The sequence below is a fragment of the Curtobacterium sp. MCBA15_009 genome, assembly GCF_001864895.1.
Lineage (GTDB): Bacteria > Actinomycetota > Actinomycetes > Actinomycetales > Microbacteriaceae > Curtobacterium.
In genome coordinates this window covers 103651-334336 of record NZ_MJGO01000023.1, presented here as the reverse complement: position 1 = coordinate 334336, position 230686 = coordinate 103651, and the positions used below count along the sequence as shown (strand labels likewise).

Sequence of the window (230686 nt, the reverse complement as noted above, 5' to 3'; positions counted from 1 at the left end):
GTACACGCACATGACGATGTTCGCCGAGAACACGACGGGCATGCACAACCTGTTCCGGTTGTCGTCGAAGGCCTCGATCGAGGGCTACTACTTCAAGCCCCGCATGGACATCGAGCTGCTGCAGGAGTACCACGAGGGCATCATCGCGACGACGGGCTGCCCCTCGGGCGAGATCCAGACGCGCCTGCGCCTCGGGCAGTACGAGGAAGCGCGCCAGGCAGCTGCCGACTACCGCGACATCTTCGGCAAGGAGAACTACTTCGCCGAGATCATGGACCACGGGCTCGAGATCGAGCGCCGGGTCATGAGCGACGTCATCCGCCTGGCGAAGGACCTCGGCATCCCGCTCGTCGGCACGAACGACCTGCACTACACGCACTCGCACGACGCGAAGTCGCACGCGGCCCTGCTCTGCGTGCAGTCCGGTTCGACGCTGAACGACCCGAACCGCTTCAAGTTCGACGCCGACGAGTTCTACCTGAAGACCCCGCAGCAGATGCGGCACGTCTTCCGCGACAACCCCGACGCCTGCGACAACACGCTGCTCATCGCCGAGCGGTGCAACGTCGAGTTCGACACCGCGGCGAACTACATGCCGAAGTTCCCGGTCCCCGCGGGCGAGACGGAGCACACCTGGTTCGAGAAGGAGGTCGCGAAGGGCTTGCAGTACCGCTACCCCGGCGGCATCCCGACCGAGGTCCAGGAGCGCGCCGACTACGAGGTCGGCATCATCAACCAGATGAACTTCCCGGGGTACTTCCTCGTCGTCGCCGACTTCATCAACTGGTCGAAGGACAACGGCATCCGGGTCGGCCCCGGCCGTGGTTCCGGCGCCGGCTCGATGGTGGCGTACGCGATGCGCATCACCGACCTCGACCCGATCCGGCACGGCCTGATCTTCGAGCGGTTCCTCAACCCGGACCGCGTCTCGATGCCCGACTTCGACGTCGACTTCGACGACCGGCGCCGCGGTGAGGCGATCAAGTACGTCACCGAGAAGTACGGGTCGGAGCGCGTCGCGCAGATCGTCACGTACGGCACGATCAAGGCGAAGCAGGCGCTGAAGGACTCGTCCCGCGTGCTCGGCTTCCCGTTCGGCATGGGCGAGAAGCTCACGAAGGCGATGCCGCCGCCCGTGATGGGCAAGGACATCCCGCTCACCGGGATCTTCGACAAGGACCACCCGCGCTACAAGGAGGCCGTCGACGTCCGCACGGTCGTCGAGACCGACCCCGAGGCGAAGACCGTCTTCGACACGGCACTCGGGCTCGAGGGGCTGAAGCGCCAGTGGGGCGTGCACGCGGCCGGCGTCATCATGTCGAGCGACCCGCTCATCGACATCATCCCGATCATGAAGCGGGAGCAGGACGGCCAGATCGTCACGCAGTTCGACTACCCGGCAGCGGAGTCGCTCGGCCTGATCAAGATGGACTTCCTGGGGCTGCGGAACCTCACGATCATCAGTGACGCCCTCGACAACATCAAGTCGAACCGCGGCATCGACCTCGACCTCGAGACCATGGGGCTCGAGGACCCCGAGGCCTACGCCCTGCTGCAGCGCGGCGACACCCTCGGCGTCTTCCAGCTCGACGGCGGCCCGATGCGCGGTCTGCTGCGCCTCATGAAGCCCGACAACTTCGAGGACATCTCCGCGCTCATCGCCCTGTACCGTCCGGGGCCGATGGGTGCGAACTCGCACACGAACTACGCCCTGCGCAAGAACGGCGAGCAGCCGATCACCCCGATCCACCCGGAGCTCGAGGAGCCCCTGGCGGAGATCCTCGGCGGCACCTACGGCCTGATCATCTACCAGGAGCAGGTCATGGCCATCGCGCAGAAGGTGGCGGGCTTCTCCCTCGGCCAGGCGGACATCCTCCGCCGCGCGATGGGCAAGAAGAAGAAGTCCGAGCTCGACAAGCAGTACGCGGGCTTCGAGAAGGGCATGCTGGACAACGGCTACTCGGCGGCCGCGATCAAGACGCTGTGGGACATCCTGCTGCCGTTCTCCGACTACGCCTTCAACAAGGCGCACTCGGCGGCGTACGGCGTCGTCTCCTTCTGGACGGCGTACCTCAAGGCGCACTACCCGGCCGAGTACATGGCCGCGTTGCTGACGAGCGTCGGCGACGCCCGTGACAAGCTCGCGCTGTACCTGAACGAGTGCCGCCGGATGGGCATCAAGGTGATGCCGCCGGACGTCAACGAGTCCATCGGCTTCTTCGCCGCCGTCGGCGAGGACATCCGCTTCGGCATGGGCGCGATCCGCAACGTCGGGTTCAACGTCGTCGACGACATCGTGCAGGCGCGCACGGAGAAGGGCGCGTTCGAGTCCTTCCACGACTTCCTGCGCAAGATCCCGATCTCGTCGGCGAACAAGCGCACGGTCGAGTCGCTCATCAAGGCCGGTGCGTTCGACGAGTTCGGCGACTCCCGGCGCGCGCTCGTCGAGATCCACGAGGGCGCCGTCGAAGGTGCGGTCAAGGTCAAGCGCGACGAGGCCCACGGCAACGTCGGCTTCGACTTCGACTCGCTCTTCGCCGAGGTCGCCGAGGAACAGCCGTCCGCTGCCGCGGTGTCCCAGGTGCCGGACCGCCCCGAGTGGTCCAAGCGCGACAAGCTCGCGTTCGAGCGGGACATGCTCGGCCTGTACGTCTCCGACCACCCGCTCGCCGGGCTCGAGATCGAGCTCGCCAAGCACCAGTCGATCACCATCGCCGACCTCATCGGGGCCGACGACTCGATCGAGGGCGAGACGGTCACCGTCGCGGGGCTCCTGACGAGCGTGCAGCACCGGGTGGCGAAGTCGAGCGGCAACCCGTACGGCATCGTCGACATCGAGGACTTCGGGGGCCAGATCGGCGTGATGTTCCTGGGCAAGACGTACCAGGAGTTCGGGCCGTCCCTCGTCGCCGACTCGATCGTCGTGCTGCGTGGTCGCGTCAACGTGCGTGACGACGGCAAGGCGCTGCACGCGGTGAGCATGTTCCAGCCGGCGATCGGCGACGGGATGGGCTCCGGTCCGCTGACCCTGTCCCTGCCCGAGCGGCAGGCCACCACCACGACGGTGACCGAGCTCGCGGCCGTCCTCGGTCGGCACCAGGGCGAGACCGAGGTGCGGCTGAAGCTCCTGAAGGACGACGTCGCCCGGACCTTCGAGCTGCCGTTCCCGGTGAACCTGACACCGGACCTGTTCGGCGAGCTGAAGAGCTTGCTCGGCCCGCGCTGCCTGGTCTGATCGGTCGAGCGGTGGGGGAAGCGAGCACAGTGGAGTGAGCACAGTGGAGTGAGCACAGGAGAGTGAGCACAGTGGAGCGAGCGCGGGTGGGCCGTGGGACGGCCGTGCTCCTCGGTGCTGTCGTCGCGGTGGCGACGGTGCTCGCCACCGCGGGGTGCACGAACCACCTCAACGCGGGTTCCGGTGCCGGCGAGGACTTCGCGGACCACTTCCGCACGGTGGACGGCGTCGCAGCGGTGACGGGGAGCGGGACGAACAACCTGCCGTTCAGCGGCGAGGCGTCGGTCGCCGCGGTCCTCGACGACGACCTGTCGGACGCCCGGCTGACGGACCTCGTCGACGAGATGGGCCGGTACGCGGCCGACCACACGAACGGTTCACTGCGCTGGTCGGGCCGGATCGTGGTGGACGGCTACCAGATCCCGCTCGCGGCGAAGCGCACCCCGAACCACCGCACACTCGACCTGCTCGCCGAGGTGCGCCACGACGACCGCTTCGACGGCGGCGAGATCGACCCCGAGTGGCGGATCGCCCTGCGGGCCGCGGCGACGGACGACCTCGTCACGGCGTGGCACCGGGCCCGCGAGCTCTCGACCTCGGACGACGCGTCGGTGCTGGCCTACTCGGGTGTCCCCGACGACTCCGACCGGCCGGAACACGACGCCAGCTGGGTGCTGTCCTCGACGGACCAGGACGCCCGCGACCTGTACGACGACCTCAACTCCGGCGGGGCGCCGCGGAAGCGCTCCGTCCCCGAGGGGGACGGCGCCACCGCGCGGCTCGCCGCGCAGGTGATGGCCGTGCCCGACGTCGACGGCGCGGTGATCACCCCGTCGTCCGTCTCCGCACACGCCACGTCGTTCGCCCGCACCGACTCCGTCCGCCGGGCCGTCGAGGCGCGGGCACCCGACGGAACGCTCGTGCTCGTCTCCGGTGGTCCCGTGCACCGGACGGGGGCGGGGGACCACGCAGCGGCCGACCGGGTCGTGGACGCCGTCCTCGCGTCGCAGCCGGACCTCACGCGCGTCGAGGAGGCACCGGACCGCGTCGGCGTCGTCGTCCCCGACATCGACACGGCGACGACGCTGGCCGGCGTCGTCGGCGCAGTGCACCCGCCGGCGGCGGTGGACCGCGTCGACCTGGCCACTGACGAGTCCGCCCTGGGCGACGTCGTCGAGACGGACACCCAGCTGGTGATCAGTGCGCCCCCGGACGCCCTCGTCCGTGCCGCCCGGATCGCCGCGGCACTCGATGCGGACGGCCCGGTCGTGGTCCGTCTGCCCAGCAGCGCCGAGGGGCAGGCCGACGTGCGGGTCACCGTGCCGTCGTCCGCGTCGTTTCCCGGACTCGCGAAGACGCTCCGTGCGCTCGACCTGCAGGGTGCGTCGCTGCAGATCCGGTTGCCGTCCGGTGCCGACAACGGGTCCGGCACCGTGAACGCCGACCTCGACGACCCGACCGACGTCTCCGCCGGCAGCGACGCGGCGGACCAGCGCACCGCTCAGGCGTGGCGTGACGCCTGGGCAGCGAGCCGCTGACGACCGCAGGCGGTCACCACCCGTCGGCCGGGAGGCCCGGGGCGGCTCCCTGAGGAGCCTCCGGTCCGTCCGGTGGGTGCGTCAGGCGCCGCGGCCGGTGATCGCCCGGATGCGCGCGACCACGCGGGGGTTCCGGGCGCCGAAGCTCAGCGCCGTGAGTCGCCGCAGGGACACCGTGGCGCGGTGCACGAGCAGGCCGGTGGCCTCGGCGATGTCGGAGACGGCGAGCCAGCGCGCCCGGAGCGACTCCACGTCGATCTCGGTGGCCGCGGCGGTGCGCACGAGTGCCACCAGGTCCTCGCCGCTGCGCCAGGTGGTCGTCTGGTTCTCGAACCGCCGCTGGATGCGGTCGATCGCGGCGGCCCGGTGGTTCGCCACCGCGTGGGACCACCGGAGGTCATGTGCCACCGGGTCGACGAGGATCCACCGCGGAGCGTTCGCGTTGAGCGCCGTCAGCTGGCCGAACGTCGTCAGGGCGCCGAGCGCCACCGCCACGTCGAAGATCTGGCGCGGGCGTCCGTTCACCGCGATCGCAGCACCCGGGAACGCCTGGCGGGCGGCACGGATCTGCGACTTCGCCACGATGACGGTGACGACGACGTCCACCGGTGCCGCGGCCAGGGTGGCGCGCGCGGACGCCAGCACGGAGTCCGTCAGGTCCTCCGGCAGGTGCAGGGCGACCCGGACCACGTCGTCGTCCGGCATGAAGGCGTCGGCGAAGACGTCGACGGCGTCGCGGTGCCGGGCGAGGAAGAGGGCCACGGCGCCGGCGTAGAACGGGTAGCGCTCGAGCAGGATGCGCTCGTGCTCGAGCCGGAGGGCCGGCCCGCGGTCGCCGCTGAAGCTCGTCGAACCGGTGTGCAGCACGAGGGCCCGGTTGGCGAGCACCGAGGTGAACCCCTGCTCGTTGATCCGGAGGCAGAAGTCGTTCTCCTCGCCGTAGCCGGGGGAGAACCGCTCATCGAAGAGGCCGAAGCGATCGATCATCTCGCGGCGGATCAGGAAGCAGAAGCCCATCGCGACGGGCGACACCGTCGAACGCGGCAGCAGGTACTTCGTCCGCCCGTGCAGTTCGCGGGTGCGGCGCGGCGACAGGTTCGCCCGCGGGTTGCGCCGCGCGTACGGGAACGAGGCGATGGTCGCGTTGTCGCTCCGGGCGCACACGACGCCGATCGTGTCGTCCGAGGCCAGGACGGCGGTCATCTCGTCCAGGAATCCCGGCAGCGGCACCGTGTCGCTGTTGAGCAGCAGGACGTCGTTGCCGGTGCGGTCGAGCTCGAGGACGGCGCGGTTGCAGTTGCCGACGAAGCCCAGGTTGCGCGGGTTCCGGGTGTACTCGAAGCCGTCGTGGTCGCCGACCAGTTCGAGGACCCGTGCCTCGATCTCGTCGACGCGGGGCCCGACGTCGTTGGCGAGCAGCACCCGGTCGGTCGTGAAGTCGACCGAGTCGAGGAGCGCCTCGATGCAGCGCTCGAGTCCGGGCAGGTCGTCGTAGATCGGGACGACGATCGTCACCGGACGGCGCTCGTCGCGGGTCACCGGCGCACGAGCTTCCGGACAGCGGCACCCGGCCGCGCCAACACCCGGCCGACCAGGCCGGACCGCGTGCGCACCCGGTTCGCGAGCAGGCCGACAGCGGCACGGGCGCTCGTGGCGCCGAGGGCGGCGTAGGCGCCCGGCAGCTCGAACCAGTAGCGCGCGGCCTGGGGGAGTCGGTAGCCCTCGGTCCCGACCAGGGCGACGAGCCGCGCGATCGCGGCCGCGTTGTCGTGTCCTGCACCCATGACGGCGGCGAGACGGTCCGGGGCAGCCGCACCGTGCCTCCTGACCGATGCCGGGTCGGCCGCGTACGCGGCGATGGCGTCCGTCAGCGCAGTGGTGTCGTCGGCGTCGACGAGCGCACCGGTCACGCCGGGTTCGACCAGTTCGGCGCTGCCGCCCTGGCGGGTCGCGACGACCGCCTTGCCGAGCGTCATGTACTCGGCGGTGGTACGACCGAACGCCTCGATCGTCGAGGGGGTGATGCAGACGTCCGCGGCCTCGACGTAGGGAGCGGGTGTGCGCTGCTCGCCGGTGAACACCACGTGGTCGGCGACACCCAGGGCGCGGGCGCGGTCGGTGAGGCGCTGGTCCTCGCCGGGGTGCTTCCAGCTGCCGACGAAGCAGACGCTCGCCGTCACCCCACGAGCGCGCAGTGCGCCGAGCGCGTCGACGACGCGGTGCTGGCCCTTCGACTCCTCGACCCGTCCGACCACGGTGATGCGGAGTCCGGGGTCGGCCTGGGGGAACGGGGCGACCGCCGGAGCGTCGGTCCGCGTCGCGCGGAGCCGCTCGCTGTCCACGGTGGGGTACGCGACCGAGAGCTTGTCCGCCGGGATGTACCGGGCGAGGTGTTCGCGCATCGCCTCGGAGTTCGTCACGACCGCACCGGCCAGCAGCCCGATGTCGCTGAGCACGCCGGCACGTCCGGTCTGGAACTGCAGCCCGTGGTCGAGGTCGCCGTACTCGCGCACGAACCAGGCCTGCGGGATGCCGAGGACCGCGGCGGCGAACGACGCCCACGGCGCCACGAGCGTGTTGGTCACGACGAGGTCCGGCCGCTGACGCTCGTACAGGCGGATGAGCGCGTTCACCGCGGCGTAGTCGACGGTGGCGAACGCGGCCCGCTCGGCGGCGGGGGCGGGCTGCGGGCTCGGCAGTGCCCAACCGCGGAACCGGAGCGCGTCGTACGACCAGCCGCGCTCGTCGAGGGCCTCGATGAACTTGCCGCGAGGCGCCTTCGTGACGAAGGTCGGCGTCATCGTCGGGTCGGACGCCAGCCAGTCCTCGACGAACCGCAACAGCGAGCGCTCCGCACCACCGAGGTTGACGGGCGCCGTCGAGTGGTTGGCGAAGCTGACGAGCACTGTGCAACTCTACAAACGATTGGCCGAGTGTTCGTCATCTCGACATGTTTTGTTGGTTCCCCGCGGGACGCGGGGGATTCGTCCGGAGCCTGTGCGAGAATACCTCGTCCCCCATCCGATCAGGAGCGTCCCTGCGCTCCGGAGGAGCCAGCACCCGGAGCATGACGTACCTGAACCAGCTCATGTCGTCGCGCGAACTGCTGGCGAACCTCACCGCGCGCGAGGTCAAGGGCAAGTACCGTCGCACGGTCTTCGGCCAGCTGTGGTCGCTGATCAACCCCCTCGCGACGATGCTGATCTACACGATCGTGTACTCGTTCATCTTCCGCGCGCGGCTCGAGGTGGGCGATCCCAGCGGTCTGAACATCTACCCGCTCTGGCTCATGTGCGGGCTGCTGCCCTGGATCTTCGCGCGGAACGTCATCAACTCCGGCATGACCTCGATCGTGGCGAACGGCTCGCTCATCAAGAAGGTCTACTTCCCGCGCATGACCCTGCCGCTCGCGGCGGTCGGCTCCTTCGGCTTCACCTGGCTCGTCGAGATGGGCGTGCTGTTGATCGCACTCGCGATCGCCGGATCCAACTTCTGGCTGTTCCTGCCGCTCATCCTGCTCACGATGGTGTTCCTCGCGATGTTCGCGGCCGGGGTCGGGCTCATCCTGTCGATCGTCAACGTGCACTTCCGCGACATGCAGCACCTGGTCGGCATCGCGCTGCAGATGTGGATGTACCTGTCGCCGATCATCTACCCGCTGTCGCTCGTCGAGGACGCCGCGAACAAGGCCGGGCACCCGTGGATCATCCACGTCTACAAGCTCAACCCCATCGAGCGGTTCTCGACGGTGTTCCGCAACCTGATGTACGACAACCGCCTCCCGAACTGGACCGACCTGGTCGCGTGCGCCCTCGCAGGATGCGTGTCGCTCGCACTCGGCTACGTCGTGTTCTCCCGCAACGAGAAGAAGCTGGCCGAACTGCTGTGACCGATGCTGCCGTGACCGTCGAACACGTGTCCAAGCGCTTCCGCATGTACCACGAGCGGAACGACTCGCTGAAGAGCATGGTGATGCGGGGGAAGAAGTCCGTGCACGAGGACTTCTGGGCACTGAAGGACGTCTCCTTCGAGGTGCCGCAGGGAACGACGTTCGGGCTGATCGGCAAGAACGGCTCGGGCAAGTCGACCCTGCTGAAGTGCCTGGCGAAGATCCTGTGGCCGGAGGAGGGGGCGATCACCGCTCGTGGCAAGCAGGCTTCGTTGCTCGAGGTGGGCTCGGGCTTCCACCCGGAGCTCTCCGGGCGTGAGAACGTCTTCCTGAACGGCTCGATCCTCGGCATGAGCCGCAAGGAGGTCGCGCGGAAGTTCGACGAGATCGTGTCGTTCTCCGGCGTCGGCCACTTCATCGACCAGCCGGTCAAGAACTACTCGTCGGGCATGTACGTGCGACTCGGGTTCTCCGTCGCCGTGGCCGTCACCCCGGACATCCTCGTCGTGGACGAGGTGCTGGCCGTGGGTGACTCGACCTTCCAGAACCGCTGCCGAACGAAGTTCAAGGAGATGAAGGAAGAGGGCCGCACCGTCATCCTCGTCTCCCACTCGATGAGCACGGTGAAGTCGATGTGCGACGAGGTTGCATGGCTGGACAGCGGTGAGCTGAAGCAGATCGGTGATCCGGAATCGGTCATCAAGGCTTACGACGCAACCGTCTGATGACCAGCGCGCCCTCGTCCGACCCGACCCCTCAGAACGACATGTCGAGTGGACCCAGATTCCGTCTCGCCGCTGTGTTCGCGACGTTCAACGTGGCCCGGTTCCTCCCCGACCTGCTCCGGTCGCTGGAACAGCAGATCTACCCCATCGAGCAGGTCCAACTCGTGTTCGTCGATGACGGTTCGACCGACGACAGTTTCCTGATCCTCGACGAGTGGGCAGCCGAACGGGCTGGACACGTGACGGTCGTCCGTCAAGAGAACGCATGGGTTGCGGCAGCACGGAACACAGGTCTGCAGCTGGTCGACGCTGAGTGGGTGACGTTTGCCGACCCAGACGACGTCCTCGACCTCGGGTACTTCGCCGAGGTGGACAAGTTCGTCGAGCTGCACGGCCACGGCCCGGTCAACCTGCTCGCGACGCACCAGATGCGTCTGCTCGAGACCGGTGAGCTGCGGAACACGCATCCGCTCCGGAAGAAGTTCAGCAAGGGGTCTCGCGTCGTCGACCTCCGTCTCGAGCCGTTCATCCAGCTCGCCGTCAACTCCAGTTTCTTCCGCGTCGACGCTGTGCGACGCCATGCGCTCGAGTTCGATGGACGGGTGCGGCCGGTGTTCGAGGACGCGCACTTCATCGGCAAGTACCTCCTGTCGACCGACTCCCATCACCTGGGTGTCCTCGCGTCCGCCAAGTACCACTACCGCGTTCGGGGCGACGGGACGTCGCTGATGGAGTCCCACCACGACAAGGCCGGCAAGTACACCGATGTCGTCGAGTACGGTCTGCTCGACCTGGCTGAGCGGGCTGCGGCAACCGGGCCGCTTCCGCGATGGCTCGAGAACACGCTCCTCTACGACCTCTTCTGGTACTTCAAGAACGAGCGCGCCATCGAGTCACGGACCGCCCTCGCCCCACCGGCGGTGTTCGAGCGGTTCCACGAACTCGTCGGCCGGGTGCGAGCATTCATCTCGGACGAAGCTGTCCGCGTCTTCGACATCATGGGCGTCGAAGCTGCAGTCCGACGTGCCGTCCTCATGGGGTACACGGGTCGTCCTGAGCACGCCGACCTGGTCCGGTTGACCCGGGTCGACGAGACCTCGCAGCAGGTCCGGATCTCGTACTGGTTCACCGGGGACCAGCCTGAGGAGCAGTGGGTGGTCGACGGTCGTGACGTCGCGCCGCTCCACGAAACGGTCCAGGACTACGTGTTCTACGGGCATGCCGTCCTCCGACAGCGACACGTGTGGCTGGACCGAGGCCTGCGGACGCACGTGTTGCTCGGCGGTTCGCCAGTACCCTTCGGCACGGATGCGGTCGTCGAGCCCGAGTTCGAACTGACCTCTCGCCAGTTGCACCCGGTGATCATGCAGCAGCGGGCACGTTTCCCGCAGGCTTGGGACGGCCTGGATCGGCCCGCGGTGCGATGGGCGGTGTCGGCTGTGCGTCGGTCGGTGGCGAGTGCTCTCGGCAAGCAACAGCGGACCGACCTCGCGCTTGCCCTGCGCGCTCGTTCGCGTTCGATCCGGTCGCGGTTCACCGATGCGTGGGTCTTCATGGACCGGGACAACCAGGCGAACGACAACGCCGAGCACCTGTACCGCTGGGTCCGCCGGCACCGCCCAGAGATCAACGCGTGGTTCGTGCTCACCGAGTCGTCACCGGACTGGGCGCGGCTCGAAGCGGAGGGGTTCCGTCTCGTGCCCTACGGGACGCCGACGTGGCGCGCGCTGCTGTTGCATGCGGCCCATCTCGCCTCCTCCCACATCGACGCCTACGTCGTACAGCCGCTCGACGCTGCACGCTTCGGGCCTCCGCGGTACCGCTTCACCTGGCTGCAGCACGGCGTGACGAACTACGACATCTCGCGGTGGATCAATCCGAAGCCGATCGAGGCGCTGGTCGTGGTCACCCCGCAAGAGCAGGCAGCCATCGCCGGCCCCGGTCCGTACTCCTTCTCGGACCGCGAGGTGGTGCTCACCGGGTTCCCGCGTCACGACGAACTCCTCCGCAAGCGGCGTGCGGTGGTCGAGGCCGACCGGGATGCGATCCTCATCATGCCCACGTGGCGCAAGAAGTTGTCCGGGCGGCAGCTCCGGGGAACGAACACCCGCGAGAAGAACCCCCAGTTCCTCGAGAGTGAGTACGCGCGGAGCTGGATCGAACTCCTCGCGTCCGCGGAGCTTCGAGCACTCGCCGAGCGTGAAGGCAAGCGCATCGTCTTCATGCCGCACCCGAACCTCGAGCCCTACCTCCCGGACTTCGACCTACCGAGCGCGATCGAGGTGGTCGGGTACGCGGAGACGAACGTCCAGGAGGTTCTCGCTCAGGGTGCCGTGATGGTGACCGACTACTCGTCCATCGCGTTCGAGGCTGCGTTCCTGGACATGCCGCTCGTCTACTTCCAGTTCGACGACGCGACCTTCTTCGACGGCACCCACGTCGGACGACGGGGCTACTTCGACTACCAGCGTGACGGGTACGGGCCCGTGGCCCGACGTGCGGTGGACGTCACGGACGCTCTCGAGGAGATCGCTGAGGACGGCTTCCGTTCAGCAGAATCCTTCGTGCAGCGAGCAGCCGAGTCGTTCGTCACACGAGACGAGCTGAACTGCCAGCGGGTGTTCGAAGCGATGCTCGCGCTCGACTCCGGCCGGAGGGTCGCCGAACCGGTCCAGAACGAATTGGGGTTGTCAGATGCATGAGTCCTCGCTGGTGAACGGTCCGGGGGAACCGCCCGAGTTCCTCTTCACGGCAGTCATAGCTGCTTACAACGTCGGTCGTTACCTCGACGATCTCTTCGCTTCGTTCGAGGCGCAGACGTTCGACATGGAGCGCGTGCAACTCGTGTTCGTGGACGACGGCTCGACGGACGACACGTTGCTCCGACTGCGGTCGTGGGCATCCGGCCGCGGCGAAGAGGTCGTCGTCGTGACGCAGCCCAACGCATGGGTGGCCGCCGCTCGGAACACCGGGCTGCAGCTGGCGCGCGGCGAGTGGGTGACCTTCATCGATCCTGACGATGCGCTCGACCGCGGCTACTTCGCTGAAGTGGCGAAGTACATCGACATCCACGGCGGACACGAAGGTCTCGCTCTGCTGGCTGCGCACCAGGTGCGGCTCCTCCCTGACGGGTCGCTGGTCGACAACCATCCGCACCGCGCCAAGTTCGGATCGGGGTCGCGCATCGTCGACCTCGCCGTCGAGCCGATCTTCCAGCTGAGCGTCAACTCGGCCTTCTTCCGGAGGAGCGTCCTGGAGGACCGAGATCTCACCTTCGACGGTCGAGTGCGACCGCATTTCGAAGACGGTCACCTGGTCGCCAGGTACCTGCTCGCGTCGGACACTCACCTGCTGGGACTCATGGCCTCCGCGAAGTACCACTACCGGACACGAGAAGACGACTCGTCACTGCTCGGATCGAGTTTCACCGAAGAGGGCAAGTACACGAGCATCCTCCGGTACGGCTACCTCGACCTCCTCCGACGAGCAGAAGCGCTCGGACCCGTCCCTCGGTGGCTCGAGAACACTGTGCTGTACGAGCTGTTCTGGATGTTCAAAGCGCAGTTGGCCATCCACTCGCTGAGCGCTTCTGCGCCAGCACACGTCTTCCCGGAGTTCCACGAACTGGTGGGCGAGATCCTGCGGCTCGTCGCTCCGGACGCCATCCGGAGCTTCGACTTCATCGGCGTGCAGTACGCGATCCGGATGGCGTTGCTCCACGGGTACAACACCAAGCAGCCCTTCAGGTCGTGGTACATCCGATTCACCGAGGTCGACGAAGTCCACCAGCTGGTGAAACTCGAGTACTGGTTCTCCGGCGAGCTCCCTGACGAGCAGATCGTGGTCGATGGTCGGGAGCAGGAGCCAGAGCACGCGACGATCCAGGACTTCGAGTTCTACGGCCGCGTCGTGATGCGCAAGCGGTTCCTCTGGGTTCAGCGAGGTCGTCAGGTGCAGGTCCGGCTCGACGGCGCCCTGCGGTCCATCGGCCGCTGGGAACAGCAGCCCACGAGCGAAGGTCTCACCCCCGGGGTGGTGAACCAGGTGGTGAACGACCAACGCAAGCGTGTCCGTCCTCGGTTCTCCGCTGCGGGAATCCCCTACCGGCGCTACCTCCGGCAGAGTCTCGGGGCGTGGTGGCGGAGCCACCGGTGGTCGTTGTGGAAGGTCGACAACTGGCTGATGGCCTGCTCCTTGCGGCTGCCCTCGGTCCGCCGTCGTTTCGCGCACGCGTGGGCTCTGATGGACAAGAACGACCATGCGAACGACAACGCCGAGCACCTGTACCGGTTCCTCGCTCGCGAGCGGCCTCAGGTCAACGCGTGGTTCATCCTCGAGCGGGACAGCCCATCGTGGTCACGTCTGCGGGCAGAAGGATTTCGGCTGGTCGCGCACGGGTCCCGTCAGTGGAAACAGCTCTTGTTGAGCGCAGACCACTTCGCCTCGTCGCATGCTGACTACTACGTGACGCATCCGATCAACCGCCGCCGCTACGGTCAGCCTCGGTACTTCTTCACGTTCCTGCAGCACGGCGTCATCCAGGACGACCTGTCTCGTTGGCTCAACGGGAAGGATCCGCACCTGTTCGTCACGACGACCGTTCCCGAGTACGAGTCGATCGCCGGTCCTGGGCCCTACAAGTTCTCCAGCAAGGAGACGAAACTCACCGGGTTGCCGCGGCACGACGAACTGCTGCTGAAGCGAGCGGCCGCGTCCGAGCGCGACCGGATCGTCGTCATCCCGACGTGGCGGCAGTACCTGGTCGGAGATCGAGTCGGTGGTGCGAACGAGCGAGCGCGTATCGATCGCTTCGGCGACTCGGAGTACGCTCGTCGCTACTCATCACTGCTCAACTCCGAACGCCTCGCCCAGATCGCTGCTGCGACCGGTAAGCGGATTGCACTGATGCCGCATCCGCACATGCGCCCGTACCTTACGGAATTCGCACTTCCCGACGGCGTCGAAGTGCTGGACTTCGGTGTCGACGACATCCAGGAGGTCTTGGCGAGCGCGGCGTTCGTCATCACGGATTACTCGTCGATCGCTTTCGACGCGGCCTTCGTGGAGATTCCACTGGCGTACTACCAGTTCGACAAGGCCGAGTTCTGGGGCGGTAAGAACCCTCGCCGTCAAGGGTACTTCGACTACGAGCGCGATGGTTTCGGACCGGTGGTGGCTGAGGAAGCGGCACTCGTCGACATGGTGGCGGAGACCGCACAGCGGGCCTTCGTCGTCTCGGAGCCCTTCGTCAGCCGCGCCGCCGCAGCCTTCGAAGCGACCCGTGACGGCGGATCGAGTCGCCGAGTCTACAAAGCGATGCGAGCCCTCGAAGGATCCGGAGAAGATCAGGAGCGCTGACGGTCAGCGAGTTCGTGCATGCGGTCGATGCTGCGGTCGAGGTCGGCTCCGTGCGCCGCGAAGTCGAAGGCCCACGGCGAATGGAACGCTTCCGTCGAGAAGTCAGAACCGTGCTGGATCTCTGATCGAGACCAGGAGTAGTGGAGTTCGTCCGCGAGTGCGGTCGCGTAGAGGAACTCGTTCCGAGCGGTGTACGAATCGTGGGACAGCACCAGTACGCCGTCGAGCCTCTGCGCGAACATCATCGAGAACATTCCGGAGCCGGCGAAGCCCGCGACGATCCGGGCACTCCCGAACGTGGACGCCTGTTCGGCGAAGGGAAGGGTCTCCGGGTACACGATCTCGAAGCCTCGAGCAGAGAAGTGGGCCTCGACCTCGTCGAGGTTCAGGCAGGCTCGGTTCGCCTCGGTGCTCTTGCGGGACACGAAGATTCGCCGGTCCACCGGTCGGGGCTCCACCAGGCCTTCTCGCAGCCGAGACCAGGTGTCCTTCACCAGTGGATGGAAGTGGTACCTCGTGAGGTTCTGCCAGAGGTAGGAACTCCAGACGTAGCTCTCCACCTGGACATCGTCGTGCACCCATTCGATGTCGGCGTCGTCGATACCGAACGCATTGAAGAGAGCCCTCTCGACGGTCGGTGAGAACTCAGCGTGGGGTACCCGGTAGATGGCTCGCAGCGACGGGTCTGCCTCCTTCGCGCGGTCCCAGCCCCAGAGCTTGCTGACCGTCTCGGTCATCGTGTGACCGAAGTGTCCGCTCATGGTCGAACTCAGATCGTAGAACGAGCCCTCGAGGCGTCGCGTCGGTCCGTGCTCTCGAGCACGACCGAACTCTTGGTTGAAGCTCACGAGCTGTGGGTTCGACACACTCCGCGCACGCGCGTGCCGGAACGATGAGGGCAGGACAGTGTCACCGATCAGGGTGAGTCCGTCCCGCCGGATCGTCACGCCACCCGAGACCTTCCGGACGTGCGAGTGGTGGTAGTTCCACTTCTGCGAGGGCAGCCGGGGTTCACTACCGTGTTCGACGATGGTGGTCGAACCGTTGAACGTGCCGCCCGGCTCGGTCCCGAGCACGGCGAGACGAGCGAGCGGGAGTCGCGCAGGCACGACGCGGTTCGCGTTCTCGTCCTTCACCTTGAAGACGTGTTGGCGACCCTTCCGCATGCGGACGACGCCGACGCTCTCGTCGACGGACTCGACGGATCGAGCGGACTCCGTGAAGTCACGTGGGGACCGGTTCGCCTCACCCAGGAGGCCCTCGTCGGTCCACCACGCCGCCGCCCCATCGGTGTGCTCGGTCACGTACTGGCCGCCCTGCTGCACATGGTAGAAGAGCCATTGCCAGCGGAGGGAACGCTCCTGGTCCGTCGAAGATCGCGCATCGACCACGGCACTCAAGCCCCCGAGGTCGACGAGCGCGGCAGTCTCGTCCTGCAGCGTGGCGGCGGACACGGTCCGGAGCCCCGGCCGTCGAGTGGACTCGGGGCCGACGAGGACCACCGTCGGGAACTCGTGGACCAGCCACGCAACGGCCGGGTGGTCCTCGTCGTCGGTCACGAAGGCGACGCGGCCGTGCACCCCTTCGAGTGATCTCGACAACGACCGGGCGGCCTTGCGCCAGTCAGTCCTGGTGTTCACCGATCGCCGGAAGATGCTCATGGAGAAACCCTAGAGCGCCGCAGGGAGGACATCGTCAGCGAACCAGGGGGACGTGCACCTTCGCTTCGATCATGTTGTGGTCGGACGGGATGACCGACGTGCCCGGGTTCCAGTTGTTGACGAACTCGTCGCTGCCCTGGAACCCCTGCGTCAGGATGTAGTCGATGCGTTGTCCGTCCTTGTTCGGGTCGTCGGCCTGCTGGGAAGCGGGCTTGTAGTCGTTGTAGGTCGTCTTCGCCGTCCCGTAGCGGTGCTGGGACGCCGAGGAGTCGTAGAACCCGCCCCGGATGAGCGTCGGCTGCGCGCCGTCGATCGCTTCCTCGGGGTACCGGCTGTCGTTCAGATCGCCTCCGAGCACGACGGGCAGGCGCTTCCCGTCCGCGTTCGCCGGGTTGATCCGGTTCAGCGCGGTCAAGAGCTGCGTCGAGTTCTGACCGAGGAGGGTCTTGCGCGGCTGGCCGTAGGAACTCGACGGGATCCCGTAGTGGGCAGCGACTACGATGAACGTGGTGCCGCTGCCGTCCTTTGCGCGCAACTTCGCCCACGGGGTGTTCGTGTCCGGGGCGGACGAGGCCGGGTAGACCTCGTAGTCCTTGATCCCGGCGAGGACACCGTGGTCGAGGACGTCGTACTTCGTCGGGTCGTAGAGGATCCGGTTGCCCTGATGGGAGGCGCTCACCGTCATGGGCGTGGAGTCGACGAGCCGCAGGTTCGCCAGGCGTCGGTCGAGGTCGAGGTACGCCTGTTCCGAGCCGCTCCCAGCAGACGGGCCGCTCGCCTCCAGGACCGTGAGCACGTCCGGAGCCTTGTCGTTGATGACCTTCGCGATCGCGGGGGCTCGTTTGCTCCAGCCCGGCGAGCCGCTCGTCTCGCAACCCGAGCACTGGACGTTGAAGCTGGCGACGTGGACGGCGGTGTCAGCGGCGACCGGTTTCGTCGGAGTCGGCCACGCACTGACCTGTGCCGACTTCCGCACGAACGTCGAGTTGTAGTAGGTGTTCCGAGCCATCGCACGGACGTAGATCGGGTTGCCGTAGGCGACCGAGGTCAGGTCGCTGTCCGAGCCGGCAAGCGTCCAGGTGCGCTTCGCAGGGTCGAACGCCGACGACCACGGGGTGAAGTGCGGTGTCCACCGATCGGGGGTGCGGTTCTCGTTCGGTCCGGCTGACCAACGGACCTGGTAGTCACTGGCGTTCGCGACCTCCGGTATCGAGACCGTCACGCCGTTCGTGGCGGGCTTCGCCGTGATCGTGCCGAAGGTCGACACCGCGTTCGGCTGGAGCGTGACGGTGACCTTCTTCGCCCAGGCGCCAGCAGTGGTGCCGCTCTTGGCTGCGACCGTGACGTAGTAGGTGGTGGCGGGCTTCAGCGACGTCATCCATGCGCCCACGACCGAGGAGTCCTTGTAGACCGGGCTGCCGAGGTCCGAGCGGGTCGACCACTTGACGACGTAGCTCGTGGCCTTCGCGACACTGGTCCACTTGACCTTGACGCTCTTGCCGGCCCAGTCCTGCGTCGCCTTCGCCACCCCGGTCACCTGAGCGGGTTTGGTTGCGGCCTGAGCGGGCGCGACGACGGCGACTGACGACATCACCATGACCGCGCCGACGGCGACACGTGTGAACCAACGTCGAGACATCTCGACCCCCTGATCTGATCGTCCTCCGACGGTAGACTCGTTCGCCTCCCGACGGTATCCACTGAATGGGGGACCAGGAACGAGGAGTGAGCACGTGCCAGCCCCCCTGCTCTCGGTGGTCATCCCAGCGCACGACGCAGCCGAGTGGATCGAAGAACTCCTCGACAGTGTGCTCGCACAGGACATCGCCGCGATGGAGGTCCTCGTCGTCGACGACCGCTCAACGGACGCGACGGCCGAGCTGATCCGGGCCTCGGCCGCCGAGGACAACCGGGTGGTCCTCCTGCCGTCGTCGGCTCCCGGTGGAGCGGGCGCGCGGAACACGGGCGCCGTCGCAGCGCGTGGCGAGTACCTCGTCTTCGCCGATGCGGACGACATCGTGCCGACGGGCTCGTACCGCGCGATGGTCGACTCGCTCGAACGGTCCGGCGCCGACCTCGCCGTCGGTGACCACCTCAAGTTCTCACCGAACCGAACATGGAGCCCGACCGAACGGTGGCACCTGTTCGACCACGCGGCGCAGCGCACGACGCTCGCCGAGACGCCTGCGCTCCTCACCGGTCGAGCGTGCTGGAACCGTGTCTTCCGGAAGTCCTTCTGGGAAGGTGCCGGTCTGGCGTTCCCCGGCGTCGGCCATGCCGACGACATCGTTCCGATGACGCGCTCCGTCCTGCTGGCCGAGGCGATCGACGTCGTCCCGGTCTGCGTCTACCTCTACCGCGAGCGCGCCGGCGGGGTGGACGGGTCCATGTCGAACCGCACGGACGAGCGTTCGTTCATCGACTACCTGGTCGAGGAGACCACTTGTGCGTCGCTCGTCGCCACGGCGAGTCCCGCGATCATCCGCCAGCAGTCCCTGCTCGTCCTCGACGCCGACGGGTGGGTGCACCTCGACCGCTACCTCGCGCAGCTCCCCGAAGGTGCGGTCGTGCCGGATCACGTGCGGCATGCGTTGTCCGGGTTGCTGGACGAGCTGGACGCTTCCGTCCTCGACGAAGCCGCGCCGCACCGACGCTGCCTGTTCGCCCTGGTCTGGTCGGGACGCTTCGACGTCGCCGCGGAGTTCGCTGCGGCGTTCCGTGCCGATCCGATGGACCCTCGCCACCTGCTGGACGGGTGGGTGGCCGCTCTCGGAGCACTGCTCGACGCCCCGGCGCTCGTGCCACTCGACCGTGGCGCCCTCGCCACTGACGGCATGCTCACTGCGTTCCTGCACAGTGCCGAAGCGGTCCTCGACGACGACCTCCGCCCCCTGGTCGAGGCTGCCGGTGACGTGCTCCGCCGGACTCCGTCGGGCGGAGACCGGTCCGAACTCCTCGCAGCGATGCGCCGCGCGGTCCTGACCGGCGACCTCCGCGCAGCGCGGCGGGTCTCCGCGCTCCGGCACCACGCGCCGGTCGTGGTCGACCGCGTGACGCCGACCCGCGACTCGCTGCTCCTCGAGGGCCCGGCGCCGTCCGACCGTCTCGGCGACTCGATGCGCTTCACGGCGCGCTCGGCGGACGAGGTCGTGGCATTCGACCTCCAGACCGGGGACGGGCGGTGGTCCGGACGGATCACGGCGGACCGTCTCCCGCCGACGCGGTGGACCACGTCGGTCACCTTCGCGATCTCGACCATCGAGGTCGAGGTCCCGCTCGTGACCGCACGGATGCCCCTACCGCCGCTCGACGACGAGCACCTCCTGCAACCACTGAGCGACCGCCGCGACGGCTGGCGGTTCCTGGTCGACCGTCGGTCAGCCCGCACCCTGCTCAGCCGTGCGAGATCGTTCGTGCGTCGTCAACGGACGTCCCGCGATTCCCCGCCGCTCCGGTAGCATCGGCGGGTGCGTCGAGCGGATGACGGGCCCGCTGTGCCCCAGCGAGGGTTCCGGGCCGACATCCAGGGGCTGCGGGCCGTCGCCATCGCGCTCGTCATCCTGTACCACCTCTGGCCGAATCGTCTCCCCGGCGGGTACGTGGGCGTCGACGTCTTCTTTGTCATCTCCGGCTTCCTCATCACCGGCCACATCATCAAGGCGGCCGAGCGCGAGCGCCCGGTGCCGATGCTCGTCGGCTTCTACGCGCGGCGCATCCGCCGACTTGCACCAGCAGCCGTCGTCGTGCTCGTCGCGGTCCTCGCCGGCACGCTGCTGCTGCTGCCGCCGTCGACCTGGGGAGCCACGGGTTCGAACGTCCTGGCGGCTGCGCTGTTCTCCGAGAACTGGTTCCTCGCCGCCCAGTCGGTGAGCTACCTCGACGCGGATGCGGTGCCGTCGGCCGTGCAGCACTTCTGGTCGTTGTCCGTCGAGGAGCAGTTCTACATCGTCTGGCCGCTCGTCCTGCTCGCGGCGATCACGTTCATCGCTCGACGACGAGCGGCGTGGCTCGTGGTCGTGATCGGTGCCGTCGGCGTCGCGAGCTTCGCCTGGGGACTGCTGCACACCGCGAGCGACTCCGACGTCGCCTTCTTCGACACGTCCGCCAGGGTGTGGCAGTTTGCAGTCGGGGCGCTGGTGGCCTTCCTCCCCACGCCCAGGGCCCGCGTCGGTCTCTGGGCGCCCTGGGCCGGGTTGGCCGCGATCGCGGTCGCGGCGGTGTCCTTCTCGGAGTCGACGCCGTTCCCCGGCACCGCGGCACTCGTGCCGACGCTCGGTGCTGCCGTCGTGATCGCGAGTCGGGCACCCTCGGACGCATCGTGGTCGTTCGGGTTCCTCGCATCGTTCGGCCCGATCCGCTGGCTCGGCGACGTCTCCTACTCGGCGTACCTCTGGCACTGGCCGCTCATCATCCTGGCACCGCAGGTACTCGGTGTGGACCTCGGCACCCGGCTGAAGATCGGGATCCTCGCGGCCACCGCAGTGCTGGCCTGGGCCTCCTACCGGTTCGTCGAGACGCCGGTCCGGCGGAGTTCGCTCCTCACCAGGACTCGACGGCGCAGCTTCGTCGCGGGCGGCGTCACGCTCGCCGTGCTCGTGGCGGGCTGCTTCGGGACGGTCAGCGTGGCGACCGCGCAGATGCGGGCGTCGGACGACCGCCTTCTGGCGCAGGTGACGGGAGGGCAGGAGTGCTTCGGCGCGGGCGCGATCGGTTCGGCGTCCTGTCCGAGTCCCTGGGGGGAGATCGACACCGCTGACGTCCCGGCGCCGTTGTCGGACAAGCCCTTGGTGTGGAAGGACGACTGCATCGACGACGTGACCGAGAACACCGAGAAGTTCTGCACCTACGGTGATCCGGAGGCGTCGGAGACCGTCCTGCTCTGGGGAGACTCGCACGCCGGCGCGTGGTCGAGCGCCTTCGACGTCGCCGGCAAGCTCGACCACTTCAGGGTGATCGTCGCGGCGCGCAACCGTTGTCCGTCGAGCTCGAGCGCCCCCACCGGAACGACCTACGGTGACGTCATCCCGCCCGAGCAGCGCCGTTGGTGTGACGCCCGCAACGACTGGGTGCTGAGGACCCTCGTCCCCAAGGCCGACCGCGTCGTCCTCGCGGACCTCTGGGCGAACTACCGCTTCGCCGGGGGAGAACAGTCGCAGGCCGACGGGTACGCGGCGCTCATCGACCGCGTCCGTGCCGGCGACCGACCGGTCACCCTGATGCAGCACGTGCCGCTGACCGGGAAGACCCTCGAGAACAAGGTCATCGGGCCCTCGTGCCTGGCATCCGGACGAGAGTGCTCGAACGCACTCGAACACGCGATGCCACCGTCGACGTCGTTGCCGTTGCGGCTCCTCGCCGACGCTGGGTACGGGGACAGCGTGCGGTGGGTCCCGGTCGAGTCCCGGTTCTGCCACGATGGTCGCTGTTGGTCGGCGATCGGCGGAGTGTCGGTGTACTTCGACGGATCGCACCTGTCGAACACCTACAGCGCATCGCTCGGTCCGTGGCTCGCGAAGGCGCTCGATCGTTCGGAACCACTGCGGACCGTCGAACGTTCTCCCACCGGAGGATGACGATCCCACCCGCAGCCGTGCGGGAGGATGGACGACGTGCCTCGTTCTCGCTTCATGGTGACCCTCTTCGCCGCGCTGGTCGTCGCCCTGGCCGCCCCGCTCGTCACCGTCCAGCCCACCACGCTCCAAGCAGCCGAGGTCGCACCGAGCAGAGACCTGCGCGTCGCGGTCGTCGGTGACTCCCTGAGCGCTGGCCGTTCGGGTTTCCTCGGGAACGGGCTCGATGACGAGAGCTGGATGTCGTACGCGCAGGGCGACGGGATCGTCTTCGCTGGCGGTTGGGCGCGAGCGGGTGCGACGCCGGACGAGATGGCCGCGGCTGTCCGACCCGTCGGGCACGTCGACGTCCTCGTGATCCTGGCAGGGACGAACGCGGTCCGGCTCGGGCGGTCACTGCACGACGAACGGCAGGCCTACGAGCGCATCGTCGAGACGATCGGCGCGAGCGAGGTCGTCGTCGCCGACATCCCGCCGTACCGGTGGAAGCCCGAGGAGGCACGCACCTACAGTCGCGAACTCCGTATGTTCGTCGCATCGCGTGGTTGGCGCTGGGTCGACCCGTGGGGCTGGGCGCGCTCGGGATCGGGGTGGGCCGACGGCGTGTCCAGCGACGGGACACACCCGGCGGATGCCGACGAGTACGAACGGCTGGGCGCGGCGTTCCGCGCGATCATCTTGGGCAACACCTCGTCCTCCGCGTGACCAGCGCGGACGAGGGTGCCGCTCCGACGGATCGATAGCATGAGGCATGCTCTTGACGCCCGAGACTCCGGATCACCTCGCCCCCCGGGCTCGAGGAGCTGAGCGCTCGGTCGCTGTCGACTTGGTCCGGGTGATCGGTGTCGTGGCGATCGTCGCGGGGCACACCTGGGACCAGCGCCACTTCGCCCAGGCGGGTCTGTACACGTGGCACGTGCCGGTCTTCTTCGTCCTGACGGGCTACTTGTGGAAGCCCGGGAGGTCCGCGGGGGACGAACTGCGGCGACGTGCTCGGACACTGCTGGTGCCGTACGTCGGCTGGCTCCTCCTGGTCGCGGTCACCTGGACCGCGTTCCGCGCGGCCGTCGGGGATCCACTGGACACGAAGACCCTCTCCCTGCTCCCGCTCGGTGGCGACTGGATCTCCCGGCCCTACACGGCGTTCTGGTTCGTGACCTGCCTCTTCGCGGCTGCTGTGCTGATGCGCTGGTCGGAACGCGTGCATCCGTTCCTGCCGTGGTTCCTCGCCGGGCTCGGCATCGCGTGGTGCATCGGGGACCGGTACCCGCTCGCGCACATCCCGGAGTCGGTGGGCACGGCACTTCCAGCACTGGCCTTCCTGCTCGTCGGCAAGCTGCTGCGCCACTTCCGGCACACGATCGATCAACCGCTGCTTACCGGACTCGTCCTGCTGATCCCCTCTTGGTGGCTCGGGTGGTCCGGTGCGCTCGACACGTTGAACATGAAGTCCGGGAACCTCGGTACCCCGGTGCTCAGCGTGCTCATGGCGGCGGCGATCTCGTGCGGCCTCCTGCTCGTGGCGGAGTCCCTCGAACGGTTCATCCCGGCCTTCGGGCGGAAGGTCGTGTTCACGATCGCAGCGTGCGCCATCCCGGTCATCCTCACGCACACCCTGTCACTCGCGATCACGGAACGGCTCGGGTTCCCGTCGTCGAAGTGGACGTTCCTGATCGCCCTCCTCGCGCCGCTCCTCGTCGCGCTCGTGCTGCGTCTGACCCCGGCCAAGCGCGTCCTGTTCTAGCGGCGGAGAGTGTCGAGCAACTCGGCGTACCGCTCCGATCGCACGAACGGAGCCAGCCGTCGGCTGAACCGCTCCGCGCCCCCGGGGCTGGGCGCCGACGCGCCCAGCACCGCAGCGAGCGACGACGCCGGTTCGGCGGTGTCGAACCACCGCACCCACTCTTCGTCGCCGAACTCCACGCGCAGGTGCGGCTCGTCGGGCAGCACCGAGGGGAGCCCGAACGACGCTGCGAGGTGCAGGGCGCCGGAGTTGAGCACCCGGCGGTAGGGGAACACGGCGACGTCGGCGGCTCGGAACCACCGTTGGACGTCGACGTCCGCGACGTGGTCGTGCTCGCGCACGGCGCGGACGTCGTCGCCGAGCATGAAGTCGATCGCTTCGCGGTCCCGGGCGGAGGTCCGACCGGCGAGCAGGAGCACCGGCCGCTCCGTCGGAGCGATCCGCCGGACGGCGTCCACCAGCACGTCGAGGCCCTTGTACGGGCGCATCTGCCCGAACGCCAGCACGGCTCGGTCGCCCTCGTCGATACCGAGTGACGCGCGCGCGTCGGCGCGGGTCATCGTCGACGGGTAGACGCCCTGGTAGCTCGGGTGGGGGATGTGGACGACCTTCGCCGGGTCGAGCCTGTAGAAGTCGCCTACTGCGTCGGGAGTCGCCCGGTTCATGACGTGCACGACGTCGGCGATGTCGGCCAGCCAGCCGGCCAGTTCGACCTCGAGGTCCAGGTGTCGGGCGTCGTGGGGGAGCACGTTGTGGACGGTCCAGACGAGGCCCGCGCCCCGCCCGCGTGCCCCGTCCACGGCAGCGCGGAAGCGATCGAGCCGCGCCCGTGCCTGAACCATGTCGTCGTTCTCGCGTTGCACGATCGGGGACGTCCAGTGCACGTGGACGACGTCACCGGTGCCGAGCCGGCCGAGGTGCTGCTCCAGCTGCTCCAGGCGCAGGCTCTCGAGGACGTTCCAGCCGCGAGCCCGCGGGGCCAGCAGCATCAGGTTCAGGTAGGGGTTGTCCCGATAGGCCGGGAACACCGCGAGGGAGCGATCGGGCACCGCCCGATCCTACGGGGAGTGGTCAGTCCAGCGTGGCGACCACGTACTCGGCCTCGTGCAGGACGGAGCAGAACGCCCGCCCGGCGTGGTCGAGCGCGTCGCGCCGACTGATGACCGCGTCGCACACCGCGCACCTGGTCGTGAAGGTCGACCGCACCGCATCGGAGAGAAGGGACATGCGGACATCCTGCGCGCCGGAGGTGAACGGCAGGCTTCGCCCACCTCCGAGCCTGGTGAACGATCCCGAAGAACCCGCCTCGGAGGCGAGCGAGACTCGCGTCAGGACCCTCCGAGCGCCTCGATGACCCGGTCCGCGGAGCCGGACACCACGGCGGCGAAGTCCTGCTCGGTGGCGATCTGCCCCGCAGCGAGCCACACGACGTTGCGGGCGCCGGGTTGCGGCACCCACACCGGTCCGTCGCCGGGGCCGCCTACCAGGACCGTGACATCGTCGAGCGACGCCGATCCCCGGTACCAGGACGTCGGCACGTCCACCTGCACGTCGTGCCCGGCTGCTGCGAGCCGGCCGAAGAGCGCGGTCACGTCGTCGCTGCGGGAGCCGTCGTGCTTCACCGCGATCCGCAGCGCCGCGCCGGCCGCTTCCCGGTGGTCGCGGACGACGAGGGGCCGCGAGGACCGCACCATGACGGCGTGCCCCTTCGGCAGCCCCGGCTCGACGCCGAGCCAGCGCAGGCCTGCCGCCTCGTACCGCGGGGCGGCGTCGGCGTCGGGGTAGCGTCCGCGCCAGCGTTCGTCGAAGACGCGCCGGTTGTCGATCCGTGCGTCGTCGCGTCCGGGGGAGCGGCTCTCGTGGTGGACGACCACGGAGGACGGCACGACGGCGAACGACGAGCCGGTCGGGGACGACGCCAGGGCGCGGAGGCAGAGGTCGACGTCCTCGAGCCCGTTGGCGTACACCGGGTCGAACCCGTGCCAGCGGATCAGGTCGGCGGCGCGGAAGGCGGCTGCAGCTGCGGTGATCGCCGAGAAGCGGCGGGCCGACGGGTCGGCGAACGCCCGCGATGCGTCGTACCGGGGGTGGTCGCCGAGGAAGTGCCACGGCAGCACCTTGTCGCCGCCGAAGACGGTGCCGGCGGCCTGCACGACGCCGTCCGGGTAGACGAGCAGCGGCTGCGTGCCGAGGACGGTCGGGTCGGCGAGCGCGGCGACGAGCGGGCGGAGCCAGCCGGTGGTCACCTCGGTGTCGTTGTTGAGCATGACGACGGTCGCGCCGGTCGAGCGTGCCAGTCCGAGGTCGCTGCCGAGCCCGAAGTTCCGGTTCCGGTCCTCGCGCTGCAGGACCACCCGCGGCTCGTCGCCGAACCACGTGCCGAGCACGGCGCTGACGGAGCGCGGCGATCCGTTGTCGACGACGACGACCTCGACGTGGTCGCCGTCGTGGTCGGCCGCGCTCAGCACGGCGTCGACGGCACGGCGGGTCATTGTCCAGTCGCGGAACACGGGCATGACGACCGACACGAGGTCGGCGTCGCGGTCCGGTGCCGCCCCGGCGAGTGCGTCCCAGTCGATGCGGTGGCGCGCGAGTGCGACCTCCTGCCACGACGCGGGCTGCGCGGACGACACCCGTCGCGGATCGCGGACGTTGTCGTAGTCGACACCGATCACCGGCACGTACGCGGGCACACCGAAGCGGGCACCGATGCGGAGCAGCCACTCCCAGTCGATCCAGCGCCGGAGGGTCTCGTCGAAGGGACCGACCGCCGCGGCGACGTCCCGGCGCACGACCAGGGCGTTGAGGTCGATGAAGTTGCCGGCGAGCAGGTCCGCGAACGTGCCGTCCTCGCCGCGGTACGTCTCGACCGGCGCGGTGGAGTCGTCGGCGTTGTTCGCGCCGATCATGCGCACGCCGGTGTGCACGCCGGGGCCGCCGGTCTCGAGCAGGACGGCGAGGGCGGCGGACAGGTGCGCGGGGCGCCAGGTGTTGTCGGCGTCGAGGAACGCGACGAAGTCGCCGCGGACGGCGGCGAGCCCGGTGTTCCGGGCAGCGCCGGCGCCGCCGTTCTCGCGCTCGAGCAGCCGGATCCGGGGGTCGCCCTCGGCTCGGCGCCGGACGACGTCGACGGTGTCGTCCCCGGACCCGTCGTCGACGACGAGCAGCTCCCAGGTGGTGTGCTCCTGCGCGCGGACGGAGTCGATGGCCGCGCCGACGACGTCGGCTCGACGGTGCACCGTAATCACGACCGACACGAGGGGCTGCTCGGCGGCACGTCGCGCCGCGCCGCGCGGCGTGCGGGCGAGGACCTCGGTGGCGTCGGGGCCGTCCCAGGTCGTCCGGTAGCGGCGCCGGGTGCGGTGCTGCGCCTCGGCGAACGCGCGGGCCGCCGAGACGGCTGAGTCGCGCGCGGCGCCCCAGGTGGGTGCCGGGCCGCGTCGGCCGGGAGGCGCGGGGAGCGTGGTCGTGTCCGTCACGTTCCGCAGGAAGTGGCGGAGCGCGTCAAGGGTGGACGACGGGCGGTCAGCCTCCGGCAACGAGGCGGCGTACACACCGGCGTCGAACAGGGGGCCGGTCTGGAAGAGCTCGGGGCCCTCCTGGTGCAGGGCGTCGTACCAGGACATCGTCGGCACGGGCTGGTGCTCGCGCATCCACTCGTGCTCGACCAGCGGGCTCAGGGAGAGCCCGCGCCGGCCGTCGTTGTGCACGTAGAAGGCGATCGCCTCGTCGTCGCTCGCGAACGTGCGGCCGGTCTGCGCCTCGAGGTACGCGCGGTCGGTGATCCCGAACTCGGCGATGCGGCGCGCCCAGCGGTCCAGCCGATCGGTGACGGTCAGGGGCTTCTCGGGGCCGCGGAGTCCGCGGGCGAGTCGCCGTGCGACCCGGCCGAGCCCCCCGTTCTCGGCCATCAGCGACGCCCCGGCAGCCGCGCGGCGACCTTGGCGATCGCGTTGCCGGTGCGGAACGAGCGGCTGGCCCGCAGGTCGTCGAGCTCCCTCCGCAGCCGGGCGACCTCGTCGGCGGTGCCGGCGGCGGCGCTGTCGGCGGCGACCAGGTCGAAGGGCAGCATCGCCGCCCGACGCGCTTCGAGTGCGGCCGCGATGCCGTCGACGGGGGCCATCAGGCTGTTCTCGACGCCTTCGCGCGCCGACTCGAGCTCGTCGATCCCGGTGACCTCGGCGAAGCGGTCGACGAGCGCCGCCAAGACGTCGCCGCCGGTGCGGTGCACGCGGGACGACCACGGAGCACTCGGGGTGTCCGTGCGCACGATCACCCAGTGCAGGGCGCGGCGGTTCGCCAGGACGAGCGCCGCCGGCGACGGGTCCACCATGATCGTCAGCGTCACGAGGTCGTCCGGGTCCGGGTCGTCGGCCGTGACCGTCCACGTGGCAGGGGCCGACGTACCGGCGGGGAGCCGGGCCTCCACCGCGAAGCCGTCACCGAACGCGAGGTCGACCTGCCGAACCCACGCCGCGGCGTCGTCGACGTACCGCAGGTCGACCGCCAGCCGCGCTGCCGGACCGGCCGGCACGAGCACGTCGGCGAACCGCTCCGTGGCCGTCGTGCCGTGCCGCTGGTAAGCGGCGACGGCGTCGGGCAGGAACGGGTACCGACGCTCGAGCTCCCGCTGGTGCGCCGCTCGGAGCGCGTTCCGGTTGCCCGAGAAGCTCTTGCCGCCGGCGTGCAGGACGAGCGCGCGGTTCGCGATCTTCGCCAGCCAGCCGTGCGCGGCGATGCGCAGGCAGTAGTCGTTCTCCTCGCCGTAGCCGGGCGCGAAGGCCTCGTCGAACAGGCCGTGCTCGGTGACGAGCGACCGGCGGGTGAGGAAGCAGAAGCCCATCGCGACGGGCATCACCTGCGAACGGGGCAGCAGTGGCGCGATCTCGGCCCAGACCTCGCGGGTACGGGCCTCGGTGCGAGCGGCCCCGCGGTTCGTCAGCCGGTAGGGGATGCTCGCGATCGTCGCGTTGTCGCTCCGTGCGGTGACGACGCCGGTGCGGTCCTCGTCGAGCACCTCGAGCATCGCGTCGAGGAAGCCCGCAGTCGGCACCGCGTCGCTGTTCAGCAGGAGCACCGCCTCGTCCTCGGCGCCGGTGTCGAGCTCGAGCACGGCGCGGTTGCAGGTGCCGACGAAGCCGAGGTTGCGCTCGTTGCGCTCGTACCGGAAGCCGGCGTGTCCGGCGACGCGCTCGAGCACGGCACGCTCGATGGTGTCCGCGTCCGGCCCGCAGTCGTTGAGCAGCAGCACCCGGTGCACACCGGTGTCGAGGTGCTCGAGGAGGCCGTCGACGCACCGCAGCAGCGACTCGAGGTCGCCGTAGATCGGCACGACGACGAGGGTGGGACGGGTCATCGGGCGGTCTCCTCGTGGGTGAGGGCTGCGGCGAGGGCGGCGACGGCCGCGTCGAGCGGTCCGCCGAGCCGGTCCCCGGCGAGCGGGGTCCAGCCGGTGGGGCCGTCGGCCGCGGCGCGTCGGACGGCGTCCGCGACGGCGAGGCCGAGGGACCGGGCGTCCGCGGGGACCGCAGCGAGGTTCGGGTGCAGGTCGCCGCGCGTACCGCGGAACTCGTTCGTCACGACCCGGGCACCCGAGACCGCGCCGTCGAACGGCGGGTGGCTCGGGTGCGGGCTGTGCTGCAGCGAGAGGACGACGTTCGTCGACGTGATGAAGCGGAAGTAGTCGTCCCACGGCATGGTGCCGTGCGACACGAGCTTCACGTCGCCGCGTCCGCCGTCGAGTTCGACGTCGCCGTGCTGCTCGCCCGCCGAGTGGAACTCGACCCGGATGCCGTCGGACGCGAGCTCCTGCACGGCCACGCGCAGGGCGGCGACCCCGAGACGGAACAGGTTGCGGTGCTTGCTCGGGCGGCCGTAGAACAGGACCCGGACGACGTCCTCGTGCTGCCGCGCTGCTGCCACGCGCTCGAGCAGGTCGAGGTCCAGGTGCGGCGCGAAGGTCTGGTCGCTCCCGACGTCGAGCCCCTCCACGTCGGCGAGGTACCGGCGCAGGGGCTCCGAGTTGACGAGCATGCGGAACCCGGCGCGGTAGGTCGAGGCGGCGACGGCGTACTCCGTCGACCACGGACTGAACCCGGGCTCGTAGTCCTGCACCAGGTAGACGACGTGCTCGCGGGGGACCACCCCGGCGGTGACGGCGACGTCGAGCGGGTGCGCGGTCTTCCAGTGCGTCGCGATCCAGACGTCGTCGCGGCCGAACGTGGTGTCGAGGACGTCCTCGCGGCGGACGACCCGGACGCCGGGACGGCCCTCGACGCGGGACTCGGGGAACCGGTCGGCGATGAGCGCCTCGGCCGCGGCGGCGCTGTTGCCCGGCGTCGTCCACCGCACCATCACGACGCGCACCGGCCGGTCCAGCTGCCCGCCGAGGGCGAGCGCCACCGCGATGGCGGTCTGCACACCGGCGAACGCGGCGCCCTCGCGCAGCTCGTCGACGACGAGCACCACCTCGGGGGCGCGGTCGACGGTGGTGATGCCGGCGATCGCCAGGCTCGTCTCGACCAGTCCCTCGAACGGTCGTGCGGTCAGCGGTGCCCGGTCGCGCTCACGGCGGGCGACGCGGACGTCCACCCGGGACACCGTGCGGCCCAGTCGTTCCCGGACGTCGTTGCGGTAGTGGCCGTCCCGGGCGTAGCGCTCGTTCACCCGGACGAGGTCGCTCACGAGGCGCCGTGCCTTCTCGAAGTTCATCGGCGCTCACGTTACCGGGGGACGCCGGGCGCCCTCGGTAGGCTTGCCCCCTGATGATGCAGCGAATCGACCTCCGCGGTGGCCTCCCCGCCCGCGCCGACCTCCTCCGCCTCATGCCCCGCGCCGTCGGGGACGTCTCGCACGCGGTGGACGCCGCGCGTGAGCTCGTGGACGCCGTGCGCGAGCGCGGCGCCGATGCGCTGCGCGAGCAGGCCGAGCGCTTCGACGGGGGAGCCCCCGAGCACGTCCGGGTCCCCGCCGCCGACATCGCCGCTGCTGTCGCCGGCCTGACCCCCGCCCTGCGGGGAGCCCTCGACGAGGCGATCCGCAGGGTCCGGGCCGCGAGCGCCGCGCAGGTGCCCGCAGCCGCGGTCACGACGCTCGCCGACGGCGCCGAGGTGCACCAGCGCTGGCAGCCGATGCGCCGCGTCGGGCTGTACGTGCCCGGCGGCAAGGCCGTGTACCCGTCGAGCGTCGTCATGAACGTCGTGCCGGCGCAGGTGGCCGGTGTCCGGTCGATCGCCCTCGTGTCGCCGCCGCAGCGCGAGCACGGCGGCGCGGTGCACCCGACGATCCTCGCGGCCGCCGGGCTGCTCGGCATCGACGAGGTCTACGCCATGGGCGGCGCCGGCGCGATCGGCGCGCTGGCGTACGGCGTGGCCGAGCTCGGCCTCGACCCGGTCGACCTCGTCACCGGTCCCGGCAACAACTACGTCGCCGCTGCCAAGCGCATCGTGCGCGGCACCGTCGGCATCGACTCGGAGGCCGGCGCCACCGAGATCCTCGTCATCGCCGACGAGACCGCCGACCCCGGGTTCGTCGCGGCGGACCTCGTCAGCCAGGCCGAGCACGACGAGCAGGCCGGCAGTGTGCTGGTGACGACGTCGGCGACGTTCGCCGACGCGGTGGAAGCAGCCATCCCGGAACGCACGGCGGTGCTCGGGACGGCCGCGCGCCTCCAGACCGCGCTCGACGGCCCGCAGTCCGCGATCGTCCTCGTGGACTCGCTCGCCGACGCGGCGACCGTCAGCAACGCGTACGGCCCGGAGCACCTCGAGATCCAGACCGCGGACGACGACGCCGTGCTGGCCGACATCGACGCGGCCGGCGCGGTCTTCGTCGGACCGAGCACGCCCGTCAGCCTCGGCGACTACCTCGCCGGGTCGAACCACGTCCTGCCGACGGGCGGGCAGGCGCGCTTCGGGTCGGGGCTCTCGGCGTCCACGTTCCTGCGTCCGCAGCAGGTCGTGCGGTACACACCGGCCGCACTGCGCGAGGTCGCCGACCACATCGTGGCGCTCTCGACCGAGGAGCAGCTCCCCGCGCACGGCGCCGCCGTGACGGAACGCACGAACCGATAGCCTGGGACCGACATGTTCTGCCCCTTCTGCCGCCACCCGGACTCCCGCGTCGTCGACTCGCGAACGAGCGACGACGGTACGTCGATCCGTCGACGCCGCCAGTGCCCGAACTGCGGGCGTCGCTTCTCGACCACCGAGACCGCGTCGCTCAACGTGGTGAAGCGCAACGGCGTCACCGAGCCCTTCAGCCGCGACAAGATCGTCTCCGGTGTGCGCAAGGCCTGCCAGGGGCGCCCCGTCACCGACGGCGACCTGGCGGTCCTCGCCCAGCGCGTCGAGGAGACCGTGCGGTCGTCGGGGTCGAGCCAGATCGACGCGAACGACATCGGGCTCGCGATCCTCGCGCCGCTGCGGGAGCTCGACGAGGTCGCCTACCTGCGTTTCGCGAGCGTCTACCAGGCGTTCGAGTCCCTCGAGGACTTCGAGGACGCCATCGGTCAGCTCCGCCGCGACCACCACGCGGCCGGCGCGGCCGCCGTCGCTCCCGCCGCAGGCGCTGACGCGTGAACGGCGTCGTGGAGCGCCTGGTCCGGAACGGGTACGCCGCCGTCTTCCGGTCCGTCTTCGCGAACATGGACCCAGAGCGGGCCCACCACATCGCGTTCGCCGTGATCAAGACGGTGCCGCACGTGCCGTTCGTCGGCGGCCTCGTGGAGCGGTACTGCCGCCCGTCCGCCGCCGACGGCATCACGACGATGGGGATCCACTTCCCGTCGCGCTTCGGCCTCGCCGCCGGCTTCGACAAGGACGCCAAGGGCATCGGCGGCCTCGGCGTGCTCGGGTTCGGCCACGTCGAGGTGGGCACCATCACCGCGAAGCCGCAGCCCGGCAACGAGCGACCGCGCCTGTTCCGGCTCATCGCCGACCGCGCCCTCGTCAACCGGATGGGCTTCAACAACCACGGCGCCGCCGCCGCGGCACGCCACCTCGAACGGGCCCGGCGCAACCCCGGCCGCCCGGTCATCGGGGTCAACATCGGCAAGAGCCGGGTCGTCGCCGTCGAGGACGCGATCGACGACTACCTCGAGTCCGCCCGCCGCCTCGCGCCCTTCGCTGACTACCTGGCGGTCAACGTCAGCTCGCCGAACACACCCGGCCTGCGAGGCCTGCAGGAACTCGACCAGCTCCGCCCGCTGCTCACCGCCGTGCGCGACGCCGCGGGCACGGTGCCGGTGCTCGTGAAGATCGCGCCCGACCTGACCGACGAGCAGATCGACGCCATCGCCGGCCTCGCGGTCGAGCTCGGCCTCGCCGGGGTGATCGCGAACAACACCACCATCGCGCGCACCGGCCTGACGACCCCGACGGAGCAGGTCGAGGCCATGGGCGCCGGCGGCCTGTCGGGTGCGCCGATCGCCGCCCGCTCGCTCGAGGTCCTGCGCCGCGTCCGTGCTGCCGTCCCCGCCGACTTCTGCGTCGTCGCGGTCGGAGGCGTCACCACCGAGCAGGACGTGCAGGACCGCATCGACGCCGGCGCGACGCTCGTGCAGGGCTACACGGCGTTCCTCTACGAGGGGCCGACCTGGGCGGCCCGGATCAACCACCTGCGCCGTCGTCGGCTGCGCCGCGCCGCGCGCTGAGGATCGCGTCCGGCGCCTTCGCGCGGCCCGGCGCGTTCGCCGAGTGAGCAGAAGACGTCGGGTCGGGGTAGCTCATCCGACGTCTTCTGCTCACTCGGTGCAGCAGGTAGGGCGCGACGCCCGTTGCGGTGGTCGACCCGTCCGCCCACCGGACGGGAGGCCCGTGGCGGCGCCGCGCCGTGCCTCCCGTCCGTCACGGCGCGCGCTGGGCGCCCCGCGCGTCCGCGCTCTTGCCCGCGCTGAGGGCCGTGTCGCGCGGCCAGCGCGCTTCGTGAGCAGAAGATGTCGAGTGGGGGCCGTCGACCCGACATCTTCTGCTCACCAGATGCCGCACGCGGCCCGCGACGCCCCCACCGGCTCCCGCACACGCCACGCGACGCCCACCCGCACCGCATGCCAAACACTCCACGCGACGCCCCCCCCCGGAACAACGAAGCGCCCCCCGGACCGGCCGGGAGGCGCTTCGCGACGTCGTCAGAGCGTGGGGTAGTCGCCCCGCTTGACCTGCGGCTTCGGCAGGCGCAGGAAGCGCAGCTGCCACGTGCGGGTCAGGATGTAGAGGAACGTGCCGCGCTGCACCTCGCCGAACTTCGACGCGAGCTTGCGGCGCATCGAGAGCCAGAGCACCACGCAGTCGAGCACGAACAGCGCGACGAACGCCCAGACGAGCAGCAGCGAGTAGGACGCCAGGGGCGTCTGCGCGGCGGCGAACCCGACGATCAGGAAGAGCACGAGCACCGGCATCATGATCTCGCCGAGGTTCCAGCGCGCGTCGATCCAGTTGCGCAGGAAGCGACGCTGGTCACCGCGGTCCTTCGCGGGCAGGTAGCGCTCCTCGCCGTTGGCCATGCCGACCCGGGCGCGCTCGCGCTCCGAGTTGAGGCGCGCGCGGGCGGCCTTCTTGTCGACCGGCGTGTTGCCGACCAGGGGGCGGCGGTTCGCGGCCTCACGCTCGCGGCGGGACGGCGTCGGCCGACCCTTGCCCTGCTCGAGGAGTTCGCCCTCGGACGGGTTCACGGTCGTGTTGGTCTTGGGGGCTGCCTTCGCCACGGTGCGTTCCTAACGGCGGTGTGCGTGCTGGATCGTCCTCTAGATTACCGGGCATGACCGACACCCAACAGCACAGCTCCGCGACCGACCCCGCGCTCCTCGACGCCCTGCGCGAACAGGTGCACGGCGCACTGCCCGTGACGATCGCCGACCTGTCCGCGCTGGTGCGGCTGCCGTCGGTCTCGTGGTCGGCGTTCGACCCGGCGAACGTGCAGGCGAGCGCCGAGGCCGTCGCGGACCTCGCGCGGTCGACGGGCGTCTTCGCGGACGACGCGGTGCGCATCGTCCGCTCGGCCGTCGACGGCTCGACGGCGGACGCCGAGGCGTCCGGTGCGGAGCTCGGCCAGCCCGCGGTCCTCGCGGTGCGGCCGGCACGGAACGGCAAGCCCACGGTGATGCTCTACGCGCACCACGACGTGCAGCCCCAGGGCGACGACGCGCTGTGGGAGACCCCGCCGTTCGAGCCGACCCTGCGCGGCGACCGCCTGTACGGGCGCGGCGCATCGGACGACAAGGCGGGCGTGATGACGCACGTCGCCGCCCTCCGGGCCCTGCACGCGCAGTTCGGCGACGACCTCGACCTCGGCGTCGTGCTCTTCGTCGAGGGCGAGGAGGAGTTCGGCTCCCGGTCGTTCCGCACGTTCCTGCGCGAGCAGAAGGAGCACCTCGCCGCCGACGTCATCGTCGTGGCGGACAGCGACAACTGGTCGGTCGACGTCCCGTCGATCACGGTCTCGCTCCGCGGCAACGTGACCTTCAAGCTGACCCTCACCACCCTCGAGCACGCGAGCCACAGCGGCATGTTCGGGGGAGCGGCTCCGGACGCCATGATCCCGATGGTCCGCCTGCTCGCCTCGCTGCACGACGACGACGGCTCGGTGGCGGTCGAGGGGCTCACATCGTACGAGGCCGACGTCCCCTCGCGCACCGACGACCAGCTCGCCGTCGACGCCGCCCTGGTGGCGGGCGTCCGGCCGATCGGCACCGGCGAGGTCCTGTCCCGCATGTGGTTCCAGCCGTCGATCACGGTGACGGGCATGGACGTGCCGAGCGTCGCGAACGCCTCGAACACCCTCCTGCCGACGGTGTCGGCCCGCGTCTCCGTGCGCGTGGCGCCCGGTCAGGCTGCCACCGACGCCCACGCCGCCGTCGAGCGGCACCTGCGCGAGCACGTCCCGTTCGGTGCGCGGCTCGAGATCAGCGAGCCGGACGCCGGTGACGGCTTCCTCGTCGACACGGCCGGGTGGGCCGTCCAGGAGGCCCGGGTCGCCATGCAGGAGGGCTGGGGTGCCGAGGCGGTCGAGCAGGGCATCGGCGGGTCGATCCCGTTCGTCTCGGACCTCGCGGCGGAGTTCCCGGAGGCGCAGATCCTGGTCACCGGTGTCGAGGACCCGGACACCCGTGCGCACAGCCCGAACGAGTCCCAGCACCTCGGCGTGCTGCACCGCGCGATCGCGTCCGAGGCGATCCTGCTCGCCAGGCTCGCGACGCGCAGCTGACGGTGCTTACAATCGACGCCAGGCGCGGTGAACCGCACCGCCCGGAGGGAGACGCGCGATGAGCGACACCATCACCCCTGACGCACCGGCGACCGAGGCTCCGTCGCACGGCGTGCTCCTGAGCGACGCCGCGGCCGGCAAGGTGGCGAGCCTCCTCGAGCAGGAGGGCCGCGACGACCTGCGCCTGCGTCTCGCCGTGCAGCCCGGTGGCTGCTCGGGCCTGATCTACCAGCTCTACTTCGACGAGCGCCTGCTCGACGGGGACACCACCGCCGAGTTCGACGGGGTCGAGGTCGTCGTCGACAAGATGAGCGTCCCGTACCTCGACGGCGCGACGATCGACTTCGAGGACACGATCCAGAAGCAGGGCTTCACGATCGACAACCCCAACGCGCAGGGCAGCTGCGCGTGCGGTGACAGCTTCCACTGATCACCCGTCGAACCGACACGCGAGCGGGGAACGGCCGTCACGGTCGTTCCCTGCTCGCGTTTCGTCGTCCGGAGGACGCTCCGGGCGCGCCCGGGAACGGGGGAGTGACGGGTCGCGGGAGTGCGGATCGCGGCGAGGAGCGTGTCGGGTGTGCGCGAGCGGTGGCGAGCTGCGAGTAAGCTAGGAGTGTTCCAATCAGGCTGGGAGCCCCGCTGTCGCACCGTCGACCGGCTCGCTCCCGGGCTCACGTTCTTCCGAGAGGTAACAGTGCGTTCGAATCGCCGTATACGTTGGGCGGCCGTCCCGGTGGCCGTCGGTCTGGTCATCGCACTGGCTGGCTGCTCGCAGCAGCAGCTGAACGGATGGCTCCCCGGCACCGAGGGCAAGACGGACGTCACGAACCACACGAGCCGCATCGTCGGCCTGTGGACCACGAGCTGGGTCGTCCTGCTCGCCGTGGGTCTCATCGTCTGGGGGCTCATCATCTGGGCCGCCATCGTGTACCGCCGCCGGAAGGGCCAGACCGGCCTGCCCGTGCAGATGCGCTACAACATGCCGCTCGAGATCTTCTACACGATCGTGCCGCTCATCCTGGTGCTCGGCTTCTTCGCCTTCACCGCGAAGGACCAGGCCGCCATCGAGAAGCCGTTCGAGAACCCCGACGCCACCGTCCACGTGTACGGCAAGCGCTGGGCGTGGGACTTCAACTACATCGACAAGCAGAACCCCGAAGAGAGCGTCTACTACCAGGGCATCCAGGCCCAGGAAGAAGAAGACGGAAAGGGCGCGATCGACGAGTCGCAGCTGCCGACCCTCTACCTGCCGAAGGGCAAGAAGGTCGCGATCGAGCTGTCCTCGCGCGACGTCGACCACTCCTTCTGGATCATCGACTTCCTCTACAAGAAGGACATGCTCCCCGGCAAGACGAACTGGGAGTACTTCATCCCGACCAAGGAAGGCACCTACCAGGGCAAGTGCGCCGAGCTCTGCGGCGAGTACCACTCCCTGATGCTCTTCCAGGTCAAGGTCGTGTCGCCGACCGAGTACAACGCCTACCTCCAGACCCTCCGTGACCAGGGCAAGGTCGGGCTGCTCGGCGACGAGTACAACACCAACACGAACGAACCGAACAACAAGGCGCCGGTCGAGGCGTCCGCCGAGAACAAGTAGGGGCCCGTCAGATGACAACGTCACTCGTCGGCCGACCGACCCAGACCTCGACGCCGGACTTCCAGGCGTCGAAGGTCGGGCGGAAGGGCAACATCATCGTCCGGTGGATCACCTCCACCGACCACAAGACCATCGGGTACATGTACCTGATCGCCTCGTTCGTCTTCTTCCTGCTCGCCGGCATCATGGCGCTGGTCATCCGTGCCCAGCTCTTCGAACCCGGCCTGCACGTCGTCGCGACGAAGGAGCAGTACAACCAGCTCTTCACAATGCACGGCACGATCATGCTGCTGATGTTCGCGACGCCGCTGTTCTCGGGCTTCGCGAACGCGATCATGCCGCTGCAGATCGGTGCCCCCGACGTCGCCTTCCCGCGACTCAACGGCTTCGCCTTCTGGCTCTACCTCTTCGGCTCGCTCATCGCCGTCGGCGGCTTCCTCACCCCGCAGGGCGCCGCGTCCTTCGGTTGGTTCGCGTACGCGCCACTGAGTGACACGACGTTCACGCCAGGGCTCGGCGGCACCCTCTGGGTCTTCGGCCTCGGCATGACCGGCTTCTCGACGATCCTCGGCGCGGTGAACTTCATCACCACGATCATCACGATGCGTGCCCCGGGTCTGACCATGTTCCGCATGTCGATCTTCACCTGGAACACCCTCGTGACGGCGCTCCTCGTCCTGATGGCCTTCCCGGTCCTCGCGACCGCGCTGTTCGGCCTCGGCCTCGACCGTGTGTTCAACGCGCAGATCTTCAACCCGGCCAACGGCGGCGCCCTGCTCTGGCAGCACCTCTTCTGGTTCTTCGGGCACCCCGAGGTCTACATCATCGCGCTGCCGTTCTTCGGCATCGTCTCCGAGGTCTTCCCGGTCTTCAGCCGCAAGCCGATCTTCGGGTACAAGACCCTCGTCTACGCGACCATCTCCATCGCGGCGCTGTCCGTCACGGTGTGGGCGCACCACATGTACGTCACCGGTGGCGTGCTCCTCCCGTGGTTCTCGCTCATGACGATGCTCATCGCGGTCCCGACCGGCGTGAAGATCTTCAACTGGGTCGGCACCATGTGGCGCGGTTCGGTCACCTTCGAGACGCCGCTGCTCTGGGCCCTCGGCTTCCTGATCACCTTCACCTTCGGTGGTCTGACCGGCGTCATCCTGGCGTCGCCGCCGCTGGACTTCCACGTGTCCGACTCGTACTTCGTCGTCGCGCACTTCCACTACGTGGTCTTCGGCACCGTCGTGTTCGCGATGTTCTCCGGCTTCTACTTCTGGTGGCCGAAGTGGACCGGCAAGATGCTCAACGAGCGCCTCGGCAAGATCCACTTCTGGCTGCTGTTCATCGGCTTCCACACCACGTTCCTCATCCAGCACTGGCTGGGCGTCATCGGCATGCCGCGTCGCTACGCGACGTACCTGCCGAACGACGGCTTCACCTGGATGAACCAGCTGTCGACGATCGGCTCGATGATCCTCGCGGTCTCGTTCCTGCCGTTCATCTTCAACGTCTACGTGACCGCTCGGAACGCTCCGAAGGTGGCCGTGAACGACCCGTGGGGCTACGGCCGCTCGCTCGAGTGGGCGACCTCCTGCCCGCCGCCCCGCCACAACTTCACGTCGATCCCGCGCATCCGTTCGGAGTCCCCGGCGTTCGACCTGAACCACCCGGAGGCAGGTGTGCCGATCGGTGTCGGTCCCGCCAAGGACGCCCCGGATGCCCCGACCTACGACGCCGCGAAGGGCGAGGTGAAGTAAGGCGATGCGCGCCAACACCAACCTGTTCTGGATCCTCTTCGGGTTCTTCATCCTGGCGGACGCCGCCTACACGATTTGGGCGATGCTCTACTACGGTCACCCGGAGTGGGTCGGCACCGTCGCGATCGGCCTCACCGGCATCATGTCGGCGTTCATCGCCTTCTACCTCGGCAGGGTCATGTCGTCGCAGGGCGGCGTCCTGCCGGAGGACCGCCCCGACGCGAACATCGAGGACGGCGACGCCGAGCTCGGGCACTTCAGCCCCTGGTCGTGGTGGCCCATCCTGCTGGCTGCCGCTGTCGCGGTCTGCTTCCTCGGTGTCGCAGCCGGCCTCTGGATCGTGCCGATCGGTCTCGCCCTCGTGGCGGTCACGCTCGTCGGCTGGGTCTACGAGTACTACCGCGGCAACTTCGGGCACTGACCCCGCGCTGCAGCGCACCTGACACCCTCGGGCGGCACCTTCCGGTGCCGCCCGAGTCGTGTCCGGGGCGCGTCGCGGCGACGACCTCCGGTCCGATCCGGAACAAAGCGGCCCGCCCGGGGCTTGACTGGAACGGACCTCCAACCACAGCGAAAGGAGTCACCTCAGGTGACTGACAAGCGCACCCTCATCATCTTCGGCGCGACGGGCGACCTCGCCTCCCGCCTGCTGCTGCCGGGCCTCGGCACGTTCCTGCAGAGCGGTCGAGCGGTTCCCGTCCAGCTCATCGGCACGGGCCGCAGCGCCCGCAGCGAGGAGCAGTGGAAGGACGTCGTCACGAAGTCCTTCGCGTCGCAGGACGTCAAGGGCCCGGAGGTCGACGCGACCCTCGAGTCGACGAGCTTCATCCAGGGCGACCCCACCGACCCGGAGCACCTCAAGGCACTGCTCGACGCCGCCGACGCCGAGCCCATCCTCTACTTCGCGCTCCCGCCGCAGATCGCCTCCGACATCTGCGAGGCGCTGCAGCAGGTCGAGCTCCCCGAGGGCACGACCCTGGCGTTCGAGAAGCCCTTCGGCACCGACGTCGACAGCGCCCGCGCCCTCAACGAGACGGTGCTCAAGCTCGTCCCCGAGGAGCGCGTGCACCGCACCGACCACTTCCTCGGCCGCACCACGGTCCTCAACATCATCGGTCTGCGCTTCGCGAACCGCCTGCTCGAGCCGATCTGGAACGCCGAGAACATCGAGAAGGTCGACGTCTTCTACGACGAGACCCTCGGCCTCGAGAACCGCGCCCAGTACTACGACGAAGCCGGCGCGATGGTCGACATGATCCAGTCGCACCTGCTGCAGATCCTCGGCCTCGTCACGATGGACGCCCCGGCCGCGATCGACGCCGTCGAGTTCCGCTCGTCGCTCGCACGCGCCCTCCGCTCCACCCGCCTGAAGGGCGATGACGCGAAGGTCGCCTCCCGCCGTGCGGTGTACACCGCCGGCACGATCGACGGCAAGGACCTGCCCTCGTACCAGCAGGAGGACGGCGTCGACCCGTCGCGCCAGACCGAGACCCTCGCCGAGATCTCCGTCGAGGTGGACACCGCCCGCTGGAAGGGCGTCCCCTTCACCCTCCGCTCCGGCAAGGCGCTCGGCGCCAGCCGCAAGGAGGTCCTCATCACCTTCAAGCCGGTCACCCGCCTGCCCTCCGGCCTGTCCGGCCGGCCGAAGAGCGACACGCTCCGCATCGTCCTCAACCCGGACGAGATCGAGCTCACCGTCTCGGCGAACGGCGGCGGCAACCCGTTCGAGATGGGCCAGGTCACCCTGTCGTCGTCCTTCGCGGACGGCGAGCTCACCCCCTACGGCGAGGTCCTCAACGGGATCTTCCACGACGACCCGCTGCTCTCGATCCGCGGCGACGTGGCCGAGCGCTGCTGGGAGATCGTCGAGCCCGTGGTGAAGGCCTGGAAGGCCGACGAGGTCCCGCTCGAGGAGTACCGCGCCGGCTCCCGCGGCCCCGCGGACTGGGAGTCGTCGTCCTGACGGACGCGCCCGTCGCGCCCTGAACGGGCGCACCTGACGGACGGGAGGCACGGTGCCGGTCGGCACCGTGCCTCCCGTCCGTCTGTCGGTGCGTGGCGTCCAGTCAGCGCGGGCGTGCGTGCCGCCCCGTCGCGCGGGGCCCGGGACACACTCCCGCGCGTGGCTGGCCGGAAGAATCTGCTGGCGAGGCGTCTTCCTTCGCGTGGGACGACTGCCCCCACGAAGCACTCGCCGCCGATGTCCCTCGCGCGTTCCGTCCCATGGCATGTGGTGTGGGAAGCGCTTTCGCGCGTAGGCGGCAGGAAGAACGTGCTGCTCATGCGCGGAATGTCCTCCTCAGCGCAGATCAGCTGCCAACGCGAAGCACTCGCGCCGATGCTCCTCGCGCGTTCCGTCCCATCGCACGTGGTGTGGGAAGCACTTTCGCGCGTGGGTGGCAGGAAGAACATGCTGCCTATGCGCGGAACGGCCTTCTCCGCGCGGAACGGCCGCCCTCGCGAGGCACCCGCCGCCGATGTCCCCTGCGCGTTCTGTCCCATCGCACGTGACGTAGGAAGCACTTCCGCGCGTAGGCAGCAGGAAGAACATGCTGCCTACGCGCGGAACGACCTCCTACGCGCGGAACGACCTCCTACGCGCGGAACAGCCCCCGGCGCCCGCAAAGCGCCCGCACCGCGCACCTCACCCGGGGGAGCCGGCGCGGTTGCCCAGGCCCGTCCAGGAGCGGGTGCCCCCGCTGCGCGAGGCCGTGCGGGTCCGGTGCCCGGTCGTGCCGCCCCTGGCGCGTGAGATCGCGTCGGCCGCCGACACCAGGGTCAGGTGGGACAGCACCTGCGGGGTGTTGCCGATGTGGTGGCCGGTGGCGACGTCGATCTCCTCGGAGAGCATGCCGACGTCGTTCGCGTAGCCGACGAGCACGTCCATCAGGCGTTCGGCGTCGTCGAGGCGTCCGGAGCCGGCGTACTGCTCGACGAGCCAGAACGAGCACGCCAGGAACGGGTGCTCGGTGCCCGTGAGGCCGTCGAAGCCGGCGGTGGTCCGGTAGCGCAGGACGAGTCCGTCGTCGCCGACGCGCAGGTCCTCCTCGATCGCCCGGACGGTGCCGGTCATGCGGGGGTCGTCCGCGGCGCAGAAGCCGATCTGGGGCAGGACGAGCAGGCTGGCGTCGACCTCGTCGGTGTCGTAGTGCTGTCGGTAGGACCCCCGCGCGGCGTTCCAGCCGTGCTCCTCGATCTCGGCGCGGACGGTCTCGCGCAGGGTGCGCCAGCGCTCGACGGGGCCGTCGAGGCCGAACTCCTCGACGGCGGCCACCCCGCGGTCGAACGCGGCCCAGATCATCGCCCGGGAGTGCGTGAAGTGTCGGCGGGGCCCCCGCATCTCCCAGATGCCGTTGTCGGGCTCCTGCCAGTGCTCCTCGACGTAGCCGAGCAGGGCGCGCTGCAGTGCCCAGGAGTCCGCGCTCTCCTCGACGCCGAGTTCGCGGGCGTCGTGCAGCGCGGCGAGCACCTCGCCGAAGACGTCGCCCTGGTACTGCGTCGAGGCGCCGTTGCCGACGCGGACCGGCTTCGAGTCGGCGTAACCGGGCAGGTGCGCGAGCTCGCGTTCGGGCAGTTCCCGCTCGCCGGCGATGCCGTACATGATCTGCACGTCGGCGGGGTCGCCGGCGACGGCGCGGAGGAGCCAGCCGCGCCAGTGCTCGGCCTCGTCGCGGTAGCCGTGCGCGATGAGCGAGGCGAGGGCGAGCGAGGCGTCGCGGAGCCAGACGTAGCGGTAGTCCCAGTTCCGTTCGCCGCCCGGGTCCTCGGGCAGGCTGGTGGTCGCCGCGGCGACGACGCCGCCGGTGTCGCCGTGGGTCATCGCGCGCAGGAAGAGCAGCGACCGTCGCGTCGCGGCCGCGTGGCGCCCCTCGGTGTGCGCGGTCGCCATCCAGTCCGTCCACCAGTCGACCGTGTGCGCGAGCGCCGCGTCCACGTTGACGGGTTCCGGGGCGTCGCGGTACGACGGGTACCAGGTGAGGACGGTGTCGAGCACCTCGCCGTCGTGCACGGTCGTCGTGGCGGTGTGCCGGTGGTCGGACGCGCGGAAGCGGACGCCGCGGACGACGACGGACCCGGGGCCGGCGGTCGCGAGCAGGGCCGGGTCGTCGTCGCCGCCGACCTGGCGCACCCACGGCAGCGCCAGGGCGTAGTCGAAGCGGATGCGCAGCACCTGCTCGACCTCGACGCTGCCGCGCAGCCCACGCACCCGGCGGACGAGCGAGGGCCGGTGGGCACCGACCGGCATGAAGTCGGTGACCTCGACCACGCCGTCCGCCGTCGTCCAGACCGTCGAGAGCACGAGCGTCTCGCCGTGGTACCGGCGCTTGGCCGTCGCAGCGGGGTCGGTGGGGCGCAGGCTCCACTGTCCGTGGTCGGCGTCGCCGAGCAGCGCGGCGAAGGTCGCGGTGCTGTCGAAGCGGGGCAGGCAGAGCCAGTCGACCGTGCCGTCCCGGGTGACGAGCGCTGCGGTCGAGGTGTCCCCGATGACCGCGTGGTCCTCGATGCGGGCTGCCGGTGCGCCGTTGCTCATGCCCTGATCGAACCACACCCGGGCCGGAGCGCCGCCGGTCTCGCTGAGGGGTCGTTCAGACGTGGTCGGCGGCGTCCGGCTCGGCCAGACCGACCCGGGTCAGCTCGCGCCAGAGGCCGGAGCCGTCCGGTGCGTAGACCCACGGCGCCGACGAGTCGCGGGAGCGTTCCTGCGCCCGGGAGCGACCGCCGGCGAGCACCGCCTCGCTCGTGGACAGCTGGCGGATGGCGACCCCGGCGACGTTGTCCGGGTGCTCGCGGGCGAAGTCGCCGTACAGCGACTCGTCGTGCTGGCCGTCGTCGCCGACGAGCAGCCACCGCACGTCCGGGAAGTCCTGGGCGAGCCGCCGCAGGTTCTCCTGCTTGTGCAGCTGCCCGCTGCGGAAGAACCGGTCGTGGGTGGGGCCCCAGTCGGTGAGCAGCAGCGTGCCCGACGGGTACATGTTCCGCGTCAGGAAGCGCTTCAGGGTCGGCGCGACGTTCCAGGCGCCGGTGGACAGGTAGACGGTCGGCGACCCCGGGTGCTGCGCGAGCACGCGTTCGTAGAGCACCGACATGCCCGGCACCGGGCGGCGGGCGTGCTCGGTGAGCACGAAGGAGTTCCACGCCGCGAGCATCGGCCGGGGGAGCGAGGTCACCATGACCGTGTCGTCGATGTCCGAGAGCAGGCCGAACCGGGTGTCCGGGTGCACGACGAAGACGTCCGCCTCGACGCTCCGCCCGCCGCCGGCCGACAGCCGGACGGTGCGCCACCCCGGCTCGAGGTCGAGCGGCACGATCGTGTCGACGACGCCGCCGCGGTCGGTCTCGACGGTGTGCGACACCCCGCCGGCACTGACGGTCACCTCGGTGTGGTCGACGGCGACGCTCGTGAAGCTGCGCCACCCGCGCACCCCGGAGTAGGACACGTCGGACGCCAGGCCGCGTCGCGTCAGCAGCACGCGGCAGAGGATCCGAACCCACCCGGGGGCGCCGTACCCGGTGTACGGGACGACCGTCGGCACGAGGCCGCGGCGCCGCGCGCGTTGCTCGCGGAACTCCTGGACGGCGTCCTCGATGCGGGCGGCTCGGTGCAGGAGGGGCTCGGCCAGCGACGGCTCGTGGTGCGTCGGGTCGGGCATGGCCCCATCAAACCATGTGGGCAGTCGAAGTCCACGAAGACGCTCATCGCGATCTGGTGAGTCGCAGCCACGTTCCAGCCGGTCTCTGCGAAGGTTGTCACCGTCAGACCAAACCGACCGCGCTGGAGCGCAAGAGGAGAACACGTGCTCGTCACCGAGGTAACGAACGCTCTGCCGGGGGGATCATCACTGCTCAGGAACGAGCCGGTCCAAGCCCGCAGTTCGGCGCGCCTCGCGGGTCTCCTCGACGCCGCCGCCGCGGTGATCGACGAGATCGGGTTCGAGCGGCTCACGACCGCGATGGTGGCCGAACGGGCGGGGGCGTCCATCGGTACCGTCTACCGGTACTTCCCGGACCGCATCGCCGTCGTCGAGGCGCTCGCGATCCGCTGCACGCAGCGCCTGGCGTCGCGCTTCGTCGAGGCGCTCGACGCCAGCGGCGCGGAGACCTGGCAGCAGGGCTGCGACGCGCTCATCCGCGCCACCGACGAGATGTACCGCACCGAGCCGGGCTTCCGGGCGATCCGCTTCGGTGACGCCGCGGACACCGGCACCGGCGACGCCGAGGACCGCATGGGGGCGCTCGGCGGGGCCGTCGGGCAGATCATGCACGACCGTTTCGGGCTGCCGCTCGACGAGCGGATCGCCCGCACCTGGGTGGTCCTCGCCGAGTCGTCGCACGCCGTGTTCGCCCGGGCGCACCGCGACCCGGCGAACCCCGACACCGGGATCATCGAGGAGTACCGCACGATGAGCCGGGCCCACCTGGAGTCGGTGCTCGCCGCCTCCTGACCGACCGTCACCGACGCCCGCGTCCGCTCGCCGAGCGACGCGGGCGTCGTCGTGTCCGGGGCGTCGGCCGGGAGGCCCGGTGCCGGTCGGTCGTTCGGCTCGCGTCCGGCAGCGGTCACCACCACCACCGCCGTGGCCGGCTGTCCGGGACACGACACGCATCGTCACGGGGTGCACCGTTGTCGCAGCCGACGGGTACTGTCGTCCGGAGTCGGGCTACCTCCGAACAGAAGGGCACCCATGATCGAGTTCCGCTCGGTGCGCAAGACCTACCCGGACGGCACCACCGCCGTCGACGGATTCGACCTGGTCATCCCCTCGCGGACCACCACCGTCTTCGTGGGTTCCAGCGGCTGTGGCAAGACCACGCTGCTCCGCATGATCAACCGGATGGTCGACCCCAGTTCGGGGTCCGTCTCCATCGACGGGTCGGACGTGTCCGGTGTCGACCCCGTCAAGCTCCGTCGGAGCATCGGGTACGTCATGCAGAACTCCGGACTCCTGCCGCACCGCAAGGTGATCGACAACATCGCGACGGTCCCGCTCCTGACGGGCGTGTCGAAGGCCGACGCCCGTGCGCGCGCGCTCGAGCTGATGGACACGGTCGGCCTCGACCGCGCCTTCGCCGACCGGTACCCGTCGCAGCTGTCCGGCGGGCAGCAGCAGCGCGTCGGCGTCGCCCGCGGGCTGGCCGTCGACCCGAACATCCTGCTCATGGACGAGCCGTTCGGCGCCGTCGACCCCCTGGTCCGCAACGACCTGCAGGACGAGCTCATCCGGCTGCAGCGCGAGCTCGGCAAGACCGTGGTGTTCGTGACCCACGACATCGACGAGGCCTTCAAGCTCGGCGACCAGGTCGTCATCCTCAAGAAGGGCGGCGAGATCGCCCAGCAGGGCACCCCGTCCGAGATCCTCGCCGAGCCGGCCGACGACTTCGTCGCGAACTTCATCGGCGTCGGTCGTGGTCGCCGTGCGCTCCGCGTGGAGCAGACGCCGACTGGACCCATCGTGGTCGACGGTGACGGTCGCGCCGCAGGTGTGCTCACCGGTCCGGTGAACGTCGTCGACGCCGCGTCCGCGGTGCCGCAGGGAACAGAGGCCGGGGCGCGCGCAACCGCTCCGGGTGCTCCGGCGCAGGGTGGGGGCACCCGGTGAAGTGGGTGCTGTCGAACCTCGACACCATCGGTGAGGACACGCTCTCGCACCTCGCGATCGCCCTCCCGCCGATCATCATCGCCTTCCTGCTCTCCATCCCCATCGGGTGGCTGGTGGTCCGGCTGCAGCGACCGGGCGGCTCCCGCTTCGCGGCGGGCGTCGGCAGCGGCATCGTCACGGTGGCCGGGCTCCTGTACGCGATCCCGTCGCTCGCGCTCTTCGTGGCGCTGCCGAGCATCATCGGCACCGACCTGCTCGACCCGCTCAACGTCGTGATCAGCCTGACCCTCTACGGCCTCGCGCTCATGGTCCGGTCCACGGTCGACGGACTCACCTCGGTCGACGCGGGCACGAAGGCCGCCTCGACGGCGATGGGCTACTCGTCGGCGCAGCGCTTCTTCCGTGTCGAGCTGCCGCTCGCCGGGCCGGTCCTGCTCGCCGGGCTCCGGGTGGTCTCGGTGTCGACGATCTCGCTGACCACGGTCGGCGCGGTGCTCGGCATCCAGAGCCTCGGGTCGCTCTTCACCGACGGGCTCGCCCGCGGCATCTACGAGGAGATCATCTCCGGCATCGTCATGGTGCTCGTGCTGGCCTTCGCGCTGGACGGCCTGCTCGTCCTGCTCGGCCGCGTCGCGATGCCGTGGAACCGCCGCACGACCCGGACGCAGCGTGCGTCCCGGCGCGTGCTCCAGCAGGCAGAGGTGACCTCGTGATCATCGGACAGGCATTCGGCTGGGTGTTCGACCCGGCGAACTACGCCGGCTACAACGCGATCCCGGCGCGGCTGTGGGAGCACGTCTGGATCACCCTGCTCGCGGTGCTCATCGCCGCGGTGATCGCCGTGCCGATCGGGTACGCCATCGGTCACACCCGGCGCGCCCGCGGCTTCTCGATCGCCGTCTCGGGCGGGGTCCGCGCGCTGCCGACGCTCGGCGTGCTGTCGCTGTTCGGGCTGCTGCTCGGCATCGGCCTGCAGGCCCCGCTGCTCGCACTCGTCGTCCTCGCCATCCCGTCGGTGCTCGCCGGCGCGTACTCGGGCATCGAGTCCGTCGAACCGGTGACGGTCGACGCCGCGAAGGCGCAGGGCATGACCGGCTGGCAGATCCTGTGGAAGGTCGAGGTCCCGCTCGGCCTGCCGCTGCTCATCGGCGGACTCCGCGCCGCGGTGCTCCAGGTCGTCGCGACCGCGACGCTCGCCGCCTACGTCGGCGCCGGGGGCCTCGGCGGGTACTTCTTCCTCGGTCTGAAGACCCAGGACTACGCGCAGATGCTCGGCGCCTCCATCCTCGTGATCGCGCTCGCGATCGCGTTCGAGATCGTGTTCGCCGTGCTGCAGCGGGCGGCGGTGCCGAAGGGCACCCTCGACCCCGCGGCCCGGCAGCGCCAGGGATCGCGCGAGCGAGCCCGCAATCCCATCCCGGAAGGAAATCCATCGTGATCACAGCAAAGATCCGTGTCGGCGTCGCAGCGACGCTGGCGCTGGGCGTCGCCGCCGCCCTGACCGGCTGCGCGTCGAGCGACCCGCTCGACAGCGGCTCGAGCACGTCGAGCGACTCCAAGACGATCGTCATCGGCTCGCAGCAGTACTACTCGAACGAGATCATCGCCGAGCTGTACGCCCAGGTCCTCGAGAAGGACGGCTTCACGGTCAAGCGCAGCTTCAACATCGGGCAGCGCGAGATCTACATCCCGCAGCTCGAGAAGGGCGCGATCGACGTCATGCCCGAGTACAGCGGCAACCTGCTGCAGTACTTCGACAAGGACTCGGACGCCAAGACCGCCGACGAGATCGACGCGGCCCTGCCCGACGCGCTCCCGTCCGGGCTGCGCGTCCTCGACGAGGCCGAGGCGACCGACCAGGACAGCTACACCGTCACGAAGAAGTTCTCCGAGGACAACGACGTCACGAGCCTGGCCGACCTGAAGAACGTCTCCGACAAGCTCACCGTCGGCGCGAACTCCGAGTTCCAGACCCGCCCGTACGGCCCGAAGGGCCTCAAGTCGGTCTACGGCGTCGACGTCGACTTCAAGGTCGTCGAGGACTCCGGCGGAGCGCTCACGGTGAAGGCGCTCAAGGACGACACCGTCCAGCTCGCCGACATCTACAGCGCCGACCCGAGCATCAAGGCGAACGACTTCGTCTCGCTGAAGGACCCGGAGAACCTGATCCTGCCGCAGAACGTCATCCCCGTGGTGTCGAAGAAGGTCAACGACAAGGCCGCGGCCGACATCGACAAGGTGAGCAAGGTCCTGTCGACCGACGCCCTCATCGAGCTCAACTCGAAGAGCACCGTCGACAAGGAGAAGGCGTCCGAGATCGCGAAGGACTTCCTGACCGAGAAGGGCCTGCTCTAGGCACGCTCCGCAAGAAGAACGACAGGCGTCGGGCATCTGCCCGGCGCCTGTCGTCGTTCCCGGGGGTGCTCCCGATGAACATGTTTTCCGCACGGTTGTGCCGTGCACTTCCCCTGCACGTTTGTGCACGCAGGCCTTCTACAACTTGTCGAGTCGCTTCGTCCGGCGCTACCGTTGCAGTGTCCCAACGGCTGTGACACCTGATGGAACCGATCAACAGGAAGCAACTGACGTGTACGAACTGCGCGCGGCGACCCGGCGGGGGAACGCCGCATGAACGACCTCCTCGACCCCCTGCTGCTCTCGCGGTGGCAGTTCGGTCTGACGACCATCTACCACTTCCTGTTCGTGCCGCTGACGATCGGTATGGCCGCCGTGGTGGCGGTGTTCCAGACCGCCTGGTACCGCACCGGTCGTGCGCACTACCTGCAGCTGACGCGGTTCTTCGGTCGCATCTTCCTCATCAACTTCGCGATGGGCGTCGTGACCGGCATCGTGCAGGAGTTCCAGTTCGGCATGAACTGGTCGAACTACTCGCGCTTCGTCGGTGACGTCTTCGGGGCGCCGCTCGCGCTCGAGGGCATCCTCGCCTTCTTCTTCGAGGCGGCGTTCATCGGGATCTGGATCTTCGGCTGGGACCGCTTGCCCAAGGGCCTGCACCTCGCCAGCATCTGGTGCGTCAGCGCCGGCACGATCATGTCTGCCTACTTCATCATCGCCGCGAACGCCTTCATGCAGCACCCGGTCGGGTTCGCCATGAACGAGGCGAAGGGGCGCGCGGAGCTCACCGACATCTGGGCGGTGCTCGGCAACAAGGTCGCCCTCGCGGCCTTCCCGCACACCCTGTTCGCCTGCTTCATGGTGGCTGCTGCGGTCATCATCTCCGTCGCCGCGTTCCACCTGGCGCGCAACCAGCACCTCGAGACGATGATGCCGGCGCTCAAGTTCGGCATGTGGACGATGGTCGCGGCCGGAGCGCTCACGGTCCTGACCGGCGACCAGCTCGGCCTCACCATGGTCGACACGCAGCCGATGAAGATGGCGGCGGCCGAGGCGCTCTACAACACCTCGACCGGCAAGGACGCCTCGTTCTCGATCCTGACGCTCGGCACCCCCGACGGCGTGCACGAGCTGTTCTCGATCCGCGTGCCCTACCTGCTGTCGTTCCTGTCGACGCACACCTTCAACGGCACCGTCGAGGGCATCAACGACCTGCAGGCGCAGTACAGCCAGGTGTACGGCCCCGGCGACTACAAGCCGATCATCTGGGTCACCTACTGGTCGTTCCGCTGGATGATCGCGCTCGGCATCGGTGCGGTGCTCGTGTCGCTGGCCGGGCTCTGGCTGACCCGCAAGGGCCGGTTCCCGACGCAGCGCTGGGTGTGGCGGGTGGCCACCTGGACGGTCCCGCTGCCGATGGCCGCGATGATCGTCGGCTGGGTCTTCACCGAGATGGGCCGGCAGCCGTGGCTCGTGTTCGGCCTGCTCCGGACGAAGGACGGCGTCTCGCCGAACGTGACGGGCATCGAGGTCCTCATCTCGCTCCTCGTCTTCACCCTGATCTACGGCTCGCTCGCCGTGGTCGAGTTCAAGCTGATCAAGAAGGTCGCACAGGAGGGCCCGGCCGACCCGGCCGAGGTCGACGAGACGACCGGCGAGGTCAAGCACGAAGTGACGGTCTACTAGGAATGGACGCTGTCTGATGGATCTCCCTGTCCTCTGGTTCGCGATCGTCGGCGTCTTCTTCGTCGGCTACTTCGTCCTCGACGGGTTCGACTTCGGTGTCGGCATGTCCCTGCCGTTCCTCGGCAAGGACGACACCGACCGTCGGGTCCTCATCAACACCATCGGCCCGGTCTGGGACCTCAACGAGACGTGGGTCATCGTCGCCGGTGCCTGCCTGTTCGCCGCGTTCCCGGAGTGGTACGCCACGATGTTCTCCGGGTTCTACCTGGCGCTGTTGCTCATCCTCGCCGCGCTCATCGCCCGCGGGGTGTCGTTCGAGTACCGGCACCAGGAGAAGCACCTCGAGTGGAAGCGCCGCTTCGACCTCATGATCATCGTCGGCAGCGCCGTGCCGTCGTTCCTGTGGGGCGTCGCGTTCGGCAACGTCGTCCGGGGCATCCCGATGGACGCCGGGCACAACTACACCGGCACCCTGTTCGACCTGCTCAACCCGTTCGCGCTGCTGACCGGCGCCGCGACGCTCCTCGTCTTCTTCACCCACGGCGTCGTGTTCGTCGCGCTGAAGACCGAGGGCGAGATCCGGGAGCGTGCGAAGCGCCTGGCCACCCGGGCCGGCGCCGTGACGATCGTCGTCGCCGCCGCGTTCCTGGTGTCGATGGCCTTCGTCCGTGCCACCCCGGCCTCGCTCGTGCTCTCCGTCGTCGCGGCCCTCGCGCTCGTGCTCGCGGTGCTCTGCAACGCCTGGGGCAAGGAGGGCCGCGCGTTCACGCTCATGGCCGTCACGATCGCCGCCGTCGTGCTCGCGATGTTCACGGCGATCTTCCCGGACGTCATGCCCGCCTCGAACGACCCGGCGAACAGCCTGGACGTGTACAACGCGTCGTCCGGCTCGTACACGCTCACCGTGATGAGCTGGGTCGCGCTGATCTTCGTGCCGCTCGTCTTCGCGTACCAGGCGTGGACCTACTGGGTGTTCCGCAAGCGCGTCTCCCGCGCCCAGATCACCGCGGCCGCGCACTAGGCGGACGACGGTGAAGCCCCTCGACCCCCGACTCCTGCGGCTGTCCCGGACGGCGCGCGGCTTCATCGTCGCCGCCGCCGGGACGGGCGTCCTGCGCACGGTCGCGACCATCGCGATCGCGTGGGGGATCGCCGCGGCGGTGACCCTCGGGGTCGACGCGGTCGGGGGCGGGGGCGTCCCGGCGGCGTTCGGGCAGGCGCTCGCGCTGCTCGGCGGGGCGTTCGTGCTCCGGGCGGTCGCAGCCTGGGCCACCGACGACCTGGCGGCACGGGCCGCGGCACGGGTGAAGAGCGAGATGCGCACCACCGTGCTCGCCCGGGCGGCCGAGCGCGGGCCGGCGTGGCTGTCCGGCCGGTCGAGCGCCGGCTTCGCCACGACGCTCGGACCGGGGCTCGACGCCCTCGACGCCTACTTCGGCCGGTACCTGCCACAGCTCGCCCTCACCGCGATCGCGACCCCGGTGCTCCTCGTCGCGATCGGGATCGGCGACCTGACGAGCGGGCTGGTCATCCTGTTCGCCCTGCCGGTCATCCCCGTGTTCATGATCCTGATCGGCCTGGCGACGCAGGCGCTGCAGCGACGGCAGTCCGACGCCCTGGCGACGCTCGGCGGCGCCTTCACCGAAGCCGTCGAGGGGCTCGCGACACTCAAGGTCTTCGGCCGCGCGCGGCGCCAGGTCGGTCGGATCGGCGCGGTCACCGACGAGTACCGGCGGGGGACCCTCGGGGTGCTCCGACTGTCGTTCGTGAGCGGGTTCGCCCTCGAGCTCGCCGCGAGCCTGTCAGTGGCCCTGGTCGCAGTGTCGATCGGCATCCGCCTGGTCGACGGGTCGCTCGGCCTCGGTGCCGCGATGTTCGTGCTCGTCCTCGCACCGGAGGCCTTCGCCCCGATCCGGCAGGTCGGCGCCGACTTCCACGCCGCCCAGGACGGCGTCGAGGCCTCGGCCGCGGTCCTCGACGTGCTCGACGACGGCCGCGACGCCCCGGCCGCGACGGCACCGACCCCCGCACCCGCTGCGGCGACCGCGCTGACGGTGCGCGGGCTGACGGTCCGCCGCGCCGACGTCGTGATCGGCCCCGTCGACCTGCACGCCGAGGCCGGCACGGTCGTCGTGCTCGCCGGTCCGAGCGGCTCCGGCAAGTCGAGCATCATCGCCGCCCTGCGCGGGGCGCTGCCCCACGACGGCACGGTGACGGTGCCCGGAGCGGCCGGTGCCCCGGTGGCCGACCGCACCACCTGGGCCGACCAGCGCCCGCGTCTCGTGCGGGGGACGGTCGCCGAGAACGTCGCGCTCAGCGCGACCCCCGACGCCGACGACGTGCGGACCGCGCTCGGTGACGCGGGGCTGGGAGTCGACCCGGGCCTCCCGGTCGGCGCCGGCGGCAGCGGCCTGTCCGGCGGCCAGGCGCAACGCGTCGCGGTCGCCCGCGCGTTCTACCGGGCGCACCGCGAGCGGACCCCGCTCGTCCTGCTCGACGAGCCCACCTCGGCACTCGACGCCGACGCCGAGGCGCACGTCGTCGCGTCCGTCCGTCGCCTGGCGGCCGACGGTGCGGTCGTCGTGGTCGCCAGCCACCGCCCGGCCGTGATCGCCGCGGCCGACCTCCGACTGGACGTCGCGTCCGACGGGTCCGTGACGGTCCGACCGGGGGTGCGCGCATGAGCCGGGAGGCCCGTGGCACGTCGGTCCTGCGGCTCGCCATGCCGCACGGGTCGGGTTGGGCGAAGGCGGTCGCCGCCGGCGCGCTCAGCGCGGTCTGCGCCGTCGCGCTCCTCGCCGCGAGCGGCTACCTCATCACGCGGGCCGCGGAGCACCCGCCGATCCTGTACCTGACGCTCGTCATGGTCGGGGTCCGGGCCTTCGCGCTCGGTCGTGCCGCCCTGCGCTACGTCGACCGGCTCGCCGGGCACGACGCCTCCTTCCGGCAGCTGGCCGTGGTGCGCACCGAGATGTACCGACGCCTGGCCTCGGTCGCGCCGGTCGGGCTCGGCAGCACCGGTCGTGGTGACCTGTTGACGCGGCTCGTCACCGACACCGACCGCCTGCAGGACCTGCCCATCCGGGTGGTCGGCCCGCTCGTGTCCGCGGCGGTCGTCGCGGTGCTGTCCGTCGTCGCGGTGGCGCTCGTGTCCGTGCCCGCCGCGCTCGTGCTCGTCGTCGCGCTCGCGATCGCCGCCCTCGTCGGGTCGGTGGTCACCCGGGCGATCGCCGAACGGTCCGACCGTGAGACCGCCGCCGACCGCGGCCGCGTCGCCGACCTCGTGCTCGACACCGTCCGCACGCTCGACGTCTTCACGGCGTACGGCACGCTCGACGACCGGCTCGCCCACATCGCCCGCCTCGACGCCCGCGTCACCCGGGCCGTCCGGCGGCGCGGCACCGTCGAGTCCCTCGTCGGCGCCCTCGTCGGCCTGCTCGGCGGCGGCGCGGTGATCGGGATCCTCGCGGCCGGCGCCCCCGCGGTCGTGTCCGGCGCACTCGACGGTCCGCTCTGGGCCCTCGCGGTCTTCGTGCCGCTCGCGCTCTTCGAGGTCGTCGGCACCGTCCCGCTCGCCGTCCTCACGCTCCGCAGGGTGCGCGCCGCCGCCGACCGCGTCGAGCGGACCGTGCCCGCCGACCTGCCGGCCGGCATCGTGCCGGAGCCCGACGCCGACGCCGACCCCGCCGACCTGGTCGTCGACGGGCCGGTCGCCGTGGCCCTGCGCGACCTCACCGTGCGGTGGCCCGGAGCGGACCGGCCCGCGGTCGACGGTGTGTCGCTCGACCTGCACCCCGGCGAGGTCGTCGTGCTCGAGGGGCCGAGCGGCGCCGGCAAGTCCACGCTCGTCGACGCGCTCGTCCGGTTCGTCGAGCACGAGGGGTCGTACACGCTCGACGGGATCGAAGCACGCGGCATGCACCCCGATGCCGTCCGCGCCCGGGTCGGCCTCATCGAGCAGGACCCGTTCGTGTTCGACCAGTCGGTGCGGCAGAACCTGCTCTTCGCCCGCGACACCGCCACCGACGACGAGCTCCTCGCCGTGCTCGACCGGGTCGGCCTCGGCGCGTGGGTCACCCGGCGCGGCGGTCTCGACGCGTCGGTCGGGGAGCGCGGCGGTCTCGTCTCCGGCGGGCAGGCGCACCGCTTGGCCCTGGCACGGGCGCTGCTGCACGCGTTCCCGGTCCTCGTGCTCGACGAACCCACCGCCGACGTCGACCCGGACCTCGGCGACGCCGTGCTCCGCGACCTCGTCACCACCGCCCGCGCAGCGGGGCGGACGGTCCTCATCGTGTCGCACGTCCCGGTGGCGCCGGACCTGGTCGACCGGACCCTGCGGATGCGGGACGGACGCCTGCTCGCCGGGTGAGCCGACAGGCGGACGCGGGACGGGCCTCCCGGCTTGTATCGTTGAGGACCGTGACCACCGAGCAGCAGGCCGAGGACCCGAACGCCTACGACTTCCGTCGTATCCAGGACAAGTGGCAGCCCCGCTGGGAAGAGCTCGGGCTCTTCACCACGGACCTCGACGACACCCGTCCGCGCAAGTACATCCTCGAGATGTTCCCGTACCCGTCCGGCGACCTGCACATGGGGCACGCCGAGAACTGGGCGCTCGGGGACTTCGTCGCGCGGTACTGGCGGCAGCAGGGCTTCAACGTGCTGCACCCGATCGGCTGGGACTCGTTCGGCCTGCCCGCCGAGAACGCCGCGATCAAGCGCGGGGTGGACCCGAAGGACTGGACCTACGCGAACATCGCGCAGCAGAAGGCGTCCTTCAAGCGCTACGCGCCGTCGTTCGACTGGACCACCGAGATCCACACCTCGGACCCCGAGTACTACAAGTGGAACCAGTGGCTGTTCCTGCAGATGTACGAGAAGGGCCTGGCCTACCGGAAGGACAGCTGGGTCAACTGGGACCCGGTGGACCAGACCGTGCTCGCGAACGAGCAGGTCCTGCCCGACGGCACCTCGGACCGCTCCGGTGCCGTCGTCGTGAAGAAGAAGCTCACGCAGTGGTACTTCAAGATCACCGACTACGCCGACCGCCTGCTCGACGACCTCAACCAGCTCGAGGGCCGCTGGCCGGCGAAGGTCATCGCGCAGCAGCGCAACTGGATCGGCCGCTCGGTCGGCGCGGACGTCGACTTCGTCATCGAGGGCCGCGACGAGCCGGTCACGGTGTTCACCACGCGTCCGGACACGATCCACGGGGTGACGTTCCTGGTCGTGGCGCCGGACTCGGACCTGGCGGCATCGCTGGTCTCCGTCGCCCCTGACGAGGTGCGGGCTGACTTCGACGCGTACCTGACCGCGACGCAGAAGACCTCGGAGATCGACCGGCAGAACGCCGACCGCCCGAAGACCGGCGTGCCGCTCGGCCGCTTCGCGATCCACCCGCTGACGGGGGAGCGCCTGCCGATCTGGGCCGCCGACTACGTGCTGGCCGACTACGGCCACGGCGCGGTCATGGCCGTGCCGGCCCACGACCAGCGCGACCTCGACTTCGCACGGGCGTTCGACCTGCCCGTGCGCGTCGTGGTCGACACGAACGCGGCGGTGACCGGGGCGATCCCGGTCGTGTCCCCCGACACGGAACTCCCCGCCCTCGACCCGGTGTCGACGGGTGAGGCGCTGACCGGCACCGGTCGGATGATCAACTCCGGTCCGCTCGACGGCATGTCGAAGCAGCACGCCATCACCGCCGCCATCGCGCTGCTCGAGGAGCGCGGCACCGGCCGTGCCGCCAAGACCTACCGCCTGCGCGACTGGCTCATCTCGCGCCAGCGGTTCTGGGGCACGCCGATCCCGATCATCCACGGCGCCGACGGCACCGAGCACCCCGTGCCGGTGGACCAGCTGCCGGTGCGACTGCCGGACACCGAGGGGCTCGACCTCAAGCCGAAGGGCACGTCGCCGCTCGGCGGCGCGACCGACTGGGTGAACGTGCCGAACCCCGTCGACGGCACCCCGGCGCTGCGCGACACCGACACGATGGACACCTTCGTCGACTCGTCGTGGTACTTCCTGCGCTTCCTGGCGGCGAACGACGACACCCAGGCGTTCGACCCGGCGATCGCCCGCAAGTGGGCGCCCGTCGACCAGTACATCGGGGGCATCGAGCACGCGATCCTGCACCTGCTGTACGCGCGCTTCGTGACGAAGGTGCTGTTCGACCTCGGCTACCTCGACTTCACCGAGCCGTTCTCGGCACTGCTCAACCAGGGCATGGTGCTGTCCGGCGGCTCGAAGATGTCGAAGTCGAAGGGCGGCGTCTCGCTCGGCGACGAACTCGACGCGAACGGCGTCGACGCCATCCGCCTCGTCATGGGCTTCGCCGGCCCGCCGGAGGACGACATCAACTGGGAGGACGTCTCCCCGTCGGCGTCCGCGCGCTTCCTGGCCCGGGCCTACCGCCTGGCGACCGACGTCACCTCGACGCCCGACGCCGTGTGGGCCGAGGGCGACCGGGCACTCCGTCAGGTCACCCACCGGTTCCTGGCCGACGCCCCCGGCATGATGGAGTCGTTCAAGTTCAACGTCGTCATCGCGCGGCTCATGGACCTGGTCAACGTCACCCGCAAGGCGATCGACGGCGGCCCCGGCGCCGGTGACCCCGCCGTGCGCGAGGCCGTCGAGACCGTCGCCCTCGCCCTCAGCGTCTTCGCGCCGTACACCGGCGAGGAGATGTGGGAGCAGCTCGGCTACGAGGCCACCGTCGCCACGTACGGCTGGCGGAAGGCCGACCCGACGCTGCTCGTGCAGGAGACCCTGACCGCCGTCGTGCAGGTCAACGGCAAGGTGCGCGACTCGTTCGAGGTCTCGAAGTCCATCGAGGCGGACGAGCTCGAGCAGCTCGCGCGGTCGTCCGCGAACGTGCAGCGCTACATCGGTGACCGCGAGATCGTGAAGGTCATCGTGCGGGCGCCGAAGCTCGTCAACATCGCGATCAAGGGGTAGCGCGCGGCCGTCCCTGCACAGCGGGGGCGCCTGCGACGCCCGTCCACAGACGTGCCCGACGGAGCCCGGCCGATCGGCCGGGCTCCGTAGCGTTCGGGCATGTCCTCGCCGTCGTCACCCGGGCCCTGGTGGTCCCGCCTCACGCTGTCCCCGCGGGCGGCCGTGGTGCTCGCCGGGGTCGTGGTCGCCGTCGCGCTCGTCGTGGTGCTGGTCGGGGTCCTCGGTGCTGGTGGGGGTGACGGTGGTGGTGCCGACGGGGTGGTCGTGCGGGGTGCGCCGTCCGCCGGTGGCGGGTCGAGTGCCGACTCGTCGGCGGTGGCGTCCCCGTCCCCGTCCGATGGTGTCGGTGCTGGTGCTGGTGCTGGTTCCGGGCGGGTGGTCGTGCACGTGCTCGGGGCCGTGCGTCGGGCCGGCGTCGTCGACCTGCCCGCGGCGAGCCGGGTCACCGACGCGCTCGAGCGTGCCGGCGGTGCGACGGAGGACGCCGACCTCGACCGGTTGAACCTGGCGCGGCCGCTGACGGACGGGGAACGCCTGTACGTGCCGCGGCAGGGGCAGCAGGACGTGCCCGAGGCGCTCGACCCGGTGGCCGGTGGCGGGGGCGGCGCTGGGTCTGCGGCGGGTGGCGGTGGCGCTGCGGACGGTGCGCCGGACGGGGCGTCGGGCGCCGGCGTCGTGGACCTGAACCGTGCCGACCAGGCGGCGCTCGAGACCCTGCCCGGCATCGGGCCGGGGCTCGCCGGCCGCATCATCGCGTGGCGCGACGAACACGGCGGGTTCACCGCGGTCGAGGACCTGCTCGACGTCAGTGGCATCGGCGACGTCCGCTTCGCCGAGCTGCGCGATCGCGTGCGGGTCTGAGGAGGGACGCGTGCACCTCGCCCCGAGTGCGGCCGACCTGCGCGTGGCGGGACCCGTCGGTGTCGCCTGGGTCGTCGTCGCCCTGCTCGTCGGTGCGCCGGACGCCGCACCGGTCGTCGGGACGGTCGCGGTCGTGCTCGCCGTCGTGAGCGGCGTCCTGCTCGGCCGACGGCCGAGCGGCGGACCCGCGGTCGTCGCCGCGCTGGTCCTCGTGGCCGCCGCGCTCACCACGCTGCTCGCCGTGTCGGTCGCGGTGGCGGAGCCCCGCCGGTCCCCGCAGTCGCTGCACGCCGTCGTCGGGGCGGACGGCGCCGCACGCGTCGAGGTCGAGGCGGTCCTGTCCCGCGACCTCGTCCCCGGTGACCGGTCGGTCGTCGGCACGCTCGAGCGGGCGGACGCCGTCGCCGGTCTCCGCGTCCCCGTCCGACTCGTACCCGCGCGCGACGACCCGCCCGGCGCCGTGCTGCCGGCCGGTTCCCACGTCACCGGCACCGCTGCGCTGCAGTTCGACCGCGCGGGCTCGGCGACCGCCATCGTGGCGTTCCTGCGCGGCGCGCCGTCGTCCGTGCCGCCCGGGGGAGCGCTCGGTGCGACCCACACCGCCCGGCAGGCCTTCGTGCGCGCCACGGCCGGTCTGCCCCAGCCCGGAGCAGCACTGCTCCGCGGCATGGCGATCGGGGACCGGTCCGGGCTCGACCCCGACACCGAGGCCGCGATGGAGACCGTCGCCCTGACGCACCTGACCGCCGTCTCCGGAGCCAACTGCGCGGTCGTGGTCGGACTCGTCGTGGTGCTCGGGCGGGCCTGCGGCCTGCCGCGGGTGGTGCGGGCCGCCGTGGCCGTCGGCGTGCTCCTGGCGTTCGTGGTGCTCGTCCGCCCCGATCCGTCGATCGTGCGCGCGACGGTGATGGCCGTCGTGGTGCTCGTGGTGCACCTGGCGGGCCGCCCGGTGCGGGGCGTGCCGCTCATCGCCCTCGCCGCCACCGGGATGCTCGTCGCCGACCCGTGGGTCGCACGGTCCTTCGCGTTCGCGCTGTCCGTGCTCGCCACGAGCGGGATCGTCGTGCTCGGGCCGCCCCTGACCGACCTGTTCGCCCGTCGAGTCTGGGCACCGGTGGCCGCCGCCCTCGCGGTCCCCGTCGCCGCCCAGGTCGCCTGCTGGCCGGTGACGATCCCGCTGTCGCCGGCGCTGCCCACCTACGCCGTGCCGGCGAACCTGCTCGCGGAACCCTTCGCCCCCGTCGTCACGGTCGTCGGGCTCGCGGCCTGCGTCCTCGCGCCGGTGTCCCCGGTCGGCGCGCAGGTGCTCGCTGCCGTCGCCTGGGTCCCCGCCGCAGCCGTCGGCGGGATCGCCCGCGGGGCGGCGTCGCTGCCGCACGCCGCGACGCCCTGGCCGGGCGGACCGGTCGGGGTCGCCGCGGCCGTCCTCGCGTGTGCGGGCATCGCCACGGCGGTCCTGGTCCGGGGACGGACCGCGCGGTGGCTCCTGCTCGCGTCGGCGCTGGTCGTCGTGGTCGGGGTCGCCGCCGTGACGGTCCCGGTGCTCGTCGTCCGCGGCTCGGTGCCGCGGGACTGGTCGGTCGCGGCGTGCGACGTCGGGCAGGGCGACGCGGTGCTGCTCCGGGGCGGCGACGCCGTGGCGCTCGTGGACACCGGCGACGACCCGGAACGGCTCCGTTCGTGCCTCGACCTGCTCGGCACCACGCGGATCGACCTGCTCGTCCTCACGCACTTCGACCGCGACCACGTCGGCGCGGTCGACACGGTCGCCGGATCGGTCGACACCGCCCTGGTGGGGCCGACCGGCCGCTCGTCGGACGACCGGGTCGTCGAGGACCTCCGGCGCGCCGGGGTCGACGTCCGCCGGGCGGACGACCGGGTGTCGGGTGTCCTCGGGCCGATCGCGTGGCGGGTGGTGTGGCCACGCGCCGGTGACCGCACCTCCGGCAACGACGCGAGCATCGTGCTCACGATCGGTCCGGCGGACCCGGGGTCCTGTGCGGCGTGCCTCACCGGGGTCCTGCTCGGCGACCTGGGGGAGTCGTCGCAACGACGGCTGCGCACCTCCGGCGTGCTGCCGACCGGGCCCGTCGACGTCCTCAAGGTGTCGCACCACGGCTCGGCCGACCAGGACCCGCAGCTGACCCGGCAGCTCGCCGCCAGCGTCGGGCTCATCGGCGTCGGCGCGGACAACACCTACGGGCACCCGACGCGCTCCGCCCTCGACGCCCTCCGGGCAGCGGGCACCGTGCCGCTCCGCACCGACGAGCTCGGCACGATCGTGCTCGCCCGTGCCGGCACCGACGGGGTGTGGGTGTGGAGCGAGCGCTCGTCGTCGGCCGCCGCCCGTAGGATCGGAGGTGCACCACCCGCCCCGGTACCGACCGGACCGGCGACCCCGGAAGGACCGCATGCCCGCCAAGAAGCCCGCGCGCGCCGCAGCGAAGATCGACCAGGTCCCCTGGTCCGGGATCCGGCCGGCCCCCGTCGTGCTCATCACCGGTCCCGAGGCGTTCCTCGCCGACCGTGCCCGCGGCGTGCTCAAGGACCTGCTCGTCGGCGAGGACCCCGCGCTCGAGGTCCACGACCTCGAAGCCGACCAGTACGCGCCCGGGATCCTCGCGACCCTGGCGAGCCCCTCGCTCTTCGGCGAGCCCCGACTCGTCCGGGTCACGAACGTCGAGAAGTGCACCGACGCCTTCATCACCGAGACGATCGCGTACCTGCAGGCCCCCGCCGACGACGTCACCCTGGTGCTCCGGCACGGCGGTGGCGTACGCGGCAAGAAGCTGCTCGACACGATCCGCAGCGGGATCGGCGGGGGCATCGAGGTCCTCTGCGACGAGCTGAAGCGCGAGACCGACCGGATCGACTTCGTGAACGCCGAGTTCCGCGCCGCCCGGCGGAAGATCGCGCCCTCGGCCGTGCGCACCCTGGTGACGGCCTTCGCGGACGACCTCGCCGAGCTCGCCGCGGCGTGCCGGCAGCTCCTCGCCGACGAGGCGCAGGAGATCACCGACAAGGTCGTCGACAAGTACTACGGCGGCCGGGTGGAGACGAACGCGTTCAAGGTCGCCGACATCGCCCTGGCCGGCCGATCGGCCCCGGCCATCGTCGAGCTGCGGCACGCCCTCGCCACGGGTGAGGCCCCGGTGCCGATCGTCGCCGCCTTCGCGAGCAAGATCCGCACGATGGCGAAGGTCAGCGCGTTCCGCGGTCCGAGCGGGCAGGCGGCCTCCGCGCTCGGCATGGCGCCGTGGCAGGTGCAACGGGCGCAGCGCGACGTCGCCTCCTGGACCGAGTCCGGGCTGGCGAACGCGATCACGAGCATCGCCGAGGCGGACACCGCGGTGAAGGGCGGCTCCCGCGACGCGCACTACGCCCTCGAGGTCATGGTGCGCACGATCGCCCGGCGCGGCGAGGCCCGCTGACGCGAGGCGAGCCCGTCCGCGGTCCCGGCCCGGCGGCGTCGTGGTCCCGCGCTGCTCGGCGTGCACTTCGTGAGCAGCAGTGGTCGGGTGCGCCGACGCGACCCGACCGTTCCTGCTCACCATCGGCGTTGCCCGGGCGTCCTGGCGGTCCTGCACCAGTCGGCGTGCACTTCGTGAGCAGGAATGGTCGGGTGCGCCCGCCAGACCCGACCGTTCCTGCTCATGATCGCCCGGCGAGGCATCCCGGCGGTCCCGCGGTCGAGCCGTTGCGGCGGCGCCTGTGCCCGTGCTGCCGTGCCCGTGCCCGCGTCGTGCATCGAGTGAGCAGAAGACGTCGGGTGCGGCCTCGCGACCCGACGACTTCTGCTCCCTGAGCGAGCGCAGCGCCTCGCACGCCCGCCCGACCGCCGCTTCCGTGCGGTGCAGCGCGACGATCCCGTGCTGGGCAGCGCGCACCGAGAGAGCAGAAGACGTCGGGTGCGCCCGCACGACCCGACGCCTTCTGCTCACTGGACGAGCGCAGCGCTCGGCGTGCCCCGGCGCTCGTGCCCGCTGCGGGTCCCCACCCGCGTTGCTGCAGCCTGCCCGTGCCCGTTCGGTGGGCTCGCGCCCGTCGGCGTGCACTTCGTGAGCAGGAATGGGCGGGTGCGCCCTCGCGACCCGACCATTCCTGCTCACGAGGCGCCACACCCCGCCCGCGCCCACCCCCACGCACGACGAAGGCCCCGCACCTTCCGGTACGGGGCCCTCGTGCGACGCTCAGGAGATCAGAGCGAGGCAACCTTCTTCGCGATGGCCGACTTGCGGTTCGCGGCCTGGTTCTTGTGGATGACACCCTTGCTCACGGCCTTGTCGAGCTTCTTCGACGCGAGGGCCAGGGCCGCGACGGCCTTGTCCTTGTCGCCCGCGGCGACGGCGTCGTTGGTGTGACGGATGTACGTCTTCAGCTCCGACTTGTACGCCTTGTTGCGCTCGGTGGCCTTGAGGTTGGTCTTGATGCGCTTGATCTGCGACTTGATGTTCGCCATGTGTTGCTCCTGCTTCGTCTCGTACGGGTGGGCGCGACCGCAGGGTAGAGGGGCCCTTGGTCGCATCGCGTTCCACCCGTGGGCGGGGAACGCGGAAGCCAGCCACCAACACTACCAGGCGGACGGCCTGCCGCCAAAGCACGAAACACCGCCGGATCGGCGAAACGCCGCGGCAACAACGACCGGATACGGTGACGGACATGCCATCCCTCGCACCTCGGATCGACACCGTGCCCGCCTCCGGCATCCGGAGGGTCTTCGAGCAGGCCGCCCTGCTGCAGTCCGACGGTACCGACGTGACGATGCTCGTCATCGGCGAGCCCGACGTGCCGGTCGCACCGCACATCGGGGAAGCGGCCCGGCGCGCCTGGACCGAGGACCGCACGGACTACACGCCGAACGGGGGCATCGCCCCGCTCCGGTCGGCCCTCCGCGACAAGCTCCGGCGGGAGAACCGGATCGAGGTCGACCTCGAGCAGATCTGGATGACGATCGGTGCGACGCAGGCGCTGTTCCAGGCGATGACGCTGACGCTCAGCCCGGGCGACGAGGTCCTGGTGCCCGACCCCGGCTACACGACCTTCACGATGAACGCGCACATCCTCGGCGCGACCCCGGTGCCGTACCGGCTCGAGCCGCAGCACGGCTTCGAGCCCGACCTCGAGGCCCTCGAGGCGAGCGTCACCGAGCGCACCCGGGTCCTCGTCGTGAACTCGCCGTCGAACCCGCTCGGCTCGGTGTTCGGCGAGGACACCCTGCGTGCGCTGCTCGCCTTCGCGAAGCGGCACGACCTCTGGGTGATCAGCGACGAGGTCTACGAGTACTTCACCTACGGCACCCGGCACGTCAGCCTGGCCGCCCTCGACGAGGACGACCGGGTCTTCTCCGCCTTCTCGCTCAGCAAGACGTACGCGATGACCGGCGTGCGCGTCGGCTACCTCGTCACGCCGAAGGGCCTCGGTCCGACGATGCGCACCACGCAGGAGGCGATGATCAGCTGCGTCGCCGAGCCCGACCAGTACGCGGCCCTCGCGGCGATCGTGGGGGACCACTCCGCGGTGCGCGACGCCCGCGAGCACTACCGCGCGAACCTCGAGGTCGCGAAGCAGACGCTCGACGCCGCCGGCATCCGCTACCTCGACCCGCGCGGCGCCTTCTACCTGTGGGTGGACGTGTCGCACGCCTCCGCCGGCGACGTCGCCGAGTGGGCGCTCGGCTTCCTGCAGCGGGAACGGGTCGCGGTCGCTCCAGGCAGCGCCTTCGGGCGGACCGGCGAGGGCTGGATCCGCGTCTGCCTGGCGGCCACCCCCGACGACCTGCGGCGCGGCCTGGGCGCACTGCCCGCGCCCGTCGGCGTGACCGTCTGACGGACGGGAGGCACGGTGCGGGCCCGCCCCGGGCCTCCCGTCCGCCCCGCACGGCGTCCAGGGCGGTGACCGGTCTCCACAGGTCGGCCGCGGGTGCGCGCGTCGGCGCGCAACCGTGGGACAATCGTTCGACCGTCCGACCCACCTGAGGAACCGTGAGCCCACAAGCATCCGCTCCGCTCGAGCCCGCCGCGACCCCGGCCGGTGCGATCCGCAACTTCTGCATCATCGCGCACATCGACCACGGCAAGTCCACGCTGGCCGACCGCATGCTCTCGATCACGGGCATCGTCGAGGACCGCGCGATGCGCGCGCAGTACCTCGACCGCATGGACATCGAGCGCGAGCGCGGCATCACGATCAAGTCGCAGGCCGTGCGCATGCCGTGGGAGCTCGACGGTGAGACCTTCGCGCTGAACATGATCGACACGCCGGGTCACGTCGACTTCTCGTACGAGGTCTCGCGCTCCCTGGCGGCGTGCGAGGGTGCGATCCTGCTCGTCGACGCCGCCCAGGGGATCGAGGCGCAGACGCTCGCGAACCTGTACCTGGCGCTCGAGAACGACCTCGAGATCATCCCGGTCCTCAACAAGATCGACCTGCCGGCGGCCGACCCGGACAAGTACGCCGCCGAGCTCGCGCAGCTCATCGGCGGCAAGCCGGAGGACGTCCTCCGCGTGTCCGGCAAGACCGGCGTCGGCGTGCCCGAGCTCCTCGACCGGGTGGTGCAGCGTGTGCCCGCTCCGGTCGGCGACGTCGCGGCGGCCCCGCGCGCGATGATCTTCGACTCGGTCTACGACAGCTACCGCGGCGTGGTGACCTACGTGCGCATGATCGACGGGTCGATCAAGCCGCGCGAGAAGGTCCAGATGATGTCGACGAAGTCGACGCACGAGATCCTCGAGATCGGCGTCTCCTCGCCCGAGCCGAAGCCGACCGAGGGCCTCAGCGTCGGTGAGGTCGGGTACCTGATCACCGGCGTGAAGGACGTCCGCCAGTCGAAGGTCGGCGACACCGTCACGACGGCGCAGAAGCCCGCGACCGAGGCACTGCCGGGCTACACGGACCCGAAGCCGATGGTGTTCTCGGGCCTGTACCCGATCGACGGTTCGGACTACCCGGACCTCCGCGAAGCGCTCGACAAGCTGAAGCTGTCCGACGCCGCCCTGGTCTACGAGCCGGAGACGTCGGTGGCGCTCGGGTTCGGGTTCCGCTGCGGGTTCCTCGGGCTGCTCCACCTCGAGATCATCACCGAGCGGCTCTCGCGCGAGTTCGGTCTCGACCTCATCACGACCGCGCCGAGCGTGGTGTACGAGGTCACCAACGAGGACAACACCGTCACCGAGGTCACGAACCCCTCCGAGTTCCCGGGCGGCCGCATCGTCGAGGTGCGCGAGCCGATGGTCCGCGCCGCGATCCTCGCGCCGAAGGACTACGTCGGCGCGATCATGGAGCTGTGCCAGTCGCGCCGCGGCAGCATGCTCGGCATGGAGTACCTCGGCGAGGACCGCGTCGAGATCCGCTACGAGATGCCCCTCGGCGAGATCGTCTTCGACTTCTTCGACCAGTTGAAGAGCAAGACGCAGGGCTACGCCTCCCTCGACTACGAGCCGACCGGCGACCAGGCGGCCGACCTCGTCAAGGTCGACATCCTGCTGCAGGGCGACCAGGTCGACGCGTTCAGCGCGATCGTGCACCGCGACAAGGCGTACGCCTACGGCACGCTCATGACCGAGCGGCTCCGCAAGCTCATCCCGCGCCAGCAGTTCGAGGTGCCGATCCAGGCGGCCATCGGCGCCCGGATCATCGCCCGCGAGAGCATCCGCGCCATGCGCAAGGACGTCCTGGCGAAGTGCTACGGCGGTGACATCACCCGCAAGCGCAAGCTCCTCGAGAAGCAGAAGGAGGGCAAGAAGCGCATGAAGATGGTCGGCCGGGTCGAGGTCCCGCAAGAGGCCTTCATCGCCGCCCTCTCGGGTGACGTCGAGGAGAAGAAGAAGTAGCGGGGCACGTCGTGTCGGTCCGCGCCGCGCGGGCCGGTGCACCGGCCGCTCCCGGTAGCATGGCGGCATGAGTACCCGCGGGAGCTACCGGACCGCCCTGACGTACGGCGCGGTGGGGGCGACCCAGGCGTCGGACCTCATGACGTACCCGCCGGAGGGCTTCACGCCGTCCGAGTCCCGGGCTCGGATCGGCCACGGCGACCAGCGTTTCGAGACCGCTGTGGTGCAGGCGCTGACGTGGCAGATCCAGGAGCGCAGCGGCATCCGCGTCCAGGTGGACGACCAGCCCGACGACGACGAGGTCCGGTACAACCCGGTGACCTTCGACGACGACGGCGTCCCGATCGCGCCGGCGTCGATCGGCACCCCGCGGGTCGAGAAGTTCGCGCCGGACGGCACCCCGCTCCTGACCGCGGGCACGAGCGCCACCCTGACCATGCACGCCTTCGGGCAGACGGTGCTGGCCCCGGTGCGCGTCGTCGCGATCATCGACGAGCGTGACCGCAAGGGCTTCGCCTACGGCACGCTCGAGGGGCACCCGCTGTCCGGCGAGGAGTCGTTCGTCGTCGAACGGACCCCGGACGGCTCGGTGTGGTTGCAGATCCGGCAGTTCTCGCAGCCGTCGAGCGCGAAGTGGCGGTTCGTCGCCCCGTTCGTGCGGCGGCAGCAGAAGGTCATGGCGGAGCAGTACCTGGCGGCCCTGCGCGGGGACTGACCCCGCCGGGCACGGTGCCCCGCGTCAGCGCAGCGGCGGCAGCGCTGCGATCGCGTCCTCGATGAGGGACGCGTCCGACCGGCAGTCCCGCGCGACGGTGACGGCGTTCGTCGCCCGGAGTGCGTCCACGTCGTAGACCCCGGTGGCGACCGCCAGGAACGGGATGCCTGCGGCGTCGGCGGCCTCGCCGTCGCGCGGGGTGTCCCCGACGATGACGGCACGGGTGCCGGCGAGTTCCGCGGCGGCCCGCAGGGTGACGTCCGAGCGCTCCACCTCGGTGTCGCCGAAGTAGGAGTGGTCCCAGTCGAAGACGGCGGGGTCGAACCCGGCACCGGTGAGCTTGACCCGCGCGCGGTACTCGGAGTTGCCCGTGAGCAGCCCGTTCCGCCAACCGAGTGCGGCGAACCGGTCGAGCAGCGCCTTCGCGCCGGGGACGGGGTCGCGGTGGTCTCCGGACGCGTGCCGTTCGGCGGTGAGGTCGTGCAGGTGCCGTCCGACGGCGGGGATGAGCGAGTCCTCGAGGTCGTGGGCGCGGACGTGCTCGGCGATCAGCCCGGCGTCGGTGCGCCCGTGCTGGTGGCCGACCCGCAGCGTGAGGTCGCGGCCGACCGCACGCTCGAGCGCCAGGTGGTACAGGTTGCCCGGCGACGAGGCGTTCATCACGAGGGTGCCGTCGATGTCCCACAGCACCGTGGTGGGGACGGGGTGGTGCTCCATCCCTCCATCATGGCGGAGAATGGACGGCATGCCGAGTGCTCTGCCGATCGCCGATCCTGCGCCGTCGGACGGCCTGATCACACCCGGTGCCGACGCCGGGGACGTGCCCTTCGGCGTCTACGTGCACGTGCCGTTCTGCCGGGTCCGCTGCGGGTACTGCGACTTCAACACGTACACGGCGTCGGAGCTGCGCGGCGTGCGTCGTGACGACTACGCCGGGCACGCGGTGCGCGAGATCGAGTGGGCCGCGACCGTGCTCGACCGCTCCGGTGTGCCGCGTCGCCCGGTGTCGACCGTGTTCTTCGGTGGCGGTACCCCGACGATGCTGCCGGCGTCCGACCTGGCGATGATCCTCCGTGCGATCGACGACACCTGGGGCATCGTGCCCGGGGCCGAGGTCACCACCGAGGCGAACCCCGACTCCGTCGACGCCGCGTCGCTCGAGACGCTGCGGGCCGGCGGGTTCAACCGGATCAGCTACGGCATGCAGTCCGCCGTGCCGCACGTGCTCGCGACCCTCGACCGCACGCACGACCCGCTCCGGGTCCCCGTCGTCGTCGACCTCGCGAAGCAGCAGGGCCTCGACGTCTCACTGGACCTCATCTACTCGACCCCGGGGGAGTCGCTGCAGGACTGGCGCACGTCGCTCGACGCCGCGATCGCCTGCGAGCCGGACCACGTGTCGGCGTACTCGCTCATCGTCGAGGACGGCACCGCGATGGGCCGGATGGTGGCCCGTGGCGACCTGCCCGCGCCCGACGACGACCTCGCCGCCGACATGTACGAACTGGCCGACCAGGTGCTCGGCGACGCCGGCTACTCCTGGTACGAGGTCTCGAACTGGTCCCGCGGCGACGCGCACGCCAGTCGGCACAACCTGTCGTACTGGAAGGGCCACGACTGGTGGGGCGTCGGACCCGGCGCGCACTCGGCCGTCGCCGGCACGCGCTGGTGGAACGTCAAGCACCCGGCCGCGTACGCGAACCGGGTGCTGTCGGGGGAGTCGCCGGCCGCCGGCCGCGAGACCATCGACGACGAGACGCGGTACGTCGAGCGCCTGCTGCTCGCGGCGCGGGTCCGCGGGGAGCTCGCCACGAGCGAGATCCGCCAGGAGGCCCGTGGCCGGGTCGCCGGCCTCATCGCACGTGGTCTGGTGGACGGGTCGGCCGCGGTGCGGGGACGCATCGACCTGACCCTGCAGGGTCGCCTGCTCGCCGACGCCGTGGTGCGCGAGCTGCTCGACTGAGCCGCTACTCCTTGATGAACTCGATCGCGAGTGGGTAGCGGTAGAGCTGCCCCTGGTTCGCGGCGATCGCGGCGATGATGCTGAACACGATCGTCACGACGGCGACGATCGGCAGCAGCACCAGGCCGATGAGCACGAAGATCAGGATGGACGACACCAGGTACGCGATGCCCATCGTGATGTGGAAGTTCAGGGCGTTCCGGGTGTGCTCCCGGACGAACTGGCCGCGGTCGCGCAGCACCAGGTAGGCCACCAGCGGGACGATGAAGTTCGAGAAGATCGCACCGACGTGCGTCAACGTGGCCCAGAGGCGCTGGTCCTCGGGGCGCATCGGTTCCGGGAGCCGGTAGCCGGGAGGGAACTCGGGGCCGCCGGGCTGCTGTCCGTAGGTCATGCCCGCAGCGTACCGGCCGTCGCGGGGTCCCGGCCGGACGGTGGTCGGGCGTAGGATCAGCAGTCGACACGTCCGAGTGCCAGATCAGTCCGGAAGGAGCGCGCGCGTGGTCAGTGAACGCAGCCTCGAGGTCCTGAAGGCGATCGTGCGCGACTACGTGGCATCGCGCGAGCCCGTCGGCTCGAAGACGATCGTCGAGCGGCACGCCTTCGGCGTCAGCGCCGCCACGATCCGGAACGACATGGCCCTGCTCGAGGACGAACAGCTCATCGTCGCGCCGCACACCTCGTCGGGTCGCGTGCCGACCGACAAGGGGTACCGGGTGTTCGTCGACCACCTGGCGGCAGCGCGCCCGTTGACCAGCGCGCAGCGGCACGCGATCGAGACGTTCCTCGGGGCCCCGAACGACCTCGACGAGGTCCTCGGCCGCACGGTCCGGCTGCTCAGCCAGCTCACGAACCAGGTCGCGCTCGTGCAGTACCCGTCGATGGTGCGGGCGCGGGTGCAGCACATCGAGCTCGTGCGCCTCGGCGACGCCCGTCTGATGGTGGTGCTCATCACCGACACCGCACGGGTCGAGCAGCGCGTCGTCGAGACCGACGTCGCCCTCGACGAATCGGCACTCACCGAACTCCGCACGGTGCTCAACGGCGCGACCGTGGGCCTGCTGCTGCAGGACGTCGCGACGGCGCTCCGCGCGGTGCCGCAGCAGATCCGCCCGGACGTCCAGACCCTCGCCGGGGTGGTCGTCGCGACCCTCATCGAGCAGGTGGCGGCCAACCGGCAGGACCGCCTGGTGATGGCCGGCGCGGCGAACCTGGCGAAGAGCGAGCAGGACTTCTCCGGCGGGCTCTTCCCCGTGCTCGAGGCGATCGAGGAACAGGTGACCCTGCTTCGACTCTTCGGCGAGATGCAGATCGACGACGGCGTGGCCGCGCGCATCGGCGTCGAGAACGCCGAGTACGGGCTCGACGCGACGAGCATCGTCGCCGGGGGCTACCTGGCCGGCGGGGAGCTCGCGCGACTCGGCGTGCTCGGCCCGACCCGGATGGACTACGGCACGAACATGGCCGCCGTGCGCGCCGTCGCTCGGTACCTGTCCAAGCTCCTGGGCGAACATTGACGGACCGCCCCACCCGCCGGGGCGGGCCGACCCACGCGGGTCGACCCGGGCCTCCCGGCCGACCGACGACCACCCGGACCGCGGCGACCGCCGCACCGGACCGACCGAACGAAACCGACTGAGGGATACGTGGCAGACCACTACGACGTCCTCGGCGTCCAGCAGGACGCCTCCGATGCCGACATCAAGAAGGCCTACCGCCGCCTGGCGCGTGAGCTGCACCCGGACGTGAACCCGTCACCCGACGCCGCCGAGCGCTTCAAGGACGTGACGCACGCGTACGACGTGCTGAGCGACCCGGAGCAGCGGCGCCGGTACGACGCGGGCCCGCAGGCCGACAGCCCCTTCGGCGGCGGCGCCGGCGGGTTCAGCGACATCTTCGACGCCTTCTTCGGCGGCGGCGGTGGCGGCGGTGGCCGCGGCGGCGGACCCCGCAGCCGGGCCGAGCGCGGGCAGGACGCCCTGCTCCGCCTCGACGTCGACCTCGACGAGGTCGTCTTCGGCACCCACAAGGACGTCGAGGTCGACACGGCCGTGCTGTGCGAGACCTGCCACGGGTCGTGCTGCGCGCCGGGCACCAGCCCCCGCACGTGCGACATCTGCGGCGGCTCCGGGCACATCCAGCGCCAGGTCCGCTCGCTCCTCGGCAACGTCGTCACGAGCGCGCCCTGCGGCACCTGCCGCGGCTACGGCACGGTCATCCCGAGCCCCTGCCCGACGTGCCAAGGACAGGGTCGCGTCCGCGCCCGCCGCACGGTCCCGGTGGACATCCCCGCCGGCGTCGACTCCGGTCTGCGCCTGCAGATGCCGGGCCAGGGCGAGGTCGGCCCGGCCGGCGGTCCCGCCGGTGACCTCTACCTCGAGGTCCGCGTCCGGCACGACGACGTCTTCAGCCGCGACGGCGATGACCTGCTCGCCACGCTCGAGGTCGCGATGACGGACGCCGTGCTCGGCACGACGACGACCATCGACGGGCTGGACGGTCCGGTCGAGCTCGAGATCCGCCCGGGCGTGCAGAGCGCCGACGTCCTGGTCATCAAGGACCGCGGCATCACGAAGCTCCGGGGCAGCGGCCGCGGCGACCTCCGGGTCGGCGTGCAGGTCGTGACCCCGACCAAGCTGTCGCACAAGGAACGGCAGCTCGTCGAGCAGCTCGCGAAGTCGCACAAGGCGTCGGCGCCGCAGCTCGCCCGGTTCCAGCAGGGCATGTTCGGCAAGCTCCGCGACCGGTTCTTCAACCACTGATGGCGTCGCTCTACCTCGTCGAGACGCTCGACGGTGTCACCGCCGGGGACCAGGTGTCCCTCGACGGGGCCGAGGGCCGGCACGCCGTGTCGGTGGCCCGCGTCCGCGTCGGTGAGACCCTGCGCCTCGGCGACGGCCGGGGCACGGTGGTGACGGGCGCGGTCGAGTCGGTAGGGCGCGACGCGCTGGTGCTGTCCGTGGCGACGGTCGCCGTCGAGCCGGCACCGCGCCCGTCCCTGACGCTCGTGCAGGCACTGGCGAAGGGCGGTCGCGACGAGATGGCGGTGCAGGCCGCGACGGAGATCGGCGTCGACCGGGTCGTGCCGTGGTCGGCGGCCCGCAGCGTCTCCCGCTGGGAGGGCGCGAAGGTCGAGAAGGGCCGGGCACGTTGGGCCGCGATCGCGCAGGAGGCCTCGAAGCAGGCCATCCGGTCGCGGGTCCCAGTCGTCGAGGACCCGGTGACGACCGCGCAGCTGGCGGGCGCGACCGGCGCCGGCCGCACGGTGCTCGTGCTCGACCCGGTCGGCGACGTCCGTCTCGCCGCGTGGGAACTGCCGGACGACGTCGAGGACATCGTGCTCGTCGTCGGCCCCGAAGGGGGCATCGACGGCGCCGAGTTCGACCGGCTCGAGGCCGCCGGTGCGGTGCGGGTACGGCTCGGCGACACCGTGCTCCGGACGTCGACCGCGGGTCCCGCGGCCCTCGCCGTCCTGCAGGCGCGGCTCAGCCGCTGGTGAGGGAAGGCCCGAGGTCAGCCGTGCGTTCTACGATGGAGTCATGAGCACCAGCACGCCCAGCGTCTTCTCGAAGATCATCGCGCGCGAGATCCCGGCGACCGTCGTCGCCGAGGACGACCGCGTGATCGCCATCGAGGACATCGCGCCGAAGGCCCCCGTCCACGTGCTCGTCGTGCCCAAGACCGAGCAGTACGCGAACGTCGCCGAACTCGCCGCCGGTGACCCCGACCTCCTCGCCCACGTGGTCGCCACCGCGCAGCGCATCGCCGACGAGCGCGCCGACGGCCAGTTCCGACTCGTCTTCAACACCGGCGAAGCCGCCGGTCAGACCGTGTTCCACGTGCACGCGCACGTACTCGCAGGTGAACTGCAGGAAGGCACCCTTGCCAGCTGACGAAGCCGCACAGCCCACCCCCGCCGTCGAAGCGGACGTCTCCGACGCCCTGCAGGTCGACGGCATCGCCATGGTCCAGCTGCTCGGCCCGCAGGACCGGCTCCTGAAGACCGTCGAACGCCAGTACCCGGACGTCCGGGTGGTGGTGCGTGGCAACGAGGTCACGCTCACCGGTCCCGAGCGCGCGGTCGCCCGCGCCCGTGCCCTCGTCGACGAGCTCGTCGGCATGGTCCGCCGCGGGCAGGACATCGGTCCGGCCGACATCCCGACCTCCGCGCGCATCCTCGACGCCGACCGCAAGCCGTCCGACACCTTCGGCACGCCGATCGTGTCGAGCCGCGGCAAGTCCGTCCGCCCGAAGACGGACGGGCAGCGCGCCTACGTCGACGCGATCGACGAGCACACCATCACCTTCGGCATCGGGCCGGCCGGTACCGGCAAGACCTACCTGGCGATGGCGAAGGCCGTGCAGGCGCTCCAGCGGCGCGAGGTCACCCGGATCATCCTCACGCGTCCCGCGGTCGAGGCCGGTGAGCGGCTCGGCTTCCTGCCCGGCACGCTCACCGACAAGATCGACCCGTACCTCCGGCCGCTCTACGACGCCCTCAACGAGATGATGGACCCGGAGCTCGTGCCGAAGCTGCTCGCGGCGGGCACGGTCGAGGTCGCCCCGCTCGCGTACATGCGCGGGCGCACGCTGAACGACTCGTTCGTCGTCCTCGACGAGGCGCAGAACACCACGCCCGAGCAGATGAAGATGTTCCTGACGCGGCTCGGGTTCGGCTCGAAGATGGTCGTCACGGGCGACATCACCCAGGTCGACCTGCCCGGCAACGTCTCCGGCCTGCGGCTCGTCACCCGGATCCTCGAGTCGGTGGAGGACATCCACTTCGCCCGCCTCGGCAGCGAGGACGTCGTCCGCCACACGCTGGTCGGCCGGATCGTCGACGCCTACACCGTCTACGACGAGGAACGCCTCGCCGAGCAGGCCGGGCACCGTCCCGGCGGCCGCGGCACCGCCCCCACGGGCAATCCCGACGGGGCGAACCGTGCCGAACGCCGCGGCCGGCCCCCGCAGGACCGCCAGCGGTCCCCGTACCCCCAGAACGACGCCAGAGGAGACAATCGGTGAGCATCGAGCTCAACAACGAGTCCGGGGTCCAGGTGGACGAGGCCGCGATCCAGCGCCTCGCCGCCTTCGCCCTGGACGCGCTGCACGTCCACGCCGACGCGGAACTCGCCGTCGTGCTGGTCGACGAGGGCGCGATGGAGCAGCTCCACGTGCGGTGGATGGACGAGCCCGGCCCGACCGACGTCCTGAGCTTCCCGATGGACGAGCTCCGACCGGGCACCGAGGACGACCCGACGCCGGCCGGGCTGCTCGGCGACATCGTGCTCTGCCCGCAGGTCGCCGAGGAGCAGGCGAAGACCGCCGGCCACTCGACGACCGACGAGATGCTGCTGCTCACCTGCCACGGGATCCTGCACCTGCTCGGCTTCGACCACGCCGAGCCGGACGAGAAGGCCGAGATGTTCGGCCTGCAGGGCGAGATCCTCACCGCGTACGCCGCACAGCACCGGGGGCGGTGACCGGTGCTCGTCGTCGCCGGTCTCCTCGCGGTGGCCCTGGTGCTCGTCGTCCTCGGCGGGCTGCTGGCCGCGAGCGACGCCGCCCTGTCGGTGGTGTCCCGTGCCGACCTCGACGAGATCGCCCGGGGCAACAAGCGCCGTCGGGCGATCGAGGCGATCGCCGACGACGTCGGCGCGCACGTCAACGCGCTGAACTTCTTCCGGGTCCTGGCGGAGACCGCGGCGGCGGTCCTCGTCACGATCGCGCTCGTCCGGGCCTTCGACAGCTGGTGGGTGGCCCTCGTGCTCTCCGCCGTCGTGATGACCGCGGTGTCCTTCGTGCTCGTCGGGTCGAGCCCGCGCAGCGTCGGCCGCGCGCACGCCGAGGCCCTGCTCGGCACGACCGGCGGCCTCGTCCGGGCCGTCCGCATCGTGCTCGGTCCCCTCGCGGGGCTGCTCGTCCGCATCGGTGACCGCGTGACGCCCGGCCGCGGCCGCAGCGCCTCGACGGTCTCGAGCGAGGAACAGCTGCTCTCCCTGGTCGACGAGGCCACCGAGAGCAACGTGCTCGAGGACGAGGACCGCGAACTCATCCACTCGGTCTTCGAGTTCAGCGACACCCTGGTGCGCGAGGTCATGGTGCCCCGCACCGACATGACCACCGTCGACGGCGCCGACACCCTCGCCGCGGGCATGGAGCAGTTCCTGGCCGCCGGGGTGTCCCGGATGCCGGTGACGGGCAAGGACAGCGACGACGTGCTCGGCGTGCTGTACCTGCGCGACGTCTCCCGGGCGCTGTACGAGCGCCCCGGTTCCGGCGCCGAGCCGGTGACGGCCCTGCTGCGCCCCGCCGAGTTCGTGCCGGAGTCCAAGCCGGCCGACGACACCCTGCGGCACATGCAGGTCGCGAAGAACCACCTGGTGCTGGTGGTCGACGAGTACGGCGGGGTCGCCGGCCTGGTCACCATGGAGGACCTCATCGAGGAACTCGTCGGCGACATCTCGGACGAGTACGACCGCACCGTGGTCGACCGCACCGAGGTCGAGCCCGGCGTCTGGCGCATCGCCGCCCGGCTGCCGATCGACGACCTCGGCGACCTGTTCGGCATCGAGCTCGACGACGACGACGTCGACACCGCGGGCGGTCTGCTCACGAAGGAGCTCGGGCACCTGCCGTCGTCCGGTGACACCGTGACCGTCTCCGGCGTGGTCCTGACAGCCGACCGCGTCGAGGGCAAGCGCCGACACCTGATCACCGTGCTCGCCGAGCGGACCGACGCCCTGGCCGGCGCCGAGGACGCCTTCGAGGACGCCGCACACTCCACGACGGGAACCACCCACGCATGAGCGACACCGAGTCCACCACCGACGACAGCCCGGCCCGTCCGTACCGCGCCGGCTTCGTCTCCTTCGTCGGCCGCCCGAACGTCGGCAAGTCCACGCTGACCAACGCCCTGGTGGGCGAGAAGGTCGCGATCACCTCGTCGAAGCCGCAGACCACCCGGCGTGCGATCCGGGGCATCGTGCACCGGCCCGACGGGCAGGTCATCATCGTCGACACCCCCGGTGTGCACCGCCCGCGCACGCTGCTCGGCGAGCGGCTCAACGACCTCGTGCAGTCCACGCTCGGCGACGTCGACGTGATCGGCTTCTGCGTCCCCGCGAACGAGCCCATCGGCCCGGGCGACCGGTTCATCAACGACACGCTCGACCAGTACCCGCGCGCGAAGAAGATCGCGATCGTGACGAAGATCGACCGCACCGCGAAGGACCGCGTCGGCGAGCAGCTGCTCGCTGTCTCGAAGCTGCGCGACTGGGACGCGATCATCCCGACGTCGGGCACGAAGGGCCTGCAGCTCGAGGACCTCCTCGGCGAGATCACCTCGCTGCTGCCCGAGTCGCCGCAGCTGTACGACTCGTCGGCCGTGACCGAGGAGACCGACGAGGAGCGCATCGGCGAACTCATCCGCGAGGCGGCGCTCGAGGGTGTCCGCGACGAACTCCCGCACTCGCTCGCCGTCGTCATCGAGGACGTCGTCGAACCCGACGACGAGGACGACCCGGACGGCCCGCTGCGCATCTTCGCGAACCTGTTCGTCGAGCGGGACAGCCAGAAGGCCATCGTCATCGGTCGGAAGGGCGAACGCCTGAAGGACGTCGGCACGCGTGCGCGGGTCGAGATCGAGTCGCTGCTCGGCGGCCGGCACGTGTTCCTCAACATCCGGGTGAAGGTGGCCAAGGAGTGGCAGCGTGACCCGAAGCAGCTCGGACGCCTCGGCTTCTGACGGCCCCGAGCGGGTCATCCCCGCGACGGACGCCGCGGCGGAGCGGGCACCGTACCGTGGACGGGTGTTCCGCCCGATGCTCCGTACGCAGGTCCTGACCGACGCGGTGGTGGCCGTCGTCCTCGGCGGGCTCGTGCTGCTGCTGTCCGGGCAGGTCGCCGACCGTCCGCTCACCCTCGTCACGGTGGTCGGCATGACCGCGGCGCTCGCCCTGCGCCGACTCGCGCCGGGGCTGGCGCTCACGGTCGCGTGGGTGGTCGCGGTGTTCGAGATGGTCACGCGGCAGAACCCTGACCTGTCGAACGTCTTCATCGCCGGGGTGATGTACGCGACGAGCGCGTACGGCAGCGCGCGCGTGCGGATCGCCGGGCTCGTGTCGGCGATCGGCGGATCGGTGACCGCCGCGCTGTACATCGGGATCGGCGACTACCAGCAGCGGCTCGGCATGGAGACGGCGACGACGCCGCTCGAGGAGTCGCTCCGTGTGACCGGCTCGTACTTCGCCGTCGTCCTGCTCCTGCTGCTGCTGCCGTGGCTCGCCGGTCTGGTCGTGCGGTCCCGCCGGGTGGAGAGCCTGAGCCGCGAGGCGCAACTGCTCGCGGAGCGCGACGCCGCCCGTGCCGACCGTGCCGTCGCCGTCGAGCAGGAGCGCGTCCGCATCGCCCGCGACATGCACGACATCGTGGCGCACTCGCTGGCGGTCGTGATCGCCCAGGCCGACGGTGCCCGGTACGCGCTGAAGGCCGACCCGGCGGTCGCCGACACCGCCCTCGGCACGATCTCGACGACGGCACGGCGGGCGCTCGGCGACGTCCGCGAGCTGCTCGGCGCCCTGCGGCACGAGCAGGGCACGGCGCCGACGCCGGAGGTCGACGACATCGACCGGCTCGTCGGCGAGATGCGCGAGCTCGGGCTGGACGTGCAGGTCGACCGCGACGGCGACCCGTCCGGGCTGCCGACCACGACGCAGCTGGCGGTGTACCGGATCGTCCAGGAGAGCCTGACGAACGCCTACAAGCACGGCGAGCCCGGCAGCCCCGTCCACGCGTCGCTGACCTGCCGCCCGGACACCGTCGAGATCGCCGTCGTGAACCGCCGCGCCGACGACGGCACCCGCGGTCCCGGCACCGGTCACGGGCTCGTCGGCATGCGCGAACGTGCCACGATGACCGGCGGCACGATGACCGCCGGGGTCCGCGGCGACGACTTCGAGGTCGCCGTGCGCATGCCCGCCGTCCCCGCCAGCGGGCAGATGCCCCGCGGCCGCACCACCCCGACCGAGCAGGAGCGCTCCGCACGATGACCACCACCCCGACGTCCGAGCAGCGGATCCGTGTCGCCCTCGTCGACGACCAGTCGCTCTTCCGCACCGGCATCCGGATGCTCATCGACTCGCAGCCGGACCTGCTGTTCGTCGGCGAGGCCGGCGACGGTGCCGAGGGCGTCGAACTCGTCCGTCGCACCCGGCCCGACGTCGTGCTCATGGACGTCCGCATGCCCGTCATGGACGGCATCACCGCGACCGGACGGATCGTGGAGCAGTCCGGCACCGACGGGGCGAAGGTCCTCGTGCTCACGACGTTCGACTTCGACGAGGCCGCCGCCAAGGCCATCCGCGCCGGGGCGAGCGGCTTCGTGCTCAAGGACGCCGACCCGGAGTTCCTGCTCGCCGCCGTCCGCACCGTGCACGCCGGCACCGCGGTGTTCGCGGCCTCGGCGACGCGTGAGCTGCTGCGGCGGTACGACGACTCGGTCGAGCGGGCCGCCGCCGTGCCGCCCGCCTTCGCGGAGCTCACCCCGCGCGAGCGCGAGATCTTCGACCTGGCCGCGCGCGGCTTCAGCAACAGCGAGATCGCCCAGCACGAGTACGTCAGCGAGGCCACCGTGAAGACCCACATCTCGCGGGTCCTCACGAAGCTCGGGCTGCGCGACCGGGTTCGGCTCGTCGTGTTCGCACACGAGCACGGGCTGGTCGCGAAGAACGACTGACGGGTCATCCGCTCGGATGACCCCTGCACAGGCAGGGGAGCCGAGCGGACGATCCACAGGAGCCGCCCGACGGACGCGGGGCGGGCCTCCCGACCGTCATCGTTGATGCATGACCAGCCACGAACCGATCATCCGACTCGACCACGTTTCCAAGCACTACGGCGACGCCTCGCGTCGCGTGACGGCGCTCGACGACGTCAGCGTCGACATCGGCGCGGGGGAGTTCACCGCGGTGATGGGGCCGTCCGGTTCCGGCAAGTCGACGCTCATGCACGTCGCGGCCGGGCTCGACGCCGTCTCGTCCGGCCGCATCCGGATCGACGGGGTCGACATCACCGGTCTCGGCGACAAGGACCTCACCGAGCTCCGTCGGCGCCGACTCGGCTTCGTGTTCCAGTCGTTCAACCTCGTGCCGACGCTCGACGTCAGTGAGAACATCCGGCTGCCGTTCCTGCTCGGCGGTCACAAGCCCTCGGCGGACGAGACCGCGTGGATCGACCGCCTGGTCGACATGCTCGGCCTCGGCAACCGCCTGTCGCACCGACCGCACCAGCTGTCGGGCGGTCAGCAGCAGCGCGTCGCCATCGCGCGGGCCCTCGCGTCGCGGCCCGCGGTCGTCGTCGCGGACGAACCGACGGGCGCCCTCGACTCCCGCACCGGGCGGGACGTGCTCGCGATCCTGCGCGGTGCCGTGCAGGAGTGGGGCCAGAGCGTCGTCATGGTGACCCACGACCCGGTCGCCGCGGCCAACGCCGACCGCATCCTGTTCCTGGCGGACGGCCGCATCGTCGCGGACCGCTCCGCGATGGACGCCGCCGCGATCTCCACCACGATGCTCGGGATGGAGGCCGCAGCGTGAACGGCGTCCGCTCCTTCGCCCCGACGATCCTGGTGGCAGCCCTCGGCACCACCTTCGGCTCCGCCCTGGTCATCGCCCCGGGGATCGTCGTGCAGGCCCTCGGCGCGGCCGGGCTCGCCGACCTCGGCCCCGTCAAGGCGATCCTGTCGGTGGTCGGCTGGCTGTTCCTCGGCATCGCGCTCTACGTCGGTGCGATCGTCACGGCGAACACCTGTGCGACGCTGATCGCCGGGCAGACCCGCATCATCGCCCTGCAGCGCCTCGTCGGTGCGACGGGGGCGACCCTGCGGGCGCGGATCACCCGGACCGGGCTGGTCGTCGGCATCATCGGCGGCCTCGCCGGAGCCGTCGTCGGCACCGCGCTGTCCGCGGTCTTCGTCCTGGTGCTGCGCGGCAACGGCTTCCTGCCGGACACCGAGTACACGCTCGTGCCGTGGGAGCTCGTGCTGCCGATCGTGGCCGTCGTCCTCGCCACGTGGGGTGCCTTCGCCGCGGGATCGCGCCGCGTGCTCACGGTCACCCCGCTCGAGGCCCTGTCGTCGAGCGTCGAACCGAGCCACGACGACGTCCGGTCGGGAACCGCCCGCAAGATCTGGGCGATCGTGCTCATGGCCGGGGGAGCCGGACTCATGCTCCTCGGCCTGGCGCTCAGCGCCGGTTCGCCCGTGGCGGTGCTGCCGGCCGCGCTCGGCGGGTTCGTCTCGTTCGCCGGTGTGGCCGTCGGTGCGACCATCGTGATGCCCCCGGTGCTGCAGCTCATCGGCCGGATCGGCTCGCACGACCCGGTGGTCCTGCTCGCCGGGCGGAACGCGATGCGGGCGCCGGCGCGGTCCTCGCGGGCGACCATCGGACTCGTCATCGGTGTCACCCTGCTCGTGACCTTCGCCGTGGCGCTCGGCATCATGCAGCACGTGCTCGAGGCTCAGCTCGAGGACATGAACGGCGGGCAGGCGACCGCCGACATGCTGCAGGCGCAGCGCGACTTCTTCGTGCAGCTGAACGCCGTCGTCAGCGTGATCGTCGGGTTCTCCGCCGTGATCGCCGCCGTCGGGGTCGTCAACGCCCTCGCGCTCGGCGTGCTGCAGCGGCGGCGGGAGCTCGGGCTGCTGCGGGTCCTCGGCCTCACCGGCGCCCAGGTGCGGCGGATGATCGTCACCGAGGCCGTCCAGATGGTGGTCGCCGCCGTCGTCACCGGCCTGGTGCTCGGCACCGTCTACGGCTGGGTCGGTGGGCAGACGCTGCTCGGCTCGCTCGGCACCCCGGTGACGCCGGTGCTGCCCCCGCTGACGATCGGCATCGTCGTGGTCGGCGCCCTCGTGCTCGCCGTGGTCGCGACGATCGCCCCGGTGCGGCGCGCGATGCGCGTCCCGCCGACCGAGGCCCTCGCCGTCGACTGACGCGCGCCCCGGTTGTCACGTGTGACGGACAGGAGGCCCGGTGCCGGTGTGCACCGGGCCTCCTGTCCGTCGTGGGGTGCGGTGCCGCCGGTGCCGGCGTCGGTGCCGGCGTCGGAGTCGGTGCCAGGGCTGGCTGCGTGTCGGGCCGCCTGCCGTCGTCGAGGGTGCACGAACTGTCGCCCGACAGCCCCGCGAGCGACACTTCGTGCCACCTCGGTGCCTCACGCGCGGCGTGTCCTGACCTCTCGACGGCGACACCGCGCCCGCCCTGCACGCCGCGGCGTCGGCGTCACACGCTTGCGACAGCGTGGTACACCAGTGGTACCGTGGGTCCCGATGTACTCGGCACACCTCCTCCTTCGCTGCCGCGACGAGGCCTGACACACGGCCCACCTCGTCGCGGAGTCCGTCGTGGCCTGACCCACACCTGACGACGAAAGCGACGCACGATGCAGAACACGCAGCAGCCCTCCGGGATGCCGATCCACAAGTACGTCCCGTTCCACGAGCAGATCGCCGTGGACCTGCCGGACCGCACCTGGCCCACGAAGCGCATCGACAAGGCGCCGCGCTGGTGCGCTGTCGACCTGCGCGACGGCAACCAGGCGCTCATCGACCCGATGGACGCCGACCGCAAGCGCGCGATGTTCGACCTGCTCGTCGGCATGGGCTACAAGGAGATCGAGGTCGGGTTCCCGAGCGCCTCGCAGACCGACTTCGACTTCGTCCGCTCGCTCATCGACGAGGGCGCGATCCCCGACGACGTCACGATCCAGGTGCTGACCCAGGCGCGTGAGCACCTCATCCAGCGCACGTACGAGGCGATCGACGGCGCGAAGCAGGCCATCGTCCACCTGTACAACTCGACGAGCATCGTCCAGCGCGAGGTCGTCTTCCGCACCGACGTGCAGGGTGTCGTCGACATCGCCGTCGCCGGCGCGAAGCTGTGCAAGGCGGCCGAGGCGACCCTGCAGCACGACACGACGGTCTACTACGAGTACTCGCCGGAGTCCTACACGGGCACCGAGCTCGAGGTCGCGCTGGAGATCTGCAACGCCGTCCTCGAGGTCTTCGAGCCGACGCCCGAGCGCAAGGTCATCATCAACCTGCCGGCGACGGTCGAGATGGCGACGCCGAACGTGTACGCCGACTCGATCGAGTGGATGTCGCGGAACCTCGCCCACCGCGAGGACGTCATCCTGTCGCTGCACCCGCACAACGACCGCGGCACCGCCGTCGCCGCCGCCGAGCTCGGCTACATGGCCGGCGCCGACCGCATCGAGGGCTGCCTGTTCGGCAACGGTGAGCGCACCGGCAACGTCGACCTCGTCGCGCTCGGCATGAACCTGTTCACGCAGGGCATCGACCCGGAGATCTCGTTCGCGGACATCGACCAGGTGAAGCGCACCGTCGAGTACTGCAACCAGCTGCCGGTGCCCGAGCGCCAGCCGTGGGCGGGCGACCTCGTCTACACGGCGTTCAGCGGCTCGCACCAGGACGCCATCAACAAGGGCTTCGAGGCGATGAAGGCCAAGGCCGCCGCCGCGGGCAAGGACATCGACGAGATCGAGTGGGCGGTGCCGTACCTGCCCGTCGACCCGAAGGACATCGGCCGGTCGTACGAGGCCGTCATCCGCGTCAACTCCCAGTCCGGCAAGGGCGGTGTGGCCTACCTGCTCAAGACCGACCACGCCCTCGACCTGCCCCGCAAGCTGCAGATCGAGTTCTCCGGTGTCGTCCAGCGGCACACCGACACCGAGGGCGGGGAGTTCTCGTCGCAGCGCATCTGGGACGTGTTCCAGGACGAGTACCTGCCCGCGTCGGTCGACGACGAGAAGTGGGGCCGCTACGAGCTCACGAAGACGGCCACGTCGAGCGACTTCGACGGCACGACCTCGCTGTCCGTGGCACTCCGCGTCGACGAGGGGTCGGTCGAGGCCGACGCCGTCGGCACCGGCCCGATCGACGCGTTCCTCAAGGTCCTCGCCGAGCAGGGCGTGCAGGTCACGCTCTACGACTACTCGGAGCACACGATGAGCGCCTCCGGCGACGCGAAGGCTGCGTCGTACGTCGAGCTCGACGTCGACGGGGTGCGGCTGTGGGGTGTGGGCATCGACGCCGACATCGCCACGGCGTCGCTCAAGGCGATCGTCTCGGCGGTGAACCGTGCGGTGCGTGCGGGTGCCGCGGCCGGGGCGGACTCGCCGGAGCTCGTCTCCGCCTGAGACCACCTGCCAGGAGGCGCGGTGCGGGTCCGTCCCGCACCGCGCCTCCCTGGTGTGGGCGACTGGACGCTGGCGCGCGGACGTTCCTGCCCATGGCACCTGCGATGGGAAGCAGTTCCGCGCGTAGGAGGACGGAACTTCGTGCCTCCCACGCGCGGAACGACTTCCCGCGCGCGGAACGACCTTCCACGCGCGGGACTGCCCCGCGCGCAGAACGACCCCGAACGCGCGGAACGCCCTCCGACGCGCGGGACTGCCCCTGCTTGGATCAGCCTCCCGCGCGCGGAACGACCTCCGACGCGCGGAACTGCACCACGCCCGCTCCCACGCGCGGAACTGCACCCGGGCAGGCGCCACGCGCGGCGGTGTCGGGGGAGCGGGGGATACTGGGGGCATGCCGCTGTACCGGGACGAGTGCGTCGTGTTGCGCACCCACAAGCTCGGCGAGGCCGACCGCATCGTCACGATGCTGTCCCGGCAGCACGGCAAGATCCGTGCGGTGGCGAAGGGGGTGCGGCGGACGGCGTCGAAGTTCGGCAGCCGGCTCGAGCCGTTCATGGTCGTCGACGCGCAGTTCTACGAGGGGCGCTCGCTCGACATCGTCACCCAGGCCGAGTCGCTCGGGGCGTACGGCGCGCAGATCGTCGCGGACTACGGCGCCTACACGGCTGCGAGCGCCATGGTCGAGACCGCCGACCGGTTGAGCGAGGCCGACGCGGGGTTGCAGCAGTACCTCCTGCTCGTCGGCGCCCTCCGGTCGCTGTCCCGTGGGGAGCACCACTCGAGCGCCACGCTCGACTCGTACCTGCTGCGGGCGATGAGCATCGCGGGGTGGGCGCCGTCGTTCGCCGACTGCGCGGTGACGGGGGAGCCGGGGCCGCACTCGGCGTTCGTCGTGCAGCTCGGCGGGGTGGTGGCGGACCATGCCGCGCCTCCCGGGACGCCGCGGCTCGACCCGGCGACGCTCGGTGTGCTCGGGTCGCTGCTCGCCGGCGACTGGGCGACGGTGGACGCCACCGACGAGCGGACGCGTTCGCGGGCGTCCGGCGTGGTCGCGGCCTACGCCCAGTGGCACCTGGAACGATCGCTCCGGTCCCTGCCGCACGTCGACCGCACCGAGCACCCGCTGCCGGTGCCGCAGACGCACGGCGGACCCGAGGCGACGGCGCGTGCGGTGGCCTCGACCCCGGCACCCGCCGTGCCCGATCCCGATCCTGCTGTCGAAGGAGCCCCCACCGCATGAGCCCCCGCCCTCCCGCCGACGCCGAACCGTTCCGCCCGGTCGACTGGACCGGCGAGACGCCCCCGGCGATCCCGGCCCGGTTCGTGCCCGAGCACGTGGCGATCGTCATGGACGGCAACGGTCGGTGGGCGAACGGTCGTGGGCTGACGCGCATCGAGGGGCACAAGGCCGGCGAGGCGTCGCTGCTCGACGTCGTCGCGGGTGGGATCCAGATCGGCGTGCGGCACATCTCGGCGTACGCGTTCTCGACGGAGAACTGGAAGCGTTCCCCGGAAGAGGTCCGCTTCCTGATGGGCTTCAACCGCGACGTCATCCGGCGTCGGCGCGACCAGCTGCACGAGTGGGGTGTCAAGGTGCGGTGGGCCGGTCGGCGTCCGCGCCTGTGGCGGAGCGTCATCGACGAGCTCGAGACCGCCGAGCGGATGACCGCGGCCAACGACGTGCTGACGCTGACGATGTGCGTCAACTACGGCGGCCGGAACGAGATCGTCGACGCGGTGCGGGGCATGGCCGAGGACGTCGCCGCGGGCCGGCTCAAGCCGAGCCAGGTCACCGAGAAGGCCCTGGCGAAGCGGCTGTACGTGCCGGAGATGCCCGACGTCGACCTGTTCCTCCGCAGTTCTGGGGAGCAGCGCACCAGCAACTTCCTGCTCTGGCAGTCGGCGTACGCCGAGATGGTGTTCCTCGACCGGCTTTGGCCGGACTTCCGTCGCACCGACCTGTGGAGTGCCATCGAGGAGTACGCCCGCCGCGACCGTCGCTACGGCGGCGCGGTCGACGCCCCGACGGCCTGACCCCCCCCGGGGCGCGCGAACGAGTCCGCGAGCGCGGAACCCCGAGAGCCCGAGCCCCGTTCAGCCGGGCAGCGGTCCGTCGAGCAGGTGCGCCGACGCCCGCACGGCCTCGAGGGTCGCCCGGACGCTCGGCACCCGGTCGGCCCCGCGTGCCACGACGACCTCGACCCGGCGCGCGAGCTCGTCGTCCGCCGGGGCCACCCGCACCTGTGGCGGCAGGACGGTGGTGACGAGTGCGAGCCGGGGGAGCAGTGCCAGCCCGAGCCCCGCGGCGACGAGGCCGACCACGGCGGCGGCGTTGTCGGTCTCGAGCACGATGTCCGGCGTGAAGCCCGACGCCGCGCACGAGGCGAGCAGGTGCCCCCGGCAGCGCGGACACCCACCGATCCAGCGGGCGTCCCGGAACGCGGCGAGGTCGACCGCCTCGTCGCGGTGCTCCGGTGCCGCGGCGTCCCGGGCGGTGACGAGCGCCAGGGGGTCGCGCCCGAGGGCCCGGGACCACAGCGCCGGGTCGGTCCCGGTGTCGTCGCCGACGTGGGTGAACGTCAGGGCGACGTCGACCTCGCCGCTCCGGACGAGCTCGAGGGCCTCGGGCGGCTCGACCTCGACGTACGAGGTCGTCACACCCGGCGCGGTCGTCGCCATCGCCGCGAGCACGGCGGGCACCAGGGTCGACGAGGCGCTCGGGAACCCCGCCAGGCGCACCCGGCCCCGGCTCAGGCCGCCGACGGCGTCGAGGTCCTCGCGCGCGGCGCTCAGCGCGGCCTGCACGTGCAGGGCGTGGTCCGCGAGCACCCGCCCGGCGTCGGTCAGCGTCGCACCCCGCCCGCCGCGGCCGTCCTGCCCGGAGCGCAGCACGAGCGTGTGGCCGAGGCGCTGCTCGGCCCGGGCGAGCAGCTGGCTGACCGCCGGCTGGCTCGACCCGAGGGCGGCGGCGGCGCGGGTGATCGAGCCACCGTCGGCCACGGCACGGAGGACCCGGAGCAGCTGGGGATCGATCTCGTCCATCACGTGATGTTATCGCCGGCACAACGGATCGGCCCTGGTGTGATGGGGTGCGAGCGGCGACGCTGCCCGCATGGACTCCTTCCCCGCCGGCCGCGGCTACCTCGCGGCGTGCACCGCAGGACTGCCGACCCGCGCGACGCTCGCCGCCCAGCGCGCCGACCTCGACGCGTGGTCCCGCGCCGAGACGTCGCCGGCCCGGTACGGCGCCCTGGTCGAGCAGGGCCGTGCGCTCTTCGCCGCCCTCGTCGGCGTCCCGGCGGAGCGGGTCGCGACCGGCTCGCAGACCTCGGTCATGGCGGCCGTCGTCGCCGACGCGCTGCCGGACGGCGCCGAGGTGGTCGTGCCCGACGGCGACTTCAGCTCGGTCGTCTTCCCGTTCCTCGCCCAGGCGCACCGCGGCGTCCGGGTGCGGCACGTCCCGCTCGACCGGCTCGCCGCGTCCGTCGGTCCCGCCACCGCCCTCGTCGCATGGTCCGCGGTGCAGTCCGCCACCGGCGTGGTCACGGACCCCGGTCCGGTGGTCGCCGCCGCCCGGCGGGTCGGCGCCCTGACCCTCTGCGACCTCACGCAGGCAGCCGGCGTCCTGCCCGTCGACGCGGCACCGTTCGACGTGACGCTGACGCACGCCTACAAGTGGCTATGCGCCCCGCGCGGCGTCGCGTTCATGACGCTGTCCGACACCGCGCTCGGGCGGCTCCGGCCGGTCCAGGCCGGCTGGTACGCGGGCGAGGACGTGTGGTCCTCGTGCTACGGCCCCGCCATGCGCCTGGCCGACGACGCGCGTCGCTTCGACGTCTCGCCGGCCTGGCAGGCGTGGCCCGGTGCGGTGGCCGCCCTGCAGCACGCCGTCGCGCTCGACCAGCGGTCGGTCTGGAGGCACGCCACCGGTCTCGCAGACCGGCTGTGCGACACCCTCGGGTCACCCCGGCAGGGTGACGGGCAGGCGATCGTCACGTTCGCGGACGCGGACGGGTCGGCCCTCCGGGCACTCACCGCCGCAGGGCTCACGGCCTCGGGCCGAGCCGGGCGGCTGCGGATCGCGTTCCACCTCTGGAACGACGAGGCGGACGTGACCGACGTGGCGGCCGCGCTGGCCGGTGTGGGCGCGACCACGCCGGCGGCGTGAGGGGCGTCGGCGGACGCGGGGCGGGCCTCCCGGGCCACGAACGCCGGTAGTCTTGCCCGGACCGTTTCCGCACCGAGCACCCAGCTCGGCGACCTCTGGAGCACCCTTTGGCACAGCCCTCCCGTCTCGACAGCGTCATCGCCCTGGCCAAGCGCCGCGGCTTCGTCTTCCAGTCGGGCGAGATCTACGGAGGTTCCCGCTCCGCGTGGGACTACGGGCCCCTCGGTGTCGAGCTCAAGGAGAACATCAAGCGCCAGTGGTGGCAGCGGTTCGTCCGTGGCCGCGGGGACATGGTCGGCCTCGACTCCGCCGTGATCCTGCCCCGCAAGGTGTGGGAGGCCTCCGGCCACGTCGCGACCTTCACCGACCCGCTGGTGGAGTGCCTGCACTGCCACCACCGGTTCCGCGAGGACCACCTCATCGAGGCGTTCGTCGCGAAGAAGGGCCGCGACCCCGAGGGCCGCATGGCCGAGATCGCCTGCCCGAACTGCGGCACGCGCGGCGAGTGGACCGAGCCACGCGAGTTCTCCGGGATGCTCAAGACCTACCTCGGCCCGGTCGAGTCCGAGGAAGGCCTGAACTTCCTGCGCCCCGAGACCGCCCAGGGCATCTTCGTCGACTTCGCGCAGGTCGTGACGACCAGCCGCATGAAGCCCCCGTTCGGCATCGGCCAGGTCGGCAAGGCGTTCCGCAACGAGATCACGCCCGGCAACTTCATCTTCCGCACCCGCGAGTTCGAGCAGATGGAGATCGAGTACTTCGTGCCGCCGGCCGAGGCGGGCGAGCACTACGAGCAGTGGATCACCGATTCGGTCGCGTTCTACACCGACCTCGGCATCGACCCCGAGAACCTGCGCCGCTTCGACGTGCCGGACGGTGAGCGGGCGCACTACTCCGACGCCACCGCCGACATCGAGTACCGCTTCGGCTTCACGGGCTCGGAGTGGGGCGAGCTGATGGGCGTCGCGAACCGCACCGACTTCGACCTCAACAACCACATCGAGTCCTCCGGTCAGGACCTGCGCTTCTTCGACCAGGCCGCCAACGAGAAGTACGTGCCGTACGTCATCGAGCCGTCGTTCGGCCTGACCCGTGCGCTCATGGCGTTCCTGCTCGACTCGTACCACGAGGACGAGGCCCCGAACGCGAAGGGCGGCGTCGACAAGCGCACCGTGCTGCGCCTCGACCCGCGCCTGGCGCCCGTGAAGGCCGCCGTGCTGCCGCTGTCGCGCAACGAGCAGCTCTCGCCCGTCGCCCGCGGCCTGGCCGACGACCTGCGCAAGAACTGGAACGTGGACTTCGACGACGCCGGTGCCATCGGCCGTCGCTACCGTCGCCACGACGAGATCGGCACGCCGTTCTGCATCACGGTCGACTTCGACACGCTCGAGGACACGGCCGTGACCGTGCGCGAGCGCGACACCATGGGCCAGGAGCGCGTCTCGCTCGACCAGCTGCAGGGCTACCTGGCGCAGCGGCTGCTCGGCGCGTAGCGGTTCGCCGCGGGCCGGCGCGGCCCGGCGCAGATGCGCTTCGCACAACCAAAGTCACCTCGAACCGCGCGATCCCGCGGCGCGAGGTGATTTTGGTTGTGCGGCGGGAATGCGCCCGCACGCCGCGCGTTGGGGTCAGCATGAACGACTCCGTGAAGGTCGATGTCTGGTCGGACATCGCCTGCCCCTGGTGCTACATCGGCAAGCGCAAGTTCGAGGCCGGCGTCGCCGCGTTCGGCGCCTCGTCGGACGGGCGGCCCGTCGAGGTCGAGTACCACTCCTTCGAGCTGAGCCCGGACACCCCCGTCGACTTCGAGGGGACCGAGGCCGAGTTCCTGTCGGGACACAAGGGCATGCCCGTCGACCAGGCGCAGCAGATGCTCGACCAGGTCAGCGCGATCGCCGCCGGCGTCGGACTCGACTACGACTTCGAGGCGATGCACCACACCAACACGGTGAAGGCGCACCAGGTCATCCACCTCGCGAAGCAGCACGGCAAGCAGCTCGAGATGGTCGAGCGGCTGTTCACCGCCTACTTCGAGCGGGGTGAGCACGTCGGACAAGAGGCCTCGCTCGCCGACCTGGCCGCCGAGGTCGGCCTCGACCGCGACGAGGTCCTCGCCACGCTCCGCGACGACGCGCAGCTCGCGGCCGTCCGCGCCGACCAGGCCCAGGCGCAGGCGTTCGGCATCAACGGCGTGCCGTTCTTCGTCATCGACGGCAAGTACGGCGTCTCGGGCGCCCAGGACCCGACGGCGTTCGAGCAGGTGCTCCACCAGGTGGTCGCCCTGCGCGAGACGACCCCGGACGAGGTCGCCTCGGCGGCCGAGCGTGCGGCGGACGACGCGAGCGCGGACGCGGCGGTGACCCGGTGACGGGCGCGACGGTGTCCGTGGGTGCCGCGCCGGGCCTCCCGGCCGACGGAGCGACGGCGGCCGCGCAACCCGCACTGCTCACACTCGTGACGCCGGGCGGTGCGCCCGTCTGCGAGGGTGACTCGTGCTTCGTGCCAGGCGCTGAGGGTGACTGGACCGAGGTGCCGGACTGAGGTCCGGCCTGCGCCCCCCGGACTGCGCCCCTGTGCGGGCGTCGCGCCCCGGCACTGCCGGGCGCGACGCCCGCACGGGGGCGCGATGGGGTGGGCGCCGTGCGACGGCCCTGCCTGGCGCGACGCCCACGCGGCGGCACGCTCGGAACTGCGCCCCGACGCGGTCGTCGTGCCCCGGTCCTGCGGGGCGCGACAGCGGTGCGGGGGCGCGTCCGGTCGGGTGCCGGGACTGGTCAGCCGCGCTGGGGTTCCTCGTCGGTGATGTCGGCGACCGTCGCGCCGTAGGCGGCGACGAGGGCGTCGGCGTCGACGAAGGCGCTCGCACCGTGGCGTCCGGCCCCGAGGGCGACCCGGCGGCCGAGGACGCGCTCGTCGGCGTACACCGGCAGGTCGCCTGTGGCACCGATCGGCGTGATCGTGCCGCGTTCGTAGCCGGATGCCTCGAGCGCGGTGGCGGCGTCGGGCATCGACAGCTTGTTGACGCCGACGACCGTGCGGAGCTTCTTCCAGGCGATGCTGCGGCCACCGGGCACGAGCGCGAGCAGGTAGCCGCCGTCGTGCCGCTTCACGACGAGGGTCTTCACGATGTCGCCGGGCTCGATGCCGAGCAGCTCGGCGGCTCCGTGCAGGGAGTCGGCGGCCGGGCGCTCGACGACCTCGACCGCCAGGCCGCGGGCCCGGGCGTCGGCGTCGAACCGGGAGATGGCGTCGCTCGTCATGTGGAGAACGCTACCGGCGAGCACCGACGTGGGAGGATGGGACAGGTATGACGATCACACAAGCACCCGCGCGCATCGGCGGCCCCCTGCGCATCGGCCCGATCGAGGTCGACGTCCCGGTCGTGCTCGCGCCGATGGCGGGGATCACGAACATGGCCTACCGCCGGCTCTGCCGCGAGTACGGCGCCGGGCTCTACGTGTGCGAGATGATCACCTCGCGGGCGCTCGTCGAACGGACGCCCGTGTCGATGCAGCTCATCCAGCACCACGAGTCCGAGACGCCGCGGTCGATCCAGCTGTACGGTGTCGAGCCGAACACCGTGGCCGAGGCCGCCACGATCCTGGTGGGCGAGGACCGTGCCGACCACATCGACCTGAACTTCGGGTGCCCGGTGCCCAAGGTCACCCGGAAGGGCGGCGGCGCGGCCCTGCCCTGGAAGACCGAGCTGTTCAAGGAGCTCGTCACCAAGACCGTCCGCGCTGCCGGTGACGTCCCGGTCACCGTGAAGATGCGCAAGGGCATCGACGAGGACCACCTGACCTACCTCGACGCCGCCCGCATCGCGCGCGACGCCGGTGTCGCCGCGGTCTCGCTGCACGCCCGCACCGCGAACGAGCACTACTCCGGGCAGGCCGACTGGTCGGCGATCGCGACCCTGAAGGAGACCGTCACCGACATCCCGGTCCTCGGCAACGGCGACATCTGGTCCGCCGCCGACGCCGTCCGGATGGTCCAGGAGACCGGCGCCGACGGCGTGGTCGTCGGCCGCGGCTGCCTGGGCCGCCCGTGGCTGTTCGGCGACCTGGCCGCGGCGTTCCGGGGCGAGGGGCTGCGCTACATGCCCTCCCTGGGCGAGGTCGCGGTCGGCTTCCGTCGGCACGCCGAGCTGCTCGTCGAGTTCTTCGGGTCCGAGGAGCACGGCTGCCGCGACGTCCGCAAGCACGTGGCGTGGTACTTCAAGGGGTACCCGATCGGCAGCGACGTCCGGTCCGCCCTGGCGATGGCCTCGAGCCTGCAGGAGATCGACGACCTGCTCGGGCAGCTCGACCACGACGCGCCGTACCCGGGCGCCGACGCCGAGGGGCCCCGCGGCCGCGCCGGACACCCGAAGCGCACCGCCCTGCCGGACCGCTGGCTCGAGAGCCGCGACGTCGACGCCGAGTTCCGCAAGGTCCTCGCCGCCGCCGAGCTGCACCACAGCGGCGGATGAGCGCCTTCGCCTCGTACGGGCCGGCCGACGCCGAGCGCTGGCTGCCCGAACAGCACGGCAACCGCCGGTCCGACTTCGCACGCGACCGTGCCCGGCTGCTGCACTCCAGCGCGCTCCGGCGCCTGGCCGCCAAGACGCAGGTGCTCAGCCCGACGGCCGGCCTCGACTTCGCCCGCAACCGGCTGACGCACTCGCTCGAGGTCGCGCAGGTCGGCCGCGAGCTCGCCGACTCGCTCGGCCTCGACCCCGACGTGGTGGACACGGCCTGCCTGGCGCACGACATCGGCCACCCGCCGTTCGGCCACAACGGCGAGACCGCCGTCAACGCGTGGGCGGCCGGCATCGGCGGCTTCGAGGGGAACGCCCAGACCCTCCGGCTGCTCACCCGGCTCGAGCCGAAGGTCTACGGCGACGACGGGCAGGCCTACGGGCTCAACCTGACGCGCGCGTCGCTCGACGCCAGCTGCAAGTACCCGTGGCCGGCCTCGCAGGGCGTGTCGGAGTCGTCGTCGGGTCGGACGAAGTTCGGCTTCTACGACGACGACCACGACGCCTTCGCGTGGCTCCGCGCCGGGGCACCCCGCCGGCAGCGGTGCATCGAGGCGCAGGTCATGGACCTGTCCGACGACATCGCGTACTCGGTGCACGACTTCGAGGACGCCGTCGTCGCCGGGTTCATCGACGTCGCCGCCCTGGGCGACCGGGTCGGCGAAAACGACATCGTGAGCGCCATGCACGCGTGGGTCGGCGACGACCTGAGCCGTGACGAGCTGCTCGAGGCTTTCGACCGGCTGCGCGCGCTTCCGCTCTGGATGACCGCGTACGACGGGTCCCGTCGTGACGCCGCGCGTCTGAAGAACCTGACGTCGCAGCTCATCGGCCGCTTCGCCCGGACGGCGACCGCGGCGACGCGGGCCGCCTACGCCTCGGGCTCGCTCGTCCGGTTCGCCGCGTCGGTCGTCACCCCGCCGGAGATCATCGGCGAGATCGCGGTGCTCAAGGGCATCGTCGCGGCCTTCGTCATGACCCACGGCGACCGCCAGCCCGTGTACGAGGACCAGCGGCGGGTGCTCACCGAGCTCCTCGACGCGCTGGCGGCCTCGGGCGACGCAGCCCTCGAGCCGGGCTTCGCCGCCGACTGGCGTGCGGCCGGCGACGACGCCGGGCGGCTCCGCGCCGTGGTCGACCAGGTGGCGAGCCTGACCGACCAGGGCGCGATCGCGTGGCACCGACGGCTGGTCGTCGGCGAGCGGGAGACCGTCCACATCCCGGTGTGAGCGGTCGGCGGCCGTCGGCGCGGTCCGCGTCGACGCCGGTCGGCGCCCGTCGGCGCGCTCGGTGTCGACGCGGGTCGGCGCCCGTCGGCGCGGTCGGTGTCGACGCCGGTCGGTCGAGGTCGGTTCCAGGAACTAGGATCGAGGGGTGGCTGGCAGGATCGCGCGGAACGACATCGACGAGGTCCGCTCGCGTGTCAACATCGCCGACGTCGTCGGCGACTACGTCACGCTGAAGAACGCCGGCGTCGGGTCGATGAAGGGCCTCTGCCCCTTCCACGACGAACGGTCGCCCTCGTTCCACGTGCGGCCCCAGGTCGGTCGGTACCACTGCTTCGGTTGCGGTGAGGACGGCGACGTCTTCAGCTTCATCATGGCGCAGGACCACACCACCTTCGCCGAGGCGGTCGAGCGCATGGCGGCGAAGATCGGCTTCACGCTGCACTACGAAGAGGGCGACGGGCCGCGCACCGACTACAACACGCGTGCCCGGCTCATCGCCGCGAACGAGGCGGCGCTCGAGTACTACACGTCCCAGCTCACGACGGCCGCCGCCGAACCGGCCCGCCGGTTCCTGGGGGAGCGCGGCTTCGACCCCTCGGCCGCGCAGCACTTCGGCGTCGGCTTCGCGCCCAAGTCGTTCGACATGCTCAAGGACCACCTGCGGGGGCGGGGCTTCACGATGGAGGAGCTCGTGTCCGCCGGGCTCGTCAGCCAGGGCGACCGCTCGCCGTACGACCGGTTCCGCGGGCGACTGATGTGGCCCATCCGCGACGTCACCGGGGCGACGATCGGGTTCGGCGCGCGCCGCCTGCTCGAGGACGACAAGGGCCCGAAGTACCTCAACACGCCCGAGACCCCGATCTACCACAAGAGCCAGGTGCTCTACGGACTCGACCTCGCCCGCCGCGACATCGCGAAGCAGAAGCAGGTCGTCATCGTCGAGGGCTACACCGACGTCATGGCGTGCCACGTCGCCGGCGTCACCACCGCGGTGGCCACGTGCGGCACGTCCTTCGGCGTCGACCACATCAAGGTGCTCCGCCCGATGCTCGGCGACCTGGCCGGCGCCGACCCGAACGCCAACGGCGAAGTCGTGTTCACGTTCGACCCGGACGAGGCCGGGCAGCGCGCCGCCTCGCGCGCCTTCGCCGAGGAGCAGCGCTTCGCCGCGCAGACCTTCGTCGCCGTCGCCCCGGGCGGGCTCGACCCGTGCGACCTCCGGCTCGCCCGCGGTGACGACGCCATCCGCCGGCTCGTCACGAACAAGCGCCCGATGTTCGAGTTCATGATCCGTCGCACGCTCGACGGCCACGACCTCGAGACCGTCGAGGGTCGCGTCAGCGCCCTGCGCGCCGCGGCGCCCGTGCTCGCCGGCATCCGCGACCGGTCGCTCACCCAGGGGTACGTCCGTGAGCTCGCCGGCTGGCTCGGCATGGAGATGGCCGAGGTCCGCCGGTCGGTCGAGACCGCCAGGCGTCGCACCGGGTCCGGCACGGACGACCGCAACGGAGGCCCGGGGCACGACCGCGGGTCCGGTCACGGTGGCGAGGCGGCCGGCCCGGTCGACGAGCCGGTCGCAGGGATCCGGTCGCTGCCCAACGACCCCATCAGCCGGATGGAACGCGACGCCGTCATGGCGATGGTGCAGCAGCCGGTCTCCGTCGGGGCGACGCTGCTCGGACTCGCCGCCTCGGCCACGTTCTCGACGCCGATGCTCGCCGTCGTGCGGGACGCCGTCGTCGCCAACTCGGACGTCATCACCGCGGGGGACTGGCTCGACCGGTTGCTCGCCGACGTGCCGGCGCCGCTGCGGACGCTGACCCACGAACTCGCCCTCGCCCCGATCCCGGCGCGCAACGACGAGGACCTGGCGGCCTACTGCCGGAGCATCGTCGTGGCCCTGGTCGAGCGCGACCTGCTCGCCCGCAAGGCGTCCCTGCTCGGGCAGCTCCAGCGCACCGACCCGCACCAGCAGGCCGACCGACGTGCCGAACTCCAGCGGCAGCTCGTCGACATCGACGCCCAGCGCATGCGGCTCCGCGCCGACTCCGAGGCGTCCTAGCACCCGCTGCGGGGGCCGCTGGCGGCCTGCGCGCCGGTACCGCTGCCGCCGGCGCCCGGCCCGTGCGCCGGGGTCGCGCAACCCGCCGCGTGCGGTGCGCCGTGGTTGCTGGATCGGCTGCTGCGGGGGCATCGGGGCGGCACGTCGTGCGACCTCGGGCGCCTGCGCTGCCCGCGCTGCGGCGCTCCGACACCGGACCGGGGGCAGGGGAAGTGCCCCACCGGCCCGCGCGCCGAGGTCGCGTAAGACGCAGCGTGCGATGCGCCGTGCTCGCCGGATCTGCTCATCTCCGGGGCCGGGTCGCCGTGCGCCGTCGGCAGGTCGAGACGTGCGGTCCACCGGTCGCCGGTCAGCCGAGGACGCACGCCTCGGCAAACTCCGCACAACGCGCGGAGATCGTCTCGTGCGCTCGGCGGGGGTGGCCGCGACCTGTTGGCCGTCGAGGACCGACGTGATGGGCGGGGGCGGGCCTCCCGGCCGGGTGAGGTCGCACTCCGTAACGGGAACCGGTGGCGGTACCGGGGCGGAGTGCGACCTCGGCGGGCGAGGGCTCCCGCCGAGGTGCTGGAACTTCGGGACCTCGGAGCAGGAGCGCCCGAGCGCCCGGACTGCCCGCGCGCCGAGGTCGCACAGCGCGCCGCGTGCGGGGCGTCGCGGTCGCACGATCAGCTGCTCGGGGAGCGGCGGGGCGGCACTTCGTGCGACCTCGGGCGCTGGCGCGCCGACGCAGGAGCGTCGGGGCGGCACTTCGTGCGACCCCGAGCGCCGGCGACAGCCGCGCGGCGACGGGGAGAGCGCGCAGTTGCACGACGCAACCTTCGTGCGTGACACGCCGCTCGGGAACGGCGGAATCATGCACCACACGACAGGAGCGTGCGTTACAGCGGTGTAAACAATCGGCCCTCGGTTCGGTCGGTTCCGTGACAGGGTGATACCAATGAGCGTTCCTGGTCGGCCACACAGACGATCCACCCCCGGCCCAGGACCCTTGCAATCACGACCAGAGAGGCAGCGGACATGGCATCCGTGACCAAGTGGGGCAAGCGCGGCATCGCGCTCGGCGCCGGTGCAGCAGCGACGGCGCTGGTGCTCACCGGCTGCGCGAGCAGCAGCGTGAGTGACACCGAACTGAACGGCCTGAGCATCGGGACGACGGACAAGATCACGTCCCTCGACCCGGCGGGTTCCTACGACAACGGCTCCTTCGCCGTGCAGAACCAGGTCTTCCCGTTCCTGATGAACACCCCGGTGGGCAGCCCGGACGTCGAGCCCGACATCGCCACGAAGGCGGAGTTCACGAACCCGACCACGTACGAGGTCACCCTCAAGGACGGGCTCGAGTTCGCGAACGGCAACAAGCTCACCTCGAGCGACGTGAAGTTCTCGTTCGACCGCGAGTTGAAGATCAACAACGAGAACGGCCCGCAGTCGCTGCTGGCCAACCTCAAGAGCATCGACACCCCGGACGACACGACCGTGGTGTTCAACCTCGACCACGCCGACCAGACCTGGCCGCAGGTGCTCTCGAGCCCCGCGGGCCCGATCGTCGACGAGGACGTCTTCAGCGCGACGAAGCTCACCAGCGCCGACGACATCGTCAAGGGCAAGGCGTTCGCCGGGCAGTACCAGATCAGCTCCTACAAGGAGAACCAGCTGATCCAGTACAAGGTGAACCCGAAGTACGACGGCGTGCTCGGCAAGGCGAAGACCGACGAGGTGACGGCCAACTACTTCACGAAGGAGACCGACCTCAAGCTCGCCGTGCAGAAGGGCGACGTCGACGTGGCGTACCGCTCGCTCACGCCGACCGACATCTCGGACCTGCGCAAGGACGACAAGCTCACGGTCACGGACGGCCCCGGCGGCGAGATCCGCTACGTGGTCTTCAACTTCAAGACCCAGCCGTTCGGCACCGGTCAGGACGACGCCGACGAGGCGAAGGCCCTCGCCGTGCGCCAGGCCGCCGCTGACGTGGTCGACCGCGCCGCCCTGGCGAAGGAGGTCTACAACGACACCTTCACCCCGCTGTACTCGATGGTGCCGGACGGCCTCACCGGTGCGGTCCAGCCGTTCAAGGACATGTACGGCGACGGCGACGGCGGTCCGGACGTGTCGAAGGCGAAGAAGACCCTCGCCGACGCGGGCGTCACCGGCAAGGTGCAGCTCGACATCCAGTACGCGCCCGACCACTACGGCTCGGCGTCGGACGACGAGTACGCACTGCTGAAGACCCAGCTCGAGGACTCCGGCCTGTTCACCGTCAACATCCAGTCGACGGTCTACACGACCTACGCCCAGGAGCGCACGAAGGACGCCTACCCGGAGTACCAGCTCGGCTGGTTCCCCGACTTCTCCGACGCCGACAACTACCTGTCGCCGTTCTTCACCAAGGAGAACTTCGTCCAGAACCACTACGACGACTCGGTCATCCAGGACCTCATCGCGAAGGAGCAGGCGGAGTCCGACCCGGACAAGCGTGCCGACCTGATCGAGCAGGCCCAGGAGCGCGAGGCGTCGCAGATCTCGACGCTGCCCCTGCTGCAGGGCAAGTCCGTCGCGGTCGCGAGCAAGGACGTCAAGGGGCTCCAGCTCGACGCCTCGTTCAAGTTCCGCTACGCCACGCTGAGCAAGTAGGCACGGAACACCGAGCCCTCCGCGCAGGCCGCGGGCGTCCCCACGAGGAACGCCCGCGGCCTGCGCACGGCTGAGAAAGGCACCCCACGACCGTGACCCTCACGAACCCCGAGGCGATCGAGACCGACCCGATCAAACCGCAGGCACAGCGACGTGCCGGTGGTGGCGGCGGCGGACTCGGCCGGTACATCCTCGTCAGATTCCTCCTCATCATCCCGACCGTCTTCATCCTGGTGACGCTCGTGTTCTTCCTGATGCGTGTCATCGGGAACCCGATCACCGCCTCGGTCGGTGGTCGCCTCACCCCGACGCAGCTGCAGGAACGCCTGCACGCAGCCGGGTACGACCGGCCCGTGGTCGTGCAGTACCTGGAGTACCTCGGCAAGCTGCTGCGGGGCGACTTCGGCTCGGCCTCGACGGACAACCGCCCGGTGACCGAGATCATCCTGCAGTACGGCGGCGCCACCGCCGAGCTCGTCTTCTACGCGCTCGTCGTCGCCCTCGTGCTCGGCATCCCGCTCGGCATGCTCGCGGCCTACCTGCGGGACAAGTGGCCGGACGTGCTGCTCCGCGCCCTCGCGATCCTGACCTACGCGACCCCGGTGTTCTTCGGCGGTCTGCTGCTGAAGCTCGTCTTCTCGGTGTGGCTCGGCTGGCTGCCGCTGGGGGACCGTGCCTCGTCACGGGTCCAGCTCGTCCTCGACGGCATCCCCGGCGCGAGCGGCATCTACATCATCGACGCGCTCCGCACCGGCAACGCCGAGATCATCGGTGACGTGCTCCAGCACGCGGTGCTGCCGGCGCTGACCCTCGGCCTGCTGACGGCCGGCATCTTCCTGCGGCTCGTGCGCGCGAACATGATCGGCTCGCTCGGCTCCGAGTACGTCGACGCCGCCCGGTCCCGCGGTGTCCGCGAGTCCCGACTGGTCCGCACGCACGCGTTCCGTCCGGCGCTCGTGCCGATCATCACCGTCATGGGCCTGCAGATCGCGATGCTGCTCGGCGGCTCGGTGCTCACCGAGACCACCTTCGGCTGGCGCGGCCTCGGCTTCGAACTCAACCAGTACCTGTCCGCCCGTGACTTCGTCGCGGTGCAGGGCATCGTCGCGATGCTCGCGGTCATCGTCGCCGTGACGAACTTCGTCGTCGACGTCATCGCCGCCCTGATCGACCCGAGAGTGAGGTTCTAGAGATGGCTGACACCTCCCTCGTCGACCGCCACGAACCGCTGTGGAAGCGGCTGCCCGTCGTGGTCCAGCTCCGCCGGAGCACCGGCTGGCAGCGCGCCATGCTCATCGTCGGCGTGGTCGTCTGCGCCCTCTACCTCGTCGTCGCGATCGCCGCGCCGCTCATCGCCCCGTACGGCTTCGGCCAGCTGCAGGGCGACGACGGCGTGAGCTTCCCGCGCACCGGATCCCCGAGCCCCGAGCACATCTGGGGCACGACGGTCGGCGGCTTCGACGTGTTCAGCCGCGTCGTCTACGGCGCCCGCACGGCGGTCCTCGTCGTCATCGTCGCCGTGGTGGTGTCGATCATCGTCGGTGTCCTGCTCGGCATGGTGTCCGGGTACCTCGGCGGGTGGCTCGACCGCATCCTCGTCGTGGTGGCCGACGCGATCTACGCGTTCCCGTCGCTGCTCCTGGCGATCGTCGTGTCCATCGTCATCTCGGGCGGACGGTCGAGCTACAGCGGCGGCATCCTCGCGGCGGCGATCTCGATCACCGTCGTCTACGTGCCGCAGTACTTCCGGGTGGTCCGCGCCGAGGCCGTTCGCCTGAGGAACGACGCCTTCGTCGAGTCGGCGCGCGTGATGGGCACGAACCCGTGGCGCATCATGACCCGGCACGTCCTGCGGAACTCGACCCGGTCCCTGCCGCTCATCCTGACGCTCAACGCGAGCGACGCGATCCTGACCCTGGCCGGCCTCGGCTTCCTGGGCTTCGGCATCGGACCGACGGCCGGTGCCGAGTGGGGCTACGACCTCAGCCGAGCCCTGGCCGACGTCGCGTCGGGCGTGTGGTGGACCGGCGTGTTCCCCGGTGTCGCGATCGTCGTGCTCGTCCTCGGCGTCACGTTCATCGGCGAGAGCCTCAACGACATCTCCGACCCGCGTCTGCGCGCACGCCGCCGGCTGAAGCAGCTGGTGTCCCGCAAGCAGGCGACCGACACGGAAGGGGCGGCCGCATGACGGACGCAACCCCGGGCCTCCCGGCCGACGACGCGACCGACCGACGCACCGCCCCCCGCGGGACCGGTGCCGAGCCCGTCGCCGTCGTCGACGACCTGACCGTCACGTTCGCGACCGACAACGGCGCCGTCGACGCGGTGAAGGGCGTCAGCATCGACGTCCGTCCGGGCGAGGTCCTCGCCCTCGTCGGCGAGTCCGGGTCCGGCAAGTCGGTCACGGCGCGCAGCATGCTCCGCCTCATGCCGGAGACGGCGACCCTCGGCGGAGCCGTCTACCTCGACGGCACCGACGTGGTGAGCGTCGGCGCGCAGAAGCTCCGCGAGTTGCGGGGCACGGCGGGCGCGATGGTGTTCCAGGAGCCCTCGACCGCGCTGAACCCGGTGTTCACGGTCGGGTGGCAGATCGCCGAGGGCCTGCGCGCCCACGGCGGCGTCTCGAAGCAGGAGGCCCGCGAGAAGGCGATCGACTACCTGCGCCGCGTCGGCATCCCCGACCCGGAGACGCGTGTCGACCACTACCCGCACCAGTTCTCGGGCGGGCAGAAGCAGCGCGTGGTCATCGCGAGCGCCCTGGCCCTCGAGCCGAGCGTCATCATCGCCGACGAACCGACCACCGCGCTCGACGTCACGGTGCAGGCCGAGATCCTCGACCTGCTCCGTCGGTGCCGCGACGAGTTCGGCGCCGCCATCGTCATCATCACGCACAACATGGGCGTCGTCGCCGACCTCGCCGACCGCGTCGCGGTGATGTACCAGGGCGAGATCGTCGAGGAGGCCACCGCGACGGACCTCTTCTCGAAGCCGCAGGCCGACTACACGAAGCGGCTGCTCGCGGCCGTGCCCCGGCTCGAGGCGTCGACGGGCACCGCCCGCCGCGCCGCGATCACCGAGGACGTCACCCCGCTCGTCGAGGCGAAGGGGCTCGTCATCGAGTACCCGGGCCGCCTCGGCTCGCCCGCCTTCACGGCGGTCAAGGGCGTCGACCTGGCGATCCGTCCGGGCGAGGTGCTCGGCCTGGTGGGGGAGTCCGGCTCGGGCAAGACCACGATCGGGCGCGCGATGGCGGGCCTGACGAAGGTCACCGGCGGGTCGCTGAACGTCCTCGGCGCCGAGATGCGCGGGTTCCGCGAGCGGGACTTCAAGCACCTGCGGAAGGACATCGGGTTCGTCTTCCAGGACCCGGCGACGTCGTTCAACCCGCTGCTCACCATCGCCGAGTGCGTCGCCGAGCCGCTCGTGGTGCACGGCGTGGTGTCGAGCCCCCGGGCGGCCCGGAAGCAGGTCGACGAACTGCTCGAGGCCGTCCAGCTGCCGGCCGCCTACGGCGAGCGGTACCCGCACGAGCTCTCCGGTGGTCAGCGCCAGCGTGCCTCGCTGGCCCGGTCGCTCGCGCTCCGGCCGAAGCTGCTCATCGCCGACGAGCCGACGAGTGCGCTCGACGTGTCCGTGCAGGCCCGCGTGCTCGAGCTCTTCCTCGAGCTCCAGCAGGACCTCGGCTTCGCCTCGCTCTTCATCAGCCACGACCTGGCGGTCGTCGGCGCGCTCTCCGACCGCATCGCGGTGCTCTACCGGGGCGACCTGGTCGAGTCGGGGACGACGGCACAGGTGCTCGGTTCGCCGCAGCACCCGTACACGCAGCGACTCCTCGCGTCGCTCCCCGTGCCGGACCCGGCGGAACAGGCGGAGCGACGGCGTACGCTGGAGCGACTGGAGAACGTCGGGTCCTGATCCGACGCGACCACACTGGAGGCCCGGCCCGCGTCGACGACGCACGCCGGGCCTCCAGGGTGGTCGCCTCCACCGCAGCACGCACGACGGTCCCGCAGGTGGCGGCCCGTCGCGGACCGCCGCCAGGGGGCGGCGTGGAAGGGGATCCATGATCGCGGTCAACGGACCGGCGGTCGTCGCCGACGACGTCTCGATCGAGTACCGGGGCGGACGCGGCGCCGAGACCATCCGGGCGGTCGACGGCGTCAGCCTGACCGTCCGCCAGGGTGAGATCCTGGCACTCCTGGGGGAGTCCGGCTCGGGCAAGTCGACCTTCGCCGCCGCGATCGCCGGTCAACTCGGCGCCCACGGCGAGGGCGAGGGGGCCCTGCGCCGGCACATCGTCGGCGGCGAGCTGACGGTGCTCGGACAGAAGACCCGCGGCCTGCGCGCGTCCTCGCGCAAGGCGGAGCGCCTGAGCGGCCGCATCGGCTACCTGCCGCAGGACGGCGCCGACCGGTTGAGCCCCGACCTGACCGTCGGCGAGGCGATCGCCGAGCCGATCTACGCCAGGGACCGCCGGTTCGACCGCCGCGAGGCCGGGCTCATCGTCGCGCGGCTCGTGGACGCCGTGCACCTGCCGCTCGGCATCATGCGCCTGAACACGTGGGAGCTCTCGAGCGGGCAGCGCCAGCGCGTCGCCCTCGCCCGGGCGCTCGTGCTCGAGCCGCAGCTGCTCGTCGCCGACGAACCGGCCCGTGGTGTCGACGTGCTCGTCCGCCAGTCGGTGCTCGAGGCCCTCGCGACCCTGCAGCGGAACCGGCACTTCTCGGCCGTCGTGGTGTCGAGCGACCTGCGCGAGGCCCGGGCCCTGGCCGACCGGGTGGCCGTGATGTCCGACGCGCGCCTGGTCGGGCTCGGCACCTTCGACGAGGTCCTGGACAACCCGGTCGACCCCTACGTCCGCACCCTGGCCGCGACGGCCGCGCGCGGCGTGAAGCGTCGTCCGGCACCCACCGCACCGCGCCGCTCGTCGGCGCCGCGCCGACCGGTCGCGGCCGGGAACGCGCCCGTCACCGCCGGTACCGGCCCCCGCGCCGAGCGACAGGAGACCCCGTGAACCCGTCCAGCCGCGGCCACCGCGCCGTCGTGCCGACCGGCGGCGGTGCGCTGCCCGTCGAGGTCCCGACCCCCGGCCCCGTCGCCGTGCTCCCCGAGCCGACCGACCTGCACGTCACCGCCGTGACCGAGGCGGGCGGCACCGTCGCGCCGCTCGACGCCGACACCCGCGGGGTCGTCTGGCTCGACGCGCACGACCCGGCCGGCCTGGCCGACGCCCTCGACACCGCTCCCGGCATCGGCTGGGTGCAGCTGCCCTTCGCCGGCGTGGACGCCTTCGCGCACCTCATCGAGGAGCACGGCGACCGGGTGCTCTTCACCTCGGCCAAGGGCGCCTACGCCGAGCCGGTGGCGGAGCACGCGCTGGCGCTCACGCTGGCGACGCTCCGCGTGCTGCAGCGCCGGGCGCGGGCGACCTCGTGGGCCACCGAGCCCGAGGGCGTCTCGCTCTACGGCCGGAACATCGTCGTCATCGGCGCCGGCGGCATCGCCGTCGAGTACCTGCGGCTCGTGGCCCCGTTCGACGTCGACGTGACCGTCGTGCGGCGCTCGGCCGACCCCGTGCCGGGTGCGTCACGCACCGTGACGACCGACCGCCTCGACGAGGTGCTGCCCGACGCGGACGTCGTCGTGGTCGCGGCGGCCATGACCTCGGGCACGACGAAGCTCCTGGGGGAGCGGCAGTTCGGCCTCATGAAGCCGAGCGCACGACTGGTGAACATCGCCCGCGGTGGCCTGGTCGACACCGACGCCCTCGTGGCGGCACTGCGCGCGGGCGAGATCGCCGCGGCCGGTCTCGACGTCACCGATCCGGAACCGCTGCCGGACGACCACCCGCTGTGGTCCGAGCCGGGCGCGCTCATCACGCCCCACCAGGCGGACACGCCGGAGATGGTCGGCCCGCTGCTCGCCGAGCGGATCCGCCTCAACACGACGGCGTTCCTCGGCCGGAGCGCGGACCGGTTCGTCGGCGTGGTGGACCCGGCCGCCGGGTACTGAGCGGCGGAACGGCCCGCCGCGCCCCGCTGCGAGGTCGCGGCGCGCCCGGGCGGCGTGTCCGATGCGGCGGTGGGCCTCGCGGTACTGCTATGCTGTTACCCGTTGTTCGCACGTCATTCGCCAGCGGACAGTGATCCTCGATAGCTCAATTGGCAGAGCAGCCGGCTGTTAACCGGCAGGTTGTTGGTTCGAGTCCAACTCGGGGAGCGACAGGCCCTCACCCTCCGGGGTGAGGGCCTTCTGCGTCGCCGGGGCTTCTGGGTTGCCGGGCTTCCTGGGTTTCCGACCGGTCGGCGCCGCCGCCGCTCGGGGGCGCGATCGGACTCCGCGATAGCATTTACCCTGCTATGACAATGACTCGGGTGCCGCTGCACGCCCGCCCGGGCCGGCGGGCCGGCACGGGGGTCGCCGCCCGCCTCGACCGGGTGCTGTCCTCGCGAGCCGCCTTCGTCGTGGTGCTCGTCGTCTTCGTGCTGATGGGCTTCGGCTTCGCCGCGGTCTTCCACGTGCACGCCACCGCTGCTCCCGACGAGCGCGGGCACGTCTGGAACATCCTGCTCTACGCCGAGCGCCCGCTCGGTGCGGGGCCGTTCCTCGACCGGATGGACACGTCCCAGCTCTGGATGGGCGAACTCGTCCGCTCGCCCCTGTACCTGTACCACTACCTCATGTCGTTCCCGGCACGGGTCGCGCTCGGCCTCGGCCTGGGGTACGAACAGGTGGTCGTCGTACTCCGGGCCGTCGACGTGCTGTGGACGGCCCTCGGGCTCGTCGCGCTCCGGTCGCTGTTCCGCGGCGCCGGTGTCCCGACGTCGATCGGGCTGCTCGCCGTCGTCGCGACCGCCTTCACCGGCCGGTTCGCCTGGCAGGCGGCGACCGTCAGCTACGACGGTCCGGCGATGGCCGCGCTGTTCGTGTTCGCCGCCGTGGCCGTCCGGTTCGTCCGCGGCGGCCGGCTGCGCACCCTCGGCTGGCTCGTCGTCGCCGCCCTCGCCGCGCTGCTCCTGAAGTACTCGCAGGCACCCTTCGTGCTCGCCGGCGGGTTCTTCGCGGTGCTGCTGCGCTACCGGGCGGACGGCTGGACCTGGCTGCGGCAGCCGGTGGCACGCACCGTCCGCGGCGCGCGGGAGCGGCCGTGGGCGACGGCGACCCTCGTCGTGGTCGGTGGTGTGCTGGCAGCCCTCGCCGTCGAGCGCTTCGGGGTGAACCTGCTGCAGTTCCACGCGGTGAACCCGTCCTGCACCGCGCTGCACACGCGCGCGGACTGCATGGACTACGCGATCTTCCGGCGCAACTACGCGGCGACGAGGGCGCACGAGCTCGCCGAGGTGGCCGGCACGCTCCCGCCGTTCGACCCGGTCGCGTTCCTCGGCTCGTGGGTCGCGACGTACTTCAAGTCGCTCTTCTTCTTCTGGGGTGCGTCGCTGCCGTGGCAGCCGGAGCCCGCGGTCGTGCTCGCCGGCGCCGTGGCCGTCCTCGTCGCGGCCGTGGTCGCCGCCACCCAGCTGCGACGCGTGCTCGCGAACCCGGCGCTCGCGTGGTGCGCGGCCGTCGCCGGCACCTACGTGTTCGCGGTCCTCTGCTTCAACGCCGCGACGATGGTGAACCTCGGGCAGACGTACGCGTTCTCCGGGCGCTACCTGCTGCCGGCGATGCCGCTCGCGGTCGCCGTCGTGCTCGTCGGGGTCCACTCGTGGCTGCGCCGCCTGCCGCGACGGGCACGGGTGGTGCTCACGGTCGTGGTCGGCGTCGTGCTCGCGGCGCTCTTCGTCCTGTACAACCCGGTGAGCGCGTTCTTCCCGTCGGCACGCTCGGCCGCCTGGTACTCCGGGTGGGCGCTCGAGGTGCTGCCGCACTGGTTGACCGGGGTCGACCCGTGACCGGGCGCCCGCGTGTGCGGGGCGTGGTCGTCGGGATCGCGTCCGTCGCCTTCGTCGCGGCGATCGGGGTCGCGGCGTTCCTGCGGCCGGGCAGCGACGGCGGCAGCGTGCACGAGGTCGGCGGCTGCGCCGTCGTCTCCGCCCCGGGCCCCGAGGTCGCGACGTCCTGTCGGGCGGCGCGGCTGTCCGGCGTCGACCTGGCCGCCGCGGACCTGCGGCTCGCGCAGCTCGAGCGGGTCGACCTGCGCGCCGCCGACCTGTCGGACGCCGTGCTCTACGGCGCGGACCTGCGCCGGGCCGACCTGCGCGGGGCGGACCTGCGCGGCGCCGACCTGCACGCGGCCGACCTGCGCGCCGCCGACCTCCGCGACGCCCGGCTGTCCGCCGCGGACCTGTCGTCCGCGCGGCTCGACGGGGCCGAGCTCGACGGGGCGGACCTGTCCGGTGCACGGATCGAGGACCTCGACGCCCCCGACACGCTCCTGGACCCCCCGCCGATCGCGCTCCGGAGCCCCGACGGCCGGCCGGTCCGCACCGTCCTGCGCCTCGCGCTGCCGACCGGCGTGACCGCACCGCGTTGCACCGACCGGGTGGTGACCGCCGCCGTCGGCGAGACGACCGTGCGGTGCCGGCTGCAGACCGACGCGCGGCTCGGCGGCCGGCTCGAGGTCCCCGTGGTCGTGACCGTCAGCGGTCCCACGGGCTGAGTGCGACCCCGCACGCCGGGGCGGTGGTCCGTCAGCGCTCGATGCTCAGGGTGCCGTCGACGTTGTTGTCGACGATCGTGCCCTGCTCCGGCACGTAGACGTCGAGGTAGTCGAGCCGGAAGTGCTCGAGCTCGTCGGCGTGCTCGTCGAGGAACGTCCGCACCTGCGCGGGCATCGTCCGGCGCGTGTCCGAGCCGACCACCACGGCGTCGAACGGGCCGTTCTCCGGTCGCATCGAGCCGCGGTCCCCGAAGTAGATGCGCCACGTGTTCGCGCTGAAGCGGCTGAACAGGACGCCCTCGGTGCCGTGCCCCCGGACGGTCAGCGCGTCGGTCAGCAGGGCGATCCCACTCGGCCGGGTCTCGGCCACGGCGACCCCGAGCCGCCCCACCGGGACGAGCAGCCCGGCGACGAGCACGAGTGCCGCCACGCGACCGAGCGGCGGTCGCACCGACGCCAGGCGCGCGTACCCGATCGCCGCGAGGGCGATGACGAGCGGCATCCACGCGTCGTAGTAGTAGGGGAGCGACACGTTCGCGACGACGACGTAGAACACGAGGAACACGCCGAGGGCGATGCCGAGGTAGGCCACGAGCCGGTCGGGGCGGACGGCGAGCGCGCAGACGACCCCGACCACGAGCAGGCCGAGGAGCAACCAGCCAGTCCCGGCGAACAGGAACGCGAAGTTCGCCCACCACGGCGCGCGCTCGAACACGGTCCCGAGGATCGTCGTCGGGTGGCCGTGCGCGTTCTGCTGCGCCTGGAAGGCGAGCATGTGCCCGAGCGCGGAGAACAGCCCGACCGGCAGGTAGAGCAGGACGAACACGACGACGAACGGCACGCCGCCCCAGAGCGCCCCGACCCCGAGGTCCTTCCAGCGGCGCGCCAGCAGCGGCAGCGCCCCGATCGCGAGGACCAGGACCGCCGTGGAGACCTTCGAGGTGACGGACAACGCGAGCAGGGCCCCGGCCGCGGCGACCCACCAGCGGTTGCCGGTCCGCATCCAGCGCCAGGCGGCCGCGAGCGACGCCACCGCGAAGAACACCATGAGCGGTTCGAGCATCGCGAACCGGTCGATTCGAGCGCCGATCACCGACCCGGCGTCGGCCCAGGTGGCCCCGGCGGCACGCGGGGTCAGCCACCAGGCGCCCGCGGCGAGCAGCCCGGTCCAGAACCCGACCTCGCGCCGGAGCCAGACGAACAGCACCGCACCGGTGGCGAGCATCGCGACCGCGGCCACGAGCCGCGGACCGAGCGGGCCCTGACCGACGAGGAGCTGCGCGATGCCGTAGAGGTACTTTGCGGTCGGCGGGTGCTCGAGGTTGAGCGAGAAGTCGCCGTGCACGTAGGCCCAGCTCGCCCGCAGGTAGATGAACTCGTCGTTCACGATCGTGGCGCGCCCCAGGTGCCAGAACGCGACGAACAGCGCTGCGGCGGCGACCACGACGAAGGCGGTGCCGCGCAGCGGACGGGAGTGCAGACGGGGGATGACGACCTCCAGGGCGCAGGGCTCCGTCAATCATGGCAGGACCGACCGTGCGGGTCCTGTCGGCGTGTTGCTGTTAGCGTTCTCAGGTGCTCCGATCCCGTCCGCCCCGTGCCGCGCTCCTCGGCGTGCTGCTCGTGACGGTGCTCGCGGCCTGCAGCGGGCAGGGAGCCGACGCTGATCCGACCGAGGGGCCGACCGGCTCCGAGAGCGTCGTCAGCGACGGCGCGTCACCCGTCGTGTTCGCCTTCGAGTGCGACGACGACGGCGGCGACCGCGAGCGCTACACGACCTACTCCGCGGTGTGGGAGGCCGAGCGGTCGTCGTGCACGGCGCACCGGCTCACCGGTTCGGTGCCCTCGGAGCAGCAGCAGGCCGCGGTGCGTGCCGCGGGCGGGGCCGCGACCCTCGTCGAGCTGGCCGCGACGTGCGCGGACACCGGCACCGCACCGTGGACGACCGCGGTGACCACGCGGCGCGGGGCGCAGCTCGCCGCAGCGCTCCTGCGGTACTGCCCCGGGCACCCGGAGACCGACCGACTGCGGGACGCGCTCATCACGTACCGGGGCTGAGCCGGGCCTCCCGGTCGCCCGTCGGGTGCTCGAGCGGGCGTCAGCCCTCGGGGTGGTCGCGACCCGGCAGCCACGACTGGCCGGGGCCGCCCCAGCTGCTCTTGCGGATCGCCTTCGCGACCTGCTTGCCGTACGGGTGCACGAGGCGGTCGGCGTACAGCCAGCCGTCGAGGTGGTCGTACTCGTGCTGGAAGATGCGCGCGAGCCAGCCGTGGGCCTCGACCTCGAACGGCTCGCCGTGCTCGTCGACCGCACGCAGCAGGGCGCCCTCGGACCGGCGCAGCGGGAAGCGCTCGCCCGGGATCGACAGGCAGCCCTCGGACTCGTCGTCCTCGTCGAGCTCCTCGACGGACTCGGGGACGGGGGGCGTCGTCCACAGCACGGGGTTGACGGCGACGCCGCGGTGCAGGACCTCGTCGTCGTCGGTGTACGAGTACACGAAGAGGCGCTTGCCGACGCCGACCTGCGGGCCGGCCAGGCCGACACCGGGGGCCAGGTCCATCGTCTCGTACATGTCGGCGACGAGCGTGCGGAGGTCGTCATCGAACGCGGTGACCTCGGCTGCACGCTCGTGCAGGACGGGTTCGCCGGTGATGCGGATCGGGAGAACGGCCATTCACCCAGGTTATCCGGCGGCGGACGGTAGCCTCGACGCGTGACGACGGACCTCCAGCTGCCGGATGCGGTCAACAACCTGACCCCCTTCCAGGCGCTCATGATCCCCGTCGCCCTGATCGGCGCGGTCTTCCTGTCGCTCGGCGCCCAGTTCCAGAGCCGCGGGGTGCAGCGGGTCGAGGCGCGCCTCGGTCGGCAGTCGAAGGGCCTGAGCGTCCGGCACGTCGTCGGGCTGCTGTCGAGCGGCTACTGGGTCCTCGGCACCCTCATGCTCGGCATCGCCGTCGTCCTGCAGCTCGTCAGCATCACGAACGCACCGCTCATCGTCGTGCAGCCGCTCGGCGCGGTCGCCCTCGTCATCACGACGTGGTTCTCCTCGCGGTCGTCCGGGGTCCCGCTCGGGCAGGCGGCACGGCGCGCGGTCTGGACCTGCATCATCGGCGTCGGCATCTTCGTCGGCATCGCCGCCTTCGTCGGGCACGAGAGCGCCATCACCCGGCAGCAGCTCGTCACCGTCCTGGTGGTGCTCGCCGTCGTGCTCGTCCTCGTGCTGGCGACCTTCCGCCTCGTGGCGAAGCACCGCAACGCGCTCTACTACATCGCCGGGGCCGGGGTCCTCTACGGGTTCGTGGCCACCCTGGCGAAGGTCGTGCTGAACCGGTTCGTGAACGGCACGTTCGACTGGCTGACGGTGCTCGCCATCGTCGGCGTGGTCGTCGCGGCGTCGCTCGGCGGGTACTTCGTGCAGAACGCCTACTCGAGCGGGTCTGCCGACCTCGTCATCGCGGGCCTCACCGTCATCGACCCGATCGTCGCGGTCGGCATCGGCGTCGTCGTGCTCGACGAGGCCGCCGGGGCGCCGTGGTTCGCCGTCGCCGGGTTCGTCGTCGCGGCGGCCATCGCGATCACCGGGGTGTTCCTGCTCGCGAAGCACCACCCGGAAGCCCGGCGCTGACCCGCGGGGCCGCGTGCCCCGTCGCCGAGGTGCGTGCTCCGTGACGCCCGCATCCGCCGCGCGGCTGACGCGGGCGTCGATCCTGGTGCGCTAGCGTTCCAGACCGACCCGCTTCCCCCATGAGAGGACGACGCCCGCCGTGTCAGGAGACGCCACCACCGCCGCCCCCGGACCGACGGACGCGACCGGCGACACCCGCCGCCTGCGCGTCATGATCGCCGCCGACACGTTCCCGCCCGACGTCAACGGCGCGGCGACGTTCGCCGAGCAGCTCGCCGTCGGACTCGCCGAGCGCGGGCACGAGGTCCACGTCGTCGCCCCGGCGTCGAGCAGCCACCACGGCACCTTCGACGAGGAGCACCAGGGCGTGACCCTCGTCGTCCACCGCCTGAAGTCCTACAAGTGGCCGCTGCACGCCTGGCTCCGCTTCGTCTGGCCGTGGAGCGTCCGCAAGTGGACCGGCCCGATCCTCGACGCCGTGCGGCCCGACGTCCTGCACATCCAGTCGCACGTCGTCATCGGCCGCGGCATCGTGCACGAGGCGAAGGAGCGCGGCATCCGCGTCGTCGCCACGAACCACTTCATGCCCGAGAACCTGCTCGAGTACACGCCGTTCGGCAAGTGGACCCTGCCGATCGCGTTGAAGATCGCCTGGAACGACGCAGCGAAGACCTACCGCCAGGCCGACACCATCACGACCCCGACGAACCTGGCCGCCGACTACCTGCGCCGGGCCATCGCCGGCCAGCAGGTGCTCGCGATCTCCTGCGGCATCGACGCGACCCGCTACGTCGCCCGTCCGGGACGCCCGCCGGGCAACGACGTCGTCTTCGTCGGCCGGGTCGCGCCGGAGAAGAACCTCGACGTCCTGGTGCGCGCGATGGCGCTGCTGCCCGGCTCGCTCGGCGCCACGCTGTCGATCGTCGGCGACGGCGAGATGATCCCGAAGCTCACGGCACTGGCGAAGGAGCTCGGCCTCGAGGACCGGGTCCGGTTCCTCGGGTTCGTCTCCGACGAGGACAAGCGCACCGCCCTGACGAACGCCACCGTCTTCGCGATGCCGTCGACCGCCGAGCTGCAGAGCATCTCGTCGCTCGAGGGCATGGCCTCCGGGCTGCCGGTGGTCGCGGCCGACTCGATGGCGCTGCCGCACCTCATCGACGGCAACGGGTACCTGTTCGCCCCGGGCGACGAGCACGACCTCGCCGCCAAGCTCGAGGCCGTGCTCACCGCGTCGGACGCCGACTACACCGCCATGCGTGACCGCAGCCTCGCGATGATCGAGGCACACGACATCAACCGCACGCTCTCGACCTTCGAGGCGCTGTATCGTGGGGAAACGGTGGCCTGACGGCTTCCGGGGGCGGTAGCCAAGCTGGTCAAGGCAGTCGGCTCATAACCGAACGATCCGCGGGTTCAAGTCCCGCCCGCCCCACGTGCAGTTGAAACGCAAGCGCGATGACGACCCCGACGGCGTCGGCCCCACACCGAACGTCACCTTCGAGGTGACGCGAGGTGGCACCGGCGTGCGCGTGAACGCCTTCCGCCTCGGGTTCATGGGCGCGATCGGCGTGCTCGTCGCGCTGCTCGCGGGCTCGATCATCCACGAGCTGAGCACGGTGCTCGTCTACATCGGCGTCGCCCTCTTCCTCGCGCTCGGCATCGACCCGCTCGTCTCGTTCCTCGAGCGGGTCATCCCGCGCTGGGCGGCGATCACGATCGTCGTCGTCGGCGTGCTCGCCGCGTTCGCCGGGGTCGTTCTCGCGGTCGTCCCGATCCTCGTCGAGCAGGCGACGAACCTGATCCAGAACTTCCCCGAGATCGTCGACGACATCTCGAAGCAGCAGTGGGTGCAGGACCTGTCGAAGCAGCTCGCCGGGTCCTTCGACATCGACCACGCCCTCGACTCGGCGCAGACCTTCGTCGAGAACCCGGGCAACCTGCTCAGCGTCGGTGGCGGGATCCTCGCCGTCGGCAGCGGCATCCTGTCCGGGGTGACCGGCGCGCTGATCGTGCTCATCCTCATGCTGTACTTCCTGGCCTCGATGCGCGGCATGAAGCGGGCCGCTTACCGGTTCGTGCCGGCGTCGCGACGCGAGAACTTCATCGACGTGAGCGAGCAGATCACCCAGGCGGTCGGCCGCTACGTCGTCGGGCAGGTCTCGCAGGCGCTCATCAACGGCGTGCTCAGCCTCGGCTGGCTGCTCATCATCGGCGCGCCGCTGCCGGTGCTGCTCGCCTCGTTCGCGTTCCTCGGCTCGCTCATCCCGCTCGTCGGCACCCTGAGCGCCGCCGTCGTCATCTCGGTGCTCTGCCTGTTCGCCTCACCGGTGACGGCCCTCGCCGCAGCGGTCTACTACCTCGTGTACATGCAGGTCGAGGCCTACCTCATCTCGCCGCGCATCATGTCCCGCGCGGTGCAGGTCCCCGGCGCCCTCGTGGTCATCGCCGCGGTCGCCGGCGGCACGATCGGCGGCGTACTCGGCGCCCTCGTCGCCCTGCCCGTCGCCGCGTCGGTGATCATCATCGTGCAGAAGGTCATCTACCCGCGGCAGGAACTGGCATGACCGGCACCACCGACGCCGCGTTCAGCGAGCACGTCGCCGGTCGCGACCGGTGGGCGCGCGGTCCGCGCGGCCCGCTCGCGCTCGTCAACGCGCAGCGCGTCGACCTGCCGCAGCCGGTCTGGCCGGTGCCGGGCACCTGGGCGCCCGCGTCCGGCGGCCTGACGGTCACGGCCACGGCGGACGACGGCGTCGTGGTCGACGGGGTCCCGGTCGACGGCACCGTGCTCGTCGCGGGCGACACCGCGGTCGTCCCGTCCGAGGTCGCCTTCCCCGACGGGATGGCCGGCACGGTCTCCGGGTCCACGCTGCGCGTCTGGGACCCGCGCGCCGAGCCGATCGGCCGCTTCGCCGGCATCGCCCGGTTCGCGCGGTCCGACGACGTGGTCACCACCGGCAGCTACGTGCCGGTCGACGACGGCGACGACCAGGAGGCCCGGGGCAGCGTCCTCGACGCAGCCGGCGACGCGCTCCCGGTCGCCGGGCACGTCGAGACGGCCTTCGGCACGACGACCGTGCGGTTCGTCGCGGTCCGGTCGGCCGCGTTCCGCGGCGCTGCCCGCCTGCAGCTCATCGTGCAGGACGCCACGAGCGCCCTGCCCGAGGACGACCCCGGCAGCTCGTACTCGATGGGTCGGTTCCTGTACCTCGACGACCCGGGGCACGCCGCGTCGGTGGAGCTCGACTGGAACCTGCTCGTCCTGCCCCCGTGCGCGTTCTCGTACCAGTTCGCCTGCCCGATCCCGCCGCCCGAGAACCGCGTGCCGGTGCCGATCGCCGCGGGGGAGCGCCACCCCGTCGACGCGGACGGCGCCGTCCTGCACTGACGGCGGCGGTGTCGTCGCGCACCGGTCGGTTAGGGTCGCTGCGGTCCTTGCCGTTCCCAGCGGGGACGCTGCATAATGGGCGTGTCCTTCTCGGACATCACAATCGGATACCGATGGTTCCGCGGCCGCTCGGCCCACGGATCCTCCACACAGCAGGTCGATGGGGAAGTCGCACCTGACGTATCGGAGGAACCGTGAACGGAACGACGACCGGGGTGCTCTACGTGCACTCCGCACCACGCGCGCTCTGCCCGCACGTCGAATGGGCAGCAGGTCGCGCCATGAACCGTGCCGTGAACTTCTCGTGGCTCGACCAGCCGGCGCAGGACGGCGCCCGTCGCACGGAGTTCACGTGGTCCGGTGCGGTCGGCGCGGGTGCCGCGATCGCCTCGGCGCTGCGCGGGTGGGAGCACCTGCGGTACGAGGTCACCGAGGAACCGACCGACACATCGGACGGCGGTCGGTGGATGCACACGCCCGACCTCGGGGTGTTCTACGCCCAGACCGACGTCACGGGCAACATGGTCATCCCCGAGGACCGCGTCCGCTACGCCATGGAGGTCGCCGGCAGCAACGCCCTCGAACTCCACCGCGAACTCCGGCTGGCGCTCGGCCAGGCCTGGGACGACGAGCTCGAGCCCTTCCGCCACGCCGCCGAGGGGAACCCCGTCGTCTGGCTGCACCGGGTCGGCTGACCGCGGGCTGGTCCCGTTCGGTCGTGTTCGGTCTGGCGTCCGGTCTCGTCCGGTCTCGCAAAAGCGACAGTCTTCGCCGAACAGTTCGCGTGCACCTGTCGCTTTGACGGCACCGTCGCCGTCGGGACCGGGAGCAGTGTCGCTTCTGCGGTACCGACGGCGTGCGGCTCCGGGCGCGGTCCGCAGCGTTCGTCGAGGTTGGTACCCGAGCCGCCGCCGCCGTCTTGCTCGCGATAGCGACAGTCTTCGGCGAACAGTTCGCGTGCACCTGTCGCTCTGACGGCACCGGCGCCGTCAGGACCGGGAGCAGTGTCGCTTCTGCGGCACACCGACGGCGTCCTCCCGGAACCGCGGTCTGCAGTGCTCGTCGAGGTTCGTTCCCGAGCCGCCGCCGTCTTGCTCGCGGAAGCGACAGTCTTCGGCGAACAGTTCGCGGGAGCCTGTCGCTCTGACGGCACCGTCGCCGTCGGGACCGGGAGCAGTGTCGCTTCTGCGGCACCCACGGCGTCCGGCTCCGGGCGCGGTCCGCAGCGCTCGTCGAGGCTCGTTCCCGAGCCGCCGCCGCCGTCTTGCTCGCGGAAGCGACAGTCTTCGGCGAACAGTTCGCGTGCACCTGTCGCTTTCGCGGCACCCACCACTCGGCACCCACCACCCACCGCCGACGCCCGCGCCGACCCGGCCCGGGAACGACAGGAGGCCCGCCCCGACGACGCGGGGCGGGCCTCCTGGCCGGGTGTGACGGATCAGACGCTGCGGAACGCGACCACGGCGTTGTGCCCACCGAAGCCGAACGAGTTGCTCACCGCGAGCAGGTCGCCGGACGGGAGCGGCCGGGGCTCGCGCGCGACGTCCATGACGATCTCCGGTTCCTGGTCGTTCAGGTTGATCGTCGGCGGGGCGACGCGCTCGTGCAGCGCGAGGACGGTGAAGACCGCCTCGATCGCACCGGCGCCACCGAGCAGGTGCCCGGTCGAGGCCTTGGTGGCCGACACGACGACGTCGTCGAGGTGGTCGCCGAAGACCCGGCGCATCGCGTGGTACTCGGCGACGTCACCGACCGGGGTGGAGGTGGCGTGCGCGTTGACGTGGACGACGTCCTCGCGGCTCGCGCCGGCGTGTTCGAGCGCGGTGATGACGGCGCGGGCGGCGGCGCTGCCCTCGGGGTCCGGCGCGGTGATGTGGAAGGCGTCGGAGGTGATGCCGGCTCCGGCGACTTCGGCGTAGATCGTGGCGCCGCGTGCCTCGGCGTGCTCCTTCGACTCGAGGATGAGCGCTGCTGCGCCGTCGCCGAGCACGAAGCCGTCACGCGTGACGTCGTACGGACGCGACGCGGTCTCGGGGGAGTCGTTGCGGCGCGACAGGGCCTGCATGGCCGCGAAGGCCGCGAGGGGCAGCGGGTGCAGGGCGGCCTCGGCGCCACCGGTGATGACGATGTCCGCGTCGCCGTCGGCGACGTGGCGGTACGCCTCGGCCAGGGACTCGGTGGAGGACGCGCACGCCGACAGGTAGGTGCGGGCGCCACCTCGGGCACCGAACTCCATCTCGATGGCGGCGGCGGGGCCGTTCGCCATGAGCATCGGGACCGTCATCGGCAGGACGCGGCGCGGGCCCTTCTCGCGCAGGGTGTCCCACGCGTCGAGCAGGGTGTTCACGCCCCCGATGCCGGTCGCCCAGTCGACGATGAGGCGCTCGGGGACGACGGACTCGGCGTCGATGCCGGCGTCGGCCCAGGCCTCACGTGCGGCGACGAGCGACAGCTGCGACGACGGGTCGAGGCGCTTCGACTCCGGACGGGTGAGCTGGTCGGTGAGGAACCGACGTGCCTGACCGGCGAACTCGACGGGGAGTTCGAGCTCGGCGTAGCGCGGGTCCTCGATGCGGGTGATGCCGGACTTGCCGGCGAGCAGCGCTTCCCACGTCTCCGGGGCGGTCGCTGCGAGCGGTGAGATCGCACCGATGCCGGTGACGACGACGGTCTTCTTGGTCATGAACGACGGGTTCTTTCGTTGGGGTGAACGAGATGAGCGCCGCGGCCGAGGGGGACCCGCGGGCCGCGGCGCTCAGGAAGCTCGTGTCAGGCCTGGGCCTTGACGATGTAGTCGACCGCGTTGCCCACGGTCTTGAGGTTCTTGACCTCTTCGTCGGGGATCTTCACGTCGAACTTCTCCTCGGCGTTCACGACGATGGTCATCATCGAGATCGAGTCGATGTCGAGGTCGTCCGTGAAGGACTTGTCGGCGGCGACGGTGTCGGTGGCGATACCGGTCTCGTCGTTGATCAGCTCGGCCAGGCCGGCGAGGACTTCTTCGTTGGACAGGGCCATGAGTTTCTCCTTGGGGGGTGTCGTTTGACCGTGGACCAGCCTAGGGCACGAGTGGCACTCGCGCCCGGAGGCTGATCGGGTGGTCGCTCCCGCGGTGCCGGAGCGACCTGGTCGCATCGGCGGTGGTGCTGCCGGGGCGACCTGGTCGCGTCGGCGGTGGTGCTGCCGGGCGACCGGATGGATGGGCTAGGGGAGGACGACCACCTGCGCGCCGAACACCAGGCCGGCGCCGAAGCCGATCTGCAGGGCGAGACCGCCCGACAGCTCGGGGTGCTCGTCGAGCAGGCGGTGTGTGGCGAGCGGGATGCTCGCGGCGGAGGTGTTGCCGGTGGTGGTGATGTCGCGGGCGATCATCACGGACTCGGGCAGGCCGAGCTGCTTGGCGAACTCGTCGATGATGCGGATGTTCGCCTGGTGCGGGACGAACGCGGCGAGGTCGGCCGCGGTGACGCCGGCGGTCTCGAGCGCCTGTCGGGCGACCTTGACCATCTCCCACACCGCCCAGCGGAACACCGTCTGGCCGGCCTGGCGCATGGTCGGGCGGGGTGCGCCGGCCTCCCACTCGTTGTAGGTGGCCGTCATGCCGATGGCGTCCCACTTGGAGCCGTCGGAACCCCAGATCGTCGGCGCGATGCCGGGGAAGTCGCTCGGGCCGACGACCGCCGCACCGGCGCCGTCGCCGAGCAGGAACGAGATGGAGCGGTCGGTCGGGTCGACGAGGTCGCTGAGCTTCTCGGCGCCGACGACGAGCACGTGGTCGGCGATGCCGGACTTCACGAACGAGTCGGCCTGGGCGATGCCGTAGGCGTACCCCGCGCACGCGGCGCTGATGTCGTAGGCCGCGGCCGGCGTCGCGCCGATGCGTTCGGCGAGCAGCGACGCGAGCGACGGGGTCGCCACCGTGTGCGACACCGTGCTGACGAGGATCACGCCGATCTGCTCGGGGCGCAGCCCGGCCTTCTCGATGGCCTCGCGCGCGGCGGTCTCGGCCAGGTCGACTGCCTCGACGTCGCGCCCCGCGCGCTTGCGCGTGATGATGCCGGTGCGCTGGCGGATCCACTCGTCGGACGAGTCGATCGGTCCGACGAGGTCGTCGTTCGGCACGACGTTCTCGCCGCGGGCCGCGCCGAAGGCGAGGATGCGGGTGTACTCGTGGCCGCGGCGCTGCTGCAGGAGCGGTCGCCCGGTCGGTGCGGCGCCGGTCGTGCCCGCGGTTCCGGACGGGAGGCCCGTGGTGGCGTCGGTCGGGTCGGTCACGTCGGTCATGCGGTTGCGTCTGCTTCCTGGGTGGATCCGGTCTCGTCGGCCGCCTGCTGCAGCAGGTCGATCGCGGCGGGCAGGTCGTCGGGGGTCTTGATCGCGACGGTCGGCGTGCCGCGCAGGCCGCGCTTCGCGAGGCCGACGAGGGCCCCGGCGGGGGCGAGCTCGACGATGCCGGTCACGCCGGCGGCGGCGAACGACTCCATGACGGCGTCCCAGTGCACCGGGTTCGCGATCTGCTGCACCATGAGGTCGACGAAGCGGCGGCCGTCGTCGACGCGCGAGCCGTCGGCGTTCGTCCAGATCGGCAGCGTCGGGTCGTGCACGGTGGCGGCTGCGGCCACCGGGGCGACGCGGGCGACGGCGGAGGTCATGTACCGGGTGTGGAACGCCCCGGCGACGGCGAGCGGCACGACGCGGGCCCGCGCGGGCGGGTCGGCGGCGAGGGCGGCGATGGCGTCGGCGGCGCCGGCGACGACGGTCTGACCGCCACCGTTGTGGTTCGCGGGGACGAGCCCGTGTGCGTCGAGGGCGGCGGCGACGGCGTCGGCGTCCCCGCCGAGCACGGCGGCCATCGACGTCGGCTCGAGGGCCGCGGCGTCGGCCATCGCCCGCCCGCGTGCGGCGACGAGGGCGACCGCGTCGGTCGGCTCGAGCACGCCGGCGACGGCGGCGGCGGTGAACTCGCCGACCGAGTGTCCGGCGACACCGCCGACCAGTCCGCGACGACCGTCGGCGAGCAGCGCGTCGGCGGTGACGAGACCGGCGGCGACGATGAGGGGCTGGGCGAGCGCGGTGTCCTTGATGGTGTCCGCGTCGGAGGTCGTGCCGTGCGCGGCGAGGTCCACCCCGATGGACTCGGACCACTGGCCCACTCGTTCACGGACGGCGGCGTCCTCGAGCCAGGGGGCGAGGAAGCCGGGGGTCTGGGAGCCCTGTCCGGGCGCGACGACGACGATCACCGGACAATCCTGTCGCCGATGGCCCGCGGGGCTCGTGTGGACATCCGACACGAAACCCCGCGGGACGTTGTGGTGATCCTCAGTCCGGCGCACCGGTGCAGTCCAGCGCGGCGGTCCGGCGCAGCGGTCCTGTTCAGCGGCGCGGCGCGGTGCGCCGGCGACCGGCGGCCGACTCGGACATCGCACCCAGGATCAGGGCGGACTGCACGATGAGGGCGTCGCGGGCGTGCGTGGCGTCCCACCCGATGATGTCGGCCACGCGCCGCAGGCGGTATCGCACCGTGTTCGGGTGCACGAAGAGCTCACGGGCGGTGGCCTCGAGCGACCGACCGGTGTCGAGGTAGCACCACAGGGTCTGCAGGAGCTCGGTCGACTGGTCCTTGAGCGGGACGTAGATGCGCTGCACGAGGGCGGAACGGGCGAGCGGGTCGCCGGCCAGTGCACGTTCCGGCAGCAGGTCGTCGGCGAGGGCCGGACGCGGCACCCCGCGCCACGCCCGTGCCACGGCGAAGCCGGCCAGGGCGGCCTTGGCGCTCGTCGACGCGTCGACGACACCGGGGACCTCGTTGCCGAGCACGAGGTGGCCCTCACCGAACAGCGGTTCGAGGGCCTGCGCGATGGTCGTGAAGGAGACGGGCTCCTCACCCTCGGGCACGTCGTCGCGCGGGGTGGCCCGGCCGATCACGACGACGAGCCGCGAGCCCTGCACCCCGACGAGCACGTCGGCGTCCAGGTGGCGTGCGGTGCGTCGGACCTGGTCGACCTCGAGCTGCTTCGGCGCGGTGCCGACGAGCACCGCGACCTCGCCGTGGCCGTGCCACCCGAGGGCGGCGATGCGGGACGGCAGTTCGTCGTCGTACTCGCCGGACAGGATCGAGTCGACCACGAGCGCCTCGAGCCGGGCGTCCCACAGCCCGCGGGCCTCGGCCGCCCGGGCGTAGACGTCGGCGGCGGCGAAGGCGATGTCCCGCGAGTACTTGAGGATCGCCTCCTGCAGCATCTCGTCGTCGGCGGCGCGTTCCTCGACCACGGTGACCACGACGCGGATGAGCTGCAGGGTCTGCTGCAGGCTCACCGAGCGGAGGAGCTCACGCGGTGCCGAGCCGAAGACGTCGGCCGCCGCGATCCACGGCGTCGACGCGGTGCCCTCGAGCCAGCTGATGAACGAGGTGATGCCGGCCTGGGCGACCAGACCGACGGCGGAGCGACGCCCCGGCGGCATCTCGCTGTACCACGGCAGGGTGTCCTCGAGGCGCTTGATCGTCGCGGTCGAGAGTTCGCCCGACACCTGCCGGAGCCAGGAGAGCGCGCGTTCGCGGTCGCTCTGCTGGGCTCCGGCAGGGTCGGTGCGGGGTGTCGTCACCGGGTGATCAGCTCTCGCCGCCGGCGCTGCCCGTGGTGCCGGCGGTCACGTCGTGCAGCCGGTACTTGTCGATCGCCTGCTGCACGAGTGCCTGGTCGACCTTGCCCTGCTTCGCCAGCTGCTGCAGCGTCCGCACGACGACCGAGGGGCCGTCGATGTGGAAGAAGCGGCGGGCTGCCGGACGGGTGTCCGAGAAGCCGAAGCCGTCGGCGCCCAGCGTGGCGTAGTCGGTCGGGACGAACGGACGGATCTGCTCCTGCACCGCGTGCATGAAGTCGCTCACGGCGACGACGGGGCCCTCGGTGCCGAGCAGGCGCTCGGTGACGTAGGGCGTACGCGGCGATTCGCCCGGGTTGAGGAACGCCTGCTGCTCCGCGTCGAGACCGTCGCGGTAGAGCTCACCCCAGCTCGTGACGCTCCAGACGTCGGCGGAGACGCCCCAGTCCTCGGCCAGCAGCTGCTGTGCCTCGAGGATCCACGGCACCGCCACACCCGATGCGAGCAGCTGGGCCTTCGGCCCGTCGTGCTCGCTCGGCTTGAGCAGGTACATGCCCTTGACGATGCCCTCGGCGTCGACGCCCTCCGGTTCGGCCGGCTGGACGATCGGCTCGTTGTAGACCGTCAGGTAGTACATGACGTTCGGGTCGGCGTGCTTCGCGCTGCCGTCCTCGTTCGTGCCGTACATCCGGTCGAGGCCGGCCTTGACGATGTGCCCGATCTCGTAGCCGTACGCGGGGTCGTACGCCACCACGGCCGGGTTCGTCGTCGCGAGCAGCAGCGAGTGGCCGTCGGCGTGCTGCAGGCCCTCGCCCGTCAGCGTCGTGCGACCGGCGGTGGCGCCGATCATGAAGCCGCGGGCCATCTGGTCACCGGCGGCCCAGATCGCGTCGCCGGTGCGCTGGAAGCCGAACATCGAGTAGAAGACGTAGACCGGGATGAGCGGTTCGCCCTGCGTCGAGTACGAGGTGCCGACGGCGGTGAACGCCGCGAGGGCACCGGCCTCGTTGATGCCGACGTGGATGATCTGGCCCTGCGGGCTCTCCTTGTAGGCCAGGAGGAGCTCACGGTCGACCGACGTGTAGTGCTGGCCGTTCGGGTTGTAGATCTTCGCCGTCGGGAAGTAGGCGTCCATGCCGAACGTGCGGGCCTCGTCCGGGATGATCGGCACCACGCGGTCGCCGAAGTCGGGCGAGCGCAGCAGGTCCTTCAGCAGACGGGCGAACGCCATGGTGGTGGCGATCTCCTGCTTGCCGGAGCCCTTCTTGACGACCTGGTACTTCGAGTCCTCGGGGAGGGTGATCGAGGTGTACTTGGTGCGGCGCTCCGGCACGTACCCGCCGAGCGCGCGACGACGCTCGTGCATGTACTGGATCGCCTCGTCGTCGTTGCCCGGGTGGTAGTACGGCGGCGTGTAGGGGTTCTCCTCCAGCTGGGCGTCGGAGATCGGGATGCGCATCTCGTCGCGGAACTGCTTGAGGTTGTCGAGCGTGAGCTTCTTCATCTGGTGGGTCGCGTTGCGGCCCTCGAAGCTCGGGCCGAGGCCGTAGCCCTTGACCGTCTTCGCCAGGATGACCGTCGGCTGGCCCTTGTGCTCGGTCGCGGCCTTGAACGCGGCGTAGACCTTGCGGTAGTCGTGGCCACCGCGCTTGAGGTTCCAGATCTGGTCGTCGGAGTAGTCCGACACGAGCTCGAGCGCCTTCGGGTCGCGCCCGAAGAAGTTCTCGCGGACGTACGCGCCGTTCTCGGCCTTGTACGTCTGGTAGTCGCCGTCCGGCGTCTGGTTCATCAGGTTGAGGAGCGCGCCCTCGGTGTCGCGGGCGAGCAGGTCGTCCCACTCGCGGCCCCAGACGACCTTGATGACGTTCCAGCCCGCACCGCGGAAGAACGCCTCGAGCTCCTGGATGATCTTGCCGTTGCCGCGGACCGGACCGTCGAGACGCTGCAGGTTGCAGTTGATCACGAAGTTCAGGTTGTCGAGGCCGTCGTTCGCGGCGACCTGGAGCTGCCCGCGGGACTCGACCTCGTCCATCTCGCCGTCGCCGAGGAAGGCCCAGACCTGCTGGTCGGAGGCGTCCTTGATGCCGCGGTTCGACAGGTACTTGGCCTGCTGCGCCTGGTAGATCGCGTTGATCGGACCGATGCCCATCGACACGGTCGGGAACTGCCAGAAGTGCGGCATGAGGCGCGGGTGCGGGTACGACGAGAGGCCGCCGCCGGCGTGGGACTTCTCCTGCCGGAAGCCGTCGAGCTGGTCCTCGCCGAGGCGCCCTTCCATGTAGGCACGGGCGTACATGCCGGGGGATGCGTGGCCCTGGAAGAAGACCTGGTCGCCGCCGGACTCGTGGTCCTGCGCGCGGAAGAAGTGGTTGTAGCCGACCTCGTACATGGCGGCGCTCGACGCGTACGTCGAGATGTGGCCGCCGACGCTGATGCCCGGCCGCTGCGCGCGGTGCACCGTGATCGCCGCGTTCCAGCGGATCCACCGGCGGTAGCGGCGCTCGAGCTCTTCGTCCCCGGGGAACTCCGGCTCGTTCTCCGGCGCGATGGTGTTCACGTAGTCCGTCGTCGGGACCATCGGCACACCGAGGTGCAGTTCCTTGGACCGCTTGAGCAGGCTCAGCATGATCTCGCGACCGCGCTGGTGGCCGTGGGTCGCGACCAGTCCGTCGAGGGACTCACGCCATTCGGCGGTCTCCTCGGGGTCCTGGTCGTTCGCCCCGGTGCTGTACGGGTCCTGGTCGTTCACCGTCACCCTTGACCTCGTTCGTTCTCGTGGTGGTGGACATGGCGGCTCCGGTGGTCGGGTCACGACCGGCTGGGGCCCCGTCCACTCTAGGCCCCAGCACCGACGGCGATGCTGATGGTGTCGTGCACGTGGACGGGTGCTTGCATTCGGGTGACGTCGGCGTACGATTGCCGATCGTGCGTCCGCGACCCGCGAGCGCACGGACCGACGGGCACACCCGACGCCCGAGGAAGAAGCACACGCACCGATGGCACTGGAGATCGGCTCACTCGCGCCGGACTTCGAGCTCCCGAACCAGTTCGGCGAGCACGTCCGACTCAGCGACTTCCGCGGCACCCGCCCCGTCGCCCTCGTCTTCTTCCCCCTCGCGTTCTCGTCGAACTGCACGAACGAGCTCTGCGCCCTGCAGGACAACGTCGCGATGTTCCAGGACCAGCGTGTCGAGCTCATCGGCATCTCCGTCGACTCGAAGGCGACGCTGCGCTCCTTCGCCGAGGTCAACGGCTACGACTTCGAGCTCCTCGCCGACTTCTGGCCGCACGGCGCCGTCTCGAAGGAGTACGGCGTGTTCCTCGAGCACAAGGGCTTCGCCACCCGCGCGACCTTCGTCATCGACGTCCAGGGCCGCATCAAGGCGTCGATCATCACCGAGCCCGGGCTCCAGCGCGACGTCGCCGAGTACAGGGCGGCGCTCGACCGGCTCGCCGCCTGCTCCGCACCCGTCCCCGTCGGCTAGCGTTCCGAATCCCTCCGAGACGCTCCCGCGTCGGACAGGAGGCCCGGTGCACGCCACCGACAGCGACCCGCGACCGCGCGTGGTCGCCCCTACCGCGTACGCCCCGTACCCGGTGTCGCCGACGCCGGACACGTGGCGGCTGCGTCGGAGCGTCGTGCCGACCGCGACCGGACCGGTCGTCGTGCACCACCGGCCCGGCCCGGAGCCGCTCCTGCTGCTGCACGGTGTGGCCGGTTCCTGGTCGACCTGGACACCGCTGCTCACCGCGGCGCACGGGGTCGGTGACCGCGGCCTCGTCCTCGTCGACCTGCCCGGGTGGGGGTCCTCTCCCGCACCCGACGGCCCGTTCGACCTGGACGACGTCGCCCGCGTGCTGACGACGGTGCTCGACGCCCTCGCGGTGCCGACCGTGGACGTCGTCGGGCACTCGATGGGGGCCTTCGTCGGCATGCACCTCGCCGTGGCCGCACCGGACCGGGTGCGCTCGGTGGCGCTGGTCTCCGGCACCACCGTCGCGACCGCCGCCGCGGCACGCCGCCCGCTGCGCGGTCTGCGCACCCTGCCGGCCTTCACCCTGCTGCGCGCCGGACTCGCCGTGACGGGCGAGGCCGGGCGACCGATCCTGCGCGGGTGCGCGCGGGTGGGACTCCTGCCGCTGCTCGCCGCCCCGGTGTTCACCGCCGTCCGGCGGTTGGACCCGAGCGTCCTCGACGCCTTCGTCGAGGAGCTCCGGCCGACCCGCTTCGTCGACGCCGCCCGTGCCGCCGCGCGCTACGACCTCGAGCGTTGGCGGGCGGTCGCCGTCCCGGTCACGGCGATCGCCGGGCGCGACGACGTGTTCGCCCGCCGGTCGGACCTCGACGCCCTGCGTGCGATCGTGCAGCAGACGCGGACGGTGCTGCTCGACGCGTGCGGGCACTTCGCCCACGTCGAGCAGCCGGACGCGGTCGCCCGCGCCCTCGGTCTCGCCTGAACGCGACTCAGGCGTGCACCGGGAAGGTCTCGGCGACCCGGGTGCGGACCTCGGCGACCACGGCATCGCGCATCGCCCGCGAGAACAGGGCGTGGTCGCCGTCCTCCACCCGCACCACGGACACGGAGCCGCGGCGGCCCGTGCCGCCGTACCGACGTTCGGCCCGGCGTCCGCCGAGCCGGTCGAACAGCTCGGCGTCCTCGGGGGCCACGATCACGACGACGTCGGTGCCGTGCTCGACGAGCGGCCGCACGTGGGCGACGACCCCGCCGGCGCGGTCACGGCGGGCCAACCGGTCGCGCACCGACCGCGGGACGACGCGGTTGTACCGCTCGCGCACCCAGCGCCGTGCCGGGGACGGTGCGTCGATCGCGCGCACCGCGTCGGCGTAGGCGCCGGGCTCGGCGGGACGGCGACGGTAGTCGTTCGGGCTGATCTCGACGACGAGTCGCGGCGGCTCGTCGACCGCGCGACCGGCCAGCCACGCGCCGGCGCACATGCCGACGAGCACGAGCCGGTCGGCGGGCGTCCCGAGCGCGGCGACGACCGCGGACTGGTCCTCGAGCCACTCGCCGGCGAACAGGAAGCTGCGCTCGTCCTCGTGGACGCCGGTGCTCTCCCCGGTGGCCCGGCGGTCGACGCGGACCACCCGGGCGCCGTCCCGGGCGAGCGCCCGGGCGAGGTCGACCTGGTAGTCGGTGGCACCGACGTGGTGCTCGGCGCCGCCGTTGTGCAGCACGACGACGGGGGCGTCGTGGTGCTGCGCCGAGGACACCGTCTCGACCGCGAAGAGCCCCTGCGGACCCATCCGGACGATGCGTTCGGAGACCCGGCCGTCCACGTCGAGCACCTCGTCGAGCACGGGCGGGGTGACGACCACGCGGGCGTCGGGTGCCCAGGCGTCGAGCCAGGCGACGGCGGCGTCCACCGCAGCGCCCGGGATCCGCGCCTGGACGCTCGTGCCGTCGAGGAGCTCGGCGCTGCCGACGACCTCGGTGGTGGGCACGGTGCCCAGGGCCCGTGGTGCCCGGCTGCCCGGACGGACGAGCGCCACCGTCGGGCCCGTCCGCGGCGCGAAGGCGAGGGCGCCGATCACGGCCGCCTCGTCCGTCGTCACGTCCATGCCGATGAGGCTCTCGGTGCCGTCGACCACGCGGTCCTCGCCGATGGTGAGCGCGGCCAGGGCGCGCTGCCGACGGAGCCACGCACGACCGGAGGCCGGCGCGTCCCACACGACCAGGCCGTCGGTGTCCCCGGCGGCGGCCGCCGCGACGAGCGCCGCGGAGGCGAGCCCGACGAAGGCGACGTGCCGGACCCCGGTCGTGCGCAGCACGGCCGCCGCACGGCGTGCGGACCGGACCTGCGCGTCGGGGTCGGTGTCGGGGGTGGAGTCGCCACGTCCCGACGGGTCGTAGCGCACCGAGGCGATGCCACGGGCCTCCAGACGGTCCGCGAGCAGCCGGAGCGTGCGGTAGGCGATGACGCCCTCCTGCCCGAGCGGCGGGCAGATGACGACGCCGGCGCGCGCGGCGGCCGGTGCCTGCACCGCGAGCCGGATGGCGGGCGACCCGGACCAGCCGTGCCGGGTGCTCACAGTGCGAGCGCCGCGCGGACCGCCTCGGGCCATGCGTCGGGGTCGGTGCCGTGCGCGGCGAACAGCGCGATCGTGATCCGCTCCAGGCCGAAGGCGACGCAGGCGCTGTGCGCGACCTCGCCGTCGGCGGTGCGGATGCCGAACGCGGAGCCGAAGTGGTCCTCGTGCAGGTTCGCGGAGCTGATCGCGGTCGCGGGGTGGTCCGGCCCGTAGACGGGCGTGACGAACTCGAACTTCAGCGACTGCTCGACCTGGTTCCGGGCGAGGATCTGCCCGACGCGGCCGAAGAACGGGTCGTTCGCCGGCACGACGTCGATCGCGAGCCCGAAGGACTCGAGCAGGGCGCGCATGCCGGGGATCCGACCGTCGCGGTGCGCGCGGGCGGCCTCCGGCGTGCCGATGACGACGAACTCGTGCATGTGGAAGGCCTGCAGGCGCATCGGGTCGAGGGACGGCTCGCGGCGGAACGAGTCGCCGACGATGTCGAACGTGCGCCCGGACTGCGGCACGGTGTCCCCGACCAGGCCGTACACCGGGTGGCAGACCGCCGGGGTGAGCATGAGGTCGGCCGGCTCGAGGAAGTCCTCCCAGCGGTCGCCCCGCTCGCGGGCGGCGAGGAGTGCCCGGTGCGTGCGGTCGTCGCCGGTGAAGGCGGACACCGAGGCCGCGAGGTCCGGGAAGGACGCGATGTAGTCGGTGCGCTCGAACGCGGTGAGCGTCTCCACCGGCGGGAAGCGGAGCACGTCCGCGCCCAGGTCGGCCTGGCTGCGGACCCCGGCGGCGTCGACCGCGGCGTACACGCGCTCGAACACGCCGGTGCGCCCGTACAGGCCGGGGGAGCCGAGGTCGATGAGCACGCCGTCGTCGAGCAGGCGGGAGCGGAGGGCGGCGCGCGCCGCGTCGAGATCCGGCACGGCGCCGGTGGTGGGTTCGGTGATCGTCACAGGATCACTCCCGTCATGAGTGAGAGGTCGGCGTCGTTGGCGAGGAGACGGTCGTTGCTCACCATGACGGCGGCACCGTGGGCGTCTCGGAGGTGTCGGGCGGTGCTCATCGGACCGGAGGCCGCGTAGCCCGCGATCCCGATGATGCGCATCGCCTTCGTGGTGATGTCGGCGACGCGTTCGGACGCGCCGATCTTCAGGGCGTTGGCGGCCAGCGCGAACGCGCTCGAGGTGAGCACGTCCGGGTCGTCCGCCGCGGCGTCGTACCGTTCCGCGGCGTGCCGCACGGCATCGGCCATGGTCTGCAGCTCGACGAGCAGCTCGGCGAGCCGGAGGGCGCCGGGCGGGGTCGTGCCGACGGCGGCGCGCGCCTGCCGGCGGACCGCCGTCCGCGCGCGCTCGGCCGCACCGGCCGCGATGCCGAGCCAGACCGAGGCCCAGAGGACGTGCGAGACCGGCAGCACCGTGTGCGCCGAGATCGTGGCGTAGTCGTCGCGGAACACGTGGTCGACGGTGGTCTCGGCGTCGAGGATCCACCCGTTGCTGCACGTGCCGCGCAGGCCCATCGTGTCCCAGGTCGAGGTCTGCGACAGCAGCATCTCGTCCGTCCGGCAGACGAGCAGCCGCTGGTCGGACGCCGGAGCGTCGGGCGAGCGCCGGGCGGTGACGAACACCGCGTCGGCCTCGGTGGCGTAGGAGATGACCGGTGCGTCCTTCCGCAGACGGATCCGGCCGTCGTCGGTGGGCTCGATCGCGCAGGACGAGCTCCGGGCGTCGCCGCCGATGCCGCGCTCGGTGGTGGCCGACGCGACGAGTGCGCCGGTGCGGACTGCCTCGAGGGCGTCGAGCACCCCGCGGCCCTCGCCGCCGTGCCGCCAGAGCGCCATCACCTGGCTGTGGTGCATCGCGAACACCATGCCCGTCGCCGCGCAGGCGCGGCCGAGCTCGGTGGCGATCGACGACAGCTCGGTGACCGACGCCCCCTCGCCGCCGTGGGCGACGGGGACCGCTGCGGCGAGCAGTCCTGTCTCGCGCATCGCGGCGATCGCCTCGCGCGGGGGGCGGGCGTCGCGGTCGACCTCGTCGGCGAACAGGGCGGCGGTCGCCGCGACGGCGGCCGTGCGCTCGGTGAACCGGTCCGTCGCCGTGCCCCGCGCGGTCGCGGTGCCCGCCGGCGGCCGGGGCGCCGACGCCGGCGCGGTCGCGGTGCCCGTCCCCGGCTGGGGTGCGGTGGTGGACCCGGTCGCGGTGCCGGTCTCCGTCGTCGTGACGGTGCGCGTCGGCGCGGTCAACGTCACGACGCCTGCTCCGCGGCGGCCGCGATCGACTCGATGGTGGCGAAGGTCGCCCGGTGCAGCACGGCGTCCGGGAACTCGACGTCCAGGTCGGTCTCGACGGCGAGCATGACGTTGACCGTCGCGTGCGAGGTGAGCCCGAGCGCGTAGAGGTCGGCCGTCGGGCCGAGGTCGTTCACGTCGACGGTGAGGCGTCCGTGGTCGGCCAGTGCACGTCGGACGGCCCGGTCGACGTCCGGGTCGGCGAGTACGACGAACGTGCTGGAGGTGTTCGGGTCCTGGTCCATGTCGGCAACGATAAGGAGGACCGGGCATCGGGAAACCGCCGTGCGGGTGCGCGAAACCGCACTGCTGCTCGGCGGTCCGCAGGGGTCACCGCTCGCTGAGCGCCACCGCCGTCGCGATCGCGAGCCCGCGCTCGTGCGCGAGCGACACCGCGATCGGCCCGCAGCCGACGGCCTCTGCCAGCGCGGCGGCCGTGCCGGCCAGCTCGACCGACGGGGCGCCGTCGGCGTCGAGCACGATCGCGACGTCGCGCAGGGCCACGGGTTCGCCGGCGGCCGGGCGGAGGAGCTTGACCACCGCCTCCTTCCCGGCGAAGCGCGCCGCCAGCCGCTCCGGGTCGTCCGCGGTGTCCGACCGCTCACGCGCGGTGAAGAGCCGGTCGAGGTAGCGCTCGCCGTGCGCAGCGATGCCTGCGGTCACGTCCTCGACCGCGGCCAGGTCGGTGCCGGTGCGGATCGTGGTCATGGGTGCAGGCTACGCAGCGGCACCGTCTCAGCGGTACTGCGGCGGCCAGTCGAACGGCGTCGGGAGCCGGGGGACCTCGCCGATCGTGGTGACGACGAGGACGACCTGTCGGCGGTCGGTGAGCGCGATCGACCGCGGGTTGCCGATGCGGCGGTGGCCGTCCACCCACACGGTCAGCTCGCCGCGGAGCCCACCGACGTGCTCCGGACCGAGCGAGACGCCCCACTCGTCGAAGAACTGCCCGAGCGTGAACGTCCGCTCGTCGGGGGACTCCACGTGCACGATCCCCGAGGTGTCGTGCGTGTGGATCTCGGCGGCGAACCGCGCCTTCGCGGAGTGTCCGACGTTCGCCGGCACGGTGACCGGCTCGTCGCCGTCCAGGATCGTCAGGTGCGTGTGGACGTGCTCGGCCAGCCGCTCACCCCACACGTTCCGCAGACCCGCCGCCTCGGCCCGCGCGGTGAGGTCGGTCGGCCGCTCCCACGGCGGGACGGCACGGGTCGTCGCCGCACCGGGCGCGGCGCAGCCGGCCAGCAGCAGGACCGCGGCCACCGCGACCGCGACGCTCCGGAGTCTCACCAGCGGTCGTGGACGCTCGCGCGGAACCACGTGTCGTACAGGTCGTGCACGGTGGCGTCGAGGCCCTCGACCGGCGGCAGGTCACCGGCGGCCGCGTTCGACCGGGCCTGCTCCGGGTTGCGGGCACCCGGGATGGCCGCGGTGACGCCGTCCTGCGCGATGATCCACGCGAGTGCCGCCTGCGGCACCGAGACGGCGTCGGGCAGGGACGCCGCGAAGGTCTGCGCCGCCCGCACGCCGTCGTCGTAGTCGACACCGCTGAAGGTCTCGCCCTGGTCGAAGGCCTCGCCGTGGCGGTTGTAGTTGCGGTGGTCGCCCTCGGCGAACGACGTGTCCGTCGTGTACTTGCCGGACAGCAACCCCGAGGCCAACGGGACACGCGCGAGGATGCCGACCCCTGCCTCCCGGGCCGCCGGCAGGACGCGGTCCAGCGGCTTGAGCCGGAACGCGTTGAGGATGATCTGGACACTCGCGACGCCGGGCCGGGCGATCGCGGCGAGCGCCTGGTCCGCGGTCTCGACGCTGACGCCGTAGGCGGCGACCGAGCCGTCGGCGACCAGCGCGTCGAGCGCGTCGTAGACGGCGTCGTCCTCGTAGACCGGGGTCGGCGGGCAGTGCAGCTGCACGAGGTCGAGGGTGTCCTGCCGCAGGTTCGTGCGGGAGCGGTCGACCCACTCTCGGAAGTTCGCGGCCACGTAGTTGCCGGGGACCTGCTCGGCGCGACGGCCCATCTTCGTGGTGACCGTCAGCGGGACGTCCGGGTTCGCGGCGCGCCACGCGCCGATGAGCTGCTCGCTGCGACCGTCGCCGTAGACGTCGGCGGTGTCGAACAGGGTGACGCCGGACTCGACGGAGGCGTCCATGACGGCGTCCGCGTCGGCATCCGAGACGGGACCCCAGTCATCACCGAACTGCCAGGTGCCGAGGCCGATGGGGGAGACGGAGCGACCGGTGTGGCCGAGGGAGCGACTCTGCATGGGGTCGAGCGTAGTCAGGGGCGCACGAGCGGGGTTCAGCCGAGCGGGGTTCAGCCGAGCGTGGCGACACCGCGGCGCAGGAGCGCTCGCGCTGCCCGGGCGCGGGGGATGACCCAGACGGCCGCCCAGAGGACCATGCCGCTCCAGAGCAGGACGAGCATCGTCGTGATGAGCGTGCCGTGCTGGTCCCGCATCGACCAGGTCATCGCGATCCACAGCACCCCGAGGACGACCTTGCCCCATCCTGCGCCCTCGCGGTCCGCCTGCGCCTGGACGAGCGGGATCCACTGCTCGGCCGGTACCCCCTCGGGCACCCGGCCGTCGGCGACCCACTCACGCACGAGCACCGACCGTTCGTAGCCGCCCTCGGCACGCCAGGCGCGGCGCTGCAGGAGGACGGCGATCGCGGCCCCCGCCACCGCGGTCGGGATGCCGACCGAGACCAGGACGGTGGTGGTCGCCTCGGACCACGACGACAGGACCAGCATGACGAGCACCACGGCGAAGGCCGCGCCCGTCACGGCGGCGCCGAGCAGGCGGAGCCGCCCGGCTTCGTCGAGGACACCGACTCCGACACCGTTCACGAGGGAGAGGGTACCCGCGGCAGCCGGGACGGCGGTGGTCGGACGGGATCGGTGTCAGCCGCGAGCGAGCAGCCAGCAGAGGCCGGCCGCGGCGAAGGCCATCGACCAGCTCACCAGGCTGCCGATGAGGAAGTACTCCGCCTGGTACCCGGTCGTCTCGCGCCGGATCTCGGGGAACCGCACGATGCCCTTCGCGGCGATGAGCGCCGCCACCACCGGGAAGGCACCCGCCAGGGCGAAGCCCGCGAGCAGCAGCCGTTCGATCGGACCGATCAGTCGGCCGCCCTTCAGGGTGACCGAGCCGGGGGACCGCTCGCCCGTACCCTGCCCGTCGTCCCCGGGCAGGCGCGGCGTCCGGTGGCGGAGGAAGCGCAGGCGCGCGGGACGCGAGGACGTCGGGTCGGCGCGCGCGTCGGGTGCGATCCCGGGCGGCAGCGCCTGGGCGACCACCACGTTCGCGGAGTCGACCAGGAACAGCGCCGACCCGACACCGCCGACGACCGCGGCGAGGGGGACGCTCCCGACGAACGCCGGACCGGCGTCCCGGTGCCAGTCGACCACGAAGCCCGACGCGTCCGGGAACGGCGCCCACAGCAGCAGCGCGACGACGGCGACGGCGAGCAGGACCGCCGGCCACGACCCGGACCGCCGCCAGCGGGGGAGGCGAGTCGCGGCAGCAGCGTGGTCGTCGTCGTCGTCCGCGCGGACCGGGAGCGTCGTCGCGACCCAGAGCGCTGCCAGCACGACCACGACGAGGACGGCCCACGTCGGCAGCCCGAGACCCGCGGCCGCGACGACGACCACGCCGGCCCACAGGACGACGACCACCGACGTGGTCACCACCCGCCGCCGCGCCGGACCACCACCGGCGCGCGCCCGGACGACGTCGGCGAGCCCGACGAGGGCCAGGAGGACCCCGGCGAGCATCAGCGGCCCCCGTCGGCGAGGACGCGCAGGCCCTCGACCACGGCGGCGACACCGGAACGCTGCACCGACTGGGACACCGCCGACGGGGTGATGCCCTCAGCCGCCGCGATCTGCGCCTGGGTGCGGCCCTGCAGCAGACCGAGGGCGACCCGCCGCGCACGTGGGGTCAGCCGTGACAGGACGTGGTCGCGGCTGAGGAACCAGGCGTCCACCAGTCGCTCGGTCGGGCCGAGCCGGTCCTCGGAGTCGTGGTACCAGGACCGCAGGAACGGAGTCCGGCCGTCCTCGCGGCGATGGGTCTCGTTGATGGCGTCGCGGGCCGACCACCAGCCCGGGCCGTCCTGCAGGGGACCGACCGCGCCGTCGCCCACCGCCCGGACCGGCCCCCGCCCGATGCCGAGGCGGACCTGCACCGTCGGCGGCAGGGCGAGGATCGCGGCCGTCGTCGCCACGAGGGCGTCGGCCAGCGTGGCGTAGACGGTCTGGAACTCGTCGCCGACGGTGGCGCGCAGCGGATCGAGTGCGTCGACGTCCGCGGTACGGTCGAAGGCGGCCTCGACCGCGTGCTGGGCGGCGGCCCGGTCGTCCAGCTTGCGGGAGTCGACCAGGTCGACGATCACGGCGAACACCGAGGTCTCGGACATGGGTTAAGCGTAAACCTTCATTTCGGCGAAAGTAAGGTGTGGGCTGAACGGGGATCGATCGTCCGTTCCCGTAGGATCGACGCGAGGGCCTTTAGCTCAGCTGGTAGAGCGCCACGTTTACACCGTGGATGTCGTCGGTTCGATCCCGGCAGGGCCCACCACGACAGCGGTGGTCCCGGGCTGCGATCACGGCGCTGACGAGGAACTGCCGAGGCGCCGCAGTCCGGGCGGGGCGCACAGGATGCGCCAGCGAGGAAGGACCGTCCGCCGACCGCTCGTCCGAGACGCCGGCGGTGTCTGGTTCCGCGCGGCTGCCATCCGGGAGCGTCAGCGTCCGCATGCCCTCCCCGCAGCGCGACGAGCATCGGACCTCGAAGCCGCGGTTCTGGGCGGGATCGCGGAACGGTCCGGAGCGGTACCGGCCAGCGAAACCGATCGGACCCGGATGCGAACGGCTCGCAGCGATCCCTTCGTTCGTCCCGGACCGCGGAACGAGGTCCGCACCCGACTCCGGTGATGCCTCCGGTGCTCGCGCTGTGGCCGCGGCGCCGGGTTCGTAGACTGCTGCACATGTGGCCGACGGTGGAGGCATGGCGGAGCACCGTTCCCGAGCTGCTCGCCTGCGCTGCGGCCCGTTGGGGCCTGACGCTCGGGCGCGTGCGCGTCGGCGGGAGCGCGTCGCACGTGGTCTCCGTGCGTACCGCCGCCGGACGAGATGCGGTCCTGAAGCTCTCCTTCCCGCATCGCGAGGCGCGTGACGAGGCTTCGGCGCTTCGATGGTGGGACGGCTCAGGGGCGGTTCGACTGCTCGAGGGAGACCTCGACGATCCGTTCGTGCTGTTGCTCGAACGGTGCGATCCGGGCGTGCGGCTGGCCGACCGGCACGATCTGTCGCCGGAACGCCGGCTGTCGATCGCCGCGAGTGCACTGACCCGGTTGTGGTCCCGCACAGCGTCCAGCGATCCCGGCACGACCACGATGCCCGTCCCGTCCAGACCGTTCGAGCGCCTGGCCGACGTCACCGCCGAGTGGGCCGACCTCGTCGAGGAGCGCGTGCGCACACTCCGGCCGGATCTCGACCTCGTCGCGGTCGCTCGTGGGAACGCGCTGCTTCGTGAGCTCCCCGTGACGGCCCCTCGGACTGTGGTCGTGCACGGCGACTACAACCCCGGCAACCTCCTCACCGCGACGCGAGAGCCGTGGCTCGTCATCGATCCGAAACCCATGGTCGGCGACCCGGCGTACGACCTGGGCCCGATGCTCATGCAGATCAACGACCCCTTCGCGCTCCTGGACACCGAGGGGCACCTGCGGGCTCGCATCTCGTTGCTCGCCGACATGACCGGAGAGTCACCGGTCCGGATCGCCGCCTGGTGCGTGGCACGCCTCGTCGAGTCGTCGCTCTGGTACGTCAGCCGGTCTGAACCAGCGGCAGCGCGCGACACCATCGAGCGTGCGATGGTGCTCGACGCACTCGTCGTCTGATCCGACCGCTCAGCCGCGGGGAGGGGCTGCGAACCGCGCCCTCTGTCTCTGTCAAGAGCATCTCGCTGGCCGATCCATTGACGAGACAGGTCCTCCTGCGGGATGTTCGTGGCATGCGTGAGTGGAACGGTCTCCAGATCCCGGTGGCTGATCTGCGTCTCGTGTTCGATCGGATCCTTGCGCACGTCGAGCGTGTGAACGGGGAGTCGGTCGTGCTGCGTGAGGACTACTTCTACTCGCTCCCCGCTCCGGATCTGTACGACGTGTCGAGCGACCCACCCGAACCCACGATCGGGCAGTTGACCGAGTCGTGGGACAACTTGACGTCGGCGATGGACGCGGATCGGACGGTGATGTGGGAACTCGTGTGGCTCGGCGACGTCCTACGAGCCATCGGGCATCTCCTGCCCGACGGCGAGCAGCGTTCGACAGACCGGTAGCCGATCGGCTTCCGGACGTGCGGGCGTCGCTCCCGGTACCGTTCGTTCCGTGAAGACAGGTGTTCCCGTCATCGCCCTGATCGGCGTGGTCGTCGGTGCGCTCGGCTTCGCCTCCGTGACGTCAGGCCTTCCGATCCTCGGATGGTTCATGATCGTTGCAGGCTTCGTTGCTGCTGCAGTCACGGTGTCATCCAGGGTGCGTGAGAACCGCCGGCTGTTGCGCCGCTGGGCTGACGAAGATGATCGCGAGCAGGACTGACTGGCCGTCTCGGGAGCGGATCGTCCACCGAGACGTCGAGCCGAGGTCTGCGGCGAGGCTGATGGCGGCGCGAGCGCGCGGCGCGGTGACCAGAAGTGCGGAGTTCTGCCCGGGGCATCGAGCGTCCCAGAGGGGGACTCTTCGTGGCGCCGCTGCCGGCTGGCGGGTTCCGGACGTCGCAGCCCGTCGTCACCGCCCGTGGTCGGTGCGCAGCGACGGCACTGCCACGATGGTGCTGTGCGCATCCTCGTGGCCGGTGGTTCCGGTGTCCTCGCCCGATCGGTCGTCCCCCTGCTCCTCGCAGCGGGGCACGACCTGACGCTGACGTCCCGCTCGGCGGAGAAGGCGCGACTGCTCGAAGGTCCTGGCGTGGACGCGGCGGTGCTCGACGCGCTGGACCGTGACGGCACGATGGCGACGGTCGCGAGCGCGGAACCCGACGTCGTCTTGCACCTGATGACGGACCTCGGCACGGGGAACTCGGCCAGCAACGCGCGACTCCGGTCGACGGGGACCCGGAACCTGGTCGACGCGGCACGAGCAGCCGGGGTGGACCGGATCGTCGCGCAGAGCATCTCGTGGGTCTACCCGCCCGGCACGGAACCGGCCACCGAGGCGGACCCGTTGGACCCGGACGCGGCAGAACCCCGCCGAACGACGGTCACCGCCGTGCGCGCGCTGGAGGACGCCGTTCAGGAGGTCGGCGCAGGGGTCGTGCTGCGGTTCGGGCAGCTGTACGGACCGGGGACCTGGTACTCGGCCGAGGGTCGGTTCGGCGAGGCCGCTCGTGCGGGCCTGCTCCCTGCGACCGAGACCGTGACCTCGTTCGTGCACGTCGATGACGCCGCAGCGGCCGTGGTCGCCGCACTCGGCTGGACAGCCGGTGTCCGGAACGTCGTCGATGACGAACCAGCATCCGGAACCGCTTGGGTCCCGGCCTTCTCGGCAGCAGTCGCCGGCCCGACCCCGCGTGTTGAGCAGACCGGCGACCTCGGGCGGCCGGTGTCGAACCAGCTCGCCCGCGAGTCGGGCTTCACGCCTCGCTGGTCGAGCTGGCGGACGGGCTTCGCCCGCCCGTGATCGGGCCACGCCCTGGTGGCAGCGATACTCGTGGGATGACTCGTGCTCTCGTCCTCGTCGACATCCAGCGTGACTACTTCCCAGGCGGAGCGTTCCCTCTCATCGAACCGGAGGCAGCGGCCACCGCGGCGCGTACGGTCCTCGAGAAGTTCCGTGCGTCTGGTGAGCTCGTCGTGCACGTCTTCCACGTCAGCACCGACCCTGACGCCTCGTTCTTCCGCCCCGGGACGGCTGGAGTGGAGTTCCATCCGTCGGTCGAACCGGCCGAGGGTGAGGTGGTGCTCGAGAAGCACCGGCCGAACAGCTTCATCGACACCGGCCTGCGTGGCGTCCTCGATGATGCCGATGTCACCGAGCTGGTGATCGTCGGGATGATGAGCAGCATGTGCATCGACTCGACCACACGGGCCGCTCACGAGCTCGGGTACCGGAACATCGTGGTGCCTGACGCCTGCACGGCGCCGGACCTGCGGTACGGGGACACGGTCGTGCCGGGCGCGGCTGTGCACGCCGCGTTCATGGCCGCGCTCGACGGCAGCTTCGCGACCCTGACGGACAGCAGCTCGCTCAGCTGATCGGCCGGCTCCTCGGTCTCGTCGTCCCGTGCCCCATCCATCAGTGGACAATTGCGAGCGCCACTTGCTCGCGACACGTGTTCACCAGATGTCGCGGTAGGTGATGTCGATCTGCTTGGTTGACGCGGGTGTCAGTTCGAGATCCAGACCTGCGACCGCGACCTGTCGCACAGTTTCCGCAGGGACGGTGAAGGTGTTCTCCTTGTGGTCGGTGATGAGGGCCACGGAGAGTGTGACGTCGTAGCCTTCATCGCGTAGTTGAGCAAATAGGTCCGCCGCATCTTCTGGCAGCAACCGCAAGATCCAGTGCACCCGCCCCCAAGGGTCCTGCCCGTGCTCTGCGCGGATCTCGTGAACGTGGCGGTTGCTGAACAGATTCCAGATGGAGACGTCGAAGGTGCGGGGACCATCGCCCTTGAGGTCGCCGATCTCGTACTGCTCGTCGGGACTGACACCCAGGAGCTGCGTCACTTCTGCCGAAGAGCCACGCTGGCCGTGGATCTGCAGCTCCACCTGAATGCTCTTGATCACGTCGGCAGTCTCCCACTCGGGCGACGGCGCCTGCGCCGAGTGCGCGGACGACCAATGTGCTGTCCGACCCTTCTATGGGTGATGTCAAGTGATCATCGTTGTGGCGAGGCTCGGGGACTAGCGTTTCCGAACGTGACCAACAGCTTCGTGACCGCGCGTTTCTCTCCTGGACCCTGGTGGGGCTTCAACGGAGTGGACGTCCTGGAGCTCGACGACGTCTCACTGGTCCGACGGCGCTTCAAGCTGTTGCGTGGCCGCGTGCCGACCGCAGTCTCGCTGTCCTCCGTCGCCCTTGTGTCGGTGGAGGTCCGGTCAAGAAAGCGCGGTGGTGATGCTCAGTGGGTTCGCATGGTCCTGCTTCTCGGCGGGGCTCGTAGGACTTTCACCGGACGAGTGCGTGATGGGCGGCCTTTCGCCCAGGCGCTTGCTCGTCGGGTGACTACGGCGCCCACCACCTGAGCCTCCTCGCGAGATCAGCTGACTGAATGCACGCTTTCCCTCGTGATGTCAGGCGGTCATTGTGGCGGTGAGGTGTCGGTAGATCTGTCGGGCGATGTAGCGCTTGAGCATGCGCTTGACTCCTCTCGCGGTCTTCCCTTCGGCGAGACGACGTTGCTTGTATGCGCGGGTGTCGGGGTCGTAGGAGAGCCTGACGCGGGCGACGGTGTCGAGCGCGGAGTTCAGCCGTCGGTCGCCGTGCCGGTTCAGTCGGTGTCGGCTGGTGTTGCCGCTGGAGGCGGGGATCGGGGCCGGGCCGGCCAGCGACGCGAACGCGGCTTCGCTGCGGACTCGGCCCACATGCGAGTACGCGGTGAGGAACACGGCGGCTGAGACGGGGCCGACGCCGGCGATGTCCAGTACAGACGGTGCCAGAGCGGACACGTGCAGTCGGAGCGCGTCCTGGTTGGCTTCGAGCTTGCCGGTCAGGTCGATGACGTCGCGGGCGAGGCGGACCGCTTCGTCGCGGGCGATGAGCCTGTCGATGTCGTCGCTGGGGTGGTGCACCAAGTCCCGCTGGAGCCAGCGATGAGGTGCATCGGCGCTGCGGCCCCCCGCGCGTTGTGAGGACGGTAAAACCGCGCAGACGTTCTTCGAACTTGCTCGTAGGCACTTCCCGGACGCGCTTCCTCGCCGGTACGGCAGTACGGAACCGCTTGAGCACCGGTGGGAACCCGGCGGGGCGGAAGCGTTCGTCACCTCCCTCAACGAAGAGCCGATGGTTGGTGCCAGGATCTCGTGGACGGGGAGCGGCCTGGTCGCAGACGGAAGCCTCGGCTCGTTCTTCTGGGAGGACGCGGTGGTGACGTCCCACTCCCTGACGATCCTCGCGAATGCCCTCGACGACGTCCGTCACCGCGAATCGGTCGTGCGGTTGTTCAGCGCGTTCGCCAGCCGGATCGACGCCGTGTACGCATCCGCTTCAATCCTGCACGGCGCGGAGTGGTCCGGTCGCCAGCTCTGGTATCCCACCTCCGCAGAACACGAGCTCGGCCTCGGCCCTCGTGGCATCTGGAAGGGGTTGCCGCCGACACCGACGTGGCTGTCGTGGTTCGGTACCGACTACGCCGACGAGATCGGACCTCACCTCTCGTTCGGCTCGGTGCAACGCCACGACAGTGGCCTCTTCCACCGGGCCGCGATCGAGCCGGCCGATCGAGCGGATCTCGCACGTCTGCTGACCCCCACGACGCCACCCGGCAGTCGCCGATGGTTCGGCCTCCACAGGCCACGACAGCGACAAGCACCCGAGCCCGACTCGTGGCTTCCGATCGAGTACCTCGCCACCACATCGCAATCGGACCCGACGACGTATCCGACAGCGGAATCCGCCCCGATTGTTCCCCGGATGCTGCGTACGTGACCTGGGCAAGACGCCGCAGACCCAACTGCAAGAGAAGCCCACACGCCCGAGGGGCGATCGGCTATCGGTACGGGCTGCTCGTAGGCTTGCTGGGTGATCGCGCGAGTTCTTGGTTCTGGTCGTCCTCTCGTCGCCCTCCACGGTTTCGGGGTGGACCACCGGATCATGCTGCCGCTGGCGGATGCGGTGCAGGACCTGCCTTGGCGGATGGTGTTCCTCGACCTGCCGTGGGCTGAAGCCGCCGCGGCGACCGCAACCGCGACGAGCGCGGTCGACGTGGCCGACGGCGTCCTCGCCGACATCGACGCCCACCTCGGCGACGAGCCCTTCGCCGTCATCGGGAACTCATTCGGCGGCATGATCGCCCGACATGTCGCCCACGAACGCCGAGACCACGTCCTCGGCGTCGCGACCCTGGCGGGCGTCGTGCATCCGGCACACGCAGATCGCGCCGTCCCGGAGCGCACCGTGCTGCACACCGAACCGTCCGTCCTCGAAGCCGCCGGTGACGCGCGAGAAGCATTCGCAGAGGTCAGCGTCATCCAGGACGCCGCCGCGTTCACAGCGTTCGAGCGGTACGTACTGCCCGGTCTCCGTGGCGCCGACCCTGCTGTGATGGACCGCATCGCCGCCGACTACGCACTGGATGCCGTGCCGGAGGAGCGCCACCCGGAACCGTTCACCGCTCCGGCGCTGCACCTGTTCGGTCGGCAGGACGACGTCGTCGGCTACGAGGACGGTCTCGCACTCCGGGACCACTACCCGCGAGGGAGCTTCGTCGTCCTCGACGGTGCTGGACACAACGTGCACCTCGAGCAACCCGGGATCACCGCCGCTCTGATCCGAGACTGGCTCGCACGGATCGACCGGTAGAGGATCGGCTAGTGAGACGTCAACCTGAGGACGGCGGTGTCCAGGGTCAGCGGTACCACTCCTCGTCGATCGTGGCGAGTCTCGACGGCCGCAGTTCCCCGGCCAGGCCGTAGAAGCGCTGGAAGGCCATGATGAGCGGGCGCCACCGGTCCGGGTCGATGCGGTTCGTCGTCCCCGTTGCGCGGATGTCGTCGTGCACGTGGACGCGGGAGACCGCGGCTTCGAACAGGAACGTCGCGTCATCGCCCGGCTCCTGCCCCGCGAGCGTGTGCGCGTCGACGACGCGTGCTTCGAGGTGCACCGGGCACTCGTCGATCCGCTCGGCGCGGACGGTGTCCCCGGGCCGACCGTGCAGGCCGGCTGTCGCGAGCTTGTCCGGGACGTGCCGGTAGCCGACCCGCTCCTTCCCGACCGGGACGGGATCGCGCCCGGTGGTGAGGGCGAGGGCGTCCACAGCCGAGACCAGCGGGGCCGAGGGCAGGTTGATGACGCACTCTCCCGTCTCCAGCAGGTTCCTCGCGGTCTGGGACCGGCCGCCCATGCCGAGCACGGCGGTGTGTCCGAGCCAGAACACCGACGACATCGGTGCGGTGTTCGTCACGCCCTCCGCGTCGACGGTGCTCAGGAGGACGACGGGTGTGCCGAAGTAGAGGATCGCGGGATCGATCTGGGTGTGCTGCACGGGCTGCTCTCTGTCGGGGCCCGCGTCGGTCGCGAGCACCGCTGAGTCTCGCGGTCTGTGCACGCGAGGGCTGGCGGGTTCCGGACGTCGCAGCCGGGCACCCCTGTCGGTGGCTGTCCCGTCCCGTCGGCCCTGCGTCCACGAGGCGGTGCGCACCTCGGTGTGGGGGATGATCGAGTGGAGCAACGGACGGGATGCTCGTCTCGTGGAACGGGGGATCGATGACGATCGAGATGTTGTGGGAGCAGGACGAGCCGGACGAGGTGCTCCGCGATCGCTTCGGCTTCGCGGACGCTGCGGCGGTGGGCGACTGGGTCGTCTCGATGCTCGACCGGCACTGGGACATCCGGGTCGGCTCCCCGGAGCGGGTCGTGTTGAGCGACCGCAACGCCCTCGCGTGGGTGCGCCGGGGCGACGAACGACTCCTGCTGAAGTGGTCGGTCGCCCCTGAGCGATCCGAGCGGCTCGCGTTCGTCGCGCAGGTCACCGCGTGGCTCGGCACGCTCGGACTGCCCGTGTCGGCTCCGGTACCGGCGACCGCCGGCGACCTGCAGCTGACGGACGAGGGCGTGTCCATGAGCCTCCAGCGCGTCATCGACGGATCGCACCTGGACGTCGAGGACGCAGCACAGGTCAGATCGGCCGGGGCGACACTCGCTCGACTGCACGATGCGCTCCGCTCCTGGCCCGCGCAGGACCCGCGGCCCGAGGTGCTCGCTGTGCCGACACCGCTCACGGAGCAGGTCAGCGACTGGATCGCTTCCGAGCCGCCGACGCTGTCGCCGCGTGCTCGGGACGTCCTGGGGTGGCTGCTCGGACGAGCGCCGGCCGATCTGCCGCCTGTGCAGATCGTGCAGGGCGACTACCGCGCTGCGAACATCCTGTGCGCCGGCGGCGCGGTCGTCGGGGTCCTGGACTTCGAGGAGCTCCGCGTCGACCACCGGATCGTCGAGCTCGCCCGTTCAGCGGTCCTGCTCGGCACGCTCTTCCGGGACTGGGGGCCCGTGTCGGAGTCCGTGCGGCAGCGGTTCCTGGACGGCTACCGGACGGTCGCTGTCCTCACCGACGAGGAACTCCGGTGGTGGCGGGTCCTCGTCCTCTGGTACTCCTTGGCACTCGTGCCTCCCGGCGACGACCCCACCGGCTGGGGGCGAGCAGCGGTCGAGGCCCTCGGGCACGCGACGAGAGAGCATCGCACCGCTCCGACGTCCCCGGCTCAGCGGACGTCGCGCGCGCCGTCATGACCGCCGTCGGACGGCCATCCCGATGCTCCCGACGAGCAGGACCGCTCCTGTGACGACGGCGAGCGGTGTGCCGAGGAACCCGCTTCGACGGGAGCACCTGCTGACACCCGCACGGCGGCACGGAACCGGTGCTGACGCGGATCAGGGACGGTGATCGTTCCGTCGCCGGTGGTTGCGTTCGTCGTCCGCGAGCCTGCTCGCGGTGTCCGCAGGAACGCCGGGCCCCACGCCGTTCCCGGCATCCTGCCCCCTCCCGACCGCGGCCAGCACTCCGAAGAACCAGTTGACGAACCGCATGGCGCCCTCCTCTGCGTCGACCCTCGTGACCATCCTGGCCGACCGCCGCTCTCGACGCACGGTGATCCGTGCCTCCTGAACGGGCCGCCGGCGGCGGCATCGTCGACGTGCATCCCGGCCAGACGATCTCCTTCGCGCCCGGCGGGGAGCACTTCCACGCTGCCCGTCAGGACAGCTTCATGGAACACATCGCTGTCCTCGAAGCTGCCGACGATCCCACCCGGACCGACTCCTGGCTCGAACTGAACACCGACGACAACGGCACGAACTGAGAGATCGAGCAGCTACCGTGTCGCCATGGCGAGGCTCTTGATCACCGGCATGTCCGGAGCGGGCAAGTCGACCTTGCTCGGCGAACTCGAGCGCCGTGGTCACCACACCGTCGACACGGACCATCAAGGATGGAGCGACGGCGACGGCGGTCCGTGGAAGACCGACCAGATGGCGCACCTCCTGCAGGCCCGAGACCACGTCGTGGTCGGTGGGACTGCAGAGAACCAGGCCGACTTCTCCGATCGCTTCGACCACGTCGTCCTCCTCAGCGCTCCGCTCCACGTGCTGCTCCACCGTGTTCGTCACCGGCAGGACAACCCGTACGGGCACGCCGCGCACGAGCGTGCGGCGTGCCGACGTCACGTTGCCGAGGTCGAACCGCTCCTGCGCCGCGGAGCCGACATCGAGCTCGACGGTCGGAAGCCTGTCCACGAGCTGGCGGACGCCGTCGAGTCGATGATCCGCGGCGCGTGAGCGAGCGCTCGGTCGTCCCCTGCCGCGGCAGGACGGGCCACCGGACGCGGTGGAAGCGAGCGGAGTGGCTCCCCGCGCAGCGAGGGCATCCTGTCGGAAGATGGGTCGGTGAACCGCACCGATCGCCTCTACGCTCTCGTGGAGGAGCTGCGGGCCGTGTCACCTCGGCCGAGGAGCGCCCGTCGCCTCGCTGAGCGCTTCGAGGTGTCCGTGCGGACCATCGAGCGGGACCTCGCAGCGCTGCAGCAGTCGGGTCTGCCGATCTGGGCGGAGCCCGGCCGGACCGGTGGGTACGTCATCGACGCCTCGGCGACGCTCGGCCCCGCGGGGTTCACGCTGGACGAGGCCCTCGCGGTGCTGATCGGGCTCGGCACGCTCCGGCACAGCCCGTTCCGGCAGTCCGCCCGGACGGCGGCCCGGAAGATGCTCGCGGTGATGCCGGACCAAGATGCGGCACGCGCGAGCGCCTTCGCATCCCGGGTGCACTTCCTGGAGAGCGACGAGGACACGACCACGCCGGTCGCGTTCGCCGAGGCCCTGCGCGCGGACCGGGTCGTCCAGCTGCGCTACCAGGACGCGGGCGGTGCGGAGTCCACCCGGGACGTCGAACCGCTGGGGTCGATCGAGAAGGAAGGGCAGTGGTACCTGATCGCCTGGTGCCGGCTCCGACACGGTGTGCGGGCGTTCCGCGGCGACCGGATGCTCTCGGTCAGGGTCACCGACGAACGGCCCCCGACGCGCACGCTCCGCGCCGAGGACCTCGCGATCCAGTACGGACGACTCAGGTCCGTCATCGACGACTGAACCGGAGCGGACGACTTCCGCGAAACACCGACAGGACGGTGTCGCGACGACCAGCGATGCTGGGGATCCCATCCCACACGCACCACCGGAGGAACCCCATGTCGTTCACGTCCATCCGCATCGTCACCGACGACCTCGACGGTCTCGTCGCCTTCTACGAGCAGGTCACCGGCCGGCAGGCCGAGCGCCCCGCCCCGGTCTTCGCGCAGTTCAGCGGTCCCGGCGCGAACCTCGCGATCGCCAGCACCGAGACCGTCGCGATGCTCGACGGCGCGCTCACTCCCGCGACGAACCGATCCGTGTTCATCGAGTTCGAGGTCGCGGACGTCGACGGCGCGTTCGCCGGGCTCGGACTCGCGGACGACGACGTGGTCCTCGAGCCGACCACGATGCAGTGGGGCAACCGCTCCGCACTGGTCCGGGACCCGGACGGCAACGTCGTCAACCTGTTCAGCAAGCCGACCGCCGAGTAGACGGAGGGGGTCACCGAGCGAGCGGCCACGTCGTGCTGGAGGAGTCGACCGGTTCGTCGTCCCCGCGACGAGCCCGCTCCGCATCCCTCTGCCGGCGGAACGCTCGACCGAGAAGTCAGCGGACCAGCCGCACCGTGGTCTCGATCGGTCCGAAGCTCGACGTGGCGCCGTCGGCGGCGAACCCGTTCCGTCGGTAGAAGGCGTGCGCGCGGGGGTTGTCGGCCGCGACCCACAGTGATGCCGGTCGCCGCCCGAGCGCCGCGTCCAGGAGCGCTTGCCCCGCTCCGTTGCCGTGGGCGCGCGCGAGCACGTACAGCATCGTCAGCTCCTCGGGACGGACAGCGTCGGGACCCGGCGTCGAGTCCGTTGCGCCGAACCCGACGAGGCCGGACTCGTCCGCGGCGACGACGGTCGTCGAGGCGTCCCGCTCCAGGATCGCCTGCCACATGTCGACACGTCGCTCGACGCTGAACCAGGTGTCGGTGTCGGGATCGTCGACGAAGCGTCCGTAGGTCTCGCGCCACGAGGTGGCGTGGACGCGGGCGATGCCCGCTGCGTCGGCGAGCGCCGCCGGCCGGATGACGAGTGCAGTGGGGTCGGTCGCTTCCACACCTCGACCGTAGCGACGACGACCGCTCTCGTCGACAGCGTTGCGGAGGTCGCCGGGAGCGGCTCGGTGTCAGACTGCTCCCGTGCGTGACGGTGGGGTGGTCGTCTTCGACTTCGACGGGGTGCTGACGAGTCGGGACACGATGGTGTTCGTCTGTCGGCTGCGCCTCCTGGGCGACCCACGTCGACTCGTCACTGCGGTCCCGTCGCTCCTGCGACGGTCGTTCACTCGCAATGCCGGGGTTCGTCAGCGGTCGGACCGGGCACTCGTCGAGGGGCGTTGCGTGGTCTGGACCGCGCAGGGTACGAGGACCTGACCCGGGTCGTGGTGTCGCGCTTCGTCGACGCTGGTTGGCTGCGGCACGACCTGGTGGCGGAGTTGCGGTCGGCGGCATCGGGAGGCCGGACGGTGGTGGCGACCGCGAGCGAGTCGATGCTCGTCCGCGCGTTCCTCGACGTGCTCGACGTCCGCGGTGTCGCGGTCCTCGGGTCGGAACTCGAACTGACGGCACGCGGGCTCCGGTTCGCTGTGCACAACGTCGGCGAGCAGAAGCTCGCCACCCTCCGAGCGGCTCGCGTCCCGCTGGCCGCAGCGAGGTTCTACACGGACTCCGTGACGGACCTCCCGGTGGCAGCCGCGAGCTCCGAGACCGTCTACGTCGGTGCGGACGACGAGGCGCTGCGCCGTCTGCCGCGGTCCACGCCCTGGCACCCCGCAGGTTCCTCCAGCGACCGGTAGCCGATCGTCACTCGGGACGGCGCGCTCGTCGTGCGACCTTGCTCGGGGGGACGCGGTCTGCCAGCGTTGGCGCATGGGCGACGACGTGACCACGCTGGGTCGGGTGCCCGGGTTCCGCTCGTACTGGTCCGCTGCGACCGTTTCGTCGTTCGGGTCAGCGGTGAGCGCGGTGGCGGTCCCGGTCCTCGTGGTGCGGGTGCTGGACGCCAGTCCGTTCGAGGTGGGGCTGGTGAACGCTGCCCAGTTCCTGCCGTACGCCGTGTTCGGCCTGGTGGTCGGCGTCTTCGTCGACCGCTTCCGGCGGAAGCCGCTCCTGGTCTGGGCGAGTGTCGGTCGCGGCGTCAGCCTCGCGGCGATCCCGGTGCTCTGGTCGGTCGGGCTGTTGGACCTCTGGGTGACGGCGGCGGTGTTGTTCGTGTTCGGCATCCTGTCCGTCGTCGGCTTCGCCGCGACCCAGTCGCTCCTGCCCCGGATCGTGCCCGCCCCACTCCTCCTGACGGCGAACGCGCGGGTGGACCAGAGCGAGGCGGCGGCGCAGACGGCGGGTCCGGCGCTCGGAGGGGTCCTGGTCAGCGTCGTGACGGCGCCGGTGGCGATCGCGCTCGACGCGGTGAGCTACTTCGTCGACGCCGTCCTCGTCGCCCGGGTCCCCGTCGTCGAGCAGGAGCGGACCCGCGACGGGGGAACGAGCGAGCAGGAGGGGACCCGCTCCGGGGGAACGGGACTTTGGAGCGACATCGTCGACGGCCTGCGTTGGACGTACGGCCATCCGACGCTCGCCCCGTTGGCGTTGTCCACGCACCTCTGGTTCCTCGCCAACGCCGCCGGGCTGACGGTGTTCGCGATCGTCGCGCTCCGGACGCTCGCGCTCCCAGCGGCGGTGTACGGCGCCGTCATCGCCGTCAGCGGCGTGGCGATGCTCGTCGGTGCCAGCGCCGCGCCGCGCCTCGGAGCGCGCTTCGGTGCCGGTCGGACGATCATCGGCGCTCGGGCCGCGTACCCGGTCGCCTGGGCGGCGATCACGCTCGTGACCGTCGGGATCGGTGGCGCAGCACCGCCGACGACGGTGGTGGTCCTCTTCGTCGCGTTCGCCGTGCACGGCGTCGCCGCGGGCTGTGAGAACGCGAACGAAATGAGCCTGCGCCAGACGGTCACCCCCGACGCGCTCCTCGGGCGGATGAACGGCACCATGCGCAGCGCGAACAGGACGCTCGCGGCCGCGGGAGCGGTGGGCGGTGGGGCACTCCTGACCGTCGCTGGACACGGTGTGGCCCTGCTCGCGGTGACCCTCGTGTCCGCCGCAGCCGTCGTGGTGGCCGTGTGCTCGCCACTGCGGACGGAGACGGACCGGTAGGGGATCGGGGTGCTCGCCACCGCCGGTGGGCTGCTCACCCGCTGGGTCGCGGCGCTCGACGCCCGACCGGCAGGACCGGCCCGGAACGAGTCGCCGCGACGAGACGGCCCACGGTGGACTTCCCGGCTCCGGGCATCCCGGTCAGGATCACGATCGACACGTGGCCATCCGACCACACGGCGGTCGATCCCGCGCCCGACAGGGAGCCCACGGGCGAGGAAGCTCAGGCACGAGGTGAGAGCATCGGAGCATGACCGTCACCGAACCGGACGTCCGCCGCGTCGTCGAGACGTCGGGCAGTGACCTCGACGCCGCTCGAGCGATGTTCGAGTCGGCGTACGGTGCGTCGGGCTTCCTGCCGGAGCGGACGGAGCGGCAGTTCGGGTACCGGTTCCGCGCGGTCGGCGACGCGACGCTGACGTTCGACGCGAAGCGCTTCGACGCCCGGATGATCGGCGAGGTCGACGCGACGAGCCACTACTTCGTCACCTGGGTCAGCGACGGTGGCGGCGTGGTGGACGTCGGCCGTGACGAGGTCGTGCTCGCTCCCGGCCGTCCCGTGGTGTTCCCGAGTGAGCGGGCGTTCCGCTTCGACCTCGAGGACGTGCGGCAGAACGTGGTGCAGTTCGACCGGCGGACACTCGAGAAGGTCGCCGCCGAGGTGCACGGGGTCGAGCCGGCGCCGATCGTGTTCGACCACGCGCTCGCCCCCGACCGCGAGGCCGTGCGCACCTGGAACACGGAGCTCCGCGAAGCGGCCGCCGTGGTCCTCGGGCCTGCCCCGGTGACGCCCCTGGCGATGGCTGCGGCAGCGCGTCGGACGGCCTTCGCACTGCTCCGCACGTTCCCGCACGTCACACTCGCGTCGAAGGCACCGGTGCCGCCCACCGCGAAGGGCCGGGTCAAGCGGGCCGTCGAGTACATGCACGCCAACGCCGACACCCCGATCTCCACGACCGACGTCGCCGAGTACGTCGGCCTCAGCGTCCGCGGGTTGCAGCAGGGGTTCCAGCGACAGGTCGGCCAGTCGCCGAACGCGGTCCTGCGGGGCATCCGCTTCGACCGCGTCCGCGCGGAGCTGCAGTACTCGTCGGTCGGTGAGACGACCGTCGCCGCGGTGGCCCGCGAGTGGGGCTTCGCGCACGCCGGCCGCTTCTCCGCCGCGTACGCGCGGCGGTTCGGCGAGTTGCCGAGCGAGACGCTCCGTCGCTGACCGGCGGGGGTCGGGACCACAGGACGGACGGGAGGCACGGTGCCAGCTGGCACCGTGCCTCCCGTCCGTCTCCCGGTCGTGTCCGCGATCCGGGCTCAGGCACTCGTGGTGAGCCGCAGGACCAGGACCGCCAGCGCCGTCAGTGCGACGACTGCTGCGATCCCGAGCACGGGGGACCACGCGCCGGTGCGGCCCTGCTGCGACCGGCGGATCCCGACGACCGCGCCGACGGAGACGGCTGCGATGCCGCCGAAGGAGGTCAGCCCCTCGCTGACGAACCACCCGGTGTCCGAGCAGCCCGTGCGCGGGAACTCCGAGCACAGCGCGTAGGCGCGGAGGTTCAGGTCGAACACGAACAGGGCGCAGCCGAGCACCACGACGACCCCGGCGACCCCGAGGGCCCAGGTGAGGACGAGGTCGAGGCGGGACGACCAGCGGCTGCGGGGTGCTCGTGGGGGATCCGTCGTCATCCGCTCTGCTCCCGGGGTGTGGTCGTCACACGAGGCCGCGCGTCGGCCACTGCGTGAGGTCATCATCCCAGAGGGCCGGATCCCGGAGCGGCGGGCGCTCGTCGAGGATCTCGAGGGCGGTGATCCGCTCGATGCGGAACCCGCGGACGGCTCCCCGCAGGCGGCACCATCCGGCGAGGACCCAGGACTCGCCGGCGCGGAGGATGCCCATCGTCTCGACGACGCGCACTGTGGTGACCGGTGTGCCGGTGTCGTCGTCCGGCTCGCCCACGTAGGTGAGCCGGACGACGCTGCGTGCCGCGATGACGTCGCCCAGGATCCCGAGCGGTACCGCTGCGCCACCGGCAGGGGCGACCGCGTCGACGACGCGGATCCTGCTGAGCGCGTCGTGCACGGCGTCGTGGTGCTCCGCACGCATGACCGCGCGGACCTTCGCCGCTGCCCGCATCGCCGCTGATCGGTACGGCGAGGACTCGAGCAGGCCGAGGCCGGCGAGGACCGCGAGGGTCTCACCGTCGGAGAGGTTGAGCGGCGGCATCGAGTACTCGCGGAGGATCGAGTACCCGCCGGAGGCTCCGGCATCGGCGTAGATCGGCACCCCGGCGAGCTGCAGGGCCGCGAGGTCGCGTTCGATCGTCCGCTGGGACACCTCGAAGCGCTGGGCGAGCCGAGCAGCGGACCACGGCCGCCGTGCACCTCGCAGGACGTCGACGAGGGCGTACTGCCGCTCGGCTCGCTTCATGCCGTGATCCTGGCAGGTGCCGGTGTCACTCGGTGTCCGCGCTGCGCATGCTGCGCTGGCCGCCGGCGGACCAGACCCGGCGGACCCGGCCGTCCTCGTCGAAGTCGAAGACGTCGACCCCACCGACGTGGACGTCTCCGGCGTGCATGTCCCAGATGAGCCGGCCGTGGTTCCCGTCGACGGCGTCGGCGATGGTGGTGAACACCGCGTCCGGGTGCTGCCCGTGCCACCAGTCGAGGTAGCGAGCGAAGTCCGCGGCGGTCCGGATGTCGTCCGCGGGGGTGGAACCGTCGGGTTCCGTCACGGCGAAGCGGATCCGGAAGTCCGCCGCGCAGAGTTCGCGGGCGAGCGAGGCATCACCGTTCCACATGGGCAACCACCGGTCCAGGGAGCTGCGAGCGGATGGGATCGGGGGGTGTGTGGTCGAGTCGTCGTTGTGCATCCGTCCACCGTCGTCGACGACTGCGACAACGGTGTGTCGGTGTGAGGAGCCCCGTTCCACCGGAACCAGGGGCTTCGGTCAGTCGAGGAAGCCCGCCGCGCGGAACGCCCGGTCGTAGACGTCGAGGACCACCGCTTCCTTCCGCGCGTTGTAGTCCGTGACACGCTGCGCCGTCCCGTGCGCGGCGGCACGCTTGGCCGCCGCGTACCGTTCCCGGTCGGCGGCGTCCGTGCGCAGCCAGTCGCGGAACACGACGTGCTTGACGAGTTCGGGGCTGTCCGGGCCGAAGACGTGCACGTTGGTGGCGACACCCCGGCCGGCGGACGCGTCCCCGCCGACGGGGTGGACGCCACGCACCAGACGGTGCTCGTGCCACCACGGTTCCCGGACCGTCAGCACGAAGCCGGCGTCCTGCAGCCGGGGGAGCCAGCCGTCCTCCGCCGCGGGGTCGGCGACCGTGAGGTCGAGGTCGATCACCGGTTTCGCGGGCAGGCCCGGCACGGCCGTCGACCCGACGTGCTCGATGCGGACCGCCCGCGTGCCCAGCGCCGCGCGGATCCGGTCGGCGATCCGCTCGGCCAGATCCGGCCAGGACGCGTCGTACTCCACCACCTCGATGGCGGTGGGCGTCGGCTCGACCACCCACGGGCTCGCACCAGGGGGCACCGGGGGTTCGTCGAAGCGCAGGATCTCGTCACGGCTCGGCACGCCGGAAGCCTAGCGACCTCGACCCGCTGCGCCGGAGCGAGCCCGGGCGCTGCCGACACCTCGGGTCAGCGGCTGTCGCCGATGCCCCCACCGACCCAGGTCGACTGCAGGGTGTCGTCGGTGAGGCTGCAGTTGTAGATGGCGTACGGGTCGTCGTGCCCGTCGAGGAACTCGAAGGGGTAGATGAGCTGGTACTCCCCGTTGGCAGCCGTGTACCCGGACGGGTCCTCGGTGAACGTCAGCCGCACGCCGGCGTCGGCGGCGCCGGTGCTGCACTGCTCGTAGATGTGCTGCGCGAGCGCCGAACCGCTGGCGGTCGACGTGGGCGTCGGGGTCGGCGTCTCCGGCACGGTGGTCGCTGTCTCCGAGGGAGTGGGAGCCGGGGTCGACGTCGTGACGTCGGTGGCCTCCGTCGCGGAGGCCGAGGGCGCCGGTGTCGGGTCCGCCGAGGAGCACGCGGTGAGGGCGGCTGCGACCGTCAACACGGTCAGGACGGTTCCGGCGAGACGGACGGGCATGGTCACGGTTGCTCCTCGAGTGCGGGTGCGCAGGGACGGTGACGGAGGAACGCGCACCCTGGTCCCCCCAGGCACTCGGGCCTCGGCACGGCGCCCCACCCGATGTCCTCGAACATCGTCCCGGCGCCTGCTGGAACCCTGGGAGCAGGAGGAGCCCGTGGTCGCCCCGCTGCTCGGTAGCGTGGTCCTCGTGATCGACGACGAGGCGGTGGACCGTGGGCGTGCGGTCGTGCTCGACCAGCTCCGGTGGATCGACGGGGCGGCCGACACGTGGACGATGCTGCGCTCTGGAGCGGGGCTCGCGGCGATCGTCGGAGCGCTCGCCGCGTCGGCGGGTGCGGCTTCCCCGGACGTCGTCGTCGGCATCGAGTCGCGGGGCTTCGTGCTCGCTCCCGCCGTCGCGCTGGCGCTCGGGGTCGGGTTCGCCCCGGTCCGCAAGGACGGAGCGGTGTTCCCTGGTCCGCTCGTCGCGCGGCGCACCGAGGTCGATTACCGCGGCAACCGCCGGACGCTCTCGGCGCGGCGGGACCTGTTCGCTCCGGGGCAACGGGTCGTGCTGGTCGACGACTGGATCGAGACCGGGAGCCAGGCATCCGCCGTCGCCCGCCTGGTCGAGGAGTGCGGGGCCGAGCTCGTCCTGGTGGTCGTGGTCGTCGACGAGACGGACCCAGCGACGCGCGTGGGCCTGCCGCCGATCACGAGCCTCGTGCGTGCCGCCGAACTGTGACCCGTGGCGGTCCAGCTGCCCGGGGCGGTATGATGACGACCACGAAACCTCCACCGCTCGCGGTGGAGGTTTTCTCGTGTGACCACTCCGACAGCAGCCCTCACCGTCAACCGAGCCGACGCTCCGGACCGACCCGTGCTCGACCAGCTCTGGACCATGTTCCGGCACGAGATGTCCGCGTTCACCGCGGCGCTCCCCGACGCGCACGGGCGGTTCCGTCAGGAACGTCTGGACGCCGGGTTCACGCGTTCCGACCACGCCGTGCACCTGTTCCGTCTCGGGTCCCACCCTGTCGGACTCGCGGTGCTGCGCGGCCTGGACGCCGACGAACGCGTGATCAGCAGCTTCTTCGTCGTGCACGGCGCGCGCCGGTCGGGCATCGGCCGGGAGGCGGTCCGTCGCCTGACAGGACAGCGTCCCGGTCGCTGGTCCGTCGCGTTCCAGGACGCCAACACCGTCGCGTCGGCCTTCTGGCGGTCCGTGGCCGCGGAAGCCGACGACGAGTGGGTGCTCGAACACCGGGCCGTGCCCGGGCGGCCGGAGCTGGCTCCGGACGCCTGGGCATCTTCGCCGTCCGCGTGTCGGGTCCCGCAGCCGACAGAACCTACCCTGGGGGGATGCTCTCCCGACGTGACGCCGCGATCCGACTCGACATCCCGATCGAGATGGCGGTCCACCACGGGATCCCGGCACGCCTCAGCGAGGCCGAGCTCGACGCGATCGACCAGGACCCGCCGGCGTGGCTCGCGCAGTCCCGAGCGAACCGGACCGGTGCCAAGAAGGTGTGGACCCGCCTGGAGTGCGTCGTCTGCGGTTACGCGGAGTCGGCGAGGCCGAAGAAGTGGTGGCCCGAGTGGGACTACCTGATGTGCGACTACCACGCGCCCTACCAGGCACCCGAACCCACCGCAGGGTTCACCCGCCGCGAGGTCGAGGGCGTGGGGAGCCGTTTCGTGGCACTGGTGGACGAGCGGCCCTGATCGCTTCACGGCCGTCCGCAGTCACCCCTCGAGCAGCACCCGTCCCCGCACCGGCCGACGCAGGAGTACCAGGTCCTCGGGAAGCCGGTCGGCGGCGACGGTGAAGACCTCGGGTCCGAGGTCGCCGAAGCCCGCGACGCCGTCGGGGAAGGCGTGCACACGCAGGGCGTACCGCACGCCATCGACCTCGACCGCTCGGATCGGCCACACGTCCTGATCGGGCAGCTGGGCGCCGAGCGCCTCCGCCTCGACGTCGACTGCGCGGGCCGCAGCGAGCGCTGCAGGACGCTGGTCCTCCGACTCGATCGGTGGCAGGCGCGCGGCGAGGAACGCCCAGGCGGCGCTCGCAGCGAGCGTGAGCGCATCGGTGGCGACGCCGTGCGCGAACCCCTCGTCGGTCAGGCGTTCTCCCGTCCGGACGATCGTGCGCACGGTCATCCGCACCGGGCCGAGGTCGTCGTGCAGGGTCGCGGTGACGCCGGTGCCCGGGTCCGTCGTCGACCATGCCACCACCTCGGCCGTCGTCGCCCCGGCGGGGACGAGTGCGGTGGTCAGCGCTGCGTCGTGGTCCATCGCCGCAGTCTGCTCCCCGTGCCCCGCACGGGGCAACGGGTCCGGTCCGTGACGGCGACACCCAGGCCCGCGACACCCGGACCCGCGAGACCCGGGCCGGCGACTCCCGGGCCCGCGGCCGCGGCCCCCACGACCGCGGCCGCGTCCACCCGGATTCCCCGCACGTCTCCACTGTCCCGCGGGGCGGCGCCCGGTGCATCCGCCTGCCGGGGGAACTGTGTCGCCGGACACACGGTCCCTGCGGCGGATGCGGGACCGTGTCCGTGCGCGCGGTGTCGGTGCGCCCGGTGTTGGTGCGCCCGGCGTCAGTGCGCCGGGTCGACGCGTGCGCGTGCGGTCGACGGGCCGCCGCACTGCTCGGACCCGCCGGTCCGGGTCCACCGCAGGGTCACCTCGGCCGTCCGGAGCGTCCGACCGCGGTCGTCGAGCAGCGCGATCCGCGCCCGCGCCGGTGCATCGGCGATCCCGACGACGTTCCAGACATCGCCGTCGTGCTCCGTGGCGGGGAACAGCGGGTCGGCAGGCGCAGGTGTCCCCGTCGGCGGTGCGGCCGGCGTCGCGGCGCCCGGTCGCGGTGCCGCTGCGGCGTCGCTCGGCGCGAGCGGAGCGTCGTCCGACGGCGCGAGGGACGGCGCGGTGGTCGGCGTGCACCCGGCGCCGGAACAGTACGCGATCCGTGCGACGCGGTCGGCCTCGGCACCCTCGAGCCGCAGTTCGACGGTGTTCGTGTACCCGATCGCCGGGCACGCCGTCCCGGGTCCGAGCGCGCAGCCGCTCGTCGCCGCGAGGAGCAGCGCTGCCCCGACCGTTCCGAACCCCCGAGCCGTCCGCACGGCTCCAGGATGCCGCACGTGTTCCGGAGGCGCCAGGGGGCCGACCCCGGACACGCAGGAGACGTCGGGTCCTGGAACGGACCCGACGTCTCCTGATGGCGCTGGTGCTACTTCTGCAGGAACTCCAGCACGACGCGGTTCCACTCGTCCGGGTGGCTGACGTTCACGCCGTGCGGGCCGCCCGCGACGACGTGCAGCTCGGAGCCGGCGATCGCGGCGTGGGTGCGGGCACCGGAGCCCTCGAAGGGCACCGTGGCGTCGCCGTCACCGTGGATGACGAGCGTCGGGACCGTGACCTTCGGCAGGTCCTCGCGGAAGTCGGTGTTCGCGAAGGACGCCATGGCTTCGAGGGCGGCGGTCTTCGACGCCTGCTTCGCGAGGGCCAGGGCCTCCTGACGGTCCTGCTCGGAGACGACCAGGGTGCCGTCGACCGAGAAGAAGTCGGTGGTGAACTGGTCGTAGAAGGCGTCCTCGTCCTTCGTCAGGCCGGCCGTCATCTCCTCGGCCTGCGACTTCGGCAGGGGACCGTCGGGGTTGTCCGACGTCTGGAGCAGGTACGGCGGGACCGCCGAGGCGAAGACGACGCTGTGCACCCGCTCGGTGCCGTACTTGCTGAAGTAGCGTGCGACCTCGCCGCCGCCCATCGAGAAGCCGACCAGGGTGACGTCCTGCAGGTCGAGCTCGGTGAGCAGGGTGTGCAGGTCCTCGGTCAGGTGGTCGTAGTCGTAGCCGGTCTTCGGCTTGTCGCTGCGCCCGAAGCCGCGGCGGTCGTACGTGACGACCCGGTAGCCGGCGTCGACGAAGGCGGGGACCTGCTTGCTCCAGGACTCGCCGGACAGCGGCCAGCCGTGGATCAGGACGACGGTGCGGCCGGAGCCGCCGGTGTCGTCGACGTGCAGGTTGGTGTCCTTGAAGAGCCCGTGGTGGGCGGTGATCTCGGTCAAGATGCGTTCCCTTCCCGCACCGCACGGAACGGCGGCGCCCCTCCGTTCGTACCAGCGTGGAGCCGTGAGCAGTACGGGAACCGGACACCGCCCGTGGCGCGGCACCGCGGAGCACGGGGACCTGGGGGACCCGGTCGGTCGTACATGTGTGCCGCTCACCTGCCGCGGCCTAGTGTTCGGGGAGATCCGGAACCCGTCACCGTGGCGGGCGCTCCTCGTCACCTGGGAGCCGTCGCCGTGAAGTACCTCAACTACGCGGGCACCGTCCGTGTCCTGACCGGCGACGCGATCGCCGAGGCGGTGATCCGCTACGCCGCGGCGCTGCACCAGAGCCGTCTGAGCGACGTCGTCTCCGTCCCGACGGTCGACGACTACGGCTCGGCGGCCACGGTCGAGGTCCTGCTCGCTCCCGCCGTCGCGGTGGCCGTCGAGCCGGCACCGGACGACGACCTCGAACCCGACGGCGACGCGTTCCTGCGCGAGATCACCAGTCGCACCGAGGCCGTGCTGGCCATCGACGCCCCCGTGCACCGGTCCGACTTCGGCCGGTGACGCTCCCGACGGGGACGCTACGGGCGCTGGTCGCCCGGCAACAGGTCGTCCCGCTGGTCGGCGTGGATCGGCTCGTGGTGGGTGAAGGTCGCCGCGGCGGCCTGCAACCGCGCCACGAAGTCGCCGTTCTCCAGTTCGAGCTCGTCCTCGTCGGCGTCCTCGACGACGAGTTGGCTCGACGGCCCGATGAGCACCTTCGTCGTCGTCATCGTGCCGTCGGCGGCCACCGCGGGGATCGCGATCGTGTCGGCGCGGCTGCCGCCGGCGAGCGCCGCGGCGTACTCGATCACCGCGTCGGCGACGTCGTCGCTCGTCAGGATCGTCGAACGGTCGTACTGGATCGTCTTCATGGGTGGTGCCTCCGGACGTCCATCCTGTCCACCGGCCCCTCGCGCGGACCCAGGAACGCCCTGCGGTGTGCGTTGCGCGGATGGCGACATGTCGCGAGGATCATCACGTGCCCGAGATGATGCACCGCTCCCAGCGGGAGATCACGACCGCCGAGCCCTCGGCCGCCGCCGAGGCGTTGTCGCGCACGTACACGACGCACGACCTCGTCGTCGTGGCGGGTTCCGGGCCGTTCGTCTTCACGGAGCGGGTCCGCGGCACGGCGCTGCTCTCCCTCGGGTCGACCGGGTGCACCGGCGTCCTGAGCGGGTCCGTCGAGCCCGGTACGACGATGATGATCGTCTGGCTGAAGTCCGGCTCCGCGGCCGTCGACGACGAGCCGGTGCCGATCGGCAGGCCCGTCCTGTACCGACAGGAGCCGCAGCGCTTCCGGTGGGAGGACTTCCAGCACGACGTCCTGCGCATCGACCGGTCGGTCGTCGAGCAGGTCGCCGCCGAGCGCGGGGACTGGCGGCCCGGGCCGCTCCGGTTCCGCCCGCACCACGTCCCGGAGGGGCCGGCGCTGGCGGCGTGGTGGCTGACGGTCCGTTCCGTTGCCGAGCACGTCCTGCGTGGGCCGAGCGAGGTGTCGGCGGCCCGCGAGCACGAGCTGGCCCGGTTCGCCGCCGCGGGGCTCCTCACGGCGATCCCGCACTGGCCGGTGGGGCAGCAGGAGCCCGCCCTCGCCTCGACGGCCCGGTTCGCCCGCGCCGAGACCTTCCTGCTCGACCACGCCACCGAGTCGATCACCGTCGAGGACGTCGCCGCGGCAGCCGGCCTGAGCGTGCGGGGTCTGCAGGCCGCGTTCCAGCGACACCACGGGATCACGCCGACGATGTACCTGCGGCGGATCCGGCTCCTGCTCGCCCGTGAGCAGCTGCAGGCCGGCGGCGACCGCAGCGTCGCGGAGATCGCCCGGGCGACCGGCTTCGCGCACCTCGGCCGCTTCGCGGGCAGCTACCGTGAGGAGTTCGGCGAGCTCCCGCGCCAGACCGCGCAGGCCGCCCGCGACTGACCGGCCGCCCGCACGCCCGGCGGTGTCCACCGGCACGCCCCGGCGGCCGCCGGCCGCCCGCGGGCGCCCGTCGACCGACCACACCCCGGCGGGGTACCGCAAGGATCGCGCAACCGCGCAGGCCCCCGATGGTCGGGCCGGTGGCCGCGCCCGTACGGTGCCGCAGTGGGCGTCCGACCGGCGGCGTCCCGACCCTGCGGAGGCCGCATGACCGCCACCACCCAGCCCGGCCTCGGGTCCCGGCTGCGCGAGGACGTCGCGTACGCCCGCGAGCACCTGCTGCTGACCGCGCTCCTCGGCTCGCCGCTGCTGCCGCGGGTCGCCCGGCGCGCACTGCTCACGGCGGTCGGCGCGCACGTCGAGTCGGGGCCGGGGGCCGGCTTCTCGCTCACCGGCGACCCGCGCAACCTGACGATCGGCCGCGGAGTGTTCTGCAACCGCGGCGTGACGGTCGAGGCGGTCGCACCCGTCACGATCGGCGCTGGCACCGCCATCGGCATGCAGGTGCTCATCATGACGAGCCACCACGCGATCGACGACCGCGGCCGGTGGGACGACACCGCGTCGGCGCGGCCGGTGGTGATCGAGGAGCACGTCTGGATCGGCGGCCGCGTGACGGTCGTGCCCGGCGCGCACATCGAGCACGACGTCGTCGTGGCCGCCGGCGCGGTGGTCGTCGGGCGCCTCACGGCGCACGGCGTCTACGCCGGGGTGCCCGCCCGGCGGATCCGCGACCTGCCGGCTCCGGACGCGACCCGCTGACGGACGGGAGGCCCGTGGCGACGCCGCCACGGGCCTCCTGTCCGTCCCGTCGTCACCGCACGGACGACGGAACCGGTGGTCGGGGGACCCAGCAGCGCACCTGCGCGGCGTAGCGCCGGAAGTCGTCGCCGAAGCGACGCTCGAGGTCCGCCTCCTCGAGCGGCCGCACGACGCAGTTCCACACGACGGAACCGGCGACGGCGTAGACGACGACGAGCCACGAACCGAGCAGCAGGCCGACCGCGACGCCCTGCGTGATGCCCGCGAGCGCCATGGGGTTGCGGACGGACCGGTACGGGCCGGCGACGACCAGGCGGTTCGCCGACGCAGACGGCAGGGGCGTGCCGTCGCCGAGCGTCGACATCACGGCGGCCGCGGCGATGCCGAGGGCGCTCGCCCCGAGGAGCACGACGACACCGAGCATCGCCGCCCCGGTCCGGACAGCCGGGGGAGCGGCGGGTGCAGCTGCCAGCGGTGCTCCGCGGCCGCGACGAGGAGCGGGAACACCCCGAGGAACAGGCCCCAGAACACGACGATCTGCAGCACGGTCCCGCGCACGTGGCGGGAGCGGGGGGCCTGCGGGTCGGCGGTCGCGAACCGCAGGGGACCGGACGTCACCCACTCGGTCGGCACGCGGCCGAGCAGGACCAGGCACAGGGCGAGCGCCGACCCGACGGCCGCTGCGGTCATCACCAGGACGCCCCAGCCGGCCTCACGCGTGGCGGTCGCCCAGCACGCCAGGGCAGCGAGCACCAGCACGGTCCAGCCGGTGCTCACCACGGCGGCCCAGCACAGCCCCGCCGCAGCCAGCGCCGAGGCGACCACGAAGAGCGGGACGTCGACGACGGCCACCGCGACGGGGTCGAGGGACCCGAGCGTCACCTGCCGGACGGACGGGACCGAGGCGACGGCGAGCCACCAGACCGCCCCGCCCGCGGCCTGCAGTGCGAAGTACCGCCGACCCCAGGACATGGCTGCACCGTAGCAGCGCGGTGGCTGCCGGACGGACGAACGGGAGGCGCGGTGCCGTCCGGCACCGCGCCTCCCGTTCCTCGCGTGGAGCGCCCTCGGTCAGTCCTGACCGTTGATCTGCCCGAGCCACCGTCCGAAGGACGGGGTGCGCTCGTCGCGCAGGCTGGACAGGGTCGACTTCGGCAGGCAGGTGCGGTCGTCGTCGATCCCGGCGCTCTTGTGGAGGTCGTGGAGGTCGAGGCTCATGGTGTGCTCCTTCGCGTTCGGTGCAGTGTTCGACACCGGGCGGGCGGATTCCATTCCCGCCCGGTGCTGGTGGTCAGGGGGTGACCATGCCCCCGTTGACGTTCAGCGTCTCGCCGGCCACGAAGCTCGACTCCTGCGAGGCGAGGAACACGTAGGCCGGTGCGAGCTCGGCCGGCTGGCCGGCGCGGCCCATCGGGGACTCGCTCGAGCCGAACTCCGGCAGCGTCGACGGGTCGACCCCGCCGCTCGGCTGGAGCACGGTCCACGTCGGGCCCGGGGCGACGATGTTCACGCGGATGCCGCGCTCGACGAGCAGCTGCGACAGCCCCTTCGAGAAGTTGTTGATCGCACCCTTCGACGCGGCGTAGTCGAGACGGTCCGGCGCCGGCTGGTAGGCCTCCATCGACGCGGTCGTCGTGATGGTCGCGCCCGGCTGCAGGTGCGGGAGCGCCGCCTTGACGAGCCGGAAGAGCCCGAACAGGTTGACGTCGAACGTCGCCTCGAACTGCTCGTCGGTGATGTCGAGCAGGTCCGGCTGCCAGCGCTGCTTGCCGGCGACGCTGACGAGCGCGTCGATGCCGCCGAGCCCGGCGACGGCCTGGTCGACGAGTTCCTGGGCGTACGCCTTGTCGCGCAGGTCGCCGGGGATCGCCACGGCGGTGCGCCCGGCGGCCCGGATCTGCTCGATGACGTGGTCCGCGTCGGACTGCTCCTCGGGCAGGTAGGCGAGCGCGACGTCGGCGCCCTCACGGGCGAAGGCGATCGCGACGGCGCCGCCGATGCCGGAGTCGGCGCCGGTGATCAGGGCCTTCCGGCCGGCGAGCCGGCCGGTGCCGCGGTAGCTCGTCTCACCGAGGTCCGGCACCGGGTCCATCTCGGACTGGAGGCCCGGCTCGGCCTGGGTCTGCGGTTCCGGCTTGACGTCGGGGTAGCGCGTGCGCGGGTCCCCGAACTCGTACTGGTCCTCGGGCATGTCAGTTGGCCTCCAGTTCGACCTTGATCCAGCCCGGCTCGCGCCGGTCGAATGCTTCGTAGGCGTCGATCGCGGACGCGATCGGCTCGTGTTCGGTGATGAGTGCCGTCGGGTCGAACTGTCCGGCGGCGACCATGTCGATGAGCGGCGGGGTCACCGAGTGGTGGTCGCAGTTGCCCATGCGGATGGTCAGGTTCTTGAGCATCGCCTCGCCGATCGGGTACTGCTCGGCGGTCGGGCCGTAGACACCGATGATGCCGATGCGGCCGTACTTGGCGACGGCGGCGACCGCCCAGCGGGACACCTGCGACGGGCCGTCGCCGGGCTTCCACTGCTGCGCGTCGCCGTGGCCCTGCGGGGCTGCGTCGGGAGCGACGGCGGCGACCTCGGCGTCGAACGCGTCGGCCTGCTCCTGGTCCACCGCGGCCGGACCCCGCTTCGGGCGCTCGGCGTCGACCCCGACGGCGTCGATGACGCAGTCCGCGCCGACACCGTCGGTGAGCGCCATGATCGCCTCGACCGGGTCCTCGTGGTTGTAGTCGACGACCTCGCAGTGCTGGGACAGCGCGGCCGCCAGGCGGGTCTCCTCGCCGTCGACGACGATGACGCGAGCCGCACCCTGCTTGTACGCGGAGGCGGCGGCGAACTGCCCGACGATGCCCGCACCGAACACGACGACGACGTCGCCGCGGGTGACGCCGGCGAGCTCGGCGCCGAACCAGCCGGTCGGGAAGATGTCGGAGAGCAGGATCGCCTGCTCGTCGGAGACGTTCTCGGGCAGCGGGTGCATCGTGTTCCGGGCCCACGGCACGCGGACGTACTCGGCCTGCAGGCCGTTGATCGGACCCATCGAGGCGGGGCCGCCGAAGAACGCGGTGCCGGCCTGCGGGCCGTTGCTGTTCGAGCGGTCGCACTGCGCGGTCTTGCCCATCCGGCAGTACCGGCACGCGCCGCACGACACGGTCGAGTTGATGACGACGCGGTCGCCGGGGCTGAAGCCGCGCACGGCGTCACCGACCTCGGTGACGACCCCGACGGCCTCGTGGCCGAGGATCGTGCCCGGCTCCATCGGTGCCATGGTGCCGCGGACGAAGTGCAGGTCGGTGCCGCAGATCGCGCTGCGGGTGATCCGGACGATCGCGTCCTCCGGGTCCTGGATGGTCGGCTGGGGGACGTCCTCGAGTCGGATGTCGCCGATGCCGTGCCACACGACTGCGCGCATTGGTTCTCGCTTCCTCTTGGTCGACGCGTCCACGGTTCGACGCGCTCGGCGACCAGTGAACGCCGAAGCCGCTGGACGCCCCGGCAGCGCCATCCGTCCGACGCACTCGGCCACCGCCGGGGTGGCCGCGCGTACGGTGCGTGCCATGCCGGACCAGCTGAAGAAACCCGAGATGTACGACGCGCTGCGCGAGCAGGGTGCGTCGAAGGAGAAGGCCGCGCGGATCAGCAACGCGGCTGCCGCCCGGGGGACGAAGGCCGTCGGGCGGAAGGGCGGGGAGTCCGGCTCGTACGACGACTGGACCGTCGCGGACCTGCGGAAGCGGGCGAAGGAACTCGGGCTGACCGGCTACTCGTCGAAGCGGAAGGCCGAGCTCGTCGAGGAACTCCGCGACCACTGACCCCGTCCACGTCCGGGTCCGGTCACGTTTCCGGCAGAATGGTCGCGTGAACGAGACGGGCATGCCGCGCTTCCGACGGATCTGGTCGACGATCCAGGTCGGCGTCCTCGCCGTCGCCGTCGTGTTCTGCATCGTGATGCTCGTGATCGGACAGGGCAAGCTCGACCGGGTCTACGCCGTCGCCGCGGTGTTCTTCGGCATCGCTCTGCTCGGGCACAGCACCTACCTGTGGCTGCTGGCCCGGAACGCCCGCGGCCGACCCTGACCCGCGCTCCTCGCCCTACTCGGCGATCCGGATCGCCAGGGGCACGAGCAGCCCGGCCACCCAGACGCACACCATGAGGAGCGCGCCGACCGCGATGAACCGCCGGCGACGCCGGAGCTTCGGGCTGCGTTCCTCGCCCCACATCTGCGCACGCACGAGCACCCGGTTCGCCTGCTCGACGACCTTCCGGACCTCGGGATCGTCGAGCTCGAGGGCACCGGATCGGGCGTGTTCGGCAATGACCGCGGCTTCGTCGACGGTCAGGTCGTCCTTGCGCATGCCCCATCTTCGCACCGCACCCCCGGCGGCGCTCCTGTGCGTGGGCGCACCGGCGAGCGCGTAGGAGTGAAGTCATGGCTCATCGGTACCGCGGGAAGATCGTCGTCGTCACAGGAGCATCGAGCGGCATCGGCAGGGCAGCCGCGCACGAGTTCGCCCGGCAGGGCGCCACCCTCGTGCTCGCCGCCCGCGGGCACGACTCGCTCGAGGCCGCAGCGGCCGAGTGCCGCGAGCTCGGCGCCGAGGCGGTGGCGATCCGCACCGACGTCGCCGACGAACACCAGGTCAAGGACCTCATCAGCACCACCACGACGCGGTTCGGCCGCATCGACGTCTTCGTCGGCAACGCCGCCCTGTTCGTGTACGGCCTGTTCGAGCAGACGCCCACCGAGGCGTTCAAGCGCGTCGTCGACACGAACCTCTACGGCCACCTCAACGCCATCACGCACCTGCTGCCGCACTGGAAGCAGCGCGGGAAGGGCACCTACGTCCTGGTCGGGTCGATCCAGTCGCTGCTCTCCGCGCCGTACCAGTCGGCCTACGTGACGAGCAAGCACGCAGCCCTCGGTCTCGTCGACGTCCTCGGCGACGAGTTCGCGCACACCGGCATCCACTTCACCACGCTGCTGCCGTCGACGATCGACACCCCGATCTACCAGAACGGTGCGAACTACACCGGCAAGAACTCGCACCCGCTGCCCCCGACGGTCTCGGTCGAACGTGCCGGCCGCGCCGTGGTCCGCGCCGCGACCCACCCGAAGCGCTACCGCTACGTGGGGCGGATCCAGGCCTCGCTCGTGCCGCTGCAGTACGTGTTCCCGGGCCTGTTCCACAAGATCACGAAGCCGATGGTGGAGACGTTCGCCCTCCGCGGCCGGCAGGAGCCCACGGACGGCAACCTGTACGCACCGGCCGACGCCGGCAACGCCACCGACGGCGGCTGGGTCGCGAAGCGTCGGCGGGTCACCCGCCCGCTCGTGTGGCTCGGTGCGGCCGCCGCGGTCGGCGCCATCGTGCTCGGCCGCTCGCGCCGGTAGTCGCGGGCCACGTCGGACGGGAGGCGCGGTGCCAGCTGGCACCGCGCCTCCCGTCCGTGATCAGAAGAGCGTCGCGCTCGCCCGCCGCGCGCCCTCGCCGAGGGACTCGAGCTTCGCCGCGGCGATCTGCGGGTGGATGCGTCCGCCGAGGCCGCAGTCGGTGCCGGCGATGACGCGCTCACGGCCGACGACCGAGGCGAACCGCTCGATGCGCTGCGCGACGAGGTCCGGGTGCTCGACGACGTTCGTGGCGTGGCCGACGACGCCCGGCACGATCACCTTGCCGTCGGGCAGGGCGACGTCCTGCCAGACCGTCCACTCGTGCTCGTGGCGGGCGTTCGCGGCCTCGAACGAGTACGCGCCGGCGTCGATGTCGAGCATGAGGTCGACGATGTGGCGGAGCTCGATGTCGGTGGTGTGCGGGCCGTGCCACGAGCCCCAGCACAGGTGGAAGCGGACGCGGCTCGTGTCGAGTCCCCGCAGGGCGTGGTTGAGCGCCTCGACCCGGATGCGGGTGAACGCGCGGTAGTCCTCGACGCTCGGTTCCGGGTTGATCTGGTCCCAGTTCTCGGCGATGGACGGGTCGTCGATCTGCAGCACGAGTCCGGCGTCGAGGACGATCCGGTACTCCTCGCGCAGGGCCTCGGCCCAGGCCCAGATGTGCTCCTCGTCGGTGGCGTAGTACTCGTTGGCGACCCGCGCGGCGGACCCGGGGGACAGCGCCGTGATGAAGCCGTTCGCGGCACCGGCGGCCTCGACCGCGTGCCGGAGGTTCGCGGCGTCGGTGCGCGCGGCCTCGTGCCCGGTGTAGGCGATCGGTCCGGTCGTGGTCGGGAAGGCCGTCGCGTTCTTGCCGGTGCCGATGCCCGACCCCGGGTCGGAGTAGGCCTCGCGGAAGATCGTCCAGTCCCGGCGGTCCGGGAAGCTCGTGAGCCGGACGTGTCCGGGCTCGGACCGGACCGGCTCCTGCGTGAAGACGTCCTCGTCGGTCAGGCTGAGACCGCTGACGCGCTGGAACGAGTACCCCCACCACGCGCCGTAGTCGACGCTGTTCGACATCGCCTTGCCGAACTCGCCGTCGCCCGGCTGCGTGATGCCGAGGGCGGTCTGCCGGGCGACCACGTCGTCGACGGCCGCGCTCGTCAGCGCGCGGACCTCGTCGGTGGTCTCGAGCGTGAAACCGTCCTCGGCGACGGGCCGCGCGGCGTTCGCGGCGATGAGGTCGGGCGTCCGGGGGAGCGACCCGGCGGTGGTGGCCTGGACGTGGTCGGTGTTCTCGAAGGACATGGTGCCCAATCTGCCACGGCGCACCCCCGGCAGGGCCCGCGTGACGCCGGGAGACGACGCGGTGCGGGAGGATGGGAGACCCATGCCGACAGCACGCCCGACCTCCCGCATCCCGCTCAACACCCTCGCCGCCCCGTTCGGCCTGGCCGGCTTCGCGGAGTCCTGGACGTACGCGGCACCCGTGCTCGGTGTGCCCGACGTCGTGCCGCAGGTGTTCTGGGGCATCGCGGCGGTGGCGTGGGTCTGGTTGCTCGGCGCGCACGTCCTCCGGGGTGCCCGGGTGGCCGAGCGCCTGGTCGACCAGCTCCGGCACCCGGCGCAGGGGCCGATCGCGGCGCTCGTCCCGGCGACCGCGATGCTGCTCGGGGTCGACCTCGCGCGGGTCTGGCCGACCGGGGGCCGCGTCCTCGTCCTCGTGGCGGTGGCCGTCGCAGCCGGGTTCGCGGCCTGGCTGCTGAGCACCTGGTTCGAGGGGCGCCTGACCCTCGAGGCCGTGCACGGCGGCTACCTGCTGCCGACCGTCGCGGCCGCGCTCGTCGCCGCCGTCGCCACGCACGAGATCGGTGTGACCGGGCTGTCCTGGGCGTGCTTCGGCGTCGGTGTCTTCTTCTGGGGCGTCATGACCGGGCTGCTGCTCATCCGGCTGTCGTTCCGCGCCGCGCTGCCCGACCCACTCGTCCCGACGATGGCGATCCTCGTGGCGCCGCCAGCGGTCGCGACGGTGTCCCTGTTCGCGCTCACCGACGACGCGCTCACCCTGCCGGTGCAGGCGATCGCCGGCCTCGGCGTGCTCATGTTCCTCGTCCAGCTCGCACTGCTGCCGCGGTACGTGCGCCTGCCGTTCTCGCTCGGCGCCTGGTCGTTCGTGTTCCCGGCCGCGGCGGTCGTGACCGCGGCCGTGGAGTGGTTCCGTGTGCTCGACCTGCCGGTGGCCGCGGTGCCGACGACCGCCCTGCTCGCGCTGCTCTCCGCGCTCGTCGCCGTGGTCGGGGTGCGGTCGCTGCACCTCGCCGCGCGCCACCTGCTCGGGCAGGCCGAGTCGGTGCTGCAGGCCGCCGACGACGAGGACGCAGCACCGGCAACCGGACCGGCCGCAGGACCGACGGCTCGCTGACGCCGGACGACGTCCCCGGCGTCGTGCGGCGTCGTGCGGCCGGGGGAGTCCGTCCTGGGGTGCGGTCAGACCTGGACGCGGTCGTAGTCCGCCGGCAGGCGGAACGGCGCGTACGTCTGCATCATCGGGTCGACCCGGGCCTGTGCCCGTTCGACGGCCTCCTGCGGGGTCGCGGAGCCGATCAGGACGCTCGACCGGGCGTCGGCGAGCGAGTCCCACCAGGCGCCGCCGACGGGCAGCGGCGGTCGGCAGGTGGAGTCGCCCATGCTCTCGACGAAGAACCGGATGGACTTCGCCGAGGCGGTCGGGTCGCGGAGCGCCTCGACGTTCGACGGCACGCTCGTGGCGGGCACCATGTACGTCTTCTGCCCCTGCCGCCCGGTGAAGTACTTCATGACCTCCCACACGGCACGGGTCTTCTTCGACCCCTTCGGCAGGCACAGCGCGTAGCCGCCCGACCAGGTGTACGACGGGTCGCCGGCGGACTCGGTCGGCAGGTACGACATCGTCCAGTCGAGGTCGTCGGGCCCGTAGTTGTCGAAGGTCTGGATGGTCGAGGGGACGCTCACCATGAAGGCCATCCGGTCGGCCAGGAACGCCATCTGTCCCGGCGGGTGACCGGTGGGCTCGTAGGTGGCCTTGAAGGTGTCGGCGGCGCGGTAGCCGTAGCGGTCCGCCCAGTCCGCGTAGAACTCGAAGACGCGGCGGACACCGGCGGAGTCCATCGTCATCCGCGACGCCTGCTGGTCGTAGTAGGACGCCCCGAGGCCGAGCCCCCAGGTGAACGGCCACCCCTCGCCGTACCAGGGCAGCAGGCCGACGTGCGTGTAGTCGCTGCCGGACTTCTTCGTGACCTTCTCGCTGACCTCCCACACGCGCTCGAAGGTCGACGGGCCGTTCTGCTCCCAGTCGAACTCGTCCGGGTCGACGCCCGCGTTCCGCAGCATCCGGCGGTTCACGAACATGCCGCGGGCGTCGGTGTCGTGCGGCAGCCCGTACGTCGCGCCCTCGTACGTCAGCTCGCCGACGGTGAACCCGAGCCACTGCTGCAGGAACTCGTCCTTCGGCTGGTCCTCGTAGCGGTCGATGAGCTCGTCGATCGGTTCGATGAGGCCGATCGCGGCGTACTGCGCGGCGCTGAACCGGTCGAGCAGCCAGAGGTCCGGGGCGGTGCCCCCGCGGACCGCCGTGATGATGCTCGTCGCGTCGCCGGTGCCCTGCGACGGCACGACGTCCACCTGGACGTCGATCTCCGGGTGCAGCCGGGTGAAGTCGTCGATGACCTTCGTCTGGAACGGCACGAAGGTGCCGGTGACGCCCCAGAGCGACACCCGGTTCGGGTCGCTGCTGCGGCCGCCGGAGCCGGTGGAGCAGGCCGCCGCGAGCAGGGCGAGGGCGCCGGCACCGCCCGTGGCGGCCGCTCCGCGCAGGAAGTTCCGCCGGGTGAACGCGTCGGTCATTTGAAGCTCCCGATCTGGACGCCGCGGAGGAAGCTCCGCTGGAAGAAGAAGAACAGGACGACGAGCGGCAGGATGATGAGGATCGACGCCGCCATCAGCTGGTTGAACTGGAAGTCCGCGGCGTTGTTCAGCCGGAACACCTGCAACCCGATCGACAGCGTCTGCACGCGCTCGTCCTGCAGGTAGATGAGCGGCCCGAGGAAGTCGTTCCACGCGCCGACCGCGGCGAAGATGCCGACCGTGACGAGCGCGGCCTTGGCCTGCGGGAAGACGATGCGCCACAGGATCCGCCACTCCGACGCACCGTCCATCCGTGCGGCGTCGAGCAGGTCCTTCGGGATCTGCAGCAGGAACTGCCGCAGCAGGAACACGTAGAAGGCGGACCCGAACAGGCTCGGCACGATGAGCGGCAGGAAGGTGTTGATCCACCCGAGCCGGGCGTACAGGTCGAACATCGGGATGAGCGTGACCGGGAACGGGATGAACAGCGTCGCGAGGACGACGTAGAACACCTTGTCGCGGCCGCGCCAGTCGATGCAGGCGAAGCCGTAGGCGATGACGAGGTTCGAGACCATCGAGAAGAGCGTGACGGCGGCGGTGATGACGAGCGTGTTCCGGAAGAACGTGAAGAACGGCATCGCGTCGACGGCCTTGCCGAAGTTGGACCAGTCGATCCACTGCGGGAACCAGGTGGGCGGGAAGGCGCCGAGTTCGGTGTTCCCCTTCAGCGCCGAGATCACCATCCAGTAGATCGGCACGAGGAACAGCAGGCTCATGGCGATGAGCACCGCGCGGGCGCCGATCGACGACCAGGGGGACCGGACGGAGCCGTCCGCGTTGCGCGACCGCTCGGCGTCGCGGTCGCGTCGGCCGCGCCCGGACGGACGGACGGCTTCGAGCGAGGAGGTGACGGTGCCCCGGTCGGGGCGGCGTTCGGTTCGCAGGCTCATCGGTCACTCCCCGGTCACGTCGTAGTTGACGAAGCGCTTGGACAGCCAGTACACGAGCCCGGACAGGACCATCCCGGCCAGGAACAGCAGCACGGCCATCGCGCTCGCGAAGCCGAGCTGCGCGTACCCGAACGCGTTCTTGTACAGGTAGAGCATGTAGAACAACGTCCCGTTGTCCGGGCTGCCGAGGCCGCCCGTGCCGGACGAGATGATGTACGCCTCGGTGAACACCTGCAGGCCGTTGCTGATCCCGGTGATGAGGTTGAACAGGATCGCCGGCGACAGCAGCGGCAGCGTCAGCGCGAAGAACTGTCGGACCGGTCCGGCGCCGTCGACGCGAGCGGCCTCGTACAGCGACTTCGGGATCCCGCGCATGCCGGCGAGGAAGATGAGCGCCGCGTTGCCCGCCCCCATCTGCGCGAGTGCGATGATGACGAGCTTCGCGGTCGTCGGGTCGCCGAGCAGGTTCGTCGCGGGGATCCCCACGAGCTTCATCGCCTGGTTCACGATGCCGGTCTGCGGGTTGACCAGCACCACGAAGATGAACGCGAGGGCGAAGGTCGGGATGAGCGACGGGATGTACAGCGCGGTGCGGTACCAGCTGATCTCGCGGACGTCCTGGTTCATCGCGATCGCGATGACGATCGCGACGACGATGCCCACCGGCACCGCGATGACGGCGTAGAACACCGTGTTGCCGACCGCGGTGTGGACGAGCGGGTCGATGAACGCCGCCACGTAGTTGGCGAAGCCGACCCAGGTCGCGTCCGCCATGCCGGAGTAGCGGGTCAGGCTGATGCCGAACGAGTACAGCAGCGGGTAGGCGACGAACACGAGCACGCCGACGATCCACGGCGAGATGAACGCGATGCCGATCCGCAGCCGGCGCTTCTCGGCCGGTGTCCACGGATGCCGCTCGCGTGGTCGTCGCCGCTGCGTGGCCGTGGTGCGACCGGTCGTGGTCGGACGTGGTGGTGCGGTCCCGGTTCGTGTCGTGGTCGTCACGAGCGTCCCCTCCTGCCCCGGGGGACCCCGATGTCCCACGGGCGAATCCGTCACCGGGCAGACGTTCCTGTTCGTCGGCGCGGTTCAATCCAATTGATTGACAAATTCGTTTGGGGAGCGATGCTATGGATCATGGCCGTGCCGCGTCAACCCTCTCGTCGCAACGTGCTGCATGGCGGAACGGAGCGTGTCGAGCGCGGGGAGCGGGCGGGACTGCGCGGCGAGTCGGGGACCGGCACGAACCTCGTGCACGTCGGCGAGCACAATCGCGCGCTCGTCGTCGACCTCGTCCGCCGGCGGGGGCCGGTCACCCGGGCGGACCTCGCCCGGTCGACCGGCCTGAGCGCCCAGACCGTGACGAACATCGCCGCGACGCTCGTGCGGGGCGGGCTCCTGCGGGAGTCCCCGGACGGCGGCCGCGGACTGGAGGTCGTCGCCACCGCCCGCACCGCCGTCGGCGTCCACCTCGACCCGGCGCACCTCGTCGTCGTCCGCACCGACCTGACGGGCCGGGTCCTCGCCGAGGACCACGTCGACCTCGACGCCGTCAACGACCCCGGCGCGACCCTGGACACCGCCGCCGCGGCGGTCGGACGGGTGTGCGACGGTGCTGCGGTCGACGGCATCGGCCTCGCCGTGCCGGGCCCGATCGACCCGGACGGCGTCCGTACCGGAGCTCCCGCACAGCTGCCCGCCTGGTGGCACCTGCCCGTCGCCGCCGAGCTCGCCGCCCGCACCGGAGCACCGGTCCGACTCGAGAAGGACAGCACCGCCAGCGCCCTCGGCGAGGTCTGGGCCGGTCCCGCGCCCGACGACCTGGTGTCCGTGTTCCTCGGCCACGGCATCGGCGCGGCGACGGTCGCGCACGGCGAGGTCGTCCGCGGAGCGAGCGGCAACGCCGGCGAGTTCGGCGGCGTGCCCGTGCACGCCCACGGCGGCTGGACCGAGGTCTGGGAGGCCTGCCAACCCCTGCAGCAGGTCCGGCGGGCGATCGACGCCGGACTGCTGTCCGCCGCGGTGCCGCTCGACCGTGCCGTCGACGTGCGCCGCGCGTTCGCCCGGCTGTGCGCCCTGCCCGGCGCCGCACCGCTCGTCGCCGAGGCCGGCGCCGCCCTCGGGTCCGCGCTCGCCCTGGTCGTCGAGCTGCTCGACGTGCCCCGCGCCACGATCGGCGGCAGCGCGGCACTCGCCGGCGGCGACGTCTTCCTCACCGCCGTCCGCCGTCGACTCGCCGAGCGCCTGCCGTCCGGCCCGTTCCCCACGGTCGCGTTCACGGACCACGGCGAGGCCGCCGTGGCACGAGGCGCGGCCTGCTCCGTCCTGCGCGCCGGCCTGGCGACGCCGGTCCCGCTCGCGTCCGGCACCGGTCGTCGGCCGGGAGGCCCGGTGCCGGCCCGCAGCATCGCCCACCCCTGGTGAGCGGTCGCGTCGCGCACCCCGCACCCGGAGCGGTCAGCGTGGTCCGACCCGTGCCCACCCGCTCGTGGCGCACCACCGCTGCGGGTCGAAGGTGAAGACGCTCCCCATGCCCGGCTGGTCCAGCGCACGCGAGACCGGCACACCGTGCAGGTCCGCGAGCAGCAGTGCCCCGACCGCCCCGTGCGACACGATCGTCACGTCCCCGCCCGCGGCGAGGTGACGGACCGCGGCGACGATCCGCGCCTGGGCGTCGACCGCGCGCTCCCACCCGCGCACCGACGACCCGGGCGCGGCGAAGAACGCGTCCACCACGCCCTCGAACTCGCCGAGGGGCAGGTACCCCGTGGCACTGCGGTCGATCTCCCCGAGTCGGGCGTCCTGCTCGGGGTCGATCCCGACCGCCCGACCGAGGACCGCCGCGGTCTCGACGGCCTTCCGCTCCGTGCTCGAGACGATCCGGCGGACCCCGGGGTGCCACGCGACCGCGGCCGCTCCGGCTGCCCGGGACCTGCCCTCGGGCGAGAGGCCCCACGACTCGATCGGGGCAGCGGGGTCCACGACGACCTCGGCGTGGGTGAGGAACGACGACACCATCGGGCGATCCTGCCACGGGGTGCGGCGGGGCGGGGCGGGGCGGGCGCGGGAGTGCGGGTGTGGCGGCGGTCGGTGCATGCGGGTGCACCGGGCGACGGAACACTTGTCGTTCGTCACGTGGTCTGTCGCAGCATGCGCCTGCATCCGGTGCGTGTGCATCGGGCGACGGAACACCGGTCGATCGACGCGTGGTCTGTCGCAGCATGTGCGCGCACGGACCTCCCGCCGCGAGCACGACCCGCCGCCCTCGCAGAAGCCACGCATCCGGCGCCAGCACGCCGACCGCCCCCAGCCACCGAGGCCAGTCCCGCCCGCCGGTGTCGGTGGCCGTCCCTACGGTGTCGACGTGGCCGAACCCGTGGATGCGTGGTGGCGCCGCCGGCAGTGGTCGCGCGGCGCAGCGGTGCCGTACGCCGTCGGGGCGTTCCGCGCCGAGTGGGCGTCGTACCCGGTGCTCGTGCGGCAGTACCACCCGGAGTGGAACCACGGCGTGGTCCTGTCCCAGGTGCCCCCGGCCGCCGAGGTCCTGCTGACCTGGGAGTGCGACGTCGGCCACGTCTTCGTCGCCACCCCCGCCGAGCAGCGCGGCCGACCCGGGCGGGAGCGACGCCGGTCGGTGTGGTGCCCGGAGTGCGCAGTGCAGGCGCAACCGCAGCGCTGGCCGGTGCTGCCGTCCGACTGGCCCGAGCAGGTCCCGGTGCCGCAGCGCGTCGTCCGTGCGACCGGGCGGCAGACGCTGCCGGCGGCGCCCGCGCGCGGGGTGCCGGCCGGGGCGGTCGCCTCCACCCGGTCCCGGTCGCGTCGGTCCGTCACCGGAGTCCCACGCCAGGCGGGTCAGGCGCCCGCGCGCACGATCTGCGCGAAGACGCCCCGGCTGCCGTCCGGGGAGTCCTTCACGAGCGTCTGCGCCCCGGCGACGGCGTCGGCGGTCGAGGCAGAGCTCCGTGCGGCGCTGTCCGACCGGTTCGCGTTCACCTTCGACCACACCGCGATCCGGCTCGACCGCCCCTTCTTCGAACACGTCGAGGTCTGGCCGGACATCGTGCTGCCCGAGCTGCGCGTCGCCATCGAGTACGACTCCACCGGGCGCCACGGCCTCGAGCACGTCGGACCGCGGCAGGAGACCGACCGGCGGAAGGACCGGGCCGTCCGCGGTGTGGGGTGGGAGGTCGTCCGCATCCGCACCGGGCGGCTCCAGGCGCTCGGGCCGCACGACCTCGAGGTGTCCGGCATCTCGCGGGCGACCATCGAGCGGTTGGCCGACACGCTCCGGACGATCCGCGGCGCGCTGTTCGTCGACGCGTACGCGCGATGACGGCGGCGGAATCGATGACGGGCACGGAGCCGATGACGACCTTCGGTGCGGTGACCGGACACCTCACGGCGGCGACACGCGCGGTCCTGTACCCCGAACGAGCCGCCGGGGTACGGCGCGCCTGGGACCGCTCCCGCACGGCGGGTAGGCAGGACAGGTGACCGTTGCCTTCTGCCTCCACGCCCTCGGATCGAGTTCCGAGGAGTTCGTCCCGCTCCGCAAGGAGCTCGTGGGCGACCTCGACCTGATCGGTGTCGACCTGCCCGGCTTCGGCCGCAGCCCCGCGTCCTCCGGGACGACGGTCGAGGAGATGGCCGTGCTGGTCGAGCGCGCGATCGGTGCCAGCGGTGCCACCGACTGGGTGCTGCTCGGCCACTCGATGGGCGGCAAGGTCGCGACCGTCGTCGCCGACCGCACGATGTCCGGCGCGAACGGCCTGTTCGGCCTGCGCGCCGTGGTCCTGCTCGCGGCGTCGCCGCTCGCGCCGGAGCCGATGGACGAGGAGCGCCGCCGGTCGATGCTGGCCTGGGCGGCCGACGGGCCGATCGACGCCTCGGCCGCCGTGGAGTTCGTCGACGCGAACACCGCGTCGACCCTCGCGCCCGACCGGCACCTCACCGCCGTGCAGGACGTCGAACGGACCGACCCCGAGGCCTGGACCGACTGGCTCACCCGCGGCAGCCGCGAGGACTGGTCCGACGCTCCGACGAACCCGGTGCCCGCACTCGTGTTCGCCGGCGCCGAGGACGGCGACCTCGACGCCGACGCGCAGCGGCGCCTGACGCTGCCGCACTGGCCGGATTCCGAGCTCCACGTCGTCGACGGTGCCGCGCACCTGCTGCCGTGGGAGCAGCCGGAGGCCGTCGCCGAGCGCATCCGCGACTTCTGCTCCCGCCGGCTGCTGGCCGGGCCGGTCGTCCCGCAGGAGACCGCCCGGGTGATCGCCTCGCCGCGCGTGAGTGCCAGGACCCGCGGCGTCTTCGCCGCGCGTGCGCTGCCGGACGACCCCGCCGCCGGACCCCGTGCACTCACGGCCCTCCAGCTCGAGACCCTCCGGGCCATCGCCCGGATCGTCGTGCCGCAGCCCGGTGAGCGACAGGTCGACCTCGCCCTGCGGGTCGACGCGCAGCTCGCCGCTGGCGAGGGCGACGGCTGGCGCACCGACGGCATGCCCACCGACGCCGAGGCGTACCGCGGCGCGCTCGACGTGCTCGCCGCCCCGGCGCGTGACGGCGGTCTCGACCAGGCCCTCGAGGCGGTCGCCGCCGGCCGGTACCGCGCCGACGGATGGCTCGACGCCGCGCAGCTGCGCACCTGGTTCGAGGACGCGAGCGTCGACCTCGTCAAGCAGTGGCTCGCGCACCCCGCGACGATGGCCGAGATCGACTACGACGGCTTCGCCAACGGTGGCGACGGTGTCCGCAAACAGGGCTTCCAGCTGCTCGGCGCCGACCAGCGCGAAGCCTGGGAACCCCGGCCGACGGGCACCCCCGCGACCGGAACCACCACGACTGGAGCAGCACGATGAGACTCGACGGACAGCGCACGTACGGCACGGACGACGTCGTCGACGTGGTCGTGGTCGGCACCGGGGCCGGCGGCGCACCGCTGCTCGCCTCGCTCGCACGGCGCGGCCTGCGCGTGGTCGCCCTCGAGGCCGGCAGCAACACCGAGCCCGGCGAGCACACCCCGGACGAGTCGACGGCGGCGGCCCAGATCAACTGGCTGGACGAACGCCTGAGCGGCGGCGGCGCCCCGACCGCGTTCGGCCCGAACAACAGCGGCACCGGTGTCGGCGGCTCGACGCTGCACTGGGGTGCGTTCACCCCGCGGCCGTCGGAGCACGACCTGCGCCTGCGGTCGGAGAGCGGCGAGGGCCAGGACTGGCCGATCGCGCACGCCGAGCTCACCGAGTGGATCGAGCAGGTCGAGCACGACGTCGGCGTCGCCGGTCCCGCGCACTACCCGTGGGACCCGGCCCGCCGCTACCGCATGGCCCCGCCGGCACGGAACGCCTCGTCGGACATGATGATGCGCGGTGCTGCCGCCGCCGGCATCACGGCGACGGACGCGCCGGTCGCGCTCACCACCGAGGACCGTCACCAGGAGCACTTCGGCCTGCGGCACGCGTGCGTGTCCTGCGGCTCGTGCCACCAGGGGTGCCGCAACGGCGCCAAGGTCTCGATGGACACCTCGTACCTGCCGGCCGCCGTGGCGTTCGGCGCCGAGATCCGGCCGGACTCGTTCGTGCACGGCATCGAGCTCGACGCGTCCGGGCAGGTCGCGGCGGTCGTCTACACGCACGACGGTCGCGAGGTGCGGCAGCGCTGCAAGGCCCTGGTCCTCGCCGCCGGCGGTGTGGAGACGCCCCGGCTGCTCCTGCACACCGGGATCGCGAACGGCAGCGGCCAGGTCGGCCGCAACTTCACGGCGCACGGCGCGACGCAGGTGTGGGGACGCTTCGACCAGTCGATGCGGTCCTACCGCGGGTACCCGTCCTCGATCATCACCGAGGACTTCGTGCGTCCCGCCGACGCGGACTTCGCCGGCGGCTACCTGATCCAGAGCCTCGGGGCGCAGCCGCAGACCTTCGCGAACACCCTGGTGCGCGGCGGCGGGCTGCGCGGCGCCGAGCTCGTGCAGGCGCTGCACGACTACCCGTACTCGGCGGGGGTCGGGATCAACGCCGAGTGCCTGCCCTACGAGGACAACCGCCTCGAGCTGTCCGACGAGCTCGACGAGCACGGCGTCCCGCGCGCCCGGGTCTCGTTCACGCCGGGCTCGAACGAGGAAGCCATCCGCGCACACGCCGTCCGCACGATGACGACCCTGGTCGAGGCCGCCGGCGGGAAGGACGTCCGTGTGCTCGAGCGCACCGCGCACACCATCGGCACGGCCCGGATGGGCACCGACCGCGCGAGCTCGGTGGTGGATGGCGACGGTCGTTCGTGGGACGTCCCGAACCTCTGGATCTGCGACAACTCGGTGTTCCCGAGCGCCGTCATCGCGAACCCCGCGCTCACGATCATGGCGCTCTCGCTCCGCACCGCCGACCGCATGCTGCAGGCCGCTTGACGGGCAGCGCCGTCACCGAGTGAGCAGAAGACGTCGAGTCCACGCCCCGGACCCGTCCTTTTCTGCTCACTCGGCGAACCGCAGCCGCACCACGCCGAACGAAGTGCCCGCACCGCACCACAGCGCGCACCGCACCGCGCCGTCCGTCAGCCCCGCAGCGCGAGCGCCTCGCTCGTCCACCGGGCGTGCAGCTCCCACGGATCGGACACCCCGGCGGCGACCCGTTCGACGTGCGCGAGCAGCTCGGGCGTCACCCGGAACCACTCCGTGCGCGGGTAGCGCGTCGCCGCGAAGCGGGCGTGGCGTCGGCGCTCGAGCGTGCGGTCGCCGCGCTCGAACCCGAGGAGCTCCTGGTGCGGGATCGCCGCGAGCCGCTGCCGCGGGTTCGTCGTCGTGCCGATCTTGATGCGGTCGCCGAAGTCGTCCCGCATCCGCAGGTAGTAGACGACGTCGACGCGCGGGGGAGCGAGGTCGCCGTCCGGCACGTCGCCCCAGCGCCACTCGCACGTCGAGCACACCGCACCGGACGGGTACCGCACGCCGACCCGTGCACCGCAGACCGGGCACGGGCCGGGCAGCAGGTCCTCGACGCCGGTGTGCTCGGCGGCGAGGTCCGCGACGAGCGCGACGTGTCCCGCGCACAGCGGGACGCCGCCGAGCGCCGGGGCGGACGTGCTCCGGCACCCGGGCACACAGCACGTGGAGGCGACCATGCCGGGAACGTTAACCCGACCCACCGACGCGGGACGGGCCTCCCGACCGGACCGCGGCGGTCAGTCCGTGAAGATGACGCCCACGGGTTCGCGCTTCTCCTCCTGGAAGCGGTCCTCGGCCCGGCCGAGCGCCCAGTAGGCCGACAGCGACATCTCGGACTTCTCGAGTCCCCAGTCGTCCTGCAGCAGCCGACGGATCGCCTTCATCGCGGTCCGCTCGCCGTGCGCGAAGACCTGCACCGGCCGGGAGGCGCGCTCCAGCGAGCGGGCGGCCTCCAGCAGGAGCGTGCCCGGCGCGGCGCCGGTGGCGTCGCGGTGCAGCCACCGCAGGTCGACCCCGGGCGGGTGCGCGACCTGCTGCTCGTCGGCCGGCCCGGCGACCTCGACCAGGGCGACGCCCGTGGCGGAGTCGGGCATGGCCTCGAGCGCGGCGGAGATCGCCGGCAGGGCGCTGTCGTCGCCGAGCAGCACGTGCGTGACCGCGGGGTCGGCGCTCGGGGCGTAGCCGCCGCCGGGGCCCGAGAGGGCGAGACGGTCGCCGGGGCGGGCCGCGGCGGCCCAGGGACCGGCGAGGCCCTGGTCCCCGTGCACGACGAAGTCGATCGCGATCGTGCGGGCGTCGTGGTCGACCGAGCGCACGGTGTAGGTGCGGCGCGACGGACGGTCCTGCTTCGGCAGGGTCTCGCGCAGCGCGTCGAGGTCGAAGGGCGGCTCGAGGCCGAGTCCGGGCTTCGCCACCAGGAGCTTGACGTACTTGTCCGTGGCGGCGAGGTTCCCCGGGTCGGCGGCGGCCACGAAGTCGTCGAAGGCGGGGCCGCCCAGGTGCACGCGCACCATGTGCGGCGAGAGCCGTTCGGTGCGGTCGACGACGAAGACGTGCTGGGGACGTTTGGGTTTCGCGCTCATCGGAGCCGAGCTTCCTCCCACTCGGTCGGCATCCGCTGTGTGCCCTGCGGCGACGAGCACACCACGGTCGTGCGCGCCGTCGGCCGTCACCCTCGACGCCCGGCCGCGGTCCGTCCGGACGGTCGTCGTCACGCGTCCGCGGAGGCCGCTACGCTGCTCGGGACCCGGGACGCGTTCCCGGCAGACCCGGAGAGGACTCCATGACGGCGATCGACGGATCCGCGCGCCACGAGCGTGCGCGGGACGACGTCAGCGGGGCGGTCGACAGCGACCTGCGCGCCGACGTGCGGTACCTCGGCAACCTGCTCGGACGCGTGCTGCGCGAGAACGGCGGCGACGAACTGCTCTCCGACGTCGAGACGCTACGCGCCGCCGTCATCGACGCCTACGAGGGCGACCACGCCGACGGCGCCGCCCGCGCCGAGGCCCTGGTGTCCGCGATGTCGGCCGAACGGGCCGAGGCGGTCGCGCAGGCGTTCACGACGTACTTCCACCTCACGAACCTGGCCGAGGAGCACCACCGGGTGCGCGTCCTCCGGCAGCGCGGCGACGACGGCGGGCACGCCGGTGACTCGTTCCCCGCGACCTACGCACAGCTCGTGGCCGAGGTCGGCGAGGCCGAGGCCGCCGAGCGGCTGCGGACCCTGCGCTTCCACCCCGTGCTCACGGCGCACCCGACCGAGGCGCGCCGTCGCGCGGTGACGACCGGCGTCCGGCGCATCAGTGATCTCATCGACGAGCGGGACCGGGCGCGCAACGCCACCGCCCGCGCGGAGAACGAGCGTCGGCTGCTCGAGGAGATCACCACCCTCCTGCGCACCTCGCCGCTCCGCACCACGCGGCCGACCCCGCTCGACGAGGTCCGCACCGCGATGAGCGTCTTCGACCAGACCCTGTTCGAGATCGTGCCGCAGGTGTACCGCCTGCTCGACGACCGGCTGCAGGGCGACGACGCCGGCCGCGTGCCGGTCACCGCCCCGGCGTTCGTCCGCTTCGGCACGTGGATCGGCGGCGACCGCGACGGCAACCCGCACGTCACCGCCGACGTCACCCGCCAGGCCGCCGAGATCGCTGCCGAGCACATCCTGCTCGGGCTCGCCCGCGCCGCCACCCGCATCGGCAGCACCCTGACGCTCGACGCGAACGAGACCCCGGCCGACGCCGGCCTGACCGCGCTCGTCGCCGCGCAGGAGTCCCTCGACCCGGGCATCGCGGAGCGCATCGGCATCCGCGCGCCGAACGAGACCCACCGTCGCGCGCTGCTCTTCGCCGCTGCGCGCATCGACGCGACCCGCCTCGGCGAGACGCCGCTCGCCTACCCGGGCCCGGAAGCGCTCCTCACCGACCTGCGCACCATCCAGACCTCCCTGGTGCACGCGGGCGCCTCCCGGCCGGCGAACGGCGAGCTGCAGAACCTCATCTGGCAGGTCGAGACCTTCGGCTTCCACCTCGCCGAGCTCGAGGTCCGGCAGCACTCGCAGGTGCACCGGACCGCCCTCGCCGAGATCCGCGCCGGGGGAGCCCGCAGCGAGACCACGGAAGAGGTCCTCGCGGTCTTCCGGACCATCGCCGCGCTGCAGGCCCGGTTCGGCGTCCGTGCGGCCAGCCGGTACATCGTGTCCTTCACGCAGTCGCCGGCCGACCTGGCGAACGTGCACGAGCTCGCCGTCGCCGCGCTCGGTTCGGTCGAGGCGGCGCCCGTCCTCGACGTCATCCCGCTGTTCGAGACCTTCGCCGACCTGCACGCCAGCGTCGACATCCTCGACGAGGCCGTCCGCACCGAGGCGTTCCAGCGCCGCCTCGCCGCGACCGGCCGTCGCCTCGAGGTCATGCTCGGCTACTCCGACTCCTCGAAGGACGTCGGCCCGGTCTCCGCGAACCTGGCGCTGTACGACGCGCAGGCGCGGATCGCGGACTGGGCCCGCGACAACGACGTCGAGCTCACGCTGTTCCACGGCCGTGGCGGCTCGCTCGGCCGCGGAGGCGGTCCGGCGAACGAGGCCGTGCTCGCGCAGCCGCCGGGGTCGATCGACGGACGGCTCAAGCTCACCGAGCAGGGCGAGGTCATCTTCGCCCAGTACGGCGACCAGGACATCGCCGCCCGCCACCTCGAGCAGATGGCCTCGGCGACGCTGTTCGCGTCGTCGCCGTCGAACGAGTCCCACACCGAGCAGGCGGCGCAGCGCTTCGCCGACCTCGCGCAGCGGCTCGACGACGTCTCGCGCGAGGCGTTCTACGGGCTGGTCAAGGCGGACGGGTTCGCGCCCTGGTTCGCCCGGGTCACCCCGATGGAGGAGATCGGTCTGCTCCCGCTCGGCTCCCGCCCCGCCCGACGCGGGCTGAGCGTCGAGTCCCTCGAGGACCTCCGCGCGATCCCGTGGGTGTTCTCCTGGACGCAGGCGCGCATCAACCTCGCCGGCTGGTACGGCCTCGGTTCCGCGCTCGAGTCCGTCGGCGACGTCGAGGCCCTGCGCGCCGCCTACCGCGACTGGCCGCTGTTCGCCGCGATGATCCGCAACGTCGAGATGTCGCTCGCCAAGACCGACGAGCACATCGCGCGCCGCTACCTCGAGCTCGCGGACCGCGACGACCTCGCCGCCGCGGTCCTCGACGAGATGCTCCGCACCCGCGACTGGGTGCTCCGCGTCTCCGGTGGCAGCGACGTGCTGGCAGACCGTCCGGTGCTGGCGCGGGCCGTCCGCCTGCGCAGCCCGTACGTCGACGCACTGTCGCACCTGCAGCTCCGTGCGCTGCGGTCGATCCGCACCACCGGCAGCACCGACCCGACGGACGCCGACCACCGGCTGCTCCTGCTCACGGTCAACGGCATCGCAGCCGGTCTGCAGAACACCGGCTGACGCGTCCGCCGCCCGGGTCGCGTGCACCGCGTGCGTCGGACGGGAGGCCCGGTGCGGCCGGCCGCCGTCCCTCCCGTCCGCCTCGGCGCGCGTCCCGGGCACGCGCGGACGACGCGCACGTGACGGTCCGCCCCGGTCCGCGTAGCGTGGCGGTCGTGACGACGGGGCGCCAGCGGAGGACCACGACGACGCTGCCGCCGATCGTGCCGCTCGCGCTCGTCGTCGGTGTGTCGCCGTTCGCCACGGACATGTACATCCCGGCACTGCCCGCCATCGCGCGCGACCTCGGCACGACGCCGGGCACCGTGCAGCTCTCGCTGACCGCCTTCCTCGTGGCGTTCGCGGTCGGGCAGCTGCTCGTCGGCCCGGTGAGCGACGGCGTCGGCCGACGCCCGATGCTCGTCGTCGGGACCGCGGTGTTCGCCGCGGCGTCGGTGGCGTGCGCCCTCGCCCCGGACGTCGTCGTGCTCGTCCTCGCGCGCATCGCGCAGGGGCTCGGCGGTGCCGCCGGTGCGGTGGCGGGTCGCGCGATGGTGTCCGACGTGGCGAGCGGGACGCGGATGGCGCGGGTGTTCGGCACCCTCGCCGCGATCAACGCCATCGGGCCCGTGGTGGCGCCGCTGGCCGGGGGAGCGGTGCTGACGGTCGGCACCTGGCGGCTCATGTTCGTCGTGCTCGCCGCCCTCGGGCTGCTGCTGTGCGCGATCGTGGTGCTGCGGTTCCACGAGACCCTGCCCGCCGAGCGCCGCGGGGGCGCCGGGTTTGCCGCGAACGGTCGACGGATCCGCGAGCTGCTCGGCATCCCACGGTTCCGCGCCTACGTGCTCAGCGGCGTGCTGTCCACGGTGGGGTTCTTCGCCTACATCGCCACGAGCTCGTTCGTGTTCCAGACGGAGTTCGGGTTCTCCGAGGGCGGGTACACGCTCGTGTTCGCGACGAACGCATCGATGATGGTCGTCACCACCCTGGTGTTCCGGCGGGTCGTCGGGCGGTTCTCCGAGGACGCCCTGCTCACCGCCGGCCTGGTGGTCGGCACGACGGGTGCCACGGGGGTGCTCGTCGCGGCGTGGACCGGCGCCGGCCCGGTCGTGGTGTGGTGCGCCCTCGCGGTCGTCACGGCGGCGTGGGGCTTCGTGCTGCCTGCGGCGATGACCCGGACGCAGCACGTCGGCGCGGCGCACCCGGGGACCGCCGCGGCCCTGCAGGGCGGCCTCACCTTCGGCATCGGCGGCCTCGGCACTCCGCTCGCGGGCGCGCTCGGCGGCACGGCGCTGGCGATGGGCGGGGTCATGGCGGCGCTCATGGCGGCCGCCGTGGTGGTGCAGGTCACCGCGACGCGGCGGCACGCCGGGCGGACCTGACGGTGACGAACCGGTAGGTTGCATGGTGCAAGGCGAACCGACACGAGGGGACCACACGGCATGGACATCGTCGTACACGAGGCGGAGACCGACACCGCCGTCCTGGAGTGCAGCGGACGGCTCAACATGGTGTCAGCGCCGTCGTTCCGCGAGACCGTCGCCCAGGTGGTCGGCAACGGCCGCGCACGGATCGTGGTCGAGCTCTCCGCCGTCGAGTTCATGGACTCGTCCGGCCTCGGCGCGCTCGTCGGCAGCCTGAAGACCGCTCGGCAGGCCGGCGGCGACCTCCGACTCGCCGCACCGTCCGAGCAGGTGCAGATGGTCCTGAAGCTCTCGAACATCGACAAGATCCTGCGCACGTACCCGGACGGGGACGCCGCGGTCGTCGGCTGGTGAGCACGGTGACGACCGGCGAGCACCTGCTCGAGCTCGCGTGCCCGCCGGACGACGTGTCCGCGGTCCACACGTTCCTCTCCGGGGTCTGGGACCGCGAACCGACGGTCTCCGCCGAGGACCGTATGGCACTCGAACTCGCGCTCGTCGAACTCACCTCGAACGTCATCGAGCACGGCGCGCACGAGCACGGCGTCTCCTGCCAGCTCCGGCTCGCGATCGGGGACGACCGGGTCGACGCGCTGCTGTCGGACGACGGCTCGCCCGCGACGGTCGACCCGGACGCGGCACGGCTGCCGGAGGACCTCGCCGAGAGCGGTCGCGGGCTCGCCCTGGTGCGCATGGTCGTCGACGACCTGCGCTACGAGCGCGTCGACGACCGCAACCGCTGGACGGTGGCGCGTGCCCGTCGCTGACCGGGTTGTCCGCGACGCGCAACGACGGGGCCGTTTCCCGCACCACGACGGCGCCGATTCCCGCCGATGACGACCGCCGTGTCACGATTCGCACGATGACAGTCGAACCAGCCGATCCGCGGATCAGCTTCGAGACGTCGGGGGCCGACCTCGAGGCGGCCCTGCACATGTACGAGGACGCCTACGAGGGGACCGGCTTCGACGCGACCCGGACCGACCGGGCCTTCGCCTACCGGTTCCGGGTGGTCGGGGACGACGTCATGTCCTTCCGCTCGACCCGCTTCGACGCCCGCATGCAGGGCGAGATCGACGACGGCGGCGAGTACGTCGTCAACTGGACCACCGAGGGCGGCGGCCGGATCGACATCGGCCGCGACGAGGTCGCGCTGCGCCCCGGCCACCCGGTGATGTTCCCGACCGGACGACCCTTCGCCTTCGACCTGCAGGACGTCCGGCAGAGCCTGGTGCAGTTCGACCGGTCGTACCTCGAGGGCATCGCGGCCGAGGTGCACGGCACCCAGCCCGGTCCGCTGGTCTTCGACCACACCGCGGCGCCCGACCCCGAGGACCTCCGCGGCTGGAACGCCCAGGTGCAGCGTGCGGCCGCGACCGTGCTCGGGACCGGCCCGGTGTCCGCCCTCGCCTTCGCCGAGACGGCCCGGGCGACCGCCCACAGCCTGCTCCGGACCTTCCCGCACCAGGTGCTCGCGCCCGAGGTGACCCTGCCCCAGGGCGCGACCGGCCGTGTCCGCGAGGCGATCGAGTACATGCACGCCTACTCGCACACCCCGATGTCGACGACCGACGTCGCCGAGTACGTCGGCCTGAGCGTCCGCGGTCTGCAGCAGGCGTTCCAGCGGCAGGTGGGCACCGCCCCGAACGCGATGCTCCGGGGCATCCGTCTCGACCGGGTGCGCGAGGAGCTCCGTCGCTCCTCGGCCGGTGAGACCACCGTGGCGGCCATCGCCGTGCGGTGGGGCTTCGCGCACCTCGGGCGGTTCTCGGCGGCGTACGCGTCCCGGTTCGGCGAGTACCCGCGCGAGACGCTCCAGCGCTGACGACCGGCCCGGTCGCCGCTACGCTGTCGCGGTGCGCAGACCTCGACCGTGGGTGATCGTCCCCGGGATCTGGAACTCCGACCCGGAGCACTGGCAGTCCGTCTGGCAGGACGACCGCGGTGCCGGTGCCGTCCGCATCGACCCGGCGTCGTGGACCGACCCCGACCCGGCCGACTGGCGGGCGGCGATCACGCGTGCCGTCCGGTCCTGCCCGGAGCCGCCGGTGCTCGTCGCGCACAGCCTCGGCGTCCTCGCCGTGGCGGACTGGCTCGCCGCCGCCGCCGCGGGGACGGCCGCCGGCGCGTTCCTGGTCGCGCCGCCCGACCCGGCCGCGCCCGGGTTCCCGGAGGCCGCAGGGGGCTTCGCCGCCCCGCGACCGCTGCCCGACGGCGTGCGGGTCCCGACGCGGATGGTCGTGAGCGACGACGACCCGTACTGCTCCGTCGACCGGGCGACGGCCTTCGCACGCACCCTGGGTGCGACGGTGCTGCGGGTCGGCGCGCTCGGCCACGTCAACGTCGCGAGCGGGGTCGGTGCGTGGCCGGCGGGGCGCTCGCTCCTCGACGACCTCGAACACGCGCTCTGACGAGCACCCGCACCACGGCCGACACGCCGTTCACGTTCCGTGCGACATGTCACCGAACCCGGCGACACACCGCGGATGTCCGACGATCCGGGTCCTGCGATATTTACCCTTCGGACATGGAGACCCAGTCCGGCGCACGCACCCCGCTCGTGGACCCGTTCGGTCGCGAGCTCGAGGAGTGGCTCCGCGACGCCCCGGCGACGCGGACGCCGTACGTGGCGGACCTCGTGGTCCCGCCTGTCACCGGCCCCGTGCAGCGGCCCGACCTCGCACCGGCCACCCCGGTCGAGGACCGTCGCCGCACGCCCGCCCACAGTGCACCTGCCAGCGCCGAGCGCGGTGCACACGCCGGAGCCGGGCGCGGGGCACACGCCGGCGCCGAGCGCGGTGCCGACGCCGGTGCGACCCCGACGTCCGAGGCTCCGGTCCCCGAGGCCACGGCGGCGACGTCGTCGGCGGGTCTGTCGGCAGCGACGACCGCGACCCCGGCCCCGGCCCCGGCGTTCCGCCGCGACCGCGTGCGCGACCACGCCCGGCACGCCGCCTCGTGCGCGCCGTCGTTCCCGGAACCGCCGGAGCGGATCGCCCTGCGCATCGAGGACCTGGCCGTCGAGGTCGCCTCGTCGACCGGTCGCAGCGCCGTCGAGCGCATCGTGCTGCTCGAGGACGAGGTCCGACGCCGCGACGAGGACCTCGCACGCCTCGCGGCCTGGGAGGCCACCGTCGCCGGCACCGACGACCCCGAGGTGCGCGCCGCCCGCGACTTCGCCCGCACGGTGTTCGCCGACCTGCTCGCCGACGCCGCCCTCGAGGCCGACCGCCGCGACCGCGCCGCGGCCCGCCGTGCCGCGACGACACCCGTCCCCCTCGTCGTCGTCCCGGCACCCGGGCCGACCGGCCGCAGCACGCCGGGACTGCGAGCCGACGTCGCGACGGCGCGCCCGGCCGTGGAGCTGGTGCTCCCGGAACGCGACGAACCCGTGCGTCCGGTGGCGGGCCTCCCGGCCGTGTCACCGGTGTCCGCGAACACGCGACCGACGCCGCTCGTCCAGCCCGCCACCGGGCCGACCGTCATCGACCGCGCTGCGTTCGCCGCCGCGCTCACGGCGCACCAGGGCCGGACCGCGAGCACACCCGTCGTCCTGCCGGACGCGGTCGTGCCCGCCGGACCCGTCGTGCACGAGCCGGCTCCGCAGCAGGCCGAGGCGGAGCGCCCGGGCTGGTGGTCGCGTCTCGTGGCCCGGCTGCTGCACCTGCTCGGCCGCTGACGGGGCGGACGCCTCGGTAGACTGACGGGATGCCGACGCTCCGCGAACTCCAGGCCGTGATCGAGGACCTGTGGCCCGCCGCGGGCGCGGAGTCCTGGGACAGCGTGGGCCTGGTCGCCGGAGACCCCGATGCCGTCGTCGAGCACGTGCACCTGGCCGTCGACGCCGTGCCGGCCACCGCGCGCGAAGCGGTCGGCCTCGGAGCCGGGCTCCTCCTGACGCACCACCCGCTGCTGCTGCGCGGGGTGACCACGATCGCCGAGACCACCTACAAGGGCAGCGTGCTCGCGACCCTGGTGCGGGGCGGCTGCGCCCTGGTCGCCGCCCACACCAACGCCGACGTCGTCACCACCGGCACCTCGGCCGTGCTCGCCGACCGCATCGGCCTGACCGAGCAGCGCCCGCTCGACGCCGGATCCGACCCCGCGACCGGCATCGGCCGCGTAGGCGTGCTGGCCGAGCCGACCACGCTCGGTGCGCTCGCCCGGCGGCTCGTCGACCTGCTGCCGCCGACCGCCACCGGCGTCCGCGTCTCCGGGGACTTCGACCAGCCCGTCCGCACCGTCGCACTCTGCGCCGGTGCCGGCGACTCCCTGCTCGGTCACCCCGCCGTGCTCGACGCCGACGTGTACGTCACCAGCGACCTCCGCCACCACCCGGCGTCCGAGTTCCGCGAACAGGCACTGCTCCACGGCGGACCGGCCCTCGTCGACACGTCGCACTGGGCCACCGAGTGGCTCTGGCTCGACGTCGCGGCGGCGCAGCTGCGCGAGGCCGCCGGCGTCCGCGTCACCGTGAGCGACCTCCGCACCGATCCGTGGGACTTCGCCGTCCTGCCGGCCGCCGAACCCACCACCCCCACTGAAGGAGTCTGACCATGAAGGCAGCACCCGAGGACCAGGTCATCCTCCTCGACCTCCAACGACTCGACAACGACGTCACCCGGATCGCGCACCGCATCACGTCGCTGCAGAAGGGCGACCAGCTCACCGAGCTCGGCACCAGGGCCGCCGGGCTCCGCAGCGAGCTCGTGGCGGCCACCGGCGAGGTCGAGGACGCCGAGCGCGAGCTCGCCCGCCTGGAGTCCGACACCGCGACCGCCCAGGCCCGCATCGAGCGCGACACCACCATGCTGCAGAACGTCTCGAACTCGAAGGACGCCGCCGGCCTGCAGAGCGAGCTCGAGTCGCTGCAGCGGCGCATCGGCGGCCTCGAGACCGCCGAGCTCGAGATCATGGAGAACCTCGACGTGCTCCGCGCGCGGGTGGGCGACGTCGAGGCGAAGCTCGCCGACGTCGACGCCGCACGCGCCGGGCTCGTCGCCGACCGTGACGCCGAGATCGCACGGCTGACCGGCGACAAGGACTCGGCCGAGCAGAGCCGCGCCGCCGTCGCCGCGAAGGTGCCGGCCGACCTGCTCGCGCTGTACGACCGGCAGCGCGCCCGCTACGGCTTCGGCGCCTCGCTGCTGCAGGGCGGCGTGTCCACGGCCTCCGGGGTGTCGCTCACCAACTCGGACCTGCAGGACATCCGCCGTGCCGCTCCGGACGACGTCGTGCTCTGCCCCGACAGCGACGCGATCCTGGTGCGCACGGCCGAGTCTGGCCTGTAGCCGAGACCCGGCCCTGGCCCGGGCAGGGCCGGGCCGGGATCGGCCTGCCCGAGCCGCGCCCCGTCGCCCGCGTCTCAGGCGCGCAGCGCGGCGACGATGCGGTCGCGGGCTGCTGCGGCGGGACGGGTCGGCAGCAGCGGGAACACGTGCACGGCCCCGCGGCGTTCGACGAGCTCGACGTCGACGCCGGCGGCCCGGGCCCCCGCGGCGAGCAGGTGCGCGTCCGGGTTGAGGACGTCGCGCGTGCCCGTGAGCAACAGGACCGGGCCGAGCCCGGTCGGGTCGCCCGCCAGGGGACTCACCGCCGGGTTCGTCACGGGGAGGCGCCCGGCCCACTGCGCGCCGAGGTGGCGGAGCCCGTCGACACCGAGCCACGGGTCGGACGGCAGCACGTCGGCGACCCGCGGGTTCGCCATCGTCAGGTCGAGCGCCGGCGTGAGCAGGACGGTGCGCACGGCCCGGTGTCCGCGGTCGCGGAGGGCGAGCGCGGCGGACAGGGCGACCTGGCCGCCGGCCGAGTCGCCGGCCAGGCGCACCTCGTGGCCGGACGCCGTCGCGGCCTCGAACAGGTGCACGACGAGCGCGACGGCCGCCGCGGCGTCGCCGTGGGGGAGCAGCGCGTACAGCGGCACGGTGACGGTGGTGTTCGACTCGGCGGCGACCTGCGCGACGAGCGCCCAGTGCTGCCGGCTGATGTCGTGCACCCACCCGCCACCGTGGACGTACACGGTCTCGCCGACGGGCGTCGACCGGGTGGGCCTGACGGTGTACACCGGTCGACCGTGCTCGCGACGCACCGTGACGGCGACGTCCGGGCGCAGCCGCAGGCGCTCCGGCGGGACGGCCGGTTCGGGGTGCCGACCGTGGCGGCGGACCTCGCGCGCCGCGCCCTCGACGGTCCGGTAGGGCCGGTTCGCCCGCGTCGCGCGCAGGTACGACGGCGCGAGGGCTTCGGGCAGGTACACGTCAGCGCCTTCCGACGGTCGCCACCGCGGGCGGCAGCCCGCAGCGTGGTGTGGGCGAATGGGCCGGCCGTACGCCGGGTTCTGTCCCGCCGCTCGCGCGGCGGTGACGGCCATCTCTCTCGGACCGACGTTGCCGTCGGCCTCCAGCGGTCTACCCGAGGACTCGGCGAGCAGCCTCAGCGTCCTCTGTCTGACCTTGCTCCGGGCGAGGTTTACCGAGCGGATCCGGTCACCCGGACCCCTGGTGGTCTCTTACACCACCGTTTCACCCTTACCGACGTCGCCGCCGGCGGTCTGCTTTCTGTGGCACTGTCTCGCGGATTGCTCCGGGTGGGTGTTACCCACCGCCCTGCTCTGTGGAGCCCGGACGTTCCTCGGCACTCCCGGAGGAGTGACGCGACCGTCTCACCGACCCATTCGCACGGCAAGCCTAGCGCGTGCGACCCGGGGCCGGCCCCGCCGAGGTCGCACGGAGTGCCGCCCGGACGGCTGACGTGCGGCACCTCGCGCGACCCGGGCGACGCGCCCGCGGCGTGTCGTGCGACCCCGCCGCCCGGGCACGCAGGCTCGCGGGCTCGCGGCCCGTGCACGCCACGCGTGCGGCACGGGGCCGGAGCCGCCGAGGTCGCACGGAGTGCCGCCCGGACGGCTGACGTGCGGCACCTCGCGCGACCCGGGCGACGCGCCCGCGGCGTGTCGTGCGACCTCGCCGGCCGTGCACATCGCCCGTCATGGCCGACGAGCACGCCGAGCACGCCGAGCACGCCGGGCACGCTGGCCTCGCCGCTCGGCCAGGTGCGTCAGGCGCTCTGCGCCGCCAGGGTCGCCGCGCCGATGATGCCCGCGTTGTTGCGGAGCGTCGCCGGGATGATGTCGGCCTGCAGGTCGAGCAGCGGCAGGTACTCCTCGTGCTGCTTCGAGACGCCGCCGCCGACGACGAAGAGCTCCGGGGAGAGCAGGGCCTCGAGCGTCGAGTAGTAGTGCTGCAGGCGCTTCGCCCAGTGCTTCCACGACAGGTCGTCGCGCTCCTTGGCTGCGAACGAGGCCCGCGACTCGGCGTCGTGGCCGTCGATCTCCAGGTGCCCGAGCTCGGAGTTGACGATGAGCACGCCGTCGTTGATGAGCGCGGTGCCGATCCCGGTGCCGAGCGTCGTGACGATGACGAGGCCGTCCTTGCCCTTCGCCGCACCGAACTGCTGCTCGGCGAACCCGGCGGCGTCGGCGTCGTTGACGAAGTGGATGGAGCGGCCGAGCTCCTTCTCGAACAGCGCCTCGGCCTCGAAGCCGATCCACTTCTTCGAGACGTTGGCGGCCGACATCGTCTTGCCGTCACGGACGATGGCCGGGAAGCACACGCCCACCGGGACGTCGGCGGCCGGGGCGAGCTCCTCGACGATGGACTTCGCGACCGCGACGATGTCGTGGGGCTTCCCGCCCTCGGGGGTGGCCTTCTTGATCCGGTCGGTCGTCAGTTCGCCGGAGGCGACGTCGACGATCGCGCCCTTGATGCCCGTACCGCCGATGTCGACGCCGACTGCGAGGGTGGTCATGAGGAGCCTTTCGGTGGGGGTCTCAGGAGACGGTGAGGAGTTCCGCGCCGCGCTCGGTGACGACGAGGGTGTGCTCGAACTGGGCGGTCCAGGACTTGTCCCGCGTGGAGACCGTCCAGTCGTCGGACCAGATGTCCGCCGCCACCCCGCCGAGCGTCAGCATGGGCTCGATGGTGAACACCATGCCCGGCTCGATGACGGTGTCGTACTGCGGGGCGTCGTAGTGGGGGATGATCAGGCCGGAGTGGAAGGCCCGCCCGACGCCGTGGCCGGTGTAGTCGCGGACCACCCCGTAGCCGAAGCGCTTCGCGTACGCCTCGATGGCGCGGCCGATGACGTTGACCTGGCGACCGGGCGCCACGGCCTTGATGCCGCGCTCGAGGGCGAGTCGAGTGCGGGTGACGAGGTCCTCGACCTCCTGCGAGGCCTGCCCGACGACGAACGTGCGGTTCGTGTCACCGTGCATGCCGTCCTTGTAGGCGGTGATGTCGATGTTGACGATGTCGCCGTCCTGCAGCACGGTGTCGTCCGGGATCCCGTGGCAGATCACCTCGTTGAGGCTCGAGCACAACGACTTCGGGTACCCGCGGTAGCCGAGCGTCGAGGGGTAGGCGCCGTGCGCGACGACGTACTCGTGCCCGATGCGGTCGAGCTCGTCGGTGGTGACGCCCGGGCGGATCGCCGCGGCGACGGCGTCGATGGCCCGCGAGGCGATCCGGCCCGCGGTGCGGATCCGCTCGACCTCGTCCGGGGTGTAGGTGTCGCCGAGTCCGTGCTCGTGCGGTTCGACCCTGCCGACGTACTCCGGCCGCTCGATGTCCCGCGGGACGGCCAGCTGGGGGGAGACGCGGCCGGCGGTCAGGTGTCCGTGTTCGTCCCGGGGCATGCGGACCACTCTAGCCGGGGCCGCGCCCGACGCCGCGCGGGTCCCGAGCGGCCGCCCACGTGTGCGCCGGGACGCGACCGCCTGGAGGCGCGGCACCGGTCCGCCGGGCGCAGGCCGGGCCTCCAGGCCGTCACCCCGGGCGCGGGGCGCCCCCGACAGCCGACCGCACGGCCACCAGCGCGGCGCGGCGGCGCGCGGACCACCGACGCGCCGCGTCGGTACGGTGGGCGGCATGAGTGACGAGCGCATCGAGTCCCAGTGGTGGTTCAACGACAAGACCGGCCAGGTCGAGCAGGGGCCGCAGTCGCCGCAGCGTGACCGCATCGGCCCCTTCGCCACGCGCGAGGAGGCGCAGCACGCGCTCGACCGCATCGCCGCGAACAACGAGAAGTGGGACGCCGAGGACCGCTGACCCGTCCGGCCGCACCCCGTCCGTCCCACCGGACCACTAGCCTGGGACCAGGCCCGCCCGCGGCCACCCGATACACGGAAAGGTCGTGCATGGACAAGCAGACGGACTTCGTGCTCCGCACCATCGAGGAGCGCGGGATCAAGTTCATCCGACTCTGGTTCACGGACGTCATCGGGACGCTCAAGTCGGTGGCGATCGCCCCGGCCGAGGTCGAGGGCGCCTTCGCCGAGGGCATCGGGTTCGACGGCTCCGCGATCGAGGGCCTCACCCGCAGCTACGAGGCCGACGTGCTCGCGCACCCGGACCCCTCGACGTTCCAGATCCTGCCGTGGCGCGGCGAGATCGACCCGACCGCGCGGATGTTCTGCGACATCACGACCCCGGACGGGCAGCCGGCCGTCGCCGACCCGCGCAACGTGCTGAAGCGCACCCTGGCCCGGGCGAGCGACCGCGGGTTCACGTTCTACACGCACCCCGAGATCGAGTTCTACCTGCTCAAGAGCCGCGAGTGGCGGGACGGCGGCCCGCAGCCCGTCGACCAGGCCGGTTACTTCGACAACGTGCCCGGCGGCAGCGCCCACGACTTCCGCCGCCGCTCGGTGCGGATGCTCGAGGACCTCGGCATCTCGGTGGAGTACAGCCACCACGAGGCCGGCCCCGGCCAGAACGAGATCGACCTGCGGTACGCGGACGCGCTCACGATGGCCGACAACATCATGACCTTCCGCACCGTCGTGAAGGAGGTCGCGATCGAGCAGGGCGTCTACGCGACGTTCATGCCGAAGCCGATCTCCGGCCAGCCCGGCTCGGGCATGCACACCCACGTCTCGCTGTTCGAGGGCGACCAGAACGCGTTCTACGAGGCCGGCGGCCAGTACCAGCTCTCGCAGACCGCCAAGCACTTCATCGCCGGTGTGCTCAAGCACGCGCCGGAGATCACCGCCGTGACGAACCAGTTCGTCAACTCGTACAAGCGCCTGTGGGGCGGCGACGAGGCCCCCTCGTTCGTCACCTGGGGCCACAACAACCGGTCCGCGCTCGTCCGCGTGCCGCTGTACAAGCCGAACAAGGGCCAGTCGTCGCGCATCGAGTACCGCGGCATCGACTCCGCGGCGAACCCGTACCTGGCGTACTCGCTCCTGCTCGCCGCCGGGCTGAAGGGCATCGAGGAGGAGTACGAGCTCCCCGCCGAGGCCGAGGACAACGTCTGGAGCCTCAGCGACTCGGAGCGCAAGGCCCTCGGCTACAGCCAGCTGCCGGCGAGCCTCGACCACGCGCTGAGCCTGATGGAGGACTCCGAGCTCGTCGCCGAGACCCTCGGCGAGCAGGTGTTCAACTTCGTGCTCCTCAACAAGCGCCAGGAGTGGAAGCGGTACCGCGACCAGGTGACGCCGTTCGAGCTCGACACCAACCTCGGCGCGCTGTAGGCGGAGTGCGCACCAGATGACCGGTCGGACGACGACGTCACGATCCGAGTTGGCGCGCCTGGGCTTCGCCGAGTTGTCGGAGAGCCTCGAGCGGATCGCCGACCTGCGCGAACGGTTCGGGGCCGACGTGCCCCTGCCCGTCGACGGCGGGGGCGCGCTCTGGGGCGTGACCGCGGACCCGGACGGTGCGCTGCGGTCGCTGGAGCGCCTGCTCGAGCGCGCCCCGGACGCGCTGCGGCCCGTGCTCGCCGACGAGGCCGCGACCGAGCGCCTGGTCCGCCTGCTCGGTGCCTCGGTCGGGCTCGGCGAGTTCCTGCACCGTCGGCCGGCGGAGCTCGACCTGCTCCTCGAACCGGTGCGCGAGCCGTGGTCGCAGGAGCGCTACACGGAGTCGCTGGTGCGGGCGGTGGACGGCACCACGGGCGAGGACGCCCGCGTCCGCCTGCGGGTGCGCTACCGACGGCACCTCGCCCAGATCGCGCTGTACGACGTGCTGCACGCCGCCCCGACCGAGGCGTTCCCGAGCGTCGCCGCCGGGCTCGCCGACCTGGCCGGCGCCGCGCTCGAGGCAGCGGTGCAGGTCGCCCGGCGCGAGGTCCCGTTCCCGGCCGACGACGTCGCCGCGACCCCGCTCGCGGTCATCGCGATGGGCAAGGCCGGCGCGCGCGAGCTGAACTACGTGAGCGACGTCGACGTCATCTTCGTCACCGAGGCCACCGACGCGGTGCCCACCGACCGCGCGGTGCTCGTCTCCACCCGGATCGCGATCGCCGCGACGCACGCCATCACCGACCTCGCCGCCGAGCCGGCCCTGTGGGAGGTCGACGCGAACCTGCGGCCCGAGGGCAAGGACGGCGCGCTCGTCCGCACCCTCGACTCGCACGTGGCCTACTACGAGCGCTGGGCGAAGGGATGGGAGTTCCAGGCTCTGCTGAAGGCGCGGCCGATCGCCGGGTCGGCCGACCTCGGCCGGCGCTACGCCGAGGCCGTCGCACCCTTCGTGTGGAGCTCGTCCGGCCGGCCCGGCTTCGTCGAGTCCGTGCAGCGGATGCGCGAGCGCGTCACCGAGCACATCCCGGACGCGGACGTCGACCGGCAGCTCAAGCTCGGCCCCGGCGGCCTGCGCGACGTCGAGTTCACGGTGCAGTTGCTGCAGCTCGTGCACGGCCGCGACGACCCCTCCGTGCGGGTCCGGTCGACGCTCGAGGCGATGGACGCCCTGACCGACGCCGGGTACGTCGGCCGGGCCGAGGCCGCCCGCTTCGGACCCGACTACGCCCTGCTGCGCGTCCTCGAGCACCGCATCCAGCTGCGCCGCCTGCAGCGCACGCACCTCATGCCGACCGACGAAGAGGAGCTGCGGGTCCTCGCCCGGTCGAGCGGCGTCGCGACGTCCGCCGCGGCACTCGAGACGCGCTGGCGTGCCGTCAAGCTCGAGGTCCGCGGTCTGCACGAGCGGTTGTTCTACCGTCCGCTGCTGTCCGCCGTCGCGGCCGCCGACGGCGTCGCCCTGACGAACGACCAGGTGGTCGACCGGCTCGGGGCGATCGGCTTCGTCGACCCGGCCGGCGCGATCCGGCACATCCGCGCCCTGACGCAGGGCACGAGCCGTCGCGCCGCCATCCAGCGCAACCTGCTGCCGGTGCTCCTGCGGTGGATGGCCGAGGGGCCGGCGCCCGACCGTGCCCTGCTGGCCTTCCGCCGCCTGAGCGACACCCTGGGGGAGTCGAGCTGGTTCCTCCGGATGCTCCGCGACTCGTCCGGCGCGGCGCACTCACTGACGACCGTGCTCTCCGAGTCGGCGTTCCTCGCCGGACTGCTCGAACGGTTCCCGGAGGCCGTCGCCTGGCTCGACGAACCCGAGTCCCTGCTCCGGCCCCGCCCGATCGAGTCGCTGCTCGCCGAGATGACCGCGACGACCGCCCGGCACGGCAACGACGTCGACGGGTCCGCCGCGCTGCTGCGGTCGGCCCGACGGCGCGAGACGCTGCGGCTCGGCATGGCCGCGGTGCTCGGACACCTCGACGTCGACGGCCTCGGGCCGGCCCTCAGCGACGTCACCGAGGCCACGCTCGCCGGTGCGCTCGCCCTGGCCCGCCGCGACGCCCCCGAGGGCCTGGAGTTCGGGATCATCGCGATGGGCCGGTTCGGCGGCCGCGAGCTCGGCTTCGGCTCGGACGCCGACGTGCTCTACGTCCACCGGGCACCCGACCTGGCGCCCGAGGTGGCGTCCCGCGCCGCCCAGGCGATCGTGCGCGAGCTGAACCGGCTCACCGAGGACACGATCCACCCGCTCGACCTCGACATCGACCTGCGCCCCGAGGGGAAGAACGGACCCGTCGTCCGCACCCTCGAGTCGTACGGCGCGTACTACGCCCGCTGGTCGCTCACGTGGGAGGCGCAGGCGTTGCTGCGTGCCCGCGGCGCCGTCGGCGACGAGCAGCTGCTCCGCGACTTCGAGCACCTGGCCGACCGCACCCGCTACCCGGACCACATCGACGACAACGAGGTCCGCGAGGTCAGGCGCATCAAGGCCCGCGTCGAGTCCGAGCGGCTGCCGCGCGGCGCCGACCCGGCCCGGCACCTCAAGCTCGGTCGGGGATCGCTGAGCGACGTGGAGTGGTTCGTCCAGCTCCTGCAGCTGCAGCACGCGCTCGAGGTCCCGGCGCTCCGCACGACCTCCACCCTCGAGGCGCTCCACGGTGCGGTCGCCGCGGGCTTCGTCGCCGCCGAGGACGGCGAGCGGCTCGGGGCCGCGTGGCGGTTCGCGTCGCGCACCCGGAGCGCCCTCGTCCTGTGGTCGGGGAAGACCACCGACGTGCTGCCCGTCGACCGCGTCCAACTCGAGGGTGTGGCGCGGCTGTTGGAGTACCCGCCGGGGTCGGCGAGCGAGCTCGAGGAGGACTACCTCGGCGTCACGCGCCGCGCGCGGCAGGTGTTCGAGCGCGAGTTCTACGGCGCCTGAGCCGGCGCCCGAGCCGGCGCCTGACCCGGCGCCTGAACCGGCGCCTGAGCCGTCGCCTGAGCCGGCGTCCGGACGGCTGCGAGGCCCCGGTTGCAGTTCCGCGCGTCGGAGGTCGTTCCGCGCGTCGGGAGCTGTTCCGCGCGTAGAAGGCCGTTCCTTCCGTCTGACCATGCGCGGAACAGCTTCCCATGGCACGACCGATGGGAAGGACCGACGGGACGAGCGTCAGGGGCGGACTGCCGAGGGTGATCACCCGTGGCGCGGCAGGCATCCCGGCCCCTCCCACGCGTGCCCCGACACGCCCGGGCAGCAGAGTTCACGCCGTGCAGACCCGACCCGCGCAGGTGAATTCGTGATGACGCCGGACGTCCCCCGTTCCGGCCCTCCGTGTACCCCGGCCAGCGACCGTTACCGCGCCGTGATCGGTGTAGCGGTCCAAGTCGACGCTGATCGCAACGGCTGACGACGGCAGTGCACGCAACCACCTGCTGACCGGGGGTTTCCCGGGTCGGCGAGCCGTGCCTCCCGTCCGCTGCCCTCGGGCAGCAGGGTGACCGGCAGGGTGAACGCGGTCCGCCGGAGTGCTGTCAGCACGACGGGGGACCACGATGGCGACACCGGAGGGGGACCGGCGTGTACCCCGTAACGCGCCGGTAACACCCCCGCTCGGGGGCCGCGTTGCGCGGGGGTCCGCGGTCTGCATCAATGGGGTCACCCGAACCGACCCTGATTCCCCGATGGCGCGGAATCTCCACCTCGAACGTTGAAGCAGGGATCGATGTTCACCTTCATTCTGCAGATCAGGCAGATGGTCGAAGGGCACCCCGAGTTCTACCTGTTCGCCGTGTACTCCGCGGTGATCTGGTTGCTCTGGCTGCTCAAGGTCGTCCTGTCCGCCCGCTACCGCCCCTTCACCGGCACCTTCGTCGGTACCACCAGCGTCGTCGTCCCCGTCGTGGACGAACCGCTCGACCTGTTCCGCGACGTCATCGGTCGCATGGTCGAGCAGCGACCCGGCGAGATCATCGTCGTCATCAACGGTGCCCGCAACGAGGCACTCGAAGCCGTCTGCGACGAGTTCGCCCCACTCGTCCGCTGGACCCACACGCCCATCCCGGGCAAGCGCAACGCCGTCAAGGTCGGCACCGAGATGTCGAACGGCGACATCACCGTGCTCGTCGACTCCGACACGGTGTGGACGCCCGGCACCCTCGACGAGCTGCTCAAGCCGTTCTCGGACGAGTCGGTCGGCGGTGTCACGACCCGGCAGCGCATCCTCGAGCCGGAGCGCAGCTGGATCACCCGCTGGGCCGACTGGCTCGAGAACTCGCGTGCGCTGTACTCGATGCCCGCGCAGAGCGTCCTCGGCCAGATCGGCTGCCTGCCGGGCCGGACCATCGCGTTCCGCCGGAACATCCTGGTGCGGGTCATGGACCGCTTCATGCACGAGAAGTTCATGGGCGTGTTCCTGGAGGTCTCGGACGACCGCACGCTGACGAACCTCACGCTCAAGGAGGGGTACCGCACCGTCTACCAGTACACGTCGCTGGTCTACACGGACGCCCCGCTGCAGGTGAAGAAGCTGTTCAAGCAGCAGCTCCGCTGGGCCCGCGGCTCGCAGTACAACACGCTGCGGATGCTGCCCTGGATGCTCGGCCACGCGCCGATCCTCGCCGCCTTCTTCATCACCGACATCATCCTGCCGTTCATGCTCTTCGGCGTCATCGCCGGCTGGATCTACCGCGCCCTCACCGGGCAGGGCGAGAACCTGTACCAGGGCATCCTGTCGCAGTACGGGTTCTCGACCGGCTTCGTCTACGTGGCGGCGCTCATGGTCGTCTCGTCGGTGCTCAGCATGGCGATCCGGCAGATGCGCCACCTCGCCGAGAAGCCGAGCGACTTCTTCCGCCTGCCGATGTTCATCATCGTGTCGACGTTCTTCCTCATGCCGATCCGGCTCATCGGGTTCTTCCGCCTGGCGCACGCGTCCGGCTGGGGGACCCGGGCCGGCGCCTACGCCGGCGGCCCGATGCAGGAGGACCCGTCCGACGCCGCCCTGCCCGCAGGCTTCGGCGCGGCACCGGTCAGCCCGGTCGACGCGGCCACCGGGCCGCTCGCCGGCGGGACGCACGCCGCCGACGGTGTCGCCCGTGTCCGGGGTGACGACCAGGTGGCCGCCGACCGCGCGTTCGACGAGCTCTTCGGTGCCGACGCCACCACCAACTCCACCGCGACCGTCCTGGCGACCCGGCGCGAGGCCGCCGCGTCGCAGGCGGCGTCCGCAGCCGCGCGGACGACCGCCCCGACCACGACCCGCCGGTACAACCCGTACGCCGCGATCCCGTACGTGATCGGCATCGCGATCTTCGCCCTGGAGGCGTTCCTCATTGTCTGACATCATCCGATCCTCGAGCGCCTGGTGGGCGCAGTCGAGCAAGCACGCCCGCCGCACGGCCATCGGGACGACCGCGATCGTCCTGACCCTCGGCCTCATCACCTGGTCCGTCTGGGTGTCCCCGTCCGGCCCCGTCTCCACCGCCGTGCACCAGGCGCTCGGGGTCGAGGCGCCGAAGTCCACCAAGGTCTCGGCCGCGGAGCTGCAGACCAAGCTCGACGCCGCCCAGAAGCGCATCTGGGCACTCGAGGGCAAGCTCGACTCGCGCACCGCGCAGTCCGGCTCGCGCGGAGACCAGATCGACCAGCTGCAGGCGCAGATCGCGTCGCTCCGGTCCCAGCTCGGTGCTGCCTCCAGCTCGGGAGGCGCGTCCTCCGTCGACGCCGCGGGTTCCGGTTCGTCCGGTGGTTCCGCCTCGGGCGTCGGTGCCGGCAGCGGGTCCGGCTCGGGTTCCGGCGGCGGCGGTGCCGCCGGTGGTGTCGGCGGCGTCGGGTCCGACAACGGATCGGGCAGTGGGCCGGGTTCCGGTGCGGGCAACGGCTCCGGTTCCGGGAACGGCTCCGGCGGCGGTACCGGCACCGGAGCCACCAACCCGAACCCCGGTCCGTCCACGGACCCCGGCCCGACGCCGGTCGACGTCCCGACAAAGGCCGAGGTGCTCGCGCAGCAGTCCCGCTGGTACGGCCTGTACACGGCGCAGTCGCCCTTCAACTGGGCCGAGTACGACGACGTGTCCCGCCAGGTCGGCCGGGCCACGAACATGGTCGGCTTCTTCCAGGGCTTCGACCAGGACTTCAACCAGAACGCCGTCCAGCGGTCCTGGGCCAACGGTCGCCTGCCGATGATGACGTGGGAGTCCGTCCCCGCACTGACCGGCAACGACCAGCCGTACGTCGAGGGCTACACCAACGAGGACATCACCTCGGGCAGCTTCGATGCCTACCTGACGAAGTACGCGAAGGCCCTCGCGGCCAACGGGCAGCCACTCGTCATCCGCTTCGACCACGAGATGAACGGCCAGTGGTACAACTGGTCCGAGTCGGCGAAGCAGCAGAACGCCGCCGGTTCCTACAAGCGGATGTGGCAGCACGTCTGGCAGGTCTTCGAGGACAACGGCGCCAACCAGTACGCCATCTGGGACTGGTCGCCGTCGCGCATCGACAAGCTCGGCAACCCGAAGTACCAGACGCTCGACTACATGCAGCAGTACTACCCCGGATCCGAGTACGTGGACTGGGTCGGCATGAGCGGCTACTACCGCGACACCGCTGAGCAGCCCACCTTCGCGAACACGTTCGGTGCCACGCTCGCCCAGATCCGGCAGATCGCGCCGGGCAAGGGCATCGTGCTCAACGAGATCGGCGCGACCGAGACCGGGGGCAGCGTGTCGAACTCGCAGAAGACGCAGTGGATCACCTCGCTCTTCGACGCTCTCGCCGACCCCGCCAACGCGGACATCGTCGGCTTCGCCTACTTCAGCGAGACCGCCACCACCATCGTCGACGGCAAGCGCACGACGAACGACTGGCGGCTCAACTCCCGCGCCGACTCCCTGGCGGCCTTCGCCGAGGGCATCAAGCGCACCGACATCGACTACGACCTGCAGGAGGTCACGCCATGACCGCGTCCGCTTCTTCCGCCGCCACCCCGTCCGCCGACGTCCGTCCCGCTCCCGTCATCAGCGTCATCGGCACCGGCTACCTCGGCGCCACCCACGCGGCCGCCATGGCCGAGATGGGCTTCGAGACCATCGGCGTGGACGTCGATCCGGCGAAGCTCGCCGCGCTGTCGGCCGGCGAGGTCCCGTTCTACGAGCCGGGGCTGCCCGAGCTCATCACGAAGCACGTCGCCAGCGGCAAGCTCCGCTTCACCGCCTCGCTCGCCGAGGCCGTGGCGGCGGCCGACGTCCACTTCGTCTGCGTCGGCACCCCGCAGCGTGCCGGGTCGCACGCCGCGAACCTGACGTACGTCGAGGCCGCGACACGCGGTGTCGCCGAGCACCTCACCCACCCGGGTCTGATCGTCGGCAAGTCGACCGTCCCGGTCGGCACCGCCGCCCGGCTGCGGGGCATCGTCAGCGAGTTCGCCCCGGTCGGCATCGCCGCGGAGCTCATCTGGAACCCGGAGTTCCTGCGCGAGGGCAAGGCCGTTGACGACACCCTGCACCCGGACCGCCTGGTCTGGGGTGGCGCGTCCGAGGCCGCCGACGCCGTGATCCGCGAGGTCTACGCCGCACCGATCGCCGAGGGCACCCCGGTCATCACGACCGACCTCGCCACGGCCGAGCTCGTCAAGGTGAGCGCGAACGCGTTCCTCGCCACGAAGATCTCGTTCATCAACGCCATCTCCGAGATGTGCGCGATCACCGGCGCCGACGTCACCACGCTGGCCGACGCCCTCGGCCACGACGCCCGCATCGGTCGGAAGTTCCTGAACGCAGGGCTCGGTTTCGGCGGCGGCTGCCTGCCGAAGGACATCCGCGCCCTCATGCACCGCGCCAACGAGCTCGGCGCGGGCCGCGTCGTCGGACTCATGCAGCAGGTCGACGAGATCAACATGGGTCAGCGCGAGCGCGTCATCGACATGACGATCGAGGCCCTCGGCGGGTCCGTCCTGAACCGCCGCGTCGCGGTGGTCGGGGCCGCGTTCAAGCCCCTCACCGACGACGTCCGCGACTCGCCAGCGCTCAACGTCGCCGCGGCGCTGCACCTGCGCGGCGCCCAGGTGACGCTCTGGGACCCCGAGGCGCTCGAGACCGCCCGGCGTTCCTTCCCGACGCTGACGTACGCGACCTCGATGGAGGACGCCGTCGAGGACGCCGACGTCGTGCTCGTGCTCACCGAGTGGGACGAGGTCGTCACGGCCGACGCCGCTCGGCTCGCCGACCTCGTCGGCCGCCGCGTGGTCGTCGACGCGCGCAACTGCCTCCCGGTCCAGGACTGGGTCCGAGCGGGGTGGTCCGTCCGTTCCCTGGGACGGCCCACGCCGGTCACGGGTGCACCCGTGAGCGTCGCAGCGGGGACGAACGACGCCGTGGCCACGGCCCGGTAGTCACCGCAGGCGTAGCGGGGTCCGTGCCGGGGGCGGCGCGGACCCCGTTCCTGCGTGCGGGGGCGGGGGTGGAGTGCGGAGTGCGGGGGTGCAGTTTCGCGCGTGGGAAGCTGTTTCGCGCGTGGGAGGTACTTCCGCGTGTAGGAAGCCCGATGTTCCCGCCACCTACGCGCGTTCTCGCTTCCCATGGCGCGGGCGATGGGAAGGAAGGTGCGCCGTGATCGGCACGGGTGCTGCTCGCGCACCGTCGTCCAGCGCAGTCGACGCCGCTGGCGTGCGGCGCTGGTGCCGTGCGACCAGCGGGGTGCTCGTGCTCGGAAGGGCCGGTCCCACCGCCGACCTCGGCGACCCGGACACCCAGGGGGCGACGGACCGCTGACCCGGGAGCGCGTCGCGCCCCGCGCGCATCCACGACGGACGTTCCGCAGAGCGCGCGGGCGAAGCGGTCCCGCGCACGGCAGGCAGTCCGGCGCGTCGGAGGCCCGACGTTCTGGCCTCCGACGCGCGATCCTGTTCCATCCAGCACGGGGGATGGGAAGAACCGCGCTGCGATGCCGTGCCCGAGCGCGCGGCCGAGCACACTCAGCACATCCGGCACCCCCGGCACACCCGCACACCCGGCACACCCGGCACGCCCGGCCCGGCCCAGCACAGCGGAAGGCCCCGCACCGGAGAACCGGTGCGGGGCCTTCGCCAGCGGGCAGGCGTGGATCAGACGCCGAAGTACAGCTCGTACTCGAACGGGTGCGGGCGCTGGGCCAGCGGGAGGATCTCGTTCTCGCGCTTGTAGTCGATCCAGGTCTGGATGAGGTCCTCGGTGAAGACGTTGCCCTTCGTGAGGAACTCGTGGTCCGCCTCGAGGGCCTCGAGGGCCTCGTCGAGCGAGCCGGGGACCTGGGGGATGCCCTTGGCCTCCTCCGGCGGGAGCTCGTAGAGGTCCTTGTCGACCGGCTCGTGCGGCTCGATGCGGTTCTGGATGCCGTCGAGGCCCGCCATCAGCTGCGCGGCGAACGCGAGGTACGGGTTGCCCGAGGCGTCGGGGGCGCGGAACTCGATGCGCTTCGCCTTCGGGTTGGTGCCGGTGATCGGGATGCGGATCGCGGCGGAGCGGTTGCCGGCCGAGTAGACCAGGTTGACCGGTGCCTCGAAGCCCTTGACCAGGCGGTGGTACGAGTTGATCGACGGGTTCGTGAAGGCGAGCAGCGCCGAGGCGTGCTTGAGGATGCCGCCGATGTACCAGCGGGCGACGTCCGACAGGCCGCCGTAGCCGTTCTCGTCATAGAAGAGCGGCTTGCCGTCGTTCCACAGGGACTGGTGGGTGTGCATGCCCGAACCGTTGTCACCGAACAGCGGCTTCGGCATGAACGTGGCGACCTTGCCCCACTGGTCCGCGGTGTTCTTGACGATGTACTTGAACTTCAGGATGTCGTCCGCGGCGTGGACCATCGTGTCGAACTTGTAGTTGATCTCCTGCTGGCCGCCGGTGCCCACCTCGTGGTGCGAGCGCTCGAGGGTGAAGCCGGCCTCGATCAGCTTGAGCGTGATGTCGTCGCGCAGGTCGGCGGTCTTGTCGACCGGCGAGACGGGGAAGTAGCCGCCCTTGTACGGGGTCTTGTTGGCGAGGTTGCCGCCCTCTTCGTCACGACCGGTGTTCCACGCGCCCTCTTCCGAGTCGACGGCGTAGAAGGACTCGTTCTGCGTGACCGAGTAGCGGACGTCGTCGAAGATGTAGAACTCGGCCTCGGGGGCGAAGAACGCGGTGTCCGCGATGCCCGTCGACGCGAGGTACTTCTCGGCCTTCTTCGCGACCTGGCGCGGGTCGCGGCCGTAGATCTCGCCGTTGCGGGGGTTGTAGATGTCGAACACCATGATGAGCGTGCGCTCGGCGCGGAACTGGTCGATGTACGCCGTCGTGACATCGGGGATCAGCTGCATGTCGGACTCGTGGATCGACGCGAAGCCACGGATCGAGGAGCCGTCGAACAGCTGACCAACCGAGAAGAAGTCCTCGTCGACGGTCGATGCCGGGATGTTGAAGTGCTGCTGCACACCGGGCAGGTCCGTGAAGCGGATGTCGAGGAACTTGACGTCGGTGTCCTTGATGAAGGCCAGGACCTCGGAGGAATCGCTGAACATGGGGCCGATCTCCAATGGGTTGGGTGATGTCGGAGGTACCGGTCAGGGCACCTCCGACGAGGCTATTGACACGGGGTTTCCCGGACATGACTGGATTGTTTCCGGCGTGTTACGCCCAGGCCGACGCCGGAGCCCGTCCCCTCCGGGGCTGCCGGTCCCCGCCGTCGCTTACGCTGGTGTGATGGCCCGCAACACCCCCAGCCCGTCCGCGTCCTCCGAGCACCCGGACGGGTGGCCGGGGAAGGACCTCGGTCTGCCCGAGGACGGGCCGCGGAGCGTCGGCCGGATCGGGCGACGGCTCGTCGCGCTCGTCATCGACGGCGCGCTGGCCGACCTCGTCGCCTACGTGACCGGGGTCTGGTCGCCGGTGCAGGGCACGGCGGACATCGCGCACTCCTGGGTGCAGATCGCCATCTTCGCCGGGCTCCAGGTGCTCTTCATCTGCCTGCTGTCCGGCTCGTTCGGCCACATCTGCGTCGGGCTCCGGCTGGTGCCGATGCGTGGCGGGTACATCGGCGTGTGGCGTCCGGTCCTCCGGACGGTGCTGCTCTGCCTCATCGTGCCGCCGCTCATCATCGACCGCGACAGCCGCGGCGCCCACGACCGGATCGCCGGCACGGTGCTCGTCCGCCGCTGAGCCCCGGCCGCTGGTCGGTACGGGCGCCCGTCCGAACCCGGACACGGTGTCTTCCCACCCCGGACACACGGAACGCCCCCGACCTGGCACGGTCGGGGGCGTTCCGTCGAGCGGTCTGCCGATCAGCGCGGACGCCCGGCGCGCGCACGCATCGGGTCCATGCCCTTCGGGATCGCCGACGCCGGGCTCTGCGTCAGGGAGTCGAGGCGGTTCGCGACCGCGAGGACCTCGTTGCGGTTCAGCGAGCTCTTGAACTTGTTCATCGCGCGGGGGAGCTTGTGCAGGGTCACGGCGTCGTCACCGTCGTCCACGTGGACGACGTGCACCGGGACGTTCGGCACGATGCGCTGGACCTTGCGGCGCTCCTCGCCGAGCTGGCGCGTCAGGTTGCCGCGCTGTCCCTCGGTGATCAGGACGACACCGGGGCGCCCCACGGCGCGGTAGACCGCCGACTGCGAGCGGCCGTGGACGGCGACGGGCATCTCGCTCGAACGCCACTGGCGGCGGAGCGAGTTCGTCAGCACGGCACCGACGGCACCGGGCTGCCCCTCGATCTGCCGGTAGGCGGCGCGCTCGGCCAGACGGCTCAGCACGATCAGGAACAGCAGGATGCCGAGCATCACGCCGGCGACGATCCAGAGGACGACCGCGAGCCAGTTCTGCCCCGGCAGCAGCAGTGCGAGCAGCACGCCGAGGACGACCGGCCCGACGAAGGCGAGCGCGAACCACCACACCGACTTCGGGTCCGCCCGACGGGTCATCTGGAAGACCTGGTACATCTGCTTGAGACGCCCCGGCTCCTTCGCCTTCTTGTCCGTGGAAGTGCTGCGTGCCATGCAGACAGGATACGGCCTGCGCCGCCCGGCGCGGACCGCACACGGTCCGGCTGTGGGCGAACGCGCGCTCTCCACAGGCTGACGGGGACGGCCAGGAGGCCCGGCTCCGCTCCGCCACGCTGGTCACCGTGCACACGACTCCAGCCCACCCCGGTGGCCGGTGCGAGCCGGACCTCGCCGAACGCTGGTCCGCACCGCCGGACGGCGGCGACGCGTGGGCCTGGGTGCTCGACCGCAGCGCCACCGTCGACCGGCACCTCGTCGCCGTCCACGCCGTCGCCCGCACGGCCGGGGGTGACCTCGTGGTCGACCTCGTCCGTCCGGGTGGGACACCCCTGGCACCGGCGCTCGACCGGATCGGTACCCTGACCACCGGCGTCGCGGTGACCCTGAGCGTGCCGCTGCTCGCGGTGGTCCTCGCTGCACGTGACGGCACCGTGCTGCTCGGCACCGCCGCAGCCGACGACGTCGTGGTGGACGACGCCGGCGCGGTGGTCCTGTGCGACCACCCGCCCGGCGCGACACCGACCGGACCGGGCGCGACGGCCCGACCCTCCCCGGCGACCTCCGACGCCGCACGCACCGCCGCCCTGGCCGCCCGCACGGTGTGGGACCGTGTCGACCCCGCCGATCCCGCTCGCGCGATCGTCGATCCTGCACTCGAGGCAGCCGTCGACGGCGACCGACGCGCGGCGGTCGCCGCGCTCGACGCGGTCCGCGCGAGCGCCGCCCCGCGGCCCTTCCGCTGGGACCCGGCTCCGGCCGACCTGGTCTTCGCGGCACCCGCCCCGGCTCCGACCCCGCCGACACCGTTCGCCCGCCTGCAGGACGCCGTCGAGCACGGGCTGCCGATCGGCGACCGCCGGGTGCCGCTGCGGCGCCTCCTGATCGTGGCCGTCGTCGTCGTCGGCAGCGTCGTCGCCGGCGTCCTGCTCGCCCCGTGAACGACGAGCGCTCGTGGACGACGAGCGCTCGTGGACGACGAGCGCCCGTGGACGACGATGGCCCCGGTCCCACGAAGGGGACCGGGGCCGTCGGCGGTGGTGCGGGTCAGTACCCGAGGTTGGGGGCGAAGTTGCCCGCTTCCAGACGGTTCTTCACCGCGACGAGGTAGCGCGACGCGTCCGCCCCGTCGATGATGCGGTGGTCGTACGACAGCGCGAGGTAGACGAACGACCGGATGGCGATGGCCTCCTGGCCGTCCACCTTCACGACCGCCGGACGCTTCGTCACGATGCCCGTGCCGAGGATCGCCGACTGCGGCAGGAACACGACGGGCGTGTCGAACAGCGCGCCACGCGAACCGGTGTTGGTCAGCGTGAACGTGCCGCCGGCGAGCTCGTCGGGCTTGAGCTGGTTGTTGCGGGTACGCTCGGCCAGGTCCGCGATCGACTTCGAGAACTGTGCGAGGTCGAGCGACGCGGCGTCCTTGATCACCGGGGTGAGCAGGCCGCGCTCGGTGTCCACCGCGATCGAGACGTTCTCGGTCTCCGGGTAGACGATCTCGTCGCCGTCCACGGTCGAGTTGATCTTCGGGTGGGCCTTGAGCGCCTCGGAGGCCGCCAGGGCGAAGAACGGCATGAAGGAGAGCTTCGAACCGGTCTTCTCGAGGAACTCGGCCTTGTTGGCGTCGCGGAACTGGGCCACCTTGGTGACGTCCACCTCGACGACGCTGGTGAGCTGCGCGGTCGACGTCATCGACTGCACGGCACGCTCGGCGACGACCTTGCGCAGGCGCGTCATCTTCTCGCGGGTGCCGCGCAGCGGCGACACCTCGGCGACGAACGGACCGGAGGCGGCGGCGGGTGCTGCCGAGCCGGCGGCGGCCGGGGCCTTCGCGGCGGCGGCGAGCACGTCCTCCTTGCGGACACGCCCGCCGACACCCGAACCGGTGACGGTGGACAGGTCGACGCCCTGCTCGTTGGCGAGCTTCCGGACGAGCGGGGTGACGTAGCCGGAGGCGGCGCCGTCCTGCGTCGGGTTCGGCACCGCGGCGGCGGTGGTGCCACCGGCCGCGGGAGCCGCGGCGGCCGGAGCCGGCACGGCGGCGGGCGGAGCCGGGACGGCGGCGGGCGGCGGAACGGGCGCGGCCTGCGGCACGGGAGCGGCGGCGGGTGGTGCCGACGGGGCCTGCGGTGCTGCGGGCTGGGTCTGACCGGCCGGGGCGGGCTCGGGCTGGGCGGGCGCCGGGGCGGGGGTCTCGGACTCCTGCTCGGTGCTCGGCTCGGCCTCGGGCTCCTCGGCCTCGGCAGCGGCGGCGTTCGACGAGTCCGCGTCGGACGAACCCTGGTCGGAGGAACCGGAGTCGGACGAGCCGGAGCCGTCGCCGATCTTCACGAGGGCGGTACCGACCTCGACGGTCTCGTCCTCGGGGACGAGGATCTCCTCGATGACGCCGGCGATCGGCGACGGGATCTCGGTGTCGACCTTGTCGGTCGAGACCTCGAGCAGCGGCTCGTCGACCTCGACCCGGTCACCGACGTTCTTCAGCCATCGGGTCACCGTGCCCTCGGTGACGCTCTCGCCGAGCGCCGGGAGGTTGACGGATTCGCTCATCGGGTGGACTCCTCTTCGCAGGGGTGGTTCGTGGTGGTGGTCATGGTGTTCACAGGGCGTGCAGCGGCTTGCCCGCGAGGTGCAGGAAGGCCTCGCCGAGGGCTTCGTTCTGGGTGGGGTGGGCGTGCACCAGGGGAGCGACGTCCTCCGGGTGGGCCTCCCAGTTCACGGCGAGCTGTGCCTCGCCGATCAGCTCGCCGACGCGCGCGCCGATCATGCTGACGCCGACGACCGGGCCGTCGACGACACGCACGACCTTCACCGAACCGGAGGTGCCGATGATGTGGCTCTTGCCGTTGCCGGCGAGGTTGTACTCGTACGAGTCCACCTTGTCGGCGCCGTACTGCTCTTCGGCCTTCGACTGCGACAGGCCGACCGAGGCGACCTCGGGGTCGGAGTACGTGACCTTCGGGATGTTCTTGTCCTCGATGATCACCGGGTTGAGCCCGGCGATCTCCTCGGCGACGAACATGCCCTGCTGGAAGCCGCGGTGCGCGAGCTGCAGGCCGGGGACGATGTCGCCGACGGCGTAGACGTTCGGCAGGTTGGTCGCGAGGCGCTCGTTCGTGGTGACGAAGCCACGGTCCATGGCGACGCCGACCTCCTCGAAGCCGACGTTCTGCGTGACCGGGCCGCGACCGACCGCGACGAGGAGGACGTCCCCGTCGAAGGTCTTGCCGTCCTCGAGGGTGACGACGACGCCGTTCTCGTGCTGCTCGACGCCCTGGAACCGGACACCGAGCGAGAACTCGATGCCGCGCTTGCGGAACGCGCGCTCGAGCTGCTTCGACATCGACTCGTCCTCGGCCGGCACGAGGTGCGGGAGCGCCTCGACGATCGTGACCTCGGCGCCGAAGGACTTCCAGACGCTGGCGAACTCGACGCCGATGACGCCGCCGCCCAGGATGACGACCTTGTTCGGCACGTAGTCCATGCGGAGGGCGGTGTCGGAGGTGATCACGCGGCCGCCGATCTCGAGCCCCGGCAGGGACTTCGAGTAGGAGCCGGTCGCGAGCACGACGTTCTTGCCGGTGACGGTCTGGTCGCCCACCTGGACGGTGTTCTGCGACGTCAGGCGGCCCCAGCCCTCGACGACGGTGATGCCGCGGGCCTTGATGAGGCCCTGCAGGCCCTTGTACTTCGAGTTGATGACGCCCTGCTGGTACTCGATGACCTTCGGCACCTCGACGCCGGCGAACTCGGCGATGACGCCGTACTTCTCGGCGTCACGGGTCCCGTCGGCGATCTCGGCGGCGTGCAGCAGCGCCTTGGTGGGGATGCAGCCGCGGTGCAGGCACGTCCCTCCGAGCTTGTCGCCCTCGATGAGCGCGACGCTCATGCCGAGCTCGGCGGCCCGCAGCGCTGCGGCGTACCCACCGCTCCCGCCACCGAGGACCACGACGTCGTAAGTCTGTTCCGTCACCTGGTGCAACTCCCTCGTGCGTGTCGGGCCGGTCGGGCCCGCGTGGACACCGCGGTGGCGGCGTCCGACGGTCGGACCGCGTGGTTCCGGTCCCGTCCCGTGCAGTACCGGTGGGAGGCGCTGCGACGCGCACTGCCCACCGGTACCAAACCTACTACTCGGACTGGAGGTCTTCTGCGAGCGCGATGAGCGTGCGGACCATCACGGCCGTCGCACCCTTGCCGAGCCAGCCGTAGCCGCCGCCCTTGTGCTCCGACGGGCCGGCGATGTCGAGGTGCGCCCACGGGATGCCCTCGCCGACGAAGCGCTCCAGGAACGCGCCGGCCAGCAGCATGCCACCGGCCGTGTTGCCGACGGTGGCGTTGAGCATGTCGGCGATCTCGCTGCCGAGTCGGGCCCCCATCTCCTCGGGCAGCGGCATCGGCCAGATCGGCTCCGCGACGGTGCCGGCGATCGCGCGGACACGCTCGACCAGGTCGTCGCTGCCCATCAGGCCCGTGGTGCGCTCACCGAGCGCGACGACCTGGGCGCCGGTCAGCGTGGCGACGTCGACGATCGCGTCGGGGTGCTCGAGCGATGCAGCGGCCATCGCGTCGCCGAGCACGAGACGGCCCTCGGCGTCGGTGTTCGTCACCTCGACGGTCTTGCCGTTCTTCAGCGTCAGGACGTCGCCCGGGCGGGTCGCCGAACCCGAGGGCATGTTCTCGGCGAGGGCGAGCCAGGCGGTCACGCGCACGTCGAGCCCGAGCCGGGCGGCGGCGACGGTGGCGGCCAGGACGGTCGCGGCACCGGTCATGTCGGTCTTCATGCCGAGCATCGACGCGGCCGGCTTGAGCGAGAGGCCGCCCGAGTCGAAGGTGATGCCCTTGCCGACGAGGGCGAGGTGCTTCGTCGCCGACTCCGGTGCGTAGCGGACGACCACGAGCCGCGGCGGGCGGACCGAGCCGCGGCCGACGCCGAGGATGCCCCCGAAGCCCTGCTCCTCGAGCGCGTGCTCGTCGAGCACCTCGACGGTAAGCGGCAGGCCGTCGGCGAGTCCGGTGGCGACGTCGGCCACGTCGGACGGACCGAGGTCGCCGGCGGCGGTGTTCACGAGGTCACGGACGAGGGCGGCGGCGTCGCCGACGACGGTCGGGCGCACGGTCGCGTCGGTGACGTCGGCGGGGGCCACGACCTCGATGCGCTGCTCACCGCGGGTCGGGCCGGTGCTGCCGGCGCCCTTGTGACGCGTGAAGGCGTAGGCGCCGAGCGCGGCGCCCTCGAGCGCGGCGTCGACGAGCTCCGCGGAGTCGGTCGGCAGCGCGAGGACGATCGAGGCGGCGTGCGGGAGCTGGCGGACGGCGCTGCCGGCCGCTGCGCGGACCGCTGCGGCGTCGGCGGACGAGCCGAGCCCGACGAGCGCGATCGACGACGCCGTGACGCCGGTGCCCGGGATGCGCACGAGCTGGTCCTTGGCGCCCGTGACGCCGATCGCGGCGAGGTCGAGGTCGGCGAGGGCCGCCACGGCACCGAGCGCGCTCGGCGCGACGGTCGCACCGGCCGTCGCGTCGGCGGCGGCACCCGACGGAGCGGGGCGGACCCCGACGACGAGGACGTCGGCGGCGGTGGTCTCGGGGGAGGAAGTGGTGGTGGAGAGCGTCGGTCGGACCATGCTCCAAGCCTATCCACGCGGTGTTCGCTGACGGCGTGGCCTGCGCGCACGGGACCGTCGGACGCCCCGCCTAGCATGGGGACGGTGAACCACCCCGAGGAGCTCTACACCTTCGACCCGGACGCCCCGAGCGTCCCCGTCGGGCTGCACCTGGTCGCCGGACTGACCGGGTTCGCCGACGCCGGCGCCGCGGTCGCGCAGGTCACCACCTCGGTCCTCGAGGACCTGGACACCCAGCTCGTCGCCGAGTTCGACCCCGACGCCCTGCTCGACTGGCGAGCCCGTCGGCCGGTGATCACCTTCGAGCACGACCACATCGCCGCGGTCGAGCCGCCGCGCCTCACGCTGCACCTCGTCCGTGACGAGATCGGGCAGCCGTTCCTCTTCCTGTCGGGCTACGAGCCGGACTTCCAGTGGAACCGGTTCGTCCGCGCCGTCACCGAGCTCGCCGAGCGCCTGCAGGTCGTCGACACGACGTGGGTGCAGGCGATCCCGATGCCGGTGCCGCACACCCGGCCGATCAACCTCACCGTGTCCGGCACCCGGGCCGACCTCGTCGAGCAGATGAGCGTCTGGAAGCCCGAGACCCAGGCGCCGGCGAACGTCCTGCACCTCGTCGAGCACCGCCTGGCCGAGTCCGGCGCCCAGGTCACCGGGCTGGTGCTGCTCGTGCCGCACTACCTGTCCGACACCGAGTTCCCCGACGCCGCCGTCGCGGCGCTGTCCGGCATCGCGGCCGCCACCGGCCTCATCTTCCCGACCGACGCCCTGCGTGAGTCGGGTCGCGAGTTCCTGACGCGGGTCGACGAGCAGGTGGCCGGCAACGGCGAGCTCGAACGGCTCGTCTCCGTGCTCGAGGAACGCCACGACACCTACATGGAGGGCAACCCGGTCGGGTCGCCGCTGACCGGCGTCGACGGTCAGGTCCCGACGGCCGACGCGATCGCCGCCGAGCTCGAGCGCTTCCTCGCCGACCGCCGGAGCCAGGGCGAGCCCGGGGAGTGACCGGCCAGGAGGCCCGGGGGGCCTCCGCCACGCACGTCGCCACCGAGCGCGACATGCGTCGTCCATCCGCCCCGCGTCGCCGAGACCGGCAGGCGTCCCCGAGGGGCACCGGCGTCGGTAGCCTGTCCTGGTGAACTCCCGTCGTGCCTTCCTCATCTGGGGGGTCGCGGTCCTCGCCTACGTCCTCGCCGTCGTGCAGCGCTCCTCGCTCGGGGTGTCCGGTGTCGACGCCCAGGAGCGGTTCGCGGTCTCCGCAGCGGTGCTGTCCACCCTCGCCGTGGTGCAGATCGCCGTGTACGCCGCCCTGCAGATCCCGGTGGGGATCGCCCTCGACCGCATCGGACCCCGCCGGCTGCTCGTCATCGGTGCCGTCCTGCTCGTCGTCGGCCAGGCGGTGGTCGCGGTCTCGCCGTCGATCGTGCCGGCGATCGCGGGCCGCGTGTTGGTCGGTGCCGGCGACGCGATGACGTTCATCTCGGTCATCCGGCTCGTCCCGATGTGGTTCAGCGGCCGGATCCTGCCGCAGATCTCCCAGTGGACCGGCAACCTCGGCCAGGTCGGCCAGATCCTGTCGGCGTTCCCCTTCGCGGTGCTCCTGCACACGGCGGGGTGGACCCCCGCGTTCGGCGTCGCCGCGGCCGCGAGCGCGGTCGGGCTCGTGCTCGTCGTCGTCTTCGTGCGGAACGGTCCGGTCCCCGCGCGGACCGGGTCCATCCCGCTCCCGGGTTCCTGGGGCGGTGCGTTCCGGACGTTCGGGCACGCGCTCCGCCGCCCCGGTACCCAGCTCGGGTTCTGGTCGCACTACGTCACGCAGTCGTCCGGGACCGTGTTCTCGCTGCTCTGGGGCGTGCCGATGCTGCGCGGGCTCGGCTACACCCCCGGCGAGGCCGCGGGGTTCCTCACCGTGATCGTGCTCGTCGGCTTCGTCGCCGGTCCCGCGCTCGGCGTGCTCTGCGCCCGCTTCCCGATGCGGCGGTCGAACCTGGTGCTCGGGGCGGTCGTCCTGCTCGCCGTGGTGTGGACGGCGATCCTGCTCTGGCCGGGGCACCCGCCGACCTGGCTGCTCGTGCTGCTGGTCGTCGCCATGGGCATCGGCGGCCCGGGATCGCTCATCGGGTTCGACTTCGCGCGCACCTTCAACCCCGTCGGGTCGCTCGGCTCGGCGAACGGCATCGTCAACGTCGGCGGGTTCCTGGCGGCCTTCGTGATGATGTACCTCATCGGGCTGGTGCTCGACGTCGCGGCCGGGGTCACCGGCGAGACCGTCTTCGCGTGGGACAACTTCCGCGTCGCGCTCACCGTGCAGTACCTCGTCGTCGGGTTCGGGGTCGCCATGTTGCTGCACGCACGCCACCGGACACGGCGCCAGCTGCACGCCGAAGAGGGAATACGCGTCGGCCCGCTCTGGGTTGCCCTCGTTGCACGCCTGCGGAAGCGGTCCGTGCAATAATGATCACGGACCCGTTCGGGCCCCCTTGTCCGCCAGTGCTCTCCAGAGCGCCGTCGAACGCGGGGGACTTGACATGGGTCCTAGTGCTGCCCGGAACGGTAGGACTCGTCCGACGCGGGGAACCGCGGCGCGGGGCCTGGGGCGGCGAGGGAGGCCACGACCCCACGAACGTGGCACGACGAGAGAGGTGATCGCATGGCTGCCCGGAGCACGACGATCGATCCCACGAAGGACAACGCACCCGAGGGCACCGCGGACGAGACCGCGGAGACCGAGGGCACGGCCGCGCCGAAGAAGCGCGCCACGAAGGCCCCCGCCAAGAAGGCACCGGCGAAGAAGGCCGCCCCGAAGGCGAAGAAGACCGACGCCGTCGACGAGGCCATCGCCTCCGACGAGCCCGTCGAGGAGCCGACCGACGAAGCCGACGAGACCGAGGACAAGACGGTCAAGCCGGACGCCGCAGCGGCGGTGGCCGCCGGTGCACTCGTCATCTCGCAGACCGACGACGACGAGGCGCCGGTCTACTCGACGACCATCACCGGTGCGACCGCCGACCCGGTCAAGGACTACCTGAAGCAGATCGGCAAGGTCGCCCTGCTCAACGCCGAGCAGGAGGTCGAGCTCGCGATGCGCATCGAGGCCGGCCTGTTCGCCGAGGACAAGCTGCAGCACGCGACCGGGCTCTCGAAGCCCGCCGAGCGCGAGCTGCGCTGGGTCGCCCGCGACGGTCAGCGTGCGAAGTCGCACCTGCTCGGCGCGAACCTCCGCCTGGTCGTGTCGCTCGCCAAGCGCTACACCGGCCGCGGCATGCAGTTCCTCGACCTCATCCAGGAGGGCAACCTGGGCCTGATCCGTGCGGTCGAGAAGTTCGACTACACCAAGGGCTTCAAGTTCTCGACCTACGCGACGTGGTGGATCCGCCAGGCAATCACCCGTGCCATGGCCGACCAGGCCCGCACCATCCGCATCCCGGTGCACATGGTCGAGGTCATCAACAAGCTCGCCCGCGTCCAGCGTCAGATGCTGCAGGACCTCGGTCGCGAACCCACCCCGGAAGAGCTCGCCCGCGAGCTCGACATGACCCCGGAGAAGGTCGTCGAGGTCCAGAAGTACGGCCGTGAGCCGATCTCGCTGCACACGCCCCTGGGCGAGGACGGCGACTCGGAGTTCGGTGACCTCATCGAGGACACCGAGGCGGTCGTGCCGGCCGACGCGGTGGGCTTCACGATGCTGCAGAAGCAGCTCGAGAGCCTGCTCGACTCCCTGTCCGAGCGCGAGGCCGGTGTCATCCGCATGCGCTTCGGCCTCGGTGACGGCCAGCCGAAGACCCTCGACCAGATCGGTGACACGTTCGGCGTGACGCGCGAGCGCATCCGTCAGATCGAGTCGAAGACGATGGCGAAGCTCCGCCACCCGTCCCGGTCCCAGTCGCTCCGCGACTACCTCGAGTAAGCCGGCATGCGGTTCTTCATCCCGATCCTGATCGGGCGGATCCTCCGCGCCCTCGCCCGTGCGCGGGGCGGCGGGTCCGCCTACCCGGGCTACATCGTGCTCAAGCTCGTGCCGGAGTTCCTGCAGCACGTGACGAAGCAGTTCCCGAACGGCGTCGTCTTCGTGCTCGGCTCCAACGGCAAGTCGACGACGACGCACATGATCTCGGACATCGTCCGGGCCCACGGGCTGCGGGTCTTCACGAACCCCTCCGGTGCGAACCTGCCGCAGGGCATCGCGTCGGCGCTGCTGTCCGAGGTTTCGCTGACCGGCAAGCTCAAGGCGGACATCGGCATCCTCGAGGTCGACGAGGCCTTCGCGGTCGAGCTCGCCGGCATCCTGTCGCCGTCGACGGTCACGATGCTCAACGTCCAGGTCGACCAGCTCTACCGGTTCTTCGAGACCGAGCGCGTCGCGGACATGATGCTCGACACGGCTGCCCTGGCGTCGCGCAACGTCATCACGAACCGTGACGACCAGTTCCTCGACGCCTACGCCACGTCCGGCGACCAGCGTGTGCTGCGCTTCGGCGCGAGCGCCGAGGTCGTCGCTGCGGCCCCGAACGGTCTGCAGAACGCCGACGACTTCGACCGCCAGGACGGTCAGGCGAACGAGGCGGACGCCGAGGTCGTCGTGAACACCGGCGACGGCGCGACGATCCGCTTCGACGGCGCCGAGATCCCGGTCCGTCTGCCGGCCCGTGGCCTGCACTACGCGGTCGACGCCGCCGCGGCCACCGCGACGGCGAGTGCCGCCCTCGGCGCGCAGTTCCGCGCGGACGCCGTGACCAAGGCCTTCGGCACGATGAAGCCGGCGTACGGCCGTGGCGAGCGGCTGCCCATCGCGGGTGAGTCCGCCGAGTTCACGATGTTCAAGAACGCCGCGAGCCTGCAGCTCAACCTCGACGCCCTGCCGGACCAGCCCGAGCAGGTCCTCATGGCGATCGACGAGGGCACGCCCGACATCTCCTGGATCTACGACATCGACTTCTCGAAGCTCGACCACGTGGACGTCGTCTCCGGTGACAAGGCGTGGCAGATCGCGATCGCGCTCGAGCATGCCGGTGTCCGCATCGGCCGGGTCGAGCCCGACGTCGAGGCAGCCATCAAGCACATGGAGCAGCTCGGCTCGACGACCCGCGGGACGAAGAACTTCATCGTCAACTACGAGATCATGATGATCGCCCGCAAGGCCCTCGGCCACCCGGACATGGAGAAGACCGCATGACGGCCGACCGGCTGACCATCCTGCACGTCTACCCCCGTCAGATGGGCGTCTCGGGGGACCGCGGCAACGTCGCGGCCATCGTCCGCCGCGCAGCCGCAGCGGACATCGCGACCGAGGTCGTCGAGTACGCACCCGGCGACGTGCTCCCCACGACGGCCGACGTCGTCGTGATCGGCAACGGGCCGCTCAGCGCGATGCGGTCACTCGGCGCCGACGTCACCCGCATCGCGGAACCGCTCCGTGCCCTCGCCGCATCGGGCGTGCCGGTCGTGGCGGTCGGCGGCGGGTTCGACCTCGCGACGAACGAGGTCGTGCCCACCGAGGGAGCGCCCGTGCAGGGCTTCGGTGTGTTCGACGCCCGCGCCGTCCGAGGTGCGGAGCGTCGGGTCAACTACTTCGTCCTCGACACCCGCTACCCGCTGCTGCCGGGAGCGCCGACGCGCCTCGCCGGCTTCGAGGACCACGCGACGCGCATCGAGCTCGCAGACGGCGTCGTCCCCTTCGCGGACGTCGTGTCCGGCGGCGGCAACCAGGCCGGTTCCCCGGTCGAGGGCGCGATCGTCGGGACCTCGTTCGGCACCCACACCCAGGGGCCGATCCTGCCGCTCAACCCGCAGCTCACCGACGGTGTGCTCGCCGCGGCGACGACGCGCCTCGGTCGGGAGTACGCGCCCGACCCCGAGGGGACGGCGGCCATCGACCGCTACGCCCGCGAGGCACGCGCGACCGTCGACCGCTACGTCGACAAGGCGTTCAAGCGCATCGCCTGACGTCGAGATCGATCGACGCCGACGAAGGCCGGGTCCGGGAGGGCCCGGCCTTCGTCGTGCCCGGCACGATGGCAACGGACGGCAACGCCTTCCCCACTCGACCAACATCTGAAATGTCGGAGACTGGAAAGGGAGGCTTCATGCACCACAACAAATTCGTCCTCGCCCTGGTCGGTGCGCTCGTCGTGACCATCACTACCGCCGGAGCGGTCGTCCGAACCGCTCCTGCGGAGGCAGCATCAACGCGGATCAGTTCGGCCTGCAGTGCCGTGCCGACGACCACGACCGAGTTCGACGGGATACCGGGGACCATCTTCTACAAGCGACTCCAGTGCCTCGGCACCATGGCACCGGGGCAGTGGGCCTACAGCGGGCCGATCGATGGGGTGATGGGTCCGAACTCCTGGAAGGCAGCATCGGCGCAGCTCGCCCGCGGTGGGTACTACGACGCACCTGCTCTGTACGGATGGGAAAGCGCCGATGTCGTGAAAGCCCTGCAGCGGTGGGCTGCCGCGCACGGCCGGTACAGCGGACCGATCGACGGTGTGTGGGGCCCGAACAGTTACCGTGGCGCGGCCTGGGCGTTGAACCGCGAGTTCTGACGCGAGCACAGAACGACAGGAGGCGCGGTGCCCGCTGGCACCGCGCCTCCTGTCCGTCGCTCTGAACGCTACTTCGACTCGTAGAGTCGGCTGCTCTCGTCGTGCCACTCGATGGCGGTCGCCGCGAGCTTGTCCTTGAACTCGGCGCCGTGGTGGGCGCAGAAGAAGAGCTCGCCGCTCGACATGGTGGCTCGGATGTAGGCCTGCGCCCCGCAGCTGTCGCAACGGTCGGCGGCGGTCAGCTGGTGGTTGCTGACTTCGTCGATGGAGGGGTCCTGCACGGTCTGGGTCATTGCTGTGCTCCTCACGGATCGCAGGTGGTGCCGGGTGGTTGCACCATTTCAACACGTGATGCCTGAGAACGATGCATCCTGCAGCACTGTTTCGCTCAGCGCGGACCGGTTGTCCCCAGTGCGAGTGTCCTCGTCAGGGGTGTCGGTGCGGCTCGCTAGCCTTGGAGCGTGAGCTCCGACTACTCCGCACGCCATCTCTCCGTCCTCGAAGGGCTCGAGGCGGTCCGGAAGCGTCCCGGCATGTACATCGGCTCGACCGACTCCCGCGGGCTCATGCACTGCCTGTGGGAGATCATCGACAACTCCGTGGACGAAGCCCTGGCGGGGCACGGTGACGAGATCGGTGTCGTGCTGCACGCCGACGGCTCGGTCGAGGTCCGCGACACCGCGCGCGGCATCCCGGTCGACGTCGAGCCGAAGACCGGGCTGACCGGGGTCGAGGTCGTGTTCACCAAGCTGCACGCCGGCGGCAAGTTCGGATCCGGCTCCTACGCGGCCTCCGGTGGTCTGCACGGGGTCGGCGCATCCGTCGTGAACGCCCTGTCGGAGCGGCTCGACGTCGAGGTCGACCGCGGCGGCAAGACCTACGCCATGTCGTTCCACCGGGGCGAGCCCGGCACGTTCGACGACGCGAAGGGGATCGGCCCGGACGCACCCTTCACCCCCTTCACCTCGGGCAGCGAGCTCCGCGTCGTCGGCAAGGTCAAGAAGGGCGTCACGGGCTCCCGCATCCGCTACTGGGCCGATCGGCAGATCTTCACGGCCGACGCCCGCTTCAGCACCGACGACCTCGTCACCCGCGCCCGACAGACGGCGTTCCTCGTGCCGGGGCTCGGCATCACCATCACCGACTCGCGGGTGTCCTCGATCGAGGCTGCCGCCGCACGCGCCGAGTCGACCGGCACCACCGTGGAGACCGGCCCGGTGGTCGAGCGCTTCCGGTACGAGGGCGGCATCGGCGAGTTCGTCGAGCACCTGGCGGTCGACACCGCCATCACCGATGTCTGGCGCATCCAGGGCACAGGCACGTTCACCGAGACGGTCCCGATGCTCGACGACAAGGGGCACATGGTGTCCACGTCGGTCGAGCGTTCCTGCGAGGTCGACGTCGCGCTCCGCTGGGGCAGCGGGTACGAGACCGTGTTCCGGAGCTTCGTCAACATCATCGCGACGCCGAAGGGCGGGACCCACCAGGCCGGGTTCGAGTCCGGTCTCGTCAAGGCGGTGCGGGCACAGGTCGAGGCGAACGCCCGCAAGCTCAAGGTGGGGCAGGACAAGCTCGACAAGGACGACGTCCTCGCGGGCCTGACCGCCGTGTTGACCGTCCGGCTGCCGGAGCCGCAGTTCGAGGGACAGACGAAGGAGATCCTCGGCACCCCGGCCGTGCGCAAGATCGTCGACCAGGTGGTGTCGAAGCGGATGACCGAGCTCCTCACCTCGACGCAGCGCACCGAGAAGGCGCAGGCGGCGACCCTCCTCGAGAAGGTCGTCTCCGAGATGAAGACCCGCATCTCCGCCCGCGCCCACAAGGAGACCCAGCGCCGCAAGAACGCACTCGAGAACTCGTCCCTGCCGACGAAGCTCGCCGACTGCCGTTCCCAGGAGACCGAGGGCACCGAGCTGTTCATCGTCGAGGGGGACTCGGCGCTCGGCACGGCGAAGCTCGCCCGGAACAGCGAGTACCAGGCGCTGCTGCCGATCCGCGGCAAGATCCTCAACGTGCAGAAGGCGTCCGTCTCGGACATGCTGTCGAACGTCGAGTGCGCCTCGATCATCCAGGTCATCGGTGCGGGCTCCGGCCGCACGTTCGAGATCGACCAGGCGCGCTACGGCAAGGTCATCATCATGTCCGACGCCGACGTCGACGGTGCGCACATCCGCACCCTGCTGCTGACGCTCTTCTTCCGGTACATGCGCCCGATGATCGAGCAGGGACGGGTCTTCGCGGCCGTGCCGCCGCTGCACCGGGTCGTCGTCGTGAACAGCGGCAAGCCGAACGACACGTTGTACACGTACTCCGAGCAGGAGCTCCAGCGGGTCCTCAAGAAGCTCGAGAAGACCGGCAAGAAGTACCAGGAGCCCATCCAGCGCTACAAGGGCCTGGGGGAGATGGACGCCGACCAGCTCGCCGAGACCACGATGGACCGGACCCACCGCACCCTGCGCCGCGTGAACATCAGCGATGCCGAGAGCGCCGCCAAGGTGTTCGAGCTGCTCATGGGCAACGACGTCGCCCCGCGCAAGGAGTTCATCCTGGCCGGCGAGGGGCTCGACCGGGACCGCATCGACGCGTAGGGGCGACGTGCCGGCCGCCGGCCGCGCCGTGCGGCTGGCTGGCTCCTCGGCGGCATGGCTGTCCGGCTGGCTGTGCAGCTGCGCGGCGGTAGGCGGTGCTACGAGGGCGACTTGGTGGCGCGAAAGCGTCTCGGTGCCGGGAATGCGGCGGTGGCGCTCAAGTGCGGCGGTGCCGCGAAAGCGACCCGGTCCTGCGCGAGCGACTCCGAGCCGCCGTCGTACGCGCTCTGTTCCGCGAGAGCGACAGGATCCCGCCGACAGTTCCCGCCGTTCTGTCGCTTTCGCGCGGCAGGGCAATGGGGCACCCGCTCTCGCCCCGCCGCCGCCGCGCCGCCGCCCCGCCGCGCCGCCTCGCTTCCGCGTGGTGGCGACGGGGCCGCTCCGCGACCTACTTCTGCGTGGACGGACGGGAGGCCCGTGGCGGGGTCGACCCGCGCCTCCCGTCCGTCAACTGCGCCGGTTCCTTCGCGAAAGCGACAGTCCTGCACGAACCATTCGCGCAGGACTGTCGCTTTCGCAGCACCAGCCCACCGCGGCCACTGGCCGACGGCCGCAGCCCGCAGCGACGGCCGCAGGCCGCAGGCCGCAGCCCCGCAGGCCGCAGCCCGCGGGCCGCCGTCCGCAGACCGCCGCTGCGGCAACCGCAGCAGCGGCAGCCGCAGCACCGGCAGCCGCAGCGCGCGGGAGCGGTTGCGCTCCTACGCCTCGCCGGCGGTGCCGTCGAGCGTCGCGGCGCTGCCGCCGATCGAGCCGATGACGGCCTCGAGCGGCGCCCCCGACCCGTCGCGCTTCGACAGCCAGTCCGGCAGCGTGCGTGCTGCGCCGTCGGTGCCGACGGCGTGCGGCGGAGCGATGCCGGCCCAGCCCACGGTCAGGCCGTCCTCGCCCTTCAGGAACGCGTGCGCCCGGACACCCTGCGTGGCACGGCCCTTCGCCGGGAACTCGGACAGCGCCGACACCTTCGCCCGACCGGCGTCGGTGCCGGGCAGCGCGGTCGAGGTCGTCGACACGGTGGCGACCACGGCCTCGTCGGACCGGGAGACGGACCCGAACCAGACGACCGCGGCCCCCGCCGCGAGTGCGACGCCGGCGACGCCACCGGCCGGCAGGCCCTGCGGCCGCACGGCCGACGCCGGGAACCGCAGCAGCTGCGCGTTCGACGTGATGAACACGAGGTCGTCGGACTCCGGAGCCTGCGCAGCGCCGACCACGGCGTCGCCCGGCTTGAGACCGATGGCGGGGAACTCCGGCTTGTCGGGCCAGGCGCCGGGCACGACCCGCTTCACGACGCCCTGCACGGTGCCGATCGCGAGCGAGTCCGACGAAGCGCCGGACAGGTCGACGAGTGCCACGACGGTCTCGCCCTTGGTCAGGGTGAGGAAGTCGGTGACCCGCACGCCGGCGTCCAGCCGCACCGCCGCGGGCGGGACCGCCGGGACGTCGACGGGCGACATCCGCAGCACCCGACCCGTGGAGGTCAGCGCGCCGACCTGCCCGCGCACGGAACTCACGATCGCCGAACGGACGGCGTCGTGCTTGGAGCGCTTCGGGACCCGCACGATGCCGAGCTCGGACGTCGGGATGTCGACGCGCACGAGCCGCCCGGTGGTCGAGAGCAGCACACGGCACGGTGAGTCGGCGATCTGCAACGACTCGGGGTCCACCGCGGCCTTGCGGCCGCCCCGCACCGGGGCGTCGGCCTCGGTGAGCAGGGTCCGGCGCGGGGTCGCGAACCGGTCGGAGACCTCGGTCAGCTCGAGCGCGACCTGGGCGCGCAGCCGCTCGTCCGACGCCAGCAGTTCCTCGAGGGCGGCGATGTCGGCGAGGAGCTGGTCGCGTTCGGCCTCGAGCTCCATGCGCGAGAACTTCGTCAGGCGGCGCAGGCGCAGTTCGAGGATGTACTCGGCCTGGACCTCGGACAGGTCGAAGACGTCACGCAGGCGGTTGCGCGCGGCCTCGGAGTCGTCCGAGGTGCGGATGACCTGGATGACCTCGTCGATGTCGAGGATCGCGACGAGCAGGCCCTCGACCAGGTGCAGCCGTTCCCGACGCCGGGCCAACCGGTACTGCGACCGGCGGGTGACGACGTCCAGACGGTGCTGCACGTACACGTCGAGGAGCTCGCGCAGCCCGAGCGTGCGCGGGGAGCCCCCGACGAGCGCCACGTTGTTGATGCCGAAGCCGTCCTCGAGCGGGGTGTGCTTGTACAGCTGCTCGAGCACGGCGGTCGGGTTGAAGCCGCTCTTGATCTCGATGACCAGCCGCAGCCCGTGGTTGCGGTCGGTCAGGTCCTTGACGTCGGAGATGCCGACGAGCTTCTTCGACTGGACGCCGTCCTTGATCTTCTCGATCACGCGTTCCGGCCCGACCAGGTACGGCAGCTCGGTCACGACGAGGCCGACCCGCCGCGGGGTCAGGTTCTCGATGCTGACCTTCGACCGGGTGCGGAACGAACCGCGCCCCGTCGCGTAGGCGTCGCGGACCCCGGACAGCCCGACGATCGTGCCACCACCGGGCAGGTCGGGGCCGGGGACGAACTCCATGAGCTCGTCGAGCGTGGCGCCGGGGTTCATGAGCAGGTGCTTCGCGGCCTCGACGACCTCGCCGAGGTTGTGCGGTGCCATGTTCGTCGCCATGCCGACCGCGATGCCGGAGGCGCCGTTGACGAGGAGGTTCGGGAATGCCGCGGGCAGCACGCCCGGCTGCATGATCTGGTTGTCGTAGTTCGGGACGAAGTCGACGACGTCCTCGCCCAGGCCCTCGGTCATCGCCATCGAGGGCTCGGCGAGCCGCGCCTCGGTGTACCGGGCCGCGGCGGGACCGTCGTCGAGCGAGCCGAAGTTGCCGTGCCCGTCGACGAGCGGCACCCGCATCGTGAAGGGCTGGGCCATGCGGACGAGCGCGTCGTAGATGGCACCGTCGCCGTGGGGGTGCAGCTTGCCCATGACCTCGCCCGTCACCCGGGCGCTCTTGACGTGTCCGCGGTCCGGCCGCAGGCCCATCTCGGCCATCTGGTACAGGATCCGCCGCTGGACCGGCTTCAGGCCGTCGCGGGCATCCGGCAGTGCGCGCGAGTAGATGACGGAGTACGCGTACTCGAGGAACGACCCCTGCATCTCCTCGGAGACGTCGATCTCCTCGATGCGCTCACCGTCGGGCAGCCCGACTGCGTCCGTGCGTGCCATGGCACCTTTCTGGGCGGACAGACCGCGCTGGCTGGCCAGCGTCGTCTGGAAGACCGCGGTCTGGAAGACTCTGTGGAATGGGAACCAGCGTACCGACGGCCCCCGACGCCGCCGCGAACCTCGCCGACGTCCTGCCGAGTTGCCTCGTCGCGCTCGGCGCTGCGGACGACACGTGGTTGCGCGAGAGCGGCCTGGAGGCCCGGATCACCCTCCGCCCCGCCCGTTCCGCGGTCGTCGTGCTGGTCGACGGCCTCGGTGCCGGCGCGCTGTCCGCGCGCGCCGGACACGCCCGCTGGCTCGCCGCCGCGAAGGGGACCGGCACCGCGAAGAAGCTGCGGAGCGGGTTCCCGACGACCACGGCCGCCGCGCTCACGACGCTCACGACCGGGCGCTCGCCCGGCACTCACGGGGTCGTCGGCTACAGCGGTTGGGAACCCGGTTCCGGCACCGTCGTCAACCTGCTGAGCGGGTGGGACAGCCAGGTCCCGGCGGGGTGGCTGCTGTCCGACACCCTGTTCACCAGCGCGACCGGGCTCGGCGTCGACCCGGTGGTGGTCGGTCCCGACCGCTACCGGTCGTCGGGCATGACCGCGAACGTGCTCGGCGGGGCACGCTACGTCTCGGCCGACTCGATCCCGGACCGCGTCGACGCGGCCCTCGCTGCGACGGCGACCGGCCGCTCGCTCGTCTACCTGTACGTGCCGGAGCTCGACTCGATCGGGCACAAGCACGGCTGGCAGTCGGACCGGTGGACCGCGTCGCTCGAACTGCTCGACGGGGAGCTCGCCCGGCTCGACGCCCGGTCGGCTGCCGACGTCGGCGTGCTCGTGACGGCGGACCACGGCGTGCTCGACGTCCCCGAGCACGCGAACATCGCCATCGACCCGCTGCTGCTCACCGACGTCGTCGGCGTCGCGGGGGACCCGCGTTGCCGGCAGTTCACCGTCGCCCCCGGCACCGACGTCCGGGCACTGGTCGGTGCCTTCCGGGCGAAGTACGGCAAGAAGGCCTTCGTGGCGAGCCGTGACGAGGCCGTCGAGGCGGGCTGGTTCGGCACCGTCGACCCGCGGGTCGCGCCGCGGATCGGCGACGTGGTCCTGGTCGCCCGTGGTTCCTGGGCCTTCAACGACGACCGGGCACTGCGTGCGAACGAGACGCCTCGCCGGATGGTCGGCCAGCACGGCGCCATGACGGACGACGAACTGTTCGTCCCGCTCCGGCTCGCCGGAGCCTTCGCCTAGGCGACCGACCGCCGCGGGACGGCCCGGGTCAGGCGGGGTCGTCGTCCGGACGGGTGCCGAAGACGATCTCGTCCCAGCTCGGCATCGACCGACGGTTGCGCTTGCGACGCTCCTGACGCCCCTCGGCCTCGGGGGCGGAGGTCGGACGGTCCTCGGCCGGCTGCGGCGCCGTCCCGCGGGCGTCGTCGTCCTCGAACCCCTGCAGCGGGATGTCCACGACGCTGATCGACGTGCCGCGGGGCTCGTCGCGCTGGTCCGTGAACGAGGCGGCCTCGCGCTCTCCGCGTCGGCGACGCAGGGCCTCGAGCAGGTCGGCGGTCTCGTTGCCGGGCGCTCGCTCGTCCACCACGGCCTGGCCGATGCGGGGCAGCGGCGCACGCAGGGGCGCGCGGTCCACGGGCTCGGGCTCGGCGGGGGCCTCGTCGGGCTCGTCGACGCGGAACGCGCCCGAGTCGAAGCGGGTGCCGTCGTCGTCCGGCTGCTCGTACTCGACGGCGCGCAGGCGCGGGGCGATGCCTTCGTCCTCGGTGTGCGACAGGCGGTGGGCGTCGCCGTTGTCCGGCACCAGGGTCGACGTCTTCGGGTCGAAGCGCCACTGCGCGTCGTGCTCGACCTCGGCCGCCGTGTAGCGCACGCGCACCTGCCAGCCGCTCTCCGGGTGCTTCCAGGAGCCCCAGGTGATCGCGGTGGCCTCGCCGGCCTCGAGCTTGGCGGTGATCGCCTCGCCGAAGGTGTCGGGGGCCTGGTCGTCGACCGGGGTCACCGGGACGCGGTGCGAGGCGTCGAGGATGAACGCACGTTCGGCGAGCACCGGGCCCTCGAACCGACGCACGTACTCGACGTCCACGTCGAGCGCGGCGGCGACGTCCGCGGCGTCGGCGCCGCCACGGATGCGTGCCTGGACGTCCTTCGGGGAGACCCGCTTCTGCGGTCCCGCCTCCGGGTTCGCCTGGCGGACCTGCCCCGGCAGCGACGACGTGACGGGCAACCGGAACTCGGTGCCGCCGTCGGTCGCCAGGAGGAGTGCGCCGGACTCGACTCCGATGACTCTCACGTCTTGCATGGTTCCGCCTTCCGAGCATCGCGTACGGTCGTGCGTCGTACCCCGTGAGTATGCAGTCACCGCGCGGCGTTCCGTGGGAGGCGCACGGGCGTGCCGCGGACTGCGCGACGGACGTTGTCGGACAGCGGGAATGTCCGGTGTCGACCGCGGGTTGCAGGGCCACGACGACCCGCCGAAGCACTCGGTTTGCGCTCCGGCGGGACGTGGTGCAAACTGTCGCCGCCGATCACCCGGCGACGACCTCTCGATACGAGAAATGGATGGGCATGGCCACCGATTACGACGCCCCCCGGAAGACCGACGACAACTCCGACTCGGAGTCGATCGAGGCCCTCAAGGAGCGCGTTCCCGACAAGATGTCGGGGGTCGTCGACGATGATTCGGACAACCCCGGCAGCTTCGAACTCGCCGGACAGGACCTCAGCGACGTCGACCTCGACGTCGTGGTGCTGCCCCCGCAGGTCGATGAGTTCACCTGCGTCGAGTGCTTCCTCGTGAAGCACCGCTCCCAGCTCGACCACGAGTCGAAGCTCGGACCGGTCTGCGCCGAGTGCGCAGCGCTCTAGACGCACCGATCACCGAAGGCCCGTTGTTCCCCGGAGCAGCGGGCCTTCGCCGTCCCCGCAGTTCCGCGCGTGGTGTGCTGTTCTGCGCGTGGTGTGCTGTTCTGCGCGTGGTGGGTCGAATCGCGCGTGGTGAGTCGGATCGCGCGTAGGGAGCCCTTCCTTCCGGCCTCCTACGCGCGATTTGTCCTCCTACGCGCGGGACTGCTGCGCGGAACAGCCACCCATGCGCGGAACAGCTTCCCACGCGCGAACAGCCACCCACGCGCGGAACTGCACCCGCGCGGAACCGCCCGTCAGGACCGCAGCGCCTCGACGACCTTGGCGGGCTGGCGGACGCTGACGAGCCAGTACGGCGTGGGGTCGGCGTCGTCGCGGACCTCGACCTTCACGACGTCGCGCACGTACCCGCGGAAGAGCGTCCACGCCCGGGCGTCGAGCCGCGGCCCGCGCTGCGTGGTGGCCTCGGCGCCCTCGTACGCCTCGACCGAGCCGACGAGTGCCCGGGGGAGTCGTGCCCGACCCGCGCGGAACTCGGTGTCGGTGACCTCGACGACGGGGGCGAGGACCCAGAGCAGGACGAGCACGCCGAGGTACATCCCGATGGCGACGAGCACGCCGGCCAGGACGCTGATGGGCAGGAAGACGAGCAGGGACGCCGGGATGACGAGGGCCGTCGCCAGGTAGAGCGCCGGGGGCGCCCAGAGTCGTTCGCGGTACAGGGTCACGGGTCCATTCGACCACGACTCGGCCGAGGTCACGGTCCGGTCACGCTCTGCACTACCCTCGTCACGTGACCGAACCAGTCGACGTCCTCTGGACCGGGGAGAACGCCCCCGGCCACGCGCACCCCGGCGACGCCGGTGCCGACCTCGTCTCGACCGAGGCCTTCGTGCTGCAGCCGGGCGAGCGACGCCTGGTCGGCACGGGCCTGCGGATCGCGCTGCCCGACGGCTACGCGGCGTTCGTCGTCCCGCGCAGCGGTCTCGCGGTGAAGCACGGCATCACGATCGTGAACGCGCCGGGGACCGTCGACGCCGGCTACCGCGGCGAGGTCAAGGTGGCGCTGCTCAACACGGACCAGACCGAGCCGTACGCGGTGCAGGTCGGCGACCGGATCGCACAGGTGATCGTGATGCCGGTGCCCCGGGTGACGTACACACGGGTGGACAAGCTGCCCGACAGCGTCCGCGGCCAGGGCGGTTTCGGTTCGTCGGGCTACGGTGACCGGAGCGGTGCCGCCAGCGGCGCCGCCGGAGACGTTCAGGAAGGAACGCGCGCATGAAGTTCGGCCGACGCAAGCGTGACGAGGTCGAGGTGGCGGAAGCCGTCGTCGACGACGTCGAGGTGGCGGACACCACGCCCGAGGTCGACATCGCGATCGATGCCGACGCAGACCTCGACGAGGTCGACGAGGTCGCCCCGACGGACAAGTCCGCGCCCGGCGACCGCGCCGAGAACGGCCCGCACGACGAGACCGAGGCGAACCTGGTCCGTCCGTACGTGGACCTCGGTGGCGTGAAGGTGCTGCCCCGCGAGGGCCTGCACCTGCGCCTCGAGGTCGAGGAGGGTTCGCAGCGCGTCGTCGCGGTGGGCCTGGACTTCGACGACTCGACCCTGCAGGTGCAGCCGTTCGCCGCCCCGCGGTCGACCGGCCTCTGGCACGAGATCCGCGCGCAGATCGCGGACCAGATCGAGCAGCAGGGCGGCACCGTGACCGAGGTCGACGGCCCGTTCGGCCCGGAGCTCCGCGCCTCGGTCCCGGTCGCGGCGGACGGCGGGGTCGCGGGCATGCGCCCGGCGCGCTTCGTCGGCGTCGACGGCCCGCGCTGGTTCCTGCGCGGCGTGATCGCCGGCAAGGCGGCCGAGCAGCCCGACGACGCGTCCGACATCGAGGAGCTGTTCCGCAGCGTCGTCGTCGTGCGCGGCACGACTCCGATGCCGCCGCGCGACCTCATCCCGCTGCACATGCCGAAGTCGACCCAGACCGCGATCTGACGCGTCACCACGTCGACCGACGACACGATCTGCCAGGAGGCCCGGTGCCGGACCACGACGACTCCCCGCGACCCGACGGGGTCACCGACGACCTCCGTGGCGCGTCGGCCGGCCGACCGGCGTCCGACGACCCCCTCGCGTCGGAGCACGCGGAGCCGCTGTCGCTGAACGCGCAGCTCCGCGACGCGGTGCGGAACGCCGGCATCGGCCAGGTCGCCCCCGGCGAGGCGCCGTCCGGCCGTGCCCTGCTCACCGCGGTCGGCGGTGTGCGCGGCCTCGCCGAGTCGGTCCTGCCCGGTCTCGCCTTCCTGGTCGTCTACGCCGTCACGAAGGAGCTCGTGCCGAGCGTCGTGATCCCGGTGGTGATCGGTGCGGTGTTCGTCGTGCTCCGGCTGCTGCAGCGGCAGTCCCTCGCGATGTCGCTCGCCGGCATCCTCGGCGTGGCGATCTCGGCCGGTCTCGCGCTCATCACGGGCAAGGCCGAGAGCAACTTCATCCCGGGCATCGTCATCAACGCCGTGTGGCTCGTCGGGCTGCTCGTGACGCTCGCGATCCGTCGTCCGCTCATCGGGCTGATCGTCGGGTTCCTGCTGCCGCCGAACGCGGACGGCTCGCACCAGGACTGGCGCGCCGACCCGGCCAAGCGCCGGGTGCTGACGGTCGCGACCTGGATCTGGGTCGGCCTCTTCGCGGTCCGGCTGCTCATCGAGGTCCCGCTCTACGTGACCGCCCAGGTGGAGCTGCTGGCCGGGATCAAGCTCATCACCGGCGTCCCGCTCTACGCGGCCGTGCTCTGGGTCACCTGGCTGCTCGTCCGCACCGTGTTCCGTCGCGAGGACGACACCGCCGCGGTGTAGAGTTGTCTCGACATCGAGACAGTTCCCGCGGGCGCTCCGGCGGCCACGGGATTAGGTTTGCCTTGCTGGTGGGACGGTCCACGGCCCGCGAAGATGAGGGCAAACCGATCAGTAGGGAGGCGGCACGGTGGCTGCAGTCAATAGCTTCGGCTCGAAGGACACACTGTCGGTTGGGGGTGTCGACTACGCGATCCACCGGATCGACACGGTTCCCGGTCACGAGAAGCTGCCGTACAGCCTGAAGGTGCTGCTCGAGAACCTGCTCCGCACCGAGGACGGCAAGAACGTCACCGAGGCGCAGATCCGCGCCCTGGGCTCCTGGCAGCCCGACGCCGAGCCCGACACCGAGATCCAGTTCTCCCCGGCCCGAGTGGTCATGCAGGACTTCACCGGCGTCCCCTGCATCGTCGACCTCGCCACCATGCGCGAGGCGATGGCGGAGATCGGTGGCGACCCGAACAAGATCAACCCGCTGTCCCCGGCCGAGATGGTCATCGACCACTCCGTCATCGCCGACCTGTTCGGCCGCGAGGACGCCCTGCAGCGCAACACCGACCTCGAGTACGAGCGCAACGGTGAGCGCTACCAGTTCCTCCGCTGGGGCCAGACCGCGTTCGAGGACTTCAAGGTCGTCCCGCCGGGCACCGGCATCGTCCACCAGGTCAACATCGAGTACCTGGCCAAGGTCACGTACACGCGCCAGTTCGACGGCGAGACGTACGCCTACCCGGACACGCTCGTCGGCACCGACTCGCACACCACGATGGTGAACGGGCTCGGCGTGCTCGGCTGGGGCGTCGGCGGCATCGAGGCCGAGGCCGCGATGCTCGGCCAGCCCGTCTCGATGCTCATCCCGAAGGTCGTCGGCTTCAAGCTCTCCGGTGAGATCCCGGCTGGTGTGACCGCGACCGACGTGGTGCTCACCATCACGCAGGAGCTCCGCAAGCACGGCGTCGTCGGCAAGTTCGTCGAGTTCTACGGCGAGGGCGTCAGCGCCGTGCCGCTCGCGAACCGCGCCACCATCGGCAACATGTCGCCGGAGTTCGGGTCGACCGCCGCCATCTTCCCCGTCGACGACGTCACGCTCGACTACCTGCGCCTCACCGGTCGCGACGAGGCCCAGATCGCCCTGGTCGAGGCCTACTCGAAGACCCAGGGCCTGTGGCACGACGCCTCGGTCGAGCCGAACTACTCCGAGTACATGGAGCTCGACCTGTCCACGGTCGTGCCCTCGATCTCCGGCCCGAAGCGCCCGCAGGACCGCATCGAGCTGTCGAAGGCCAAGGACCAGTTCGAGGTCGACCTCGCCAACTACGCGAGCATCGACCACAGCGAGCAGGACAAGGCCGTCGCCGACACCTTCCCGGCGTCCGACCCGGTGGCAGCGGCCCCCGGTGACGAGCACGCCGTGGACGACCTGCAGGACGCCCCCGGTTCCGAGGTCCCCGTGCACGCCTCGAGCGCGCCCGGCACCGTCTCGAAGCCGACCTCGGTCGCGATCGCCGACGGTGCGCCGTTCACGATCGACCACGGCGCCGTCGCGATCGCCGCGATCACGTCGTGCACGAACACGTCGAACCCGTCGGTCATGATGGCCGCCGGCATCCTGGCCCGGAACGCCGCGAAGAAGGGCCTCACCGCGAAGCCCTGGGTGAAGACCACCCTCGCGCCCGGGTCGAAGGTCGTCACCGACTACTACGAGAAGGCCGGTCTCACGACCTACCTCGAGCAGCTCGGCTTCTACACGGTCGGCTACGGCTGCACCACCTGCATCGGCAACTCGGGCCCACTGCCCGAGGAGATCTCGCAGGCCGTGCAGGACAACGACCTCGCCGTCACCGCGGTGCTCTCGGGCAACCGCAACTTCGAGGGGCGCATCAATCCCGACGTGAAGATGAACTACCTGGCGTCCCCGCCGCTGGTCATCGCGTACGCCCTGGCCGGGTCGATGCACTTCGACTTCGACAAGGACGCCCTCGGGCAGGACCAGGACGGCAACGACGTCTACCTGACGGACATCTGGCCCGACGCGGCCGAGGTGCAGCAGGTCATCGACACCTCGATCGACACCGAGATGTTCACCCACGAGTACGGCTCCGTGTTCGAGGGCGACGACCGCTGGAAGAACCTGCCGACCCCGACCGGTGACACCTTCGAGTGGGACCAGGAGTCGACCTACGTCCGGAAGCCCCCGTACTTCGAGGGCATGACGATGCAGCCCGACGCGGTGTCGGACATCTCCGGCGCCCGCGTGCTCGCGAAGCTCGGCGACTCGGTCACGACCGACCACATCTCGCCGGCTGGTTCGATCAAGGCCGACAGCCCGGCGGGTCAGTACCTCGCCGAGCACGGCGTCGACCGCAAGGACTTCAACTCCTACGGCTCGCGTCGCGGGAACCACGAGGTCATGATCCGCGGCACGTTCGCGAACATCCGTCTGCGCAACCAGCTGCTGGACGGTGTCGAGGGCGGCTACACCCGCGACTTCACGACGCCCGACGGTGACCAGTCGTTCATCTACGACGCCTCGCAGCACTACCAGGAGCAGGGCATCCCGCTCGTCATCTTCGGTGGCAAGGAGTACGGCTCCGGCTCGTCGCGCGACTGGGCGGCCAAGGGCACGAACCTGCTCGGCGTCCGTGCGGTCATCACCGAGAGCTTCGAGCGGATCCACCGCTCGAACCTCATCGGCATGGGCGTCGTCCCGCTGCAGTTCCCGGCGGGCGAGACGGTCGAGTCCCTCGGGCTCGACGGCACCGAGGTCGTCTCGATCTCCGGGCTGACCGAGCTGAACGAGGGCCGCACCCCGAAGACGGTGCACGTCACCGCGACGCCGAGCGAGCACTCGCCGGCCGGCAAGCAGCCGATCGAGTTCGACGCGGTCGTCCGCATCGACACCCCCGGTGAGGCCGACTACTACCGCAACGGCGGCATCCTGCAGTACGTGCTCCGCTCGCTCGTCTGACGCGACCCGGATACTGCCTGGAGGCGCGGTGCCAGCTGGCACCGCGCCTC

The 230686-nt window shown here is 71.6% G+C and carries 204 protein-coding genes, 3 tRNA genes, 1 other RNA gene and 3 pseudogenes (1 of these 211 cut by a window edge); 136 read left to right on the top strand and 75 right to left on the bottom strand.

Going from position 1 to position 230686, the window contains the following annotated elements; all coding sequences use genetic code 11:
• On the top strand, window positions 1–3235 hold the 3' portion of the coding sequence (gene dnaE, locus BIU97_RS07220; RefSeq protein ID WP_071256207.1) for a DNA polymerase III subunit alpha. It extends 248 nt beyond the left edge of the window; 3235 of the gene's 3483 nt are visible here — the last part of the coding sequence; its start codon lies beyond the left edge, outside the window; the stop codon is at window positions 3233–3235.
• Between the two features lie 62 nt (window positions 3236–3297).
• On the top strand, window positions 3298–4773 hold the full coding sequence (locus tag BIU97_RS07215) for a hypothetical protein (protein WP_139195937.1): 1476 nt from the start codon (window positions 3298–3300) through the stop codon (window positions 4771–4773).
• Between the two features lie 81 nt (window positions 4774–4854).
• Here the strand turns inward: BIU97_RS07215 and BIU97_RS18030 are convergent, their stop codons facing one another.
• Both BIU97_RS18030 and BIU97_RS07205 read right to left on the bottom strand, forming a co-directional pair.
• Entirely contained in the window at window positions 4855–6288 is a 1434-nt protein-coding gene (locus BIU97_RS18030) for a glycosyltransferase family 2 protein (RefSeq protein WP_139196296.1), read from the bottom strand.
• A 20-nt stretch (window positions 6289–6308) separates the two neighbouring features.
• The gene (locus BIU97_RS07205) at window positions 6309–7679 is read right to left on the bottom strand and encodes a glycosyltransferase (protein ID WP_071297315.1); all 1371 of its coding nucleotides are present in this window, start codon (window positions 7677–7679) and stop codon (window positions 6309–6311) included.
• Between the two features lie 161 nt (window positions 7680–7840).
• On the opposite strand from BIU97_RS07205, the gene BIU97_RS07200 reads away from it, so the two are divergent.
• The 4 genes from BIU97_RS07200 to BIU97_RS07185 are packed head-to-tail and all read left to right on the top strand — an operon-like array spanning window position 7841 to window position 14745.
• On the top strand, window positions 7841–8662 hold the full coding sequence (locus tag BIU97_RS07200) for an ABC transporter permease (RefSeq protein WP_071254561.1): 822 nt from the start codon (window positions 7841–7843) through the stop codon (window positions 8660–8662).
• A gap of 11 nt (window positions 8663–8673) precedes the next feature.
• Window positions 8674–9387, top strand: a complete 714-nt coding sequence (locus BIU97_RS07195) for an ABC transporter ATP-binding protein (protein ID WP_071297314.1) — start codon at window positions 8674–8676, stop codon at window positions 9385–9387.
• Window positions 9387–12089, top strand: a complete 2703-nt coding sequence (locus tag BIU97_RS07190; protein WP_083420841.1) for a bifunctional glycosyltransferase/CDP-glycerol:glycerophosphate glycerophosphotransferase — start codon at window positions 9387–9389, stop codon at window positions 12087–12089. Before BIU97_RS07195 ends, BIU97_RS07190 begins: the two co-directional genes overlap by 1 nt.
• Window positions 12082–14745: a bifunctional glycosyltransferase/CDP-glycerol:glycerophosphate glycerophosphotransferase gene (locus BIU97_RS07185; RefSeq protein ID WP_071297312.1), complete on the top strand. Its 2664-nt coding sequence runs from the start codon at window positions 12082–12084 to the stop codon at window positions 14743–14745. The genes BIU97_RS07190 and BIU97_RS07185 overlap by 8 nt, the downstream gene beginning before the upstream one ends.
• Here BIU97_RS07185 and BIU97_RS07180 read toward each other — a convergent pair.
• Window positions 14733–16199 carry a glycosyltransferase family 61 protein gene (locus BIU97_RS07180; protein WP_175472423.1) on the bottom strand — a complete coding sequence of 489 codons (1467 nt, stop codon included), beginning with the start codon at window positions 16197–16199 and terminating at the stop codon, window positions 14733–14735. The two genes, BIU97_RS07185 and BIU97_RS07180, sit on opposite strands and share 13 nt — an antisense overlap.
• A gap of 241 nt (window positions 16200–16440) precedes the next feature.
• Window positions 16441–18045, bottom strand: a complete 1605-nt coding sequence (locus BIU97_RS07175) for an endonuclease/exonuclease/phosphatase family protein (RefSeq protein ID WP_139195936.1) — start codon at window positions 18043–18045, stop codon at window positions 16441–16443.
• A 94-nt stretch (window positions 18046–18139) separates the two neighbouring features.
• Here BIU97_RS07175 and BIU97_RS07170 point away from each other — a divergent pair, with 94 nt between their 5' ends.
• From BIU97_RS07170 to BIU97_RS07155, 4 genes are read left to right on the top strand one after another with little or no spacing between them, the layout of a single operon-like run.
• Window positions 18140–19864, top strand: a complete 1725-nt coding sequence (locus tag BIU97_RS07170) for a glycosyltransferase family 2 protein (RefSeq protein WP_083420839.1) — start codon at window positions 18140–18142, stop codon at window positions 19862–19864.
• Between the two features lie 36 nt (window positions 19865–19900).
• Window positions 19901–21979 (top strand): acyltransferase family protein, encoded by a 2079-nt coding sequence (locus tag BIU97_RS07165; protein ID WP_071297308.1) that lies wholly within the window; start codon window positions 19901–19903, stop codon window positions 21977–21979.
• A 36-nt stretch (window positions 21980–22015) separates the two neighbouring features.
• A complete protein-coding gene (locus BIU97_RS07160) occupies window positions 22016–22681 on the top strand; it encodes an SGNH/GDSL hydrolase family protein (protein WP_175472422.1) in 666 nt (221 codons plus the stop codon).
• 46 nt (window positions 22682–22727) lie between these two features.
• Complete coding sequence (locus tag BIU97_RS07155; protein WP_083420836.1) at window positions 22728–23720, top strand: acyltransferase family protein; 993 nt, start codon at window positions 22728–22730, stop codon at window positions 23718–23720.
• On the opposite strand, the gene BIU97_RS07150 is transcribed toward BIU97_RS07155, so the two are convergent.
• From BIU97_RS07150 to BIU97_RS07135, 5 genes are all read right to left on the bottom strand, one after another.
• The gene (locus tag BIU97_RS07150; protein ID WP_071297305.1) at window positions 23717–24769 is read right to left on the bottom strand and encodes a glycosyltransferase; all 1053 of its coding nucleotides are present in this window, start codon (window positions 24767–24769) and stop codon (window positions 23717–23719) included. The two genes, BIU97_RS07155 and BIU97_RS07150, sit on opposite strands and share 4 nt — an antisense overlap.
• A 22-nt stretch (window positions 24770–24791) precedes the next feature.
• Window positions 24792–24947: a hypothetical protein gene (locus BIU97_RS18025; RefSeq protein WP_175472420.1), complete on the bottom strand. Its 156-nt coding sequence runs from the start codon at window positions 24945–24947 to the stop codon at window positions 24792–24794.
• 101 nt (window positions 24948–25048) lie between these two features.
• Window positions 25049–27631 carry a glycosyltransferase family 2 protein gene (locus BIU97_RS07145; RefSeq protein ID WP_071297304.1) on the bottom strand — a complete coding sequence of 861 codons (2583 nt, stop codon included), beginning with the start codon at window positions 27629–27631 and terminating at the stop codon, window positions 25049–25051.
• Window positions 27631–29076 (bottom strand): glycosyltransferase family 2 protein, encoded by a 1446-nt coding sequence (locus BIU97_RS07140; RefSeq protein WP_071254583.1) that lies wholly within the window; start codon window positions 29074–29076, stop codon window positions 27631–27633. The genes BIU97_RS07145 and BIU97_RS07140 overlap by 1 nt, the downstream gene beginning before the upstream one ends.
• Window positions 29073–30431 carry a rhamnosyltransferase WsaF family glycosyltransferase gene (locus BIU97_RS07135; protein WP_071254585.1) on the bottom strand — a complete coding sequence of 453 codons (1359 nt, stop codon included), beginning with the start codon at window positions 30429–30431 and terminating at the stop codon, window positions 29073–29075. Before BIU97_RS07135 ends, BIU97_RS07140 begins: the two co-directional genes overlap by 4 nt.
• 53 nt (window positions 30432–30484) lie before the next feature.
• Between BIU97_RS07135 and hisD the strand changes: the two genes are divergently transcribed.
• Genes hisD through BIU97_RS07120 form a run of 3 tightly spaced genes read left to right on the top strand, consistent with a single transcriptional unit; the run spans window position 30485 to window position 33372 of the window.
• Window positions 30485–31792, top strand: a complete 1308-nt coding sequence (gene hisD, locus BIU97_RS07130; protein WP_071297303.1) for a histidinol dehydrogenase — start codon at window positions 30485–30487, stop codon at window positions 31790–31792.
• Window positions 31793–31804: 12 nt separating this feature from the next.
• On the top strand, window positions 31805–32299 hold the full coding sequence (gene nrdR, locus BIU97_RS07125) for a transcriptional regulator NrdR (RefSeq protein WP_071297302.1): 495 nt from the start codon (window positions 31805–31807) through the stop codon (window positions 32297–32299).
• Window positions 32296–33372, top strand: coding sequence for a quinone-dependent dihydroorotate dehydrogenase (locus tag BIU97_RS07120; protein WP_083404579.1), 1077 nt, complete (start codon window positions 32296–32298; stop codon window positions 33370–33372). The genes nrdR and BIU97_RS07120 overlap by 4 nt, the downstream gene beginning before the upstream one ends.
• Window positions 33373–33846: 474 nt before the next feature.
• Here the strand turns inward: BIU97_RS07120 and BIU97_RS07115 are convergent, their stop codons facing one another.
• Window positions 33847–34422, bottom strand: a complete 576-nt coding sequence (locus tag BIU97_RS07115) for a DUF3043 domain-containing protein (RefSeq protein ID WP_083404580.1) — start codon at window positions 34420–34422, stop codon at window positions 33847–33849.
• Window positions 34423–34475: 53 nt separating this feature from the next.
• Between BIU97_RS07115 and BIU97_RS07110 the strand changes: the two genes are divergently transcribed.
• From BIU97_RS07110 to BIU97_RS07085, 6 genes are all read left to right on the top strand, one after another.
• The gene (locus BIU97_RS07110; protein ID WP_071254591.1) at window positions 34476–35921 is read left to right on the top strand and encodes a dipeptidase; all 1446 of its coding nucleotides are present in this window, start codon (window positions 34476–34478) and stop codon (window positions 35919–35921) included.
• Window positions 35922–35979: 58 nt separating this feature from the next.
• Entirely contained in the window at window positions 35980–36351 is a 372-nt protein-coding gene (locus tag BIU97_RS07105; RefSeq protein ID WP_071254593.1) for a HesB/IscA family protein, read from the top strand.
• A gap of 267 nt (window positions 36352–36618) precedes the next feature.
• On the top strand, window positions 36619–37521 hold the full coding sequence (gene ctaC / locus BIU97_RS07100) for an aa3-type cytochrome oxidase subunit II (RefSeq protein WP_071297301.1): 903 nt from the start codon (window positions 36619–36621) through the stop codon (window positions 37519–37521).
• An 11-nt stretch (window positions 37522–37532) separates the two neighbouring features.
• Window positions 37533–39269, top strand: coding sequence for an aa3-type cytochrome oxidase subunit I (gene ctaD / locus BIU97_RS07095; RefSeq protein ID WP_071254598.1), 1737 nt, complete (start codon window positions 37533–37535; stop codon window positions 39267–39269).
• A 4-nt stretch (window positions 39270–39273) separates the two neighbouring features.
• Window positions 39274–39690, top strand: coding sequence for a cytochrome c oxidase subunit 4 (locus BIU97_RS07090; RefSeq protein ID WP_071254599.1), 417 nt, complete (start codon window positions 39274–39276; stop codon window positions 39688–39690).
• A gap of 168 nt (window positions 39691–39858) precedes the next feature.
• A complete protein-coding gene (locus BIU97_RS07085; RefSeq protein ID WP_071254602.1) occupies window positions 39859–41232 on the top strand; it encodes a glucose-6-phosphate dehydrogenase in 1374 nt (457 codons plus the stop codon).
• A gap of 681 nt (window positions 41233–41913) precedes the next feature.
• Here the strand turns inward: BIU97_RS07085 and BIU97_RS07080 are convergent.
• On the bottom strand, window positions 41914–43800 hold the full coding sequence (locus BIU97_RS07080; RefSeq protein ID WP_071297392.1) for a glycoside hydrolase family 15 protein: 1887 nt from the start codon (window positions 43798–43800) through the stop codon (window positions 41914–41916).
• A 55-nt stretch (window positions 43801–43855) separates the two neighbouring features.
• Window positions 43856–44920: an App1 family protein gene (locus tag BIU97_RS07075; protein ID WP_071297300.1), complete on the bottom strand. Its 1065-nt coding sequence runs from the start codon at window positions 44918–44920 to the stop codon at window positions 43856–43858.
• 261 nt (window positions 44921–45181) lie between these two features.
• Here BIU97_RS07075 and BIU97_RS07070 point away from each other — a divergent pair, with 261 nt between their 5' ends.
• The 13 genes and pseudogenes from BIU97_RS07070 to holA all read left to right on the top strand — a co-directional run bounded on the left by BIU97_RS07070 (window position 45182) and on the right by holA (window position 62160).
• Entirely contained in the window at window positions 45182–45712 is a 531-nt protein-coding gene (locus tag BIU97_RS07070; RefSeq protein WP_254782933.1) for a TetR/AcrR family transcriptional regulator, read from the top strand.
• A 240-nt stretch (window positions 45713–45952) separates the two neighbouring features.
• Window positions 45953–46867 carry an ABC transporter ATP-binding protein gene (locus BIU97_RS07065; RefSeq protein WP_071254608.1) on the top strand — a complete coding sequence of 305 codons (915 nt, stop codon included), beginning with the start codon at window positions 45953–45955 and terminating at the stop codon, window positions 46865–46867.
• The gene (locus BIU97_RS07060) at window positions 46864–47580 is read left to right on the top strand and encodes an ABC transporter permease (RefSeq protein ID WP_071254614.1); all 717 of its coding nucleotides are present in this window, start codon (window positions 46864–46866) and stop codon (window positions 47578–47580) included. The genes BIU97_RS07065 and BIU97_RS07060 overlap by 4 nt, the downstream gene beginning before the upstream one ends.
• Window positions 47577–48305, top strand: coding sequence for an ABC transporter permease (locus BIU97_RS07055; protein ID WP_071254616.1), 729 nt, complete (start codon window positions 47577–47579; stop codon window positions 48303–48305). Before BIU97_RS07060 ends, BIU97_RS07055 begins: the two co-directional genes overlap by 4 nt.
• On the top strand, window positions 48302–49222 hold the full coding sequence (locus BIU97_RS07050; protein ID WP_083420835.1) for an ABC transporter substrate-binding protein: 921 nt from the start codon (window positions 48302–48304) through the stop codon (window positions 49220–49222). Before BIU97_RS07055 ends, BIU97_RS07050 begins: the two co-directional genes overlap by 4 nt.
• A gap of 273 nt (window positions 49223–49495) precedes the next feature.
• A complete protein-coding gene (locus tag BIU97_RS07045; RefSeq protein ID WP_071254618.1) occupies window positions 49496–50908 on the top strand; it encodes a cytochrome ubiquinol oxidase subunit I in 1413 nt (470 codons plus the stop codon).
• A gap of 16 nt (window positions 50909–50924) precedes the next feature.
• Window positions 50925–51929, top strand: a complete 1005-nt coding sequence (gene cydB, locus BIU97_RS07040; protein WP_071254620.1) for a cytochrome d ubiquinol oxidase subunit II — start codon at window positions 50925–50927, stop codon at window positions 51927–51929.
• A 10-nt stretch (window positions 51930–51939) separates the two neighbouring features.
• Window positions 51940–53592 (top strand): thiol reductant ABC exporter subunit CydD, encoded by a 1653-nt coding sequence (gene cydD / locus BIU97_RS07035; protein ID WP_071297299.1) that lies wholly within the window; start codon window positions 51940–51942, stop codon window positions 53590–53592.
• On the top strand, window positions 53589–55277 hold the full coding sequence (gene cydC, locus BIU97_RS07030) for a thiol reductant ABC exporter subunit CydC (protein ID WP_071297298.1): 1689 nt from the start codon (window positions 53589–53591) through the stop codon (window positions 55275–55277). The genes cydD and cydC overlap by 4 nt, the downstream gene beginning before the upstream one ends.
• 50 nt (window positions 55278–55327) lie before the next feature.
• A complete protein-coding gene (gene leuS, locus BIU97_RS07025; protein ID WP_071297297.1) occupies window positions 55328–57868 on the top strand; it encodes a leucine--tRNA ligase in 2541 nt (846 codons plus the stop codon).
• 99 nt (window positions 57869–57967) lie between these two features.
• On the top strand, window positions 57968–58729 hold the full coding sequence (locus BIU97_RS07020; RefSeq protein WP_071297296.1) for a ComEA family DNA-binding protein: 762 nt from the start codon (window positions 57968–57970) through the stop codon (window positions 58727–58729).
• 667 nt (window positions 58730–59396) lie between these two features.
• Window positions 59397–60515 (top strand): annotated as a pseudogene (locus BIU97_RS18520) (ComEC/Rec2 family competence protein); the annotation flags it as partial.
• 625 nt (window positions 60516–61140) lie between these two features.
• Window positions 61141–62160: a DNA polymerase III subunit delta gene (gene holA, locus BIU97_RS07005; protein WP_071297293.1), complete on the top strand. Its 1020-nt coding sequence runs from the start codon at window positions 61141–61143 to the stop codon at window positions 62158–62160.
• 767 nt (window positions 62161–62927) lie between these two features.
• Here holA and rpsT read toward each other — a convergent pair.
• Window positions 62928–63188: a 30S ribosomal protein S20 gene (gene rpsT / locus BIU97_RS07000; protein ID WP_071254639.1), complete on the bottom strand. Its 261-nt coding sequence runs from the start codon at window positions 63186–63188 to the stop codon at window positions 62928–62930.
• Window positions 63189–63388: 200 nt separating this feature from the next.
• On the opposite strand from rpsT, the gene BIU97_RS06995 reads away from it, so the two are divergent.
• From BIU97_RS06995 to BIU97_RS06985, 3 genes are all read left to right on the top strand, one after another.
• The gene (locus tag BIU97_RS06995; RefSeq protein WP_071297390.1) at window positions 63389–64555 is read left to right on the top strand and encodes a pyridoxal phosphate-dependent aminotransferase; all 1167 of its coding nucleotides are present in this window, start codon (window positions 63389–63391) and stop codon (window positions 64553–64555) included.
• A 155-nt stretch (window positions 64556–64710) separates the two neighbouring features.
• Window positions 64711–66558 carry a translation elongation factor 4 gene (gene lepA, locus BIU97_RS06990; protein WP_071254644.1) on the top strand — a complete coding sequence of 616 codons (1848 nt, stop codon included), beginning with the start codon at window positions 64711–64713 and terminating at the stop codon, window positions 66556–66558.
• 67 nt (window positions 66559–66625) lie between these two features.
• The gene (locus BIU97_RS06985) at window positions 66626–67273 is read left to right on the top strand and encodes a DUF1990 family protein (protein WP_071254647.1); all 648 of its coding nucleotides are present in this window, start codon (window positions 66626–66628) and stop codon (window positions 67271–67273) included.
• Between the two features lie 24 nt (window positions 67274–67297).
• On the opposite strand, the gene BIU97_RS06980 is transcribed toward BIU97_RS06985, so the two are convergent.
• Window positions 67298–67990, bottom strand: coding sequence for an HAD family hydrolase (locus BIU97_RS06980; protein WP_071254649.1), 693 nt, complete (start codon window positions 67988–67990; stop codon window positions 67298–67300).
• A gap of 28 nt (window positions 67991–68018) precedes the next feature.
• On the opposite strand from BIU97_RS06980, the gene hemW reads away from it, so the two are divergent.
• A complete protein-coding gene (gene hemW, locus BIU97_RS06975) occupies window positions 68019–69236 on the top strand; it encodes a radical SAM family heme chaperone HemW (RefSeq protein ID WP_071256232.1) in 1218 nt (405 codons plus the stop codon).
• A 4-nt stretch (window positions 69237–69240) separates the two neighbouring features.
• Here the strand turns inward: hemW and BIU97_RS06970 are convergent, their stop codons facing one another.
• Window positions 69241–69630 (bottom strand): DUF4870 domain-containing protein, encoded by a 390-nt coding sequence (locus tag BIU97_RS06970; RefSeq protein WP_071254652.1) that lies wholly within the window; start codon window positions 69628–69630, stop codon window positions 69241–69243.
• Between the two features lie 106 nt (window positions 69631–69736).
• Here BIU97_RS06970 and hrcA point away from each other — a divergent pair, with 106 nt between their 5' ends.
• The 15 genes from hrcA (at window position 69737) to BIU97_RS06895 (ending at window position 85490) form a co-directional block, all read left to right on the top strand.
• Complete coding sequence (hrcA, locus tag BIU97_RS06965) at window positions 69737–70753, top strand: heat-inducible transcriptional repressor HrcA (protein ID WP_071254655.1); 1017 nt, start codon at window positions 69737–69739, stop codon at window positions 70751–70753.
• A 129-nt stretch (window positions 70754–70882) separates the two neighbouring features.
• Window positions 70883–71998, top strand: a complete 1116-nt coding sequence (gene dnaJ / locus BIU97_RS06960; RefSeq protein WP_071254658.1) for a molecular chaperone DnaJ — start codon at window positions 70883–70885, stop codon at window positions 71996–71998.
• Entirely contained in the window at window positions 71998–72735 is a 738-nt protein-coding gene (locus tag BIU97_RS06955; RefSeq protein ID WP_071297292.1) for a 16S rRNA (uracil(1498)-N(3))-methyltransferase, read from the top strand. Before dnaJ ends, BIU97_RS06955 begins: the two co-directional genes overlap by 1 nt.
• Window positions 72736–72775: 40 nt before the next feature.
• On the top strand, window positions 72776–73129 hold the full coding sequence (locus BIU97_RS06950) for a histidine triad nucleotide-binding protein (RefSeq protein ID WP_071254666.1): 354 nt from the start codon (window positions 72776–72778) through the stop codon (window positions 73127–73129).
• Window positions 73119–74261, top strand: coding sequence for a PhoH family protein (locus tag BIU97_RS06945; protein WP_071297291.1), 1143 nt, complete (start codon window positions 73119–73121; stop codon window positions 74259–74261). The genes BIU97_RS06950 and BIU97_RS06945 overlap by 11 nt, the downstream gene beginning before the upstream one ends.
• Window positions 74258–74719 carry an rRNA maturation RNase YbeY gene (gene ybeY, locus BIU97_RS06940; RefSeq protein WP_071297290.1) on the top strand — a complete coding sequence of 154 codons (462 nt, stop codon included), beginning with the start codon at window positions 74258–74260 and terminating at the stop codon, window positions 74717–74719. Before BIU97_RS06945 ends, ybeY begins: the two co-directional genes overlap by 4 nt.
• A gap of 3 nt (window positions 74720–74722) precedes the next feature.
• Window positions 74723–76045 (top strand): hemolysin family protein, encoded by a 1323-nt coding sequence (locus BIU97_RS06935; RefSeq protein WP_071254674.1) that lies wholly within the window; start codon window positions 74723–74725, stop codon window positions 76043–76045.
• On the top strand, window positions 76042–76983 hold the full coding sequence (gene era / locus BIU97_RS06930) for a GTPase Era (RefSeq protein WP_071297289.1): 942 nt from the start codon (window positions 76042–76044) through the stop codon (window positions 76981–76983). The genes BIU97_RS06935 and era overlap by 4 nt, the downstream gene beginning before the upstream one ends.
• Window positions 76949–78286, top strand: coding sequence for a sensor histidine kinase (locus BIU97_RS06925; RefSeq protein WP_139195933.1), 1338 nt, complete (start codon window positions 76949–76951; stop codon window positions 78284–78286). Before era ends, BIU97_RS06925 begins: the two co-directional genes overlap by 35 nt.
• Window positions 78283–78972, top strand: coding sequence for a response regulator (locus tag BIU97_RS06920; RefSeq protein WP_071254683.1), 690 nt, complete (start codon window positions 78283–78285; stop codon window positions 78970–78972). The genes BIU97_RS06925 and BIU97_RS06920 overlap by 4 nt, the downstream gene beginning before the upstream one ends.
• Before the next feature lie 109 nt (window positions 78973–79081).
• Entirely contained in the window at window positions 79082–79831 is a 750-nt protein-coding gene (locus tag BIU97_RS06915) for an ABC transporter ATP-binding protein (RefSeq protein WP_071254686.1), read from the top strand.
• Entirely contained in the window at window positions 79828–81228 is a 1401-nt protein-coding gene (locus BIU97_RS06910) for an ABC transporter permease (protein WP_071297287.1), read from the top strand. The genes BIU97_RS06915 and BIU97_RS06910 overlap by 4 nt, the downstream gene beginning before the upstream one ends.
• Before the next feature lie 449 nt (window positions 81229–81677).
• The gene (gene leuA, locus BIU97_RS06905) at window positions 81678–83453 is read left to right on the top strand and encodes a 2-isopropylmalate synthase (RefSeq protein WP_071297286.1); all 1776 of its coding nucleotides are present in this window, start codon (window positions 81678–81680) and stop codon (window positions 83451–83453) included.
• Window positions 83454–83847: 394 nt separating this feature from the next.
• Window positions 83848–84696, top strand: a complete 849-nt coding sequence (recO, locus tag BIU97_RS06900; RefSeq protein ID WP_071254696.1) for a DNA repair protein RecO — start codon at window positions 83848–83850, stop codon at window positions 84694–84696.
• The gene (locus BIU97_RS06895) at window positions 84693–85490 is read left to right on the top strand and encodes an isoprenyl transferase (RefSeq protein WP_071297285.1); all 798 of its coding nucleotides are present in this window, start codon (window positions 84693–84695) and stop codon (window positions 85488–85490) included. Before recO ends, BIU97_RS06895 begins: the two co-directional genes overlap by 4 nt.
• A 60-nt stretch (window positions 85491–85550) precedes the next feature.
• Here the strand turns inward: BIU97_RS06895 and BIU97_RS06890 are convergent, their stop codons facing one another.
• Window positions 85551–86498, bottom strand: a complete 948-nt coding sequence (locus BIU97_RS06890) for a LysR family transcriptional regulator (RefSeq protein WP_071297284.1) — start codon at window positions 86496–86498, stop codon at window positions 85551–85553.
• Between the two features lie 70 nt (window positions 86499–86568).
• On the opposite strand from BIU97_RS06890, the gene BIU97_RS06885 reads away from it, so the two are divergent.
• The 3 genes from BIU97_RS06885 to BIU97_RS06875 all read left to right on the top strand — a co-directional run bounded on the left by BIU97_RS06885 (window position 86569) and on the right by BIU97_RS06875 (window position 89992).
• Window positions 86569–87624 (top strand): aminotransferase class V-fold PLP-dependent enzyme, encoded by a 1056-nt coding sequence (locus BIU97_RS06885; protein ID WP_071297283.1) that lies wholly within the window; start codon window positions 86569–86571, stop codon window positions 87622–87624.
• A gap of 107 nt (window positions 87625–87731) precedes the next feature.
• Window positions 87732–89117, top strand: coding sequence for a glycine--tRNA ligase (locus BIU97_RS06880; protein ID WP_071297282.1), 1386 nt, complete (start codon window positions 87732–87734; stop codon window positions 89115–89117).
• A gap of 140 nt (window positions 89118–89257) precedes the next feature.
• Window positions 89258–89992 carry a DsbA family oxidoreductase gene (locus BIU97_RS06875; protein ID WP_071297281.1) on the top strand — a complete coding sequence of 245 codons (735 nt, stop codon included), beginning with the start codon at window positions 89258–89260 and terminating at the stop codon, window positions 89990–89992.
• 406 nt (window positions 89993–90398) lie between these two features.
• Here BIU97_RS06875 and BIU97_RS06870 read toward each other — a convergent pair whose 3' ends face one another.
• Window positions 90399–90884, bottom strand: a complete 486-nt coding sequence (locus BIU97_RS06870) for an aminoacyl-tRNA deacylase (protein ID WP_071254714.1) — start codon at window positions 90882–90884, stop codon at window positions 90399–90401.
• A 47-nt stretch (window positions 90885–90931) separates the two neighbouring features.
• Here BIU97_RS06870 and dusB point away from each other — a divergent pair, with 47 nt between their 5' ends.
• The 12 genes from dusB to BIU97_RS18255 all read left to right on the top strand — a co-directional run bounded on the left by dusB (window position 90932) and on the right by BIU97_RS18255 (window position 106667).
• On the top strand, window positions 90932–92095 hold the full coding sequence (dusB, locus tag BIU97_RS06865; RefSeq protein WP_071297280.1) for a tRNA dihydrouridine synthase DusB: 1164 nt from the start codon (window positions 90932–90934) through the stop codon (window positions 92093–92095).
• The gene (locus BIU97_RS06860) at window positions 92092–93372 is read left to right on the top strand and encodes a deoxyguanosinetriphosphate triphosphohydrolase (protein ID WP_071254720.1); all 1281 of its coding nucleotides are present in this window, start codon (window positions 92092–92094) and stop codon (window positions 93370–93372) included. Before dusB ends, BIU97_RS06860 begins: the two co-directional genes overlap by 4 nt.
• A gap of 145 nt (window positions 93373–93517) precedes the next feature.
• Window positions 93518–95434 (top strand): DNA primase, encoded by a 1917-nt coding sequence (gene dnaG / locus BIU97_RS06855; RefSeq protein WP_071297279.1) that lies wholly within the window; start codon window positions 93518–93520, stop codon window positions 95432–95434.
• 1017 nt (window positions 95435–96451) lie between these two features.
• Entirely contained in the window at window positions 96452–98068 is a 1617-nt protein-coding gene (locus BIU97_RS06850; RefSeq protein ID WP_071254724.1) for an ABC transporter substrate-binding protein, read from the top strand.
• Window positions 98069–98160: 92 nt separating this feature from the next.
• Window positions 98161–99258, top strand: a complete 1098-nt coding sequence (locus BIU97_RS06845; protein ID WP_071254727.1) for an ABC transporter permease — start codon at window positions 98161–98163, stop codon at window positions 99256–99258.
• 2 nt (window positions 99259–99260) lie between these two features.
• Window positions 99261–100256, top strand: coding sequence for an ABC transporter permease (locus BIU97_RS06840; RefSeq protein WP_071297278.1), 996 nt, complete (start codon window positions 99261–99263; stop codon window positions 100254–100256).
• A complete protein-coding gene (locus BIU97_RS06835) occupies window positions 100253–101983 on the top strand; it encodes an ABC transporter ATP-binding protein (RefSeq protein WP_254782932.1) in 1731 nt (576 codons plus the stop codon). The genes BIU97_RS06840 and BIU97_RS06835 overlap by 4 nt, the downstream gene beginning before the upstream one ends.
• A gap of 148 nt (window positions 101984–102131) precedes the next feature.
• On the top strand, window positions 102132–103082 hold the full coding sequence (locus BIU97_RS06830; protein ID WP_071297277.1) for an ATP-binding cassette domain-containing protein: 951 nt from the start codon (window positions 102132–102134) through the stop codon (window positions 103080–103082).
• Complete coding sequence (locus BIU97_RS06825) at window positions 103079–104080, top strand: D-isomer specific 2-hydroxyacid dehydrogenase family protein (RefSeq protein ID WP_083420834.1); 1002 nt, start codon at window positions 103079–103081, stop codon at window positions 104078–104080. Before BIU97_RS06830 ends, BIU97_RS06825 begins: the two co-directional genes overlap by 4 nt.
• A gap of 134 nt (window positions 104081–104214) precedes the next feature.
• A tRNA-Asn gene (locus tag BIU97_RS06820) sits at window positions 104215–104287 on the top strand.
• A 140-nt stretch (window positions 104288–104427) separates the two neighbouring features.
• Window positions 104428–105960, top strand: a complete 1533-nt coding sequence (locus BIU97_RS18325) for a hypothetical protein (protein ID WP_139195932.1) — start codon at window positions 104428–104430, stop codon at window positions 105958–105960.
• Window positions 105957–106667, top strand: coding sequence for a pentapeptide repeat-containing protein (locus BIU97_RS18255; protein WP_254782931.1), 711 nt, complete (start codon window positions 105957–105959; stop codon window positions 106665–106667). Before BIU97_RS18325 ends, BIU97_RS18255 begins: the two co-directional genes overlap by 4 nt.
• A 31-nt stretch (window positions 106668–106698) precedes the next feature.
• On the opposite strand, the gene BIU97_RS06805 is transcribed toward BIU97_RS18255, so the two are convergent.
• A complete protein-coding gene (locus tag BIU97_RS06805; protein WP_071297274.1) occupies window positions 106699–108186 on the bottom strand; it encodes an ArnT family glycosyltransferase in 1488 nt (495 codons plus the stop codon).
• Between the two features lie 56 nt (window positions 108187–108242).
• Here BIU97_RS06805 and BIU97_RS06800 point away from each other — a divergent pair, with 56 nt between their 5' ends.
• The gene (locus tag BIU97_RS06800) at window positions 108243–108725 is read left to right on the top strand and encodes a hypothetical protein (RefSeq protein ID WP_071297273.1); all 483 of its coding nucleotides are present in this window, start codon (window positions 108243–108245) and stop codon (window positions 108723–108725) included.
• Between the two features lie 40 nt (window positions 108726–108765).
• Here the strand turns inward: BIU97_RS06800 and def are convergent, their stop codons facing one another.
• Window positions 108766–109341, bottom strand: a complete 576-nt coding sequence (gene def, locus BIU97_RS06795; RefSeq protein ID WP_071254778.1) for a peptide deformylase — start codon at window positions 109339–109341, stop codon at window positions 108766–108768.
• A 39-nt stretch (window positions 109342–109380) separates the two neighbouring features.
• On the opposite strand from def, the gene BIU97_RS06790 reads away from it, so the two are divergent.
• From BIU97_RS06790 to BIU97_RS06765, 6 genes are all read left to right on the top strand, one after another.
• Window positions 109381–110295, top strand: a complete 915-nt coding sequence (locus BIU97_RS06790; RefSeq protein ID WP_175472191.1) for a multidrug DMT transporter permease — start codon at window positions 109381–109383, stop codon at window positions 110293–110295.
• Window positions 110296–110434: 139 nt separating this feature from the next.
• Entirely contained in the window at window positions 110435–111646 is a 1212-nt protein-coding gene (locus BIU97_RS06785) for a glycosyltransferase (protein WP_071254780.1), read from the top strand.
• A gap of 9 nt (window positions 111647–111655) precedes the next feature.
• Window positions 111656–111730, top strand: a tRNA-Ile gene (locus BIU97_RS06780).
• Window position 111731: 1 nt separating this feature from the next.
• Complete coding sequence (locus tag BIU97_RS06775) at window positions 111732–112862, top strand: AI-2E family transporter (RefSeq protein WP_254782930.1); 1131 nt, start codon at window positions 111732–111734, stop codon at window positions 112860–112862.
• Window positions 112859–113686 (top strand): DUF1684 domain-containing protein, encoded by an 828-nt coding sequence (locus tag BIU97_RS06770; RefSeq protein ID WP_071254786.1) that lies wholly within the window; start codon window positions 112859–112861, stop codon window positions 113684–113686. Before BIU97_RS06775 ends, BIU97_RS06770 begins: the two co-directional genes overlap by 4 nt.
• 194 nt (window positions 113687–113880) lie before the next feature.
• Window positions 113881–114381, top strand: coding sequence for a DUF3145 domain-containing protein (locus BIU97_RS06765; RefSeq protein WP_071254789.1), 501 nt, complete (start codon window positions 113881–113883; stop codon window positions 114379–114381).
• A 743-nt stretch (window positions 114382–115124) separates the two neighbouring features.
• Here the strand turns inward: BIU97_RS06765 and BIU97_RS06760 are convergent.
• The 6 genes from BIU97_RS06760 to aceE all read right to left on the bottom strand — a co-directional run bounded on the left by BIU97_RS06760 (window position 115125) and on the right by aceE (window position 123041).
• Window positions 115125–116369: a beta-ketoacyl-[acyl-carrier-protein] synthase family protein gene (locus BIU97_RS06760; RefSeq protein ID WP_071297272.1), complete on the bottom strand. Its 1245-nt coding sequence runs from the start codon at window positions 116367–116369 to the stop codon at window positions 115125–115127.
• 86 nt (window positions 116370–116455) lie between these two features.
• The gene (locus tag BIU97_RS06755) at window positions 116456–116704 is read right to left on the bottom strand and encodes an acyl carrier protein (protein ID WP_017886710.1); all 249 of its coding nucleotides are present in this window, start codon (window positions 116702–116704) and stop codon (window positions 116456–116458) included.
• Between the two features lie 186 nt (window positions 116705–116890).
• A complete protein-coding gene (locus BIU97_RS06750; RefSeq protein ID WP_254782929.1) occupies window positions 116891–117970 on the bottom strand; it encodes a beta-ketoacyl-ACP synthase III in 1080 nt (359 codons plus the stop codon).
• Entirely contained in the window at window positions 117967–118926 is a 960-nt protein-coding gene (locus tag BIU97_RS06745) for an ACP S-malonyltransferase (protein ID WP_071254795.1), read from the bottom strand. Before BIU97_RS06745 ends, BIU97_RS06750 begins: the two co-directional genes overlap by 4 nt.
• Window positions 118927–119059: 133 nt before the next feature.
• The gene (locus tag BIU97_RS06740) at window positions 119060–120289 is read right to left on the bottom strand and encodes a PucR family transcriptional regulator (RefSeq protein WP_071254797.1); all 1230 of its coding nucleotides are present in this window, start codon (window positions 120287–120289) and stop codon (window positions 119060–119062) included.
• Window positions 120290–120296: 7 nt separating this feature from the next.
• Window positions 120297–123041 (bottom strand): pyruvate dehydrogenase (acetyl-transferring), homodimeric type, encoded by a 2745-nt coding sequence (aceE, locus tag BIU97_RS06735; RefSeq protein WP_071254800.1) that lies wholly within the window; start codon window positions 123039–123041, stop codon window positions 120297–120299.
• A 241-nt stretch (window positions 123042–123282) separates the two neighbouring features.
• Between aceE and BIU97_RS06730 the strand changes: the two genes are divergently transcribed.
• A complete protein-coding gene (locus BIU97_RS06730; protein WP_071254803.1) occupies window positions 123283–123771 on the top strand; it encodes a peroxiredoxin in 489 nt (162 codons plus the stop codon).
• Between the two features lie 46 nt (window positions 123772–123817).
• Window positions 123818–124744, top strand: a complete 927-nt coding sequence (locus BIU97_RS06725; RefSeq protein ID WP_083420833.1) for an alpha/beta fold hydrolase — start codon at window positions 123818–123820, stop codon at window positions 124742–124744.
• A 7-nt stretch (window positions 124745–124751) separates the two neighbouring features.
• Here BIU97_RS06725 and BIU97_RS06720 read toward each other — a convergent pair whose 3' ends face one another.
• The 10 genes from BIU97_RS06720 to BIU97_RS06675 all read right to left on the bottom strand — a co-directional run bounded on the left by BIU97_RS06720 (window position 124752) and on the right by BIU97_RS06675 (window position 133038).
• Complete coding sequence (locus BIU97_RS06720) at window positions 124752–126338, bottom strand: alpha/beta fold hydrolase (RefSeq protein ID WP_071254806.1); 1587 nt, start codon at window positions 126336–126338, stop codon at window positions 124752–124754.
• Entirely contained in the window at window positions 126335–127282 is a 948-nt protein-coding gene (locus BIU97_RS06715; RefSeq protein WP_071254809.1) for an amino acid--[acyl-carrier-protein] ligase, read from the bottom strand. The genes BIU97_RS06720 and BIU97_RS06715 overlap by 4 nt, the downstream gene beginning before the upstream one ends.
• Entirely contained in the window at window positions 127279–128580 is a 1302-nt protein-coding gene (locus BIU97_RS06710) for an acyl-CoA dehydrogenase family protein (RefSeq protein ID WP_217639476.1), read from the bottom strand. Before BIU97_RS06710 ends, BIU97_RS06715 begins: the two co-directional genes overlap by 4 nt.
• Window positions 128577–128864 carry an acyl carrier protein gene (locus BIU97_RS06705; protein ID WP_071297271.1) on the bottom strand — a complete coding sequence of 96 codons (288 nt, stop codon included), beginning with the start codon at window positions 128862–128864 and terminating at the stop codon, window positions 128577–128579. The genes BIU97_RS06710 and BIU97_RS06705 overlap by 4 nt, the downstream gene beginning before the upstream one ends.
• Before the next feature lie 85 nt (window positions 128865–128949).
• Complete coding sequence (locus tag BIU97_RS06700; protein ID WP_071254815.1) at window positions 128950–129327, bottom strand: holo-ACP synthase; 378 nt, start codon at window positions 129325–129327, stop codon at window positions 128950–128952.
• 27 nt (window positions 129328–129354) lie between these two features.
• Window positions 129355–129906 (bottom strand): hypothetical protein, encoded by a 552-nt coding sequence (locus tag BIU97_RS06695; RefSeq protein WP_071297270.1) that lies wholly within the window; start codon window positions 129904–129906, stop codon window positions 129355–129357.
• Complete coding sequence (locus BIU97_RS06690; RefSeq protein WP_071254819.1) at window positions 129903–130883, bottom strand: aldo/keto reductase; 981 nt, start codon at window positions 130881–130883, stop codon at window positions 129903–129905. Before BIU97_RS06690 ends, BIU97_RS06695 begins: the two co-directional genes overlap by 4 nt.
• A gap of 50 nt (window positions 130884–130933) precedes the next feature.
• Window positions 130934–131467 carry a hypothetical protein gene (locus tag BIU97_RS06685; protein ID WP_071254821.1) on the bottom strand — a complete coding sequence of 178 codons (534 nt, stop codon included), beginning with the start codon at window positions 131465–131467 and terminating at the stop codon, window positions 130934–130936.
• Between the two features lie 54 nt (window positions 131468–131521).
• Window positions 131522–132394 (bottom strand): hypothetical protein, encoded by an 873-nt coding sequence (locus tag BIU97_RS06680; RefSeq protein ID WP_071254823.1) that lies wholly within the window; start codon window positions 132392–132394, stop codon window positions 131522–131524.
• Window positions 132394–133038 (bottom strand): SatD family protein, encoded by a 645-nt coding sequence (locus BIU97_RS06675; protein ID WP_071254825.1) that lies wholly within the window; start codon window positions 133036–133038, stop codon window positions 132394–132396. The genes BIU97_RS06680 and BIU97_RS06675 overlap by 1 nt, the downstream gene beginning before the upstream one ends.
• 85 nt (window positions 133039–133123) lie before the next feature.
• Here BIU97_RS06675 and BIU97_RS06670 point away from each other — a divergent pair.
• The 6 genes from BIU97_RS06670 (at window position 133124) to BIU97_RS06645 (ending at window position 136877) form a co-directional block, all read left to right on the top strand.
• Window positions 133124–133199, top strand: a tRNA-Val gene (locus BIU97_RS06670).
• A gap of 409 nt (window positions 133200–133608) precedes the next feature.
• Complete coding sequence (locus BIU97_RS17195) at window positions 133609–134523, top strand: aminoglycoside phosphotransferase family protein (protein ID WP_175472192.1); 915 nt, start codon at window positions 133609–133611, stop codon at window positions 134521–134523.
• Window positions 134524–134636: 113 nt separating this feature from the next.
• Window positions 134637–134963 carry a hypothetical protein gene (locus BIU97_RS06660; protein ID WP_071254830.1) on the top strand — a complete coding sequence of 109 codons (327 nt, stop codon included), beginning with the start codon at window positions 134637–134639 and terminating at the stop codon, window positions 134961–134963.
• Window positions 134964–135012: 49 nt separating this feature from the next.
• On the top strand, window positions 135013–135222 hold the full coding sequence (locus BIU97_RS06655; protein ID WP_071254832.1) for a hypothetical protein: 210 nt from the start codon (window positions 135013–135015) through the stop codon (window positions 135220–135222).
• A 237-nt stretch (window positions 135223–135459) separates the two neighbouring features.
• Complete coding sequence (locus BIU97_RS06650; RefSeq protein ID WP_071254834.1) at window positions 135460–136302, top strand: NAD-dependent epimerase/dehydratase family protein; 843 nt, start codon at window positions 135460–135462, stop codon at window positions 136300–136302.
• A 35-nt stretch (window positions 136303–136337) separates the two neighbouring features.
• Complete coding sequence (locus tag BIU97_RS06645) at window positions 136338–136877, top strand: cysteine hydrolase family protein (RefSeq protein ID WP_071254837.1); 540 nt, start codon at window positions 136338–136340, stop codon at window positions 136875–136877.
• 81 nt (window positions 136878–136958) lie between these two features.
• On the opposite strand, the gene BIU97_RS06640 is transcribed toward BIU97_RS06645, so the two are convergent.
• Entirely contained in the window at window positions 136959–137408 is a 450-nt protein-coding gene (locus BIU97_RS06640) for a DUF4279 domain-containing protein (protein ID WP_071254841.1), read from the bottom strand.
• 132 nt (window positions 137409–137540) lie between these two features.
• Between BIU97_RS06640 and BIU97_RS17570 the strand changes: the two genes are divergently transcribed.
• Window positions 137541–137867: a hypothetical protein gene (locus tag BIU97_RS17570; protein ID WP_139195931.1), complete on the top strand. Its 327-nt coding sequence runs from the start codon at window positions 137541–137543 to the stop codon at window positions 137865–137867.
• 48 nt (window positions 137868–137915) lie between these two features.
• Here the strand turns inward: BIU97_RS17570 and BIU97_RS18010 are convergent.
• Window positions 137916–138257: pseudogene (locus BIU97_RS18010) on the bottom strand (transposase); the annotation flags it as partial.
• A gap of 367 nt (window positions 138258–138624) precedes the next feature.
• On the opposite strand from BIU97_RS18010, the gene BIU97_RS06630 reads away from it, so the two are divergent.
• Complete coding sequence (locus BIU97_RS06630; protein ID WP_071254845.1) at window positions 138625–139269, top strand: hypothetical protein; 645 nt, start codon at window positions 138625–138627, stop codon at window positions 139267–139269.
• 93 nt (window positions 139270–139362) lie between these two features.
• Window positions 139363–140142, top strand: coding sequence for an alpha/beta fold hydrolase (locus tag BIU97_RS06625; protein WP_071297267.1), 780 nt, complete (start codon window positions 139363–139365; stop codon window positions 140140–140142).
• 46 nt (window positions 140143–140188) lie between these two features.
• Here the strand turns inward: BIU97_RS06625 and BIU97_RS06620 are convergent, their stop codons facing one another.
• On the bottom strand, window positions 140189–140824 hold the full coding sequence (locus BIU97_RS06620; protein ID WP_071297266.1) for a flavin reductase family protein: 636 nt from the start codon (window positions 140822–140824) through the stop codon (window positions 140189–140191).
• A gap of 221 nt (window positions 140825–141045) precedes the next feature.
• Between BIU97_RS06620 and BIU97_RS06615 the strand changes: the two genes are divergently transcribed.
• Window positions 141046–142068: a phosphotransferase gene (locus BIU97_RS06615; RefSeq protein WP_139195930.1), complete on the top strand. Its 1023-nt coding sequence runs from the start codon at window positions 141046–141048 to the stop codon at window positions 142066–142068.
• A gap of 141 nt (window positions 142069–142209) precedes the next feature.
• On the opposite strand, the gene BIU97_RS18250 is transcribed toward BIU97_RS06615, so the two are convergent.
• Window positions 142210–142365 carry a hypothetical protein gene (locus tag BIU97_RS18250; protein ID WP_175472193.1) on the bottom strand — a complete coding sequence of 52 codons (156 nt, stop codon included), beginning with the start codon at window positions 142363–142365 and terminating at the stop codon, window positions 142210–142212.
• A 68-nt stretch (window positions 142366–142433) separates the two neighbouring features.
• On the opposite strand from BIU97_RS18250, the gene BIU97_RS06605 reads away from it, so the two are divergent.
• The 4 genes from BIU97_RS06605 to BIU97_RS06590 all read left to right on the top strand — a co-directional run bounded on the left by BIU97_RS06605 (window position 142434) and on the right by BIU97_RS06590 (window position 144389).
• Window positions 142434–142637: a hypothetical protein gene (locus BIU97_RS06605; RefSeq protein ID WP_071297265.1), complete on the top strand. Its 204-nt coding sequence runs from the start codon at window positions 142434–142436 to the stop codon at window positions 142635–142637.
• A 25-nt stretch (window positions 142638–142662) separates the two neighbouring features.
• Window positions 142663–143112, top strand: a complete 450-nt coding sequence (locus BIU97_RS06600; RefSeq protein ID WP_071254865.1) for an AAA family ATPase — start codon at window positions 142663–142665, stop codon at window positions 143110–143112.
• Window positions 143113–143220: 108 nt separating this feature from the next.
• Window positions 143221–143916 carry a helix-turn-helix transcriptional regulator gene (locus tag BIU97_RS06595; RefSeq protein ID WP_071297264.1) on the top strand — a complete coding sequence of 232 codons (696 nt, stop codon included), beginning with the start codon at window positions 143221–143223 and terminating at the stop codon, window positions 143914–143916.
• A 98-nt stretch (window positions 143917–144014) separates the two neighbouring features.
• Window positions 144015–144389, top strand: a complete 375-nt coding sequence (locus tag BIU97_RS06590) for a VOC family protein (protein ID WP_071254872.1) — start codon at window positions 144015–144017, stop codon at window positions 144387–144389.
• 115 nt (window positions 144390–144504) lie between these two features.
• Here BIU97_RS06590 and BIU97_RS06585 read toward each other — a convergent pair whose 3' ends face one another.
• Entirely contained in the window at window positions 144505–144999 is a 495-nt protein-coding gene (locus tag BIU97_RS06585; RefSeq protein WP_071254874.1) for a GNAT family N-acetyltransferase, read from the bottom strand.
• Window positions 145000–145278: 279 nt separating this feature from the next.
• Here BIU97_RS06585 and BIU97_RS06575 point away from each other — a divergent pair, with 279 nt between their 5' ends.
• The 3 genes from BIU97_RS06575 to BIU97_RS06565 all read left to right on the top strand — a co-directional run bounded on the left by BIU97_RS06575 (window position 145279) and on the right by BIU97_RS06565 (window position 148304).
• A complete protein-coding gene (locus BIU97_RS06575; protein ID WP_175472194.1) occupies window positions 145279–145737 on the top strand; it encodes an HAD family hydrolase in 459 nt (152 codons plus the stop codon).
• Window positions 145738–145810: 73 nt separating this feature from the next.
• Window positions 145811–147091 (top strand): MFS transporter, encoded by a 1281-nt coding sequence (locus tag BIU97_RS06570; RefSeq protein ID WP_071254884.1) that lies wholly within the window; start codon window positions 145811–145813, stop codon window positions 147089–147091.
• 250 nt (window positions 147092–147341) lie between these two features.
• A complete protein-coding gene (locus tag BIU97_RS06565; protein ID WP_071254887.1) occupies window positions 147342–148304 on the top strand; it encodes an AraC family transcriptional regulator in 963 nt (320 codons plus the stop codon).
• A gap of 95 nt (window positions 148305–148399) precedes the next feature.
• Here BIU97_RS06565 and BIU97_RS06560 read toward each other — a convergent pair whose 3' ends face one another.
• From BIU97_RS06560 to BIU97_RS06540, 5 genes are all read right to left on the bottom strand, one after another.
• Window positions 148400–148774, bottom strand: coding sequence for a hypothetical protein (locus tag BIU97_RS06560; protein WP_071254890.1), 375 nt, complete (start codon window positions 148772–148774; stop codon window positions 148400–148402).
• A gap of 25 nt (window positions 148775–148799) precedes the next feature.
• Entirely contained in the window at window positions 148800–149516 is a 717-nt protein-coding gene (locus BIU97_RS06555) for a helix-turn-helix transcriptional regulator (protein WP_071254892.1), read from the bottom strand.
• Between the two features lie 25 nt (window positions 149517–149541).
• A complete protein-coding gene (locus tag BIU97_RS06550; protein ID WP_254782927.1) occupies window positions 149542–149886 on the bottom strand; it encodes a nuclear transport factor 2 family protein in 345 nt (114 codons plus the stop codon).
• A 150-nt stretch (window positions 149887–150036) separates the two neighbouring features.
• Window positions 150037–150666 (bottom strand): GrpB family protein, encoded by a 630-nt coding sequence (locus tag BIU97_RS06545; RefSeq protein ID WP_071254898.1) that lies wholly within the window; start codon window positions 150664–150666, stop codon window positions 150037–150039.
• A 65-nt stretch (window positions 150667–150731) separates the two neighbouring features.
• Complete coding sequence (locus tag BIU97_RS06540) at window positions 150732–151190, bottom strand: hypothetical protein (RefSeq protein WP_071254900.1); 459 nt, start codon at window positions 151188–151190, stop codon at window positions 150732–150734.
• Between the two features lie 184 nt (window positions 151191–151374).
• On the opposite strand from BIU97_RS06540, the gene BIU97_RS06535 reads away from it, so the two are divergent.
• From BIU97_RS06535 to BIU97_RS06530, 3 genes and pseudogenes are all read left to right on the top strand, one after another.
• Window positions 151375–151911 (top strand): phosphoribosyltransferase family protein, encoded by a 537-nt coding sequence (locus BIU97_RS06535; RefSeq protein WP_217639477.1) that lies wholly within the window; start codon window positions 151375–151377, stop codon window positions 151909–151911.
• A gap of 156 nt (window positions 151912–152067) precedes the next feature.
• Window positions 152068–152313 (top strand): annotated as a pseudogene (locus tag BIU97_RS18515) (GNAT family N-acetyltransferase); the annotation flags it as partial.
• Between the two features lie 215 nt (window positions 152314–152528).
• A complete protein-coding gene (locus BIU97_RS06530; protein ID WP_071254919.1) occupies window positions 152529–152891 on the top strand; it encodes a hypothetical protein in 363 nt (120 codons plus the stop codon).
• A 21-nt stretch (window positions 152892–152912) separates the two neighbouring features.
• Here the strand turns inward: BIU97_RS06530 and BIU97_RS17565 are convergent, their stop codons facing one another.
• The 3 genes from BIU97_RS17565 to BIU97_RS06515 form a co-directional block, all read right to left on the bottom strand.
• On the bottom strand, window positions 152913–153464 hold the full coding sequence (locus BIU97_RS17565) for a hypothetical protein (protein ID WP_071297262.1): 552 nt from the start codon (window positions 153462–153464) through the stop codon (window positions 152913–152915).
• A gap of 305 nt (window positions 153465–153769) precedes the next feature.
• On the bottom strand, window positions 153770–154297 hold the full coding sequence (locus tag BIU97_RS17560; RefSeq protein ID WP_071254926.1) for a hypothetical protein: 528 nt from the start codon (window positions 154295–154297) through the stop codon (window positions 153770–153772).
• A 107-nt stretch (window positions 154298–154404) separates the two neighbouring features.
• Entirely contained in the window at window positions 154405–155241 is an 837-nt protein-coding gene (locus BIU97_RS06515; protein ID WP_071254929.1) for an alpha/beta fold hydrolase, read from the bottom strand.
• A gap of 237 nt (window positions 155242–155478) precedes the next feature.
• Between BIU97_RS06515 and BIU97_RS06510 the strand changes: the two genes are divergently transcribed.
• The gene (locus BIU97_RS06510; protein WP_071254932.1) at window positions 155479–155793 is read left to right on the top strand and encodes a hypothetical protein; all 315 of its coding nucleotides are present in this window, start codon (window positions 155479–155481) and stop codon (window positions 155791–155793) included.
• 17 nt (window positions 155794–155810) lie between these two features.
• On the opposite strand, the gene BIU97_RS06505 is transcribed toward BIU97_RS06510, so the two are convergent.
• On the bottom strand, window positions 155811–156143 hold the full coding sequence (locus BIU97_RS06505; RefSeq protein WP_071254937.1) for a hypothetical protein: 333 nt from the start codon (window positions 156141–156143) through the stop codon (window positions 155811–155813).
• A 116-nt stretch (window positions 156144–156259) separates the two neighbouring features.
• Here BIU97_RS06505 and BIU97_RS06500 point away from each other — a divergent pair, with 116 nt between their 5' ends.
• Window positions 156260–157195 (top strand): AraC family transcriptional regulator, encoded by a 936-nt coding sequence (locus BIU97_RS06500; protein ID WP_254782940.1) that lies wholly within the window; start codon window positions 156260–156262, stop codon window positions 157193–157195.
• Between the two features lie 207 nt (window positions 157196–157402).
• Complete coding sequence (locus tag BIU97_RS06495; protein WP_083404590.1) at window positions 157403–157957, top strand: acyltransferase; 555 nt, start codon at window positions 157403–157405, stop codon at window positions 157955–157957.
• 52 nt (window positions 157958–158009) lie between these two features.
• Here BIU97_RS06495 and BIU97_RS18510 read toward each other — a convergent pair whose 3' ends face one another.
• The 5 genes from BIU97_RS18510 to BIU97_RS06475 form a co-directional block, all read right to left on the bottom strand.
• On the bottom strand, window positions 158010–158381 hold the full coding sequence (locus tag BIU97_RS18510) for a methyltransferase family protein (protein WP_368073083.1): 372 nt from the start codon (window positions 158379–158381) through the stop codon (window positions 158010–158012).
• A complete protein-coding gene (locus BIU97_RS06490; protein ID WP_368073082.1) occupies window positions 158321–158929 on the bottom strand; it encodes a hypothetical protein in 609 nt (202 codons plus the stop codon). The genes BIU97_RS18510 and BIU97_RS06490 overlap by 61 nt, the downstream gene beginning before the upstream one ends.
• A 99-nt stretch (window positions 158930–159028) precedes the next feature.
• Window positions 159029–159175, bottom strand: a complete 147-nt coding sequence (locus tag BIU97_RS18005; protein WP_175472195.1) for a hypothetical protein — start codon at window positions 159173–159175, stop codon at window positions 159029–159031.
• A 73-nt stretch (window positions 159176–159248) separates the two neighbouring features.
• On the bottom strand, window positions 159249–160148 hold the full coding sequence (locus tag BIU97_RS06480; RefSeq protein ID WP_071254946.1) for an SDR family oxidoreductase: 900 nt from the start codon (window positions 160146–160148) through the stop codon (window positions 159249–159251).
• A gap of 1 nt (window position 160149) precedes the next feature.
• On the bottom strand, window positions 160150–161370 hold the full coding sequence (locus tag BIU97_RS06475; RefSeq protein ID WP_071297261.1) for a zinc-dependent alcohol dehydrogenase: 1221 nt from the start codon (window positions 161368–161370) through the stop codon (window positions 160150–160152).
• A gap of 145 nt (window positions 161371–161515) precedes the next feature.
• Between BIU97_RS06475 and BIU97_RS06470 the strand changes: the two genes are divergently transcribed.
• Together BIU97_RS06470 and BIU97_RS06465 are read left to right on the top strand one after the other, a co-directional pair.
• Entirely contained in the window at window positions 161516–161770 is a 255-nt protein-coding gene (locus BIU97_RS06470; protein ID WP_071256265.1) for a DUF7218 family protein, read from the top strand.
• Between the two features lie 46 nt (window positions 161771–161816).
• The gene (locus BIU97_RS06465; protein ID WP_071254952.1) at window positions 161817–162035 is read left to right on the top strand and encodes a hypothetical protein; all 219 of its coding nucleotides are present in this window, start codon (window positions 161817–161819) and stop codon (window positions 162033–162035) included.
• A gap of 15 nt (window positions 162036–162050) precedes the next feature.
• Here BIU97_RS06465 and BIU97_RS06460 read toward each other — a convergent pair whose 3' ends face one another.
• Window positions 162051–162314, bottom strand: coding sequence for a hypothetical protein (locus BIU97_RS06460; RefSeq protein WP_071254954.1), 264 nt, complete (start codon window positions 162312–162314; stop codon window positions 162051–162053).
• Window positions 162315–162388: 74 nt separating this feature from the next.
• Between BIU97_RS06460 and BIU97_RS06455 the strand changes: the two genes are divergently transcribed.
• Complete coding sequence (locus tag BIU97_RS06455; RefSeq protein ID WP_071297260.1) at window positions 162389–163351, top strand: SDR family NAD(P)-dependent oxidoreductase; 963 nt, start codon at window positions 162389–162391, stop codon at window positions 163349–163351.
• Between the two features lie 60 nt (window positions 163352–163411).
• Here BIU97_RS06455 and BIU97_RS06450 read toward each other — a convergent pair whose 3' ends face one another.
• Entirely contained in the window at window positions 163412–164638 is a 1227-nt protein-coding gene (locus BIU97_RS06450) for a cobalamin-independent methionine synthase II family protein (protein WP_071254959.1), read from the bottom strand.
• Between the two features lie 82 nt (window positions 164639–164720).
• Between BIU97_RS06450 and BIU97_RS06445 the strand changes: the two genes are divergently transcribed.
• A complete protein-coding gene (locus BIU97_RS06445; protein WP_071254962.1) occupies window positions 164721–165752 on the top strand; it encodes a transporter in 1032 nt (343 codons plus the stop codon).
• A gap of 65 nt (window positions 165753–165817) precedes the next feature.
• On the opposite strand, the gene BIU97_RS06440 is transcribed toward BIU97_RS06445, so the two are convergent.
• From BIU97_RS06440 to BIU97_RS06430, 3 genes are read right to left on the bottom strand one after another with little or no spacing between them, the layout of a single operon-like run.
• A complete protein-coding gene (locus BIU97_RS06440) occupies window positions 165818–167212 on the bottom strand; it encodes an extracellular solute-binding protein (RefSeq protein WP_071254964.1) in 1395 nt (464 codons plus the stop codon).
• A complete protein-coding gene (locus BIU97_RS06435) occupies window positions 167209–168162 on the bottom strand; it encodes a carbohydrate ABC transporter permease (protein WP_083404591.1) in 954 nt (317 codons plus the stop codon). Before BIU97_RS06435 ends, BIU97_RS06440 begins: the two co-directional genes overlap by 4 nt.
• A gap of 3 nt (window positions 168163–168165) precedes the next feature.
• Window positions 168166–169167 carry a carbohydrate ABC transporter permease gene (locus BIU97_RS06430; RefSeq protein ID WP_083404592.1) on the bottom strand — a complete coding sequence of 334 codons (1002 nt, stop codon included), beginning with the start codon at window positions 169165–169167 and terminating at the stop codon, window positions 168166–168168.
• A gap of 165 nt (window positions 169168–169332) precedes the next feature.
• Between BIU97_RS06430 and BIU97_RS06425 the strand changes: the two genes are divergently transcribed.
• A complete protein-coding gene (locus BIU97_RS06425; RefSeq protein ID WP_071297259.1) occupies window positions 169333–170586 on the top strand; it encodes an ROK family transcriptional regulator in 1254 nt (417 codons plus the stop codon).
• A 33-nt stretch (window positions 170587–170619) separates the two neighbouring features.
• On the opposite strand, the gene BIU97_RS06420 is transcribed toward BIU97_RS06425, so the two are convergent.
• Entirely contained in the window at window positions 170620–171180 is a 561-nt protein-coding gene (locus BIU97_RS06420) for a histidine phosphatase family protein (RefSeq protein ID WP_071254968.1), read from the bottom strand.
• Window positions 171181–171526: 346 nt separating this feature from the next.
• Here BIU97_RS06420 and BIU97_RS06415 point away from each other — a divergent pair, with 346 nt between their 5' ends.
• The 3 genes from BIU97_RS06415 (at window position 171527) to BIU97_RS06405 (ending at window position 175570) form a co-directional block, all read left to right on the top strand.
• Window positions 171527–172495: a hypothetical protein gene (locus BIU97_RS06415; RefSeq protein WP_071254973.1), complete on the top strand. Its 969-nt coding sequence runs from the start codon at window positions 171527–171529 to the stop codon at window positions 172493–172495.
• A gap of 157 nt (window positions 172496–172652) precedes the next feature.
• The gene (locus tag BIU97_RS06410) at window positions 172653–174023 is read left to right on the top strand and encodes an alpha/beta fold hydrolase (protein WP_071254976.1); all 1371 of its coding nucleotides are present in this window, start codon (window positions 172653–172655) and stop codon (window positions 174021–174023) included.
• Window positions 174020–175570 (top strand): GMC family oxidoreductase, encoded by a 1551-nt coding sequence (locus tag BIU97_RS06405; RefSeq protein ID WP_071297258.1) that lies wholly within the window; start codon window positions 174020–174022, stop codon window positions 175568–175570. The genes BIU97_RS06410 and BIU97_RS06405 overlap by 4 nt, the downstream gene beginning before the upstream one ends.
• A 146-nt stretch (window positions 175571–175716) precedes the next feature.
• Here the strand turns inward: BIU97_RS06405 and BIU97_RS06400 are convergent, their stop codons facing one another.
• Together BIU97_RS06400 and BIU97_RS06395 are read right to left on the bottom strand one after the other, a co-directional pair.
• Entirely contained in the window at window positions 175717–176283 is a 567-nt protein-coding gene (locus tag BIU97_RS06400) for a GIY-YIG nuclease family protein (RefSeq protein WP_071254980.1), read from the bottom strand.
• A 60-nt stretch (window positions 176284–176343) separates the two neighbouring features.
• The gene (locus tag BIU97_RS06395; RefSeq protein WP_071254982.1) at window positions 176344–177189 is read right to left on the bottom strand and encodes a siderophore-interacting protein; all 846 of its coding nucleotides are present in this window, start codon (window positions 177187–177189) and stop codon (window positions 176344–176346) included.
• Window positions 177190–177389: 200 nt separating this feature from the next.
• On the opposite strand from BIU97_RS06395, the gene BIU97_RS06390 reads away from it, so the two are divergent.
• The 9 genes from BIU97_RS06390 (at window position 177390) to BIU97_RS06350 (ending at window position 186741) form a co-directional block, all read left to right on the top strand.
• Entirely contained in the window at window positions 177390–180047 is a 2658-nt protein-coding gene (locus tag BIU97_RS06390) for a phosphoenolpyruvate carboxylase (RefSeq protein ID WP_071254990.1), read from the top strand.
• A 155-nt stretch (window positions 180048–180202) separates the two neighbouring features.
• Window positions 180203–181408 carry a Bcr/CflA family efflux MFS transporter gene (locus BIU97_RS06385; protein ID WP_254782926.1) on the top strand — a complete coding sequence of 402 codons (1206 nt, stop codon included), beginning with the start codon at window positions 180203–180205 and terminating at the stop codon, window positions 181406–181408.
• A 60-nt stretch (window positions 181409–181468) separates the two neighbouring features.
• Window positions 181469–181804, top strand: coding sequence for an STAS domain-containing protein (locus BIU97_RS06380; RefSeq protein WP_071254999.1), 336 nt, complete (start codon window positions 181469–181471; stop codon window positions 181802–181804).
• A complete protein-coding gene (locus BIU97_RS06375; protein ID WP_254782925.1) occupies window positions 181801–182217 on the top strand; it encodes an ATP-binding protein in 417 nt (138 codons plus the stop codon). Before BIU97_RS06380 ends, BIU97_RS06375 begins: the two co-directional genes overlap by 4 nt.
• 95 nt (window positions 182218–182312) lie before the next feature.
• Window positions 182313–183275, top strand: coding sequence for a helix-turn-helix domain-containing protein (locus BIU97_RS06370; protein ID WP_071255001.1), 963 nt, complete (start codon window positions 182313–182315; stop codon window positions 183273–183275).
• A gap of 31 nt (window positions 183276–183306) precedes the next feature.
• On the top strand, window positions 183307–183861 hold the full coding sequence (locus BIU97_RS06365) for an RBBP9/YdeN family alpha/beta hydrolase (protein WP_071255003.1): 555 nt from the start codon (window positions 183307–183309) through the stop codon (window positions 183859–183861).
• A 116-nt stretch (window positions 183862–183977) separates the two neighbouring features.
• Window positions 183978–185129: a hypothetical protein gene (locus BIU97_RS06360; protein WP_071255005.1), complete on the top strand. Its 1152-nt coding sequence runs from the start codon at window positions 183978–183980 to the stop codon at window positions 185127–185129.
• Window positions 185130–185158: 29 nt separating this feature from the next.
• On the top strand, window positions 185159–186004 hold the full coding sequence (locus tag BIU97_RS06355; RefSeq protein ID WP_071255007.1) for a Nif3-like dinuclear metal center hexameric protein: 846 nt from the start codon (window positions 185159–185161) through the stop codon (window positions 186002–186004).
• Between the two features lie 2 nt (window positions 186005–186006).
• Window positions 186007–186741 carry a zinc ribbon domain-containing protein gene (locus BIU97_RS06350; protein ID WP_071255010.1) on the top strand — a complete coding sequence of 245 codons (735 nt, stop codon included), beginning with the start codon at window positions 186007–186009 and terminating at the stop codon, window positions 186739–186741.
• Window positions 186742–186815: 74 nt separating this feature from the next.
• Here BIU97_RS06350 and BIU97_RS06345 read toward each other — a convergent pair whose 3' ends face one another.
• From BIU97_RS06345 to map, 4 genes are all read right to left on the bottom strand, one after another.
• Window positions 186816–187706, bottom strand: coding sequence for an alpha/beta hydrolase fold domain-containing protein (locus tag BIU97_RS06345; RefSeq protein WP_071297257.1), 891 nt, complete (start codon window positions 187704–187706; stop codon window positions 186816–186818).
• A gap of 55 nt (window positions 187707–187761) precedes the next feature.
• Window positions 187762–188122: RNase P RNA component class A (gene rnpB, locus BIU97_RS06340), an RNA gene on the bottom strand.
• A 384-nt stretch (window positions 188123–188506) separates the two neighbouring features.
• Window positions 188507–189256, bottom strand: a complete 750-nt coding sequence (gene ppgK, locus BIU97_RS06335) for a polyphosphate--glucose phosphotransferase (RefSeq protein ID WP_071255014.1) — start codon at window positions 189254–189256, stop codon at window positions 188507–188509.
• 22 nt (window positions 189257–189278) lie between these two features.
• Window positions 189279–190142: a type I methionyl aminopeptidase gene (map, locus tag BIU97_RS06330; protein ID WP_071256271.1), complete on the bottom strand. Its 864-nt coding sequence runs from the start codon at window positions 190140–190142 to the stop codon at window positions 189279–189281.
• 232 nt (window positions 190143–190374) lie between these two features.
• Here map and BIU97_RS06325 point away from each other — a divergent pair, with 232 nt between their 5' ends.
• The 6 genes from BIU97_RS06325 to BIU97_RS06300 all read left to right on the top strand — a co-directional run bounded on the left by BIU97_RS06325 (window position 190375) and on the right by BIU97_RS06300 (window position 200392).
• Window positions 190375–190554, top strand: coding sequence for an SPOR domain-containing protein (locus BIU97_RS06325; protein WP_071255015.1), 180 nt, complete (start codon window positions 190375–190377; stop codon window positions 190552–190554).
• A gap of 89 nt (window positions 190555–190643) precedes the next feature.
• A complete protein-coding gene (gene glnA, locus BIU97_RS06320) occupies window positions 190644–191981 on the top strand; it encodes a type I glutamate--ammonia ligase (protein WP_071255016.1) in 1338 nt (445 codons plus the stop codon).
• Window positions 191982–191997: 16 nt separating this feature from the next.
• Window positions 191998–194946 (top strand): bifunctional [glutamine synthetase] adenylyltransferase/[glutamine synthetase]-adenylyl-L-tyrosine phosphorylase, encoded by a 2949-nt coding sequence (locus BIU97_RS06315; RefSeq protein WP_071255017.1) that lies wholly within the window; start codon window positions 191998–192000, stop codon window positions 194944–194946.
• A 778-nt stretch (window positions 194947–195724) separates the two neighbouring features.
• A complete protein-coding gene (locus tag BIU97_RS06310) occupies window positions 195725–197341 on the top strand; it encodes a glycosyltransferase family 2 protein (RefSeq protein WP_071255020.1) in 1617 nt (538 codons plus the stop codon).
• On the top strand, window positions 197334–198962 hold the full coding sequence (locus BIU97_RS06305; protein ID WP_071297256.1) for a glycoside hydrolase family 26 protein: 1629 nt from the start codon (window positions 197334–197336) through the stop codon (window positions 198960–198962). Before BIU97_RS06310 ends, BIU97_RS06305 begins: the two co-directional genes overlap by 8 nt.
• Window positions 198959–200392: a UDP-glucose dehydrogenase family protein gene (locus tag BIU97_RS06300; protein WP_071255024.1), complete on the top strand. Its 1434-nt coding sequence runs from the start codon at window positions 198959–198961 to the stop codon at window positions 200390–200392. The genes BIU97_RS06305 and BIU97_RS06300 overlap by 4 nt, the downstream gene beginning before the upstream one ends.
• A gap of 711 nt (window positions 200393–201103) precedes the next feature.
• On the opposite strand, the gene glnA (BIU97_RS06295) is transcribed toward BIU97_RS06300, so the two are convergent.
• Window positions 201104–202528, bottom strand: coding sequence for a type I glutamate--ammonia ligase (gene glnA / locus BIU97_RS06295; protein WP_071255026.1), 1425 nt, complete (start codon window positions 202526–202528; stop codon window positions 201104–201106).
• A 181-nt stretch (window positions 202529–202709) separates the two neighbouring features.
• Here glnA (BIU97_RS06295) and BIU97_RS06290 point away from each other — a divergent pair, with 181 nt between their 5' ends.
• Complete coding sequence (locus tag BIU97_RS06290) at window positions 202710–203165, top strand: RDD family protein (RefSeq protein ID WP_071255030.1); 456 nt, start codon at window positions 202710–202712, stop codon at window positions 203163–203165.
• A gap of 122 nt (window positions 203166–203287) precedes the next feature.
• On the opposite strand, the gene BIU97_RS06285 is transcribed toward BIU97_RS06290, so the two are convergent.
• Entirely contained in the window at window positions 203288–204001 is a 714-nt protein-coding gene (locus tag BIU97_RS06285) for a DUF4191 domain-containing protein (protein WP_071255035.1), read from the bottom strand.
• Between the two features lie 128 nt (window positions 204002–204129).
• Here BIU97_RS06285 and BIU97_RS06280 point away from each other — a divergent pair, with 128 nt between their 5' ends.
• Window positions 204130–204945, top strand: a complete 816-nt coding sequence (locus BIU97_RS06280; RefSeq protein WP_071297255.1) for a hypothetical protein — start codon at window positions 204130–204132, stop codon at window positions 204943–204945.
• Window positions 204946–205051: 106 nt separating this feature from the next.
• Here BIU97_RS06280 and sucB read toward each other — a convergent pair whose 3' ends face one another.
• The 3 genes from sucB to BIU97_RS06265 all read right to left on the bottom strand — a co-directional run bounded on the left by sucB (window position 205052) and on the right by BIU97_RS06265 (window position 209631).
• Window positions 205052–206557 carry a 2-oxoglutarate dehydrogenase, E2 component, dihydrolipoamide succinyltransferase gene (sucB, locus tag BIU97_RS06275; RefSeq protein WP_071255039.1) on the bottom strand — a complete coding sequence of 502 codons (1506 nt, stop codon included), beginning with the start codon at window positions 206555–206557 and terminating at the stop codon, window positions 205052–205054.
• Window positions 206558–206606: 49 nt separating this feature from the next.
• Window positions 206607–207980, bottom strand: a complete 1374-nt coding sequence (gene lpdA, locus BIU97_RS06270; protein ID WP_071255041.1) for a dihydrolipoyl dehydrogenase — start codon at window positions 207978–207980, stop codon at window positions 206607–206609.
• A gap of 154 nt (window positions 207981–208134) precedes the next feature.
• Window positions 208135–209631 carry a leucyl aminopeptidase gene (locus BIU97_RS06265; RefSeq protein ID WP_071255043.1) on the bottom strand — a complete coding sequence of 499 codons (1497 nt, stop codon included), beginning with the start codon at window positions 209629–209631 and terminating at the stop codon, window positions 208135–208137.
• Window positions 209632–209706: 75 nt separating this feature from the next.
• On the opposite strand from BIU97_RS06265, the gene BIU97_RS06260 reads away from it, so the two are divergent.
• The 6 genes from BIU97_RS06260 (at window position 209707) to BIU97_RS06235 (ending at window position 216176) form a co-directional block, all read left to right on the top strand.
• Window positions 209707–210636, top strand: coding sequence for a proteasome assembly chaperone family protein (locus BIU97_RS06260; RefSeq protein ID WP_071255045.1), 930 nt, complete (start codon window positions 209707–209709; stop codon window positions 210634–210636).
• Between the two features lie 130 nt (window positions 210637–210766).
• On the top strand, window positions 210767–212086 hold the full coding sequence (locus BIU97_RS06255) for an MFS transporter (RefSeq protein WP_071255047.1): 1320 nt from the start codon (window positions 210767–210769) through the stop codon (window positions 212084–212086).
• A 195-nt stretch (window positions 212087–212281) separates the two neighbouring features.
• Window positions 212282–213538: an RNA polymerase sigma factor gene (locus BIU97_RS06250; protein WP_111041774.1), complete on the top strand. Its 1257-nt coding sequence runs from the start codon at window positions 212282–212284 to the stop codon at window positions 213536–213538.
• A gap of 6 nt (window positions 213539–213544) precedes the next feature.
• Entirely contained in the window at window positions 213545–214804 is a 1260-nt protein-coding gene (locus BIU97_RS06245) for a MurT ligase domain-containing protein (protein ID WP_071255049.1), read from the top strand.
• Complete coding sequence (locus tag BIU97_RS06240) at window positions 214801–215574, top strand: type 1 glutamine amidotransferase (RefSeq protein WP_071255053.1); 774 nt, start codon at window positions 214801–214803, stop codon at window positions 215572–215574. Before BIU97_RS06245 ends, BIU97_RS06240 begins: the two co-directional genes overlap by 4 nt.
• Before the next feature lie 140 nt (window positions 215575–215714).
• Window positions 215715–216176, top strand: a complete 462-nt coding sequence (locus BIU97_RS06235) for a hypothetical protein (protein WP_139195927.1) — start codon at window positions 215715–215717, stop codon at window positions 216174–216176.
• A gap of 68 nt (window positions 216177–216244) precedes the next feature.
• Here the strand turns inward: BIU97_RS06235 and BIU97_RS06230 are convergent, their stop codons facing one another.
• Window positions 216245–216469 (bottom strand): DUF7455 domain-containing protein, encoded by a 225-nt coding sequence (locus BIU97_RS06230; RefSeq protein WP_071255055.1) that lies wholly within the window; start codon window positions 216467–216469, stop codon window positions 216245–216247.
• Between the two features lie 168 nt (window positions 216470–216637).
• Here BIU97_RS06230 and BIU97_RS06225 point away from each other — a divergent pair, with 168 nt between their 5' ends.
• Window positions 216638–218764 (top strand): DNA gyrase/topoisomerase IV subunit B, encoded by a 2127-nt coding sequence (locus BIU97_RS06225; RefSeq protein ID WP_071255059.1) that lies wholly within the window; start codon window positions 216638–216640, stop codon window positions 218762–218764.
• Window positions 218765–219462: 698 nt separating this feature from the next.
• Here BIU97_RS06225 and BIU97_RS06220 read toward each other — a convergent pair.
• Window positions 219463–221949: a DNA gyrase/topoisomerase IV subunit A gene (locus BIU97_RS06220; protein ID WP_071255061.1), complete on the bottom strand. Its 2487-nt coding sequence runs from the start codon at window positions 221947–221949 to the stop codon at window positions 219463–219465.
• 77 nt (window positions 221950–222026) lie between these two features.
• On the opposite strand from BIU97_RS06220, the gene BIU97_RS06215 reads away from it, so the two are divergent.
• Window positions 222027–223190, top strand: a complete 1164-nt coding sequence (locus tag BIU97_RS06215; RefSeq protein ID WP_071255063.1) for an alkaline phosphatase family protein — start codon at window positions 222027–222029, stop codon at window positions 223188–223190.
• 28 nt (window positions 223191–223218) lie between these two features.
• Here BIU97_RS06215 and sepH read toward each other — a convergent pair whose 3' ends face one another.
• The gene (gene sepH, locus BIU97_RS06210; protein WP_175472105.1) at window positions 223219–224244 is read right to left on the bottom strand and encodes a septation protein SepH; all 1026 of its coding nucleotides are present in this window, start codon (window positions 224242–224244) and stop codon (window positions 223219–223221) included.
• A 275-nt stretch (window positions 224245–224519) separates the two neighbouring features.
• Here sepH and BIU97_RS06205 point away from each other — a divergent pair, with 275 nt between their 5' ends.
• On the top strand, window positions 224520–224819 hold the full coding sequence (locus BIU97_RS06205) for a DUF4193 domain-containing protein (protein ID WP_031263038.1): 300 nt from the start codon (window positions 224520–224522) through the stop codon (window positions 224817–224819).
• Window positions 224820–225112: 293 nt separating this feature from the next.
• Here BIU97_RS06205 and BIU97_RS06200 read toward each other — a convergent pair whose 3' ends face one another.
• On the bottom strand, window positions 225113–225544 hold the full coding sequence (locus BIU97_RS06200) for a DUF3093 domain-containing protein (RefSeq protein WP_071255067.1): 432 nt from the start codon (window positions 225542–225544) through the stop codon (window positions 225113–225115).
• 65 nt (window positions 225545–225609) lie between these two features.
• On the opposite strand from BIU97_RS06200, the gene dut reads away from it, so the two are divergent.
• From dut to BIU97_RS06180, 4 genes are all read left to right on the top strand, one after another.
• Window positions 225610–226101, top strand: a complete 492-nt coding sequence (gene dut / locus BIU97_RS06195; RefSeq protein WP_071297253.1) for a dUTP diphosphatase — start codon at window positions 225610–225612, stop codon at window positions 226099–226101.
• Window positions 226098–226814, top strand: coding sequence for a DUF3710 domain-containing protein (locus BIU97_RS06190; protein ID WP_254782924.1), 717 nt, complete (start codon window positions 226098–226100; stop codon window positions 226812–226814). Before dut ends, BIU97_RS06190 begins: the two co-directional genes overlap by 4 nt.
• Before the next feature lie 44 nt (window positions 226815–226858).
• The gene (locus BIU97_RS06185) at window positions 226859–227671 is read left to right on the top strand and encodes a DUF3159 domain-containing protein (protein ID WP_071255071.1); all 813 of its coding nucleotides are present in this window, start codon (window positions 226859–226861) and stop codon (window positions 227669–227671) included.
• A gap of 127 nt (window positions 227672–227798) precedes the next feature.
• The gene (locus BIU97_RS06180) at window positions 227799–230636 is read left to right on the top strand and encodes an aconitate hydratase (protein ID WP_071255074.1); all 2838 of its coding nucleotides are present in this window, start codon (window positions 227799–227801) and stop codon (window positions 230634–230636) included.
• Window positions 230637–230686 lie beyond the last annotated feature (50 nt).

Bases quoted from the DNA above. Each gene is read 5' to 3' on its own strand.
- BIU97_RS06470 (WP_071256265.1), top strand. From the start codon at position 161,516: ATGCCGGACCAGCTGAAGAAACCCGAGATGTACGACGCGCTGCGCGAG.
- cydB (WP_071254620.1), top strand. From the start codon at position 50,925: ATGGATCTCCCTGTCCTCTGGTTCGCGATCGTCGGCGTCTTCTTCGTC.
- BIU97_RS07200 (WP_071254561.1), top strand. From the start codon at position 7,841: ATGACGTACCTGAACCAGCTCATGTCGTCGCGCGAACTGCTGGCGAAC.
- BIU97_RS06380 (WP_071254999.1), top strand. From the start codon at position 181,469: ATGGACATCGTCGTACACGAGGCGGAGACCGACACCGCCGTCCTGGAG.
- BIU97_RS06750 (WP_254782929.1), bottom strand. From the start codon at position 117,970: ATGACCGACGTGACCGACCCGACCGACGCCACCACGGGCCTCCCGTCC.
- BIU97_RS06190 (WP_254782924.1), top strand. From the start codon at position 226,098: ATGAAGTTCGGCCGACGCAAGCGTGACGAGGTCGAGGTGGCGGAAGCC.
- BIU97_RS18510 (WP_368073083.1), bottom strand. From the start codon at position 158,381: ATGCTCGGTGTCGTCGTGCTCCTCGGGGCGAGCGCCCTCGGCATCGCC.
- BIU97_RS06840 (WP_071297278.1), top strand. From the start codon at position 99,261: ATGGCTGACACCTCCCTCGTCGACCGCCACGAACCGCTGTGGAAGCGG.
- BIU97_RS17565 (WP_071297262.1), bottom strand. From the start codon at position 153,464: ATGGACCACGACGCAGCGCTGACCACCGCACTCGTCCCCGCCGGGGCG.
- BIU97_RS06400 (WP_071254980.1), bottom strand. From the start codon at position 176,283: ATGGTCGCCTCCACGTGCTGTGTGCCCGGGTGCCGGAGCACGTCCGCC.
- BIU97_RS06205 (WP_031263038.1), top strand. From the start codon at position 224,520: ATGGCCACCGATTACGACGCCCCCCGGAAGACCGACGACAACTCCGAC.
- def (WP_071254778.1), bottom strand. From the start codon at position 109,341: ATGGCCGTTCTCCCGATCCGCATCACCGGCGAACCCGTCCTGCACGAG.
- sucB (WP_071255039.1), bottom strand. From the start codon at position 206,557: ATGAGCGAATCCGTCAACCTCCCGGCGCTCGGCGAGAGCGTCACCGAG.
- leuA (WP_071297286.1), top strand. From the start codon at position 81,678: ATGCAGAACACGCAGCAGCCCTCCGGGATGCCGATCCACAAGTACGTC.
- hemW (WP_071256232.1), top strand. From the start codon at position 68,019: ATGCCGAGTGCTCTGCCGATCGCCGATCCTGCGCCGTCGGACGGCCTG.
- BIU97_RS07155 (WP_083420836.1), top strand. From the start codon at position 22,728: ATGCTCTTGACGCCCGAGACTCCGGATCACCTCGCCCCCCGGGCTCGA.
- ctaD (WP_071254598.1), top strand. From the start codon at position 37,533: ATGACAACGTCACTCGTCGGCCGACCGACCCAGACCTCGACGCCGGAC.
- BIU97_RS06600 (WP_071254865.1), top strand. From the start codon at position 142,663: ATGGCGAGGCTCTTGATCACCGGCATGTCCGGAGCGGGCAAGTCGACC.
- BIU97_RS18250 (WP_175472193.1), bottom strand. From the start codon at position 142,365: ATGCGGTTCGTCAACTGGTTCTTCGGAGTGCTGGCCGCGGTCGGGAGG.
- BIU97_RS18325 (WP_139195932.1), top strand. From the start codon at position 104,428: ATGACAATGACTCGGGTGCCGCTGCACGCCCGCCCGGGCCGGCGGGCC.
- BIU97_RS06450 (WP_071254959.1), bottom strand. From the start codon at position 164,638: ATGTCCTTCGAGAACACCGACCACGTCCAGGCCACCACCGCCGGGTCG.
- BIU97_RS07045 (WP_071254618.1), top strand. From the start codon at position 49,496: ATGAACGACCTCCTCGACCCCCTGCTGCTCTCGCGGTGGCAGTTCGGT.
- BIU97_RS06435 (WP_083404591.1), bottom strand. From the start codon at position 168,162: ATGAGCCTGCGAACCGAACGCCGCCCCGACCGGGGCACCGTCACCTCC.
- BIU97_RS06915 (WP_071254686.1), top strand. From the start codon at position 79,082: ATGACCAGCCACGAACCGATCATCCGACTCGACCACGTTTCCAAGCAC.
- glnA (WP_071255016.1), top strand. From the start codon at position 190,644: ATGGACAAGCAGACGGACTTCGTGCTCCGCACCATCGAGGAGCGCGGG.
- BIU97_RS07175 (WP_139195936.1), bottom strand. From the start codon at position 18,045: ATGTCTCGACGTTGGTTCACACGTGTCGCCGTCGGCGCGGTCATGGTG.
- BIU97_RS07185 (WP_071297312.1), top strand. From the start codon at position 12,082: ATGCATGAGTCCTCGCTGGTGAACGGTCCGGGGGAACCGCCCGAGTTC.
- BIU97_RS06970 (WP_071254652.1), bottom strand. From the start codon at position 69,630: ATGACCTACGGACAGCAGCCCGGCGGCCCCGAGTTCCCTCCCGGCTAC.
- BIU97_RS06565 (WP_071254887.1), top strand. From the start codon at position 147,342: ATGACCGTCACCGAACCGGACGTCCGCCGCGTCGTCGAGACGTCGGGC.
- BIU97_RS06505 (WP_071254937.1), bottom strand. From the start codon at position 156,143: ATGAAGACGATCCAGTACGACCGTTCGACGATCCTGACGAGCGACGAC.
- BIU97_RS06590 (WP_071254872.1), top strand. From the start codon at position 144,015: ATGTCGTTCACGTCCATCCGCATCGTCACCGACGACCTCGACGGTCTC.
- BIU97_RS06570 (WP_071254884.1), top strand. From the start codon at position 145,811: ATGGGCGACGACGTGACCACGCTGGGTCGGGTGCCCGGGTTCCGCTCG.
- BIU97_RS06835 (WP_254782932.1), top strand. From the start codon at position 100,253: ATGACGGACGCAACCCCGGGCCTCCCGGCCGACGACGCGACCGACCGA.
- BIU97_RS07080 (WP_071297392.1), bottom strand. From the start codon at position 43,800: ATGAGCAACGGCGCACCGGCAGCCCGCATCGAGGACCACGCGGTCATC.
- map (WP_071256271.1), bottom strand. From the start codon at position 190,142: ATGCCCCGGGACGAACACGGACACCTGACCGCCGGCCGCGTCTCCCCC.
- BIU97_RS06645 (WP_071254837.1), top strand. From the start codon at position 136,338: ATGACTCGTGCTCTCGTCCTCGTCGACATCCAGCGTGACTACTTCCCA.
- BIU97_RS06490 (WP_368073082.1), bottom strand. From the start codon at position 158,929: ATGTCCTGGGGTCGGCGGTACTTCGCACTGCAGGCCGCGGGCGGGGCG.
- BIU97_RS06705 (WP_071297271.1), bottom strand. From the start codon at position 128,864: ATGGACCAGGACCCGAACACCTCCAGCACGTTCGTCGTACTCGCCGAC.
- dusB (WP_071297280.1), top strand. From the start codon at position 90,932: ATGACGATCACACAAGCACCCGCGCGCATCGGCGGCCCCCTGCGCATC.
- rpsT (WP_071254639.1), bottom strand. From the start codon at position 63,188: ATGGCGAACATCAAGTCGCAGATCAAGCGCATCAAGACCAACCTCAAG.
- BIU97_RS06530 (WP_071254919.1), top strand. From the start codon at position 152,529: ATGCTCTCCCGACGTGACGCCGCGATCCGACTCGACATCCCGATCGAG.
- BIU97_RS06230 (WP_071255055.1), bottom strand. From the start codon at position 216,469: ATGACCCAGACCGTGCAGGACCCCTCCATCGACGAAGTCAGCAACCAC.
- BIU97_RS06985 (WP_071254647.1), top strand. From the start codon at position 66,626: ATGAGTACCCGCGGGAGCTACCGGACCGCCCTGACGTACGGCGCGGTG.
- BIU97_RS06250 (WP_111041774.1), top strand. From the start codon at position 212,282: ATGGCTGCCCGGAGCACGACGATCGATCCCACGAAGGACAACGCACCC.
- BIU97_RS06770 (WP_071254786.1), top strand. From the start codon at position 112,859: ATGACCGGCACCACCGACGCCGCGTTCAGCGAGCACGTCGCCGGTCGC.
- BIU97_RS06260 (WP_071255045.1), top strand. From the start codon at position 209,707: ATGGGGACGGTGAACCACCCCGAGGAGCTCTACACCTTCGACCCGGAC.
- BIU97_RS06445 (WP_071254962.1), top strand. From the start codon at position 164,721: ATGCCGACAGCACGCCCGACCTCCCGCATCCCGCTCAACACCCTCGCC.
- BIU97_RS07090 (WP_071254599.1), top strand. From the start codon at position 39,274: ATGCGCGCCAACACCAACCTGTTCTGGATCCTCTTCGGGTTCTTCATC.
- BIU97_RS06560 (WP_071254890.1), bottom strand. From the start codon at position 148,774: ATGACGACGGATCCCCCACGAGCACCCCGCAGCCGCTGGTCGTCCCGC.
- BIU97_RS06700 (WP_071254815.1), bottom strand. From the start codon at position 129,327: ATGACCACGATCCGCACCGGCACCGACCTGGCCGCGGTCGAGGACGTG.
- BIU97_RS06495 (WP_083404590.1), top strand. From the start codon at position 157,403: ATGACCGCCACCACCCAGCCCGGCCTCGGGTCCCGGCTGCGCGAGGAC.
- BIU97_RS06615 (WP_139195930.1), top strand. From the start codon at position 141,046: ATGACGATCGAGATGTTGTGGGAGCAGGACGAGCCGGACGAGGTGCTC.
- ppgK (WP_071255014.1), bottom strand. From the start codon at position 189,256: ATGACCACCCTCGCAGTCGGCGTCGACATCGGCGGTACGGGCATCAAG.
- BIU97_RS07190 (WP_083420841.1), top strand. From the start codon at position 9,387: ATGACCAGCGCGCCCTCGTCCGACCCGACCCCTCAGAACGACATGTCG.
- BIU97_RS06235 (WP_139195927.1), top strand. From the start codon at position 215,715: ATGCACCACAACAAATTCGTCCTCGCCCTGGTCGGTGCGCTCGTCGTG.
- BIU97_RS06660 (WP_071254830.1), top strand. From the start codon at position 134,637: ATGCGTGAGTGGAACGGTCTCCAGATCCCGGTGGCTGATCTGCGTCTC.
- BIU97_RS07110 (WP_071254591.1), top strand. From the start codon at position 34,476: ATGACCGACACCCAACAGCACAGCTCCGCGACCGACCCCGCGCTCCTC.
- BIU97_RS06265 (WP_071255043.1), bottom strand. From the start codon at position 209,631: ATGGTCCGACCGACGCTCTCCACCACCACTTCCTCCCCCGAGACCACC.
- BIU97_RS06850 (WP_071254724.1), top strand. From the start codon at position 96,452: ATGGCATCCGTGACCAAGTGGGGCAAGCGCGGCATCGCGCTCGGCGCC.
- BIU97_RS06875 (WP_071297281.1), top strand. From the start codon at position 89,258: ATGAACGACTCCGTGAAGGTCGATGTCTGGTCGGACATCGCCTGCCCC.
- BIU97_RS06480 (WP_071254946.1), bottom strand. From the start codon at position 160,148: ATGCCCGAGGACCAGTACGAGTTCGGGGACCCGCGCACGCGCTACCCC.
- era (WP_071297289.1), top strand. From the start codon at position 76,042: ATGAGCGACACCGAGTCCACCACCGACGACAGCCCGGCCCGTCCGTAC.
- BIU97_RS06395 (WP_071254982.1), bottom strand. From the start codon at position 177,189: ATGAGCGCGAAACCCAAACGTCCCCAGCACGTCTTCGTCGTCGACCGC.
- BIU97_RS17195 (WP_175472192.1), top strand. From the start codon at position 133,609: ATGTGGCCGACGGTGGAGGCATGGCGGAGCACCGTTCCCGAGCTGCTC.
- nrdR (WP_071297302.1), top strand. From the start codon at position 31,805: ATGTTCTGCCCCTTCTGCCGCCACCCGGACTCCCGCGTCGTCGACTCG.
- BIU97_RS06370 (WP_071255001.1), top strand. From the start codon at position 182,313: ATGACAGTCGAACCAGCCGATCCGCGGATCAGCTTCGAGACGTCGGGG.
- BIU97_RS06355 (WP_071255007.1), top strand. From the start codon at position 185,159: ATGCCGACGCTCCGCGAACTCCAGGCCGTGATCGAGGACCTGTGGCCC.
- BIU97_RS06460 (WP_071254954.1), bottom strand. From the start codon at position 162,314: ATGCGCAAGGACGACCTGACCGTCGACGAAGCCGCGGTCATTGCCGAA.
- BIU97_RS06475 (WP_071297261.1), bottom strand. From the start codon at position 161,370: ATGCGCGCAGTCGTGTGGCACGGCATCGGCGACATCCGACTCGAGGAC.
- BIU97_RS06440 (WP_071254964.1), bottom strand. From the start codon at position 167,212: ATGACCGACGCGTTCACCCGGCGGAACTTCCTGCGCGGAGCGGCCGCC.
- BIU97_RS06690 (WP_071254819.1), bottom strand. From the start codon at position 130,883: ATGCAGAGTCGCTCCCTCGGCCACACCGGTCGCTCCGTCTCCCCCATC.
- cydC (WP_071297298.1), top strand. From the start codon at position 53,589: ATGAGCCGGGAGGCCCGTGGCACGTCGGTCCTGCGGCTCGCCATGCCG.
- BIU97_RS06420 (WP_071254968.1), bottom strand. From the start codon at position 171,180: ATGGTGTCGTCGTTCCTCACCCACGCCGAGGTCGTCGTGGACCCCGCT.
- BIU97_RS06245 (WP_071255049.1), top strand. From the start codon at position 213,545: ATGCGGTTCTTCATCCCGATCCTGATCGGGCGGATCCTCCGCGCCCTC.
- BIU97_RS06315 (WP_071255017.1), top strand. From the start codon at position 191,998: ATGACCGGTCGGACGACGACGTCACGATCCGAGTTGGCGCGCCTGGGC.
- BIU97_RS06300 (WP_071255024.1), top strand. From the start codon at position 198,959: ATGACCGCGTCCGCTTCTTCCGCCGCCACCCCGTCCGCCGACGTCCGT.
- BIU97_RS18005 (WP_175472195.1), bottom strand. From the start codon at position 159,175: ATGAGCCTCGACCTCCACGACCTCCACAAGAGCGCCGGGATCGACGAC.
- BIU97_RS18025 (WP_175472420.1), bottom strand. From the start codon at position 24,947: ATGTCCCTTCTCTCCGATGCGGTGCGGTCGACCTTCACGACCAGGTGC.
- BIU97_RS06890 (WP_071297284.1), bottom strand. From the start codon at position 86,498: ATGGACGAGATCGATCCCCAGCTGCTCCGGGTCCTCCGTGCCGTGGCC.
- recO (WP_071254696.1), top strand. From the start codon at position 83,848: ATGCCGCTGTACCGGGACGAGTGCGTCGTGTTGCGCACCCACAAGCTC.
- BIU97_RS07145 (WP_071297304.1), bottom strand. From the start codon at position 27,631: ATGGCCGAGAACGGGGGGCTCGGCCGGGTCGCACGGCGACTCGCCCGC.
- BIU97_RS06310 (WP_071255020.1), top strand. From the start codon at position 195,725: ATGTTCACCTTCATTCTGCAGATCAGGCAGATGGTCGAAGGGCACCCC.
- BIU97_RS07140 (WP_071254583.1), bottom strand. From the start codon at position 29,076: ATGACCCGTCCCACCCTCGTCGTCGTGCCGATCTACGGCGACCTCGAG.
- BIU97_RS06830 (WP_071297277.1), top strand. From the start codon at position 102,132: ATGATCGCGGTCAACGGACCGGCGGTCGTCGCCGACGACGTCTCGATC.
- BIU97_RS06240 (WP_071255053.1), top strand. From the start codon at position 214,801: ATGACGGCCGACCGGCTGACCATCCTGCACGTCTACCCCCGTCAGATG.
- BIU97_RS07020 (WP_071297296.1), top strand. From the start codon at position 57,968: ATGTCCTCGCCGTCGTCACCCGGGCCCTGGTGGTCCCGCCTCACGCTG.
- BIU97_RS06955 (WP_071297292.1), top strand. From the start codon at position 71,998: ATGGCGTCGCTCTACCTCGTCGAGACGCTCGACGGTGTCACCGCCGGG.
- BIU97_RS06980 (WP_071254649.1), bottom strand. From the start codon at position 67,990: ATGGAGCACCACCCCGTCCCCACCACGGTGCTGTGGGACATCGACGGC.
- BIU97_RS07075 (WP_071297300.1), bottom strand. From the start codon at position 44,920: ATGCCCGACCCGACGCACCACGAGCCGTCGCTGGCCGAGCCCCTCCTG.
- BIU97_RS06290 (WP_071255030.1), top strand. From the start codon at position 202,710: ATGGCCCGCAACACCCCCAGCCCGTCCGCGTCCTCCGAGCACCCGGAC.
- BIU97_RS06920 (WP_071254683.1), top strand. From the start codon at position 78,283: ATGACCACCACCCCGACGTCCGAGCAGCGGATCCGTGTCGCCCTCGTC.
- BIU97_RS06390 (WP_071254990.1), top strand. From the start codon at position 177,390: ATGACGGCGATCGACGGATCCGCGCGCCACGAGCGTGCGCGGGACGAC.
- BIU97_RS06895 (WP_071297285.1), top strand. From the start codon at position 84,693: ATGAGCCCCCGCCCTCCCGCCGACGCCGAACCGTTCCGCCCGGTCGAC.
- BIU97_RS06760 (WP_071297272.1), bottom strand. From the start codon at position 116,369: ATGACCAAGAAGACCGTCGTCGTCACCGGCATCGGTGCGATCTCACCG.
- BIU97_RS07135 (WP_071254585.1), bottom strand. From the start codon at position 30,431: ATGAACTTCGAGAAGGCACGGCGCCTCGTGAGCGACCTCGTCCGGGTG.
- BIU97_RS06360 (WP_071255005.1), top strand. From the start codon at position 183,978: ATGGAGACCCAGTCCGGCGCACGCACCCCGCTCGTGGACCCGTTCGGT.
- BIU97_RS06500 (WP_254782940.1), top strand. From the start codon at position 156,260: ATGATGCACCGCTCCCAGCGGGAGATCACGACCGCCGAGCCCTCGGCC.
- BIU97_RS06285 (WP_071255035.1), bottom strand. From the start codon at position 204,001: ATGGCACGCAGCACTTCCACGGACAAGAAGGCGAAGGAGCCGGGGCGT.
- BIU97_RS06870 (WP_071254714.1), bottom strand. From the start codon at position 90,884: ATGACGAGCGACGCCATCTCCCGGTTCGACGCCGACGCCCGGGCCCGC.
- BIU97_RS06950 (WP_071254666.1), top strand. From the start codon at position 72,776: ATGAGCACCAGCACGCCCAGCGTCTTCTCGAAGATCATCGCGCGCGAG.
- BIU97_RS06630 (WP_071254845.1), top strand. From the start codon at position 138,625: ATGGTTGGTGCCAGGATCTCGTGGACGGGGAGCGGCCTGGTCGCAGAC.
- BIU97_RS06755 (WP_017886710.1), bottom strand. From the start codon at position 116,704: ATGGCCCTGTCCAACGAAGAAGTCCTCGCCGGCCTGGCCGAGCTGATC.
- BIU97_RS06730 (WP_071254803.1), top strand. From the start codon at position 123,283: ATGGCACTGGAGATCGGCTCACTCGCGCCGGACTTCGAGCTCCCGAAC.
- BIU97_RS07065 (WP_071254608.1), top strand. From the start codon at position 45,953: ATGATCGAGTTCCGCTCGGTGCGCAAGACCTACCCGGACGGCACCACC.
- BIU97_RS06680 (WP_071254823.1), bottom strand. From the start codon at position 132,394: ATGCTCGCCGGGGTCCTCCTGGCCCTCGTCGGGCTCGCCGACGTCGTC.
- BIU97_RS06885 (WP_071297283.1), top strand. From the start codon at position 86,569: ATGGACTCCTTCCCCGCCGGCCGCGGCTACCTCGCGGCGTGCACCGCA.
- BIU97_RS06215 (WP_071255063.1), top strand. From the start codon at position 222,027: ATGGGAACCAGCGTACCGACGGCCCCCGACGCCGCCGCGAACCTCGCC.
- BIU97_RS06860 (WP_071254720.1), top strand. From the start codon at position 92,092: ATGAGCGCCTTCGCCTCGTACGGGCCGGCCGACGCCGAGCGCTGGCTG.
- BIU97_RS06555 (WP_071254892.1), bottom strand. From the start codon at position 149,516: ATGAAGCGAGCCGAGCGGCAGTACGCCCTCGTCGACGTCCTGCGAGGT.
- BIU97_RS06550 (WP_254782927.1), bottom strand. From the start codon at position 149,886: ATGTGGAACGGTGATGCCTCGCTCGCCCGCGAACTCTGCGCGGCGGAC.
- BIU97_RS06350 (WP_071255010.1), top strand. From the start codon at position 186,007: ATGAAGGCAGCACCCGAGGACCAGGTCATCCTCCTCGACCTCCAACGA.
- BIU97_RS06995 (WP_071297390.1), top strand. From the start codon at position 63,389: ATGCCATCCCTCGCACCTCGGATCGACACCGTGCCCGCCTCCGGCATC.
- BIU97_RS06405 (WP_071297258.1), top strand. From the start codon at position 174,020: ATGAGACTCGACGGACAGCGCACGTACGGCACGGACGACGTCGTCGAC.
- BIU97_RS06455 (WP_071297260.1), top strand. From the start codon at position 162,389: ATGGCTCATCGGTACCGCGGGAAGATCGTCGTCGTCACAGGAGCATCG.
- holA (WP_071297293.1), top strand. From the start codon at position 61,141: ATGCCCGCCAAGAAGCCCGCGCGCGCCGCAGCGAAGATCGACCAGGTC.
- BIU97_RS06675 (WP_071254825.1), bottom strand. From the start codon at position 133,038: ATGTCCGAGACCTCGGTGTTCGCCGTGATCGTCGACCTGGTCGACTCC.
- BIU97_RS07105 (WP_071254593.1), top strand. From the start codon at position 35,980: ATGAGCGACACCATCACCCCTGACGCACCGGCGACCGAGGCTCCGTCG.
- hisD (WP_071297303.1), top strand. From the start codon at position 30,485: ATGATGCAGCGAATCGACCTCCGCGGTGGCCTCCCCGCCCGCGCCGAC.
- BIU97_RS06220 (WP_071255061.1), bottom strand. From the start codon at position 221,949: ATGGCACGCACGGACGCAGTCGGGCTGCCCGACGGTGAGCGCATCGAG.
- BIU97_RS06325 (WP_071255015.1), top strand. From the start codon at position 190,375: ATGAGTGACGAGCGCATCGAGTCCCAGTGGTGGTTCAACGACAAGACC.
- glnA (WP_071255026.1), bottom strand. From the start codon at position 202,528: ATGTTCAGCGATTCCTCCGAGGTCCTGGCCTTCATCAAGGACACCGAC.